This is a genomic window from Streptomyces sp. NPDC090088, assembly GCF_044747345.1.
In the GTDB taxonomy this organism is placed as follows: Bacteria; Actinomycetota; Actinomycetes; order Streptomycetales; family Streptomycetaceae; genus Streptomyces.
In genome coordinates, this window is record NZ_JBIVDZ010000014.1 from 1 (window position 1) to 230,686 (window position 230,686).

At 71.6% G+C, this 230,686-nt stretch carries 174 protein-coding genes, 1 tRNA gene and 4 pseudogenes (1 of these 179 cut by a window edge); 69 read left to right on the forward strand and 110 right to left on the reverse strand.

Annotation, left to right across the window (positions count from 1 at the left end):
• The 4 genes from ACIPSJ_RS48045 to ACIPSJ_RS48060 form a co-directional block, all read right to left on the reverse strand.
• On the reverse strand, window positions 1–12,705 hold a 12,705-nt coding region (locus ACIPSJ_RS48045), incomplete at its 3' end, for an amino acid adenylation domain-containing protein (RefSeq protein ID WP_401356056.1).
• A 221-nt stretch (window positions 12,706–12,926) separates the two neighbouring features.
• Entirely contained in the window at window positions 12,927–14,255 is a 1,329-nt protein-coding gene (locus ACIPSJ_RS48050) for a sensor histidine kinase (protein ID WP_401356059.1), read from the reverse strand.
• Window position 14,256: 1 nt separating this feature from the next.
• Window positions 14,257–14,910, reverse strand: a complete 654-nt coding sequence (locus ACIPSJ_RS48055) for a response regulator transcription factor (RefSeq protein WP_401356061.1) — start codon at window positions 14,908–14,910, stop codon at window positions 14,257–14,259.
• Between the two features lie 174 nt (window positions 14,911–15,084).
• Window positions 15,085–15,738 (reverse strand): response regulator transcription factor, encoded by a 654-nt coding sequence (locus ACIPSJ_RS48060; RefSeq protein WP_359227312.1) that lies wholly within the window; start codon window positions 15,736–15,738, stop codon window positions 15,085–15,087.
• A 257-nt stretch (window positions 15,739–15,995) separates the two neighbouring features.
• On the opposite strand from ACIPSJ_RS48060, the gene ACIPSJ_RS48065 reads away from it, so the two are divergent.
• Window positions 15,996–17,717, forward strand: a complete 1,722-nt coding sequence (locus ACIPSJ_RS48065) for a carbohydrate binding domain-containing protein (RefSeq protein ID WP_401356064.1) — start codon at window positions 15,996–15,998, stop codon at window positions 17,715–17,717.
• A 72-nt stretch (window positions 17,718–17,789) separates the two neighbouring features.
• On the opposite strand, the gene ACIPSJ_RS48070 is transcribed toward ACIPSJ_RS48065, so the two are convergent.
• Window positions 17,790–21,098, reverse strand: a complete 3,309-nt coding sequence (locus tag ACIPSJ_RS48070) for a GH92 family glycosyl hydrolase (RefSeq protein WP_401356066.1) — start codon at window positions 21,096–21,098, stop codon at window positions 17,790–17,792.
• A 331-nt stretch (window positions 21,099–21,429) separates the two neighbouring features.
• Window positions 21,430–22,083 carry a helix-turn-helix domain-containing protein gene (locus ACIPSJ_RS48075; RefSeq protein WP_359214969.1) on the reverse strand — a complete coding sequence of 218 codons (654 nt, stop codon included), beginning with the start codon at window positions 22,081–22,083 and terminating at the stop codon, window positions 21,430–21,432.
• Between the two features lie 124 nt (window positions 22,084–22,207).
• Between ACIPSJ_RS48075 and ACIPSJ_RS48080 the strand changes: the two genes are divergently transcribed.
• Window positions 22,208–23,419 (forward strand): cytochrome P450, encoded by a 1,212-nt coding sequence (locus ACIPSJ_RS48080; protein WP_401356068.1) that lies wholly within the window; start codon window positions 22,208–22,210, stop codon window positions 23,417–23,419.
• Between the two features lie 67 nt (window positions 23,420–23,486).
• On the opposite strand, the gene ACIPSJ_RS48085 is transcribed toward ACIPSJ_RS48080, so the two are convergent.
• From ACIPSJ_RS48085 to ACIPSJ_RS48105, 5 genes are all read right to left on the reverse strand, one after another.
• Window positions 23,487–26,441, reverse strand: coding sequence for a hypothetical protein (locus ACIPSJ_RS48085; protein ID WP_401356071.1), 2,955 nt, complete (start codon window positions 26,439–26,441; stop codon window positions 23,487–23,489).
• Between the two features lie 2 nt (window positions 26,442–26,443).
• Window positions 26,444–28,294: an HSP90 family protein gene (locus ACIPSJ_RS48090; protein WP_401356073.1), complete on the reverse strand. Its 1,851-nt coding sequence runs from the start codon at window positions 28,292–28,294 to the stop codon at window positions 26,444–26,446.
• A gap of 111 nt (window positions 28,295–28,405) precedes the next feature.
• Window positions 28,406–29,392: a hypothetical protein gene (locus tag ACIPSJ_RS48095; protein WP_359214958.1), complete on the reverse strand. Its 987-nt coding sequence runs from the start codon at window positions 29,390–29,392 to the stop codon at window positions 28,406–28,408.
• 125 nt (window positions 29,393–29,517) lie between these two features.
• A complete protein-coding gene (locus ACIPSJ_RS48100; RefSeq protein ID WP_401356076.1) occupies window positions 29,518–30,132 on the reverse strand; it encodes a class I SAM-dependent methyltransferase in 615 nt (204 codons plus the stop codon).
• Between the two features lie 203 nt (window positions 30,133–30,335).
• Window positions 30,336–33,896 (reverse strand): choice-of-anchor D domain-containing protein, encoded by a 3,561-nt coding sequence (locus tag ACIPSJ_RS48105; protein ID WP_401356078.1) that lies wholly within the window; start codon window positions 33,894–33,896, stop codon window positions 30,336–30,338.
• 415 nt (window positions 33,897–34,311) lie between these two features.
• On the opposite strand from ACIPSJ_RS48105, the gene ACIPSJ_RS48110 reads away from it, so the two are divergent.
• Both ACIPSJ_RS48110 and ACIPSJ_RS48115 read left to right on the forward strand, forming a co-directional pair.
• The gene (locus tag ACIPSJ_RS48110; RefSeq protein WP_401356081.1) at window positions 34,312–35,145 is read left to right on the forward strand and encodes a PIG-L family deacetylase; all 834 of its coding nucleotides are present in this window, start codon (window positions 34,312–34,314) and stop codon (window positions 35,143–35,145) included.
• A gap of 78 nt (window positions 35,146–35,223) precedes the next feature.
• On the forward strand, window positions 35,224–35,991 hold the full coding sequence (locus ACIPSJ_RS48115) for a class I SAM-dependent methyltransferase (RefSeq protein WP_401356441.1): 768 nt from the start codon (window positions 35,224–35,226) through the stop codon (window positions 35,989–35,991).
• Window positions 35,992–36,059: 68 nt separating this feature from the next.
• Here the strand turns inward: ACIPSJ_RS48115 and ACIPSJ_RS48120 are convergent.
• Together ACIPSJ_RS48120 and ACIPSJ_RS48125 are read right to left on the reverse strand one after the other, a co-directional pair.
• A tRNA-Leu gene (locus ACIPSJ_RS48120) sits at window positions 36,060–36,144 on the reverse strand.
• A 137-nt stretch (window positions 36,145–36,281) separates the two neighbouring features.
• On the reverse strand, window positions 36,282–36,707 hold the full coding sequence (locus ACIPSJ_RS48125; RefSeq protein ID WP_401356084.1) for a MarR family winged helix-turn-helix transcriptional regulator: 426 nt from the start codon (window positions 36,705–36,707) through the stop codon (window positions 36,282–36,284).
• Window positions 36,708–36,768: 61 nt separating this feature from the next.
• Here ACIPSJ_RS48125 and ACIPSJ_RS48130 point away from each other — a divergent pair, with 61 nt between their 5' ends.
• Window positions 36,769–37,713, forward strand: a complete 945-nt coding sequence (locus ACIPSJ_RS48130; protein ID WP_401356086.1) for an LLM class flavin-dependent oxidoreductase — start codon at window positions 36,769–36,771, stop codon at window positions 37,711–37,713.
• On the opposite strand, the gene ACIPSJ_RS48135 is transcribed toward ACIPSJ_RS48130, so the two are convergent.
• From ACIPSJ_RS48135 to sucC, 3 genes are read right to left on the reverse strand one after another with little or no spacing between them, the layout of a single operon-like run.
• A complete protein-coding gene (locus ACIPSJ_RS48135) occupies window positions 37,703–39,238 on the reverse strand; it encodes an aldehyde dehydrogenase family protein (protein ID WP_401356089.1) in 1,536 nt (511 codons plus the stop codon). The two genes, ACIPSJ_RS48130 and ACIPSJ_RS48135, sit on opposite strands and share 11 nt — an antisense overlap.
• Before the next feature lie 2 nt (window positions 39,239–39,240).
• Window positions 39,241–40,158, reverse strand: a complete 918-nt coding sequence (gene sucD, locus ACIPSJ_RS48140; RefSeq protein WP_401356092.1) for a succinate--CoA ligase subunit alpha — start codon at window positions 40,156–40,158, stop codon at window positions 39,241–39,243.
• Between the two features lie 11 nt (window positions 40,159–40,169).
• Entirely contained in the window at window positions 40,170–41,300 is a 1,131-nt protein-coding gene (gene sucC, locus ACIPSJ_RS48145) for an ADP-forming succinate--CoA ligase subunit beta (RefSeq protein ID WP_401356094.1), read from the reverse strand.
• A 144-nt stretch (window positions 41,301–41,444) separates the two neighbouring features.
• On the opposite strand from sucC, the gene ACIPSJ_RS48150 reads away from it, so the two are divergent.
• The 7 genes from ACIPSJ_RS48150 (at window position 41,445) to ACIPSJ_RS48180 (ending at window position 53,434) form a co-directional block, all read left to right on the forward strand.
• On the forward strand, window positions 41,445–43,127 hold the full coding sequence (locus tag ACIPSJ_RS48150; protein ID WP_401356096.1) for a thiamine pyrophosphate-binding protein: 1,683 nt from the start codon (window positions 41,445–41,447) through the stop codon (window positions 43,125–43,127).
• Between the two features lie 12 nt (window positions 43,128–43,139).
• Entirely contained in the window at window positions 43,140–44,372 is a 1,233-nt protein-coding gene (gene frc / locus ACIPSJ_RS48155; protein WP_401356098.1) for a formyl-CoA transferase, read from the forward strand.
• Window positions 44,373–44,376: 4 nt separating this feature from the next.
• Complete coding sequence (locus ACIPSJ_RS48160) at window positions 44,377–46,521, forward strand: acetate--CoA ligase family protein (protein ID WP_359214925.1); 2,145 nt, start codon at window positions 44,377–44,379, stop codon at window positions 46,519–46,521.
• 125 nt (window positions 46,522–46,646) lie between these two features.
• The gene (locus tag ACIPSJ_RS48165) at window positions 46,647–48,035 is read left to right on the forward strand and encodes an OFA family MFS transporter (protein WP_359214922.1); all 1,389 of its coding nucleotides are present in this window, start codon (window positions 46,647–46,649) and stop codon (window positions 48,033–48,035) included.
• Between the two features lies 1 nt (window position 48,036).
• On the forward strand, window positions 48,037–49,440 hold the full coding sequence (locus tag ACIPSJ_RS48170) for an OFA family MFS transporter (RefSeq protein WP_401356101.1): 1,404 nt from the start codon (window positions 48,037–48,039) through the stop codon (window positions 49,438–49,440).
• A 752-nt stretch (window positions 49,441–50,192) separates the two neighbouring features.
• Window positions 50,193–51,137, forward strand: a complete 945-nt coding sequence (locus ACIPSJ_RS48175; RefSeq protein WP_401356104.1) for a hypothetical protein — start codon at window positions 50,193–50,195, stop codon at window positions 51,135–51,137.
• A 167-nt stretch (window positions 51,138–51,304) separates the two neighbouring features.
• Window positions 51,305–53,434 carry an NACHT domain-containing protein gene (locus tag ACIPSJ_RS48180; RefSeq protein ID WP_401356107.1) on the forward strand — a complete coding sequence of 710 codons (2,130 nt, stop codon included), beginning with the start codon at window positions 51,305–51,307 and terminating at the stop codon, window positions 53,432–53,434.
• A gap of 90 nt (window positions 53,435–53,524) precedes the next feature.
• On the opposite strand, the pseudogene ACIPSJ_RS48185 reads toward ACIPSJ_RS48180, so the two are convergent.
• Window positions 53,525–53,647, reverse strand: a pseudogene (locus ACIPSJ_RS48185) (transcriptional regulator); the annotation flags it as partial.
• 463 nt (window positions 53,648–54,110) lie between these two features.
• Here ACIPSJ_RS48185 and ACIPSJ_RS48190 point away from each other — a divergent pair.
• Window positions 54,111–54,233, forward strand: a complete 123-nt coding sequence (locus ACIPSJ_RS48190) for a hypothetical protein (RefSeq protein WP_401356109.1) — start codon at window positions 54,111–54,113, stop codon at window positions 54,231–54,233.
• Between the two features lie 12 nt (window positions 54,234–54,245).
• Here the strand turns inward: ACIPSJ_RS48190 and ACIPSJ_RS48195 are convergent, their stop codons facing one another.
• The 4 genes from ACIPSJ_RS48195 to ACIPSJ_RS48210 form a co-directional block, all read right to left on the reverse strand.
• Window positions 54,246–54,923, reverse strand: a complete 678-nt coding sequence (locus ACIPSJ_RS48195; protein ID WP_401356111.1) for a GntR family transcriptional regulator — start codon at window positions 54,921–54,923, stop codon at window positions 54,246–54,248.
• 149 nt (window positions 54,924–55,072) lie between these two features.
• Window positions 55,073–56,020, reverse strand: coding sequence for a beta-ketoacyl-ACP synthase III (locus tag ACIPSJ_RS48200; RefSeq protein WP_359214916.1), 948 nt, complete (start codon window positions 56,018–56,020; stop codon window positions 55,073–55,075).
• Between the two features lie 147 nt (window positions 56,021–56,167).
• A complete protein-coding gene (locus tag ACIPSJ_RS48205) occupies window positions 56,168–56,302 on the reverse strand; it encodes a hypothetical protein (protein WP_355717584.1) in 135 nt (44 codons plus the stop codon).
• Complete coding sequence (locus ACIPSJ_RS48210) at window positions 56,271–57,605, reverse strand: OFA family MFS transporter (RefSeq protein WP_359214913.1); 1,335 nt, start codon at window positions 57,603–57,605, stop codon at window positions 56,271–56,273. The genes ACIPSJ_RS48205 and ACIPSJ_RS48210 overlap by 32 nt, the downstream gene beginning before the upstream one ends.
• A 211-nt stretch (window positions 57,606–57,816) precedes the next feature.
• Here ACIPSJ_RS48210 and ACIPSJ_RS48215 point away from each other — a divergent pair, with 211 nt between their 5' ends.
• Genes ACIPSJ_RS48215 through fdhD form a run of 5 tightly spaced genes read left to right on the forward strand, consistent with a single transcriptional unit; the run spans window position 57,817 to window position 64,261 of the window.
• On the forward strand, window positions 57,817–58,788 hold the full coding sequence (locus tag ACIPSJ_RS48215; RefSeq protein ID WP_365695508.1) for a 2-dehydropantoate 2-reductase: 972 nt from the start codon (window positions 57,817–57,819) through the stop codon (window positions 58,786–58,788).
• Window positions 58,789–58,805: 17 nt separating this feature from the next.
• Entirely contained in the window at window positions 58,806–60,725 is a 1,920-nt protein-coding gene (locus tag ACIPSJ_RS48220) for a molybdopterin oxidoreductase family protein (RefSeq protein WP_401356444.1), read from the forward strand.
• Between the two features lie 5 nt (window positions 60,726–60,730).
• The gene (locus ACIPSJ_RS48225; RefSeq protein ID WP_401356447.1) at window positions 60,731–62,548 is read left to right on the forward strand and encodes an NAD(P)H-dependent oxidoreductase subunit E; all 1,818 of its coding nucleotides are present in this window, start codon (window positions 60,731–60,733) and stop codon (window positions 62,546–62,548) included.
• Window positions 62,545–63,405 (forward strand): 2Fe-2S iron-sulfur cluster-binding protein, encoded by an 861-nt coding sequence (locus ACIPSJ_RS48230; protein WP_401356114.1) that lies wholly within the window; start codon window positions 62,545–62,547, stop codon window positions 63,403–63,405. The genes ACIPSJ_RS48225 and ACIPSJ_RS48230 overlap by 4 nt, the downstream gene beginning before the upstream one ends.
• Window positions 63,406–63,412: 7 nt before the next feature.
• Window positions 63,413–64,261, forward strand: a complete 849-nt coding sequence (gene fdhD / locus ACIPSJ_RS48235) for a formate dehydrogenase accessory sulfurtransferase FdhD (protein WP_359214905.1) — start codon at window positions 63,413–63,415, stop codon at window positions 64,259–64,261.
• 71 nt (window positions 64,262–64,332) lie between these two features.
• On the opposite strand, the gene ACIPSJ_RS48240 is transcribed toward fdhD, so the two are convergent.
• Entirely contained in the window at window positions 64,333–65,157 is an 825-nt protein-coding gene (locus ACIPSJ_RS48240; protein WP_401356117.1) for a LysR family transcriptional regulator, read from the reverse strand.
• Between the two features lie 142 nt (window positions 65,158–65,299).
• On the opposite strand from ACIPSJ_RS48240, the gene ACIPSJ_RS48245 reads away from it, so the two are divergent.
• Window positions 65,300–66,019: an SDR family oxidoreductase gene (locus ACIPSJ_RS48245; RefSeq protein ID WP_359214900.1), complete on the forward strand. Its 720-nt coding sequence runs from the start codon at window positions 65,300–65,302 to the stop codon at window positions 66,017–66,019.
• 4 nt (window positions 66,020–66,023) lie between these two features.
• On the opposite strand, the gene ACIPSJ_RS48250 is transcribed toward ACIPSJ_RS48245, so the two are convergent.
• A complete protein-coding gene (locus ACIPSJ_RS48250) occupies window positions 66,024–66,551 on the reverse strand; it encodes an isochorismatase family protein (RefSeq protein ID WP_359214898.1) in 528 nt (175 codons plus the stop codon).
• Window positions 66,552–66,637: 86 nt separating this feature from the next.
• Window positions 66,638–67,660 carry a bile acid:sodium symporter family protein gene (locus ACIPSJ_RS48255; protein ID WP_401356450.1) on the reverse strand — a complete coding sequence of 341 codons (1,023 nt, stop codon included), beginning with the start codon at window positions 67,658–67,660 and terminating at the stop codon, window positions 66,638–66,640.
• A 183-nt stretch (window positions 67,661–67,843) separates the two neighbouring features.
• Here ACIPSJ_RS48255 and ACIPSJ_RS48260 point away from each other — a divergent pair, with 183 nt between their 5' ends.
• A complete protein-coding gene (locus tag ACIPSJ_RS48260) occupies window positions 67,844–68,707 on the forward strand; it encodes a LysR substrate-binding domain-containing protein (RefSeq protein WP_401356120.1) in 864 nt (287 codons plus the stop codon).
• An 87-nt stretch (window positions 68,708–68,794) separates the two neighbouring features.
• Here ACIPSJ_RS48260 and ACIPSJ_RS48265 read toward each other — a convergent pair whose 3' ends face one another.
• Window positions 68,795–69,772: an Lrp/AsnC family transcriptional regulator gene (locus ACIPSJ_RS48265; RefSeq protein WP_401356453.1), complete on the reverse strand. Its 978-nt coding sequence runs from the start codon at window positions 69,770–69,772 to the stop codon at window positions 68,795–68,797.
• 113 nt (window positions 69,773–69,885) lie between these two features.
• Here ACIPSJ_RS48265 and ACIPSJ_RS48270 point away from each other — a divergent pair, with 113 nt between their 5' ends.
• Both ACIPSJ_RS48270 and ACIPSJ_RS48275 read left to right on the forward strand, forming a co-directional pair.
• Window positions 69,886–70,386, forward strand: a complete 501-nt coding sequence (locus tag ACIPSJ_RS48270; protein ID WP_401356123.1) for a hypothetical protein — start codon at window positions 69,886–69,888, stop codon at window positions 70,384–70,386.
• Window positions 70,387–70,644: 258 nt separating this feature from the next.
• Window positions 70,645–72,471, forward strand: a complete 1,827-nt coding sequence (locus ACIPSJ_RS48275) for an AMP-dependent synthetase/ligase (protein WP_401356125.1) — start codon at window positions 70,645–70,647, stop codon at window positions 72,469–72,471.
• A gap of 16 nt (window positions 72,472–72,487) precedes the next feature.
• Here ACIPSJ_RS48275 and ACIPSJ_RS48280 read toward each other — a convergent pair whose 3' ends face one another.
• From ACIPSJ_RS48280 to ACIPSJ_RS48320, 9 genes are all read right to left on the reverse strand, one after another.
• Window positions 72,488–74,518, reverse strand: a complete 2,031-nt coding sequence (locus tag ACIPSJ_RS48280) for a PQQ-dependent sugar dehydrogenase (protein ID WP_401356127.1) — start codon at window positions 74,516–74,518, stop codon at window positions 72,488–72,490.
• Between the two features lie 15 nt (window positions 74,519–74,533).
• Window positions 74,534–76,786 (reverse strand): alpha-galactosidase, encoded by a 2,253-nt coding sequence (locus ACIPSJ_RS48285; protein WP_401356130.1) that lies wholly within the window; start codon window positions 76,784–76,786, stop codon window positions 74,534–74,536.
• Complete coding sequence (locus ACIPSJ_RS48290) at window positions 76,783–80,016, reverse strand: glycosyl hydrolase family 28 protein (protein WP_401356132.1); 3,234 nt, start codon at window positions 80,014–80,016, stop codon at window positions 76,783–76,785. The genes ACIPSJ_RS48285 and ACIPSJ_RS48290 overlap by 4 nt, the downstream gene beginning before the upstream one ends.
• A gap of 11 nt (window positions 80,017–80,027) precedes the next feature.
• Entirely contained in the window at window positions 80,028–80,816 is a 789-nt protein-coding gene (locus ACIPSJ_RS48295) for a Tat pathway signal sequence domain protein (RefSeq protein WP_401356134.1), read from the reverse strand.
• Complete coding sequence (locus ACIPSJ_RS48300; protein ID WP_401356137.1) at window positions 80,813–82,015, reverse strand: glycoside hydrolase family 105 protein; 1,203 nt, start codon at window positions 82,013–82,015, stop codon at window positions 80,813–80,815. The genes ACIPSJ_RS48295 and ACIPSJ_RS48300 overlap by 4 nt, the downstream gene beginning before the upstream one ends.
• Window positions 82,012–83,079, reverse strand: a complete 1,068-nt coding sequence (gene pqqE / locus ACIPSJ_RS48305; RefSeq protein ID WP_401356455.1) for a pyrroloquinoline quinone biosynthesis protein PqqE — start codon at window positions 83,077–83,079, stop codon at window positions 82,012–82,014. The genes ACIPSJ_RS48300 and pqqE overlap by 4 nt, the downstream gene beginning before the upstream one ends.
• Before the next feature lie 113 nt (window positions 83,080–83,192).
• Entirely contained in the window at window positions 83,193–83,447 is a 255-nt protein-coding gene (pqqD, locus tag ACIPSJ_RS48310; protein WP_359214875.1) for a pyrroloquinoline quinone biosynthesis peptide chaperone PqqD, read from the reverse strand.
• Window positions 83,444–84,199, reverse strand: coding sequence for a pyrroloquinoline-quinone synthase PqqC (gene pqqC / locus ACIPSJ_RS48315; protein ID WP_401356140.1), 756 nt, complete (start codon window positions 84,197–84,199; stop codon window positions 83,444–83,446). The genes pqqD and pqqC overlap by 4 nt, the downstream gene beginning before the upstream one ends.
• Window positions 84,200–84,207: 8 nt before the next feature.
• Complete coding sequence (locus ACIPSJ_RS48320) at window positions 84,208–84,348, reverse strand: pyrroloquinoline quinone precursor peptide PqqA (RefSeq protein ID WP_355717636.1); 141 nt, start codon at window positions 84,346–84,348, stop codon at window positions 84,208–84,210.
• Between the two features lie 332 nt (window positions 84,349–84,680).
• On the opposite strand from ACIPSJ_RS48320, the gene ACIPSJ_RS48325 reads away from it, so the two are divergent.
• Entirely contained in the window at window positions 84,681–85,517 is an 837-nt protein-coding gene (locus tag ACIPSJ_RS48325; protein ID WP_401356143.1) for an aldo/keto reductase, read from the forward strand.
• A gap of 84 nt (window positions 85,518–85,601) precedes the next feature.
• Here the strand turns inward: ACIPSJ_RS48325 and ACIPSJ_RS48330 are convergent, their stop codons facing one another.
• Entirely contained in the window at window positions 85,602–86,213 is a 612-nt protein-coding gene (locus tag ACIPSJ_RS48330) for a hypothetical protein (RefSeq protein ID WP_393653522.1), read from the reverse strand.
• A gap of 228 nt (window positions 86,214–86,441) precedes the next feature.
• Here ACIPSJ_RS48330 and ACIPSJ_RS48335 point away from each other — a divergent pair, with 228 nt between their 5' ends.
• Complete coding sequence (locus ACIPSJ_RS48335; protein WP_359214861.1) at window positions 86,442–87,134, forward strand: glycoside hydrolase family 75 protein; 693 nt, start codon at window positions 86,442–86,444, stop codon at window positions 87,132–87,134.
• An 81-nt stretch (window positions 87,135–87,215) separates the two neighbouring features.
• On the opposite strand, the gene ACIPSJ_RS48340 is transcribed toward ACIPSJ_RS48335, so the two are convergent.
• Both ACIPSJ_RS48340 and ACIPSJ_RS48345 read right to left on the reverse strand, forming a co-directional pair.
• The gene (locus ACIPSJ_RS48340; protein ID WP_359214858.1) at window positions 87,216–87,914 is read right to left on the reverse strand and encodes an SDR family oxidoreductase; all 699 of its coding nucleotides are present in this window, start codon (window positions 87,912–87,914) and stop codon (window positions 87,216–87,218) included.
• 62 nt (window positions 87,915–87,976) lie between these two features.
• Complete coding sequence (locus ACIPSJ_RS48345; RefSeq protein ID WP_401356146.1) at window positions 87,977–91,357, reverse strand: hypothetical protein; 3,381 nt, start codon at window positions 91,355–91,357, stop codon at window positions 87,977–87,979.
• A 301-nt stretch (window positions 91,358–91,658) separates the two neighbouring features.
• Between ACIPSJ_RS48345 and ACIPSJ_RS48350 the strand changes: the two genes are divergently transcribed.
• The gene (locus tag ACIPSJ_RS48350; protein ID WP_401356148.1) at window positions 91,659–92,945 is read left to right on the forward strand and encodes a glycosyltransferase family 39 protein; all 1,287 of its coding nucleotides are present in this window, start codon (window positions 91,659–91,661) and stop codon (window positions 92,943–92,945) included.
• 122 nt (window positions 92,946–93,067) lie between these two features.
• Here the strand turns inward: ACIPSJ_RS48350 and ACIPSJ_RS48355 are convergent, their stop codons facing one another.
• On the reverse strand, window positions 93,068–93,976 hold the full coding sequence (locus ACIPSJ_RS48355; protein ID WP_401356150.1) for a class I SAM-dependent methyltransferase: 909 nt from the start codon (window positions 93,974–93,976) through the stop codon (window positions 93,068–93,070).
• Window positions 93,977–94,099: 123 nt separating this feature from the next.
• On the opposite strand from ACIPSJ_RS48355, the gene ACIPSJ_RS48360 reads away from it, so the two are divergent.
• The gene (locus ACIPSJ_RS48360) at window positions 94,100–94,864 is read left to right on the forward strand and encodes a phytanoyl-CoA dioxygenase family protein (protein ID WP_401356152.1); all 765 of its coding nucleotides are present in this window, start codon (window positions 94,100–94,102) and stop codon (window positions 94,862–94,864) included.
• A gap of 90 nt (window positions 94,865–94,954) precedes the next feature.
• Here ACIPSJ_RS48360 and ACIPSJ_RS48365 read toward each other — a convergent pair whose 3' ends face one another.
• Both ACIPSJ_RS48365 and ACIPSJ_RS48370 read right to left on the reverse strand, forming a co-directional pair.
• Window positions 94,955–96,670, reverse strand: a complete 1,716-nt coding sequence (locus tag ACIPSJ_RS48365) for a glycoside hydrolase family 6 protein (protein WP_359214844.1) — start codon at window positions 96,668–96,670, stop codon at window positions 94,955–94,957.
• Window positions 96,671–96,736: 66 nt separating this feature from the next.
• Window positions 96,737–98,212 (reverse strand): cellulose binding domain-containing protein, encoded by a 1,476-nt coding sequence (locus ACIPSJ_RS48370; protein ID WP_401356154.1) that lies wholly within the window; start codon window positions 98,210–98,212, stop codon window positions 96,737–96,739.
• A 262-nt stretch (window positions 98,213–98,474) separates the two neighbouring features.
• On the opposite strand from ACIPSJ_RS48370, the gene ACIPSJ_RS48375 reads away from it, so the two are divergent.
• Window positions 98,475–101,411 carry a glycoside hydrolase family 48 protein gene (locus tag ACIPSJ_RS48375; protein WP_401356157.1) on the forward strand — a complete coding sequence of 979 codons (2,937 nt, stop codon included), beginning with the start codon at window positions 98,475–98,477 and terminating at the stop codon, window positions 101,409–101,411.
• 221 nt (window positions 101,412–101,632) lie between these two features.
• Window positions 101,633–104,287: a cellulose binding domain-containing protein gene (locus ACIPSJ_RS48380; RefSeq protein WP_401356159.1), complete on the forward strand. Its 2,655-nt coding sequence runs from the start codon at window positions 101,633–101,635 to the stop codon at window positions 104,285–104,287.
• A gap of 43 nt (window positions 104,288–104,330) precedes the next feature.
• Here ACIPSJ_RS48380 and ACIPSJ_RS48385 read toward each other — a convergent pair whose 3' ends face one another.
• Window positions 104,331–106,205 carry a rhamnogalacturonan lyase gene (locus tag ACIPSJ_RS48385; protein WP_401356160.1) on the reverse strand — a complete coding sequence of 625 codons (1,875 nt, stop codon included), beginning with the start codon at window positions 106,203–106,205 and terminating at the stop codon, window positions 104,331–104,333.
• Between the two features lie 37 nt (window positions 106,206–106,242).
• Complete coding sequence (locus tag ACIPSJ_RS48390) at window positions 106,243–107,226, reverse strand: helix-turn-helix transcriptional regulator (RefSeq protein ID WP_401356162.1); 984 nt, start codon at window positions 107,224–107,226, stop codon at window positions 106,243–106,245.
• A gap of 63 nt (window positions 107,227–107,289) precedes the next feature.
• On the opposite strand from ACIPSJ_RS48390, the gene ACIPSJ_RS48395 reads away from it, so the two are divergent.
• The gene (locus ACIPSJ_RS48395) at window positions 107,290–107,769 is read left to right on the forward strand and encodes a hypothetical protein (RefSeq protein WP_401356165.1); all 480 of its coding nucleotides are present in this window, start codon (window positions 107,290–107,292) and stop codon (window positions 107,767–107,769) included.
• Window positions 107,766–108,233 carry a hypothetical protein gene (locus ACIPSJ_RS48400; protein WP_401356168.1) on the forward strand — a complete coding sequence of 156 codons (468 nt, stop codon included), beginning with the start codon at window positions 107,766–107,768 and terminating at the stop codon, window positions 108,231–108,233. Before ACIPSJ_RS48395 ends, ACIPSJ_RS48400 begins: the two co-directional genes overlap by 4 nt.
• Here the strand turns inward: ACIPSJ_RS48400 and ACIPSJ_RS48405 are convergent.
• From ACIPSJ_RS48405 to ACIPSJ_RS48415, 3 genes and pseudogenes are all read right to left on the reverse strand, one after another.
• Window positions 108,211–108,855 (reverse strand): annotated as a pseudogene (locus ACIPSJ_RS48405) (class I SAM-dependent methyltransferase); the annotation flags it as partial. The gene ACIPSJ_RS48400 and the pseudogene ACIPSJ_RS48405 sit on opposite strands and share 23 nt — an antisense overlap.
• 231 nt (window positions 108,856–109,086) lie before the next feature.
• Window positions 109,087–109,185, reverse strand: a pseudogene (locus tag ACIPSJ_RS48410) (SAM-dependent methyltransferase); the annotation flags it as partial.
• Between the two features lie 5 nt (window positions 109,186–109,190).
• Complete coding sequence (locus ACIPSJ_RS48415) at window positions 109,191–109,496, reverse strand: 4a-hydroxytetrahydrobiopterin dehydratase (protein ID WP_359214820.1); 306 nt, start codon at window positions 109,494–109,496, stop codon at window positions 109,191–109,193.
• 133 nt (window positions 109,497–109,629) lie between these two features.
• Here ACIPSJ_RS48415 and ACIPSJ_RS48420 point away from each other — a divergent pair.
• The 7 genes and pseudogenes from ACIPSJ_RS48420 to narI all read left to right on the forward strand — a co-directional run bounded on the left by ACIPSJ_RS48420 (window position 109,630) and on the right by narI (window position 118,936).
• Window positions 109,630–110,534, forward strand: a pseudogene (locus ACIPSJ_RS48420) (helix-turn-helix domain-containing protein).
• A 110-nt stretch (window positions 110,535–110,644) separates the two neighbouring features.
• Window positions 110,645–111,508, forward strand: a complete 864-nt coding sequence (locus ACIPSJ_RS48425) for a helix-turn-helix domain-containing protein (protein ID WP_401356171.1) — start codon at window positions 110,645–110,647, stop codon at window positions 111,506–111,508.
• 30 nt (window positions 111,509–111,538) lie between these two features.
• Window positions 111,539–112,354, forward strand: coding sequence for an SAM-dependent methyltransferase (locus ACIPSJ_RS48430; protein ID WP_401356174.1), 816 nt, complete (start codon window positions 111,539–111,541; stop codon window positions 112,352–112,354).
• A gap of 78 nt (window positions 112,355–112,432) precedes the next feature.
• On the forward strand, window positions 112,433–116,119 hold the full coding sequence (locus ACIPSJ_RS48435) for a nitrate reductase subunit alpha (protein WP_401356177.1): 3,687 nt from the start codon (window positions 112,433–112,435) through the stop codon (window positions 116,117–116,119).
• Entirely contained in the window at window positions 116,119–117,723 is a 1,605-nt protein-coding gene (gene narH / locus ACIPSJ_RS48440; RefSeq protein ID WP_401356179.1) for a nitrate reductase subunit beta, read from the forward strand. Before ACIPSJ_RS48435 ends, narH begins: the two co-directional genes overlap by 1 nt.
• A complete protein-coding gene (gene narJ, locus ACIPSJ_RS48445; protein ID WP_359214806.1) occupies window positions 117,723–118,217 on the forward strand; it encodes a nitrate reductase molybdenum cofactor assembly chaperone in 495 nt (164 codons plus the stop codon). The genes narH and narJ overlap by 1 nt, the downstream gene beginning before the upstream one ends.
• Window positions 118,214–118,936, forward strand: coding sequence for a respiratory nitrate reductase subunit gamma (narI, locus tag ACIPSJ_RS48450; protein ID WP_359214803.1), 723 nt, complete (start codon window positions 118,214–118,216; stop codon window positions 118,934–118,936). Before narJ ends, narI begins: the two co-directional genes overlap by 4 nt.
• A 6-nt stretch (window positions 118,937–118,942) precedes the next feature.
• On the opposite strand, the gene dnaK is transcribed toward narI, so the two are convergent.
• The 6 genes from dnaK to ACIPSJ_RS48480 all read right to left on the reverse strand — a co-directional run bounded on the left by dnaK (window position 118,943) and on the right by ACIPSJ_RS48480 (window position 127,090).
• Complete coding sequence (dnaK, locus tag ACIPSJ_RS48455; protein WP_401356184.1) at window positions 118,943–120,790, reverse strand: molecular chaperone DnaK; 1,848 nt, start codon at window positions 120,788–120,790, stop codon at window positions 118,943–118,945.
• Window positions 120,791–120,925: 135 nt separating this feature from the next.
• Window positions 120,926–121,351, reverse strand: coding sequence for an OsmC family protein (locus ACIPSJ_RS48460; protein WP_355719228.1), 426 nt, complete (start codon window positions 121,349–121,351; stop codon window positions 120,926–120,928).
• A gap of 79 nt (window positions 121,352–121,430) precedes the next feature.
• A complete protein-coding gene (locus ACIPSJ_RS48465) occupies window positions 121,431–123,257 on the reverse strand; it encodes a hypothetical protein (protein WP_401356187.1) in 1,827 nt (608 codons plus the stop codon).
• Window positions 123,254–124,315: an ATP-binding protein gene (locus ACIPSJ_RS48470; protein ID WP_401356189.1), complete on the reverse strand. Its 1,062-nt coding sequence runs from the start codon at window positions 124,313–124,315 to the stop codon at window positions 123,254–123,256. Before ACIPSJ_RS48470 ends, ACIPSJ_RS48465 begins: the two co-directional genes overlap by 4 nt.
• A gap of 185 nt (window positions 124,316–124,500) precedes the next feature.
• The gene (locus ACIPSJ_RS48475; protein WP_401356191.1) at window positions 124,501–126,561 is read right to left on the reverse strand and encodes a phage holin family protein; all 2,061 of its coding nucleotides are present in this window, start codon (window positions 126,559–126,561) and stop codon (window positions 124,501–124,503) included.
• A 97-nt stretch (window positions 126,562–126,658) separates the two neighbouring features.
• Window positions 126,659–127,090: a hypothetical protein gene (locus tag ACIPSJ_RS48480; RefSeq protein ID WP_359214787.1), complete on the reverse strand. Its 432-nt coding sequence runs from the start codon at window positions 127,088–127,090 to the stop codon at window positions 126,659–126,661.
• An 84-nt stretch (window positions 127,091–127,174) separates the two neighbouring features.
• Between ACIPSJ_RS48480 and ACIPSJ_RS48485 the strand changes: the two genes are divergently transcribed.
• Both ACIPSJ_RS48485 and ACIPSJ_RS48490 read left to right on the forward strand, forming a co-directional pair.
• A complete protein-coding gene (locus ACIPSJ_RS48485) occupies window positions 127,175–127,948 on the forward strand; it encodes an MBL fold metallo-hydrolase (RefSeq protein ID WP_359214784.1) in 774 nt (257 codons plus the stop codon).
• Between the two features lie 5 nt (window positions 127,949–127,953).
• A complete protein-coding gene (locus ACIPSJ_RS48490; RefSeq protein ID WP_401356457.1) occupies window positions 127,954–128,598 on the forward strand; it encodes a DedA family protein in 645 nt (214 codons plus the stop codon).
• A gap of 82 nt (window positions 128,599–128,680) precedes the next feature.
• Here the strand turns inward: ACIPSJ_RS48490 and ACIPSJ_RS48495 are convergent, their stop codons facing one another.
• The 3 genes from ACIPSJ_RS48495 to ACIPSJ_RS48505 form a co-directional block, all read right to left on the reverse strand.
• Window positions 128,681–129,778 (reverse strand): MBL fold metallo-hydrolase, encoded by a 1,098-nt coding sequence (locus tag ACIPSJ_RS48495; protein ID WP_401356194.1) that lies wholly within the window; start codon window positions 129,776–129,778, stop codon window positions 128,681–128,683.
• A complete protein-coding gene (locus ACIPSJ_RS48500; RefSeq protein ID WP_401356196.1) occupies window positions 129,775–131,055 on the reverse strand; it encodes an aminotransferase class I/II-fold pyridoxal phosphate-dependent enzyme in 1,281 nt (426 codons plus the stop codon). The genes ACIPSJ_RS48495 and ACIPSJ_RS48500 overlap by 4 nt, the downstream gene beginning before the upstream one ends.
• Before the next feature lie 83 nt (window positions 131,056–131,138).
• A complete protein-coding gene (locus ACIPSJ_RS48505; RefSeq protein ID WP_401356198.1) occupies window positions 131,139–132,056 on the reverse strand; it encodes a hypothetical protein in 918 nt (305 codons plus the stop codon).
• Window positions 132,057–132,254: 198 nt separating this feature from the next.
• Here ACIPSJ_RS48505 and ACIPSJ_RS48510 point away from each other — a divergent pair, with 198 nt between their 5' ends.
• Complete coding sequence (locus ACIPSJ_RS48510; protein WP_401356201.1) at window positions 132,255–132,635, forward strand: DUF2795 domain-containing protein; 381 nt, start codon at window positions 132,255–132,257, stop codon at window positions 132,633–132,635.
• A gap of 40 nt (window positions 132,636–132,675) precedes the next feature.
• On the opposite strand, the gene ACIPSJ_RS48515 is transcribed toward ACIPSJ_RS48510, so the two are convergent.
• The 3 genes from ACIPSJ_RS48515 to ACIPSJ_RS48525 form a co-directional block, all read right to left on the reverse strand.
• Window positions 132,676–132,933: a DUF6158 family protein gene (locus tag ACIPSJ_RS48515; protein WP_355719251.1), complete on the reverse strand. Its 258-nt coding sequence runs from the start codon at window positions 132,931–132,933 to the stop codon at window positions 132,676–132,678.
• Window positions 132,934–133,015: 82 nt separating this feature from the next.
• On the reverse strand, window positions 133,016–134,635 hold the full coding sequence (locus tag ACIPSJ_RS48520; protein WP_359214766.1) for an ATP-binding cassette domain-containing protein: 1,620 nt from the start codon (window positions 134,633–134,635) through the stop codon (window positions 133,016–133,018).
• 183 nt (window positions 134,636–134,818) lie between these two features.
• Complete coding sequence (locus ACIPSJ_RS48525) at window positions 134,819–135,478, reverse strand: histidine phosphatase family protein (RefSeq protein ID WP_401356204.1); 660 nt, start codon at window positions 135,476–135,478, stop codon at window positions 134,819–134,821.
• Window positions 135,479–135,551: 73 nt separating this feature from the next.
• Here ACIPSJ_RS48525 and ACIPSJ_RS48530 point away from each other — a divergent pair, with 73 nt between their 5' ends.
• The 3 genes from ACIPSJ_RS48530 to ACIPSJ_RS48540 all read left to right on the forward strand — a co-directional run bounded on the left by ACIPSJ_RS48530 (window position 135,552) and on the right by ACIPSJ_RS48540 (window position 138,203).
• The gene (locus ACIPSJ_RS48530; RefSeq protein WP_401356206.1) at window positions 135,552–137,039 is read left to right on the forward strand and encodes a bifunctional phosphatase PAP2/diacylglycerol kinase family protein; all 1,488 of its coding nucleotides are present in this window, start codon (window positions 135,552–135,554) and stop codon (window positions 137,037–137,039) included.
• 129 nt (window positions 137,040–137,168) lie between these two features.
• Window positions 137,169–137,984 (forward strand): class I SAM-dependent methyltransferase, encoded by an 816-nt coding sequence (locus tag ACIPSJ_RS48535; RefSeq protein WP_359225441.1) that lies wholly within the window; start codon window positions 137,169–137,171, stop codon window positions 137,982–137,984.
• A 48-nt stretch (window positions 137,985–138,032) separates the two neighbouring features.
• Complete coding sequence (locus ACIPSJ_RS48540) at window positions 138,033–138,203, forward strand: hydrophobic protein (protein ID WP_359225440.1); 171 nt, start codon at window positions 138,033–138,035, stop codon at window positions 138,201–138,203.
• A gap of 25 nt (window positions 138,204–138,228) precedes the next feature.
• Here ACIPSJ_RS48540 and ACIPSJ_RS48545 read toward each other — a convergent pair whose 3' ends face one another.
• From ACIPSJ_RS48545 to ACIPSJ_RS48560, 4 genes are all read right to left on the reverse strand, one after another.
• Entirely contained in the window at window positions 138,229–138,927 is a 699-nt protein-coding gene (locus ACIPSJ_RS48545; protein ID WP_401356208.1) for a GvpL/GvpF family gas vesicle protein, read from the reverse strand.
• 27 nt (window positions 138,928–138,954) lie between these two features.
• Window positions 138,955–140,802, reverse strand: coding sequence for a transketolase (locus tag ACIPSJ_RS48550; RefSeq protein WP_401356209.1), 1,848 nt, complete (start codon window positions 140,800–140,802; stop codon window positions 138,955–138,957).
• Window positions 140,799–142,142, reverse strand: a complete 1,344-nt coding sequence (locus ACIPSJ_RS48555) for an NAD(P)/FAD-dependent oxidoreductase (RefSeq protein ID WP_401356212.1) — start codon at window positions 142,140–142,142, stop codon at window positions 140,799–140,801. The genes ACIPSJ_RS48550 and ACIPSJ_RS48555 overlap by 4 nt, the downstream gene beginning before the upstream one ends.
• A gap of 98 nt (window positions 142,143–142,240) precedes the next feature.
• Complete coding sequence (locus tag ACIPSJ_RS48560; RefSeq protein ID WP_401356215.1) at window positions 142,241–142,666, reverse strand: phage holin family protein; 426 nt, start codon at window positions 142,664–142,666, stop codon at window positions 142,241–142,243.
• Between the two features lie 87 nt (window positions 142,667–142,753).
• On the opposite strand from ACIPSJ_RS48560, the gene ACIPSJ_RS48565 reads away from it, so the two are divergent.
• On the forward strand, window positions 142,754–143,104 hold the full coding sequence (locus ACIPSJ_RS48565) for a VOC family protein (protein ID WP_359225427.1): 351 nt from the start codon (window positions 142,754–142,756) through the stop codon (window positions 143,102–143,104).
• On the opposite strand, the gene ACIPSJ_RS48570 is transcribed toward ACIPSJ_RS48565, so the two are convergent.
• From ACIPSJ_RS48570 to ACIPSJ_RS48620, 11 genes are all read right to left on the reverse strand, one after another.
• On the reverse strand, window positions 143,105–145,054 hold the full coding sequence (locus tag ACIPSJ_RS48570) for a DUF5107 domain-containing protein (protein WP_401356217.1): 1,950 nt from the start codon (window positions 145,052–145,054) through the stop codon (window positions 143,105–143,107).
• Between the two features lie 57 nt (window positions 145,055–145,111).
• Window positions 145,112–145,675, reverse strand: coding sequence for a GNAT family protein (locus ACIPSJ_RS48575; protein ID WP_359225421.1), 564 nt, complete (start codon window positions 145,673–145,675; stop codon window positions 145,112–145,114).
• 20 nt (window positions 145,676–145,695) lie between these two features.
• Complete coding sequence (locus ACIPSJ_RS48580; RefSeq protein WP_355719286.1) at window positions 145,696–145,941, reverse strand: DUF1049 domain-containing protein; 246 nt, start codon at window positions 145,939–145,941, stop codon at window positions 145,696–145,698.
• Window positions 145,942–146,001: 60 nt separating this feature from the next.
• Window positions 146,002–146,925, reverse strand: coding sequence for an LD-carboxypeptidase (locus ACIPSJ_RS48585; RefSeq protein ID WP_359225417.1), 924 nt, complete (start codon window positions 146,923–146,925; stop codon window positions 146,002–146,004).
• Complete coding sequence (locus tag ACIPSJ_RS48590) at window positions 146,922–148,853, reverse strand: prolyl oligopeptidase family serine peptidase (RefSeq protein WP_401356220.1); 1,932 nt, start codon at window positions 148,851–148,853, stop codon at window positions 146,922–146,924. Before ACIPSJ_RS48590 ends, ACIPSJ_RS48585 begins: the two co-directional genes overlap by 4 nt.
• Window positions 148,854–148,861: 8 nt before the next feature.
• Window positions 148,862–150,166 (reverse strand): M20/M25/M40 family metallo-hydrolase, encoded by a 1,305-nt coding sequence (locus ACIPSJ_RS48595; RefSeq protein ID WP_355719294.1) that lies wholly within the window; start codon window positions 150,164–150,166, stop codon window positions 148,862–148,864.
• Window positions 150,159–150,992, reverse strand: coding sequence for a M55 family metallopeptidase (locus tag ACIPSJ_RS48600; RefSeq protein WP_401356223.1), 834 nt, complete (start codon window positions 150,990–150,992; stop codon window positions 150,159–150,161). Before ACIPSJ_RS48600 ends, ACIPSJ_RS48595 begins: the two co-directional genes overlap by 8 nt.
• 148 nt (window positions 150,993–151,140) lie before the next feature.
• Window positions 151,141–151,866: a class I SAM-dependent methyltransferase gene (locus ACIPSJ_RS48605; protein WP_401356224.1), complete on the reverse strand. Its 726-nt coding sequence runs from the start codon at window positions 151,864–151,866 to the stop codon at window positions 151,141–151,143.
• A gap of 139 nt (window positions 151,867–152,005) precedes the next feature.
• Window positions 152,006–154,453: a SpoIIE family protein phosphatase gene (locus ACIPSJ_RS48610; RefSeq protein WP_401356226.1), complete on the reverse strand. Its 2,448-nt coding sequence runs from the start codon at window positions 154,451–154,453 to the stop codon at window positions 152,006–152,008.
• 174 nt (window positions 154,454–154,627) lie between these two features.
• Window positions 154,628–157,018, reverse strand: coding sequence for an MFS transporter (locus ACIPSJ_RS48615; RefSeq protein ID WP_401356228.1), 2,391 nt, complete (start codon window positions 157,016–157,018; stop codon window positions 154,628–154,630).
• 147 nt (window positions 157,019–157,165) lie between these two features.
• Window positions 157,166–157,609: an SRPBCC family protein gene (locus tag ACIPSJ_RS48620; RefSeq protein WP_359225398.1), complete on the reverse strand. Its 444-nt coding sequence runs from the start codon at window positions 157,607–157,609 to the stop codon at window positions 157,166–157,168.
• 192 nt (window positions 157,610–157,801) lie between these two features.
• Between ACIPSJ_RS48620 and ACIPSJ_RS48625 the strand changes: the two genes are divergently transcribed.
• From ACIPSJ_RS48625 to ACIPSJ_RS48635, 3 genes are all read left to right on the forward strand, one after another.
• Window positions 157,802–158,839, forward strand: coding sequence for an Rv2578c family radical SAM protein (locus ACIPSJ_RS48625; protein WP_355719310.1), 1,038 nt, complete (start codon window positions 157,802–157,804; stop codon window positions 158,837–158,839).
• 152 nt (window positions 158,840–158,991) lie between these two features.
• Window positions 158,992–160,560, forward strand: a complete 1,569-nt coding sequence (locus ACIPSJ_RS48630; protein WP_401356232.1) for an alpha/beta hydrolase — start codon at window positions 158,992–158,994, stop codon at window positions 160,558–160,560.
• Between the two features lie 71 nt (window positions 160,561–160,631).
• Complete coding sequence (locus ACIPSJ_RS48635; protein WP_401356235.1) at window positions 160,632–161,165, forward strand: GNAT family N-acetyltransferase; 534 nt, start codon at window positions 160,632–160,634, stop codon at window positions 161,163–161,165.
• Here ACIPSJ_RS48635 and ACIPSJ_RS48640 read toward each other — a convergent pair.
• Entirely contained in the window at window positions 161,152–161,727 is a 576-nt protein-coding gene (locus ACIPSJ_RS48640) for an adenylosuccinate lyase (protein WP_401356237.1), read from the reverse strand. The two genes, ACIPSJ_RS48635 and ACIPSJ_RS48640, sit on opposite strands and share 14 nt — an antisense overlap.
• Window positions 161,728–162,106: 379 nt before the next feature.
• On the opposite strand from ACIPSJ_RS48640, the gene ACIPSJ_RS48645 reads away from it, so the two are divergent.
• From ACIPSJ_RS48645 to ACIPSJ_RS48695, 11 genes are all read left to right on the forward strand, one after another.
• The gene (locus ACIPSJ_RS48645) at window positions 162,107–163,912 is read left to right on the forward strand and encodes a 3-hydroxybutyryl-CoA dehydrogenase (RefSeq protein ID WP_401356240.1); all 1,806 of its coding nucleotides are present in this window, start codon (window positions 162,107–162,109) and stop codon (window positions 163,910–163,912) included.
• Window positions 163,913–164,072: 160 nt separating this feature from the next.
• On the forward strand, window positions 164,073–164,885 hold the full coding sequence (locus ACIPSJ_RS48650) for a TetR family transcriptional regulator (protein WP_359225385.1): 813 nt from the start codon (window positions 164,073–164,075) through the stop codon (window positions 164,883–164,885).
• Window positions 164,886–165,293: 408 nt separating this feature from the next.
• On the forward strand, window positions 165,294–166,637 hold the full coding sequence (gene ccrA, locus ACIPSJ_RS48655) for a crotonyl-CoA carboxylase/reductase (RefSeq protein WP_359225382.1): 1,344 nt from the start codon (window positions 165,294–165,296) through the stop codon (window positions 166,635–166,637).
• A gap of 17 nt (window positions 166,638–166,654) precedes the next feature.
• A complete protein-coding gene (locus ACIPSJ_RS48660; protein ID WP_401356243.1) occupies window positions 166,655–168,703 on the forward strand; it encodes a protein meaA in 2,049 nt (682 codons plus the stop codon).
• Window positions 168,700–169,665 carry a CoA ester lyase gene (locus ACIPSJ_RS48665; protein ID WP_355719329.1) on the forward strand — a complete coding sequence of 322 codons (966 nt, stop codon included), beginning with the start codon at window positions 168,700–168,702 and terminating at the stop codon, window positions 169,663–169,665. The genes ACIPSJ_RS48660 and ACIPSJ_RS48665 overlap by 4 nt, the downstream gene beginning before the upstream one ends.
• A gap of 5 nt (window positions 169,666–169,670) precedes the next feature.
• Complete coding sequence (locus tag ACIPSJ_RS48670; RefSeq protein ID WP_217547894.1) at window positions 169,671–170,183, forward strand: MaoC family dehydratase; 513 nt, start codon at window positions 169,671–169,673, stop codon at window positions 170,181–170,183.
• Window positions 170,184–170,186: 3 nt separating this feature from the next.
• Window positions 170,187–171,392, forward strand: a complete 1,206-nt coding sequence (locus tag ACIPSJ_RS48675; RefSeq protein WP_107907975.1) for an acyl-CoA dehydrogenase family protein — start codon at window positions 170,187–170,189, stop codon at window positions 171,390–171,392.
• Window positions 171,393–171,562: 170 nt separating this feature from the next.
• Window positions 171,563–172,219, forward strand: a complete 657-nt coding sequence (locus ACIPSJ_RS48680) for a phosphatidylserine decarboxylase (RefSeq protein WP_355719335.1) — start codon at window positions 171,563–171,565, stop codon at window positions 172,217–172,219.
• A gap of 22 nt (window positions 172,220–172,241) precedes the next feature.
• Window positions 172,242–173,066, forward strand: a complete 825-nt coding sequence (pssA, locus tag ACIPSJ_RS48685) for a CDP-diacylglycerol--serine O-phosphatidyltransferase (RefSeq protein ID WP_355719360.1) — start codon at window positions 172,242–172,244, stop codon at window positions 173,064–173,066.
• Between the two features lie 230 nt (window positions 173,067–173,296).
• Window positions 173,297–174,169: an alpha/beta hydrolase gene (locus ACIPSJ_RS48690; RefSeq protein ID WP_401356247.1), complete on the forward strand. Its 873-nt coding sequence runs from the start codon at window positions 173,297–173,299 to the stop codon at window positions 174,167–174,169.
• A gap of 18 nt (window positions 174,170–174,187) precedes the next feature.
• Window positions 174,188–174,523, forward strand: a complete 336-nt coding sequence (locus ACIPSJ_RS48695) for a hypothetical protein (protein ID WP_401356249.1) — start codon at window positions 174,188–174,190, stop codon at window positions 174,521–174,523.
• A gap of 7 nt (window positions 174,524–174,530) precedes the next feature.
• On the opposite strand, the gene ACIPSJ_RS48700 is transcribed toward ACIPSJ_RS48695, so the two are convergent.
• Window positions 174,531–175,649 carry a glycerate kinase gene (locus ACIPSJ_RS48700; protein ID WP_359225452.1) on the reverse strand — a complete coding sequence of 373 codons (1,119 nt, stop codon included), beginning with the start codon at window positions 175,647–175,649 and terminating at the stop codon, window positions 174,531–174,533.
• Window positions 175,650–175,808: 159 nt separating this feature from the next.
• On the opposite strand from ACIPSJ_RS48700, the gene ACIPSJ_RS48705 reads away from it, so the two are divergent.
• The 3 genes from ACIPSJ_RS48705 (at window position 175,809) to ACIPSJ_RS48715 (ending at window position 178,258) form a co-directional block, all read left to right on the forward strand.
• Entirely contained in the window at window positions 175,809–176,942 is a 1,134-nt protein-coding gene (locus tag ACIPSJ_RS48705) for an ADP-ribosylglycohydrolase family protein (protein WP_401356252.1), read from the forward strand.
• Complete coding sequence (locus tag ACIPSJ_RS48710; RefSeq protein ID WP_401356255.1) at window positions 176,939–177,433, forward strand: NUDIX domain-containing protein; 495 nt, start codon at window positions 176,939–176,941, stop codon at window positions 177,431–177,433. The genes ACIPSJ_RS48705 and ACIPSJ_RS48710 overlap by 4 nt, the downstream gene beginning before the upstream one ends.
• A 96-nt stretch (window positions 177,434–177,529) precedes the next feature.
• Window positions 177,530–178,258: a Sir2 family NAD-dependent protein deacetylase gene (locus ACIPSJ_RS48715; RefSeq protein ID WP_359225364.1), complete on the forward strand. Its 729-nt coding sequence runs from the start codon at window positions 177,530–177,532 to the stop codon at window positions 178,256–178,258.
• A 27-nt stretch (window positions 178,259–178,285) separates the two neighbouring features.
• On the opposite strand, the gene ACIPSJ_RS48720 is transcribed toward ACIPSJ_RS48715, so the two are convergent.
• The 3 genes from ACIPSJ_RS48720 to ACIPSJ_RS48730 form a co-directional block, all read right to left on the reverse strand.
• Entirely contained in the window at window positions 178,286–178,768 is a 483-nt protein-coding gene (locus tag ACIPSJ_RS48720) for a methylated-DNA--[protein]-cysteine S-methyltransferase (protein ID WP_355719345.1), read from the reverse strand.
• 10 nt (window positions 178,769–178,778) lie between these two features.
• Window positions 178,779–180,245 (reverse strand): AlkA N-terminal domain-containing protein, encoded by a 1,467-nt coding sequence (locus ACIPSJ_RS48725; protein WP_359225450.1) that lies wholly within the window; start codon window positions 180,243–180,245, stop codon window positions 178,779–178,781.
• Window positions 180,246–180,351: 106 nt separating this feature from the next.
• Window positions 180,352–181,251 (reverse strand): SDR family oxidoreductase, encoded by a 900-nt coding sequence (locus ACIPSJ_RS48730; protein ID WP_401356257.1) that lies wholly within the window; start codon window positions 181,249–181,251, stop codon window positions 180,352–180,354.
• Window positions 181,252–181,401: 150 nt separating this feature from the next.
• On the opposite strand from ACIPSJ_RS48730, the gene ACIPSJ_RS48735 reads away from it, so the two are divergent.
• Window positions 181,402–182,292 carry a LysR family transcriptional regulator gene (locus ACIPSJ_RS48735; RefSeq protein ID WP_401356259.1) on the forward strand — a complete coding sequence of 297 codons (891 nt, stop codon included), beginning with the start codon at window positions 181,402–181,404 and terminating at the stop codon, window positions 182,290–182,292.
• Window positions 182,293–182,341: 49 nt separating this feature from the next.
• Here ACIPSJ_RS48735 and ACIPSJ_RS48740 read toward each other — a convergent pair whose 3' ends face one another.
• From ACIPSJ_RS48740 to ACIPSJ_RS48795, 12 genes are all read right to left on the reverse strand, one after another.
• Window positions 182,342–182,776 carry a hypothetical protein gene (locus tag ACIPSJ_RS48740; RefSeq protein WP_355729717.1) on the reverse strand — a complete coding sequence of 145 codons (435 nt, stop codon included), beginning with the start codon at window positions 182,774–182,776 and terminating at the stop codon, window positions 182,342–182,344.
• A gap of 33 nt (window positions 182,777–182,809) precedes the next feature.
• A complete protein-coding gene (locus ACIPSJ_RS48745; protein WP_401356261.1) occupies window positions 182,810–183,280 on the reverse strand; it encodes an SHOCT domain-containing protein in 471 nt (156 codons plus the stop codon).
• A gap of 134 nt (window positions 183,281–183,414) precedes the next feature.
• Window positions 183,415–183,612, reverse strand: coding sequence for a hypothetical protein (locus ACIPSJ_RS48750; RefSeq protein ID WP_355729719.1), 198 nt, complete (start codon window positions 183,610–183,612; stop codon window positions 183,415–183,417).
• Window positions 183,613–183,732: 120 nt separating this feature from the next.
• Complete coding sequence (locus ACIPSJ_RS48755) at window positions 183,733–186,405, reverse strand: LuxR C-terminal-related transcriptional regulator (RefSeq protein WP_401356461.1); 2,673 nt, start codon at window positions 186,403–186,405, stop codon at window positions 183,733–183,735.
• A 315-nt stretch (window positions 186,406–186,720) separates the two neighbouring features.
• Window positions 186,721–188,067, reverse strand: a complete 1,347-nt coding sequence (locus tag ACIPSJ_RS48760) for a hypothetical protein (protein WP_401356264.1) — start codon at window positions 188,065–188,067, stop codon at window positions 186,721–186,723.
• A 103-nt stretch (window positions 188,068–188,170) separates the two neighbouring features.
• Window positions 188,171–189,142, reverse strand: a complete 972-nt coding sequence (locus tag ACIPSJ_RS48765; protein WP_401356267.1) for a YihY/virulence factor BrkB family protein — start codon at window positions 189,140–189,142, stop codon at window positions 188,171–188,173.
• 217 nt (window positions 189,143–189,359) lie between these two features.
• Window positions 189,360–189,869: an O-acetyl-ADP-ribose deacetylase gene (locus tag ACIPSJ_RS48770; RefSeq protein ID WP_359225909.1), complete on the reverse strand. Its 510-nt coding sequence runs from the start codon at window positions 189,867–189,869 to the stop codon at window positions 189,360–189,362.
• Entirely contained in the window at window positions 189,866–191,275 is a 1,410-nt protein-coding gene (locus ACIPSJ_RS48775; protein ID WP_401356271.1) for a phytoene desaturase family protein, read from the reverse strand. The genes ACIPSJ_RS48770 and ACIPSJ_RS48775 overlap by 4 nt, the downstream gene beginning before the upstream one ends.
• Before the next feature lie 85 nt (window positions 191,276–191,360).
• Window positions 191,361–192,209, reverse strand: a complete 849-nt coding sequence (locus ACIPSJ_RS48780; RefSeq protein ID WP_359225907.1) for an inositol monophosphatase family protein — start codon at window positions 192,207–192,209, stop codon at window positions 191,361–191,363.
• Window positions 192,210–192,302: 93 nt separating this feature from the next.
• Window positions 192,303–194,099, reverse strand: coding sequence for a gamma-glutamyltransferase (locus ACIPSJ_RS48785; RefSeq protein ID WP_359225905.1), 1,797 nt, complete (start codon window positions 194,097–194,099; stop codon window positions 192,303–192,305).
• 145 nt (window positions 194,100–194,244) lie between these two features.
• A complete protein-coding gene (locus ACIPSJ_RS48790; RefSeq protein ID WP_359225903.1) occupies window positions 194,245–195,948 on the reverse strand; it encodes an LCP family protein in 1,704 nt (567 codons plus the stop codon).
• A 224-nt stretch (window positions 195,949–196,172) separates the two neighbouring features.
• Entirely contained in the window at window positions 196,173–196,532 is a 360-nt protein-coding gene (locus tag ACIPSJ_RS48795; RefSeq protein WP_401356275.1) for an ArsR/SmtB family transcription factor, read from the reverse strand.
• A gap of 237 nt (window positions 196,533–196,769) precedes the next feature.
• Here ACIPSJ_RS48795 and ACIPSJ_RS48800 point away from each other — a divergent pair, with 237 nt between their 5' ends.
• Window positions 196,770–197,036 carry a GlsB/YeaQ/YmgE family stress response membrane protein gene (locus ACIPSJ_RS48800; protein WP_355721957.1) on the forward strand — a complete coding sequence of 89 codons (267 nt, stop codon included), beginning with the start codon at window positions 196,770–196,772 and terminating at the stop codon, window positions 197,034–197,036.
• A 259-nt stretch (window positions 197,037–197,295) separates the two neighbouring features.
• Window positions 197,296–197,979 carry a hypothetical protein gene (locus tag ACIPSJ_RS48805; RefSeq protein WP_359225899.1) on the forward strand — a complete coding sequence of 228 codons (684 nt, stop codon included), beginning with the start codon at window positions 197,296–197,298 and terminating at the stop codon, window positions 197,977–197,979.
• Window positions 197,980–198,019: 40 nt separating this feature from the next.
• Here the strand turns inward: ACIPSJ_RS48805 and ACIPSJ_RS48810 are convergent, their stop codons facing one another.
• The 9 genes from ACIPSJ_RS48810 to ACIPSJ_RS48850 form a co-directional block, all read right to left on the reverse strand.
• Window positions 198,020–199,540 carry an NCS1 family nucleobase:cation symporter-1 gene (locus ACIPSJ_RS48810; RefSeq protein WP_359225898.1) on the reverse strand — a complete coding sequence of 507 codons (1,521 nt, stop codon included), beginning with the start codon at window positions 199,538–199,540 and terminating at the stop codon, window positions 198,020–198,022.
• A 129-nt stretch (window positions 199,541–199,669) separates the two neighbouring features.
• Window positions 199,670–200,689, reverse strand: a complete 1,020-nt coding sequence (locus ACIPSJ_RS48815) for a TIGR03842 family LLM class F420-dependent oxidoreductase (protein ID WP_365684760.1) — start codon at window positions 200,687–200,689, stop codon at window positions 199,670–199,672.
• A gap of 11 nt (window positions 200,690–200,700) precedes the next feature.
• Entirely contained in the window at window positions 200,701–202,104 is a 1,404-nt protein-coding gene (gene hydA, locus ACIPSJ_RS48820) for a dihydropyrimidinase (RefSeq protein WP_359225894.1), read from the reverse strand.
• A gap of 115 nt (window positions 202,105–202,219) precedes the next feature.
• On the reverse strand, window positions 202,220–203,062 hold the full coding sequence (locus tag ACIPSJ_RS48825) for a nitrilase-related carbon-nitrogen hydrolase (RefSeq protein ID WP_359225892.1): 843 nt from the start codon (window positions 203,060–203,062) through the stop codon (window positions 202,220–202,222).
• A 170-nt stretch (window positions 203,063–203,232) separates the two neighbouring features.
• A complete protein-coding gene (locus tag ACIPSJ_RS48830) occupies window positions 203,233–204,813 on the reverse strand; it encodes a PucR family transcriptional regulator (protein WP_359225890.1) in 1,581 nt (526 codons plus the stop codon).
• Window positions 204,814–205,003: 190 nt separating this feature from the next.
• On the reverse strand, window positions 205,004–206,254 hold the full coding sequence (locus tag ACIPSJ_RS48835) for an aspartate aminotransferase family protein (protein ID WP_359225913.1): 1,251 nt from the start codon (window positions 206,252–206,254) through the stop codon (window positions 205,004–205,006).
• A gap of 29 nt (window positions 206,255–206,283) precedes the next feature.
• On the reverse strand, window positions 206,284–207,126 hold the full coding sequence (locus tag ACIPSJ_RS48840; protein WP_359225889.1) for a nitrilase-related carbon-nitrogen hydrolase: 843 nt from the start codon (window positions 207,124–207,126) through the stop codon (window positions 206,284–206,286).
• Window positions 207,127–207,306: 180 nt separating this feature from the next.
• Window positions 207,307–208,935 carry a hypothetical protein gene (locus ACIPSJ_RS48845; protein ID WP_401356282.1) on the reverse strand — a complete coding sequence of 543 codons (1,629 nt, stop codon included), beginning with the start codon at window positions 208,933–208,935 and terminating at the stop codon, window positions 207,307–207,309.
• Between the two features lie 126 nt (window positions 208,936–209,061).
• Window positions 209,062–209,313 carry a helix-turn-helix transcriptional regulator gene (locus ACIPSJ_RS48850; RefSeq protein ID WP_355721933.1) on the reverse strand — a complete coding sequence of 84 codons (252 nt, stop codon included), beginning with the start codon at window positions 209,311–209,313 and terminating at the stop codon, window positions 209,062–209,064.
• A 44-nt stretch (window positions 209,314–209,357) separates the two neighbouring features.
• On the opposite strand from ACIPSJ_RS48850, the gene map reads away from it, so the two are divergent.
• The 3 genes from map (at window position 209,358) to ACIPSJ_RS48865 (ending at window position 214,865) form a co-directional block, all read left to right on the forward strand.
• Complete coding sequence (map, locus tag ACIPSJ_RS48855) at window positions 209,358–210,137, forward strand: type I methionyl aminopeptidase (protein ID WP_401356285.1); 780 nt, start codon at window positions 209,358–209,360, stop codon at window positions 210,135–210,137.
• A gap of 448 nt (window positions 210,138–210,585) precedes the next feature.
• Window positions 210,586–212,226: an ABC transporter ATP-binding protein gene (locus ACIPSJ_RS48860; protein WP_401356288.1), complete on the forward strand. Its 1,641-nt coding sequence runs from the start codon at window positions 210,586–210,588 to the stop codon at window positions 212,224–212,226.
• Between the two features lie 92 nt (window positions 212,227–212,318).
• Window positions 212,319–214,865: an ATP-dependent Clp protease ATP-binding subunit gene (locus ACIPSJ_RS48865; RefSeq protein WP_401356291.1), complete on the forward strand. Its 2,547-nt coding sequence runs from the start codon at window positions 212,319–212,321 to the stop codon at window positions 214,863–214,865.
• 48 nt (window positions 214,866–214,913) lie between these two features.
• On the opposite strand, the gene ggt is transcribed toward ACIPSJ_RS48865, so the two are convergent.
• Window positions 214,914–216,710 (reverse strand): gamma-glutamyltransferase, encoded by a 1,797-nt coding sequence (ggt, locus tag ACIPSJ_RS48870; protein WP_401356293.1) that lies wholly within the window; start codon window positions 216,708–216,710, stop codon window positions 214,914–214,916.
• Window positions 216,711–216,853: 143 nt separating this feature from the next.
• Between ggt and ACIPSJ_RS48875 the strand changes: the two genes are divergently transcribed.
• Together ACIPSJ_RS48875 and ACIPSJ_RS48880 are read left to right on the forward strand one after the other, a co-directional pair.
• On the forward strand, window positions 216,854–217,618 hold the full coding sequence (locus tag ACIPSJ_RS48875) for a hypothetical protein (RefSeq protein WP_359225878.1): 765 nt from the start codon (window positions 216,854–216,856) through the stop codon (window positions 217,616–217,618).
• Between the two features lie 116 nt (window positions 217,619–217,734).
• Window positions 217,735–219,303 (forward strand): CocE/NonD family hydrolase, encoded by a 1,569-nt coding sequence (locus tag ACIPSJ_RS48880; protein WP_401356295.1) that lies wholly within the window; start codon window positions 217,735–217,737, stop codon window positions 219,301–219,303.
• A 43-nt stretch (window positions 219,304–219,346) separates the two neighbouring features.
• Here the strand turns inward: ACIPSJ_RS48880 and ACIPSJ_RS48885 are convergent, their stop codons facing one another.
• The 11 genes from ACIPSJ_RS48885 to ACIPSJ_RS48935 all read right to left on the reverse strand — a co-directional run.
• Window positions 219,347–220,198, reverse strand: a complete 852-nt coding sequence (locus ACIPSJ_RS48885) for an amino acid ABC transporter permease (RefSeq protein WP_359225874.1) — start codon at window positions 220,196–220,198, stop codon at window positions 219,347–219,349.
• Window positions 220,195–220,839: an amino acid ABC transporter permease gene (locus tag ACIPSJ_RS48890; protein WP_359225872.1), complete on the reverse strand. Its 645-nt coding sequence runs from the start codon at window positions 220,837–220,839 to the stop codon at window positions 220,195–220,197. The genes ACIPSJ_RS48885 and ACIPSJ_RS48890 overlap by 4 nt, the downstream gene beginning before the upstream one ends.
• An 11-nt stretch (window positions 220,840–220,850) precedes the next feature.
• Window positions 220,851–221,819, reverse strand: a complete 969-nt coding sequence (locus tag ACIPSJ_RS48895) for a glutamate ABC transporter substrate-binding protein (RefSeq protein WP_359225870.1) — start codon at window positions 221,817–221,819, stop codon at window positions 220,851–220,853.
• A gap of 16 nt (window positions 221,820–221,835) precedes the next feature.
• Entirely contained in the window at window positions 221,836–222,579 is a 744-nt protein-coding gene (locus ACIPSJ_RS48900) for an amino acid ABC transporter ATP-binding protein (protein WP_401356298.1), read from the reverse strand.
• Window positions 222,580–222,692: 113 nt separating this feature from the next.
• Window positions 222,693–223,100: a DUF6278 family protein gene (locus ACIPSJ_RS48905; RefSeq protein WP_355721905.1), complete on the reverse strand. Its 408-nt coding sequence runs from the start codon at window positions 223,098–223,100 to the stop codon at window positions 222,693–222,695.
• A 16-nt stretch (window positions 223,101–223,116) separates the two neighbouring features.
• Entirely contained in the window at window positions 223,117–223,896 is a 780-nt protein-coding gene (locus ACIPSJ_RS48910) for an exodeoxyribonuclease III (RefSeq protein WP_401356301.1), read from the reverse strand.
• 36 nt (window positions 223,897–223,932) lie between these two features.
• Complete coding sequence (locus ACIPSJ_RS48915) at window positions 223,933–224,568, reverse strand: MBL fold metallo-hydrolase (protein WP_401356304.1); 636 nt, start codon at window positions 224,566–224,568, stop codon at window positions 223,933–223,935.
• Between the two features lie 28 nt (window positions 224,569–224,596).
• The gene (gene pcaC / locus ACIPSJ_RS48920; RefSeq protein ID WP_359225863.1) at window positions 224,597–225,916 is read right to left on the reverse strand and encodes a 4-carboxymuconolactone decarboxylase; all 1,320 of its coding nucleotides are present in this window, start codon (window positions 225,914–225,916) and stop codon (window positions 224,597–224,599) included.
• Between the two features lie 103 nt (window positions 225,917–226,019).
• Window positions 226,020–226,634 carry a hypothetical protein gene (locus tag ACIPSJ_RS48925; RefSeq protein ID WP_401356307.1) on the reverse strand — a complete coding sequence of 205 codons (615 nt, stop codon included), beginning with the start codon at window positions 226,632–226,634 and terminating at the stop codon, window positions 226,020–226,022.
• Between the two features lie 41 nt (window positions 226,635–226,675).
• The gene (locus tag ACIPSJ_RS48930; protein ID WP_401356309.1) at window positions 226,676–228,958 is read right to left on the reverse strand and encodes an SWIM zinc finger family protein; all 2,283 of its coding nucleotides are present in this window, start codon (window positions 228,956–228,958) and stop codon (window positions 226,676–226,678) included.
• A protein-coding gene (locus ACIPSJ_RS48935) for an SNF2-related protein (RefSeq protein ID WP_401356312.1) crosses the window boundary here: on the reverse strand, window positions 228,955–230,686 show its 3' portion. 1,088 nt of this gene lie beyond the right edge of the window; 1,732 of the gene's 2,820 nt are visible here — the last part of the coding sequence; the start codon falls outside the window, past its right edge — the gene reads right to left on this strand; it ends in the stop codon at window positions 228,955–228,957. The genes ACIPSJ_RS48930 and ACIPSJ_RS48935 overlap by 4 nt, the downstream gene beginning before the upstream one ends.

Here is a 230,686-nt window from a genome sequence, read left to right on the forward strand (position 1 = left end):
CAGGGCAGACGTCACCTCCGCCGGGACGGTCACCGCCACCTCGCGAACCGTCGCACCCACATCCACCAGCGGATCCAACGCAACATCCGTCAACAGCGCATCCGGACCTTCACCCGCCACCACCGCACGCCACGTCGACAGCTCGGCCGCCCGTTCGGGCCGACTCGCCTCCGCCGCCAGCTCCCGCGCCCACGCCCGGAACGACACCGGAACCGGATCCAACTCCGCAGGACGTCCCTCAGCCAACGCCTTGCACGCCCGCTCAAGATCAGGCAGCAGGATCTGCCACGAAACGGTGTCCACGACCAGGTGGTTGGCCACCACGACCAGCCGACCCGCCACATCCGGACCCGCGTCCAGCCACACCACCTGCACCATCACCCCGGCCGCAGGATCCAACCGCCCCACCGCCGCCTCGACCTGCTCCCCCACCACAACAGCCGGATCAACCCCGACCACATCCACCCGAGCCACCAGCCCGGACACATCCACCGCATCCGCTCCGGGCACCACCAACACCCCGGACTCCGCCAACAACCGAGCCCGCAAGATTTCATGATGGTTCATCACCGCGTGCAGGGCGGCGACAAGCACCTCAAGGTCCAGTCCCGCCGGCGCCGCCATGACCGCCGGCTGGACGATCTGCCGTACAGCCTCTGGGCCGACCCGGTCCAGCAGTTCGCGCATCACCGGGGTCAGCGGCACCTCACCGACACCCGTGTCCATGACCTTCGTGGTCGCTTCCTCGGTCTCGGCCGCCACCAGTGCCAGCCGCTCCGGGGTCTTCTCCTCAAAGATCTGCCGAGGCGTCACCACCCAACCCGAACGACGAGCCCGCGACGCGAGCTGCATCGACATGATCGAATCGCCGCCCAACTCGAAGAACCCGTCTCCGACCCCGACTTCCTCCAGCCCCAACACCTCGGCGAACAGGACGCAGAACGCCTCCTCGGCGGGCGTCGCGGGCGCGCGGGTGACAACTGAGCTGGGGTCAGGCGCGGGCAGCGCGGCTCGGTCGATCTTCCCGTTGACGGTCAACGGGAACGCGTCCAGGACGACGACCACCGACGGAACCATGTACTCCGGCAGCCGGGTGGCGGCGAAGACCCGTACGTCCTCGGCGTCCACATCACCGACGGTGTAGCCGATCAAGCGGCCGTCACGAACCACCACCACGGCCCGCTCGACCCGCGGGTGCGCGGCAAGGACGGCCTCGACCTCACCGAGCTCCACCCGGAACCCGCGGATCTTCACCTGCGCATCCGCACGCCCCACGAACTCCAACTGCCCATCCGAAGTCCACCGGGCCAGATCCCCACTGCGATACATCCGCCCGCCATCACCGAACGGGCACGCCACAAACCGCTCCGCCGTCAGATCCGCACGACCGACATAACCACGGGCCAGACCCACCCCCGCGATATACAACTCCCCCGCCACACCCACCGGAACAGGCCGCAAGAACGCATCCAGCACGTAGGTACGGACGTTGGGCAGCGGACGGCCGATCGCCGGCGGGACGTCATCACCGGTGATGCCTTCCTCCAACAGGACGGCAGTGGTGATGACAGTGGCCTCGGTGGGCCCGTACGTGTTCCACACCCGGGCACCCGCACGCCACCTCGCCGCCAGACCGGCCTCAAGCCGCTCCGCACCCAAGACCCAGTTCCCCACTCCTGGAACCGAACCCGGCTCCAGCACCCCCAACAACGACGGCACCACACTCGCCACCTCAACCCCGGCAGCCTCGACCATGGCCGCCAGAGCACCGGCATCCTGCCGCTCCTCCGCCGTAGCGATCGCCAACGCGCCCCCGGCAGCCAGCGTCACCGCCACATCCAGCACCGCCGCATCAAAACTGAACGACGCGAACTGCAGCGCTGTCACAGCGGGTTCCACGCCCAGGACGGGACGCATGACCGACGCCAGGTGCGCCACGGAGGCATGCGCCACCGCCACACCCTTCGGACGACCGGTGGACCCTGACGTGTAGATGACGTACGCCAGTTGGCCCGGATCCACGGCGCTCTCCGGCCCCTCGCCGAACTCGATCTCCAGCTCCGCGGGCAGAACGGTCTCCACCTCGGCCGACAGCCGGTCCGAGGTCTCCTCCGCGACCAGCACCAACTCCGCTCCACTGTCGGCCACCATGAACGCCAGCCGGTCGGACGGGTACTCCGGATCCAGCGGAACGTACGCCCCACCCGCCTTCCACACCGCCAGGATCGCGGTCACCATCTCGGTTCCGCGCGGCAGGCACAGCCCCACCCGCGACTCACGCCCCACACCCCGCGCCACCAAACCGCGAGCGACAGCGTCCGAGCGTACGTTCAACTCGGCGTACGACAGCGACTGCTCGCCGGACCGGACGGCCGTCGCGTCCGGAGTTTCCACGGCCCACCGTCGGAACCGGAGGAGGACCGTGCCGGGCTCCATGGGTTGGGCGGTGGCGTTCCACTCCTCCACCACCGCGGCCCGCTCGGACTCGTCCAACAGCTCAAGCTCGGCGAGCCGGACCTCCGGATCCGCCGCGAGCCGCTCCAACGCGCGCACCACGCGGTCGATCAGGGTCCGGGCGGCGCCGCCGTCGAAGGCGTCCGGGCGATAGTCAAGCCGTAGCGTCAGCCCCTCCTCGGGCCGGACGCCCAGTGCCAGCGCGAAGCTCGTCGACTCGCGCGACGCGACGCCTGAAATCGTCAGGCCCGCCACTGACGGCTGTGCCGCCGGATCGCCCGGGTAGTTCTCGAAGGCCAGGAGCGTGTCGAAGGTCGCGCCGGGGCCGGCGGTCCGCTGTACTTCGCTCAGCCCGACATGCTGGTGATCCAGCAACGCCGACTGCCGCGCCTGAAGCGACCCCAGCACCTCACCCACCGACCGGGCCGCATCCAGATCGACGCGTACCGGCAGCGTGTTGATGAACAGACCGAGCATCGCCTCCATCCCCGGAAGCTCCGCCGGGCGCCCGGCCACCGTCGCCCCGAACACCACCTCACGACGACCCGTCAACTGCCCCAGCACCAACCCCCAGGCCAGCTGCACCACAGTGTTGAGCGTCACGCCGGCACCACGCGCAACCCGCTCCAGACCCTCGACCAGCCCCTCCCGCGCCTCGAACGTCAGCGACCGAGCCAACACGGCGTCCGTCCCCGCGACAGTGGGCGCGACGAGCGTCGGCTCCTCGACCGGCACCAACTCGGCCCGCCACGCCTCCAGCGCCGCCGACGTATTGCGACCGGCCAACCACGTCCAGTACGGCCGGGCCGACACCGGCACACCCAGTCCGACCGCCCGGCCGCCGGCCGCGTAGATCGCCCACAACTCCCGCATCACCAACGGGAGCGACCAACCGTCGAGGAGGAGGTGATGGAGCGTCATCACCATCTGGCAACGACGGTCGCCGACCCGCACCAGCGCCACCCGCAGCAACGGCGGCGCCGCCAGATCGAACCGCGCCGACCGCTCCTCGACACCCACCCGATCAGCCGCATCGTCACCCAGACCCGTCACGTCCACCTCACGCCACGGCAGTTCGGCCCCCTCAACCACCACCTGCACCGGACCCGCAACGCCCCCAACCTGCACGAAACCAGCCCGCAACGCCGCATGCCGATCCACCAACGCCTGCCACGACGCCCGCAGCACGCCCCCGTCCACCTCACCATCGAGCGCCACAACCAACTGCTCGACATAAACGTCCACACCGTCTTCATCGAAGAGCGAGTGGAACAGCAGACCCTCCTGAAGCGGAGCGATCGGCAGTACCTCCGCCAGCCCCGGAACCACCGCCTCGATCTCCTCCACCCCGGCCTGGTCCAACGCCACCAGCGGGAAATCGGACGGCGAGTGACCACCCGCCCCCGCCCGCACATCCGCGACCAGACCCGTCAGCGCATCAACCCACGCCTCCACCAATCCCCGCGCCCGACCGACACCCAACAACCGCTCCGGGTACGCCAACCGCAGCTCCAGCACCGGACCTTCCGCCGACTCCCGCACCAACCCCAGCAACTCCACCGCGTGCATCACCGGAGCGTCGGGCGCGCCACCGGCCCCGAAGCCCTCAGCAGAACCCACGCGACCGAGGTAGTTGAAGCCGACCTGCGCCGGCGGCAGAACCGCCAACTCGTCCACGGTCTCCGGGTTCAGCCAGCGAAGCAGCCCGTAGCCGAGGCCGTCCCCGGGTACCGCCCGCACCTGCTCCTTCACCCCGAGCACCGACACACCACCATCGGCGCCCGCGCTCAGCCGTACGGGATGCGAGGACGTGAACCAGCCCACCGTCCGCGACAGATCCGGGATACCCGGCAACGGCTCACGCCCATGCCCCTCGACATCCACCAGGAACCCGTCAGACCCGGCCCACTCGCCGACCGCCGCGGCCAGCCCGGCCAACAGCACCTCGTCCACACCGGCATGGAACGCCGCCGGCACCCCCGCCAACAGGGCAGACGTCACCTCCGCCGGGACGGTCACCGCCACCTCGCGAACCGTCGCACCCACATCCACCAGCGGATCCAACGCAACATCCGTCAACAACTCCTGCGGACCCTCCACCACCGCCCGCCATGCGGCCAACTCGGCCACCCGCTCGGGCCGAACCGCCTCAACCGCCAACTCCCGCGCCCACGCCCGGAACGACACCGGAACCGGATCCAACTCCACTGACCGCCCCTCGACGAGCATCGTGAGGGCCCGCTCGAGATCAGGCAGCAGGATCTGCCACGAGACCGTGTCGACGACCAGGTGGTTGGCTACGACGACCAGTCGGCCCGCCACATCCGGACCCGCGTCCAGCCACACCACCTGCACCATCACCCCGGCCGCAGGATCCAACCGCCCCACAGCCGCCTCGACCTGCTCCCCCACCACAACAGCCGGATCAACCCCGACCACATCCACCCGAGCCACCAGCTCGTCAACCGACACCGCGGGGCTCTCCGGCACCACCAACACCCCGGACTCCGCCAACAACCGCGCTCGCAGAACCTCATGACGGTTCACCACGGCCTGCACGGCATCGACGAGCGCCTCGCGATCCAGCCCCGGGGGCACCGTCAGCACACCCGGCTGGACGATCCGGCCTACCCGCTCCGGTCCGACCCGGTCCAGCAGCTCGCGCATCACCGGGGTCAGCGGCACCTCACCGACGCCGGTGTCCGAGCGCCGTGCGCTCTCCGTGCCGGACGAGGCCACGGCCACCTGTGCCAGCCGCTCGGGCGTCTTCTCCTCGAAGATCTGGCGCGGCGACACGGTCCAGCCCGCGGAACGGGCCCGGGACGCGAGTTGCATCGACATGATCGAGTCGCCGCCCAGCGCGAAGAAGCTGTCCCCGAGCCCGGCCGCCTCCAGCCCCAACACCTCGGCGAACAGGGCGCAGAACACCTTCTCTGCGTCGGTCGACGGGGCACGCGTATCGGCGGACGCGAGGTCGGGGGCAGGCAAGGCGTACCGGTCGATCTTCCCGTTGACGGTCAACGGGAACGCGTCGAGGACGACGACCACCGACGGGACCATGTACTCCGGCAGACGAGTAGCGGCCAGCTCCCGCAGCGCCTCGGCTTCCACGTCACCGAGGACATATCCGACCAGCCGACCGTCACGGGCCACCACGGCGGCCCGCTCGACCAGCGGATGACCCGCGAGGACGGTCTCGACCTCACCGAGCTCCACGCGGAACCCGCGGATCTTCACCTGCGCGTCCGCACGCCCCACGAACTCCAACTGTCCGTCGGCGGTCCAGCGAGCCAGGTCCCCCGTCCGATACATCCGCCCGCCGTCATCGAAGGGGCAGGCCACGAACCGCTCGGCCGTCAGGTCGGGCCGGTTGATGTAACCGCGAGCCAGGCCGGATCCGGCAACGTAGAGGTCACCCGTTACGCCGTCGGGGACGGGCCGTAGGAACGCGTCCAGGACGTAGGTGCGGACGTTGGGCAGCGGACGGCCGATGGCCGGCGGGGCATCCTCGCCGGTGATGCCCTCCTCCAACAGGACGGCGGTGGTGATGACGGTTGCCTCGGTGGGCCCGTACGTGTTCCACACCCGGGCACCCGCACGCCACCTCGCCGCCAGACCGGCCTCAAGCCGCTCCGCACCCAAGACCCAGTTCCCCACTCCTGGAACCGAACCCGGCTCCAGCACCCCCAACAACGACGGCACCACACTCGCCACCTCAACCCCGGCAGCCTCGACCATGGCCGCCAGAGCACCGGCATCCTGCCGCTCCTCCGCCGTAGCGATCGCCAACGCGCCCCCAGCAGCCAGCGTCACCGCCACATCCAGCACCGCCGCATCAAAACTGAACGACGCGAACTGCAACGCCGTCACCCCGGCATCCACACCGAGCACCGGACGCATGACCGACGCCAGATTCGCCACGGAGGCATGCGCCACCGCCACACCCTTCGGACGCCCCGACGACCCCGACGTATAGATGACATAGGCCAGTTGGCCCGGATCCACGGCGCTCGCCGGCCCCTCGCCGAACTCGATCTCCAACTCGTCGAGCCGCACCGTGTCGACGCCCTCCGACAGCCGATCCGCCGTCTCGGGTGTCACCACCACCCATTCGGCGCCACTGTCGGCCACCATGAACGCCAGCCGGTCGGACGGATACTCCGGATCCAACGGAACGTACGCCCCACCCGCCTTCCACACCGCCAGCATGGCCACGACCATCTCGGCCCCACGCGGCAGACACAAACCCACCCGCGACTCACGACCCACACCACGCGCCACCAAACCGCGGGCCAACGCATCCGACCGCGCATCCACCTCCCCGTAGGACAAAGCCTGTTGCCGGAACCACAACGCAGTCGCATCCGGCGTCCGCACCGCCCACCCACGGAACCGCTCCAGCACCGTGCCGGGCTCCGTCGGACGGGCGGTGGCGTTCCACTCCTCCACCACCGCGGTCCGCTCGGACTCGTCCAACAACTCAATGTCACTGAGACGCAGTTGCCGATCGTCCGCGATCTGCTCCAACACCCGGACCAGGCGGCGGGCCATCCGCAGGGCGCTCCGGCGCCTGAACACGTCGGCCCGGTAGTCGAGACGGATCGCGAGGCCGTCGTCTGGCGTAATCCCCAGCGCCAGCGCGAAGTTGGTCGACTCGCGGAGCTCGGTGGCTGTGACGGTGAGACCGTCGCCGAGGGGCTGGGCGTCCAGGTCGCCTGGGTAGTTCTCGAAGGCCAGGAGGGTGTCGAAGGTCGCGCCGGGGCCGGCGGTCCGCTGTACTTCGCTCAGCCCGACATGCTGGTGATCCAGCAACGCCGACTGCCGCGCCTGAAGCGACCCCAGCACCTCACCCACCGACCGGGCCGCATCCAGATCGACGCGTACCGGCAGCGTGTTGATGAACAGACCGAGCATCGCCTCCATCCCCGGAAGCTCCGCCGGGCGCCCGGCCACCGTCGCCCCGAACACCACCTCACGACGACCCGTCAACTGCCCCAGCACCAACCCCCAGGCCAGCTGCACCACGGTGTTGAGCGTCACGCCGGCACCACGCGCAACCCGCTCCAGGCCGTTGACGAGTTCGACACTTGCGTGGTCGGTCACTCGGTCCAGGACGACGGACGCCGTCGCACTCGGCTGGGTGGGCGCGACGAGCGTCGGCTCCTCGACCGGCGCCAACTCGGCCCGCCACGCCTCCAGCGCCACCGACATGTTCCGACCGGCCAACCACGTCCAGTACGGCCGGGCCGACACCGGCACACCCAGTCCGACCGCCCGGCCGCCGGCCGCGTAGATCGCCCACAACTCCCGCATCACCAACGGGAGCGACCAACCATCCAACAACAGGTGATGCAGCGTCACCACCATCTGGAACCGACGCTCACCGACCCGCACCAGCGCCACCCGCAGCAACGGCGGCGCCGCCAGATCGAACCGCGCCGACCGCTCCTCGACACCCACCCGATCAGCCGCATCGTCACCCAGACCCGTCACGTCCACCTCACGCCACGGCAGTTCGGCCCCCTCAACCACCACCTGCACCGGACCCGCAACGCCCCCAACCTGCACGAAACCAGCCCGCAACGCCGCATGCCGATCCACCAACGCCTGCCACGACGCCCGCAGCAGACCCCCGTCCACCTCACCATCGAGCGCCACAACCAACTGCTCGACATAAACGTCCACACCGTCTTCATCGAAGAGCGAGTGGAACAGCAGACCCTCCTGAAGCGGAGCGATCGGCAGTACCTCCGCCAGCCCCGGAACCACCGCCTCGATCTCCTCCACCCCGGCCTGGTCCAACGCCACCAGCGGGAAATCGGACGGCGAGTGACCACCCGCCCCCGCCCGCACATCCGCGACCAGACCCGTCAGCGCATCAACCCACGCCTCCACCAGCCCCCGCGCCCGACCCACTCCCAACAACCGCAGTGGGAACGCCAACCGCAGCTCCAGCACCGGACCTTCCGCCGACTCGCGCACCAACCCCAGCAACTCCAGGGCATGCATCACCGGAGCCTGCGGCGCACTCCCCGCCCCAAAGCCGTCGCCAGTCCCCACACGACCGAGATAGTTGAAGCCGACCTGTGCCGACGGCAGCCCCGCCAGCTCCCCAGCCGTGTCCGGATTGACGTACCGCAGGAGGCCGTAGCCGAGGCCGTCCCCGGGTACCGCCCGCACCTGCTCCTTCACCCCGAGCACCGACACACCACCATCGGCACCCACGTCGGCAGCCAATCCCACCGGATGCGAGGCGGTGAACCACCCCACCGTCCGCGACAGATCCATCCCCTCGGACAACGGCAACCGGCCGTGCCCCTCGACATCCACCAGGAACCCGTCAGACCCGGCCCACTCGCCGACCGCCGCGGCCAGCCCGGCCAACAGCACCTCGTCCACCCCGGCATGGAACGCCGCCGGCACTCCCGCCAACAGGGCAGACGTCACCTCCGCCGGGACGGTCACCGCCACCTCGCGAACCGTCGCACCCACATCCACCAGCGGATCCAACGCAACATCCGTCAACAACTCCTGCGGACCCTCCACCACCGCACGCCACGTCGACAGCTCGGCCGCCCGTTCGGGCCGACTCGCCTCCGCCGCCAGCTCCCGCGCCCACGCCCGGAACGACACCGGAACCGGATCCAACTCCACGGACCGTCCCTCGGTGAGGGCCGCATACGCGGACCACAGATCCGGCAGGAGCACCTGCCAGGACACTGCGTCGACGACCAGGTGGTTGGCCACCACGACCAGCCGGCCCGCCACATCCGGCCCGGCATCCAGCCACACCACCTGCACCATCACCCCGGCCGCAGGATCCAACCGCCCCACCGCCGCCTCGACCTGCTCCCCCACCACAACCGCCGGATCAACCCCGACCACATCCACCCGAGCCACCAGCCCGGACACATCCACCGCATCCGCTCCGGGCACCACCAACACCCCGGACTCCGCCAACAACCGAGCCCGCAACATTTCATGTCGCTTCATCAGGGCTGCCATCGCGTCGCGCAGCGCCGTCTCGTCCAGTCCAGCCGGCGCCTCGACCGCCATCGACTGGACGACGGCGCGAACGTGCTCGGCACCGACCCGGTCCAGCACCTCGTGCATCACCGGCGTCAGCGGTACCTCGCCGACGGCGGACTCCGCCGGGCGCGCGCCGTCCGCCACGTCGTCGAGCGACGTCGCCACGGCGGCCAACTGCGCCGGTGTCCGCAGCTCGTGCACCTGGCGGGCGCCAACGACCAGACCCTCGCGGCGGGACCGCGACACCAGCAGCATCGCTGTGATGGAGTCGCCGCCCAGCGCGAAGAAGCTGTCTCCGACCCCGACTTCCTCCAGCCCCAACACCTCGGCGAACAGGGCGCAGAACGCCTCCTCGGCGGGCGTCGCCGCAGCCCGACCGGCGCTCAGCGCAGTCTCCGGGACCGGAAGCGCGGCTCGGTCGATCTTCCCGTTGACGGTCAACGGGAACACGTCCAGGACGACGACCACCGACGGAACCATGTACTCCGGCAGCCGGGCGGCCGCGAACTCCCGTACTTCCTCGCCGTCCGCGCCCCCAACGATGTATCCGACCAGCCGACCGTCACGAACCACCACCACGGCCCGCTCGACCCGCGGGTGCGCGGCAAGGACGGCCTCAACCTCACCGAGTTCCACCCGGAACCCGCGGATCTTCACCTGCGCATCCGCACGCCCCACGAACTCCAACTGCCCGTCCGAAGTCCACCGGGCCAGATCCCCACTGCGATACATCCGCCCGCCATCACCGAACGGGCACGCCACAAACCGCTCCGCCGTCAGATCCGCACGACCGACATAACCACGGGCCAGACCCACACCCGCGATATACAACTCCCCCGCCACACCCACCGGAACAGGCCGCAAGAACGCATCCAGCACGTAGGTACGGACGTTGGGCAGCGGACGGCCGATCGCCGGCGGGACGTCCTCACCGGTGATGCCTTCCTCCAACAGGACGGCGGTGGTGATGACGGTGGCCTCCGTCGGGCCGTAGGTGTTCCACAGACGGGCGCCCGCACGCCACCTCGCCGCCAGACCGGCCTCCAACCGCTCCGCACCCAGCACCCAGTTCCCCACCCCAGGAACCGAACCCGGCTCCAGCACCCCCAACAACGACGGCACCACACTCGCCGTGACCACACCGGCCGCCTCGACCATCACGGAAAGAGCGGACGGATCCTGCCGCTCCTCCGCCGTAGCGATCGCCAACGCGCCCCCGGCAGCCAGCGTCACCGCCACATCCAGCACCGCCGCGTCGAAACTGAACGACGCGAACTGCAGCGCTGTCACAGCGGGTTCCACGCCCAGGACGGGACGCATGACCGACGCCAGGTGCGCCACGGAGGCATGCGCGACCGCGACACCCTTCGGACGACCGGTGGACCCTGACGTGTAGATGACGTACGCCAGTTGATCGGAGCTGACGTCCGGCAGCTCACCCGAGTCGGTCCCCAACTCGCCCACCAGGGCCGTCTCCACGTCCGCCGACAACCGGTCCACGGTCTCCTCCGCGACCAGCACCAGTTCGGCACCACTGTCGGCGACCATGAACGCCAGCCGGTCGGACGGGTACTCCGGATCCAACGGAACGTACGCCCCACCCGCCTTCCACACCGCCAGCATGGCCACGACCATCTCGGCCCCACGCGGCAGACACAAACCCACCCGCGACTCACGACCCACACCACGCGCCACCAAACCGCGGGCCAACGCATCCGACCGCGCATCCACCTCCCCGTAGGACAAAGCCTGTTGCCGGAACCACAACGCAGTCGCATCCGGCGTCCGCACCGCCCACCCACGGAACCGCTCCACCACCATCGACGCGTCCACATCCCGCGCCGTACCGCTCCACCCGCTCATCATCAGGGCACGTTCGTCGTCGCCCGCCACTCCGATCCGCCGCACCGGCGCCGTCGGGTTCTCGACCGCCCGCGTGACGAATCCGACCAGCGAGCGCAGAGCCCCCCGCACCCATGCCCGGTCGTAGAGCGCCGCGTTCGCCTCGACGGTGATCTCGGTCCCGGAGCCCGTCCGGTCGATCAGCACCCCGAAGTCCTCGACCAGTCGGGTCGACACGTCCCGTGCGACGCCTCGGCAGTCGCCGAAGGCCAACTCCCCCGTCCGCGGCAGGATGTTCAGGTAGGGCCCGAAGTGCCGGCGGTCGCCCTCCGGCCAGCCCAGGTCCCGGCGTAGGTGCTCGCCCCGGTACCGCTGGTGGTGGAGCAGTTCACCGAGGGCCCCGTCGGCCGCCCGGGCGAGGTCGAGGAGGCTCGCCCCGGCCGGGACCGGGAACCGTAGGGGCAGCATGTTCGCCCGGGTGAGGCGGGCCCGCAGGTCCGTCTCACCCACGCGCCCGGTCATGGGCAGGCTGAGCAGTGCTTCGGCCGAACCCGTCATGCCGCTCACGAAGGCGCCGGAGGCGGCGGCGAGCAGCCGGGACGTGCGCAGGCCGACGCTGTCCGCCGCGGAGCGCAGCGCGTCCGTCGCGGCGGGTGCGAAGCTGCCTGTCTCGCGCAGCACCGCTCCGGCCTCGGCCCCGGATTCCTGGAGGAATCCGGAGACACCGGAAAGACGCGGAACCCCGGCCAATTCCGGCCGGTCGGAGAATCGGTCGCGCAGATACCGTCGGTCGTCGGTGAATTCGGGCGAGTTCCGGTACCTCGCGTCCTCGTCAAGTGCCTCAGCCAGAGAAACGAACTCGGCCTCCGGATATACCGCGCCCACGACGAGGGCAGAATAGACCTCGGCGACCCGGCGCGCCATCAGTGTGCATGCATATCCGTCGAGCAGCAGGTGGTTATAGCCCTGGAACCAGCAGTACCGATGGGAGTCGAGACGGAAGAGCACGAACGAGAACAGCTGCTCTCCGAGCGGATCTTCCACGCCGGCGAGTTCCTCGCGCATCCGGGTTTCCATCCACGCCCGCGGGTCGCGGCCGCCCCCGTCCGGCTCCTCGATGCGCAGCGACCATCGTCGAGCGGGGTGCGGTACGGCGCGTGCGCTGCCGACCGCGTCCTCGGCGAATCGCACGCCCAGGATCTCCGTCTCCTCGACCGTCCGGCGCAGCGCGGCCTCGAAGGCGGGCACGTCCAGCGCGCCTGTGATCTCGACGGCCTGCCCGACGCTGTAGAGCGCGCGGGGGCCTCCCAGGCGCTGCGCGTGCCAGATTCCCTCCTGGCTGTCGGACAAGGAAAAGCTGCCACCGATTCGCTCGCTCATATCTAGGACTAACCCCTATTCCCTCTCCATGGGCATGCAGCTGCCCAATGCACCATTTCGCAGGAAACGCAAGGCAAGGAGCTTCCGCTCGGGAAGCTCCCGGGAATCCCCACCCGTGGACCGAAAAAGCCCGGTGAAACGTCGTCAAAGCCCGTTCACGACCGGGGCCGGTCAATCAGAACAATACCTATCGGGCGGTGTCGTCCAACCCGCCGTTCTGGTCACTTGGACGCGGTGGCCGTGCGCGGCTGTGACCAACCCTCGTATCGCTCCCCGGCCTTGACAAGGAGGGGAAAGGAGACCTCGACGACGAGCCCGCCGCCCGGCCTGGCGCGGGCGGTGAGGGTGGCGTCGTGGGCGGCGGCGATGGCGCGGACGATCGACAGGCCGAGGCCGTGGTGGCCGTCGCCGGCGGTGCGGTACATGCGCTGGAACGGTTCGAAGAGCTGGTCGACCCGGTCCTTGGGAACCTCGGGGCCGGTGTTGGAGACCGTGAGGACGGCGCGCCGGTCGTGGCGCCGCACGGTGATGTCCACGGTCCCGTCGGGAACGTTGTAGTAGGCCGCGTTGTGGACGAGGTTCGCGACCAGCCGCTCCAGGAGCGCGGTGTCGCCGGCGACCGGCGTCGGCTCGGTGTGGTCCTCGATCCGTACGCCGTTCCGCAGGGTCTCCGGGAGTTGGGTGAGCAGCACGGACTCGTTGATCTCGGCCAGGTCGACGGGCTCGGTCCGTTCCACGCCCCGTTCGCTGACGGCCAGGGTGAGGAGGGATTCCAGCAAGGCTCCCTGGTGGGTGCTGATCCGCAGCAGGCGCTCGAAGTTCTCGCGGAACGACTCGGCGGTGGCGTCGCGGTCGAGGAGGGACTCCTCCAGGAGGGCGCGTTCCACCGTGAGCGGGGTGCGCAGCTCGTGGGCTGCGTTGGCGACGAAGCGCTTGTGGGACTCCAGGGCTGCTTCGAGCCTGGCGAGGAGCCCGTCGATGCTGTCGGCGAGTTCGCTGATCTCGTCGCGGGGGCCCGCGACGGCGAGGCGCTCGTGCACGTTGCTGGCGGAGATCCGGGCGATGCCGGCATTGAGGGTGCGCATGGGCCGGAGCACGCGCCGGGCCAGGAGCCAGCTGAGCACGATGGAGATCGCCGCCATGATGGCGAGGGCGGTGCCGGACTGCACGAGGAGGTCGTGCATCTGGGCATCGTGCAGATGCTCGGTCTGCCTGCGCAGTTGGTCGTTGAGCCACGCGGTGAGGTCCTGCGGGGACCCGGAACCCGGGCCGGGCTGGATGACGGTCCCCGGTGACGAACCGTCTCCCGGCACCCCTTCGTCGTGTACGGCGGTGACGACGTTCTGGGTGGGACGGTTGACGAGCAGATAGGTGATGCCGAGCAGGACCGCGCCGGAGGCGATGAACAGCAGCCCGAAGAGCATGGCGAAGCGGACCCGGACCCGGCGGGGCGTGAGGTGGCGGACCAGGGCTCGCACCCGGGCGGCGCCGGGGCCGCTCAGCCAGGCACGGGCGCGAACTCGGAGACGGGCCAGCAGGGTTGTCGCCATGTCAGATCCGGTAGCCCTCTCCGGGCACGGTCTGGATCACGGAACGGTCGACGAGTTTGGTCCGGAGCCGGTTGACCGTGGCCTTGACGGTGGTGGTGCCGGGGTCGGTGACTTCGTCCCACACCTTGGCGAGCAGCTCGTCGGCCGGGACGGTCCGGCCCTCGGCACCGAGCAGGTAGGCGAGCACGCCGAACTCCTTCGCGGTGAGGGGAAGTTGGGTGCCGGCGTGACTGGCGGTTCGGCGGGCGGGGTCGAGCAGGAGGGAGCCGCGGGCGAGGACGGGTTCCCGCACGGGGTGAGCGCGGCGGCCGAGGGCACGGGTGCGGGCGAGGAGTTCGGCCCAGGCGAACGGTTTGGCGAGGTAGTCGTCGGCGCCGAGGCCGAGGCCCTCGACGCGGTCGGCGATGGAGGCGGAGGCGGTGAGCATGAGTACCTTGGTGCGGACGCCCTCGGTGGCGAGTTCGGCGCAGACGTCGTCGCCGTGCACGTCGGGGAGGTCGCGGTCGAGGATGACCACGTCGTAGTCGACCTCCAGGATGAGGTCGAGCGCGGTCCGGCCGCCGTAGGCGGTGTCGACGGCGAGGCCCTCGCGGCGCAGCACTCTGGTGATCGAATCCGCGAGCTCCGTGTGGTCCTCCACCACCAGTACTCTCATTGCTCCCCCTACGAAACACGGGTCACCGACGGCAGGGTCCCCCACGCCGGGTCACATCCGGGTTACTCCGTTCACAGGCTGGCGTACCGTCTCCCGCCCCGCAACAACACGCGCGACACCCTGCGGCCGGCGCCGTACGGCCCGCACCGTGCGGCCAGCGCCCTGCGGCGGCCTTCAGATCCGGTAGCCGACGTGCGGCAGTGTCTCGATGACGGGCGGGTCCCCGAGCTTGCGGCGCAGCCTGCTGACGGTGACCTTGACGGTGTTGCTGAACGGGTCGGCGTCCCGGTCCCAGGCGCGTTCGAGGAGTTCCTCGGCGGAGACGACGGCGCCACCGGCGGCGAGCAGGACCTCCAGGACGGCCATCTCCTTGGGTGACAGGTCCAGGCTGCGTCCGCCGCGGAGCGCGGTGCGGCGGGCGGGGTCGAGTTCGATGTCGCCGCGGGTGAGGACCGGGGGTACGGCGGGCTGGTCGCGTCTGTCGAGGGCCTGGACGCGGGCGATCAACTCGGCGAAGGAGAAGGGCTTCGCGAGGTAGTCGTCGGCGCCGAGGCCGAGGCCCTCGACCCGGTCGGCGAGGGTGCCGGAGGCGGTGAGCATCAGGACCCGGGACGGGCAGCCCTGCTGGACGAGGGCACGGCAGATGTCGTCGCCGTGCACGAGCGGCAGGTCGCGGTCCAGGACGACGACGTCGTACGCGCCGCTGGCGGCCCGGGTGAGCCCCTGCTCGCCGTCGTGCGCGAGTTCGACGTCCATGGCGTGCCGGCGCAGCCCCCGCGCAAGGCTCTCCGCGAGATCCCTGTGGTCCTCCACGATCAGTACGCGCATGTCCCCACCTTGGCAGCCGGCGGATCACACGGCGGTAACAGCGCCCACGGGTGGCCGGTAACAGCCTTCCGGCCGCCAGGAGTTGGCCATTCCGCCGCACGTAAACACTTGGTCTAGTCCTCTTGACGGAGACTCCGGCCGGTTGTTTGGTATATACCAAAGCCCTCACGGCCCTCTCCACCTGCCCCTTCTTCGCACCCCTCCCCCCTCTCCCCTCCTCCTCCGCCCACCCCGGGCTCCCCGAAAGGGGTCATGTCATGCACCTGGCAAGATTGCCGAGGCCGGCAAGACTCGCCGCCTCCGCGTGTGCTCTGGCCCTCGCGGCCACCGGCGTCACCGTCGCGCTGGCCCCCGCCGGCAACGCGGCGGCCGGCAGCGTCTACTCCGTGGCCCCCTACGTCGACATGTCGAACAGTCAGGAAGGACTGCTGGACACCGCCATCACCGGGCACGGCCTGAAGGCCTACACGGCGGCCTTCGTCCTCGGTGTCGGCTGCAACCAGATCTGGGGCGACACGCTCCCCATAGGCAACGACTCCTACACCGACCCCGAGATCGCCCGGGCGAAGTCCGAGGGCGCCTCCGTCGTCATCTCCTCGGGCGGGGCGAGCGGTGAGCCGCTCGCCTGGACGTGCTCCACGCAGAGCAGCATCGACGCCGGGTACCAGGCCATCATCAACGACTACGGCGTCACCCAGCTGGACTTCGACGTCGAGGGCGCCGCGATCGCCGACACCGCCGCCGCGGGCCGCCAGATGCAGGCGATGAAGGACCTCAAGGCGTCCAACCCGAACCTCCGCTTCTCCATGACCCTGCCGGTGCTCACCAGCGGGCTGACCAACGACGGCGTCAACATCCTGAAGGCCGCCAAGAGCGCGGGCATCAAGATCGACGTGGTCAACATCATGGCCATGGACTACTACGCGGGCACCGGCACCCAGATGGGCCAGGGCGCGGTCTCGGCGGCCAGGGCCACGCTGGCGCAGATGCAGTCCGTCGACTCCGGTTACACCTACGCCAACCTCGGCATCACCCCGATGATCGGCAAGAACGACGACGGGTCCACCTTCACCCTCGCGGACGCCCAGACGGTGGAGTCCTTCGCCGCGCAGAACGGTGTCGGGCGGCTGTCGTTCTGGTCGGCCAACCGGGACCAGCCGTGCAGCGGCAGCGCCAACTCGCTGTCCACCTGTAGTGAGATCAGCCAGAACAGCCTGGCGTTCACCGACGCGTTCGTGCCCTACGAGGGCAGCTCGGGCGGCGGGGGCGGCACCACCACCGACTTCTCCCTGTCCCTGTCGCCGGGTTCCGCCTCGGTCGCCCAGGGCGGTTCGGCGACCGCGACCGTCGCCACGGCCGTCGCCTCCGGCAGCTCCGAGTCCGTCGGCCTCTCCGCCTCCGGCGCGCCCTCGGGCGTCAGCGTCTCCTTCAGTCCCGCGTCCGTGACCTCCGGGAGCAGTTCGACGCTGACGGCGACGGTCGGCTCGTCCGTGGCCGCGGGCTCCTACCCGATCACCATCACCGGCACCGCCGCGAGCGGCAGCCACAGCGCGACGTACACGCTCACCGTCACCACCAGTGGCGGCGGAGGCGGCGGGGGCTCACTGACCAACGCGGGCTTCGAGACCGGCGGTCTGAGCCCCTGGACCTGCGCGAGCGGCAGCGCGGTGGTCTCGACCCCGGTCCACGGCGGCAGCCACAGCCTGCAGGTCGCGCCGAGCTCCAGCAGCACCGGCGAGTGCGACCAGACGGTCACCCTCTCCCCCAACCACACCTACACGCTCTCCGGTTGGGTGCAGGGACCGTACGCGTACATCGGGGTCTCCGGCGGCGCCAGTGCGAGCACCTGGTCGAACAGCGGCAGCTGGAACCAGCTGTCGGTCGGCTTCACCACCGGCAGCAGCGGAACGGTGACCGTCTTCGTCCACGGCTGGTACGGCCAGTCCGCCGTCTACGCCGACGACTTCAGCCTGAGCTGAGGCACCGCGTAGGTATGCGGCAGGGCCGGTTCCCGGGCGCATGCCCGGGAACCGGCCCTGTCTGTGGGGCTGTTACTGTCCGAAGCCGTAGGCGAACAGGTGGTCGGTGCCCGTGGAGCCGGTCACCGGCAGCGTCACCGACGCCACCTGCTTGGACGGATCCAGCGGGACCTTCGTCGCGAAGACATAGGTCTTCACGCCGTCCCGGCCCCCGCTCCCGGTGTTCCGGTAGGCGGTGGTGACGGCCGTGGTGTCGGCCGGCAGCGGCTTGCTCGGTCCGCCGTTGAGCGTCCAGTCCGAGAAGCCGACCGTCGCCTGCGTGGTGGTGCCGTCGGTGTAGGTGACGGTGAGCGTGCCCGACACCCCGCTGCCGTCGGTGGGCGCGTTGACCGCCGCGCCCAGCAGCCCCAGCGACGCCCCCGAGGTGCCGGCCGGCATCGGGAGGGTCTGGCCGGTCATCTCCACGTTGTCGAGCCGGCCGGACGTCGCCGTCGGCCAGGTGTAGGAGACGCCGTCGACGGTGAGGGTGGAGCCGCCGGTGACGCCGGCCGCCGCCAGGGCGTTTTGGGAGAAGGCCCAGCCACCGCCGTCGAAGCCGCCCGAGTAGGTGGCGCCGTCGGGGTAGATGCCCTCGTTGGTGGCGTACGGCCACAGCGCGCCGGGTTTGGCGACGGCCACGCGCAGCACCGCCGGGGACAGTGCCGCACCGGTGCCGTGGTCGGTGAGGGCGAAGGTGACCTGGTAGGTGCCCTCGTCCGGGCCGGCGGTGACGTGGACCTTGGTCTCGGCGCTGCCCGAGGCGGGCACCGTCAGCGAGCCGGACGCCGTGTCCAGGGTGACGCCGGAGGGCGCCGTCGCCGTCCAGTCGACCGTGACGGCCTTGCTGCCGAGGTTGGTCAGGTCGAGGGTGCCGTCACCGCTCGCACCCGGCTGGAGGACCAGGCCGTCGCTGGACGGGCCGGTCGCCGCCAGCACCCGGCCGCCGCCCGTGGTGTCCGACGGCGGCACCGCCGAAGGGCTCGACGCCCAGGAGGTGTTCGGCCGGGTGCCGAGCGTGTAGTCGAGCGTGCCCGCGCCCTTGAACTGCCGGTACGTCAGCCAGGAGGTGTTCCACGCCTTGCCCTTGACGTTCAGCGACTGCACGTACGGCGCGTCGGGCGCGGCCTGCGGTGCGCCGATCCGTACCGTCTTGCCGCCGTCGAGGGTCACCTGGGCCGCCGGGAACGCCGGGCTGCCGAGCACCAGGGTGTCCGTGCCCGGGGTCTCCGGGTACATGCCGAGTTCGGACCAGACGTACCAGGAGCTCATGGCGCCCAGGTCGTCGTTGCCGAAGGAACCGACCGGGGCGTTGAAGTACAGGTCCTGCTGGGCCTCGCGGACGGCCGCCTGGGTCTTCCACGGCTGGCCCGTGTAGTCGTACTCCCAGGGGATCTCCACGCTGGGCTCGTTGCTCAGGTCGGCGTCGGTGTTGCCGGGGTGGGTGATGTCGTCGAGGAGGCTGTCCAGGTAGGACGAGTACGCCTGGGCGCCACCGCGGGCCTGGATGAGCTGTTGCAGGTTGAAGGGGACCATGGGGGTGTACTGGGCGGAGGTGCCCTCCACGAAGCCGTTGGAGGTGCCGGGGGTGAAGCCGCCCGCGAACTGGCCGTCCTTGTTCTTGGCCTGGAGGTAGCCGGTCTGCGGGTTGAAGACGTTCATCCAGTCCTGGGCGCGGGTGGCGAACTTCGTGTAGACGTCCGTCCTTCCGAGCGACTTCGCGAAGGCTGCGAGGGCGTAGTCGGCGCTGTCGTACTCCAGTTGGGTGGAGACCGGGCCGTAGAAGTTGCAGCAGTTGTAGTCGTTCTCGTCGAGCGGGAGGTAGCCCTTGGCGTCCCGCACGGACTCGCCGGGGCGGTCGTTGTTGGGGACGGTGGCCTCGTGCTGGAGGGCGGCGAGGGCCTTGGTGGTGTCGAAGTCCGTCGCGCCGAAGGCGTAGGCGTCGGTGATGATGCCGGCGGCCGGGTCGCCGACCATCACATAGCTCTCGCCGTTGTTCGAGGCCCACTTGGGCAGCAGGCCGGTCTGGTCGTAGCCGTTGAGCATCGAGGTGACGACGTCGCTGGTGACCTTGGGCTCGACCATCGCCATCAGCTGGGTCTGGGAGCGGTAGGTGTCCCAGCCCGAGTAGTTGGCGTACTGGGCCCGCTGGCCCTTGGCCAGCTGGTGGATCTGGTTGTCCATGCCCATGTACTCGCCGTTGGCGTCGGAGAAGACGTTCGGGTGCAGCAGGGCGTGGTAGAACGCGGTGTAGAACTGCGTCTGCTGGTCGGTGGTTCCGCCGCCGACCTGGATCTTCTTCAGCACCGCGTTCCAGGCGTCGTGGTTGGCCTTCTCGACGGCGCCGATGTTCCAGTTCCTGATCTCGGCGCCGAGGTTGGCCGCCGCGTTGGCATCGCTCGTGTACGAGATGCCGACCTTCGCGGTGACCGTGGGGTTCGTGGCGGTGTCGAAGGTGAGGTACATGCCGTTCGCGCCGGTGGTGGGCGGCTGGGCGGCCTTGGACAGGTTGGACAGCCGGGACGCGGCACCGCTCGGGTGGACGGTCGGGGCGGGCTTCGCCGGGACGGTGAAGTGCTTCTCCTTCAGCGGCTTCGCCGTGGACTTCCGCGGAGCCGGGCTGACCTTGCCCGCCTTCAGCGACTTCGCGTCGGGGGTGATGGTGCCGCCGACCCAGGTACCGCTCGCGGTGAACGGCCGGTCGAACTTGATGTCGAAGTGCAGCGTGTAGCGGTTGCTCGCGCCGCAGAAGTGGCCGCTGTCGATCGCGCCGCTGATCTCCTTGCTGTTGACCACCTGGACCCGGGTGCCGTCCACCTGGGTGGCGCCGCCGCTGAGCTTGAACAGCAGGTTCGCCTGCTGTCCGGCGGGGAAGGTGAAGGTGCCCAGTCCGGCGCGGGTGGTGTCGGTCAGCTCGGTTCTGACCCCGTTGGCGTCGGTGACCTTGTAGGACCCGAGGGCGGCCTGCTCGTCGGCGTGGGTGAAGCCGACGGACGTGCTGCCGAGGTTGCCCGAGAGCGCGCCGGTCACCGGCAGGACGGGCAGGTCGCCCGCGACCGGGCAGCCGGGGCCGGAGACATGGGTGAGGCTGAAGCCGGAGAGCTTGCTGTCGGCGTACTCGTAGCCGCCGCCGTCGGGGCGGTGCGGTGTGGTGTCGGGACCCCACTGCACCATGCCGGCCGGCATGTCGGGGCCGGGGAAGGTGTCCACGGCACCGGAGGTGCCGATGAGGGGGTTGACCAGGGACGCGGGATCCGTCACCAGGGCCGGCCTCGCGGTGCTCGCGGCCTGGGCGCTGCCGGCCGCCGAGAGCGGCAGGGCTGCCAGGCCCAGGACGCAGGCCACGGCCAGGAGCCCGCGGAATCCTGCTCCAGTGGGGGGTCGTGCGGCTGAACGTCGGGGTCTCACCATCGGTTGCCTCCGCAGCAGTTCGTGCCTCGCACATCAGGTGTCGGCGCTCCGGGACACACCGGAACGCCGGCGACGGGCGGCAGCGCATCGGGTCGCTCCCACGGCCTGACAACGTTGCCATGCACGAGTGTTGAGTGAAACGCCTGTGCTTGTGGCGTGTCAACGAGGCCAACAGGACTTTCTGCGCGCGAAGTTCACTGACGGCGGCGCGCCGGGCACAACGGCCCGAGTCCTTGCGGTAGTTACGACCGCTCCGCGAACGGCGCTACAGCCCTCGGGCGACCCGGCCGAGCGCGTCGGCGAGCTGTTCGCGGTGTGCGCGCAGCACCTCGGGGGTGACGCCCTCCCGGGCCACGGCCCGTGCGAGGTCGTCGGTGGCCACTTTGAGCACGGCGCTGATGGTGGCGGCCCGCATCCGGATGTCCGGCAGGTCGGCGGCGGTGCCCGCGCGTTCGGCGAGCACCTCGGTGAACGTCTCCTCCGCACGCTCCCGGAGCACCAGGTAGGCGGCGCGCAGCGCGGGTTCGTCGTGGGTCATCCGGATCACGGTGAGCACCGCCTCGGTGTCCCCGCCGGACAGCGCGTCGGGCGTGGGCCGGTAGGCGGCGCGCAGATGCTCGGTCAGGCCGAGACCGGCCGGCCAGGCGCGCAGGACCGTCCGGAAGGCCTCGATCGACTGGGTGAGCAGCGGCTCCGCGCAGTTCTCCTTGCCGGCGAAGTAGCGCCACAGGGTGCGTTCGGAGACGCCGGCCGCCCGCGCGATCTGCTCGCCGGAGGTGGCGGCCACGCCCTGCGCGGCGAACAGCCGGACCGCCTGGCGGGAGATGTCGAGGCGCTGCCGCTGCCGGTCCCGGTCGCTCACCGGGGGCCGGCCCCGGCGGGGCGCTATCGGGCCACTGTCCACCGTCGCGTCCTTCATCGGGCGATCCAAGCACGCCGACGCCACGCGGCGACTGGCCGGAAACATTATTGGCAGCCACTGACAATAAAGTGTTACGGTCGAAATGCCGGAAGATCGCGTTCCGAGGTCCAGGAGGAGGACCATGAACGGTGCCGCCGAGCGTTCCCGACTACCCTTCGCACGGCCGAACGTGCTCGATCTCGCGCCCCTGTACGAGGTGCTGCGCCGCCAGGCGCCGATCACGCCGGTCACCACTCCGGCCGGGGATCCGGCCTGGCTGGTCACCCGTTTCGAGGAGGTCCGCGACCTCCTCGGCGACAAGCGGCTCGGCCGCTCCCATCCCGAGCCGGAGCGGGCCTCCCGGATCACGAGCGCCGCGGTGCAGGAGGGCCCCTCGGGCGACTACGCCACCGAGGAGGCCGACCACACCCGGATGCGCCGGCTGCTGACCCCGGCCTTCTCCGCCCGCCGCATGGTGATGCTCTCCGATCACGTACGACAGCTGGTGGACGGCTGTATCGACCAACTGCTCGCCGAGCGGGCCGCCGCCCCCGACGGGGTGGTCGACCTGCACGCCGGACTGGCCTTCCCGGTGCCGGTCGCCGTCATCTGCCGGCTGCTCGGCGTGCCCGAGACCGACCGCGACCACTTCGCCTCGCTGTCGGCGCGCATGGCCGACTACGCCATCGGCGACGAGGCCGAACGGGCGCGGGAGGAGTTCAACGACTACATGGTCACCCTCGCCGAGACCAAACGGGCCCGGCCGGGCGAGGACGTCATCTCCGACCTGGTACGGGCCCAGAGCGCCGACACGGACTTCGACTACTCCGAGATGATCAGGCTCTGCGTCGGGCTGCTGTTCGCCGGCCACGAGACCACCGTCAACCGCATCGGGCTGGGCACGCTCTTCCTGCTCACCCGCCCCGACCAGTGGCGGGCGCTGACCGCCGACCCGGCCGGCCGGGTCAACGCCACCGTCGAGGAGATCATGCGCCTCGGCGCACCCGGCGACCTCGGTCTGCTGCGCTACGCCCACACCGACGTCGACGTCGCCGGGGTCACCATCCGCAGCGGCGACGCCGTGATCCTCTCCATCAACTCGGCCAACCGCGACGCGTCCGTCTACACCGACGCCGAGACCTTCGACCCCGACCGTCCGGAACGCAACCACCTCGGATTCGGCCACGGCCCGCACTTCTGCATCGGGGCGAGCCTGGCCCGCACGGAGCTGCGCATCGTGTTCGCCGCCGTGGCCGAGCGTCTGCCCGGGCTGCGGCTGGCCAAGGACGTCGACGACCTCCAGGTGCGCACCACCCTCACCGGCGGGGTCAGCGAGCTGCCCGTGACCTGGTGAGGGCACCGCCCGGACCGGGGCGTGGCGCGGACCGGCCGTGGGCCCGGGCCGCGCCACGCCCGCCGGGTCACGCCTCGTCGCGCAGTCGGGCCGCCAGGGCGGTCAGCGGCTCGGTCTCCTCGGGGTGGCCCAGGGCGGTGAGCCGGGAGACCGCTCCGTCCAGGCGGGCGAGGGCGGGCTCGGGGCGTTCCAGGTAGAGGCCCTCCACGACGGCCGCGAGCCGGACGCACTCGGCCCATTCGCCGACGTGGTCCCGGTCGTGGGAGTCGGATTCGGGTTCGCCGACGAGGGTGAGCGCCTTGTCCAGGGCGGTCAGGGAGGTCTCGTACTCCTTGGCGTAGGCGTTGACCCGCCCGTGTTCATAGGCGAGGGCGCTGTCCAGGTCGCGGCCGCCGGCCCGGTACCCCGCGGCGCGGGCCTCGTCGGCGACCCGGCCCGCGTCGGCGAGCAGAGCGAGCGCGTCGGCCAGGCCCTCGGCGCCCTGCTGCTGGGTCCGGAGGCGGGCGACTTCGCGCAGGCAGCTGCTGAGCTGCTCGTAGCGCGGGTCCCGGGCGTGCGCGGCGAGGGCCTGGTCGACGGCCTCGCGGGCCGGGCCGAACTCGCCGGCCTCGGCGAGGAGCATGGCGGTCTCCGCGGCGATCATGGCGTGGCTGCCGGGGTCGTCGTCCCAGCCGGCCGACTCGGCCGCGAGGGCGGCGTACTCCGCCGTGGCTGCCTTGAGGTCCTCCCCCGCGTGCAGTGCGCGGGCGCGGGCCAGGCGCAGCTGGGCGACGAGCCGGTCGTCCAGCTCCCCGGCGGTGACGTCCGGTTCGGCCAGCACCGAGTCGAGCAGGGCGATGCAGTCCTCGACGCGGCCCAGGTCGAGGGTGAGCTGGGCCGCGTTGCTGTAGGTGCAGAACGCGTCGAATCGGCTGCCGTGGCGCAGCTCCAGCTCCGCGGAGCGGGTCAGATGCCGCAGCGCCTCGTCGGGGCGGTCCAGGCGCATGCAGGTCCGGGCCAGATCGGTGTGCAGGCGGGCGGTGGCCACCGTGTCGGCGGGCCATTCGGCGGCCAGACGGAGGGCCTCGGCCAGGTCCTCGTGGGCCGCCTGCGCGTCCCTGAGGCCCAGCCGGATCCGCCCCCGCAGTCCGAGCGCGTGCGGCAGGTGCCAGGCCGGGCCGTGTGTCCTGAGCCGGTCGAGGAGGGCGTCGCTCGCGGTGACCGCGCCGGGCAGGTCGCCGGAGAGGGCGAGGGTGCCGGCCCGTAGCAGCAGGGCTCCGGAGATCTGCCCGGTGACGTCGTGCCGGACGGCGAACGCGTGCAGCAGGTCCGCCTCGGCGAGGACGGGCGCGGCGTGCTCCTCGTCGTGCGACGTCTGGAACCGCAGGCCGAGCACGGTCGCCCGCAGTCGCAGCAGCCGGGCCTCCTGGTACGGAGCGAGGCCGGTGGCCGTCTCGTGGAGGCGGACCATGGACGCGTGGGCGTCGGTCAGCGCGGCGGTCCTCGCCTCGGCTTCGCCGGCGCCCTCCTGAACGTCCTCCGGGGCGGCCTGCGCCGCGGCGAACAGGGCACAGGCGCGGACGAACACCGCGTGCCCCGGCTGCGCGGCCTCGTCGTACAGGCCCGCCGCCGTCTCGTAGAGGTCGGCCGCCTCGTCGAACTTCTCCTTCTCGCCCGCCCGGCCGGCCTCGTCCTCCAGCAGGTCCGCGCGCAGTCGTACGAGCGGTCCCACGGCCGGGTCGTCGGGGTGGGTGTAGCCGGGGGCGGCGACGAGCGTGCGCAGCCGCGCCCAGCAGGCCTCCGCGCCCGGATGCCCCTGTTCCTCCAACTCCCTTGCCTGAAGGATGAGTTCGGGCAGCGACTCGGGAACGGCGGTGGTGGTCCGGGCGGTGGCGGGGACGGCCGCCGGGACCACGTCGTCGAGGGCGCGGGCGCGCAGGGTCAGTTCGAGGGTGTCCAGGAGAGGGGCGCGGTCGAGGCGGGCCCGGCGCCGGTCGGTGTGGGTCGTGGTCGCGTTGCGGGCGTCGAACCGGGCGGCGAGGTCGTCGGCCCGGCCGCCCACCTCGGCGCGCAGGCCGGCCACCGTCCAGGTGCGGCCCGGGTATCCGGCGGCGGGCAGGTCGCCGTGGCCGAGGGCTTCGACGCGCCGCAGGAGGACCTCCACGCCGGTGAGGAAGGCGAGTTCGTCCAGCGGCGAGTCGACGTCGTCGAACAGGTTCCGGTTCTCCGCGAGGAGTTCCAGGCCGCGCGCCTCGTTGCCGGTGAGCGCGCAGAACTCCAGGTGCCGGCCGACCTCGCCGGACATCGCGGGGTTGCGGCGGCAGGCGCGGTAGCCGGTGAGGTGCAGCTCGCGGGCCCGGTCGGTGCGGCCGGCGCGCAGCAGCGGCAGCAGCGCGTACGAGACGGAGCGGGCGGGCTCCTCCTGGCAGGACTCCGTCCCGGCCAGGACCGGCTCCCAGGTGCGCAGTGCCCGTTCGTCGTCGCCCGCCGCGAGATGGTGGACGGCGCGCACGCAGATCTCGCAGGCCTCGCAGTCGCTGAGCCGGGTACGGGTGCGTCCCGCCCACAGCTCGAAGGCCAGGTCGGTGTCCTCGCCGACGTGGGCGGCGAGGCGGTACGCCTCCCCGTAGTAGGGCTGGAGTCCGAGGCCGGCCTTCTCGTACCGGTCACGCATCTCGGTCAGCCACTGGCGCAGGCTGGCCAGGGGCATCTCGGGCAGGGCGACCAGGGCGGCCGCGACCCACTTGAACCGCCAGAACAGCGTGTGCCGCAGCCGCTCGTCGAAGACGTCGGGCTGCTCGTCGAAGAGGGTGAGCACACGGGCGAAGACGACGGGCGACTTCCTCGGCTCGGAGCCGTAGTTGTACGCCTTCTGCAGTGCGAGGAGCGCGTGCACGAGCGGGCGGGGCTCCGCGAACTGCTCGGCGGAGTCGACCAGTTCCTCGGCGGTGACGGTGCGGGTACGGCCGTAGGGGCGCCGGTCGTTCTCCCGGAGCGCCTCGTACAGCTCGTCCGTGTTCTGGGGGTGGGGTGCGGTCGGCATCGTCAGCTGTCCTTGCGGAGGGCGTGGGCGAGGAGGTCGAGGAAGGAGCGGTTGATGAGGCTCGACTCGGCGGGCCGGAGCGGGCGCCGGGAGAGCAGCGCGGCCTGCCCGTAGAGGGCTTCGGCGCTGGTGCGGGCCAGTTCGGGTTCGTCGATGGTGACGGCGGTGCGGACCAGCGGGTTGAGCTGGTTGAGGATCAGCTGGGCCCGCGGGGCCTCCTGGCGCAGATGGCCGAGGATGTCGCCCCACACACCGCCCTGCTGCTCACGGGCGAGCTGGGAGCGGGTGCGCTCGTGCCGGGCCTCGCGGCTGTCGAGGAGGAGGGCGGGCGCGGAGGCGGGCTGGAAGGTGCGCAGCGCGACGTCGCAGTCGAAGACGGCGAGGGCGTCGCGGGCCAGGGCGAGGTAGGCCGCGGCGGCCAGTTCCGTCTCCCGGTCGACGGGGTCGAGGTGGGCGGTGAGCGTGGCCGGGTCGAGGTCGGCGACGCTCACCTCGGGCCTGATCTCCGGCAGCCGGTGGACCAGTTCACGGTCGTAGGTGTAGCCGCCGTTGACGACGCCCAGCCCGGCGGCCGCGGCGATGGCGGCCACCTGCCGAAACTCCTCCACGCTGGCGGTCACGAGCACGGTGCGGTGGGCGCGCGCGAACTCGTCGAGGGTGGCGTGTCCGTCGGTGGTCTCGAACGGCAGCCACGGCAGCAGCATCCGCAGGATCTCGTCGTCGTGCACGGCCAGCGACTTCACGGCCAGGTGGTGGGTCTGGAGGAAGCGGCCGAGGAGGTCGGGGTCGCTGGCGGCGGTCCGGGCGATCCAGGCGCGCAGCCGTTCGGCGAGGGCGTCGCGGACGGCGGCGAGGGTGTCGTCCTCGTACAGGGACTCCCGGGACGCCGTCGGGCGCAGGCTCTCGGCGTCCAGGACGCAGCGGACGAAGAACGCCCACTCGGGCAGGATCTCCTCGGCCCGCTCGGACAGCAGCATGCCCTTGACGTGCACACGGTGGCCGTGCCGGCGTCCGGCGGGCACCGCCTCGGGGAGCACGCAGGCGATGCCCTTCAGGCCCACGGCCGGCAGGTCCAGGTCGATGGTGTCCAGGGGCGTGAAGCCGAAGATCTCCTCGCCGTACGCGGCCAGCGCCCGGGACCGGGCGCCCGGTGTGGGATACGTCCGCGCCCAGGGCGCGGGCTCGGGGTTGACGGCAGCGCCGGGGCCGCCCGCGCCGTCGTCGAAGGTCACCGGATGGCGCAGCAGGGAGCCGAAGTGCCGGGCGAGCGCCTGTACTTGGACCGGCCGGGTCCACTCGCCCGCGTCGGCGCGGGGCGTCAGCGTGACGGTGGTGCCGGGCCGGGGGCGGGCGGCGGCGGGCAGGGTGCGGACGGTGTAGCTGCCGTCGCCGCGGCCCCGCCACTCCACGGCGGGGGCGTCGGGCGTACGGGCGGAGCGGCTGACGACGTGGATCTCGTCGGCGACCAGGAAGCAGGAGAGCAGGCCGATGCCGAACTGGCCGATGAAGTCGGCGCGTTGCTCGGCGATGTTCTCGGTGCGCTTGCTGCTGCGGCCGATCGTGGCGAGGAAGGTGTGGACGTCGGCCTCGGTGAGTCCGACGCCGTCGTCCGCCACCCGGACGACGGAGCCGTCGGCGTACAGGCGGATGCCGAACGCGTCGGCGGCGGCGCCCGGTTCGAGGGTGTGCCGGGCGGTCAGCGCGTCCACGGCGTTCTGCAGGAGTTCGCGCAGGTAGACGCGAGGGCTGGAGTAGAGGTGGTGGGAGAGGAGGTCGACGAGGCCGCGCAGATCCACCTGGAAGGTGCGGTCGGCGCCGGCGGCCGGGCTCTGAGGGGTGTCGGGCAGAGTCATCGGGCAGTCCGGGGTGGGGTGTTCGAGGGTGACGGGTGGGGTGCCAGGCTGGGTGGCGGGGTGAGGCGGTGCGCCGGTGGCGGGGGTCAGGCAGTGCGCCGGTGGCGGAGGTCAGGCGGTGCGCCGGTAGCGGGCGTACGTCTTCTCCGGATTCGCCATGTACTGCCACGGCCACGGTGTGTAGGCGCCGGCCAGCTCGTGGAAGACCCGCCGGGCGACGATGCCCTCGGCGGACAGCCCGAGGGCCATGGCGAAGATGTTGAAGTCCTGCTGCCAGCCGGGGCGCCGCTCGTGGGCCGGGTGCAGGATGCTGCGCCTGGCCGCTTCCCTCAGCTCCTCCTGGGTGCCGGGGGTGTCGAGGCTGGTGCCGCTGTCCGACTCCACCCACTCCTCGATATGGGCCATGGCGACGACACAGCCGAGGCGATGGCCGTCGGGCGCTCCGGCGAACGCCTCCCGGGCGAACGCCAGTGCCTCACCGGGCTTGCCGCCCCACCGGGGCTGCAACTGCGACACCCACTCGATGTGGGTCGCCAGGTCCAGCGGGTCGCGGCGCAGAGCGGCGGCGAGCCGCGTCTCGTTGACGGCGGGGCCCAGCGACATGCCGCGCCCGGAGGTGAGCAGGCGGCGCCACGGCGTGACCCACTCCGGCCGCGACTCGGCCGCCCGCAGCAGCTGGTCCTCGGCGATGTCGAGTCGTTCGTGGAAGACCCGCCACTGCTCCCGGGTGACGTCCACGGCGCGTGCGCGGGTGCGTGCCTCCCAGCCCCAGCTGATGTGGCGCGCCCCGGATATCAGCAGGGCGGTCGCCCGGTGCTCCTCGTCCTCCTCGACGGCCGCGCCGATCCACTCCTGCACCCCGTCGAGGTCGGCCAGCTCACCGAGGACCCGGTCGTCGCGGCCGAGGTCGAAGGGGGCGAGCGCCGCCTTCACCAGCTCCCAGTCGCCCGCGGTGGCGGCCTCCAGCAGCGCGGACACCCGGGTGTCCCCGAGCGCGTGCAGCGTGTACAGCCCGTTTCTCTGCCTGCGGGGAGCGGGTAGTGCATGCGGATCCGCCGCCGGTCTGCCCCCGCCCCTGCCGAACAGCTTGTCGAACATGCCGCGCCCTCCCCAGGTTCCGCGTGATCATTCCGGTGCAGCATAAGCGGCGCCACCGACACCGCTTCCACGGGATTTTCACCGGCGGTTCACGGCGGCCGCCCTGGTCCTGCCTGAGGGGATGATCAAGCGGTCGGGCCGCGGTGGACGCTGACGGCGTAGCCGCCGCCTTCGTAGGGGTCGGCGTCCCAGGTGGCGAAGCGGTCGACGAGGGTGAGGCCGGCCGCCGCGCAGCAGTCGTCGTACTCCGGCAGGGCGATGCCCGGCGGGACCGGCAGATGGGCCTCGTCCAGGCCGAACCCGGCGACCAGCAGACCGCCCGGCCGCAGGACGGCGGCCAGGCGCCGGACCACCGCGGCCTCGGTGCCGGCCGCGAGCAGCGGGAGGATGTTGCCCGCGGCCACCACGAGATCGAAGTCCGCCGCGATCCCGAGCCGGCGGGGCTCGAACGCGGCCAGATCGGCCTGGAACCAGGGCAGTTCCGGCGCCTGCTCCCGCGCCACCGCCAGCATCGACGCGTCGAGATCCACCCCGACGCAGTCGTATCCGAGCTCCGCGAGCCGGATCATGACCCGTCCGGTACCGCATCCGGCGTCCAGCACCCGGGCCCCGGCGGGCACCAGCGCCGCGCAGAACCGCGCCTCTCCGTGCACGTCCTTGCCGCCACGGGCCACGGCCGCGAACCGTGCCGCGTACTCCCGCCCGGACGTCCCCCCGGTCAGCTCATGCCAGCGACTCATGCGACGAACTATAGGGAGCCGACGGTGATCCTGCCGACCACGCCGCCCGGCGGACCGGCCGCCGACGCGGCCGGGCGAGCGCGGTCCCGGTGCCGCCCGCGGTTCCCACCGCGCGGGCGGTGGCCGGTGCCGCCGAGCGCGGGCGGCGCACTCGGCGGCACCATCGGCTCAGACCGGTTCTGACCTGGCCTGAGCCGATTTGATCAGGTGCTCCAGGCCTGGAGTTCGGAGATCTGACCGGCCGGCCAGCCGTTGTTCGCCGTGATGGTCACCCGGAGGTACCGCTGGGTGGTCGCGGTGAACGTGAGGGTGACCGTGTTGTTGGTGGTGGGGTCGAAGATGTACGCGGCCGACGACTTGACGGTGCTGAAGGAGGAGCCGTCGGTGCTGCCCGCCAGGGACAGCGTCTCGCTGCGGGCGCCCCAGGTCGCGGGGAGCTGGAGGACGACACGGCTCACGCTCTGCGCGGAGCCGAGGTCGACCTGGACCCACTGCGGGAAGGCGTTGTTGGCGCTCTCCCAGTAGGTGCCCTGGTTGCCGTCCGTCACGTTCGACGACGGGTAGACGTCGGTGTGGCTGGACTCGGTGGTGGCCGCGCCCGCCGCCAGGTTCCTGCTCACCGCGCCGGCACCGGTGCCGGTCAGTGCGACCGTGGTCGTGCCGTTCGACGCGTTGCCGGCGATGCTGAGATCGCCGGTGCGGGTGCCGGACGCGGTGGGGGTGAAGGTGACGGCGACCGTGCAGGAGGCCCCCGCCGCGATCGACGTCCCGCAGGTGTTGGTCTGCGAGAAGTCACCGGTGACGGTGACGCCGGAGACGGTCGCGGCCGCGGTTCCGGTGTTGGTCACCGTGACCGTCCGCGCGCCGCTGGCGGTGTTGAGCGCCTGGGTGGGATACGACAGTGACGTCGGGTTCGCCGACAGGGTCGCCGGCGAGGAGCCGCCGTCGCCGGGGAACACCTCGAAGTCCGACAACTGGGCCGCGTTCCAGCCCGTGTTGGCGGTGATGTCGACCCGGACATAGCGCGCCGTCGCGGCGCTGAAGATGATGGTCACGGTGTTGCCGTTGGCGTTCGGGTCGAAGGTGTAGCCGGCCGACGCCTTGATCGTGGAGAAGCTGGAGCCGTCCGTGGATCCCTGCACCGACAGTGTCTGGGTGCGGGCCGACCACGCCGTCGCCGGCGGGAGCTTGAGCACGACCTTGCCGACGCCGTAGTTCTGGCCGAGGTCGACCTGGGCCCACTGCGGGAACGAACCGTTCGTGCCCTCCCAGTAGGTGGCGGCGTCCGGGTCGGTGAGGTTCGAGGCGACGTACGGGCTGGTGCCGGAACTCGCCGTGGCCGGCCGTCCGGCGGCGATGTTCGTGGTGCTGTCGATGCCGCTGCCGGCCAGGGTCACGACGGTCGGGCTGTTGTTGGCGTTGCTGGTGACGGTCAGGTTGCCGGTGCGTGGGCCGCCCGTGGTGGGCTTGAACCCGACGGTCACCGTGCAGGACGCCCCGACCGCGAGGGTGGCGCAGTTGTTGGTCTGGCTGAAGTCACCGGTCGCCGAGACGCCCGAGAGGGTCGCCGACGTGGTGCCCGAGTTCGTCACCTTGACCGTCTGCGCGGTGGCCGAGGAGCCGACCACCGTGGCGGCGAAGGACAGGCTCGCCGGATCGGTGCTCAGCACCGGGCCCGGCGCGGTGCCGGTGCCGGAGAGGGCGACGGTGTCGGTGATCCCGCCCGCGGTGACGGTGAGGGTGCCGCTCCGGCCGCCGGTCGCCGTCGGCGTGAACTTCACGCCGACGGTGCACGAGCCGTTCGCCGGTATCGACGAGCCGCAGGTGTTGGTCTGGGAGTAGTCGCCGCTGGTGGAGACCGAGGAGACGGACGCGGCGCTGCCGGTCGGGTTGGAGACGGTCACGGTCTGCGCGTCGCTGGTCGAACCGGTGGGAATGGAGCCGAAGTTGAGGGCGCCCGGGGTGGCCGTCACGCCTTCGGACGGGTAGGGCGGGTAGACCGGGGCCGGCCACCCTCCGCAGTACGGGGTGCCGCCGATACCGGAGTTGCCGCCGCCGTCGGTCACCGTGAAGCTCCCGGCCGAGCAGCTGTACACCGGGGAGGAGTAACCGACTCCGGTGGCCGTGACGTTGGTGAACTTCGCGGCGCCGCCGGTCTGTTCCTGCAGGGCGAAGGTGCCGGTGCCGGCGATGGTCACGTCGGTGAGATTGACGCCGCTGATGGTGCCCTCGACCCACTGGACGGCCTCGTACGGACTCTGCTGGATCAGCGCGTTGGTCACGTTGACCGGGCCGGTGATCGCGCCCTGGCTGCCGTCGAACCACAACGCTCCCACGCCGAACTGCCAGTTCGGGTCGAGGCTGCCGTCGCGGACCAGGGTGTTGCCGGAGATGGTGGTGGTGCCGACCGGCGTCGACGAGAAGCGCTGCCCCACGTGGATGCCGCCGCCCTGGGTGATGCCGGAGTCCACCACCCGGTTGCCGCTGACGGTGTTGTCGTGGCCGCCGTAGATCGCGATGCCGTTGGCGAGGATCTGCAGGGAGACCGTGTTGTCGGAGATCGTGTCGTTGGCGTCGGCGCCGATACCGGAGTCCGCCCAGGTGGCGATTCCGTCGTCGCCGGTGTTGCGGATGTCGCTGTTGGTCACCTTGGAGTCGGTGACGGCGCCGTGGAAGTTGATGCCGTCCGCGGTGGTGTCACGGATGCGCACACCGCTGAACGTCAGCCCGTCCATCGGCCCGTCCATCCAGGCACCGACCTTCATGTGGTCGATCCAGACACTGGAGACGGTCGAGTTGCTCATCGCGCCGCCGATGCCGTTGACCTGGGCGCTGTCGTTGCGCTCCCGCACATCGCCGAAGATCGCGAAGTTCTGGAGGTGCACGCCCGTGCTCGCGGAGGGCGCGGAGTTGCCGTAGAAGCCGGGGGCCGTGCCGGTGACGGTCGAGTACCACATGCCGGCGCCGGCGATCGTGACGTTGTTGACGCTGATGTGGCCGGGGATGTTGTAGGTGCCCGGCGGGATCCACACGGTGCCGCCGGGGCCTGCCGCGCTGATCGCGGCGTTGAACGCGCCGGTCGCGTCGGTGGCACCGGTCGCGTCGGCGCCCTTGCCGGTCACCGACACGGCGCCCGACGGGGCCGTCAGGGCGGCGCCGACCTGCTCGAAGTCGGCGAAGTCGATCGTGTAGGAGGAGGCGTTGTCGCCGGAGTCGACCTGCAGCTTGAAGGTGGTGCCCGCCGGATAGCTGGTGGCGAACAGGCGGTGCGCCTCGTCGTAGAAGTGGTGCGGGTTACTGCCCGGGGTGTTGGTGAACGGGTAGCTGCCGTAGTACCAGCTGTAGGCGTTGGTCAGGGTGAAGTCGGGCTGCTTGACGCCGTTGATGTAGAGGGACAGCGCGGCGGTGTAGACCGAGCCGCCCGAGGTGTCGGGGATGCTGTACCGGAAGTTGATCGAGTTGGTCGCCACCGGCGTGGTGAACGTGACGTACTGGCCGGTGCCCTGCAGCGTCGTCGCCTTGCGGTACGACGCCTCGTCGGCCAGCTGGCCCTGGGTGTAACTCGGGCCGATGGTGGTGCCGTTGGTGGCGGAGTTCTCCGCCTGCACCTCGACGTACGGCAGGCTCGCGCCGCTGCCGCCGGTGGCGGCGGCCGCCGCCACCGCGGGTGCGACGGCCAGCGTGCAGACGCCGACCACGGCCAGCATCGCGGCGCTGACCGCCCAGACCAGGGTTCGTCTCAGATCTCGTATGGAGGGGAGCACTTACCACTCCTTTCGCGAACAATGCCGGAAACGTTCCACTGACGCCGCCAGGGAGGGGCGGGAGGCGGGAGTGAAGACGCGAAGGGGACCGTAATGTTCGCGATCGACTCACGCAAGAACTGAACGAAGTATTGCAACAATGAAAATTGAGCCCGCAAGATCCCGTACGACGGCGGAGCAACTCCCCGGGGCCAGTCCACCCCAGTGCGAAACCGCTGCCAGTGTCGCAGTTCTCCGTTGATGCAAATTCCGGCGCAATCATCGCAATTTACTGATTGTTCGACCCGCGGGGCTGTTCCCCTGTACGACGGGAACAGCCCGTCCGCCCGGCGCTGTTGCACCGGCCGGGGGAGCCCGTCCCGGACTCGGCCCCCGGCCTTTCGACCCAGGCCGTTGTACACAGGAGGACTGTTTGATGAATGACCGGCCCTTGACGCTCATGGCGGTACACGCCCACCCCGACGACGAGGCCACCGGGACGGGCGGTGTCCTCGCGCGGTATGCGGCGGAGGGCATCCGCACGGTCCTCGTGACGTGTACCGACGGCAGTTGCGGTGACGGACCCGGGGGCGTGAAGCCTGGCGAACCCGGGCACGATCCGGCGGCCGTCGCCTCGATGCGGCGTCAGGAACTGGAGACCAGCTGCGAAGTCCTCAAGATCAGCCATCTGGAGACGCTGGACTACGCGGACTCCGGAATGATGGGCTGGCCGGCCAACGACGCCCCCGGCTCCTTCTGGCGGACACCCGTGGCGGAGGGCGCCGCCCGGCTCGCGGAACTCCTGCGGCGCTACCGCCCCGATGTGGTCGTCACCTATGACGAGAACGGCTTCTACGGCCACCCCGACCACATCCAGGCCAACCGCATCACGATGGCGGCGCTGGAGATGACCGAGCCGACACCCAAGGTCTACTGGACGACGGCACCCCGCTCGATGATGCAGCGGTTCGGGGAGACCATGCGCGAGTTCGGTGCGGACGTACCGGAGCCGGACCCCGAGGAGGCCGCCGCGCTGGCCGAGATCGGACTTCCCGACGAGGAGATCACGACCTGGGTGGACACCACCGCGTTCGGCGGCCAGAAGTTCGACGCGCTGGCCGCGCACGCCAGCCAGGGCGAGAACATCTTCTTCCTGAAGATGGGCCGGGAGAGGTTCACCGAGCTGATGGGTGTCGAGACCTTCGTCCGGGTCCGGGACACCACCGGCGCGGCCGTGCCCGAGAACGACCTCTTCGCCGGACTCCGCTGATCCGCCCGCCGGACCCCGCACGGGGCTAGTGTCTGCCGGGTGACCGCAGACGATGCGAACCGGCGGTGGACACGGTCCATGCCCGAGGCCTACGACCGTCACCTGGTGCCGGTCTTCTTCCGTCCCTTCGCCGCCGATCTGGCGGCCAGGGCGGCAGCGCTGCGGCCCCGGACGGTCCTCGAACTCGCCGCCGGGACCGGGGCGCTGACCTCGGCCCTGCTCGATGCGGTGCCCACGGCCTCGGTGACGGCGACCGATCTCAACGAAGCGATGGTCATCGCCGGATCGGCACGGGAGCCACGCGCGCACTGGCGGCAGGCGGACGCCCAGGAGCTGCCGTTCGAGGACGGCGGCTTCGAGCTCGTCCTGTGCCAGTTCGGGGTGATGTTCTTCCCCGACAGGGCCGCCGCCTACGCCGAGGTGCGCAGGGTCCTGGCCCCGCGGGGGCGGTTCCTGTTCAACAGCTGGGGCCCGCTGGCCACGCACGGTTTCGGGGCCGCCTTCCAGGCCGCCCTGGAGCAGTCCATGCCCGGCGGAGCGCCCACGTTCCTGCCGGACGTGCCCCACGGCTACGCCGATCCGGCCGTGGTCGCCGCGGACCTGGCCGCCGCCGGACTGGCCCTGGCGACCGCCGAGGAGGTCACCCTGGAAGGCGTCGCGGAGTCGGCAGCCTCCGTCGCCACCGGATTCCTCACCGGCACACCGGTCAGCGCCGCCGTCCAGGCCCGCGAGGACGCCCAGGCCCTCCAGCTCGCCGTCACCCGGAAAATGACGGACCGCCTCGGCACCGGCCCCGTCACCGCGTCGATGACCGCCACCGTCTACACGGCCCACCACCAGGGATGACCCCGGGCACAAAACACCTCATGCGGGCCGAGGCTCAGCTCGACCCGCATGAGTAGTGTGATGATCTGTGTCCGAGGGGGGACTTGAACCCCCACGCCCGATAAAGGGCACTAGCACCTCAAGCTAGCGCGTCTGCCATTCCGCCACCCGGACTAGGTGTCTGCCGCCTGACCGGGGGTGTTCCCCGCGGCGACATGGACAACAATACCAAGCTTTCGGAGTGCCCTTCACCTGCGTTTCCGTCGGTGTATCCGCAGGTCGGCGAGGTGTCACCACCCGTGATCCGGCCGTTACCGGACGGGGAGCAGCGCGCGCAGGGCGCGGACGAGGGTCGCGGCCGTCTCCTCGTCCAGCGGGGCGAGGAAGCGGCGCTCGGCGGCCAGCCGGGCCTCCTCGGCCCGCGCCATCCGCTCGTGTCCGGTGTCCGTCAGTTCGACGATGTTGCGCCGCCGGTCCTGCGGGCTGCGCCGGCGGACGACCAGTCCGCGCCGTTCCAGGCCGTCGAGCAGGGCGACCATCGTCGTGCGGTCCACTCCGAGCCGCCCGGCCACCTCGATCTGGGACAGCGGCTCGGCTCCGGCCAGCACCACGAGCACCGCCAGTTCGTGCCCGTCCACGCCGTACGGCGCGAGGGTCTCGGCCGAGGTCCGGGCCAGCTCCGCCTGGACGTGCTTGAGGAGGTAGCCGAGCCGGGATTCGAGGGGGTCGCTGACCATGTCGTAGACGATATCGAAAACTGATCGTCAGTAGACCTGATGATTTACTACGCTGACGGTCATGACGACGACTGCGACGACTGCGACGACGGTGCCGACCGTGCGTTTCGGCATCAAGACCACACCCATGCACGTTCCCTACGAGGACATCCGCCGCGTCTGGCAGGAGGCCGACGCGATACCGGAGATCGCGGACGCCTGGCTCTGGGACCACCTGCTGCCGGTGGCCGGGCCGAAGGACGGTGCCGTCCACGAGGGCTGGACGCTACTGGCCGCCCTGGCCGCGCAGACGGAGCGGCTGCGGCTCGGTCTGCTGGTGACCAGCAACCGGATCCGGCCGCCCGCGCTGCTCGGCAAGATGGCCTCGACCGTGGACGTGGTCTCGGGCGGCCGGCTGGTGCTGGGCCTGGGCGTCGGCGGGACGCACCAGCCGCCGGGGGCCGGCGGGATCCCGGGCCCGAATCCGGCGGTCGCGGAGTACGAGGCGTACGGCCTCACGCTGGTGCCGCCCGCCGAGGGCATCGCCCGGCTCGACGAGACCGTACGCATCCTGAAGCTGATGTGGACCCGGGACGTCTTCGACTTCGACGGCGCGTTCTACCGGCTCAGGGGGACCCGGAACGAGCCCGGGCCGGTGCAGCGCCCGGGGCCCCCGCTGCTGATCGGCGGCTGGGGCACCCGGCTGCTGCGGCTGGCGGCCGAGCACGCGGATGTCTGGAACGTGCCCGGGCCGCCGCACAACAGCGTGGAGTTCGTCGCCGGGCGGACCAGGGTGCTGGACGCGCACTGCGCCGAACTGGGCCGGGATCCGGCGGAGATCGTCCGCTCGGTCCAGGTCCTGGTGTCGTACGACGACCCGGCGGCGACCCGGGCCACGGTCCTCGCCCTGGTCCGCACGGGCATGAACCACATCGTGCTGAGCCTGCCGCGCCCCTATCCGCAGGGCGTGGTGCGCGCTCTCGCCGAGGAGGTCGTCGCCCCGGTACTCACCGCCGTCATGGCATGAGCTGGTACTCCGGGAAGTTCCCCGGCAGCCGCTCCCCCGCCGGCCCGTTGGTCACCGCCCGCACCAGCAGTTCCCCGCCGACGAAGGCGCCCCGCCAGGACGCGCCGAAGCCGCCGAAGAGCTCGTCGCGGTCGCCGCGGGAGCGTGGCTTGCCGTGGCCGACCTTGAAGGCGCGGATCTGCGGGGCCAGGCGCGCGAAGGTGGCCTCGTCGTCGGTGGAGAGGGTGGCGACCAGCGCGCCGTTGGAGGCGTTCATGGCGGCCAGCAGTTCGGCCTCGGTGTCGACCAGGACGATCGTGTCGACCGGGCCGAAGGGTTCCGCGTGGTGGAGCGGGGAGGAGGGGGGCGGGTTGAGGAGGGTGACCGGGTGAACGTACGACGACGTGTCCTGGCCGGGCAGGAAGAGCGCGTCGGCCGGGCTGCCGCGGTGCAGCGGGACGGCACCGCGGTCCACGGCCTCGGCCACCTGGTCGGTCAGGTCCTTGGCCTTCGCCGCGTTGATGACCGGCCCGAAGTCCAGTTCGGGCAGCGGGTCGGCGGGGTCGGCGACCGCGAGCGGGTGGCCGACCCGCAGTGCGCGCACCGCCGGGAGGTAGGCCGTGAGGAACTCGTCGAACAGCTCGCGCTGGACGACGAAGCGCGGGTAGGCGGTGCAGCGCTGTTTGCCGTAGTCGAAGAGCTTGGGGACGACGGCGGTGAACGCCTCCCAGTCGGTGAGGTTCCAGATGCCCCAGGTGTTGAGTCCCTCCTGTTCGAGGACGTGCCGCTTACCGAGGTCGGCGACGGCGGTGGCCACCGCGGCCCCCGTGTCCCGGCCGCCGACGAAGGAGACGCAGCCGATCTCGGGCGCCCGCACCAGCGCCTCCGACAGCTCGCCCCCGCTGCCGCTGAGCAGCGTCACCGGCAGGCCCTCACGGGCGGCCAGCGCGCAGGCCAGGGTGAGGCAGGCGACCCCGCCGTCGGTCGGGGTCTTCGCCACCACCGCGTTGCCGGCCAGAGCCTGGACCAGTACCGCGTGAACGAGCACGCTCATCGGGTAGTTCCAGCTGGCGATGTTGGACACCGGCCCGTCCAGCGGGACCCGCCCGGCGAGCATCGGCCCGATGCCGTCGACATACCAGCGCACCCCGTCGATCGCGCGGTCCACGTCCGCCTGGGCGAGCCGCCAGGGCTTGCCGATCTCCCAGACGAGGAGGAGAGCGAGGAGTTCGCGGTGTTCGGTCAGGGCGTCGAGGGTGGCGGCCACTCGGGCCCGGCGCTCTTCCAGCGAGACGTACCGCCAGGCGCGGTGCTGGTCGAGGCAGGCGCGGACGGCCCGGCGCGCGGTGTCCCGGTCCAGACGTGGGGCGCCGGCGATCGGGCTGCCGTCGACGGGGCTGGTCGCGGGGAGCGGGCGGCCGTCGGGCCGCCAGGTGCCTGCCCACAGGTTGAGGACGCGGTCGTCCCGGAACGCCTCGGGGGCGAGGTCGAGACAGCGTGCCCAGGCGTCGTCCCAGCCGGTGCCGGGCTTGCGGACGAGGTCCATGGTCAGCCCCCCGTTTCCAGGAGTTCGAGCACCAGCCGGGCCGTCTCGGTCGGTGTGCTCCCCACCCGCACCCCGACCGCCTCCAGCGCCTCCTGCTTGGCGCGCGCGGTGCCGGCCGAGCCGGAGACGATGGCGCCCGCGTGGCCCATGGTGCGGCCCTCGGGCGCGGTGAACCCGGCGATGTAGCCGACGACCGGCTTGGTGACGTGCTCCCTGATGTACGCGGCGGCCCGTTCCTCCGCGTCGCCGCCGATCTCCCCGATGAGGACGACGAGTTCGGTGTCGGGGTCCTCCTGGAACGCGGCCAGGCAGTCGATGTGGCTCGTCCCGACGACCGGGTCGCCGCCGATGCCCACGCAGGTGGAGAAGCCGATGTCCCGCAGCTCGTACATGAGTTGGTAGGTCAGCGTGCCGGACTTGGAGACGAGTCCGATGCGGCCGGGCTTGGTGATGTCGGCCGGGATGATGCCCGCGTTCGACTGGCCGGGGGTGATCAGTCCGGGGCAGTTGGGGCCGATGATCCGGGTGCCGTTGCGCCGGGCGTACGAGGTGAAGGCCACCGAGTCGTGGACCGGGATGCCCTCGGTGATCACCACGGCGAGGCCGATCCCGGCGTCGGCGGCCTCCAGCACGGCCGCCTTGGCGAAGGCGGGCGGCACGAAGACGACGGTGACGTCGGCGCCGGTCGCGGCGATGCCCTCGGCGACCGTGCCGAAGACCGGGACGGCACTGGGGGCACCTCCCAGGCCCTTAAGGCACTGGGGGACGTCGAAGTCGACGCTCTGCCCGGCCTTGCGCGGGTTGACCCCGCCGACGACGTCGGTCCCGGCGGCCAGCATGCGCCGGGTGTGCTTCATGCCCTCGCCGCCGGTCATGCCCTGGACGAGGACCTTGCTCTCCTTGGTGAGATAGATCGCCATGTCCCGGCTCCTCAGGCGGTGTGGGCGAGTTCGGCGGCGCGGCGGGCGGCACCGTCCATGGTGGTGGCCTGTTCGACCAGGGGATGCGCGCGGTCGTCGAGGATCGCCCGGCCACGGGCCGCGTTGTTGCCGTCGAGGCGGACCACCAGCGGCTTGGTCAACCGGACGGCCTCCAGGGCCTGGACGATGCCGTCGGCGACCGCGTCGCAGGCCGTGATCCCGCCGAAGACGTTGACGAACACCGACTTCACGGACGGGTCGGAGAGGATCACCGACAGCCCGTCGGCCATGATCCGGGCGGAGGCTCCGCCGCCGATGTCCAGGAAGTTGGCGGGCCGTGCGCCGCAGCCTGCGACCACGTCCAGGGTGGACATGACCAGGCCCGCGCCGTTGCCGATGATGCCGACCTCGCCGTCGAGCTTGACGTAGTTGAGTCCCTTCGCGGCGGCCGCCGCCTCCAGCGGGTCGTGGTGCTCGCCCTCCTCTGCACCCCAACGGGACTGCCGGAAGCGGGCGTTGTCGTCGAGGGTGACCTTGCCGTCGAGGGCCAGGATCCGGCCCTCCTCGGTGCGCACGAGCGGGTTCACCTCGACGAGCACGGCGTCCTCGCGGACCAGCACCTGCCAGAGCCGTACGAGGACGTCGGCGGTCTGCGGCGGCAGTCCGGCGGCGTCGGCGATCTCCTGGGCCTTGGCGGACGTCACGCCGATCGCGGGGTCGACGTGGACCCGGGGCACCGCCTCCGGCCGGGTCGCGGCCACTTCCTCGATCTCCATGCCGCCCTCGGCGGAGGCGATGGCGAGGAAGTGGCCGGCCGCCCGGTCGAGGACGTAGGAGACGTAGAACTCGCTCTCGATGGCGACGGGTTGGGCCAGCATCACCTTGCCGACCGTGTGTCCCTTGATGTCCATGCCGAGAATCTGACGTGCCGTGAGTTCCGCCGCGGCCGGGTCGGCGGCCAGCTTCACGCCGCCCGCCTTGCCCCGGCCGCCGGTCTTGACCTGCGCCTTCACGACGACCTTGCCGCCGAGTCGGCGGGCGATCTCGCGGGCCTCCTTGGGCGAGTCGGTGACCTCGGCCCTCGGCACCACGATGCCGTGTTCCTCGAAGAGTTCCCTTGCCTGGTGCTCGTACAGGTCCATTTCGGCTCCTGTCTTGAAAGTGCCGCACGCCCCCTGGACACCACCCACCGGATGCGGGATAACAAGGTTCATACAGTATTCGTCGACTGTATGCAATGTACCGCGAGAGCGTTCCAACCCCCTACGAAGGGACAGGACTTCGCCATGCCCGACGACACCCAGGACGTGATTTCCGGTGGTCATCTCGTTGCCAAGGCGCTGAAGGCCGAGGGGGTCGACCGCATCTACACCCTGTGCGGCGGCCACATCATCGACATCTACGACGGCTGCGTCGACGAGGGCATAGAAGTCGTCGACGTCCGCCACGAGCAGGTGGCCGCCCATGCCGCCGACGGCTACGCGCGCATCACCGGCAGGCCGGGCTGTGCGGTCGTCACCGCCGGGCCCGGTACGACCGACGCGGTCACCGGAGTCGCCAACGCCTTCCGCGCGGAGTCCCCGATGCTGCTGATCGGCGGCCAGGGGGCGCTCAGCCAGCACAAGATGGGGTCCCTGCAGGACCTGCCGCACGTCGACATGATGACGCCGATCACCAAGTTCGCCGCCGCCGTCCCGGACACCGCACGCGCCGCCGACATGGTGTCGATGGCGTTCCGCGAGTGCTACCACGGCGCGCCCGGACCCTCCTTCCTGGAGATACCCCGCGACGTCCTCGACGCCAAGGTCCCCACCGCGAAGGCCCGCATCCCCAAGGCGGGCGCCTACCGGGCCGCCACCCGCTCGGCCGGCGACCCCGAGGCCATCGAGAAGCTCGCCGACCTGCTCGTGCACGCCGAGAAACCGGCCATCCTGCTCGGCAGCCAGGTCTGGACGACCCGCGGCACCGCGGACGCCATCGAGCTGGTGCGGACCCTCAACATCCCCGCGTACATGAACGGCGCCGGCCGCGGCACCCTGCCGCCCGGCGACCCGCACCACTTCCAGCTCTCCCGCCGGTACGCCTTCTCCAACGCCGACGTCATCGTGATCGTCGGCACCCCCTTCGACTTCCGCATGGGCTACGGCAAGCGGCTCTCCCCGGAAGCGACGGTCGTGCAGATCGACCTCGACTACCGCACGGTCGGCAAGAACCGGGACATCGACCTCGGGATCGTGGGCGACGCGGGGCTCGTCCTCAAGTCCGTGACCGAGGCCGCCTCGGGGCGCGTCAACGGTGGCGCGTCCCGGCGCAAGGAGTGGCTGGACGAGCTGCGCGCCGCCGAACAGACCGCGCTGGAGAAGCGGTTGCCGAGCCTGCGGTCGGACGCCTCCCCCATCCACCCCTACCGCCTGGTCAGCGAGATCAACGACTTCCTCACCGAGGACTCGATCTACATCGGCGACGGCGGCGACATCGTCACCTTCTCCGGGCAGGTCGTACAGCCCAAGTCGCCCGGCCACTGGATGGACCCGGGCCCGCTCGGCACCCTCGGCGTCGGTGTCCCCTTCGTGCTCGCCGCCAAGCAGGCCCGCCCCGACAAGGAGGTGGTCGCCCTCTTCGGGGACGGCGCCTTCTCGCTCACCGGCTGGGACTTCGAGACCCTGGTCCGCTACGACCTCCCCTTCGTCGGGATCGTCGGCAACAACTCCTCGATGAACCAGATCCGTTACGGCCAGGCCGCCAAGTACGGCAAGGAGCGCGAGCGGGTCGGCAACACCCTCGGGGACGTCCACTACGACAAGTTCGCCCAGATGCTGGGCGGTTACGGCGAGGAGGTCCGCGACCCCGCCGACATCGGCCCCGCGCTGCGCCGGGCCCGGGAGTCGGGCAAGCCGTCGCTGATCAACGTCTGGGTCGACCCGGACGCGTACGCCCCCGGAACCATGAACCAGACCATGTACAAGTGAGGTGGAACGCCCATGACCACCAAGGCACTTGAGGGCATTCGCGTCCTCGACATGACCCATGTCCAGTCCGGCCCCTCCGCCACCCAGCTGCTCGCCTGGCTCGGCGCGGACGTGGTCAAGCTGGAGGCGCCGTCCGGTGACATCACGCGCAAGCAGCTGCGCGACCTCCCGGACGTCGACTCCCTCTACTTCACGATGCTCAACTGCAACAAGCGGAGCATCACCCTCAACACCAAGACCGAGCGCGGCAAGGAGCTCCTGACCGAGCTGATCCGGCGCTCGGACGTGATGGTGGAGAACTTCGGCCCCGGCGCGGTCGACCGGATGGGGTTCACCTGGGACCGCATCAAGGAGATCAACCCCCGGATCGTGTACGCCTCCATCAAGGGGTTCGGAGACGGGCCGTACACCAACTTCAAGGCGTACGAGGTCGTCGCCCAGGCGATGGGCGGGTCGATGTCGACCACCGGCTTCGAGGACGGCCCGCCGCTGGCCACGGGCGCGCAGATCGGCGACTCGGGCACCGGAGTGCATACAGTAGCCGGGATATTGGCGGCACTGTTCCAGCGCGAGCACACCGGCCGCGGCCAGCGCGTCAACGTCGCCATGCAGCACGCCGTGCTCAACCTCTGCCGGGTGAAGCTGCGCGACCAGCAGCGACTCGCCCACGGCCGGCTCGCCGAGTACCCGAACGAGGACTTCGGCGACGCGGTGCCCCGCTCCGGCAACGCCTCCGGTGGCGGACAGCCCGGCTGGGCGGTCCAGTGCGCGCCGGGCGGCCCGAACGACTACGTGTACGTGATCGTGCAGCCCGTCGGCTGGCAGCCGATCACCCAGCTGATCGGCCGGCCGGAACTCGCGGACGACCCCGAGTGGGCGACCCCGGAGTCCCGCCTGCCCAAGCTGGGCAAGATGTTCCAGCTGATCGAGGAGTGGTCCTCGACGCTCCCCAAGTGGGAGGTCCTGGAGCAGCTCAACGCCCACAACATCCCGTGCGGGCCGATCCTCTCCACCAAGGAGATCATCGAGGACGAGTCGCTGGTCGCCAACGAGATGGTGGTGACCGTCCCGCACCCCGAGCGCGGCGAGTTCGTCACCGTAGGCAGCCCGCTCAAGCTCTCCGACTCCCCGGTCGACGTCACCAGTTCGCCACTGCTCGGCGAGCACAACGCAGCGGTCTACATCGGCGAACTCGGTCTCGGCGACGAGGAGTTGCGCCTGCTCAAGTCGAACGGAGTGATCTGACGTGATGGCAGAGGACCGGGAGCTGCGGGTCCGCGCGCTCCTCGACTCCGTGCGGGCCGAGGGTCGTACCGCACTCACCGCGCCCGAGGGCAAGGTGATCGCCGACGCGTACGGGATCGCCGTACCGGGCGAGGAGCTGGCGACCGACGTCGACGAGGCGGTGGCGTACGCGGCGCGCTTCGGCGGACCGGTCGTCATGAAGATCGTCTCGCCGGACATCCTGCACAAGACCGATGCGGGCGGGGTGATCGTGGGCGTCGAGGGCGCGGCGGACGTACGGGCCGCCTTCCACCGGATCATCGAGAACGCGCGCGGCTACGACGCCGATGCCCGCATCGAGGGCGTCCAGGTGCAGGAGTTGCTGCCGAAGGGCACGGAGGTGATCGTCGGCGCGGTCACCGACCCGACCTTCGGGAAGGTCGTCGCGTTCGGGCTCGGCGGGGTGCTGGTCGAGGTGCTGAAGGACGTGACCTTCCGGCTCGCGCCCGTCTCCGCCGACGAGGCGCTGTCGATGCTGGACTCCATCAAGGCGGCCGAGGTGCTGCGCGGGGTGCGCGGGCAGGCCGGGGTGGACCGCTGGGCGGTCGCCGAGCAGATCCGCCGGGTCTCCCAACTGGTCGCGGACTTCCCGGAGATCGCCGAGGTGGACCTCAACCCGGTGATCGCCACGCCGGAGGGCGCGGTCGCCGCCGACATCCGCATCATCCTCGCGGAGAAGCAGCCGCCGGAGCGCAGGAAGTACACGCGCGAGGAGATCCTGGAGTCCATGCGCCGGCTGATGCAGCCCCGCTCGGTCGCCGTGATCGGTGCCTCCAACGAGCAGGGCAAGATCGGCAATTCGGTGATGCGCAACCTCGTGGACGGCGGCTTCGCCGGGGAGATCCATCCGGTGAACCCCAAGGCCGATGACATTCTGGGCCGCAAGGCGTACAAGAGTGTCACGGACGTTCCCGGTGAGGTGGATGTGGCCGTCTTCGCCATTCCCGCCAAGTTCGTCGCGGCGGCACTGGAGGAGGTGGGCCGGAAGAGGATCCCCAACGCCGTCCTGATCCCGTCCGGTTTCGCGGAGACCGGCGAGGAGGAGCTCCAGGCCGAGATCGTCGCCATCGGCGAGCGGTACGGCATCCGCCTCCTCGGCCCGAACATCTACGGCTACTACTCCACCTGGCAGGACCTGTGCGCCACGTTCTGCACGCCGTACGACGTGAAGGGCGGGGTGGCACTGACCTCCCAGTCGGGCGGCATCGGCATGGCCATCCTCGGCTTCGCCCGCACCACGAAGACCGGTGTGTCGGCGATCGTCGGGCTCGGCAACAAGTCGGACCTGGACGAGGACGACCTGCTGACCTGGTTCGGCGAGGACCCGCACACCGAGTGCATCGCGATGCACCTGGAGGACCTGAAGGACGGCCGCGCCTTCGTCGAGGCCGCGCGGGCGACCGTACCGAAGAAGCCGGTCGTGGTCCTCAAGGCGGGCCGTACGGCGGCCGGTGCCAAGGCGGCAGGGTCGCACACGGGCGCGCTCGCGGGCGACGACGCGGTGTACGACGACATCCTGCGGCAGGCGGGCGTGATCCGCGCGCCGGGCCTGAACGACATGCTGGAGTACGCGCGCGGCCTGCCGGTGCTGCCGCCCCCGCAGGGCGACAACGTCGTGATCATCACCGGCGCGGGCGGCAGTGGCGTGCTCCTCTCGGACGCCATCACGGACAACGGGCTGACCCTGATGGAGATACCACCGGACCTGGACGAGGCGTTCCGGCGCTTCATCCCACCGTTCGGCGCCGCCGGCAACCCGGTGGACATCACGGGCGGCGAGCCGCCGTCGACGTACGAGGCGACGATCCGGCTCGGTCTTGAGGACCCGCGGATCCACGCGCTCGTCCTCGGCTACTGGCACACCATCGTCACCCCGCCGATGGTCTTCGCCGAACTGACGGCCCGCGTGGTCGCGGAGTTCCGCGAGCGGGGCATCGAGAAGCCGGTCGTCGCCTCGCTCGCGGGGGACGTCGAGGTCGAGGAGGCCTGCCAGTACCTGTACGAGCGGGGGGTCGTGGCGTACCCGTACACGACCGAACGGCCGGTGGCCGTGCTCGGCGCCAAGTACCGCTGGGCGCGGGCGGCCGGACTGCTGGGGGGCGCGTCATGACGTAGCCGAGGAAGGGGCCGGCCGGCGAGCGCGTCGTCGGCCGGCCCCGGGACCCGTGCGCGCACGAAAGGCATTGGACAGGGGGCGCTGGCCAGAACTTTCGACGCAAGGGGTGCTGAGCAGACATGTCATCCATCGATCTATCGACGTCCGTCCCTTTCAGGGAGGTGACGGACCGCAACGGCCGCACGTACCGGATCGGCGAACGCGATGTCGATCTCATGGGCCGCACACGCAAGTGGATGGTCATCCTGCCCTGGGTGGGCATGATGGGCATCAGCTCCGCCGAGTACGCGTTCACGTCGGCGGAGGACACGCTCCACGAGGCGCATCTGTGGAGCAGCGGGCACATCTTCTGGCTGATGGGCGTCTGGGTGTTCTTCCAGGCGGCCGTGGCCTTCCCGGCCGGGCAACTGCGGGAGAGCGGACGGCTCCCCGCGCGTACGGCCATGCTGATCGGCGCGGTCGGCACGCTGCTGGGCTATGTGTCGCTGGCGTTCGCACCGAACGTGGTCGTCGCCTACTTCGGCTTCGGCATGTGCAGCGGTATCGGCGCCGGTCTCGTCTACGCGACCTGCGTGAACATGGTCGGCAAGTGGTACCCGGAGCGCAAGGGCGGCAAGACGGGCTTCGTCAACGGCGGTTTCGCCTACGGGTCCGTGCCCTTCGTCTTCCTCTTCACCTCGGTCCTCGACCTGAGCAACTACAAGGTGCTCCTCTCCTCGGTCGGCATCGGGCTGTGCCTGGTGGTGGCGTCGGCCGGCTGGTTCTTCAAGGACCCGCCGAAGAACTGGTGGCCGCCGCACGTCGATCCGCTGACGGCAACTCAGGATCCCAAGATACGGCGGGCGTTGGAGAAGAACCCGCCGGCGGTCAAGCAGTACACCCCGAAGGAGGCCGCCCGTACACCGGTCCTGTGGATGATGTGGTTCTGTCTGCTCTGCACGGCCGGGATCAACATCTTCGGCATCGCCTTCCAGGTGCCGTTCGGCAAGGACATGGGCTTCGCGGGCGGGATCGTCGCCACCGCGATGTCGTTGAAGGCGATCGTCAACGGCACCGGCCGCGGCGTCATCGGCTGGATCTCCGACCGCTACGGCCGCCGCAACACCCTGATCATCGTCTGCATCGTGCTCGGCACGGCACAGTTCGGCGTGCTGGTCTCCGGCCAGATGGGCAGCATGCCGTTCTTCCTGTTCTGCTCCATGGTCTCCGGGTTCGGCGGCGGGGCGATCTTCCCGCTCTTCGCGGCCATGACGGCGGACTACTTCGGTGAGAACAACAACGCCACCAACTACGGGATGGTCTACAGCTCCAAGCTGATCTCCGGCCTGGTGGGCTCCGGTCTGGGCGCGGTCGTCGTCGGCGAGTGGGACTACGACGGCGCGTTCGTGCTCGCGGGCTCCGTCGGCCTGGCCTCCGCAGTGCTGGCCCTCTTCCTCAAGGCACCGGGCAGGCCCAGCGCCCGGCGCATCGTCCCCAACCCGCAGCCGCTCGGCGAGGAGATGGCGTGACATGACGGCAGACCCTGTAGCCACGAACAGCACCGGTGCCGGACGGCGCCCGTACCGCGAGGTCACGGACGCCCGCGGCCGCGTCTACCGGATCGGCGAGACCGACCGGGACATCCTCGGCCACTCCCGCAACATCATGGTGTACCTGCCCTGGATCGCCATGATGGCCATCAGCGTCTTCGAGTACGCGTACGGCTCCGCGGAGGACACCCTGTCCCACGCGCACGGCTGGACGCAGTCCAACACCTTCTGGATCCTGAGCGTCTGGGTGTTCTTCCAGGCCGGCATCGCCTTCCCGGCGGGCTGGCTGCGTGAGAAGGGCATCCTGACCGCCCGTCGCGCCATGTACACCGGCTCCGTGATGTGCCTGATCGGCTTCCTGGCCCTCTCCCACATCAGCGAGATCTGGCTGGCGATCATAGGTTTCGGTGTGATCGGCGGCCTCGGCTCCGGCCTCGTCTACGCGACCTGCATCAACATGGTCGGCAAGTGGTTCCCCGAACGCCGGGGCGCCCGCACGGGTTTCGTGAACGGCGGTTTCGCCTACGGCTCGCTCCCCTTCATCTTCATCTTCAACTACGCCTTCGACACGGCCAACTACCACCGGGTCCTGGACCTGATCGGCGCCTACGTGATGGTCGTCGTCCTGGTCACCGCGTTCTTCTTCAAGGACCCGCCGAAGAACTGGTGGCCGGCCGACATCGACCCGCTCACTCACACGGGCGGCACCAGGACCGCGACGGCCCTCGCCAAGAACCCCCCGGCCGTACGGCAGTTCACCCCGAAGGAGGCGATCCGCACCGGCATGCTCCCGCTGATGTGGATCGCGATCGTCATGACGGCCGGCGTCTCGATCTTCGGCATCTCCTTCCAGGTGGACTTCGCGAAGGACGTCGGCTTCGGCCCCCTGGTCGCGGCCTCCTCCATGGGCGTCATGGCGGTCATCAACGGCATCGGCCGCGGCGTGGTCGGCTGGCTCTCCGACCGCCTCGGCCGCAAACCGACCCTCGTCTTCGTCATCGTCGTCCTCGGCCTCGCCCAGTTCGGCGTGATCTGGGCCGGTGACATCAAGAGCGAGTGGCTGTTCCTGTTCTTCGCCTTCCTCTCCGGCTTCGGCGGCGGCGCCTTCTACCCGCTCTTCGCCGCCCTCACCCCGGACTACTTCGGCGAGAACTACAACGCCACCAACTACGGCCTCGTCTACAGCGGCAAACTCATCAGCGGCCTCTTCGGCGGCGGCCTCGGCTCCATGGTCGTCGGCGCCTGGGGCTACAACGGCGCCTACGCCCTCGCCGGCGGCATCTCGATGCTCGCAGCAGGCGTCGCCCTCCTCCTCCGCCAGCCGGGCCGCGAGACGGGCACCGGCGCGAAGGTGGTGACGACCCAACCGCAGGCGGCGACCTGACGAGTCCCTCCCCTGTCCCTATGGGGGGCGTCTCACTTCGCAGCGGGCTGGTTGAGTCCCGGATCGACGTCCGGGACTCAACCGTTTCCGGACTCGGTGCACTCCGCCGTTCGCGAGCCGAACGGGAGAATCAAGAAACGTACCCTGTGCCTGCTGGTGATGAGTTCGCTCGGCGTGTCGTGAACGTGCGGAAGGCCTGAGTGCCGCTTGGGGACTCCGGGGCTTCGTCGCTGGTTGCCGGACGTCGGTTACCTGTCGCCAAATTCTGCCGCCCATGCTGGAGATCTTTGCTGGTGGGGGGTGAGTCCGGCCGTGACGTTGGTGTGATCCGCGCTGTGCCGGGGGGATGAGGTATGTCGATGGCGGCGGGCTGACAGCCGAGGAACAGGCCCGGCGGTTCAGGGTGCCGCAGCTGTCGGCGAACCGCTGGCGCTGGGCTCTGGCCTCCAAGGATCCCGGCGGCGCCCATTGCAAGCTCAGCGCCCCGTCAACTGCGTGCGTTGGAGGCGGCGTTGGAAGTTGGGCCAGCTGCCTGCGGCTTCAGCGACCAGTGCTGGACGCTGGGGAGGATCGCCGAGATCGTGCGCCGCCGATGGCCGCACTGATCTGCGTCAAGGCAGGGTCAGCGGTCACGGCTGATCTACCGCATCCACCTGGACCGTGGTCCCGCCAGGGGCCGGCACAAGGGCTTCACCCTGACGGACTCTGCCCGCCTGCCGGACACCGCACATCAACAGCTCGGCGAGCCGATCGTGCTGGTGCGGGACTGCCTCAACACCCACGTCAGCTGCACCGTGCAGGCACTGATCGACGCCCAAACACGCTCACCGTCCACCAACTGCCGTCGTACGTTCCCGCGTGCAACCCGGTCGAGGGGGGTGCGGTCGCACCTGAAGAGGTCGCCGGCCAACCTCACCGAACACCATCTCGACCAGTTCACCGCGGTGGTGAAGACGCGGCTGAAACGGATGCGGTACCGGCCGGTCTCATTGAGGGTCTCGCGGCCAGGACCGGACGCGTCCTCCGACCGCCCCGTAGCCCCGACGATTGAAGATCTCCAGAGATCTTTGACGGCTGAGGTTGCGGTGGTTGAGCCGCTACCGCATCCCTGGCTCGCATGCACGTTCTTTTCCCGGAATTCGCGACATCACTGCCCGTATCTCTGGCATGGCTTCATGATGGATCCTGTCCGAGTCGACGGAAAGGGTGTTGCTGTGACGGGTCTGGAACTTGTCGCGGCCGCTGCGGTGGCGTACCTGGTCCGCAAGGCCGGTCGGGTCGGTCGGCGCGCGGACGAGGAGGTGAATCATGCTCTTGATGAGGGGATGGATCGCCTGCATGAACTGATTCAGGAGAAGCTGGGCGCGGATCCTGTGCTGGATCGGCTGACGGAACAGGCGGAGACGGGCGCGGTGACCGAGCGGACCGAGCGGAGGGCCGCCCTTGCCGTTGCGGACGCGGCCGAAGCGGATGGGGAATTCGCCACTCGGCTTCGGGAGCTAGTGATGGTTCTCCAGCAGCAAGAAGAGGTTGGCCGGGGCGATTCCGTTTCAGTCAGCAACCTGATCAGTGGCGGAACCCAGAGTGGGCCAGTGTTTCAGGGTGGGAGCTTCGGCACGATCAACATAGGTACAACCCTCCCTCCTGCGCCGGACGCTGAGGGCACTGAGGGAAAAGGGCAGGCCCCGGCGATCTGAGGACAGCCGTCGTCTCTGACTCGGTGAAACCCGTCGTCGCATGGCTGACAGTCGGGCTTACCGCAGTCGGTGTCTTCGCAGGGGTTACCTGGATCTGTGGCGGCGTGGTCCTCCCAGGCGTGGTGAGGGATCCCGGTATGCGGTGGGGGGCTGCAGGCGCTCTGGGGATGACCATCGCCGCGTTGGCCGCACGATGGGGGTGTTCTTACGTCACCTGGAAGCCGCAGCCCCGGACTGCCGACGCCGTCAATCAGATCACCGGTGGAAGGTTCTACGGGGCGGTGATCTTGGCCGACGTCATCCGTAGTGTCACCTTGCGCCAGGAGCGTCCTCGCAGGGCGGCTCCGCGTCACTTTGAGACATCGCTGGCCCGAGTGGAACGCCGTATCGAGAAAGGCCTGCGCGGTTCCCTCAGCGAACTCGCCAGGATCGAGCTGGACCTGGACGAACTGCCGGCCGAACTCGCCGTTCGCCCAGAAGTACTCCTGCGCCGCGAAGGCCGGGCCAGTCAGCGTCTGACGGGCGGGATCGTCCAGGCCTGGCAGGAGTCCCAGCACTCCTTGCTCTTGCTCGGCGCTCGCGGCGCGGGGAAGACCACGATGCTGTTGGAACTCGCCACGGACCTGGTGGGCGCGGCCCGACGTGACCTCGGTGACGATGCGCCGCCGCTCCCGGTCCTCATCGATCTCACGGACTGGCGATCGAGGGTGATCGGACGTCGCCCACGCCAGTTGCGGCACCGCCGCTTCTGGCGGCGCCATCGGAACCTCGCCGGCGAGGTCGTTCAGGAGAGGGATCCAGCAGCGTGGCTGGTGTCCTGGCTGCACGTCGAGTATCAGATCCGGCCCGGTGTGGCACGCAAGTGGCTCAAGGACGACGGGCTCGCCCTGCTCTTCGACGGTCTGGACGAGGTGCCCGAACATCACCGGGCGGCCTGCGTCACCTGGCTGAACAGCCTTTGTAGGCAATATCGGAGCGTTCCGATCGCCGTTGTCAGCCGCACCAGCGAATTCGCCTGGCTGCGTCGCCCGCTGGCGCTGAACGCCGCCGCCGAGATCCAGCCGCTCACACGTCAGAAAGTGGAGACCTACCTGCGTGGCGCGGGCGCAGGGGCCGCTCCTGTGCGTAAGGCTCTCGCCTCGGATGAGAGCCTCTGGGAGGTGTTCGACGCCCCCATCTGGCTGGTGATCATGACTCTCAGCCTGCGGGCCACCGCCGAAACTACAGCGGAAAGCTCCGTGGAGGAAAGACGCCGACAACTCCTCGACGGGTTCGTCGCCGCGGCTGTCCACCGCAAGCGTCCCGCTGACAGATACACACCCGATCAAACCGTTCGCTGGCTCTCGCAATTGGCACGGCTCAGCGGCTGGGATCTGCGGCTGCGTCGCGCGTTCATCGGAGTCCCCGAACCGGAGAGGACCGCTGAGTCCTGGACAGCGGCAGCCCTGGTCGCCGCGAACACGATCGCCGCCGGCGCGGTCACTCTCCCTCTCCTCCGGGCATACGGGCTGCTCGTGACACTCGCCACCGGGCTGGTCCCACTGGGTCTCCTCCTCACACTCGCGTTCAAGGCCCCTTGCCGTCCGAAATTTTCGCCGTTCGTCGGCCTCGGGCTGGGGTGCTTCGTCGTCCACTACGACCTGCGGGTGATTTCCGGCTTTCGAAAATGGTTGTCCGGGATTGGAGTGAGCTGGATGATGCATTACAGCAACTCCGATCCGCAGGGAGGAGGAGGTCCCGATATCGATCTGCATCAATGGATCACCGAAGACCAGTTCAGGGATTTCCTGGCAATCTTCGCCCCTGGCGTGCTCGCTGTCGTGATCGCCCTTGCCTTTGTACGAGCGACCGTCGTGGACGAACCAGAACTCGGCATTCCGTCGATCCTCTGCCCGCTGGTCGCGATAGCATCATTTATCGCCGGGATGACCGAAGGCGCGCGGATCGCTGGACCTTTCCAGGCCTACTACTACGGCACCGCAGGGATCGCCGCCCCGGTTCTAGTAGCCAGTATGGTCATCGCACTACCGTTTCTGGGCCTCCGTCTCATCCTCGAACCGCTGTCTTCTGCGGTTGCCTCCTCCATCAGGGCTCTTCGAATTTTCACCTGGCATCTGGCACACGGGCGGGTTCCGTTGCGCCTGCGGCGTTTTCTCCACCAGGCCGGTGATCATCACCTGTTGATCCGTGACTACAGCGGATACAGGTTTCCGCACGCGCTCTTCCGTGAATATTTTGCGTCGCTGGATCCGACAACAGCCGTCGCGCCAAAAAGTCCGGGATCCGAATCTCGCTAGAGCAACACCCGAGACAACCTGAGCGTGCAGGTATCAACGGGGGTTCAGAGCGCACCTGGCCGAGTCGATGACGTTGTGGGCGTCGGATCCTTAGACAGCGGACTCGTGCAGGGACCGCCGGACCCTCGTGCAGAGGGCGACGTCATCGGCGTCGTCCAACCAGAGTTCGGCATGCCGGCCCTCGGCGACGACCGGGCAGTCATCCAGGACCCAGAGCGGACCTGGCGTCCGGTTCATGGCACCGAAGACCCGCCAGCCGGCACCGTGGTCATCGACACGGACAGCGACCATATCGGCTATGTCATGGGCCAGAGGGTCCGTACGTCCAACTGTGCCCCGTGGCCGGAGGACGAGAGTGGGACGCCGACCCCGATCACGTCCGGCGCGCCACCGACGAGGAACACCTGAGAGCCCTGGCCGAGCGCCCCGGTTACTCGAAGCCGCACTCCGACTGCCGCCGGACCAGAGGCATCCCCCTCACCCAACTCGGCCGAGGCGAGGTCCAGTTGCTCCTTGACGCGGATTGCCCACGTGTGCGCTCGGCTACTGCGCCAGTAGCAGCGCGCGCCTGGACGCCATACTCGTACATGCGGGACCAGGACTATCCGTCGGTGCGAACTGGCTCGCCACGGGGGGACCGTGGGCCTGCTGACGCGAGGAGTGGCCCGAGGCCGAGGTGCCCGCGAAGTCCACGTGCTTCGGCGGCGACGTCCCGACCCCCGTAGCCGCCCTCCACCCCGACGGCACCCGGCTGGCCGTCGCGACGGCGGAAAGCATCGCGCTCGTCACGCTGTCGTGAGCCCGCGCGGGCTCAGCCCTGCGCCCGCTCGTGGTACGACCGCCGGGTGTGCTCCGTGTGTTCGCGCATCAGGGTGGTCGCCAGTTGCTCGTCGCGGGCGGTGATCGCGGCGATGAGTTCGCGGTGTTCGATCCAGGACTGGTGGCCGCGTTGGCGGGCCACCGGGGTGTAGTACCAGCGGACGCGGCGGTCGACCTGGGCGGCGAGTTCGGCGAGGACGGTGTTGCCGGCGAGGGTCATGATCTTGGTGTGGAAGGCGGCGTTCAGGGCGACGGCGCCGTCCACGTCGTCCGCGGCGACGGCCTTCTCGCCCTCGGCGCAGAGGGATTCCAGGGCGGCCACCCCGGCGCTGTTCGCATTGGCCGCCGCGAGCCGGGCCGCCTCCGCCTCCAGCAGGGTGCGGACGGTGAGGAGCTGGTCGGCCTCCTCCTCCGTCGGCTCGTGGACGAACGCGCCCTGCGCGGGCCGGAGGTCCACCCAGCCCTCGGTGTTCAGGCGCTGCAGCGCCTCGCGGACCGGCTGGCGGGAGACACCGAGGTGCCCGGCGAGTTCGCTCTCGACGAGGTGCTGGCCGGGCTGGAGGGCACGCGTGGTGATGAGCTCCAGCAGCGCCTCGTACACGCGGTCGCGGAGCGGGCCGGGGCGTTCCAGCTTCGGCACCGCGCCCTGCGGCAGTCCGGCAGACAACATCGGTCTCCCCCTCCTCGTCAGACGCGCAGAGAGTCCATCCCAGTATCGATTGTCTTTCGTCTACAGTCTACGGTGCACAAAGGCCAGGCGGGGCGGGAGTCGGGCGCATCACACCGGCGCGTGCGCCCCTCCGGAGACCTCGGCGGACCTCAGGGACAGCGCACGACCTGTCCGGCGTACGACAGGTTGCCGCCGAAGCCGAACAGCAGCACCGGGTCGCCGCCGGAGATCCGCCCCTGCTCGACCAGCTTGGAGAGGGCCAGCGGGATGCTCGCGGCCGAGGTGTTGCCGGATTCGGTGACGTCCCGGGCGACCACGGCGTTGACCGCGCCGATCTTCGCCGCGAGCGGCTCGATGATCCGCAGGTTGGCCTGGTGCAGGACGACCGCCGCGAGGTCGACGGGATCCACGCCCGCCTTCTCGCAGGCGCGCCGCGCGATGGGCGGCAGCTGGGTGGTGGCCCAGCGGTAGACGCTCTGCCCCTCCTGCGCGAACCGGGGCGGGGTGCCCTCGATCCGTACGGCGTGGCTCATCTCGGGGACGGAACCCCACAGGACCGGTCCGATCCCGGGCTCCTCGCCCGGCCCGCAGGCCTCGACCACGGCCGCGCCCGCTCCGTCGCCGACCAGGACGCAGGTCGTGCGGTCGGTCCAGTCCGTGACCTCGGACATCTTGTCGGCGCCGATGACCAGGGCCCGGGTGGCGGCGCCCGCCCGGACCGTGTGGTCGGCGGTGGCGAGCGCGTGGGTGAAGCCGGCGCAGACCACGTTGACGTCTATCGCGGCGGGCCCCGGGATGCCGAGCCGGGCGGCGACCCGGGCGGCGGTGTTCGGGGAGCGGTCGATCGCGGTGGAGGTGGCGACCAGGACCAGGTCGATGTCCGCGGGGGTGAGACCGGCCGCGGCGAGGGCCTTGGCGGCGGCGTGCGCGGCGAGCTCGTCGACGGGTTCGTCGGGTCCGGCGATGTGCCGGGTGCGGATGCCCACCCGGCTGCGGATCCACTCGTCACTGGTGTCGACCATGTCCGCCAGGTCCTCGTTGGTGAGTACCCTGGCGGGCTGGTAGTGGCCGACGGCGGCGATGCGCGAGCCGTTCATGGGTGGTGGAGCCCCCTCGTTGCCTCGGTCTGGGCCCCCCAGTCTGTTCAGTGACTCACGGGTACGACGGCACGTAAGGCCACAGGAAACGGGCGTCCGAGTTGTCGGCTTCTTGCAGACCCCCGGACGCCCGAGCATGCTTCCGGTTCACCCGTTGAACAGCTGTGTCGCTTTCTGTACGAGTTCGTACACCCCGTAGGCGAAGGGCGCACCCACCCAGACCCAGGCGAGCGCGATCAGCCAGCGGCGGTCAGGACTGGGCGGGCTGCTCTCGTTCGACATCGGCGGCCTCCCTCGGCGCTGGAATGTGATGGCGGGCGTCGACCGGCCGGACGAGCTCGTTGGCTATGAAGCCGACGACGAGCAGGCCGATCATGATGGAGAAGGACAGGGTGTACAGGTCGGAGCCGTGCTTGCCGGCGTCCTTCTGGTGGTCGGCGATCCAGTTGACGATCAGCGGGCCGAGCACGCCGGCCAACGACCAGGCGGTGAGCAGCCGGCCGTGGATGGCGCCGACCTGGTAGGTACCGAAGAGGTCCTTCAGATAGGCGGGGACGGTCGCGAAACCGCCGCCGTAGAAGGAGAGGATCACCAGCGCGCAGAGGATGAACAGCGGCTTGGAGGAGTCGCCGAAGAGCGCGATGAGCAGGTACATCAGGGCGCCCACGCCCAGGTACACCCGGTAGATGTTTTTGCGGCCGATCAGGTCGGAGGTGGAGGACCAGCCGATCCGGCCCGCCATGTTGGCGGCGGACAGCAGCGCCACGAACCCGGCCGCCGCGGACACCGTGACCGGGGTGGAGCTGTCGGCGAAGAAGTCCGTGATCATCGGGGCGGCCTTCTCCAGGATGCCGATGCCCGCGGTCACGTTCATGCAGAGCACGACCCACAGGCACCAGAACTGCGGGGTGCGGATCGCGCTGTTCGCGGAGACCTGCACGCCCTCGAAGGCGCTCGGCGCGTTCTCGACCGGCTTCTCGGTGCGCGGCACGCGGATCAGCAGCACGCCGAGGCTCATGAAGACGGCGTACGACAGCCCGTGCACCAGGAAGGCGAGCGCGATGCCATCGTTGTCACCGCCGAAGGACGAGAGCATCTGCGCGGACCAGGGCGAGGCGATCAGCGCGCCGCCGCCGAAGCCCATGATGGCGATGCCGGTGGCCATACCGGGCCGGTCCGGGAACCACTTGATCAAGGTGGAGACCGGCGAGATGTAGCCGATGCCGAGGCCGATGCCGCCGACGAAGCCGTAGCCCAGGACGATCAGCCAGTACTGCTTGGTCTCGGCGCCGAGGGCGGAGATCAGGAAGCCGGTGGAGAAGCAGATCAGGGACACCGTCATGGCCCAGCGCGGTCCGTTGCGCTCGACGAGGGTGCCGCCGAACGCGGCGGACAGGCCGAGCATCACGATCGCGAGCTGGAAGGGCAGCGCGCTCTGGGTGCCGCTCAGGTTCAGCGCGGATTCGAGCGACGGCTTGAACACACTCCAGGCGTAGGCCTGGCCGATGGAGAGATGGACGGAGAGGGCGGCGGGCGGGACGAGCCAACGGCTCCAGCCCGGCGGTGCGACAGGGGGGCTGCTCATGAGTCCCGAACGGTACGGCCACGTCAGGTAGTTGAGAACCCGACGACTCGATCGTATGCGGTGAGCGGTATCCAGAATGCGCCGAACGGTCGCTGCCGGAACCCTTGTCGACCACGACCCCATACTGTAGACAATATTTCGTCGACACGATTCGGTCAGCCTTTACCGCCGACCACCTCCGCGGTATCCCTCAAACCGAACGGAGCGTTCCGTGAAAGTCGCAGTCCTCGGCGCCGGTGCGATCGGCGCCTACGTCGGTGCCGCGCTCCACCGCGCGGGCGCCGATGTGCATCTCATCGCCCGTGGACCCCATCTGGCGGCCATGAGGCAGTACGGAGTACGGGTGCTGAGCCCGCGCGGCGACTTCACCGCGCACGCCCACGCCACCGACGACCCGGCCGAGGTCGGCCCGGTCGACTATGTCTTCCTCGGCCTGAAGGCGAACTCGTACGCGGCGTGCGGGCCGCTGATCGAGCCGCTGCTGTCCGAGCGCACGGCGGTGGTCGCCGCCCAGAACGGCATCCCCTGGTGGTACTTCCACCGGCACGGCGGCCCGCACGACGGCCACCGCGTGGAGAGCGTCGACCCGGGCGGCACCGTCAGCGCCGTCCTCGCCCCCGAACGCGCCGTCGGCTGTGTGGTCTACGCGGCCACCGAACTCGAAGCCCCGGGCGTGGTACGGCACTTGGAGGGCACCAGGTTCTCCGTCGGCGAGCCCGACCGCAGCGTGTCCAAGCGCTGTCTGCGGCTGAGCGAGGCGATGCAGACCGGCGGGCTGAAGTGCCCGGTGGAGCCGGACCTGCGCAACGACATCTGGCTCAAGCTGCTCGGCAACATCTCCTTCAACCCGATCAGCGCCCTGGCCCGGGCCACCATGCGGCAGATGTGCCTGCACGGCGGCACCCGCCGGGTCATCGAGATCATGATGCGCGAGACGCTGGACGTCGCCGAGGCACTCGGCTGCGAGGTCGGGGTCTCCATAGAACGCCGGCTCGCGGGCGCCGAGAAGGTCGGCGACCACCGCACCTCCACGCTCCAGGACCTGGAGCGCGGCAAGCCGCTGGAACTCGACGTCCTGCTCGCGGCCGTCGTCGAACTGGCGGAGATCACCGGCGTGGAGGTGCCCACCCTGCGCACCGTGCACGCCATCTCGGACCTGCTCGCGCTGAGGAGCGCCGCATGACCGCCGAGGAGCGCCGCATGAGGAAACGGCAGCAGAAGACCTACACCCGGCTGACCCACCCCCTGATCCGGGACTCCCGTGACGAACCCTTCCGGCAGGCGACCTGGGAGGAGGCCCTGGACCGGGCGGCCCGCGGCCTGGACCGCAACCGCGACGCGTTCGGGATGTTCTCCTGCGCCCGCGCCACCAACGAGATGAACTACGTGGCCCAGAAGTTCGCCCGGGTGGTGATGGGCACCAACAACGTCGACTCCTGCAACCGCACCTGCCATGCCCCGAGCGTGGCGGGTCTGAGCGCCGCCTTCGGCTCCGGTGGCGGCACCTCGTCGTACGAGGAGATCGAGCACACCGACGTCATCGTGATGTGGGGCTCCAACGCCCGCTTCGCGCACCCGATCTTCTTCCAGCACGTGCTGAAGGGGATCAGGAACGGCGCCCGGATGTACGCGGTCGACCCTCGCCGTACCTCCACCGCCGAGTGGGCGGAGAGCTGGCTCGGGCTGAACGTCGGCACGGACATCCCGATGGCGCACGCGATCGGCCGGGAGGTCATCCACGCGGGGCTCGCCAACGAGGCGTTCATCGAGCGGGCGACGACCGGCTTCGAGGAGTACCGGGCGCTCGTCGAGCCCTGGACGCTCTCGCTCGCGGAGAAGGTGACGGGCGTACCGGCCCGTGCGATACGGGAGTTGGCGCACGCCTACGCCCGCGCCGAGCGCGCCCAGCTGTGCTGGACCCTCGGCATCACCGAGCACCACAACGGCACCGACAACGTCCGCGCCCTGATCAACCTCTCCCTGCTCACCGGCCAGGTCGGCCGCTGGGGTGCCGGGCTGCAGCCGCTGCGCGGCCAGAACAACGTGCAGGGCGGCGGGGACATGGGCGCCATCCCCAACCGCCTGCCCGGCTTCCAGGACATCCTCGACCCCGGCACCCGGCTGAAGTTCGAGTCGGCCTGGAACACGGTGATCCAGCCGCACTACGGGCTGAACCTCACCGAGATGTTCGAGGCGATGGAGGACGGCTCGCTCAAGGCGGTCTACTGCATCGGCGAGAACCCGGCCCAGTCGGAGGCCGACAGCGAGCAGGCCGTACGACGGCTGCGGGCCCTGGACTTCCTCGTCGTGCAGGACATCTTCCTCACGAGGACGGCCGAGCTGGCGGACGTGGTGCTCCCGGCCACCGCGGGCTGGGCGGAGACCGAGGGCACCACCACCAACAGCGAGCGGCGGGTCCAGCGGGTGCGCCGGGCCGTCACCCCGCCCGGCGAGGCCCGCGAGGACATCGACATCCTCTGCGAGCTGGCGGCCCGGCTCGGCCACGACTGGAAGTACGCCGACGCGGAGGCCGTCTGGAACGAGCTGCGGTCGGTCTCCCCGGACCACTACGGGATGACGTACGACCGGCTGGCCGAGCACCAGGGCATCCAGTGGCCCTGTCCCAGCACCGACCGGCTCGAACCGACCTATCTGCACGGCAGGTTGTGGGAGAAGGACCCGGCGAGGCGCGGGATGCCGGCCCCCTTCGGGCTGGTCCAGCACGATCCGCCGGTCGATCTCACCGACGAGGAGTACCCCATCCGGCTCACCACCGGGCGCCGCCTCGACTCCTACAACACCGGTGTGCAGAGCGGCGGTTACGCCTCCCCGCTGCGCCGCGGCGAGTACGTCGAGCTGTGCCCGGAGGACGCCGAGCGGTACGGGGTGGTCGTCGGCGAGGAGGTCCAGGTGTCCTCGCGGCGGGGCGCGGTGGTGGCGCCGGTCTGGATCGACACGGCGCTGCGGCCCGGTCTCGCCTTCATGACCATGCACTTTCCCGACGAGGTGGACACCAACCAGCTGACGATCGAGGCGAACTGCCCGATCGCGGGGACGGCGGAGTTCAAGGCGTCGGCGATCCGTATCGACAAGCTCCCGGTCGCGACCATCGTGAGGTGACACAGGTGGACCTGCACTTCGGCGACAGCAAACCGACGGACGAGGAACGGGCCGCCGTGGACGCCCTGTTGGGCCCTCCGGAGTCCTCCTGGGAGGGCGCCGACCGTTCCGATCAGGATCTGCGGTGGGCGCGGGGCGGCCGCGAGGCCCGGGACCGCCGCGATCTGCTGTTGCCGGGGCTGCACGCGGTCAACGACCGGATCGGCTGGATCAGCGAGGGCGCCCTCGACTACCTGTGCCGCCGGCTGACGGTGCCCCCGGCCGAGGCCTACGGCGTCGCCACCTTCTACGCGATGTTCTCCGTGAAGCCCCGCCCCGCGACCGTCCTGCACGTCTGCACCGACCTGGCGTGCACGGCGGCCGGGGCCGCGGACCTGTGCGCCGGGGTCGAGGAGCGCCTCGGCCCCGGGGTGCACCTGGAGCGCAGCCCCTGCCTGGGCCTGTGCGAGCGCGCCCCGGCGGCCCTCGCCGTCCGGGCGGGCGACCCGGTGCACACGGCGGTGTCGGCGCCGGCGACCGTGACCGCGGCCGTCCTCGCGGCGACCGCCCCCGACTCCGCGCCGGAGGAGCCGCCCGCCGCGATGGCGGTGCCCCAGGCCGGTCAGGAAGGGCTCACCCTGCTGAGGCGGGTCGGCGTGGTCGACCCGGCGTCCCTGGACGACTACCGCGCGCACGGCGGCTACACCGCCCTGCGCCACGCCTTCGGCCTCGGCCCCGCCGGGGTCATCCGCGAGGTCACCGACTCGGGCCTGGTCGGGCGCGGCGGCGCCGCCTTCCCCACCGGCCGCAAGTGGCAGGCCACGGCGTCCCAGCCCGACCGTCCGCACTACCTCGTCTGCAACGCCGACGAGTCCGAGCCGGGCACCTTCAAGGACCGGGTGATCATGGAGGGCGATCCGTACGCGCTGGTCGAGGCGATGACGATCGCCGCGTACGCGATCGGCGCGCACCGGGGCTTCCTCTACATCCGCGGTGAGTACCCGCGGGCGGTCCGCCGGGTGCAGCACGCGATCGACCAGGCGCGCGCCCGGGGCTTCCTCGGCGACGACGTCCTCGGCCAGGGCTTCGCCTTCGACATCGAGATCCGGCGCGGGGCGGGCGCCTACATCTGCGGTGAGGAGACGGCCCTGTTCAACTCCATCGAGGGCTACCGCGGCGAGCCCCGCTCCAAGCCGCCGTTCCCGGTGGAGAAGGGGCTGTTCGGGAAGCCGACGGTCGAGAACAACGTGGAGACGCTGGTCAACGTCCTGCCGATCCTGACCATGGGCGCCCCGGCGTACGCGGCGATCGGGACGGAGAGGTCCACCGGACCCAAGCTGTTCTGCGTGTCCGGGAGCGTGGCCCGCCCGGGCATCTACGAACTCCCCTTCGGCGCCACCCTCGGCGAGCTCCTCGAACTGGCCGGAGTGCGCGACGGCTTGCGGGCGGTGCTGCTCGGCGGCGCGGCGGGCGGCTTCGTACGACCGGACGAACTCGCCGTCCCGCTCACCTTCGAGGGCACCCGGGAGGCGGGCACCACGCTCGGCTCGGGCGTGGTGATGGCCTTCGACACCACCGTGCCGCTCCCCCGGCTCCTGCTGCGCATAGCCGAGTTCTTCCGGGACGAGTCCTGCGGGCAGTGCGTGCCCTGCCGGGTCGGGACGGTCCGGCAGGAGGAGGCGCTGCACCGGATCGTCGCGCGCACCGGAGCCGACGCGGCCGGGGACATCGCCCTGCTGCGCGAGGTCGGGCGGGCGATGCGGGACGCCTCGATCTGCGGTCTCGGGCAGACCGCGTGGAACGCCGTGGAATCCGCCATCGACCGTCTGGGGGCGTACGAATGACCGTCACACCGCTGGGGATCCCGCGCCGGCTGCTGGAGTTCACCATCGACGGCGAACAGGCGCGGGTCCCGGAGGGCTCGACGATCCTGGACGCCTGCCGGGCGGCCGGGAAGGACATCCCGACCCTGTGCGAGGGCGACACCCTGCGCCCGAAGAACGCCTGCCGGGTGTGCGTGGTGGAGGTGGAGGGGTCGAGGACCCTCGTACCCGCCTGCTCCCGCAGGGCCGAGCCGGGGATGGCGGTCGGCACCGGCACCGAACGCGTCCGGCACAGCCGCAAGATCGTACTGGAGCTGCTGGCCTCCTCGGTGGACCTGTCGACGACCCCGAGGGCGGCCGAGTGGATCAAGGAGTACGAGGCGAAACCGGACCGCTTCGGCCCCGACGCGGCCCGGCTCGACGAGGAACCCAGGGTCGACAACGATCTGTACGTGCGCGACTACGACAAGTGCATCCTCTGCTACAAGTGCGTGGACGCCTGCGGCGACCAGTGGCAGAACAGCTTCGCGATCTCCGTCACCGGGCGCGGCTTCGACGCCCGGATCGCCGTCGAGCACGACGCCCCGCTGACCGACTCGGCCTGTGTCTACTGCGGGAACTGCGTGGAGGTCTGCCCCACCGGGGCGCTGTCGTTCAAGTCGGAGTTCGACATGCGGGCGGCGGGCACCTGGGACGCCTCCCGGCAGACGGAGACGACCACGGTGTGCGCGTACTGCGGTGTGGGCTGCAACCTCACGCTCCATGTGCAGGACAATGAGATAGTGAAGGTCACCTCTCCGCACGACAACCCGGTGACCCACGGCAATCTCTGCATCAAGGGCCGTTTCGGCTACCAGCACGTACAGAACCGGGGCTGATCAGGACATGGGACGAGTCACGGAACGACGCAAGGTGATCCGAATACGGGATGGAGCGGTCTCCACCCGGCCGGACACGCTCGTCGCCGAGGAGCCGCTGGAGATCAGACTCAACGGGAAACCCCTCGCCATCACGATGCGCACGCCCGGCGACGACTTCGCGCTGGCCGCCGGGTTCCTGGTGAGCGAGGGGGTCCTGGCCGCCGCCGACGACCTGCAGAACATCGTGTACTGCGCGGGCGCCACGGTCGACGGCTCCAACACCTACAACGTGGTCGACGTACGGACCACGCCGGGCGTCAGGCTCCCCGACTTCACCCTGGAGCGGAACGTCTACACGTCCTCGTCCTGCGGGCTGTGCGGCAAGGCGAGCCTCGACGCGGTGCGTACGACGGCTCGCTGGCCGATAGCCGACACTCCCCCGGTCCGGGTGGAGCCCGAGCTGCTCGCGAGCCTCCCCGACCGGCTCCGCGCGGCGCAGCGGGTCTTCGACCGGACCGGGGGGCTGCACGCGGCGGCCCTGTTCACGGAGGACGGCGAGCTGGTGGACATCCGGGAGGACGTGGGCCGCCACAACGCGGTCGACAAACTGGTCGGCAGGGCCCTGCAGAACGGCGACCTGCCGCTGTCCCGCTCCCTCCTCCTGGTCTCCGGCCGGGCCTCCTTCGAGCTGGCGCAGAAGGCCGTGATGGCGGGCATCCCGGTGCTCGCGGCGGTCTCCGCGCCGTCCTCGCTGGCGGTGGACCTGGCGGCGGAGACCGGTCTGACCCTCGTCGGCTTCCTGCGGGGCAGCAACATGAACGTGTACGCGGGCGAGGACCGCATCGCCCTGCGGGCCGCGGCCGCCCAGGGCTGACCGGTCCCCCGCGTCACGGCGGCGGGGCCCCGACCGGCGGGGAGCGCCCCCTGCGCCGCAGGGGCCCCGCCTCAGTCGGGTTCCCCCACGGCCACCGCCGCCTCGGCGAACGCGGTGACCAGCGGGGAGCGGCGGCCGGCCGCCCAGGCCAGCAGCACGCGGTCGGGTTCGGCGTCGACGACCGGGACGTAGACGATGTCCGGGCGGGAGTACTGCTCGGCGGCGGAGCGCGGCACCATCGTGATCGCGGTGCCGGCGGCCACGCACTCGAACTTCTCCTCGATGGTGCGCAGCGGCAGGTCGCCGGGCCGGGGATCGTTGTAGCGCAGCCACTGCTCGCCGTCGAGGTCGGCGAGGGAGATCTCCTGCTTCCCGGCGAGCCGGTGCCGGTCCGGGAGCATGGCCACCCGGGGCTCGCTGTAGAGCGGGCGCAGTTCGAGTCCGCTCTCCCTGACCGGCAGCCGTACGTAGGCGATGTCGACGGTGCCGTCGAGGATCAGCCGCTCCTGGTCGTCCCACTCCACCCGGCGGGCTTTGGCCTCGACGTCCGGGTGGGCCGCGGTGAAGGCGCGCAGCGCCCGGGTGACGACGACACCGGCGCGGAAGCCCACGACCAGCCGCCGCCGCCCGCGCGCGGCCTGCACGACCCGGCGTCGGGTGCCGTCGGCGACCGCCAGCAACTGCCGTGCGTCGTCCAGGAGTTGGTGTCCGCCCTCGGTCAGGGTCACGCCGTGGCTGTCGCGGACGAACAGGTCGGCGCCCAGGTCCTTCTCCAGTGCGCGGATCTGACGGCTCAGTACCGGTTGCGCGATGTGCAGCCGCTCGGCCGCCCGGCCGAAGTGGAGGAGTTCGGCGACCGCCACGAAATAGCGGACCTTGCGCAGATCCAGATCCATGACCGCGACCCCTTCCCGCACGGTGGCGATGCCTCCAGGGTATCGCCGGCGCGCGAAGAGGTCTTGGACGGCCGGCACCGCCGGACCGCAGGCTGGAAGCGTCCGAACGGGACACAGCACCAGCTTCGGAAGGAGATCGGCCATGGGTCTGCGGGGACAGCGTGTCGTCGTCATCGGGGGTACGGCGGGCATCGGGTTCGCGGTCGCCGAGGGCGCGGCACGCGAGGGTGCGCGGGTGGTCGTCGCCTCGCGCCGGCGGGAGAACGTGGACGCGGCGCTGAAGGTGCTGCCCGAGGGCGCCGAGGGGCAGGTGCTGGACGCGTCGGACGAGGACGCGGTGCGCGGCTTCTTCGCGCGGGTCGGCGCGTACGACCACCTGGTGTACACGGCGGGCGACGCGCTGCTCCTCGGATCCGTGGCCGCGACGGACATCGCGACGGCCCGGAGCTTTCTGGACACCCGGCTGTGGGGTGCGTACACGGCGGTGAAGCACGGCGCCGGGTCGATCCGTCCGGGCGGGTCGGTGGTGCTGACCACGGGGACGGCGGGGCGGCGGCCGCTGCCCGGTTCGAGTGTCGCGTCGGCGCTGTGCGGGGCGATGGAGTCGCTGACCCGGGCGCTGGCCGTGGAGCTGGCGCCGCTGCGGGTCAACGTGGTCGCGCCGGGAGTGGTGCGCACCGAGCTGTGGCGGGAGCTGCCGGAGGCGGACCGGGAGGGGCTGTACCGGTCGTCCGCCGAGTCGCTGCCGGTGGGGCGGGTCGGCGAGCCGGCGGATGTGGCGGAGGCGTATCTGTACCTGATGCGTGGGGGGTACAGCACCGGTTCGGTGGTGGTCGTGGACGGCGGCGGGACGCTGGTCTGAGCGGTCAGCCTGCGGTGAGGCGTACGCCGGCGGCGGTCACGACCGTGCCCAGCCGGGGGAAGTCCAGCCGGACGGACGCCTCGTGCTCGGCGGCGGTGAGGGCGGCCATGGCGTCCTCGACGAAGACCAGGTCGTAGCCGAGGTCGGCGGCGGCGCGGGCGGTGGACTCGACGCCGAGGTTGGTGGCGATACCGCCGAACACCAGGCCGCTGACGCCGAGTTCGCGGAGCCGGGCGTCGAGTTCCGTGCCCTGGAAGCCGCCGATGGAACGCTTGACGATCTCCACGTCCCCTTCCTTCTTCAGCCCGGCCACCAGTCCGCTGCCCGGCGGCTGCTCGGCGAGCGAGGGGCGCTCGACGCGCACCAGCACCACGGGGGCGCCGGCCGCGCGGAAGGAGCGGGCCAGTTCCTCGGCCGCGTGCAGGACTTCGGTGCCCTTGCGGGGCTCCAGGGGCAGCGCGACGATGCGGTCCATCAGGTCGACGAGGACGAGAGCGGTGCGCGCCGGATCGAGCGCCAGGGGTGCGGTCATGACGGAACGTTAGCCGTCATGAGCCGTCCGTACCGGAAATCCGGATCAACAGGCCCGTGAACTGGACGCGTTCGGCGGCCGACGGTTCAGCGGCCGGGCGTCCCGGTGCCGACCGCCGGCCGTGGCTCAGCCGCCGGGGCGGGCGGGGGCATGACCTCCTCCTGGGCCTCCGGGTCATGGGCGCGGCGCTTGGCGATGACCGCGCACACCATGAGCTGCATCTGGTGGAAGAGCATGAGCGGCAGTACGGCCAGTGAGGCATGGGCGCCGAACAGGACGCTGGCCATGGGCAGCCCGGAGGCGAGGGACTTCTTGGAGCCGGCGAACTGGATCGCGACGCGGTCCCCGCGGCCGAAGCCGAGCGCCTTGGCGCCGTACCAGGTCAGCAGGAGCATCACGGCGAGCAGAACGGCCTCGACGGCGAGCAGTCCGGCCAGCCGGACGGCGCTGACCTGGTGCCAGATGCCCCGGACCATGCCCTCGCTGAACGCGGTGTAGACGACGAGCAGGATCGAGCCGCGGTCGACCAGGCCGAGGATCTTCTTGTGCCGGGCGACGAAGCCGCCGATCCAGGGGCGCAGCAGCTGCCCCGCGACGAACGGCACCAGCAGCTGGAGCACGATCTTGACGATCGAGTCGGCGGAGAACCCGCCCCCGCTGTTGCCGAGCAGCGCGGCGGCGAGCAGCGGGGTCAGGACGATGCCCACGAGCGAGGAGAAGGATCCGGCGCAGATCGCGGCGGGCACGTTCCCGCGCGCGATCGAGGTGAAGGCGATCGACGACTGGATCGTCGAGGGGACCAGGGTCAGGAAGAGGAAGCCCTGGTAGAGCGGATGGGTGAGCAGGACCGGCACCAGTCCGCGGGCGGCCAGGCCCAGCACCGGGAAGATCACGAAGGTGCAGACCAGGACCGTGACATGGAGCCGCCAGTGCCGCAGCCCGTTAACGGCCTCGCGGGTGGAGAGCCGGGCGCCGTACAGGAAGAAGAGGAAGGCGATCGCGGCCGTGGAGGCGCCGGAGGCCACGTCCGCGCCCGTACCCCGGGCCGGGACCAGCGCGGCGAGACAGACCGTCCCGAGCAGGAGCAGGACGTACGGGTCGATCGGCATCCAACGGGGCCAGCTCAGGCGTTTCACGGTGCTCCACTTGCGGGTCGATCAGGGGGTCGTGCCGGGTCTCACTGCGGTGTCGCCGGGGCCGGAAGGGCCCCCTCCATCGTCCTCCCCGAGCTGGTGATCGGGAACCGGGCATACCACTCTGACTGCCATCACGTTTCGCGATAACATGTTCGAGTGTATGACCCCTCGCATCTGCGCACCTTCCTGGCGGTGGCCCAGACCCTCAGTTTCACCCAGGCCGCCCGCCGGCTGGGCCTGCGCCAGTCCACGGTGAGCCAGCATGTACGCCGTCTGGAGGAGGCCGCCGGCCGCCAGCTCTTCTCCCGGGACACGCACTCCGTCGAGCTGACCGAGGACGGCGAGGCGATGCTCGGGTTCGCCCGCCGGATCCTGGAGGTGCACGACCAGGCGGCGGCCTTCTTCACCGGGACACGGGTGCGCGGCCGGCTCCGCTTCGGCGCCTCGGAGGACTTCGTCCTCACCCGGCTCCCGGAGATCCTGGAGGGCTTCCGCTACGACCACCCCGAGGTCGACCTCGAACTGACCGTGGAGCTCTCGGGCACCCTGCACGAGCAGCTCGCCGCCGGAAAACTCGACCTGGTCCTCGCCAAGCGCCGCGCCGAGGACCCCCTGGGCGAACTGGTCTGGCACGACGACCTGGTGTGGATCGGCGCCGAACGACTCCGCCTGGACCCCGACCGCCCCGTCCCGCTCATCGTCTATCCCCCGCCCGGCATCACCCGCGCCCTGGCCCTGGAAGCCCTGGAACGCCAGGGCCGCGACTGGCGCATCGTCTGCACGAGCGGCAGCCTCAACGGCCTGATCGCGGCCGCAAGGGCAGGCCTCGGCGTGATGGCCCACTCAAGGGGCCTGATCCCCCCGGGCCTGTTCCGGGTCCCCGACCGCGCGGGCCTCCCGGAGTTGGGCAAGGTCGACTTCGTACTCGTCCACGGCAACAGACGCTCACCGGCACAGACGGCGGCAGACGCATTGGCAGCGGCCATCCTTGCAAGCGGCACACACCTGAGACGCCCTTGACCGGAGGCGCCCCGTCAGGGGCGCGGGGCTGTATCGATTTGCGGCTACCGCCGCGTGGGCGCGACCAGCCCCCACCGCCCCGCACCCTCAATACGACCCCACATACGTCAACTGCTTCACCCTCCGCAAAAACGGCATCGCCTCCACATGCTGCACCCCCTCCAACCGCCCCAACGGCCCGCTCAGGTACGCGTACAGATGCGCGGTGTCCCGCAGCACCGCCGTCACGACGACATGGGACGGCCCCGCCGTCGCCGCGGCGAACGCCACCTCGTCGTGCCCCGCCAACGCCGCCCCCACGGAGTGCATCGCGGACGGCGCCGTCGTGATCCACAGCAGCGCCCCCTTGGGATACCCCAGCACCTCCGACCGGTACTCGACATCGATGTACACCGCCCCGGAACCGATCAGCGCGGCCAGCCGCCGCTTCACCGCGGACTCGGACCGCCCCGTGGCCCGCTGAAGCTCCGGGTAGGTCGCTCGCCCGTCCCGCTCCAGCGCGGCGAGCAGCGGCCCGTCCTCCGGCTCCAGCCGCGCGGGCCCGTCGGCCTCCGGCGCGGCCGTCCGCAGCGCGGCCACCTGCTCCTCGGACAGCGCCCGGAACTTCTGCACCCACCCGGTCGGTCCGCCGTAGAAGCGGTGCAGCAGCTGCTGTGCCCGGATCTCCACCACGCTCGGTGTCCGCGGCAGCTTGCCGAGCAGCAGGTCGTCGTGGTCGCCGGGGCTGCGCGGCCGGGTCATGCAGGCGATCTCGGTACCGCCGGAGGCCAGCCCGATCCAGGCGGTGTCGGGGCGTCTGGCGAGCGCGTCGGCGATCACGGTGGCGCTGTCGGGCGCGCAGCGCAGCCGGAGCATCCACTGGTCCTGGCCGAGCCGTTCGGCGTCCCGGACCGCGACGACCCGCAGCCCGGCCTCGGCGCACAGCCGCCGGTAGCGGCGGGCGATCGTCTGGTCGGAGACACCGAGCACGGCCGCGATCCGGCTGAAGGAGGCGCGGCCGTCCACCTCCAGCGCGCAGAGCAGTTGTACGTCCAGCAGATCCGTCGTGTCGGATTTCAGCTCCAGCACGGCAACCCCCGTCGGATTTCGCCTTGCGGCCGCTCTTCTCCACTCCGATCGGCCGCGATACGGCCATCCTACGGAGCGAAGGCCGGTCGACGAAGCGAAGGAGCACGGAGATGCGCACATGGGGGCCGCTGACCGCAGTGCGCCTGGGGACGTTCATGTTGCTGCTGGACGTGACGATCGTGGTGGTGGCGCTGCCGGACATGGCGACGGCGCTGCACGCGTCGCCTCGGCGGTCTCCCGGCCGAGCGTGGGGGAGGTCCGGGATGGCGGGCGGGGCGGTGAACACGGTCCGGCAGCTGGGGTACGCGCTCGCGGTCGCCGTCTTCGGGACCGTGCTCACCTCCCGGATGACCGGCACGCTGCCGCACGGCGCGGCGCACACGCTCGCGGGCGGCGGTGCCGGGGCGCTGCGCGGGACGGTCGCCGAGCACACCCCGCGCACCGCGTTCGCCTCGGGGCTGAACACCGGTCTGCTGGTGCCGGGGGCCGCCGGAACGGTGGCGGGCGTGCTGGTCCTGGTGCTGGTGAGGGCACCCGGGGCGGCGGGCGGAGTGACAGAATCCGCCCCCTCGACGCTGTCTCAGAAGAGCACGTCGACACCGGGCTCCTGACCGGTCGGTAACCGGCTGGGGGCCGTAATCGGGTCGTACAGATTCAGTGGAGATTACGGAGCCGAAACTTACTGAACCGTAAGGGATTCTGTCCGACCCTTCCGCATGTGAGCGTATTTTCCAGGCGCGGGCGCGACCATACGAGAGCAATGCTCGTTTTCGCACCCCCTCCCGAACGGTCTTCCGGTGGGGTAGCTTTCACGGCGCTGTGCGGAGCGTCACTGGCCTCACTGTGGAGCGAGAAGCGGGGAGCGGGGTTTGCGCGAGTTCACCAACCCGCCGTTGGCGTCGGCGCCGCCGGTCGGGGGTCTGGCCGATTGTGTGTTCGAGCATGCCCAGACGGACCCGCTGCACGTCGCACTGGGCCGCAAGGACGAACTCGGCCAGTGGCGTGACGTGACCTCCGCCGAGTTCCGCGACGAGGTCCTGGCCCTCGCCAAGGGCCTCCTCGCACGGGGTATCCGGTTCGGCGACCGGGTCGCGATCATGTCCCGCACCCGCTACGAGTGGACGCTCTTCGACTTCGCGCTGTGGACGATCGGCGCCCAGGTGGTGCCGGTCTATCCGACCTCGTCGGCCGAGCAGTGCTTCTGGATGCTGTACGACGCCGAGTGCACGGCGGCGATCGTGGAGCACGAGGACCACGCGATGACGATCGCCACCGTCATCGACCGGCTGCCGCAGCTGCGCCAGCTGTGGCAGCTGGACTCGGGCGCGGTGCAGGAGCTGTACGACGCCGGCGCGCACCTTGAGGACGAGATCGTGCACCGGCACCGGCAGGCGGTCACCCCGGACTCGATCGCCACGATCATCTACACCTCGGGCACCACGGGCCGCCCGAAGGGCTGTGTTCTGTCGCACGGGAACTTCATGTTCGAGTCGGACACGGTCGTCGCCCGCTGGGAGTCGGTGTTCCGCGCGAAGAAGGGCGAGGAGGTCTCCACCCTGCTCTTCCTGCCGCTCGCGCACGTCTTCGGGCGCATGGTGGAGGTGGCCGCGATCCGGCACGGTGTCCGCTTCGGCCACCAGCCGCAGCTGCACGCGGCCGCGCTGCTGCCCGACCTGGCCGCGTTCCGGCCGACGTTCATCCTGGCCGTGCCGTACATCTTCGAGAAGGTGTTCAACGCGGCGCGCCGGAAGGCGGAGAAGGAGGGCAAGGGCGGGCCCTTCGAGAAGGCCGTGGAGATCGCGGTGAAGTACGCGGACGCGGTCGAGGCGAAGGCCTGGGGCACGGGCCCTGGACCGTCGGCCGGGCTGCGCATGCAGCACCAGCTCTTCGACAAGCTCGTCTACTCCAAGGTCCGCACCGCGATGGGCGGCCGGATCCGCAACGCCATGTCCGGCGGCTCGGGCATGGACCGCAGGCTCGGGCTGTTCTTCGCCGGGGCGGGCGTGCACATCTACGAGGGCTACGGCCTCACCGAGTCGACGGCCGCCGCGACCGCGAACCCGCCCGAGCGCACCCGCTACGGCACGGTCGGCCAGGCCATCCCGGGCACCACCGTGCACATCGCGGACGACGGCGAGATCTGGCTGAACGGCGGCAACGTCTTCCAGGGCTACCTGAACAACCAGAAGGCCACCGACGCCACCCTGCACGACGGCTGGCTGGCCACCGGTGACCTCGGCTCCCTCGACGAGGACGGCTATCTCACCATCACCGGCCGCAAGAAGGAGATCCTGGTGACCTCCGGCGGCAAGAGCGTCTCCCCCGGTGTCCTGGAGGAACGGGTCCGCGACCATCCGCTGGTCAACCAGTGCATCGTCGTCGGCAACGACCGCCCCTACATCGCCGCCCTGGTCACCCTCGACACCGAGGCCGTAGAGCACTGGCTGACCATGCGCGGCAAGCCGCAGATGTCCGCGGCCCAGCTGGTGCGGGACGCCGACCTGGAGACCGAGGTGCGGCGGGCCGTGGTGGCCGCCAACACCCTGGTCTCGCAGGCCGAGTCGATCCGTACGTTCCGTATCCTCGCCCAGCCGTTCACCGAGGAACACGGCCTGCTGACCCCGTCGTTGAAGCTGAAGCGCAAGGCGATCGAGAACGCCTACGCCAACGAGGTCGAGGCCCTCTACCGGGCCTGACGGCCCGGCGGGGCCGTCACTTGATGTCGATCCGGAAGATCTTGTCGGATCCGTCCGCCTGGTTGCCGTTGTTGTCGCAGTTGGTGGTGGACAGCCACAGCTGGTCGGCGCCCGGCACCTTGGTCACGGTCCGCAGCCGCCCGTAGGTGCCGACGTAGTACGCCGTCGGCGTGCCGACCGTCTCCGCGTTGCCGTTGATCGGGATCCGCCACAGCCGCTCGCCGCGCAGGGACGCCATGTAGACGACGTTGCGGACGATGGCGATTCCGCTCGGGGACGCCTCGGACACGTTCCAGGTGGCCTTGGGGTTGGTCATCCCGGCGACCGAGCAGGTGCCCTCGCAGGTCGGCCAGCCGTAGTTGGCGCCCGGCTTGATGAGGTTCAGCTCGTCCTTGGAGCTGTTGCCGAACTCGGCCTCCCACAGCCGTCCGTTGCGGTCGAAGGCGAGGCCCTGGGGGTTGCGGTGGCCGAGGCTGTAGACGTAGTTCCCGAACGGGTTGCCGGGAGCCGCCTTGCCGTCGGTCGTCATCCGCAGGATCTTGCCGTTCAGGGAGTTCTTGTCCTGGGCGAGATCGGGGGTCTGGGCCTCTCCGGTCGAGACGTAGAGATAGCCGTCGGGGCCGAAGAGCAGCCGTCCGCCGTTGTGGTAGCGGTTCTTCTTGATGCCCTGGAGCAGGATCTTGTAGTCGCTGAGCTTGGTGCCGTCGTAGGTCATGCGCACGACCCGGTTGCCCTCGGAGGCGGTGTGCATGAAGTAGACGTAGTGGTTGGTCTCCCACTTGGGGTCGACGGCGACGCCGAGCAGCCCGCCCTCGCCGTTGGTGGTGACGGCGTTCGGGACGGTCCCCACCTGGGTCCTCGTGCCGTCCTTGGTCACCTTCCAGACCCGGAAGTCGTCCCGCTCGGTGACCAGCGCGGTCTTGCCGTCGGGCATCCAGTAGGTGCCCCAGGGGATGGTCCAGCCGGTGGAGAGGGTGGCGATGGAGGAGGGGGTGCCGCCGTCGGTGGCGCAGGCCTTGGTGGTGAAGGTGACGGCGTTGCTCGGCGGGGAGACGTTTCCGGCGGCGTCCCGGGCGACGACGTCCAGGGTGTAGGGGCTGTCGCAGGCGAGACCGGTGAGGGTGGTGGTCGTGGCGCCGGTGACCGTCTGGTAGACGGTGTCCCCGCTGCGGATGTCGTACGCGGTCACCGCGCGGTCGTCGGTGGACGCGCCCCAGGTGAGGTCGGCGGTGTTCGCGGTGATGCCGGCCGTGGTGAGGGTGCCGGGCGCGGTCGGCGGTGTGGTGTCGCTGCTCGGTTTGGTCGTGCAGTCGACGACGGGGCTGGCCGGCGAGGTGTTGCCGGCCGCGTCCCGGGCGATGACGGTGAGGTCGTAGGTGGTGTTCGGGGTGAGCCCGGTGAGGGTCTTGGACGTCGAACTCCCGGGCGCCTCACCGATCTTGTTGCCGTGCTCGTAGAGGTCGTACGCCGTCACGCCCACGTCGTCCGTGGCCGCGCCCCAGCCGAGGGTGAGGCTGTCCTCGCCGATGCCGGAGCAGGACGGCTGGCCGGGGCGGGTGGGGGCCTGGGTGTCGGCCGCGGCGCCGACGCTGATCCGGTCCAGGTTGGGGCCGCCGTCGGCGGTGGTGGCGGTCGCCCGGATCTTGTTGCTGCCCGCGGTCAGCGGCACGTTGACCGACTTGGTCACCCAGGTGTTCCAGTCGGCGGTGGCCGGGAAGGAGACGGCGGAGGCGACGACCGTGCCGTTGACGGAGATGTCCATCGGCCGGTCGGTGGCGGTGCCGTTGGCGAAGCGCAGAGTGAGCGACGAGGTGCCGGCGGCGGCCGCGCTCACCGTGAACTCCACGTACGAGCCCTTGATGTTGGTGTAGTCGACGAAGCCGGTGCCGGTGTAGCCGGTGTGGTTGGTGGCGACCGTGCCCTGCGCGATGGTGGCGTCCTCGGCCTGGTAGTCGGTGGCGGCGAGGGCGGTGCCCTGGCTCAGTCCGGCCAGCGGCAGCGCGAGCACCGCGGCCAGGCCGTAGGGCAGAACTCTCCTGAGATTCATGGGGGTTGCTCCCTGTCAGCCCGTGTACTGGGCGAAGACCTTGAGGTAGTCGTACGGCTGCTGCGACACACCGCTGCAGGCGTCGCCGTCGGTGCCCGAGCCGCAGGCCCGGTCGCGGTTGACGGCCCAGTAGGTGAGGCGGCCGATGTGGTGCTGCTGGGCGTAGCCGAGCATGGTCTTGAAGTCGGCGACACGGACCCGTTCCCCGGAGTCGTCCGTCTTGCCGTTCATCGAGGACAGGCCGATGTGGGCGTAGGCGGTGGCGTCGCTGTAGCCGTAGGCCGACTTGACCTTGGCCTTGAGGCCTTCCATGGCCTGGGTGGTGAGGGTGCCCATGTTCGTGGCGCCGCCGCCGAAGTCGAACGGCATGATGCACCAGACGTCGTTCGCCAGACCGGAGTCGGCGGCCCGCTTGATCATGTCCGCGCCGGTGGAGTCGGGACCGCTGGTCGTCGTCCCGAAGGTGATGACCGTCTTCAGGCCCGGGTTGTTCGCCTTGACCGTCTTGAGCGCGTCGACGACCCGCTGCCGTACGGTCGCGTTGGACCACTCGGTGTTCTCGATGTCGATGTCGAGGGCCTTGAGCTTGTAGGCGTTGATCACCTTCTGGTAGGCGCCGGCGAGCGCGGAGGCGCTGGAGCACTTCTCCCCCAGCTTGTTGCCGCTCCAGCCGCCGACCGAGACGACCACGTCTCCGCCGGCCGCCCGGATCGCGTTGATCTTCGCCTGGTCGTCGCCGCCGGTGAGCGGGCGCGAGCCGTCCCACTTGGGGTTGCAGGTGCCGTCGGAGAGGACGAAGGCGAGGGTGAACCACTTGACGCCGGTCGCCGACATCACCGAGGTCGGGTTCTGCGGGCTGCCCCAGCCGAGGTACTCGTAGGGGGCGACCGCGAAGCCCGGTGAAGCGGCGGCGGACTTCAGGGAGTTGACGGGCTTGACGCGGATCAGGCGGGTCTCGCCCGGGCGCAGGGTGGCGCTGTAGGTGTTCGCGATCACGCCCTTGTGGGAGCCGGACCACAGGTCGGTGACATCACCGGAGCCGGTGAAGCCGACCTGCGACCAGTCCACGCTCACCGTGGAGTTGCCGGAGGTCCCGGTGTTGAAGAGGGCGACGACGTACTGGCCGTCGCTCTCCTTCTTGCTCCACACCTGTTTGACCCCGCTGCTCACGATCCGCTTCGCGGCCACGCCGTCCTGGTCGACGCCGATCAGCCGGTCGTTGGTGAGCATGGCCTTGTCGACGGAGTCGAGGTGGGTGAGGTCGGTGCCGAGCAGCAGCGGGGCCGCCGCCATCGACCAGAGAGTGAAGTGGGAACGGCGCTGGTCGGCGGTGAGGCCCACCTGGTCGCCGTTGCCGATCTCCAGCGAGTCCAGGTCGTTCCAGCCGCCGGGTCCGGCGTACGGCTGCCAGGAGGCGGCCGAGTCGAACCGCTTGGAGACATGGGACCAGTCGGTCAGCGGGTAGCCGCTGCCGTTGTCACCGGGCCCGCAGTAGCACTCCACGTCGCCCTGGGTGCGCCAGCTGTTGGCGAGCCCGCGCCAGGTGCTGGCGTCGGCGATCGGCAGGTTGTTGGAGAGGGCGAAGGTGATGGGCCGTCCGCTCGCCCGCAGCGCCTTGTCCCAGGCCTGGACGTCGGGGACGTCCTGGCTGCCCACGCCGTCGATCTTCAGGTAGTCGACACCCCAGGAAGCGAACTGCTTCGCCCAGGAGTTGACGAACTCCTGCGCGCCGGGCTTCCCGTAGTCGATGTAGTACATGTTCTTGCAGTTGTAGTTCTTCTCCGTCTTCGAGGTGTCCGCGATGTCCTTCGCGTGGTACGACGTGCCCTCGATCGGGGTGTTCTTCAGGACGGCGTTCTTCGCGATGCCGGGCGTGACGTAGAAGCCGAACTTCAGGCCCTTGGAGTGGACGTAGTCGGCGACCGCCTTGATGCCGGAGGGGAACTTGGCGGTGTCGGCGGTCCAGCGGCCGTAGGAGTCGACGACGAAGCCGTTGCTGTCGCACTTCTGCCAGAAGTCGTCGAGGTTGACGTACACGAAGCCGTGGTCCTTCAGGCCGCTGGAGGCCAGTGCGTCGGCCTGGGCCTCGATCTTCGCCTCGGTGGGCTGGCGGCGCACGAAGCTCCAACTGCTCCAGCCCATGGCGGGGCGGGCCGCCTGGCCGTTGTCGGAGGCGGCGGCCGGCTGGGCGGCGGTGCTCAGGAGCGGCACGGCGGCCGCCACGAGCAGACCGGCCACCGCGGCCGTGAGCGATCTGACGCGTTTCACTTCTGTCCCCCGTTCGCGGGTGTGGCGTACGACGTCCCGATCCACGCCTCGTCGATCCGCAGCCGCTTGTACCGGGTGGTGTCGGTGGCGGCGGCCCAGGTGCTGTCGACTTCGAGGCGGACGTAGCGGGCGGTGGTGGCGGTCAGGTCGATGCCCTGGATGCCACGGCGGCTGGGCAGCTGCCCGGACTTGACCGCGCTCCCCCAGTTCGTGCCGTCGTCGCTGAGGTAGACCTTGTAGTCCTTGATCCGCGCCGACTGCTCGGTGTCCGAGCGGGCGTAGGCGACGGAGTCCTCGCGCTGGTTGAGCCCGAGGTACTGCACCTTCTTGGCCGAGCCGAGGTCGAAGGTGAGGTTCACGGGGAGCGTCTTGTTGTTGTCCCAGTAGGTGAGGTAGTCGCCGTCACCGGCGGCCGATCCGGCGTGGCCGCTCGCGGTGGCGCTCGCGGTCACCTTGACACCGGAGAGGATGCCCTGGCGGCCGGCGGTGGTGACCTTGAAGACGGTGTCGTACGGGTCCCAGTCGCCGAGCCCGGTCAGGGTGAGCACTCCGCCGGACTGTGACCACGAAACCGCCTTGCCGGTGCGGAGGTCGGTGACGGAGGCGATGCGGTAGCCGTTGTCGCGGATGCGCAGGGTGGTGGTGCTGGGCGGGGTCAGGACGTGGATGTACTGGCGGTTCGGATCGCTCCTGGCGACGGTCGTGACGCCGTGGGCGCCGTCGTTCCAGAAGCCGGGCTTGAGGCCGCCGTACATGTAGCCGCCGCCCTCGGTGCCGCCCAGGGACTCCCAGATGGGGTCGAGGTAGCTGTTCGCGAAGGTGTTGAAGGCGGCCTGGTTGCTCGGGAACTTGCCGTTGACCTGGGCGGTCTCCGCCATCAGCGCCTTCACCGAGGAGCCCGCGTTGGTGACGAGCCGGCCCAGGGTGAGCATGCGGTCGACGGACGGGTTGGAGCCGTCGTACCACCAGGCGCCGGTCGAGGGCAGCTTGAAGTCGGCCTCGGTGAGGCGGGGTTGGGCCGTGTAGACGGCCTGCGGATAGTCGTAGGCCGGAGTCATGCCGGTCTTCTGCTCGTTGCTGATCATGTCCATGATCGGCGTGTCTTCGTTGTTGTTGCTGAGGGTGTAGTTCGGGCGCTTCTGGTAGATCTGCTGGTAGAGGTCGTGGCTCTCCCAGTACGCGTTGTCGTTGTCGATCCAGAAGCCGCCGAGGTCGGGATAGCGGTCCATGACCTCGAAGAAGTTGTCGTAACTGAACTGGCCGAAGCCGTCGTTGGTGGTCAGGTCGACGTTCTTGCCCTTGTAGGCGGAGTAGGCGGCCGAGTCGAGCCACTCGTGGCCGCCCTCGTCGTGCCACTGGGGGTCGTTGGTCATGTAGAGGATGACCTTCAGGCCCTTGGCCTTGGCGGCGGTGATCAGCTCGCCGAGGAAGTCCCGCTTGGTGGCGCAGGAGCCGGGGATCTTGGAGGGCCAGGGGCGGGCGTAGCCGAGGCGGCTGTGGAAGGTGGCGAGGACCAGGTACTGGGTGTGCAGCTTCTGCGCCTCGTTCACCCAGTAGTCGGGGGTCCAGCCGCCGCTGGTGACGTCGTTCTCCCAGGCGGTGCAGCTGGTGTGGGCGGGGGCGGTGCGCAGGCCCCAGTGCAGGAAGAGGCCGCCGACCGAGTTGCGGAGGAAGTCCTGGCGGGGGTTCTCCAGGTCGAGCGGGGTCGCTGCCGCCGTGCAGTCCTGACTGCCGGAGACGCGCAGTGCGCCGCCGGAGGTGTTGTGACTGTCCGTCAGACAGGCTCCGGTGACATCCTGGAGGCCGATGTCGTACGGCGAGTCGCCGCCCTTCTGCGCGGTGAACCGGGTGAGGCGGATGTCGTTCGCCGCGTTGGCGATGAGGGCCGGGCGGCCGTCGTCCGACGCGAACTTCACACCGCTGTCGGTGAACTGGACGTGGTCGGCGTTGTGCAGGTACCAGCCGTAGGCGGGCCGGGTGCCGATGGCCTTGGGGTTGTAGTCGTTCGGGTCGTTGCTGGGCACGCCGGTGGACATGGTGCCGTTGCCGCCGGGGACGGTGATGTTGACGTGGTTGAAGGTGATCCCGCTGATGCGGTGGCCGCCCTCGCCCCACAGGGTCGGGCTGAAGGAGGGGCTGTTGCCGGTGGCGGTGATGTCGTCGTACGTGACGTCACTGATCGATCCGACACCCGGGCTGTTCCCGCAGCGTTTCCTCGTGCCGATCTTCTCCATGATCGGCGAGTGGACGTTCGTCATCGTGATGTCGCGGTAGTGGACGTCGGAGATCTTCGCGCCGTCCATCGAGACCATGCCGAGGCCGGACTTGTCGGCGCCGTCGATGCGGATGTTCTCGAACTGGTAGTCCGAGAAGTCGCCGCAGGTCTCGGAGCCGAACATCAGGGCGTTGCAGCACTTGGCGCCGAGCGTCGAACCGCTCACCCGGACATGCCCGTTGGGGAGCTTGGCGCCGAGCGCGTAGTCGCTCTTGAAGACCAGGGCGTCGTCGTTGGCGTGGATGGTGGCGTTGGTGATCGTGGCGTTCGTCGTGGAGATGACGTTCCAGCCGTCGCGGTCGCTCGCGGTGTCGATGGTCAGGTGGTCGGAGGTCACGTTCTTGCAGCCGTTGATCAGGGCCGCGAAGTGACCGCCCCGGCGGAGCGTGAGACCGTCGCCGATGCGCAGGCCGTCGCACCGGGTCAGCGAGATGATCTTGTCGGCCTCGCCGGTCTTCGGGTTGCCGGTGATGAGGTTGCCGGCGCCGTCGATGACGCCCTGGCCGACGAAGCCGATGTCGGTGAGTCTGTCGCCGTAGATCATCGCGTCGTGGAAGTGGCTGTGGCCGTAGTCCTGGTAGGCGTCGTACGGGTTGGACTCAGCCTTGTCGTAGGTGTCGGCGCTGGAGCCCTGGAGGGTGGCGCCCTTGTCGAGCTGGAGCGTCACATGGCTCTTCATGTGAATGGTGTTCTTGGACTTGTAGGTGCCGGCGGTGAAGCGGACCGTGCCGCCGCCCGCCGCGTTCGCCGCCGTGACGGCCTTGTCGACGGCCGGGGAGTCGTTGGCCGAGCCGTCGCCCTTGGCGCCGTAGTCCCGCACGTCGAAGACGGCGGCGGGGTGCGGAGCGGCGGGCGGGGCGGCGAGGGCCGCCGGGTGGGAGAGTCCCAGCACGACGGCGAGGACGAAGAGGACGATCGCGGCAGCGCGGTGCCGTGGAGCGGTGGGGGGTTTCATGTGACGGTGCCTCACACCAGTTGATAGCCACGGAGGTTGGTGAGCAGGAGGTAGGTGTCCTGCAGGGAGCCGGAGGTGTCGCCGAGGGAGCGGTAGATGCCCCACTTCGGGCGGACCCGGTCGGCCAGGAAGGTGTCGACGCCGGTCTTGGAGGCGTCGATCACGGTCGAACCGCCGGACTTGAGGATCCAGCGGACCGAACCCGCCGAGCCGTTGCCGACCTTGATCTGGAAGTCGACGTCGGTCCAGCTGTCGTGCAGCGGGTCCAGGTCGGTGCGGCCGACCAGGATGTCGTCGATGGCGAGCTTCAGCTCTATGGTCTGCTTGCCGTTCACGCGCCGCAGCGACTGCACGACGATCGGCGAGCTGCCGCTGCCGGGCTGCTTCATCTGCATGATGTGGGTGAAGGTGGTGGTCGCCTTCAGCGAGCTCGGGATGTACATCGAGTAGGTGACCCGCCAGGTCTGGCCCTCGTTCCACTTGAGGTAGCTGCTGGAACTCGTGCGCAGGCCGGTGACCTCCTGGCGCTGGCGGTCGGTCGAGGTGTCGCGGTCGACCGTGTGCATGTTGAAGCGCCAGTTGTTGCCGGTGGCGAAGATGTGCGGGTGGCCGGCGGGGTGGGAGTCGGCGCGGTCGTCCTCGACGGTCTCGAAGGCGCCGAGTCCGTCACCGCTCGCCGACGGCTGCCACTTGAGCTGCCAGGACGCGGCGTGTGCGGTGGTCGCGGGCAGCCCGACGGCCGCTCCCGCGGCACCGGCGAGCGCGGCGCCGAGCACCGCCCTTCTGGATGTTGTGCTCATGACGCTGCATCACCTCGCAGTTGCTCGTTCATGATCAGGAAGGCCCCGAGGCCGTGGAAGTCGTTGGTGGCCCGGGTGCGGGCGGTGTAGTACGCGTAGTCGCCGACGTTGGTGCCGACGGAGATGTCGGCCAGCTCGGTGCGGCCGTCCGCGCCGACCGACAGCTTCGCGAGCACGCCCTGGTAGCCCCGGCGGGCCACGTCCGCGTAGTGCGCATCGAGGTAGTGCTGCTGGGCGCCGCGCGAGAGGGCGTAGGTGAACATGCTGGAGCAGGAGGTCTCGGTCCAGTTGTCGCTCCGGCCGCCCTTGTCGATCACCTGGAACCAGCGGCCGGTCGCCGGGTCCTGGTACTTCTCCAGTCCCGCCGCCAGCTTGCGGAGGATGGAAAGGAGTTGGGGACGCCGGGGCTGGTTCGCGGGGACCGCGTCCAGCACGTTCACGATCGCCATCGCGTACCAGCCGACGGCACGGCACCAGTGCTCGGGCGCGAGCCCGGTCGCCGGATCCGCCCAACTCGCCGTCTTCGACTCGTCGTAGGCGTGCTTGAGCAGGCCGTTCGCGACCTGGAGGTGGCCGCCGTAGACGGCGAGCTGCTTGGCCGCCTCGTCGTCGGTGTACGCGCTGTCCCCGAACTCCTTGCCGTACTCGACGAGGAACGGGTTCACCATGTAGACGCCGTCCGCCCAGAGCTGGTGCGCGCGGCTGGAGTTGTCCGCGTGCCAGAAGCCGCCGTCAGCGGTGCGCGGGTAGGTGTTCAGGCGGTCGCGGATCTTCTTCGCCGCCTTGCGGTAGCGGTCCTGGCCGGTCTCGTGGTGCAGGATCACCAGGAGGCGGCCGGCCTGCATGCTGTCCAGGCTGTTGAAGGACTGGTCGATCGAGCCGTCGCTCTTCACGAACCGGTCGACGTAGCTCTTGATGTAGGTGAGGTAGCGGGGGTCGTGGGTGCGTCTGTAGGTGAGGTACTGGCCGTAGAGGTAGAGGCCGACCGGGTAGGACCAGCCGCCGATGGTGGCCGGGGTGTAGCGGGCCATGGTGGAGTCGACGACCGCGGTGGACCAGTCGGGGGCGGCGGCCGGTCTGGACGCGGCGGCGACGGCGGGTGCGGCGACGGCGGGCGTGGGTACGGCCGCGGGGAGCGCGGTCAGGGTGGCAGTGGTGAGTGCGACGGCCGTGAGCGCGGCGGCTCGCAGGCGTTTCATGGTCCTCCTTCTCGGTGGGCGGCGGCAGCGGAGGTCCGCCGCAGGGGTACGAGGTGGTGGGCGGGGGCGTGCCGGCAGGCCGGGTCGGCGTTGCGGGCGTCGCCGGTGAGCGCGTACGCCTGGCAGCGGCAGCCGCCGAAGTCGGTGGTGCGCAGGGCGCAGCCCCGGCAGGGCTCGCGCATCCAGGACTCGCCCCGGTAGGCGTTGAAGGCCTTCGACTCCCGCCAGATCCAGGCGAGTTCGCGCTCCCGTACGTTCGGTGGGTCGAGGCCGGGCAGGGTGGCCGCGGCCGGGCAGGGCAGGACCGTGCCGTCGGGGGTCACGGTGAGCGAGATCCGGCCCCAGCCGCCCATGCAGGGCTTCGCGGTGCCGGTGAGGAGATCGGGGGCGACCCAGATCAACTCCGGTTCGTCGAGGCGTTCGCGCCAGCGCAGGACCGTCGCCCTGGCCCGCTCCGCCTGGCCGGGCAACGGCAGCAGGGCGGCCCGGTTGCGGGCGGCCCAGCCGTGGTACTGGGTGTTGGCCAGCTCGATCCGGTCCGCGCCCCAGGACACTCCGAGCGCGATCAGGTCCTCGACGGCGTCGAGGTTGCCCCGGTGCAGGACGATGTTCAGCCCGAACGGGAGTCCCGTCGCCCGGATCAGCCGGGCGGCGCGCTCCTTGGCCGCGAACGAGCGGGCGCCCGCGATGCGTTCGGCGGCCGTCGGCTCCGCGTGCTGCACGGACAGCTGCACCCCGCGCAGTCCGGCGCCGACGAGTCCGGCCAGCCGCCGCTCGCCGAGCCCGATCCCGCTGGTGACCAACTGGGTGTGCAGGCCCGCGCGGTCGGCGGCGACGACCAGCTCCGGAAGATCGCGCCGGAGCAGCGGTTCGCCGCCGGACAGGTGGGTCTGGACGACGCCCAGCTCACCGGCGCTCCGGAACACCTCCGCCCATTCCCCGGACGTCAGCTCGACTGACCGACTGATCAGTCGGACGGGGTTCGAGCAATAGCCGCAGCGCAGCGGGCAGGCGTGGGTGAGCTCGGCGAGCAACGCCCAGGGCGGCTCGGGGGGCGCAGGCAGTTCGGGTGGCGCGGACAGTTCGGGCGGCTCCGGTGATTCGGGCGGTTCCGGTGGTTCACGCGCCGCCGGCGGCTCGGGTGGTTCGCGTGGTTCAGGCGGTTCCGCGGCGGCTGTCATCGCAGCCAGCCCTCCCTCCGCAACGCCGAGAGGAACTCGGGGACTTCGGTGGCGACCGGGGCGTCCGGGAACACCGCGGTCAGTTCGGCGACGATGTCCGGCACCGCCCGGCTGCCGTCGCAGAGCCGGAGCACCCCGCCCGCCCGGCCGTGCAGCACGACCACGCGCTCGGGCAGCAGCAACAGATCGGTGCCGCGCACCCGGTCGTGCCGGAGGACGGCCGTGCGGGCGAGGACGGGCCGCCAGGTCATGGCCCGCCTCCGTCCGGGGTGTCGCTCCAGCCCCGGGTGTCCCCCCGGTCCACGGCGTCCAGAAGGGCCCAGAGCACCTCGCACTTGTAGGCGAGGGCGGCGAGTGCGCGCTGCTGTTCCGCGCGGGTGCGGGCCCACTCCAGGACCAGGGCGAGGGCCTCCTCGCCGTCCCGGGCGCCCTGGTCGACGCGGGTGCGGAAGTAGGCGAGGCCGGCCGGGTCGATCCACGGGTAGTGGTGTTCGAAGGCGGTGACGCGGGTGCGCATCAGGCCGGGTGCGGACAGTTCCGTGAGGGAGGCGGCGACCGCGTCCAGTGCGGGGCGCAGCCGGCAGAAGGTGACGTATCCCTCGACCGCGAAGCGCACCCCGGGCAGCACCCGGGCGCTGTCCCAGAGTTGGTCGCGGCCGAGGCCGGCCGCCTCGCCGAGGCGCAGCCAGCGCTCGATGCCGCCCTCGCCGTCGGCGGTTCCGTCGTGGTCGCGGATGCGGCGCAGCCAGGCGCGGCGCAGTGCGGGCCGGTCGAACTTGGCGAGGATCAGGGCGTCCTTGACAGGGATGTGCCGCTGGTAGTGGAAGCGGTTGGTGATCCAGCGGCGCAGCTCCGCCGGGGTCAGTTCACCCCGGTGCATGCGCAGGTTGAAGGGGTGCCGGTCGTGGTAGCGGTCGGCGGTGACGGCGCGCAGTCGTTCGGTGAACTCGGGGACCGGCCAGCGGTCGGCGGCCGTCCCGGCGTGGACGGTGGTGAGGGTCATGGTGCGGGTCAGCGGTCGCCGAGGGCGTAGCCGGTCACTTCCAGGGCGGTCTCCACCACCTGGTAACCAGGGCTTCGCCAGACCTTTTCATCCGATGTCTGTAGAACGGTGGGTTCCGGCTGACGGTCCTCGGAGGTCGTCTCGTTCATGGTGTACGTACCTGCTTTCCTGAGGTTGGGGGGTCTCAGAGCGCAGACAGGGGGCCGCGTTCACAGGGATCTGCTGGAAAACCCAGAGAGTGGTTCACATCTCTGTACCGGGTTCAGCGATACGTCCGACGGTGCGAACCAGAGTCCCGGCAGGAACGGGCCGCGGTCAATGGTCCGGACCGATAAGGTCGGATGCATTTCCGGCCAATCTCCGCCGACAGGCGCTGACCCATCGGTCAGTTCCGGCGGATTCCACGGTCAGGAATGCATCCTGGCCGGTGATCGTTGACGATGGGAGTACCACCTGTCGACAACCTAAGGATCGAGAGCTCGTGAGCAGCAAGGTCCCCCCGAAAATCCTCAACAACGGCGTCGAGATGCCCCAGCTGGGCTTCGGCGTGTGGCAGGTGCCGGACGACGAGGCCGAGCGGGCTGTCGCCACGGCGCTGGAGGCCGGGTACCGCAGCATCGACACAGCGGCGATCTACGGCAACGAAGAGGGCACCGGCAAGGCGATCGCCGCCTCCGGCGTCCCGCGCGAGGACATCTTCGTCACCACCAAGCTCTGGAACGCCGACCACGGGTACGACGCCACCCTGCGCGCCTTCGACGCGTCGCTGGCGAAGCTGGGTCTGGACTACCTGGACCTGTACCTCATCCACTGGCCGCTGCCGGCCCGGGGCAAGTACGTCGACTCGTACAAGGCGTTCGAGAAGCTGTACGCCGACGGCCGGGTCAAGGCGATCGGTGTCTCCAACTTCCTTCCGGAGCACCTGGAGCGGCTGCTCACGGAGACCTCGGTCATCCCGGCCGTCAACCAGATCGAGCTGCACCCGCATCTGCAGCAGCACGCGGCCCGGGAGTTCCACGACGAGCAGGGCATCGCCACCGAGGCCTGGTCGCCGCTGGGTTCGGGCAAGGGCCTCCTCGAGGTGCCGGCGATCGTCGCGATCGCGCAGAAGCACAACCGCACCCCGGCCCAGGTCGTGCTGCGCTGGCACATCCAGCTCGGCAACGTCGTGATCCCGAAGTCCGTGACGCCGTCCCGGATCAAGGAGAACATCCAGGTGTTCGACTTCAGCCTGGACACCGAGGACCTCGCGGCGATCAGCGCGCTCAACGAGGACCGGCGGCTGGGCCCGGACCCGGCCACCTTCGACGTCGGCTGAGCGGGAGTCCGCCCGGCGAACGGCCGTCCCGCCGCACCAGCGGCGGGACGGCCGTTCGCGTTCCCGGCTCGGGGGCGGGGCGGGTCAGTCGGGGTGCACGTCCGCGTGCACGACCTCGAACTCCTCCAGGCCGACCACGGTCACATGCGCCTTGGCGGCGTCCGCGCGCCGGGCGGCCGCCTGGCCGCCGCGCGAGGCGGCCATCGAGGCGCGGTCCACGAAGAGCGAGCCGACCATGCCCCGGCCGCGCCGCCGGTCGAGGAAGACGGAGCACCGCGCGAAACCGGGCAACGCCTCCAGCCGGGGTATCGCCGAGGAGCGGAACGTCTCGGCGAACAGATCGGCATCGGCCGGGTCGAACTCCACCCTGGTGGACCGCATTCCGCCGCCCGCCCGCGGCGGCTGCACCGAGTGGAAGACGGCCACCTCGTAGTTCTCGACGGAGACGGTGCCCGCGAACGGCTCCAGCATCGGCCCGCGCCGCTCGCTCATCACCTGGTCGCTGTTGCGCCGGGCCTCCTCGGAGCCCCACCAGCTCACCGCGAGCAGTTTGCCCAGATCGCGGTCGACGAAGACGCCCGCGCCCCGGTACTCGGGACGTTCCTCCAGCAGACTGCGCCCTTCGCTGTTCAGCGCCCTGACGGCGGCTTCGACCCGCGCCGGGTCGCCGGTGACGTACACCGTCCGTACGAACATGACCCCTCGCCTCCCAGGAGCCACCGGAGCCACTTCCCCACACCCACACAGCTCCTGTGTAAATGTTCGGAATGTCCTGCCCCACCAGTGTTGCCCTGGCGCCATATCGTCGCAATGCACGACAAAAACCCGAGTTCACAGCCCAGGGGTTGACGCGGACATGCAGCCGGGTCCACCTTGTACGGCACCCGGTCAGGAAACTTTCCTAACAGAAGGGGACCCCCCACAGTGCGCATCCGAACACTGACCCTTGCCGCGGCCTCCGGGGCCGCACTGCTGGCCGCCGGAGTGCTCCCCGCGAGCGCGTCCGGCGCCACCCCCAAGTCCGCCCAGGAGGGCTCGGTCAGCGCGGCGGACCTGCTCGCCAAGGTGACGTCCTGCTCCCAGATATCGAACGGCAAGTACAAGACCGACGACGAGACCTCGGCCACGGTCCCGGTCTGCGGCAAGAACGGCGCGGTCTTCTGGAAGGCCGACATGGACATCGACTGCGACGGCCAGCGCACCACCAACTGCAACGAGGACCGCGACCCCTGGTACCAGGACGACACCGCGTTCCACCAGTCCGACGGCAAGGCGCTCAAGGCCGAGTCGCTGCCGTATGTCGTGGTCCCCAGCTCCAGCAGCATCTGGAACTACTCCGGCGCCGGCATCAAGGGCGGCGGGGTGGTGGCCGTGATCTACAACAACAAGGTCGAGTACGCGGTGGTCGGCGACACCGGCCCCACGAAGATCATCGGCGAGGCCTCGTACGCCACCGCCAAGGCGCTCGGCATCGACCCCGACCCGGCGACCGGCGGCGCCGACTCCGGCGTCACCTACATCCTCTTCAAGAACTCCAAGGTCTCCCCCATCGAGAGCCACAGCGCGGCTGTGTCCCTCGGTGACTCGCTGGCGAAGCAGTTCCTCGCCAACAACTGACCGCGGCGGTTCCCCCGCCGCCCACCGGCCCGGGGAGGGCGGGCGGCCCGGTACCGCACGGTACCGGGCCGTCGGGGCAGGTCAGTTGGGCTGTCCCAGCGGTCGTACGACGATGGTGTTGACGTCCACCCCGGCGGGCTGCCGGATGGCCCACACCACCGAGTCGGCGATCTGGCCGGCGGTCAGCAGGTGACCGGGCGGCAGGCCGTTCCCGTCCCAGAACGGGGTCTCCACCCGGCCCGGCGCGACCAGCGTGACGCCGATGCCGAAGTCGGTGACCTGGCGGCGGGTGTTCTCCGCCAGCCCGGTGACCGCCCACTTGGTGGCGCCGTACAGGTTGCCGGGCGTGTTCACGAACCCGGCGACGCTGCCCACCAGGACGATCCGGCCCCGGGTCTCCTTCAGGGCGTCGACCGAGGCACGGATCAGCAGGGCGGGCCCGAGGACGTTGGTGAGGACCATCTCGGCCCAGCCCGCCGGGTCGCCCTCGGCGACGGTGTCATGGGTGGCGAAACCGGCGTTGGCCACCACGGTGTCCAGCCGGCCGAACGCCTTGAGCGTGCCGTCGACGGCCGCCTGGACGTCGGCGTACTCGGCGGTGTTGCCGACGATCGTCAACAGCCCTTCCGGAGAGCCGAGTTCTTCGGCGAAGGCGCGCAGCCGCTGCTCGCCCCGGCCGGTGACGGCCACCCGGTGCCCGGCGTCCAGCAGTTGGCGGGCGACGGCGGCGCCGATACCGCTGCCGCCGCCGGTGATGAGTGCGACCGGAGAGTCGGTCATGAGGTCCCCCTGTGGCTCGTTCGGTGATCGACGGGAGTCCATCACTTGGAGCGCTCTCGATGTCAAGCACCGCAGGTGTCGCCGTACGGCACGGAGGGCAGGTACCGCCGCCATTCCGCCCGCGTCGGACCGCCGCCCGCCCGGTCGCACAACTCGGCCGCGCCCTCCTCGGGCCGCAACGGGACGCCCCGGTCGGCGAGATGAGGGGTGGCGATGCGCAACTCCCTTGCTCCGGAGGTGAATCCGAGGGCGAGCACCGGGCCGTCACCGGCCGGTACCGTCGCCGGGGACAGCCGGGTGCGGTCCGTCTCCCACACCTGCACGAAACCGTCGGCGGTGCTCGCCGCGAACAACGACCCGTCGGCGGAGAAGGCCGGCGCCGACTCGACCACGGTGGCACCGGCCGGCCTGAGCACCGCGAGCCGACGCCAGGTGCGCGCGTCCCACAGGGTGAGGCGGCCGTTCATGTCCTCGGCGGCGAGCAGGCGGCCGTCGGGGCTGAAGACGGCGGTGCGCAGCAGGTCCTCGCCGGTCACTCCGCCCGTCCGCCGCCTGCCGGTGAGGACGTCCAGCAGCCCGCCCTCGTGGGTGAGCGCGGTCCGGCCGGTGGCGTCGGCCGCGAGCGTCTGCTCCCCGTGGACGACCGGCGGCCGACGGGCCGCCACCGGCCTGCCGCGGGTGTCGAACGCGGCCCGGTCCGCCGGCTTCCGCTGCCAGGCCGCCCCCAGCAGCCCGTGCGGGGAGAGGGTGTGCACGGTGCTGGTCCGGCCGCCTTCGAGGTAGCGCAGGACGCCCGCCGCCGGGTCCAGCCGGAGCGCGCCGACGGACGAACCGGCCGCCGGGAAGGTGAGCAGGGGCGTGCGGACGCTGTCGTCGGCGGGGGCCGGGAGGTCCGTGCGCCACAGGGCGAAGGAGCCGGAGGTCCAGGTCAGGGCGTAGGCGCCCCGGAAGACGACGGACTGCGCGCCGTCGGCGAGCGGCAGCCGTGGGCGTTCCCGGCCCGTGCGGAAGTCCCAGGTCACGACACCCTCGGGGGTGGCGGCCGCCACGGCGTCGCCGTCCGGGGTGAAGAGCACCTCCTCCCCCTGGCAGAGCAGCTTCTCGGTGTCCCGGGGCGGGCGGGTGCCGAGCGGGCGGCCGGTGGCGAGGTCGAGGACCCGCAGCCGGGTTCCGTCCTGTCCGCACCAGGCGAGATGGCGCTCGTCGGGACTGAGCGGCGGCAGCGGGCCGTCGTCCGCGCCGTCCGGGGAGCGGTGCAGCGGGCGTTGCCGGTCCACGTCCCACAGCTCCAGGGTGGCGCGGCCGCCGCCGGGGTCGTGGGCCGGGCGCCGGACGAGGAAGGTGTGTCCGCTCGGCCCGAACTCCCCCTCGGTGTCCCGCCAGGGACCGGTCGCCAGCCGCCGGGTACGGCCGTCGGCGAGCGAACGGACCACCGTGCCGGAGCCGCCGGGCGCCCGGTAGGCGATCAGCCGGCCGTCGTCGCTGACCGCGACCACGCTCTCGGACAGACCGGGCCGGTCCACCGAGCGGAGGCGCCGGTGGGTGCGGACATCCCACTGCACGGCCCGGTCGTGGGCCACCACCGTCAGGATCCGCCCGTCCGTGCTGAGCCAGGCGGGCGCATTCAGCGCCCGGCCGCCCTCCTCGGGCTGCGTGAACACGTCCAGCTCGCTCTGCGCGACGGCCGAACGCAGTGCCTGCCGGGTCTCCGGCAGATCGGCGGTGCGCCAGGCGGCCAGGGCCAGCCGCATCGCCGTGCGCGGTTCGGATGTGCGCAGGCCGTCCACGAGGGCGGCCACCCGGCGGGCCTCGGCCTGGTCCCGCTGCCGGGCGCTGACCCCGCTCTGCCGCCAGGCCACGGCACCCGCCGCCAGGGCCAGACACAGCAGCACCGCGAGCGCGCCGGTCAGCGCCCGCAGCCGGCGCCCCGCCCGGACGGCGGCCCGCCGTCCGTGGTCGTACGACGCGACGCTCGCCGCCAGGAACTCCCGCTCCGGCGGACTCAACTCCCCTTGATACGGCCCCTCGTCGGCGAACGCCTCCCGGGCCTCGGTCAGCCGCACCCCCCGGTACAGCGCCCCCGCGTCCCTCCCCAGCTCCGCCCAGGCGGCCGCCGCCTCGGTGAGCCGGCGGTGGGCGCGCAGGCGTTCGCGGTCGGCGTCGATCCAGCCGCGCAGCCGGGGCCAGGCGGCGAGCAGGGCCTCGTGGGCGAGGTCGACCGTATCGCCGTCGACGGTCAGCAGCCGGGCCCGGACGAGCCGTTCGAGAACGCGGGCGGTGACGGGGCCGGTGCCGAGTTCGGCGCGACGGGCCGGGCGGCGGGTGTCGCCGGTGCCGTCGCCGGGGTTGACCAGACGCAGCAGCAGGGCGCGGAGGGCGGCGGCCTCGGCCGGGGTGCAACGGCCGTGGAGTTCCTCGGCGGTGTGGGCGACGGCGCCCCGGACCCCGCCGACCGCCTCGTACGCGGCGAGGGTGAGGGTCTTGGCGGTGCGCCGGCGCCAGACCTCGCGCAGGGCGTGGGCCATCAGCGGGAGTCCACCGGGCTCTCCGCTGACGTCGGCGACGATCCGGGCGGTCAGGGCGCGTTCGACGACGTGCTGCCGGGCGGCGGCGGGCCGGACCACCGCCTCCCGCAGCCGGTGCGGCGGCATCGGCCCGACCAGCAGCGTGGTCTCGCGCAACGCCTCGGCGAGTCCGGGGTGTTCGGCGCAGTGGGCGTAGAAGTCGGCGCGTACGGCGAGCAGTACGCGCAGCCGGGGGTCGGCGGCCAGCAACCGGCCGATGAACAGCTCGCGTTCGGCGGGGTCGGCGCAGAGCGCGAAGACCTCCTCGAACTGGTCGACGACGAGCAGCGTGTCGCCGGGCGCGTCGTGCGGGGTGAGCAGGGCCTCGTGGACGCGGGCGGGACGGGCGCCCGGGGTGAGGATCCGGATCGCGGCGGGCCCGTGCTCCGCGTCCGCCGACTCCCGCAGCGCGGGGACCAGTCCGGCCCGCAGCAGTGAGGACTTGCCGCTGCCCGAGGCGCCGACCACCGCGCCGAACCGGAAACGCCGGGTGTGCGCGACCAGGTCGGCGACCAGGTCGTCCCGGCCGTGGAAGTGCTCCCGGTCGCCCGTCTCGAACCGGGCGAGCCCCGGATAGGGACCGCGCTCGTCGTCCTCGGCGGCCTCGGCGCCCGCGGCCTCGGCGGCGGCCGCCCGCCAGCGCCGCTCCCACTCCTCGGGATCGCCGTCGCACGCGACGGCGTACGCGATCGCCACCGGCAGGGTGGGCAGCCGTTCCCCGGCGGCCGCCGCGGAGAGCGTGGGGCCCGAGTACCCGGCCCGCAGCCCCATCGCCCGATAGGTCGGCGTACCCGCCTCGTCCCGCAGTTTGCGCAGCTCGAAGGCGAACCGCTGCACCGCCCCCGCCGCCGGATCCAGCGGTTTCTCCCTGCGCCCCATCCACGTCTCCCCCGTCGACAGCAACCCGCCCCAACCTAACCGGAATTGATAGCGAGGCCGGTTCGGGGCTGCCCATCAATCCGACGACCGCTGAACTCGCCGGTGCACCCGCCCCCGACCTGCACCGGAGCCCGTCATCGCCACCCTCCACGCCCCGCGCACCGCACTCCCGGCCGCCCCGGCTCCCGCCCGGCACCGCCCGGTCCACGCCCTGGGCCCGGTCGCCCTCTCACTGGCGCTGGGCCTGTGGGGCCTGCGACGCGGCGGCAGCATCTGGCGGGACGAGGTGGTGACATATGACATGGCACAGCGCCGGCCCCCCGACCTGGCGCACGCCCTGGAGCGGGCCGACGCCGTCCACGGCCTCTACTACTTCCTCACCCACGCCCTGTTCCGCCTCTTCGCAGGCGCCGACCCGCTCGTCCTGCTGCGGCTGCCCGCCGTCCTGGCCACCGCCGTCACGGCCGGCCTGCTCACCCTGCTCGGCACCCGGCTGGCGGGACCACGGACCGGGCTGCTCGCCGGCCTGGCGTTCGCGGTGCTGCCGCCGGTCCAGCGGTACGCGCAGGAGGGCAGGTCGTACGCGCTGGTCTGCGCGCTGGTGGTGTGGTCGTCGTACCTGCTGATCCGGGCCGTGGACACCCGGACCGCCCGCACCACCCGGGCCCGGACCCGGGCCTGGGCCGGATACGGCGCCGTCCTGCTGACCGCCTGCCTGCTGCACGAGTTCGCGGTGCTGGTGCTCGCCGCGCACGCCGTGGCCGTACCGCGCGAGGCGCGGCGCGCCTGGGCGAGGACGGCGTGCGTGGTCGTCGGCGCGCTGGCGCCCCTCGCCGTGCTCAGCATGCGGCAGTCGGCGCAGGTGGCGTGGATCGGCGGGCTGGGGACCGGGGCGCTGCTGGGGATCGCCGCGGTGGCGGTGCCCGGGTGCGCCGCCGCGCCGTTCCTGCCCAGGCCCGTCGTCCGTCTGGCCCTGCCGCTGGCCGTGCTCCCGGCCGGCCTGCTGATGCTGGTGTCGCTGGTCAAGCCGTTGTACGTCGACCGGTACGTCCTCTACGGCCAGGCCGGCACCGCCCTGCTGATCGGCGCCGCGCTGGACCGGCTGACCCGGGCCGGCGGCACCCGCCGGGCAGCCGCGCTGCTCGCCACCGCGGCGGCGATCGTCGTGCTGCTCCCCGTCTCCGTGCAGCTGCGCACCCCCGGCAGCCGCATCGACGACGCCACCGCCATCGACGCGGCCGTCCGCACGGCGGGCGAGGGCGCCGACGGCATCCTCTACCTGCCCGCCCGCCGCCGAGTGTGGTCCCTCGCCGACCCGAGCACCGTACGCGGCCTGCGCGACCTCGCCCTCAACCGCACCCCGGAGGCCTCCGGCACGCTGTACGGCACGGAGGTCGGCCCGTCCATGATCCGCGCCCGGCTGCGCACCGCCCACCGGATCGTCGTCCTGCGGGATCCGGCGGGGCAGCCACTGGACACGACACCCGGCGAGGTGGCGAAGCGCAGGATCCTCGCCGAACGGTTCGAGGAGTGCGGGACGCGTTCGGTGCACGGGGGGCGGGTGAGCGTGTACGCACGCCGCTGCTGAGCAAAGCGCCCCGTCAGGGGCGCGGGGCTGTATTGCCTATGCGGCTACCGCCGCGTGGGCGCGACCAGCCACGACGGCGCCGCAGACGCACGAGGGCCACCACGGCACTTCCAGCCGACCGGTCAAGCGGGCCGCACGGCCGTGTGCACCGTCCGGGCCCCGAGGACGAACAGGTCCGACCTGCGTTGCAGGCTCGCCGGGTCGGCCGGGTCGAGGAGCCGGTCCAGGGTGGCGCGGTCGTCGGTGTCGAGGGCCTCGCCGACCGTGTCCCGCAGCCGGGAGAAGATCTCGGTGGCGTAGGCACGGGCCCGGTCGGAGGCCGGGGCGGGCAGGTCGATGAGGAAGCTGCGGCTGCGGGTGTGCTTGAGCCCGGCGGAGCCGAGCAGCGCGGGCCAGTCCTCGGCCTCGGTGACCGAGCCGGGCAGGTCGGTACGCATCTGCTCGAACCAGCCCTCCAGCAGCGCGTCCAGCCGCGCCTGCAGCCCGGGCCGGCCGATGCCGATGTCCCGGGGCAGGAAACGGCTGGGCAGGCCGCCCTCCAGGATGGCCAGCGTGCCGCCGGGGGCCAGCCGCTCGGCGAAGGCGGTGAGCGCGGCCCGCTGGTCGCCGAGGTGGTGCAGGCTGTGCCCGGCCCAGAGCAGATCCGCCGGGTAGTCCAACTCGTCCAGCACGCCCGGAAGTTCACCGGCGAGCACATCGAAGCGGTCGGCCACGCCCTGTCGCTCGGCACGGGCCCTGGCCCGGTCGAGGAGCGGTTCGCTGCCGTCCACGGCCAGCACCCGCGCCCCCGGGAAGGCCTCGGCGAACAGACACGACACCACGCCGGGCCCGCTGCCCAGGTCGACGATCAGCCCCGGCTCGGTGACCTCCTTGCCGAGCCAGCCCAGGGCGTTCTCGTAGAGGGGGGCGAAGAGTTCCGCCTGCGACTCCAGGTGAGGGGCCATCTCGGCCCAGTCGATGTCCGTGTGGGAGTGATCGTGGGTGTGGGTGTGGGTCTTGGTCTCGGTGTGCTGGTGGTGGTCGTGCGCCATGGGCTCAGCCTCTCGTCCGGGTGCCGTCAGCGTGCGCCGACGCACCGGCCGGAGGCCAGTCCTGTTGCCGGTGCGGCAAAAAACAGGATGCGTACGGCAAGGCGGCGGGGCCACGATGGCCGCATGGACGACGAGCTGGTCGAGCGCTTCCTGACCGACGGTTTCGTGAAGATCGAGGGCGCGTTCCCGGCGCGCGTCGCCGAGGGGTGCGCCCGGCTGCTCTGGCGGGAGACGGGATACGACCCCGAGGACCCGGGCACCTGGAAGGATCCGGTGGTCTGGGTGGGCGGCAAGGCGGACGGCCCGTTCGCCGCCGCCCCCAACTCCCAGGCCCTGCACGACGCGTTCGACCTGCTGGTCGGTGAGCGGCGCTGGGATCCGCGCTATTCGCTGGGCGCCTTCCCGCTGCGGTTCCCGCACGAGGAGGAGCCGGACGACGCGGGCTGGCACATCGACACCAGTTTCATGCCGGAGGGCGCCACCGACTGGTACGCCAACCTGTGGTCCCGTGAGCGGGCGCTGCTGATGCTGTTCCTGTTCAGCGAGGTGACCGAGGAGGACGCGCCGACCCGCATCCGGGTCGGCTCGCACCTGGACGTGCCACGGATCCTGGAGCCGTACGGCGAGCGGGGCGCCACCCTCCAGGAACTCGGTCCGAAGCTCGACGCGGCCTCCGCGCACCGCCCACTCGCCTACGCCACCGGGCGCCCGGGCGACGTCTACCTCTGTCACCCCTTCCTGGTCCACGCCGCCCAGCCGAACCACGGCACCCGCCCCCGTTTCCTGGCCCAGCCCCCGCTGTACCTGAACGCACCGCTGGAGCTGGACCGCCCGGACGGCAACCACTCACCAGTAGAGATCTCGGTCCGCCGGGGCCTGAAGGACTGACCCCGGCGGAACCGCGCCCCCGTAGGGGCGCGGGGAACTGCGCGACCAGCCACACACGGCCCGCAGCCTCGATCTCACCTCACCGAACCGTCACGACAACGGCGGGTACGCGTTCGCCATCAGCTGCTGGAACTGCGCCGAGAACCAGTGCCCGGACAGCGGCGCGTTAGGCAGCGCACCCGACATGCTGTTCCCGTTACGGGCGTTACCCGTGTACGTCGGGTCGCACATCTGGTCGAAGCCCTTGCCCTCGTCGTTCGGGATGGCGCTGCTGGACCCGTCGGACTCCCCCGGCGGCTTCATCCACACGTACGCGTCGATCCCGGTCGCCGGGCTGGCCTGCGGGCGCTCGCCGAGGCCGGCTCCGGCCTGGTTGCACCAGTTGCCGACGTGGATCCGGCGGTCGTAGCGGCCGCCGTCGACGTACGCGTCCACGCTGGTCGTCGGGCCGGGGCCGGCCGGACGGGCGCTGCCGCCCCAGCCGTTGCGGGAGGTGTCGATCAGCATGCCGATACCGGAGTTGAAGCCGACCGAGACCAGCTGGGTGCGGAAGGCCTGCGCGAAGGAGAGTTCGTCGACGTAGCGGTTCCAGTCGACCCACTTGGACTGGCGGACGGAGGTGCCGTTCACCGAGTCGTTGATGGTGAAGTTGTTCTCCTTCAGGGCGCTGTAGTTGGCCGTGTTGGTGATGAACCCGGCCACGTCGTCGACGGTCGCGCCCTCGCTGGTGGCCGCCTGCTTGAACAGGGTGGCCGCCGGGGCGAAGTTGTCGTCCCAGCCGAGCCAGCCGTGGTGGCCGGCGTCGAGGTAGTTGTAGACGTTCGGGATCGCGCCGAGCTTGGCGAGCGCGTAGCCGACGCCCTTCACGTAGTTGCCGTTGGCCAGCATGGTGTCGCAGTTGGCGGTGGCGGTGGCCCGGCTGCCGGTGTTGGTGACCAGGTTGGGCAGCGAGTCGATCTCGATGGTGGTGACGATCCGCAGCGAGGCGTACTTGCTGTCGGAGAGGATCGCCGCGATCGGGTCGATGAACTGCGTCTTGTACTTGTCGATCTCCGTCGCGCCGAGTTCGCCGTTGGAGGCGAGGGCCGCGCAGTCCCGGCCCGGAAGGTCGTAGACGACCAGCTGGACGACTTCCTCGCCGCTGCCCTTCTGGGCGAGCGCCGCGTCGAGGTGGGCGCGGAGCCCCATGCTGGTGCTGGTGCCGTTGATCGCGGCGATCCGGTCGAGCCAGACGCCGGTGGGCTGGTTGGAGATCCGGCTGCCGCCCGTCTCGGCTGCGGCCTTCGCCGACCATTCCGGGTTCACGTACACCTTGGCGCCGGAGTACGGGTTGTCGACCCGGGTCCCGGAGCCGCCACCGTTGCCCCCGCCACTGCCGCTGCCGTCGTCGACGTTGCAGGTGACGCCGTCGAGGGTGAAGGCGGTCGGGATCGCGTTCGTCCCGCTGTACGACCCGTTGAACCCGAAGCTGACCGAACCGCCGGTCGCCAGGGTGCCGTTGTAGGTCTCGTTGCTCGCGGTCACGGCGGTGCCGCTCTGCGCGATCTTGCTGTTCCAGTAGCTGGTCACCTGCTGGTTCCCGGCGTACGACCACTTCACCGCCCAACTCGACTTCGCGGCCGAGTTGTTGGTGACGGTGACGGCGGCGGTGAAACCGGAGCCCCAGTCGTTCTGGATCTTGTAGTCGACGGTGCAGGGGATCGCGGAGATCGCCGCCTCGGAGGACGGGGTCACGGCGACCGCGGGCCCGGACACCCCGGCGACGAGCGCCAGGGCGGCGAGTACCGCTGTTCTGGTACGACTCATGAGTGCGGGTTCCTTCTTCTTCGGTGGGCGTGCCTTCGGTGGGCGTGCCTTCTTCGGTGGGCGTGCCTACGGGTTGATCGCCCGCAGGTGGTCGCGCAGTCCGGCGCCGTACGCCGTGGGCGTACCGCTGTAGTCGGAGATCAGGGAGGGGCCGGAGGAGCAGTCCCAGGTGTTCCAGGTCCAGCCCAGGTAGGAGAGACCGCGGTCGTCGAACCACTTCATGACCTGGTCCACGAAGGCATGCGAGCAGGTGTTCTCGCCGATCTCCCCGGCGACCAGCGGTACTTGGGCCGCGACCGGGGCCAGGGTGGAGTTCCAGCAGCTCTCACTGGCGCAGGTGTTGAAGTTGTAGACGTGGTACGCGGCGACGAGATTGCCGGCCGGGTCGGTGGGCCGGTACGTCAGCCACTGGCTGAGGTCGTTGGAGTACGCGAGCCCGCCGATCATGATGACGTTCTTCGCGCCGGCGCCCCGGATGCCGTCCACCAGGTCCTGCATGCCGGCGACCTGGTACCCGATCCCGGAGCAGGTGCCGCCGTCGCGCCAGCACTCCCAGGCCTGGGTGGTCGTCGAGGTCGCCCGGTCCGGGTACGGCTCGTTGAACAGGTCGAACACGGCCGCCGGGTCGTCCTTGAAGGTACCGGCCACCGAGGACCAGAACGACGGGGTGTACTGGGCGTCCGGCATCGGCTTCTGGCAGGTGGCGTGCACGTCGGAGCAGCCCGCCGAGTTGCCGGTGTACTGGCCGTAGGACCAGTGGAGTTCCAGGATCGGTGTCATGCCGAACGACTCGACGCGGGCCACCAGGTCCTTGACGGCGTTGATGTAATTGGCGCCGCCGTACTCGGACTTGACGTTGGACAGGCCGAGCCAGCACTCCTCGTTGAGCGGGATGCGGACGGCATTGGCCTTCCAGTCGGCGATCGCCTTGATCGCCGCGTCGTCGACCGGGCCGTCCCAGATCCCGTAGCCCTGCACGCACATGAACTCGCCGCCGGAGCGGTTCACCCCGAGCAGGCGGTGGGCGGTGCCCTCGGCGTCCACCAGCTTGGTGCCGGAGACGTGCAGGGCCGGGGCCGACCCGGTGGCGGGCGGCTCGGTGGGCGTCGGAGTCGGGGTCGGCTCCGAGTCCACGTTGCAGGTGGTGCCGTTGAGCCTGAAGGCCGTCGGTACGGCGTTGCTCCCCGACCAGGAGCCGAGGAACCCGGCGCTGACGCTCGCGCCGGTGGCGAGGGAGCCGTTCCAGCTCTCGTTCGCGGCGGTGACCGTCGTACCGGACTGGGACCACTTGGCGCTCCAGCCCTGGGTGACCTTCTGGCCGTTCGCGAAGTCGAAGCCCAGGCTCCAACTGCTCATCGCGGCCATGTTGTTGGTGATGGTCACGGAGCCCTGGAAGCCGGTGTCCCACTGGCCGGTGACCGTGTACTGCACCGTGCACGCCGGCGTCGCACCGGACGCCGACACCACCGGTACCAGCGCGGACCCGACGAGGGCGACCGCACCGGCGACGGCTAAAAGAACTGAACGCGGGGGGTGTCGCATGAGCGACTCCTTGCAGCTCGGGCGCGTCGTGACGGACGCGTCGACTGAACGGAATCGCTCCCACTGGTGCGAAGGAAGGTAGCGCCAAGCGACTGCAAAGAACAGGGGAGTTGCTTGACTTTTCTCCAGGGGGCTTCGTCGAATCTTTTCGACTCTTCAACTGCCTTGACCGCACCATGCCACGTCTCCACTATGGGAGCGCTCCCACTGGTTCAAGCCTTGACTTCTCCCCCGAGCCGCAAGCGCAAGGAGGAACCAGCACATGCATCCCGCACATCCCGGAGGTACCGGGCGGCGGCGCAGAGCCGTGCGCCGCCTGTGGACGGCGGTCGTCGCCGCCCTCGCCCTGCCGCTGTCGATGCTCGCCACCGGAACGACTCCCGCCCAGGCGGCGACGGTCCAGTGCAGCGTCGACTACAAGACCAACGACTGGGGCACCGGCTTCACCGCCGACCTCACGATCACCAACCGCGGTACGGACGCGATCAGCGGCTGGACGCTGACGTACGCGTACACGGGCAACCAGAAGCTGTCGAACGGCTGGAACGGCACCTGGTCCCAGTCCGGCACCTCGGTCACGGTGCAGAACGCGTCGTACAACGGCACGATCGCGGCGGGCGCCGCCGTGTCGACGGGCGCGCAGTTCTCGTACACCGGCGGCAACACGGCGCCGACGAGCTTCGCGATCAACGGCACCACCTGCGCCGGCGCGCACCAGCCGCCGGTCACCGTGCTGACCAGTCCGACCGCGGGCGCGGTGTACACCCAGGGCGACGCGGTGCCGCTGGCGGCGACCGCGGCGGCGGCCGACGGCGCGACGATCAGCAAGATGGAGTTCTACGACGACACCACCCTGCTGGGGACCGACACGTCGTCGCCGTACTCGCTCTCGGTCTCCAGTTTGACCGTGGGCAGTCATTCCCTGGTGGCGAAGGCGTACGACAGCCTGGGCGCGTCCGCGTCCTCGACGCCGGTGGGCATCACGGTCGCCTCGGGCCCCGCGCTGGTGGCCTCGCCGACCCAGCTGGGCATCCAGCAGGGTGCGACGGGCACCTTCGGGGTGAGCCTGTCGAAGCAGCCGAGCGCGAATGTGACGGTGTCCGTGGCCCGCGCGAGCGGCAACACCGGCCTTTCGGTGAGCGCCGGTTCGTCGCTGACGTTCACGCCGTCCAACTGGAGCACCGCGCAGAACGTGACCATCGCGGCGGACTCCTCCGGCACCGGCACCGCGACCTTCACGGCGTCCGCGACCGGCTACACCGGCGCGACGGTCACCGTGACGGAACTGGCCGCCTCGAAGGCGTACGACGCGCGCTTCCTGGATCTCTACGGGAAGATCACCAACCCGGCGAACGGCTACTTCTCCCCCGAGGGCATCCCCTACCACTCGGTCGAGACGCTGATCGTCGAGGCCCCCGACCAGGGCCACGAGACCACCTCCGAGGCGTACAGCTACCTTCTCTGGCTGCAGGCCATGTACGGCAAGGTCACCGGTGACTGGTCCAAGTTCAACGGCGCGTGGGCCCTCATGGAGAAGTACATGATCCCCACCCACGCCGACCAGCCGACCAACTCCTTCTACAACGCGTCCAAACCGGCCACCTACGCACCCGAGCTGGACACCCCGAACGAGTACCCGGCGAAGCTGGACACCTCGGTGCCGGTGGGCTCGGACCCGATCGCCGCCGAACTGAAGTCCGCGTACGGCACGGACGACGTCTACGGCATGCACTGGCTGCAGGACGTCGACAACGTGTACGGCTACGGTGACACGCCGGGCGGCGGCTGCGAGGCGGGGCCGACGGCCGACGGTCCGTCGTACATCAACACCTTCCAGCGCGGTGCGCAGGAGTCGGTGTGGGAGACGGTTCCGCAGCCGACCTGCGACGCCTTCAAGTACGGCGGCACCAACGGCTACCTGGACCTGTTCACGGGCGACTCGTCCTACGCCAAGCAGTGGAAGTACACGGACGCCCCGGACGCCGACGCGCGTGCGGTGCAGGCCGCGTACTGGGCGGACGTGTGGGCCAAGCAGCAGGGCAAGGGCGGCGACGTCTCCGCGACCGTCGGCAAGGCGGCGAAGATGGGCGACTATCTGCGCTACGCCATGTACGACAAGTACTTCAAGAAGATCGGCAACTGTGTGGGGCCGACGACCTGCGCGGCCGGCACCGGCAAGGACGCCTCGGACTATCTGCTGTCCTGGTACTACGCGTGGGGCGGGGCGACCGACACCAGCGCGGGCTGGGCCTGGCGGATCGGGTCGAGCCATGTGCACGGCGGCTACCAGAACCCGCTCGCCGCGTACGCGCTCAGCTCGTACGCCGACCTGAAGCCCAAGTCGGCTACCGGGGCGACCGATTGGGGCACGTCCCTGACCCGGCAGCTGGAGTTCTACCGCTGGCTGCAGTCGTCCGAGGGCGCGATCGCCGGTGGCGCGACCAACAGCTGGCAGGGGCGGTACGCGAGCCCGCCGTCCGGTACGTCGACGTTCTACGGCATGTACTACGACTGGGAGCCGGTGTACCACGACCCGCCGTCCAACCAGTGGTTCGGCTTCCAGGCCTGGTCGATGGAGCGGGTCGCCGAGTACTACCAGCAGACCGGGAACGCGACGGCCAAGGCGATCCTCGACAAGTGGGTGGCCTGGGCGCTGTCCAAGACGACCGTCAACCCGGACGGCACGTACCAGATCCCCTCGACGCTTCAGTGGTCGGGCCAGCCCGACACCTGGAACGCGTCAAGTCCCGGATCCAACAGTGGACTTCATGTCACCGTCGCCGACTACACGAACGACGTGGGCGTGGCGGCCGCGTACGCCAAGACGTTGACGTACTACGCCGCCAAGTCCGGTGACGCGACGGCGAAGTCGACGGCCAAGGCGCTGCTCGACGGCATGTGGGGCCACTACCAGGACAGCCTGGGGATCGCGGTGCCGGAGACGCGGGCCGACTACAACCGGTTCGACGACACGGTGTACGTGCCGAGCGGGTGGTCCGGGAAGATGCCGAACGGGGACGCGATCAACTCGTCGTCGACGTTCGCGTCGCTGCGGAGCTTCTACAAGAGCGATCCCGCGTGGTCGAAGATCGAGAGCTATCTGGCGGGCGGGGCCGCGCCTGTCTTCACGTATCACCGGTTCTGGGCCCAGGCGGACATCGCCTTGGCCATGGGGTCGTACGCGGAACTTCTCGAATAGCCCCCGCCGGGCGCTCCGCAGGGTGGGCCGTGTGTCGGCTGCGGGTCCGTTTCGGCTGGTCGCGCAGTTCCTCCCCCAGGAACCGTCCGAAAGAGTTCCGCGTGCGTGGTCCCGCCACCTGACGGTGGGACCGACCGCCGGGCGATCCCCACCCGCACTGGGGGTCGCCCGGCATCTCTCACACCCGGCAGAAAGCGCTTGCCCTCCTGGAAAGGAACCCCGTGCGAAGAACCCGCATCCTCACGGCCGTGCTGGCTCTCGCGGCCGGTCTGCTCGCGGGCACCCCGCCCGCGCTCGCCGCCGCCCCTCAGGCGGCGCTCGCCGCCGACACCTACACCTGGAACAACGCCCGGATCGACGGCGGTGGATTCGTCCCCGGGATCGTCTTCAACCGCTCCGAGAAGAACCTCGCGTACGCCCGCACCGACATCGGCGGTGCCTACCGCTGGTCGGAGTCGACGAAGACCTGGACGCCGCTGCTGGACTCGGTCGGCTGGGACGAGTGGGGGCACACGGGTGTGGTGAGCCTGGCCTCCGACCCGGTCGCCCCGGACAAGGTGTACGCGGCCGTCGGGACGTACACCAACGGCTGGGACCCGACGAACGGCGCGGTGCTGCGCTCCGCCGACCGGGGCGCCAGCTGGCAGAAGACCGATCTGCCCTTCAAGCTGGGCGGAAACATGCCGGGCCGGGGCATGGGCGAGCGGCTGGCGATCGATCCGAACAAGGACAGCGTGCTGTACCTGGGCGCGCCGAGCGGCAAGGGGCTGTGGCGGTCGACGGACTCGGGGGTGACCTGGTCGCAGGTCACGAACTTCCCCAACGTCGGTAACTACGTGCAGGATTCGACCGACACCACCGGCTACGCCTCGGACAACCAGGGCATCGTGTGGGTCACCTTCGACGAGTCGACGGGGACGGCGGGCACGGCGACGAAGACGATCTACGTCGGGGTCGCCGACAAGGACAACGCGGTGTACCGCTCGACGGACGCGGGCGCGACCTGGACCCGGCTGGCCGGCCAGCCCACCGGGTACCTCGCCCACAAGGGCGTGCTGGACGCGAAGAACGGCTACCTGTATCTCGCGTACAGCGACAAGGGCGGGCCGTACGACGGTGGCAAGGGCCAGCTGTGGCGGTACGCGACGGCGACCGGCACCTGGACGAACATCAGCCCGGTCGCGGAGGCCGACACCTACTACGGGTTCAGCGGCCTGACGGTGGACCGGCAGCATCCCGGGACGGTGATGGCGACGGCCTACAGCTCCTGGTGGCCGGACACCCAGCTCTTCCGCTCCACGGACAGCGGGGCGACCTGGACGAAGGCCTGGGACTACACGTCGTACCCGAACCGCTCGAACCGCTACACGATCGACGTCTCGTCCTCCCCCTGGCTGACCTTCGGCGCGAACCCGTCACCGCCCGAACAGACCCCGAAACTGGGGTGGATGACGGAGTCGCTGGAGATCGACCCGTTCAACTCGGACCGGATGATGTACGGGACGGGGGCGACGCTCTACGGCACCGAGGACCTCACGAAGTGGGACAGCGGCGGCCAGTTCACGGTGAAGCCCATGGTGCAGGGGCTGGAGGAGACCTCGGTCGACGACCTGGCCGCTCCCCCGTCCGGCGGGGCGCGGCTCTTCAGCGCGCTGGGTGACATCGGCGGCTTCCGGCACACGGACCTCACCAAGGTCCCGTCGATGATGTACACGTCCCCGACGTTCACGACGACCACGAGCCTGGACTTCGCGGAGTCGAACCCGAACACGGTGGTCCGCGTGGGCAATCTGGACTCCGGCCCGCACATCGCGTTCTCGACGGACAACGGGGCCAACTGGTTCGCGGGGACGGATCCTTCGGGGGTGAGCGGTGGCGGCACGGTCGCCGCGGGCTCCGACGGAAGCCGGTTCGTGTGGAGCCCGGCGGGCTCGGGCGTGCAGTACACCACGGGCTTCGGCTCGTCCTGGTCGGCGTCGAGCGGCATCCCGGCGGGCGCGGCCGTGGAGTCCGACCGTGTCGACCCCAAGACCTTCTACGGCTTCAAGTCCGGCACGTTCTACGTCAGTTCGGACGGCGGAGCGACCTTCACGGCGTCCGCCGCGACCGGTTTGCCGAGCGGCGACAGCGTGCGGTTCAAGGCGCTGCCGGGGACGAAGGGCGACGTATGGCTGGCGGGCGGTGCGACGGGCGGCGCGTACGGCCTCTGGCACTCGACGAACGGCGGCACGACCTTCACCGAGCTCGCGAACGTCGACCAGGCCGACACGATCGGCTTCGGCAAGGCGGCGACCGGAGCGTCGTACCAGACCCTCTACACCAGCGCGAAGATCGGCGGCATCCGCGGCATCTTCCGCTCCACGGACGCGGGCGCGACCTGGACCCGGATCAACGACGACGCCCACCAGTGGGGCTGGACGGGCGCGGCCATCACGGGTGACCCGCGGATCTACGGCAGGGTGTACCTCTCGACGAACGGCCGGGGCGTGATCTACGGCGACACCGCCGGAGGCGACGACGGGGGCGGCGGGGGCGGCACGGATCCGACCCCGACCGGCGCCTGCACGGTCGCCTACACCATCACCAACCAGTGGACGGGCGGCTTCCAGGCGGACGTCCGGCTCACCAACACCGGTACCGCGTCCTGGAGCAGCTGGTCCCTCGGCTGGTCCTTCCCGAACGGCCAGACCGTCGGCCAGCTCTGGAACGCCGACTGGACCCAGTCCGGCGCGGCCGTGACCGCCAAGAACGTCAGCTGGAACGGCACGGTTGCCGCCGGCTCCTCGGTGTCCTTCGGCTTCACCGGCACCTGGACCGGCACCAACACCGAACCCACCACCTTCAAGCTGGGCGACCAGACCTGCACGGCCGCCTGACAACCGAGGGCGCGTGCCGCACCGGGCACGCGCCCTCTTCGTTTCAGGGTGTGTACACCGACGGCCGAGGTGCCGTCGTCATCCCGTCGCCGATGAAGAAGCTCGGGTGCGGGGGCTGGTTGTAGGCCGTGTTCTGCCAGGCGAGGGCGGTGCGGTACTGGGTGTCGTGGAGGAGGGTGGTGATCTTGGTGCTGGTCTCGTAGGGGGTGGAGTAGATGCGGAGGGCGGTGTTGTCGGTCGTGGGCCAGACGACCTCCTCGCGCCAGTCGCCGAGGATGTCGCCGGAGAGGGACGGGGTCGCCTTGGTGCCGTTGTTGGAGTGGACACCCGAGCCAGTCAGCAGACGGGTGTCGGCGGAGGTGCCGTACTTGTCGATGTGGGTGTCGTCGAGGAGTTCGCGGACCGGGTCGCCGTCCCACCAGGAGAGGAAGTTGGTGCTGGAGGGTTTGCGGGTGGCGACGATGGTGCCCTGCGGGTTGCGGACCCCGTCGGCGTGCGAGGACCAGGACTCGGCGCCCGCGCTGCCCGCCCAGATGTCGCCGGAGACACCGCGGCCGTTGTCGCCGTTGGGGTCGGTGGACCAGAGGATCTCGCCGGTCCTGGCGTCGGCCATCCAGGAGGACGGCTTGGAGCTGTCCTCGTCGACCTTGAACTCCTCCAGGCCGGGGCGGGAGGGGTCGAGGTCGCCGACGTGCAGGGCGTCGCCGTGGCCGTTCTTGGTGGTCCAGAGGCCGTAGCCGTTGTCGTCGACGGCCATCGAGCCGTACACGATCTCGTCCTTGCCGTCGCCGTCGACGTCCGCGACGGCGAGCTGGTGGTTGCCCTGGCCGTCGTAGCCCTTGCCGGTGTTGGTGGAGGAGTTGGTGTCGAAGGTCCAGCGGCGGGTGAAGGCGCCGTTCCGCCAGTCCCAGGCGGCGATGACCGTGCGGGTGTAGTAACCGCGCGCCATGATCAGGGAGGGCCGGGCGCCGTCCAGGTAGGCCGTGCCGGCGAGGAAGCGGTCGACGCGGTTGCCGTAGGAGTCGCCCCAGGAGGAGACCGTGCCACGTGCGGGGACGTAGTCGACGGTGCCCATCGCCTTGCCGGTCTGGCCGTTGAACATGGTCAGGTACTCGGGGCCGGAGAGGATGTAGCCGCTGGAGTTGCGGTAGTCGGCCGAGGCGCTGCCGATCACGGCTCCGGTGCCGTCGACCGTGCCGTCCGCCGTCTTCATGGCGACCTCGGCCTTGCCGTCGCCGTCGTAGTCGTACACCTGGAACTGGGTGTAGTGGGCGCCGGAGCGGATGTTCCGGCCCAGGTCGATGCGCCACAGGCGGGTGCCGTCGAGTTTGACTCCGTCGAGGACGGTGTCGCCGGTGTAGCCGGACTGGGAGTTGTCCTTGGCGTTGGTGGGCTGCCACTTGAGGACGAAGTCCAGCTGGCCGTCGCCGTCGAGGTCGCCGACGGAGGCGTCGTTGGCCTCGTAGGTGTAGGAGACGCCGTCGGGGGTGGTGCCGCCGGCGGGCGGTGTGATCGGGACGTCCTTGTAGCCGGCGCGGAACTGGATCGCGTGGACCGAGTCGGCCTGTTCGACGCCGTTCACGATCGCGCGGACGGTGTAGTCGGCCTGGGCCGGGGCGCCGGAGTGGAAGTAGTTCGTGGAGCCGGTGACCGGGGTCGAGTTGACCTTGGTGCCGGCGCGGTAGACGTTGAAGGAGACGTCGTCGGGGTCGGTGCCCAGCCAGCGCCAGCTGACCAGGTTGCCGGCGTCGGTGTGGACGCTGACCACGCCCCGGTCCAGGGCTTCGACCTGGCGGGCGGTGGCCGCTTCGGCGGGGGTCGTCGTGGTGAGGGCGGTGAGGCCGGCGGCGATCAGGGCGGCCGCGGCGGTCAGTGCCGACAGCGCGGCGGAACGGCGTCTGCGATGCGGGTGCTGCACGGGGGTACCTCCCGGGCGGGGCGGACGGATTCCCCTCTCAGTGGCCGCCGTCCGGCTCGGCGTTGCCGTATCTTTCGGCCAGTTCGGCGACCGTCCGGGCGATACGTTCGCGCAGCTCGGGCGGGCCCAGGACCTCGATGTCCGTGCCCAGGCGGAGGAATTCGGCTACGGCGCGGTCGGCCGACTCGACGGGGACCCGGGCGAGCGTCCAGGCGTCGGCCGTCCCGGCCGGCGTCGCTCGCGGGAGGGCCGCGGTCGTCCCGACCGGTTCCGCTCTCGGGAGGGTCACCCCGGGCGCCAGCCGGACCAGTGCCTCGGCGCTGAACAGCCGGTCGTGGAAATCGCGTTGGTAGGCCGTCCAGTACGCGGCCAGGTCGAAGTCGTCGGGGCGGGTGAACTCCGCACCCGGGACGGTGAGTTCGAGGATCTGGTCGACGCGGAAGGTGCGCGGGCCCGGGCCCGCGACGACGTACCAGCGGCCGGCCTTCAGGACGAGTCCGTACGGTTCCAGGCGGCGGTCCGCGTCGGTCGGTTCGGCCCAGCGGCGGTAACGGACGTGCAGGACACGGCTGTTCCAGACCGCGTCGGCGACCGCCGGGAGGTACGGCGCCTCCTCGCCGTCCGCGTACCAGCCGGGGGCGTCGAGGTGGAAGCGGCCGCTGATCCGGTCGGCGTGGGCGCGCAGCTCCGGCGGCAGGGCGGCGCGGACCTTGAGCTGGGCGGCGGCAAGGACCGGGCCGAGCCCGAGGTCGGCGGCGGGGCCGGGGGCACCGGCCAGGAAGAGGGCCTCGGCCTCCCCCGTGGTGAGGCCGGTGAGCCGGGTGCGCCAGCCGTCGAGGAGGCGGTAGCCGCCGGCGTGGCCCGCGTCGCCGTACAGCGGGACACCGGCCGCGCCCAGCGCCTCGACGTCCCGGTAGACCGTGCGGACGGACACCTCCAGCTCCTCGGCGAGCTGGGCGGCGGTCATCCGGCCCCGGGTCTGGAGCAGGAGGAGGATCGAGACGAGCCGGCTGGACCTCATCGCCCCAGGATGCCGGTTTCCACTGACAGAAGGTGTCAGTGGAGCGGGCCTAGCGTCCGGTCCATGAGCTTCACGGAAAAGCTGCTGACCGTTCCGCCCCCGATCGAGGTGGCCGGCCGGCGCGTCAAGCGGTACCACGTCACCTCCGACCCCGCGGGCATCGCGCCCGAGGTGGAGAGGGCCGCCTACGCGATCCTGCCCGAGCTGCTGCCGGAGCCGGACGGCACCCCGCCCGCGACCTTCGTGGTGCTGCACCGGGGCGGGGACACCGGCGCCTACCTCAACGCCTACAGCTGGGTCTGGGACAACGTGCTGCACTTCAAGGGCGCTTCGGCGGGCCAGCCGGTGCTCGGCTGCCCGGACACGGACCCGACCCACTTCATCAGACCCGACCTGCCGTGGATCGGCTGCGTGTGGGAGCTGCCGCCGATCCGGCACGAACGGGACGCCTGGGTACGGCATCTGCTCGCGCCCGAAGTCCCGGACCTGGACGCCTACTTGGCCGACTCACTGCCCGAGGGAACCACAGGAGACCACCGATGAGCAGCCCGCACGACTTCGACTTCCTGCACGGCGACTGGGAGGTGCGCAACCGCCGCCGCACCGACTTCCTGGCCCCGGACGGCGACTGGACGGAGTTCCCCGCCGTCTGCCACTGCCGGCCGCTGTTCGACGGTGCCGCGAACATCGACGAGATCGACATGCCGGCCCTGGGCGCGAAGGGCGCCACCCTGCGGCTCTTCGACCGGGAGACCCACGCGTGGTCGCTGAACTGGGCGGCGAGCCGGAGCGGAAAGCTGTTCCCACCGGTCGTCGGGCGGTTCGACGGCGACCGGGGGGAGTTCTACGGCGACGACACTCACGACGGCAAGGACGTCCGGGTGCGGTTCGTGTGGTCGGGGGTCTCCCCCACCGGCGCGCGCTGGGAGCAGGCGTTCTCGGTGGACGGCGGGGAGACCTGGGTGACCAACTGGACGATGGACTTCAGCCGGCCGCCGGTTTCCTGAACGCCCGGACGGCGAAGCGGGGGTCGGGGCGGCGGCGGTCCTGGTCGGGCAGGGCCGCCAGCCGGGCGGCGAACTCCTCGGCGCGGGGGTCGCCGGGCCGCAGCACCGTGAACCAGCCGCGCCGCAGGTCGGCGATGGTGGAGCGGGGGCTGCGGCCCTGGCCGCGGCCGGTGAAGACGGCCTGCCCGGCGGGGAGCAGGCCGTGGGCGGCCGCGTGTGCCGTCACGGCGTCGGCCGCGTCGCTGACCGGGCGGCGCGGGCGCGGTGCGAGGACCGCGTCGATGTCGCTGCCGACGTCGTGGGCGGCCGCCTTGTCCACGGTCGTGACGTACACCCCGCCGGGGCGCAGCACGCGCGCGCACTCGGAGACGATCGCCCGGACCTCGCCGGTGTCCGCTATGAGGTGGAGCAGCCAGACGGTGGTCACGGCGTCGAACGTGCCGTCCGAGAAAGGGAGTTGACGGCTGTCGGCCAACGCGATCGCGCCCGGCAGCCGGGCCGCCGCCCGCCGCGCCATGGCGGGTGCGCGATCCGCTCCGACGACCTGGAGGGCCGGCCGAGCCGCGGCGAGCCGACGGGTGACGATGCCGGTGCCACAGGCGAGGTCAAGGAGACGACCGGGGCGATCGGGGCCGACGGGTCCTGCGGGGCTACCGGGGCTACCGGGGCTACCGGGGCTACCGGGGCTACCGGGGCTACCCGAGCTTGCGGAGCTGCCAAGGCTCCCGGGGTCTGCGGAGTTGCCAGGGTCCGCGGAGCTGCTGAGGCTCCCTGGGCCTGTGGAGTTGCCAGGGTCCGCGGAGCTGCTGAGGCTCCCTGGGCCTGTGGGGCCGCCACGGCCAGTGGGGCCGTCGGGGATCAGGCTGAGGACGGCGGCGGCGGCCGCCTCGGCGCGGGCCTCGCCGCCGCGCGACGCGTCGTAGGCCTCGGCTTCCTTGTCGTAGTCGAGCACACGGCTCAGTGTGCGCCGTGACCTGGGGCGATGTCCTCCACCCTGCGGGCGAGTTCGAAGTCCAGCGCGGTGACGGCGCCGCCGACGCTGTGGGTGTTCACGGTGAGGGTGACGGTGTGGTAGCCGAGGGTGAGGTCGGAGTGGTGGTCGAGCTCGTCCTGGATGCGGGCGATGTGCACGACCAGTGCGGTGGCGGCGAAGTGCGAGTCGAGGCGGTAGGCGCGGGCGAGCCGGTCGCCGTCCAGCGACCACCCCGGCAGCTCCGTCAACCGGTCCTCGATCTCCTGCTGCGACAGCGGTGCGACGGCCATGGTGCGGCTTCCTTCCCTGGTCCGGCGGGGGCGTATACGGGGTCAGCCTGCCATGGACGGGCCCTCCGGGCGTCCTGCGCACGCCGTCACCAGCGCGTCGCCGAAGACACCGCGCTCGACTACCGTCGCGTCCATGACCACCGCCGCGTCCGGCCCCGCCACCCCCTCCCCGACCGCCCCCGACGGCAGGGGCGTCGGCCCGCTGCTGCGCGCGTGGCGGGAGCGGCGGCGGGTGAGCCAGCTGGAGCTGGCACTGCGTGCCGACTCCTCGGCCCGGCACATCAGCTTCGTCGAGACGGGCCGTTCGCGGCCGAGCGAGGAGATGGTGCTGCGGCTGGCCGAGCACCTGGACGTCCCGGTCCGGGAGCGCAACGCTCCCCCAGTGCCTTAAGGGCCTGGGGGGACCCCCAGCTGCTGGCGGCCGGTTACGCCCCGCACTACCCGGAGACCCCGCTGGACGACCCGGCGCTGGCCGCGCTGCGGGACGGTATGGAGCGGCTGATCCGGGGCTACGAGCCGTATCCGGCGCTGGTCGTGGACGCCACGTACACGGTGGTCGCCGCCAACCGGGGCATCGCGCTGCTCCTGGAGGGCGTACCGGAGTCGCTGCTCGCGCCCGCGCCGAACGCGATGCGGCTGACCCTGCATCCGGAGGGCCTGGCACCGCGGATCCGCAACCTGCGCGCGTGGCGCGGGCATCTGCTGGAGCAGATGGAACGGCAGATCGCGCTGCACCGCTCGGCCGCGCTGCGGGAGTTGTACGAGGAGGTCGCCGCCTATCCGGCGCCGCCGGGGCCGGAGGACGGCGAGGGCGACGGGGGCGGCGAGGGAGACGAGGGAGACGGGCGACCCGCCGAACCCGTCGCCTGGTTCGCGCTGCCGCTGCGGATCGAGCACGAGGGGCGGGTGCTGTCGTTCGTGTCGTCGATCTCGACGTTCAACACGCCGATGGACGTGACGGTCGCCGAGCTGGCCATCGAGACGTTCCTGCCGGCGGACCCGGCGACGGCCAAGTACCTGCACGCGCTGGTGGGTTGACGCAAAGGGTGCTCCGCGCGTAGACACAGGAGTCTGCCTCGACAACGTGTGCGACGGCGGCATCGCGTGTCAGACTGCACGCGTACTTGTGCACGTAGGGGAGGCGTGGCGTGAGTGAGCGGCGTGCTGCGCCCACGGTTGGTCAGGTCGTGCTCGGCAAGCGGTTGCAGGAGCTGCGCGAGGCGGCGGGCCTGGGCCGGGACGAGGCCGCGCGGGTCCTGCGGGTGGCGCAGGCGACCGTACGGCGCATGGAGATGGCCGAGGTCGCGCTGAAGATCCCGTACGTCCAGGTGCTGCTGGAGACGTACGGGGTGGCCGAGGAGGAGCAGGGCGCGTTCGTGCGGCTGGCCGAGGAGGCCAACCAGCCGGGCTGGTGGCAGCGGTTCCACGATGTGCTGCCGGACTGGTTCAGCCTGTACGTGAGCCTGGAGGGCGCGGCCCGGGTGGTGCGCTCGTACGAACCGCACTTCTTCCCCGGCCTGTTGCAGACCGAGGCGTACGCGCGGGCCGTGATGGAGGCCGGGACGATCGGGCACGCCGACCCGGCGGCCGTCGAGCGGCATGTGGCGCTGCGCATGACCCGGCAGCGGCTGCTGGAGCAGGACGATCCGCCCCACCTGTGGGTGATCATGGACGAGACGGTGCTGCGGCGCCCGGTCAGCATCGACTGCGGCGTGATGCGCGAGCAGGTGGACAAGCTGCTCTCCTACGTCGAACGGGACCGGATCACCCTGCAGATAGCCGAGTTCGCGAGCGGCCCGCACCCGGGGACGTACGCGCCGTTCACCCTCTTCCGGTTCGCCGAGCCCGAACTGCCGGACATGGTCTTCACCGAGTACCTGACCGGCGCCCTGTACCTGGACTCGCGGGACGAGGTCGGGGCCCATCTGGAGGTCCTGGACCACATGACGGCCCGGGCCGCCTCGGCCCAGCGGACCGAGGACCTGCTGCGCGAGTACCGCGACAAAATCTGAGAACCAGAGGACCAGAGGAGAGCACACACCGTGACCGCACCCGAGCCCGCGCCCACCGCCGTCGACACGAGCCGGCCGCATCCGGCGCGGGTGTACGACTGGTGGCTGGGCGGCAAGGACAACTACCCGGTGGACGAGGAACTCGCCCGGAAGATCCTCGCCGTGGACGGCACGGTGCTGCGCGGGGCGCGCGCCAACCGCCGGTTCATGCAGCGGGCCGTGCGGACCGCCGCCGAGTCCGGTACCCGCCAGTTCCTGGACATCGGCACCGGCATCCCCACCGAGCCCAATCTGCACCAGGTGGCGCAGGGCGTGGCGGCGGAGTCGAAGGTGGTGTACGCGGACAACGACCCGATCGTGCTGCGGCACGCCGAGGCCCTGCTGCGGGGCACGCCCGAGGGCAGCACCTCGTATGTGCACGCCGACGTCCGGGACGTCGACACCCTGCTGGCCCGGGCCGCCGAGTCGCTGGACTTCAAGGAGCCGGTCGCGCTGTCGCTGGTGGCGCTGACCCACTACCTCGACGACGACCCGGCCGGCGACGACGTGTACGGCCTGCTGAAGCGGTACGTCGACGCGCTCGCCCCCGGCAGCCATCTGATCCTCTCCCAGGTCACCCCGGACCTCAGCCCCGAGGCGATCGCGCAGGCGGCCGAGAACTTCCGGCGCAGCGGCACCCCCTTCCACCCGCGTTCGCTGCCCGCGTTCGCCCGCTTCTTCGACGGCCTGGAACTGCTCGGCCCCGGCGTGATCCCGGTCTCCGGCTGGCGTCCGGACCCGCAGGACGTGGCGCTCCAGCAGGAGGGCATCGTGCCGGTGTACGGCGGGGTCGCCCTCAAGGTCTGACCCGTCCGGGTGCCCTGAACAGGTGCGTTCCCGCGCCCGCCCCTAGCGTCGAAGCGAAGGGTGAGCAAGGGAGCGCAGGTGACCGACACCGAGACACCGCCCAAGGAGCCGGGCGCGGCGCTGCTGGGCGCCGCCCGGTTCTTCCGGCCCGGCACGCCCGCACCCGACCTGCACAGCGTGGCCCTGACCGGCGGCCGGGAGGCGGACGCCTTCTACCGGGACCGCTGGAGCCACGACAAGGTCGTGCAGTCCACCCACGGGGTGAACTGCACGGGTTCCTGTCGCTGGAAGGTGTACGTCAAGGACGGGATCATCACCTGGGAGACCCAGGAGACGGACTACCCGTCGGTCGGCCCCGACCGCCCCGAGTACGAACCCCGCGGCTGCCCGCGCGGCGCCGCGTTCTCCTGGTACACGTACTCGCCGACGCGGGTGCGCTACCCGTATGTCCGGGGCGTGCTCCTTGAGATGTACCGGGAGGCGAAGAGCCGGCTGCGGGATCCCGTGGCCGCCTGGGCGGACCTCCAGAACGACCCCGAGCGCCGCCGCCGTTACCAGCGGGCGCGCGGCAAGGGCGGCCTGGTGCGGGCGACCTGGGACGAGGCGGTGGAGATCGTCGCCGCCGCCCAGGTGCACACCATCAAGGCCCACGGCCCGGACCGCATCGCCGGCTTCTCCCCCATCCCCGCGATGTCGATGGTGTCGCACGCGGCGGGCGCCCGCTACCACTCCCTCATCGGCGCCCCGATGCTCTCGTTCTACGACTGGTACGCGGACCTCCCGGTGGCCTCCCCGCAGGTCTTCGGCGACCAGACGGACGTGCCGGAGTCCGGCGACTGGTGGGACGCGGCCTACCTGATGATGTGGGGCTCGAACGTCCCGGTGACCCGCACCCCGGACGCGCACTGGATGGCGGAGGCCCGCTACCGCGGCCAGAAGGTGGTCGTGGTCGCCCCCGACTACGCGGACAACGCCAAGTTCGCCGACGAGTGGCTGCACCCGCACCCCGGCACGGACGGCGCGCTGGCCCTCGCGATGGGCCACGTCGTCCTGAAGGAGTTCTTCGTCGACCGTGAGACGCCGTTCTTCACGGACTACGTACGGAAGTTCACCGACCTGCCGTTCCTGGTGACCCTCACCGAACGGGACGGCGCGTATGTGCCCGGCAAGTTCCTGCGCGCCGCCGACCTCGGGCAGCGGGGCGAGGGCGCCGAGTGGAAGACGGTCGTCCTGGACGCCGCCTCCGGCCGCGCGGTCGTCCCCAACGGCTCCCTCGGCTTCCGCTGGACCGACACCGGCGAGGGCCGCTGGAACCTCGAACTCGGCGCCGTCGAACCACAGTTGAGCCTGTACGGCAGTGGGGTCGCGAGCGGGGTCGAGGTGCTGCTGCCGCGCTTCGACACGGAGGGCGGCGAGCACGGCCAGGGGCGTGGCGAGGTGCTGCGGCGCGGGGTGCCCGCGACCCGGCTGGGCGGGCCGGACGGCCCCCTGGTGACGACCGTCTACGACCTGCTGCTCGCGCAGTACGGGGTGTGGCGGCACGGCCTGCCGGGCGGCGGCTGGCCCACCCACTACGAGGACGCGAGCACTCCGGGCACCCCCGCCTGGCAGGAGCGGCACACCTCGGTCCCGGCCGCCAAGTGCGTCAAGATCGCACGGGAGTTCGCGCGGACCGCCGAGCGCTCCAAGGGCCGCTGCATGATCCTGATGGGTGCCGGCACCAACCACTGGTTCCACTCGGAGACCATCTACCGCGCCTTCCTGTCCCTCCTCCAGCTGACCGGCTGCCAGGGCCGCAACGGCGGCGGCTGGGCGCACTACGTCGGCCAGGAGAAGTGCCGTCCGGTGACCGGCTGGGCCTCGCTGGCCTCCGCCAACGACTGGTCCCGGCCGCCGCGCCAGATGATCGGCACGGCCTACTGGTTCCTCAACACCGACCAGTGGCGCTACGACCGTTTCGGCGCCGACGTCCTGGCCTCGCCGCTCGGCGAGGGCCGGTTCGCGGGTATGACCGGCGCGGACTGCCTCGCCCTGTCGGCCCGCACGGGCTGGATGCCCTCGTACCCGACCTTCGACCGCAACCCCCTGGAACTGGGTGCGGTGTTCGGCGACCCGGTGGCCAAGGCGGTGGCCGAACTCCGCACGGGGACACTGAAGTTCGCGTGCGAGGACCCGGACGCCCCGGCGAACTGGCCGCGCGTGCTGACCCTCTGGCGGGCCAACCTCCTCGGCTCGTCGGCGAAGGGCGCCGAGTACTTCACCAGGCACCTGCTGGGCACGCACTCCTCGCTGCGCGCCGAGGAGGCGGCCCCGGACGAGCGCCCCCGGGACGTGACGTGGCGCGAGGAGGCACCCGAGGGCAAGCTCGATCTCCTCCTCTCCCTGGACTTCCGGCAGACCTCCTCGACCCTGCTGTCGGACGTCGTGCTGCCCGCCGCCACCTGGTACGAGAAGCACGACCTGTCGTCGACGGACATGCACCCCTACGTGCACTCCTTCACCCCGGCCGTGGACCCGCCCTGGCAGGCGCGCACCGACTTCGACACCTTCAAGGCGCTCGCGGAGCGGCTGAGCGAGCTGGCCGTGGACCATCTCGGGGTGCGCCGGGACCTGGTGGCCACGCCGCTGCAGCACGACACCCCGGGGGAGATCGCCCAGCCCGGTGGGGTGGTGCGGGACTGGAAGCGCGGGGAGTGCGATCCGGTCCCGGGCGAGACCATGCCGAACCTGACCGTGGTCGAGCGGGACTACACCGCGATCGGCGCCAAGTTCGCGGCGCTGGGGCCGCTGGTGGAACAACTGGGCCTGCCTGCCAAGGGGATCACCCTGAAGCCGGACGAAGAGGTGGCGCGGCTGCGGGAGTCGAACGGCGTCGGCTACCAGGGCCGCCCGTCCCTGGACACCGCGGTGAAGGCGGCCGACGCCATCCTGGCGCTGTCCGGCACCACCAACGGCCGGCTCGCCACCCAGGGTTTCCGCACACTGGAGCGGCGCACCGGGCAGCGGATGGCGCACCTCGCCGCCGAGCACGAGGGCAAGCGGGTCACCTACGCCGACACCCAGGCGGCCCCGGTCCCGGTGATCACCTCGCCGGAGTGGTCGGGCAGCGAGTCCGGCGGCCGGCGCTACACGGCGTTCACCCTCAACACCGAGCAGCTCAAGCCCTGGCACACCCTCACCGGCCGCCAGCACTTCTTCCTCGACCACGACTGGATGCACGAACTCGGCGAGGCGCTGCCGATCTACCGGCCGCCGCTCGACATGCACCGGCTCTTCGGCGAACCGCGGCTCGGCCCCGACGGACAGCGTGAGGTGACGGTCCGTTACCTCACCCCGCACAACAAGTGGTCGATCCACTCCGAGTACCAGGACAACCTGTTCATGCTCGCGCTCTCCCGGGGCGGCCAGAACATCTGGATGTCCCCGCAGGACGCGGACGCCATCGGGGTGCAGGACAACGACTGGGTCGAGGCGGTCAACCGCAACGGCGTGGTGACGGCCCGCGCGGTGGTCTCGCACCGGATGCCGGCCGGCACGGTGTACATGCACCACGCGCAGGAACGCACGGTGGCCGTCCCGAAGACGGAGACCACCGGCAGGCGCGGCGGCATCCACAACACCCTCACCCGCCTCATCCTCAAGCCGTCCCACCTGATCGGCGGTTACGCCCAGCTGTCCTGGGCCTTCAACTATCTGGGCCCCACGGGCAACCAGCGTGACGAGGTGACGGTGATCCGCCGTCGCGGCCAGGAGGTCGAGTACTGATGCGTCCCATGGCCCAGATCGCGATGGTGATGAACCTCGACAAGTGCATCGGCTGCCACACCTGTTCGGTCACCTGCAAGCAGGCGTGGACCAACCGGCGGGGCATGGAGTACGTCTGGTTCAACAACGTCGAGACCCGGCCCGGCCAGGGCTATCCGCGCCGCTACGAGGACCAGGAGACCTGGCGCGGCGGCTGGGAGCTGAACCGGCGCGGGGCACTGAGGCTCAAGGCGGGCGGGCGGCTGCACAAGCTCGCCGGGATCTTCTCCAACCCCAGGCTCCCGGAGATCAAGGACTACTACGAGCCCTGGACGTACGACTACAAGAACCTCACCGACGCCCCGCTCGGCGACGACTACCCGGTGGCCCGCCCGGTCTCGCAGCTCGACGGCAAGCCGATGAAGATCGAGTGGTCCTCGAACTGGGACGACAACCTGGCCGGCGCCCCCGCCTACGGCGACCTGGACCCGATGGTCGAACGCACCCGGCAACAGGCCGCCGACAAGGTGAAGTTCGAGTTCGAGCAGACCTTCATGTTCTACCTTCCCCGCATCTGCGAGCACTGCCTGAACCCGTCCTGCGTGGCGTCCTGCCCGTCCGGTGCGATGTACAAGCGGGCGGAGGACGGCATCGTCCTGGTCGACCAGGACCAGTGCCGGGGCTGGCGGATGTGCGTGACCGGATGCCCGTACAAGAAGGTCTACTTCAACCACGCCACCGGCAAGGCCGAGAAGTGCACGCTGTGCTACCCGCGCCTGGAAGTGGGCCTGCCGACGGTCTGCTCGGAGACCTGCGTGGGCCGGCTGCGCTATCTCGGGGTGATCCTCTACGACGCCGACAAGGTGACGGCGGCGGCCGAGACCAAGGACGAGAAGGCGCTGTACGAGGCCCAGTTGGGGGTCTTCCTCGACCCGGAGGATCCGGGGGTGCAGGTCGCCTGCGAGGCGGCGGGCATCCCGTACGACTGGATGGAGGCGGCCCGCCGCTCCCCCGTGCACCGCCTGATCAGCAAGTACCGGGTGGCGCTGCCGCTGCATCCGGAGTACCGCACCCTGCCGATGGTCTGGTACATCCCGCCGCTGTCCCCGGTCGTGGAGGCGCTCTCGGAGACCGGCCACGACGGCGAGGACGCCGGAAACCTCTTCGCCGCGATCGACACCCTGCGCATCCCCCTGGAGTACCTCGCCGAGATGTTCACCGCCGGTGACACCGTCCCGGTGCGGGCGTCCCTGGAGAAGCTGGCCGCGATGCGCTCCCACATGCGGGCGCTCAACCTCGGCGAGGAGCCGGACGCGGCGATCGGCGCCGCCGTGGGGATGGCGCCGGAGGAGATCGAGGCGATGTACCGGCTGCTCGCGATCGCCAAGTACGAGGACCGCTATGTCATCCCCACGGCGGCGGTCGGCGACGCCCGCCGCCTGGAGGAGTCCGCGCTGCCCGAGGGGTGCAGCCTGGACTACGACGGCGGCCCGGGTATGGGCGGCGACGGACCCTTCGGCCAGGACTCGGGCCGGAAACTGCTCCCTCTGGTGTCGGTGGAGAACTTCCACGTGCTGCGCAGACGGCAGACCTCCGACACTTCCGACGAGGCGAAGGAGGACTGATGCCCTCGGACGCGGTGTTCTACCAGGCGGCGGCGCTCTGTCTCACGTACCCGGACGACGACTTCGTCGCCCGGCTGCCGCTGCTGCGCGAAGCCGCCCCGCAACTGCGGGAGTTCACCGACCACGCGACGGTGACCCCACCGCAGGAGCTGGCCGCGCACTACGTACAGGTCTTCGACTTCAAGAACCGGCACAGCCTCTACCTCAGCTGGTGGCAGGACGGCGACACCCGCCGCCGGGGCATGTCCCTGGTCCGGTTCAAGGACCTCTACAAGGCGTACGGCATGGAGTTCACCGGCGAGGAACTGCCGGACTTCCTGCCCGCGGTCCTGGAGTTCACGGCCCGCACCGGCAACACGGACCTGCTCACCGAGCACCGCGACTGCCTGGAGCAGCTCCGCTGCCGGCTCGCGGACTTCGGCACGCCCTACGCGTCCGTCCTGGACGCGGTCTGCGCCACGCTGCCGCCGGCCCCCACCGGAGCACGCCGATGACCACCCTCCTGTGGGGCGCCCTGCCCTACATCGCCTTCGCCCTCCTCGTGGCCGGCCTGGTCTGGCGCTACCGCTACGACAAGTACGGCTGGACCACCCGCTCCTCCCAGGTCTACGAGTCGAAGCTCCTCAACATCGCCTCCCCGGCCTTCCACTACGGCATCCTCTTCGTCCTCGCCGGCCACCTCGTCGGCCTGTTCGTCCCCACGTCCTGGACGGCCGCCGCCGGCGTCGGCGAACACACCTACCACCTGTTCTCCCTCTACGGCGGCACGTTCGCGGGCGCCCTCACCGTGGCCGGCCTGGCCCTCCTCCTCTACCGCCGCCGCACCCGCGCCCCCGTCCTCCGCGCCACCACGACCAACGACAAGGTCATGTACCTCTTCCTGGTCGCCGCCATCGTGCTGGGCATGACCGCGAAACTCACCCACGCCTCCGGCGACGGCTACGACTACCGCGAGACCATCGCCCCCTGGGCCCGCAGCCTCTTCACCCTCCAGCCCCGGACGGCCCTGATGGCGGACGTCCCGGTCCTCTACCAGATCCACGCCGTCGTCGGCATGATCCTCATCGCCCTGGTCCCCTACACCCGCCTCGTCCACATGTTCAGCGCCCCACTGCCGTACCTCTTCCGCCCCTACGTGGTCTACCGGACAAGAGACCCGAAACAACTGGGCCCAAGGCCAGACCGCCGTGGCTGGGAAACAACCCGCCGCTGACCCGCCTCAGCCGGCCGCACCCCTCTCGTCGTCCACGATCTCCGCGTCCACCACACCCTCCTCGTCGGCTTCGGAGGCCCGCTGTTCCTCGGCCGGACCGCCGGCGGCCGACGCGTACATGGCCTGGCCCATCCGCTGGCTCACCGTGGCCAGCTTCTCCACCCCGCCCCGGAGTTCGGCGGTGTCGGCGTTCCGCTCCAGCAGCGCCTTCAGCTCGGCCACCGCGCCCTCCACGTCGGCCCTCACCTCCGCCGGCACCCGCTCCTCGTTCTCGCGGACGAACTTCTCGGTCTGGTAGACGAGTTGCTCGGCCTGGTTGCGGGTCTCCGCGGCCTCACGGCGGTTGCGGTCCTCCTCGGCGTACTGCTCGGCCTCCCGCATCATGCGGTCGATGTCGTCCTTGGGGAGCGCGGAGCCGCCGGTCACGGTCATCTTCTGCTCGCGGCCGGTGGCGAGGTCCTTCGCCGAGACGTGCATGATCCCGTTCGCGTCGATGTCGAAGGCGACCTCGATCTGCGGGACACCGCGCGGCGCCGGCGGCAGACCGGTGAGGTCGAAGACGCCGAGCTTCTTGTTGTACGCGGCGATCTCCCGCTCGCCCTGGTAGACCTGGATGCCGACCGAGGGCTGGTTGTCGGCGGCGGTGGTGAAGATCTCCGAACGCCGGGTGGGGATCGTGGTGTTGCGCTCGATGAGCCTGGTCATGATGCCGCCCTTGGTCTCGATGCCCAGGGACAGCGGGGTGACGTCGAGGAGCAGCACGTCCTTGACGTCGCCGCGGATCACACCCGCCTGCAGGGCCGCCCCGACCGCGACGACCTCGTCCGGGTTGACGCCCTTGTGCGGGTCCTTGCCGGTGAGTTCCTTCACCAGGTCGGTGACGGCAGGCATCCGGGTGGAGCCGCCGACCAGGATGACGTGGTCGATCGCGGACAGCCGCACGCCCGCGTCCTTGACGGCCTGATGGAAGGGCTTCTTGCAGCGGTCCAGCAAGTCCGCGGTCAGCTCCTGGAACTGAGCCCGCGTCAGCTTCTCCTCCAGGTGCAGCGGCCCCTCGGCGGAGGCGGTGATGTACGGCAGGTTGATCGACGTCTCCGTCGACGAGGACAGCTCGATCTTGGCCTTCTCGGCACCCTCGCGCAGCCGTTGCAGCGCCATCCTGTCGTTGCCGAGATCGACGCCGTACTGCCCCTTGAACCGTTTGACGAGGTGCTCGACGACCCGCTGGTCCCAGTCGTCGCCGCCCAGACGCGTGTCGCCGTTGGTCGCCTTGACCTCGATCACGCCGTCGCCGATCTCCAGGAGAGAGACGTCGAAGGTGCCGCCGCCGAGGTCGAAGACGAGCACGGTCTGCTCCTCGCCCCGGTCCAGGCCGTAGGCGAGGGCCGCGGCGGTCGGCTCGTTGATGATCCGCAGCACCTTCAGACCGGCGATCTCCCCGGCCTCCTTGGTGGCCTGCCGCTGCGCGTCGTCGAAGTACGCGGGTACGGTGATCACCGCGTCGGTGACGTCCTCGCCGAGGTAGGCCTCGGTGTCCCGCTTGAGTTTCTGCAGCACCCGCGCCGACAGTTCCTGGGCCCGCAGCCGGGCGCCGTCGACGGACCCGCTCTCCGGGAAGCGCCAGTCCGCGTCGCCCATGTGCCGTTTCACCGAGCGTGCGGTGCGGTCCACGTTGGTCACCGCCTGCCGCTTGGCGACCTCGCCGACCAGCACCTCGCCGTTCTTCGCGAAGGCCACCACCGAGGGGGTGGTGCGCGCGCCCTCGGCGTTGGCGACGACGGTGGGCTCACCGCCCTCCAGGACGGCCACCACCGAGTTCGTCGTACCGAGATCGATTCCGACCGCACGTGCCATGTCCGTCCCCTTCCGCCCGGGCACTTCCCCGACTCCAGATCAAAACCTGAGCGGGCCGTTGTCAATGCCGGGTACCCCGTGAACAACGAAGCCGCGCCCCGAGGACGGGGCGCGGCATCCGAAGGGGGACGGCGGTCAGGCGAGCTTGGCGTCCAGGGTGATGGTGGTGCCGGCCAGGGCCTGGCTGACCGGGCAGTTCTTCTTGGCCTCCTCCGCGGCGGCGACGAAGCCCTCCTGGTCCAGGCCGGGGACCGTGCCCTCGACGGTCAGGTGGATCCCGGTGATGCCCTCGCCCGGCTGGAAGCCGACGTCGGCGCTGGTCACCAGCTTGGTGGGCGGGGTACCGGCGCCGGCCAGGGCGTGCGAGAGGGCCATGGAGAAGCAGCTGGAGTGGGCGGCCGCGATCAGCTCCTCGGGGCTGGTCTTGCCGTTCGCCTCCTGCGAGCGCGAGGCCCAGGTGACCGGCTGCTGGCCGATACCGGAGGAGTCGAAGGTGATGACACCGTTGCCCTCCAGGAGACTGCCTTCCCAGACGGTGTGTGCGGTGCGCGTGGTGGCCACGGTTGTTCCTTTCGGCATATGCAGGCGACTGCAGGCGATCGAACCGGATTCGCTGCCTCCCATCCGATCACATCCGGGCTCACCGCACCCGGAAGACCGGCCCACGGGGAGTGAACGGCAGGCGACGGCCGTCCGGGATCAGATACGCGTGCTCGCGTCGCACCCGCAGGACGTCGCACCAGCCGTCGGTGATCACCAAGACCGGTGCGTTCGGCGGGAAGTCGTCCGCGCGCTGCAGCAGGTCGATGCCGGGCTGCAGGACGGTGCCGCCACGGCCGTGCACCCGGACCCGGCCCGCGATCTCGGTCGCCGGCAGGTATCCGGCGTCGTACGGGGCCGCGTCGCAGAAGACGACCCGGGCGGCCGGTACGTCACGCGCCCCGGCGTAGGAGGCGATCGCGCCGAGGGCCTTGCCGAGCAGGGTGCGGTCCATGGAGCCGGAGGTGTCGAGGACCACCCCGAAGGTGCAGCGGGCCACCTCCTCGGGCGGGAAGTACCGGCCCGCGCGCGGGATGTCCGGGGTGGCGGACTGCCGGCGGGAGGGGCGGGCGTACGACCGTACGGCCACCGGGCTGGGTACGAACTCGTCGAACCAGCGGGCCAGTCGCGCGTCCCAGGGCAGCGGCGGATGACTGAGCGCCCGGATCTCCTCGACCAGCCCGCCGGGCAGGAAGCCCCGCTCCTGCGTCCGGTGCAGTTCCAGGCCGTTGCCCAGCCCCCGGCGGTAGAACTCGTCGAGGTCGACATACGCGCCGGGCGGTCTGATCGGCGCGCCCAGCACATCACCGCGCCCCTTGCCGCGCAGGGTGGCCAGCCGGCGCATCCGGCGCAGGTCGACGGCGATCCGGTCGTACACCTCCTCGGCCGAGAGGTCCTTCAACTCCGGGTCGTACAGCAGCCCTTCGGGCATGGTGCCGACGCGCATCTCGACCAGCCAGCCGTTGATGACGTAGTCGCAGGCGATGTTGAAGAGGAAGTGATCACGGCCGCCGAGGCGGTCGCCGTGGCGCAGGGCGGCGTGCAGCATCTCGTGGGCGAGGACGAACCGCCACTCCTCTTCGTCCAGGGTGCGCAGCGGGTTGACGTAGATCTCGCCCGCCTCCGGGTTGACGGCGGCGATCGCGATGTCGTGGGCGCGGGCCAGTTCGGCGTCGGCGACCAGCTTGATGCCGGCCGCGATACCGCCGAGCAGCGGATAGGAGGAGACGAACCAGTCCAGCGCCCGCTCCCAGGGGCGCCGCGGGGTCGGCGGGCCGGACATGGAGGTGCGGCGGCCGCCGGCCAGGTCCATGGCGCGGGACATGGTGCGGGTCAGCGCGTGCGCGAACGCCAGCTGCCAGTCGGGGACCTGGCCGGCCCACTTGCTCCAGGAGAGCAGCAGCTGGTCCGGTTCGCCGCCGCCTGTGCCACCGCGTTCGTAGGCGGCCGGGACGGAGCCGAGGCGCCGCCAGCCGGCGGCGAGCCGCTCCTCGTCGCCCTCCGGGTAGGACGCGGGCAGGTGGTCCGGCGCCTCGCCGACCGGGAAGGTCCCCAGGAACCGGTTGACGACGGTGCAGCGGGCGGCCAGTTCGTAGCGGTCGGGCTGGCTGCGCGGTCCGGTGGCGGCCGGGAGGTGCCCGAAGCCGAGATGGATGGTGCAGTGGGCCAACGCCCAGGCCCACTCGGCCGGTTCGGCGCGCCGGGTGGCGTGCGCGTGCAGCACGCCGTCCGAGTCGGCGCGCACCAGCCCGTCGCGGGGCGCGAGTTCGCACTTCTCGTGCCGGCAGATGGTGAACTCGACGGCCCGCAGCGCCGGGTTGGCGCGCAGCAGCTCGACCCCGGCCGCGAAGTTCTCCGCGGCCGGGTCCTTCTTCTGCTCTTTCTTCTGCTCCTTCTTCTGCCCTTTGCCGGCGGCGGCCCGGCTCATCGCCGGGCCTCGACCAGGCGGGGCATGTCCCGGGCCGCCTCGACCAGGAACCAGGCGGGCAGCACGGGGTTGCCGTCGGCGTCGGAGGCGATGACGGTCTGGGCGACCTCGACGGAGATCTCGGCGAGCTGCACCAGCAGCGACTTGGCCCGGTACGCGGTCTGCCGGCCGTTCGCCGACATGTGCTCCTTGGCGGCGGGCAGGTCCTTGACCAGCCGCCCGCGGAACGACTCGGCGAGGTAGTACAGCAGGTCGCGGTCCTCGATCCGGTGCGGCCAGCCCGCGTCCCCCTTGAGGATGGCCTCGATCCCGAACCGGCTGCGCACGATCTTGACGTAGCCGCAGAAGGCGGTCGCGTGCGCGGGCGTCAGCGTGCCGTGCGCGAGGACCTTCAGCGTTCCCTCGTCGAGGCCGTGCCCGAAGGAGTGCAGGGCGTCGGAGAGCATGTGCCAGGACCGAGGGGTGGAGAACGCCTCCTCGGTCTTCGGCGGCTTGGACCACAGGTGGTCCGGCCGGTCGGTGAGGTGGTCCACGATCCACGGGTGGATCCCGTGGGCGCCGGCCCAGGCGAGCCAGTCGTGCGCGGAGGCCTCCAGATGGACGTGGGCCAGCCGGTTGACGAGCGCGGAGGCGATGGGCCGGGCCAGCGCGTTGTCGGTGGCCCGGTTGCCGGCGCCGATCACGATCGACCCCTTCGGCAGCTCGTAGTTGCCGACCCGCCGGTCCAGGATCAGCGAGTAGAACGCCTTCTGCACATCCGGCGTGGCCGCGTTCAGCTCGTCCAGGAACAGACAGTACGGCTCGTCCCGGGCGATCGCCTCCGGCGGGCAGAAGACCGACCGCCCGTCCCGGATCTGCGGGACGCCGATCAGGTCCTCGGGCGCGAGCTGCGTACCGAGCAGACTCACGCACTCCAGCCCGAGCGACTCGGCGAACTCCCGCACCAGCGAGGACTTTCCGATACCGGGCGCGCCCCAGACGAACACGGGCCGCACGGTGGCGAGACCGAGCAGCAGCTCGGGAAGACGGGAGGGCGTGACAGTGACGGCTGCCTGCAAGAGGCGTCTCCTTGGGAAGCGTTCGGAGGCGTGACGACTCGAACAGTCTGTGTCGCGGGCAGGAGGAACGCAGCCCATTTATCCGCGGCTGGGCGAAGCGCCCCGTCAGGGGCGCTGGGGGTCCCCCGGCCGAAGGCTGGGGGAGGAACTGCGCGCCCAGCCCCCACCGGCCCGCAGCGAACGAACTACGCGGCCTTCTCCTCTTCCTCGGTCACCGGAACCTGCGGCCCGTCCACCTCCCGGAGCCACCCCCGCAGCACCCGATGCACGGCCTCCGCACCGACCAGCTCCTCTCCCTCGCCCGTCGGCGCCGAGAAGTCGACCGGCGACAACAGGAACGGCCTCCCCTGCGCGCCCCCCAACCCCCCGTGCGACCCGATCTGCTCCTCGAAGGCCAGCACTTCGCCGGAGTCCGGGTCGTACCACGAGTTGACCATGATGTCGGCGGTGTGCGGGAAGGAGTGGGTCCGCCGGACGGCATCGGCGGCGCCCGCGCCGAACACGCCCAGCGGCCCCGGACAGGCGTCGAGCCGGTCGAGCGGTATCTCCGCCCCGTACGCGCCGAGCACCAGCCCGCCGTGCTCCTCGCTGCGCACCAGCAGGAACCCGACGCCGGGATGGTTGGCGAGGGTGGTGAGCAGCGCCGGGTGGCGGGCGTCGATCTCCTCCTTGGTCATCCGGTGCGGCACGTCCGGGAAGGAGACCAGGCCGAGGTTGCCGGAGGCGAGCACGACCGGCTCGGAGCCGCGGGTCGGCCGGTGCTTCTCGCCGCCCTCCTCGACAGGCCGGCGCAGGGCCGCGCGGACGGCGGCCCGGGCCTCCGTACCGCTGTGGGTCCGCTCGGCCCGCCGCGGTACGTGCAGCCCGCAGCCGGCCCGGACCAGGTCGCCGAGGGTGAGGCCGTAGCGGGTGTGGAAGGTCTCGCCGGGGCTCTGGCCGTGGTCGGAGAGGACGACGATCCTGTACGGCCGCGGGGCGTGCTCGGCGGCCTTCTCGATCAGGGCGAGGGCGCGGTCCAGGCGTTGCAGCACCTTCTCGGTGTCCCGGCTGCGCGGCCCCGAGTGGTGGGCCACCTCGTCGTAGGCGACGAGGTCGGCGTAGACGGCGCTGCGGCCGACGAGCAGGTCGCCCATGACGGCGGCCACGACGACGTCCCGTTCGACGACGGTCGCGAAGGCCCGGACGAAGGGGTAGAGGCCGCCGCGTGCGACGCGTGGCCGCTGCTTGCGCATCCTGGCCGTGGTGGACTCGCGGAGCTCGCGGCCGACCTCGGCGAAGAAGGAGAGCGCGGTGCGCACGGCGTTGGCGGGGTCGGAGAAGTAGGCGAAGTAACCGGCGCGGGAACGGTTCTCCCGGCCCCGGCGCCGGGTGGCGATGGACAGCACGAGGGCCTGTTCGTCGGCGCCGCCGCTGAAGAGGTTGCCGCGGCTGGCGCCGTCCAGGGTGAGCAGGCCGCCGTCGGCGGTCCGCTCGACGGCCCGGCGCTGGAGTTCGGCGGCGCTGGACGGCCGGTTGCAGACCATCACCTCCCGGTGCTCCTTCTCGTACCAGCGGAAGGCGGGGACGTCGAAGTTCGAGCCGTGCAGGATGCCGAGCTGGCTGGCGCCGGTCTGGCTGGACCAGTCGGTGCGCCAGGGGGTGAGCCGGTGGGTGGGCTGCTCCTCCCCCGCGCCCAGCCAGCCGGCCACGGTCGGCATCAGGCCCTTGGCGACGGCGGCGGTGAGGACGTCGTGGCCGACGCCGTCGAGCTGGAGGAAGACGGTGCCGGGGGCGGCCGGGCACGGCGGGTGGAACTTGCGGCGGCGGGTGGCGAGGCGGGAGAGCCGGCGCCGGTAGGCGTCGTCGTCGCGGACGGCGAGCGCACCGCCGGTGGCGGAGGCGACGGCGGACATCACGGCGGCGACGATCACGGCGGTCTCCGGCGCCGCCTCGCTCTGCCCGGAGGGGTTGACGCGCAGGGCGACGAGCAGCAGGGAGCCGTTGAGGAAGAAGACCAGCAGACCGAGGACGAGCGCGGGCACGAGCAGCAGCAGCCGTACGAGAAGGGGCCATACGACGGCGGAGAGCACACCGAAGACACCGGCGCCGAGGGCCGCTGTCATGGCGATGCGGGTGGCGCTGTCACCGTCGGGGGACTGGAGCTGGAAGTCGGGCAGGATCCCGGCGAGGACCAGCATGGTGACGGTGGACACCGCCCAGACCGCGACGCTCCGCCCGAGCTGACTGACGACCCGCCGCCACCGCACGCGCCACCGACCTCACGTCCGCGACCCGCGCCGGCCGCGGATCTGCTGCCGTCAACACTGTCATACGGCGTCCTGCGGCCGCGGGGCGCGAGCGGGCTCATCTCCCGTCGTAGCCGGCCGTCGGCATCGACAGCCTGCGGTGGACCCTGGCCTTCATCTGGGCGTCGTAGCAGGGCTCGGCCCGGCCCACCGTCTCCACCCGCACCCCGCGTCTCGCGCACTCCGCCGTGAACTCCTCCACCGACGACAGCGCGCTCTCCAGGACCCGTCTGCTGGGGGCGACGAAGACGTCGAGGCCGGGCCGGACCCCCGCCCACAGGGCGCTGTGGTCGTGCCGCAGGCCGCGGACCAGGAGTTCACGAGCGATGACGTATCCGTGTTCCACGGCCCAGCGCGCACACATCGCGTGCTGGCTGCGGGAGTCGACCAGGAAGGGGTCGATCTCCAGTTCCTCCAGGGGCGTCAGACTCGCGATGGCGGTCACGCGCACCGGCCCGAGCCCGCCGGAGGCACCCCGCAGCTGTCCCATGGCGTCCCCCTCACCTCCGGGTTTCGCCGCCGACCCTACTCCTGCACGTAGGCTTCGGGGAGTCGCGCGAAGGAGGCAAAGAAGGTGCCGGTGGAGATCACCTGGTGGGGTCACGCCACCTGCACGATCGAGGATTCGGGCGTACGCGTGCTCACCGATCCTCTGTTCGCGCGCCGGCTCGCGCATCTGCGTCGGCGCCGGGGCGCCCCGCCGCCGTCCGAGGCCCGCCGCGCCGACCTCGCGCTCGTCTCCCACCTGCACGCCGACCATCTGCACGTCCCCTCGCTCGCCGGGCTCGCCCCGGGCACGCGCCTGCTCGTGCCCCGGGGCGCACCACGGGCGGTGCCCGCGCTCCGCAGGCTCCGTCAGCTGCGGATCACCGAGATGGGCGTCGGGGACGAGATACACGTCGGCCCCCTCGTCGTACGGGCCGTCCCCGCGCGGCACGACGGGCGCCGGCTGCCGGTCGGCCCGCACCGCTCCCCCGCCCTCGGGTACGTCGTGGAGGGCGCGGCCCGGACGTACTTCGCCGGGGACACCGGGCTGTTCGACGAGATGGCCGGGGCGGTGGGCCCGGTGGACGTGGCCCTGCTGCCGGTCGGCGGGTGGGGGCCGTATCTCGGGGAGGGGCACCTGGACGCCGGGCGGGCGGCACGGGCGCTGGCCGCCCTGGCGCCGCGCAGCGCGGTGCCGGTGCACTACGGGACGTACTGGCCGATCGGCATGGACGCGGTGCGCCCGCACGAGTTCCATGCGCCGGGCGAGGAGTTCGTGCGCCTCGCGGCGGAGTACGCGCCGCAGGTGGCGGTGCACCGGCTCGGCCACGGGGAGGGTGTGCGGCTGGAGGTCGCACGGTGAGACCGCTGCTGGTGCTGGCGGCCGCCGCCGGGTCCACGGCGGCGACCTCGTCGTCGACCGAGTCGACGCAGCAGGCGATCGGGTATCCGACGCTGTTCCTGCTGGTGCTGATCGGGGCGTTGCTGCCGGTGGTGCCGACGGGGGCGCTGGTGAGTTCGGCGGCGGTGGTGGCGTTTCACCAGACGGCGCCGTTCGCGCTGGCCCTGGTGTTCGTGACGGCGTCGCTGGCCGCCTTCCTCGGGGACGCGGCGCTGTACTGGCTCGGGCGGCGCGGGATGGGGTCGAAGAACGGGTCGCGGTGGCTGGCGGCGATCCGGGCGCGGGCGCCGGAGGAGCGGCTGTCGCAGGCGCAGTCGAAACTGGCGGAGCACGGGGTCGCCGTGCTGGTGCTGTCCCGGCTGGTGCCGGCCGGGCGGATACCGGTGATGCTGGCGTGTCTGCTGGCGGAGTGGCCGCTCAGGCGGTTCGCGCGGGGGAACGGGCCCGCGTGTCTGGCGTGGGCGGCCACGTACCAGGTGATCGGGATTCTGGGCGGGTCGCTGTTCCCGGAGCCGTGGGAGGGGGTTGTGGTGGCGGTGGGGCTGACGGTGGTGATCGGTGTGGCGCCGAGTGTGGTGCGCCGAGTTCGGGGTGGTGCGGTGCGTGGGTAGCTGCGGGTGCGTTGTGGCTGGTCGCGCAGTTCCTCCCCCAGCCTTCGGCCGGGGGGACCCCCAGCGCCCCTGTCGGGGCGCTTCAGTCGATGGCGCTTTCGAGTGAAGTCCGCTCCAGGACCCTCGACGCTCCCACCGGCAGGTCCCACAGGTCCTCCCGGTCCCGGCCCGCGCGCTGCCAGGCCGCGCGTACCCGGGTGAGGGGTTCGAGGACCGGTTCTGCCGAGAGGATGAAGGTGCCCCAGTGCATGGGGGCCATGCGCCTCGCCCCCAGATCCTCCGTCGCGCGGACCGCTTCCTCCGGGTCGAGGTGGACGTCGCTGAGCCACCAGCGGGGGTCGTAGGCGCCGATGGGCATGAGGGCGAGGTCGATGCCGGGGTAGCGGCGGCCGATGCGGGAGAACCAGTGGCCGTAGCCGGTGTCGCCGGCGAAGTAGAGGCGGCCGCCGTCGGGGGCGGTGAGGACCCAGCCGCCCCAGAGGCTGTGGCAGGTGTCGGTGAGGCTGCGCTTGGACCAGTGGTGGGCGGGGACGAAGTCGAAGCGGACGCCGGAGAGTTCGGCCGCCTCCCACCAGTCCAGCTCGGTGACGGTGGTGAAGCGGCGGCGCCGGAACCAGCGGCCGAGTCCGGCCGGGGCGAAGACGGGGGTGTCGCGCGGGAGCCGGCGCAGGGTGGGGGCGTCCAGGTGGTCGTAGTGGTTGTGGCTGATGACGACCGCGTCGATGTGCGGCAGCGTCTCCCAGGGGACGCCGACCGGGGTGACGCGGGCGGGGGTGCCGATGATGCGGCGGGACCAGACGGGGTCGGTGAGGACGGTCAGGCCGCCTGTCCGGACGACCCAACTGGCGTGTCCCGCCCAGGTGACGGCGACGGTGTCGGGCGCGACGCGCGGCAACGGGCCGGGGGCGTAAGGGAGTCGGGGGACGTCGGCGAGACCCTCGCGGCCGGGGCGGACGGAGCCCTCGCGGGCGAAGCGGGCCATGGCCTTGAGGCCGGGCAGGGGGGCGGTCAGTCGGTCGTGGAAGGTCCGTGGCCAGACCCGGAGTTCACCCAGCGGGCGGGGGTCGGCGAGCGGCGGGAACGGAGGCGCGGAGGGAGTCGGGGCGGCGTGGGTCACCGCGTCCCGGGTCGTCGTGGCGGTCGCCGTGGCCGACCCTGACTCATGCGTCTGCTGCGTCATCGAGGAGGCTCCCATCGCTGAGCGTCGTCGCGGAGGTCGTCGAGTGCCGACCCCAAGGACATCAACGCGCGTTGCACGTGTGGCAGTTCCAACGGTGCGGGGGACGTGAGGCATTCCAGGCGTTCGGTGTCGGTGTCGCCCAGCAGCGGGCCGGTGGCGAGCCGTACGCGCAACGCCTGGAGGTCGTCGCCGAAACGGTGGCCGCCGGGCGCGGGCATGCCGAGCCGGGCGGTGAGGAACTCCTCCAACTCCTGTGCGTCGCCGACCCCCTGGGCACCGAGCGCGGCACGCAGCGGCTCCAGGTCGGCGTAGAGGTGCCGGCCGGCCTGCGGGGGCCGGGCCAGACCGCCCGCGGCGACCACCGCGCCGTGCACGGCGGCGGCCACGCGCGCGTGCAGGCGTACGGCGGCCTCACGGCGGGCGGTGACGGGCCCGGGTTCGTCGAGCGCGTGCGCGGCGGCCACCGCGACCGGTCCGGCGAGGCGGGCGCCGAGGGCGGTGAGGACGTCGAGCACGCGCGCGTGCAGGGCCGTACCGGTGTCGCCCGCCGGGAACCGGGCGACGGCGGCGGGCCAGCCGGCCGGCAGCAGCGCGCCCGCCAGGTCGGTGACGACGGTGACCTGGTCCGGGACCATCTCGGCGGGGCTGAGCAGCACGGTGGCGTGCGGGGCGTGCAGGGTGTCGCGCCAGGTCTCGTCGCTGACCAGGTGCAGTCCCTCGCCGGTGGCGGCCTCCACGGTCTCGTGCAGCAGTTCGGGCGGGGCGACGGTGGCGGTGGGGTCGTCGGCGACGGACAGCACGAGCAGCCGGGGATCGCCGCCCTCTTCCCGGACCCGGCGCACGGTCTCCAGCAGCGCGTACGGGTCGGGTACGCCCCCGGACTCGGCCGGGGTCGCCACATGGAAGACCGGGCGGCCCAGCAGCCGGGCGTACGGCGCCCACCAGGCGGCGCAGGGCCGCGGCACCAGGACGTCGCCGCCGAGCGCGGCGGTGAGCGCGAGCAGCAGGGCGGGGGCGCCGGGTCCCGCGGTGACCCGGTCGGGCCCGACGGGCAGCCCGCGGCGCTCCCAGTAGCCGCAGGCGGCCTCCAGCAGCGCCGGTCCGCCGCCGACCGGCTCCTCGTCGCCCCGGTGCGCGGCGGCGGCCAGCGCCGCGGAGAGTTCGGGCAGCACCGGCAGGCCGTCGTCGGGCAGGGGCGGGCCGTAGCGGACCGGGCCGTGGCCCTGCGGAAGGGAGTGGTGGGCAGGTCCGTGGCCCTCGGGGTCCGTCCGCCGCATGTCCGCCTCCGCGCAGTCCGTGGTGCCGCCGTGTGCCGCTGTCCGGTCCGGGCCGTGCTCCGTCGCCGGCTGCGGTGACCGGGTCAGCCGTCCGCGCGGAACCTACCGCCCCACAGCCGGTACGCGGCGCCGCCGCACGCGGCCGCGATCAGCAGCCCGCCGGCGGCCAGGGCGGGCACCGACTCGGTGAAGGCGCCCCCTTCCCCGGCCTCCACCCCGTGCTGCACGCCCGGCGGGGCACAGGACGTGTCACCGCCGCCGCGCCCTCCGTCGCACTCCTGCTCATCCCCGCCGCACGACTTCTGTGCCTGCCCCTCCGCCGCACACGGCCGCTCGTCGTTCTTCCACGGCACCGTGCCGTCGTCCCCGTGACCCCCGGTGCCGCCGTCCCCGTGCGAGGCCGTGCCGTCGTCGCCCCGGGAGGCCGTGCCGTCGTCCCCGTGGTGGGCGCCCGTGCCCTCGTCACCCCGCGACGCCGTGCCGTCGTCGTCCCCGTAGTGGGCGCCCGTCCCCTCGTCGCCCCGCGGAGGCACACCGCCGTCACCATGCGGAGACACACCGGCGTCCCCGCGTGAAGCCGTACCGGCGTCCCCGCGTGAAGCCGTACCCGCGTCCCCGCGCGGAGCCGTACCCGCGTCCCCGCGCGGAGCCGTGCCGCCGCCGTCGCCCGGCGGCACCGCGGTGTCCGGGCCCGGCGGGAGGTCGCCGCCCACGACCGGCGGCAGCGCGCCGGCGTCGTCGCCCCCGGTGACCGGGAAGGGCACGGTCCCGGGCTGCTGCGGCTGCTCCCCGCCCGCCGCCGGGCAGGCCCCGTCGGGGGCCGAGGCCGGGTCCCGACCGGCAGCACTCGTCGTACCGCCTTCCGTATAGACCTCGGCCCGGTCCCCGCAGGTCACGGAGACGGTGACGGTGGTCCCGGGCCGGGCGGCGGCCGGGCCGGCGGCGCCGCACGCGGCACCCGCCAGGACGGCGACGGACAGGGCGCGAACGGTGCGGCGCATGAGGTGGGCTCCTTGAGACGTACGGCTGCGGGACAGGCGGCTCGTGCCCCCGCAGCCATCACAGCCCGCCCCGCACCGTGCCGCGCGCGGCCGACCCCCATTCGCGGGACACCCCCGCACTTTCGGGTGACCGATCCCCGTGTCGGCCCGCGCTCCCCGGGTACGCGTCCGGCACCCCCGAAGCACCTGGAGGGAGACATGCAGCGAGGCAGTGACCGGCTGAGCGTCCACCGGGACGACGAGATGAAACACGAGCTGCGGGAACTGCTCAGGTCCGGGCATCCGACCCGCACGGAGGACTGGAACGACCCCGAGCCGCCCGCGGAGGACGATCCGGAGGTCTTCCGCGCCCCGATCCGGCCGTGGACCAGCGCGCAGCCGTCACCGGCGACGGTGCGGCTGGAGCTGGCCCGGTCCCTGACCCGGCACGACTTCCCGGCACAGCCCAGGGAGCTGGCCGACGTGCTGCGCCGCGGCAACGCGTCCGACGCCCTGGTCCGGCGGGTGTCCCGGCTGCCACGCGCGAAGCGTTACGACAGCCTGTTCGCGCTGGCCGAGGCGGTGCTCGGCGAGAAGTGAGCCGGGACGCCGGCGAGGTACCCCCGCGCCGCCGGGGGCCTCAGCTCGCGGAGGCCCCCGGTGTGGCCGTCTCGGCGCAGCCGCGCTCGCGGGCGCCCTCCCGGGTGCGGCCGGCCGCGACGAGGCGGCGCGGATTGCGGCGCAGGTACTCGCCCTCCAGCTGGGCCATGCGCTCGTTGTGGGCGCGCAGCGCGTCGTTGGAGCCGTACAGCAGGGTGTCGTGGCGCGTCCGGTGGATGTTCTCCAGCTCCTTCATGAGCTGCTGGTCGTCCAGCCGGCTGGGGTCGACTCCAGTCATGGTGGTACCCCGCTCGTCGTGTCCGTCCCGGCGGTCCGGATCCCTGCATCCACTGTACGAACATCCGGGCCCGCGAGCCTCCCTACCGGACGCGCTCCACCCGGCGCTCGTCCCACACCGGTTCCGGGGTCTCGCGGACCCGGCCGTCGCTGCCGAAGACCAGGTAGCGGTCGAAGGAGCGGGCGAACCAGCGGTCGTGGGTGACGGCGAGGACCGTGCCGTCGAAGGCCTCCAGACCCTCCTGGAGCGCTTCGGCGGACTCCAGGTCGAGGTTGTCGGTCGGCTCGTCGAGGAGCAGTGCCGTGACGCCCTGGAGCTCCAGCAGCAGGATCTGGAACCGGGCCTGCTGCCCGCCCGACAGTCGATCGAAGGTCTGTTCGGCCTGCTGGGTGAGCTCGTAGCGGCGGAGCCGGGACATCGCCGCGCCGCGGTCCTGGGAGTGTTCCGTCCAGAGGATGTCCAGGAGCGTACGGCCCCGCAGCTCGGGGTGGGCGTGGGTCTGGGCGAAGTGCCCGGGCACCACACGCGCGCCCAGCTTCCACTCCCCCGTGTGCGTCACGTCCTCGCCGGCCAGCAGCCGCAGGAAGTGCGACTTGCCGGAGCCGTTGGAGCCGAGCACGGCGACCCGTTCGCCGTAGAAGACCTCCAGGTCGAAGGGTTTCATCAGGCCGGTCAGTTCGAGTCCCGCGCAGGTGACGGCCCGGACGCCGGTACGGCCGCCCTTGATGCGCATCCTGATGTCCTGCTCGCGCGGCGGCTCCGGCGGCGGGCCGGCCTCCTCGAACTTGCGCAGCCGGGTCTGCGCGGCCGCGTACCGGGACGCCATCTCGTGCGATACGGCGGCCGCCTGCCGGAGGTTCAGCACCAGCTTCTTCAGCTGGGCGTGCTTCTCGTCCCAGCGGCGGCGCAACTCCTCGAAGCGGGCGAAGCGTTCGCGCCGGGCCTCGTGGTAGGTGGCGAAGCCGGCGCCGTGCACCCAGGCGTCGGCGCCGGTCGGTGAGGGCTCCACGGAGACGATCTTCTCGGCGGCGCGGGCGAGGAGCTCACGGTCGTGGGAGACGAACAGGACCGTCTTGCGGGTCTCCTTCAGCTGCTGTTCCAGCCAGCGCTTGCCGGGGACGTCGAGGTAGTTGTCCGGCTCGTCGAGCAGCAGCACCTCGTCGGCGCCCCGGAACAGGGCCTCCAGCACCAGCCGCTTCTGCTCGCCGCCGGAGAGCGTGCGCACCTGCCGCCACTGGGCCTTCTCGTACGGCACCCCGAGCGCGGCCGTCGTGCACATGTCCCAGAGGGTCTCGTGCTCGTAGCCGCGCACCTCGGCCCAGTCGGCGAGGGCCTGCGCGTACCGCAGCTGGGCGGCCTCGTCGTCGACGGTCATGAGGGCGTGCTCGGCCTTGTCGACGCTCTGCGCGGCCTCCCGGATCCGGGGCGGCGCGACGGAGACCAGCAGGTCGCGTACGGTCGTCTCGTCGCGTACGGAGCCCACGAACTGGCGCATGACGCCGAGGCCGCCGCTCACGGTGACGGTGCCGCCGTGCGGCTTCAGTTCGCCCGAGATCAGCCGGAGCAGGGTGGTCTTGCCGGCGCCGTTGGGGCCGACCAGCGCGACGGCCGCGCCCTCGCCCACCCGGAAGGACACGTCGCCGAGCAGCGCCCTCCCGTCGGGGAGGTAGTACTCGAGGTGCGCGGCTTCCAGATGTCCCATGGTCAGCGATTCTGCGGGGCCTGCCCGGCATGGGGCAAACCGTTATCGACCCGCCGTCCTCGGCCGCGGGTGCGTGGTGGTTGCTCGCGCAGTTCCCCGCGCCCCTTCAGGGCGCGTTGCCGCAGCGCCCCTTCAGGGGCGCGGGGAACTGCGCGACCAGCCCCCACCGGGCCGCACCCGGCATCACTCCGTCACCGAATCCACCCGTTCCCCCGTCGGCCCGCTCACCCCCGTCGGCTCCACCACCGCCCCTTCCCAGGACAGCGCCTTCCAGCCGTCCTGCGGGGTGCCGTCCAGGATCACGACGCCGGTGTTGTCGAGGGGGCGGGAGGCGGCGTAGGGGACGTCGACGTTGGCCGCGCGGGCCGCCGTCCAGAGGCGGATGACCGCGCCGTGGCTGATCATGGCGACCGTCCCGGCGCCGCTCGCGGCCGCCTCGGCGACCACCGCGTCGTAGCGGGCCAGGACCTCCGCCCCGGTCTCGCCGCCGGGCATGCGCAGCCCCGTGTCGCCGCCGGCCCAGGCGAACACGGTCCGCATGTACTCCTCGCCGTGCTCGGAGTGGCCGGGCAGCATCTCCAGGTCGCCCGCGAAGACCTCGCGGATGCCGTCGCGGACGATCGGGTCGAGGCCGCGGGCGGCGGCCAGCGGGGCGGCGGTGCGCTGGGTGCGGATCAGGGTGGAGACGTAGAGGGCCTCGATGTCCTCCTCGGCGAGCGCCGCGGGCAGCGCCGCGGCCTGCCGCTCGCCGAGCGCGGTGAGCCCGGGGCCGGGTACGGCGGTGTCGAGGAGGAACTCGACATTGGTCGGGGTCTGCCCGTGACGTATGAGGAGCAGGCGCATCCGGAGGGTTCCTCTCACTCGACCGCACCGCGTATCCGGCAGGAAACGGCCACTTCAGGGTAACCGCACCCGCATGAACCCAGACTTCGACCTGACCGTCCCGAAGCCCGGCCGGCACGCGCTGCGCGACCGGCTGCTCGCCCTCGACAGCCGGTTGTTCGAGGTGGCCGCCGAGCGGCACTGGCCGTTCGCCGGGCCGGTGCTGCCCCGGCTGAGCCGGAGCGCCAACCACGGGGTGCTGTGGTGCGCCGCGGCCGCCGCGGTGGCCGCGTCCCGTACCCCGCGCGCCCGCCGGGCCGCCGTCCGCGGCCTGGCCTCGCTCGCCCTGGCCTCCCTGACCGTCAACACCCTCGGCAAGCGCTCGGTGCGCCGCCCCCGGCCGCTCCTGGACCCGGTGCCGACGGTGCGGCACCTGAAGCGGCAGCCGATCACGACGTCCTTCCCCTCCGGTCACGCCGCGTCGGCGGCCGCCTTCGCGACCGGTGTCGCCCTGGAGTCCCCGGCCTGGGGCGCGGTGGTGGCTCCGGTGGCGTTCTCCGTCGCCATGTCCCGGGTCTACACGGGGGTGCACTTCCCGAGCGACGTGCTCGCGGGCGCGGTGCTCGGCGCGGGCGCCGCGTTCGCCGTACGGGCGCTGGTGCCGACCCGGGCCCAGACCGGTCCGCCGCCCCGGCCCCGCGCGAGCGCCCCGGCGCTGCCCGGCGGGGAGGGTCTGGTGGTCGTCGCCAACCGGGCCTCGGGCAGCGCCGACCGGGTGCGGGTGCTGCGCGACGAGCTGCCGGACGCGGAGCTCGTGGAGTGCGAACCGGCGGACGTGGGCGCCGAGTTGGAGAAGGCGGCGACCCGGGCCCGGGCGCTCGGCGTGTGCGGCGGCGACGGCACGGTGAACGCGGCCGCCGGGGTCGCCCTGCGCCACGGGCTGCCGCTGGCGGTGCTGCCCGGCGGCACCCTCAACCACTTCGCCTACGACCTGAGCGTGGAGGACGGCCGGGATCTGGGCCGTGCGGTGCGCGAGGGCGAGGCGGTCCGGGTGGACGTCGGCCGCTTCGCCGCCCAGGACCGGGAGGGTGTCTTCCTCAACACGCTCAGCCTGGGCGTCTACCCGGAGCTGGTGCGTGAGCGGGAGCGCTGGGCGCACCGCATCGGCGGCCGGCCCGCCGAGGTGCTGGCCGCGCTGCGCGTGCTGCGCACGGACCGGCATCCGCTGCAAGTCGAACTCGGCGGCGAGGCACACCCGTTGTGGCTGCTGTTCGTCGGGAACTGCATCTACCACCGGATGGGCCTGGCCCCGGGCCGCCGCACCGACCTGGCGGACGGACTGCTCGACGTCCGGGTGGTGCACGGCGGCCGGCACCCGGCGCTCCGGCTCCTCTCCGCCGCCCTCGCGGGCCCGCTCCCCCGGTCCCCCGCACTGGCGGAGGTGAAGGTGCGAAGGCTGCGTCTGACCGGCCTCGCGACCGGGACCCCGCTCGCCTTCGACGGTGAAGTCACCGACGTGAAGGGCGAGATGACGGTGGAGAAGCTGCCGGAGGCACTGACCGTGTACCGGCCGCTGCCCTGAGGTGACCAACCGTCAGTCCACATCGTAAAACGCGGGTCTCATTATTCGGCATGCGGGCGTAGCGTTGCGGCTACCGCGGGACGGGGTCGTCCGGCCCCGTCCGCCGGTGTGACGCGAAGGGGTTGAGCCATGTCGAAGCCACAGGAGACCGCCGTCTACACGCACGGGCACCACGAGTCGGTGCTGCGTTCCCACACCTGGCGCACCGCCGCCAACTCGGCCGGCTATCTGCTGGGTTCGCTCAAGCCCCACATGCGGATCCTGGACATCGGCTGCGGCCCGGGGACGATCACCGCGGACCTGGCGGCGCTGGTCCCCGAGGGCCGGGTCACCGGTGTGGACCACGCACCGGGCGTCCTGGAGCAGGCCCGCGCCACCGCCGCCGGGCGCGGCCTGACGAACGTGGACTTCGCGGTCGCCGACGTGCACGCGCTGGACTACCCGGACGACACCTTCTGCGTGGTCCACGCCCACCAGGTGCTCCAGCACGTGGGCGACCCGGTGCAGGCGCTGCGCGAGATGCGCCGGGTCACCAAGCCCGGCGGCTTCATCGCCGTACGCGACTCGGACTACGCGGCGATGACCTGGTACCCGGCGGTGCCCGGCCTGGACGACTGGTCGGAACTGTACCGGCGGGTGGCCCGGGCGAACGGGGGCGAGCCGGACGCCGGGCGGCGGCTGCGGTCCTGGGCGCTGGCGGCGGGGCTGACCGACATCACGGCCACCTCCGGGACCTGGACGTACAGCACGGCCGAGGAGCGGGCGTGGTGGGGCGGGCTGTGGGCGGACCGCACGGTCGCCTCCTCCTACGCCGGGCTGGCCACGGAGGGCGGCCACGCGACCACCGGGCAGCTGGCGGAGATCTCGGCGGCCTGGCGGGAGTGGGCAGGGCGGGAGGACGGCTGGTTCGCCGTCCTGCACGGAGAGATTCTCTGCCGCAAGTGAGCGTGATCCGCGGATTTCGGGAAACCCGATCCGCAGGAGGTTCACATTATGGTTGCCATTCTTCTCGTACTGCTTCTGGTCCTGATTCTCTTCGGTGCCGGATTTGCGGTGAACGTACTCTGGTGGATCGCGCTCGCCGTACTCGTGCTGTGGCTCCTCGGATTCCTGGCGCGCGGCACGACCAGCGCGGGCGGCCGGGGCCGCTGGTACCGGTGGTGAGGCGACCGGCGCCGCGCCGGGCCGGTCAGTCCGGCTCGCCCGGTTCCGTGAACGAGTAGGCCGCCCAGGGTCCGGCGAGTTCCACCCGAATTCCCTGTTTCTCGCCCTTCGCGCGGTCGACCAGCTCCACGAATTCCTCGGAATCCGCGCGCGGCACCAGATAAGCCGCGTCGAGCAGGCTCCGCCCGGGAGCACCGGAATACGGCACGTCGTGCGGACGGTGCAGCCGGGAATCCTCGGCCCGTCGGGAAAACCGCTCGTGCAGAATGCGGGCGAATTCCTCGGCGGGCCGGGGTGCGTTCTCGGACGCGTTCCCGGTCGGCTCGGCGTACAGGGTCACGCCCCACTCGACCCGTCCGTCGAGCCGGTCGAGGGTGCGCAGGAACTCGGCCTCGCGGGCCTCCATCATGACCCGTACGGCACTGTCGTCCCGGAAGACCGTGGCGAGCCCGAGCGGCAGGGGCGTGGTGACCGTGGTGAGCGCGTCGACCACCCCCTGGTGGGCGCGGGTGGTCGCGGCCAGCCACTCCGGGTCCGCCAGCCGTGCGCGCAGCGGCTCCGCGGCGAAGTCGCGCTCCGGGACCGTACTCACGACGGCGACCAGGCCGTGGTGCCTGAGCAGGCCCGGCGGGGTGCCGGCCACGCCCGTGCACTGGGCCTGGAGGGCCGCCGCGAAGGGGCGGCAGACGGCGTACACGTACCGGAGTCCGGCCTGTGCGGTCATCGCTCCTCCTTCAGGTCACGTCGCCGGTCAGCGCACGATCGCCTCCTCGACCAGCAGCCGTCCGGCCGCCGCGATCGCATCGGCGTCGATGCCGGCGGCGTGCAGCTGCTGGTCGGGCGCGGCCGAGCCCGGCATGATCCGGACGGCGAGCCGGACCAGACGCGGTACCGGCCTGCCGTCGGCGAACGCCTCCGCGACCGCGTCGCCGAGCCCGCCCTCCTCGTGATGGTCCTCGACGGTGAGCAGGCAGCCGGTCTCCTCGGCGGCGCGGCGCAGGGTCTGCCGGTCGACGGGCTTGACGGAGTACAGGTCGACGACCCGGACCGGGATGCCGTCCTCGGCGAGCGCGTCGGCGGCCTTCAGCGCCTCGTGCAGGGTGACCCCCGCGGCGACCACCGTCAGCCGGTCCTCCTCGGAGGCGCGCAGCACCTTGCTGCCGCCGACCGGGAACTCCTCGTCCGCGCCGTAGATCACCGGGCCCGCCCCGCGCGAGGTGCGCAGATAGCGGATGCCGTCGAGCCCGGCCATGGTCGCGACGAGCCGGGCGGTCTGGTTGGCGTCGCACGGGTACAGCACGGTCGAGCCGTACAGCGAGCGGAACATCGCGAGGTCCTCCAGGCCCATCTGGGAGGGCCCGTCCTGTCCGATGGCCACGCCCGCGTGCGAGCCGACCAGGTTGATGCCGCTGCCGCTGATCGAGGCCATGCGCACGAAGTCGTGGGCCCGGCTGAGGAACGCGGCGAAGGTGGCCGCGTACGGCACCCAGCCGCGGGTGGCCATGCCGACGGCGGCGGCCACGAGTTGCTGTTCGGCGATGTAGAACTCGAAGTAGCGGTCCGGGTGTTCCTTGCCGAAGAGCTCGGTACGGGTGGAGTCGCCGACCTCGCCGTCCAGCGCGAGCACGTCGGCGCGGGCGTGGCCGAGCGCGACCAGCGCCTTGCCGAAGGCGTCGCGGGTGGCGACCCGGTCCCCCTTGTCGTAGCGGGGCAGTTCGAGCGGGCCGGTGGGCACGGAGTGCAGCGCGCGGGCGGCCGGCGGTTCCTTCACATGGACCTTGAGGTCACGCGGGCCGCCCAGTTCGGCGATGGCCTCCTGCGGGTTCGGCAGCGGCTTGCCGTGCATGCCCTCGCGGTCCTCGACGGCGGCGACGCCCCGGCCCTTGCGGGTGCGGGCGAGGATCACGGTGGGCTGTCCCGCGGTGGCCACGGCCTCGCCGTAGGCCCGGTCGACGGCGTCCACGTCATGGCCGTCGATCTGCACGGTGTGCCAGCCGAAGGCCTGGAAGCGCCGGGCGTAGGCGTCGAGGTCGTGGCCGTGCCGGGTGGGGCCGCGCTGGCCGAGCCGGTTGACGTCCACGATCGCGGTGAGGTTGTCGAGGTGCTCGTACCCGGCGTGCTCGGCGGCCTCCCACACGGAGCCCTCCGCCAGCTCGCTGTCCCCGCACAGCACCCAGACCCGGTAGCGGCCGTGCTCCAGCCGTTTCCCGGACAGCGCGACGCCGACGCCCACGGGCAGGCCCTGGCCGAGGGAGCCGGTGGCGGTCTCCACCCACGGCAGCCGGCGCGGGGTCGGGTGTCCCTCCAGGTGGCTGCCGAGCCTGCGGAAGGTGAGCAGTTCCGCGTCCTCAAGGGCACCGACCGCCTTGTACGCGGCGTACAGCAGCGGCGAGGCATGGCCCTTGGAGAGGATGAGGCGGTCGTTGCCGGGGTGGGCGGGGCGGTCGAAGTCGTAGCGCAGATGGTGGGCGAACAGCACCGCCATCAGGTCGGCGGCCGACATCGACGAGGTCGGATGCCCGGACTCGGCCGCGGCGGCCGCCCGCACGCTGTCCACGCGCAACTGCTGGGCGAGTTCGACGAGTTCGGCGGTGTTCATGAGGCTCCTTCCGAGGGAGTGTCGGTAACGGATCGGGGGGCCGCGGGCAGCTCGGGCGAGGCCGTGTCCAGGGGCACCGACCAGGACCGTACGAGGCCCAGCTGGACGCCCTGGCGCGGCAGCACGGCGTCCAGCAGCCAGTCGGCGGCGACCCGGACCCGGCCCGAGGGCATCGCCGCCAGGTGGTAGCCGCGGGTCACCAGCCCGGCGGGCAGCCCGGACAGCGGTACCCCGAGCGGGTCGGCGGCGGCCTGGACGCCCCCGAGGTCGACGACGAACCCCAGGTCACGATGGCGGTAGGGGCGCCGGCGCCGTCCGACGCCGAGCGAGGCGGCCACGTTCTCGCCGGCCACCCGCCCTTGCCGCCAGGCGTGCTGGGCGGTCATCGGTGTGAACGCGCCGGGACGCACCAGGTCGGGGACGGCGGCCGCGTCCCCGCAGGCGAACACGTCGGGGCAGCCGGGCACCTGGAGGTACGGATCGACGATCAGCCGCCCCTGTTCCAGCGGCCGCCCGGTCCCCTCCACCAGCGGATCGGGCCGCACCCCCACACACCACACCAGGGTCCGGGACGCGACGAACTCCCCGTCGGAGAGCAGCACCCCGTCCCGGGCGGCCTCCTTCACGGAGGTCCCGGTCCGCACCTCGACCCCCCGGCGGCGCAGCACCCGGTCGGCCGTCCGGGACAGCTTCTCGTCCATCCCGGGCAGCACCCGGGGCGCCGTGTCCAGCAGCAGCCAGCGCGGCCGCACCCCGTGCGGCAGCCGGATCCGGCGGGCCAGGTCGACGGTGAGCATCCGCAGCTGGGCGGCGACCTCGGTGCCGGTGTACCCGGCGCCGACCACCACGAAGGTGCACCGCGCGGCGGCGAGCCCCGGATCACCGGCGACGGCGGCCAGCTCGATCTGCCGGATCACGTGGTCGCGCAGATACAGCGCCTCGGGCAGCCCCCGGAAGCCGTGCGCGTGCTCCGCGACACCGGGAACCGGCAACAACTTGTTGACACTCCCGACCGACAGCACCAGTCGCTCATAGCCGAGACCGCCACCGGCGCCCTCGGGGTCGGTGTAGTGCACGGCCTGGCGGTCCAGGTCGACATGATCCGCTTCCCCGAGCACCACCCGCACCCCGCGCAGCTCACCGGAGAGCGGCACGGCGATCCGCCGGGGCTCCAGGATCCCCGCGGCCACCTGTGGCAGCAGCGGCAGATACAGGAAGTAGTCGGTCGGGTTGAGCACGACGATCTCGGCCCGGTCCCGGGCCAGCCGCGCAAGCGTGCGGGCCGCGCGATACCCGGCGAACCCGGCACCGACGATCACTATCCGGGGTCGACGACTCACAGCACGCCTCCGGAAACACGACGAGGTCCAGGGCCCTCCCAGGTAACCGTAGGCGGCCCCTTCAAACGCCGCCCGCCGAAAGCAACGGCGCTCCGCTCTCACGCCCGATGATGCGGCCCCTCGTGATCCCAACCGGGAGGCTCCGACGGCATGGGGGGATAGGGCATCCCCATCCCACTCGGCGGAGCCACCGGTGCCGTCCCTCCGACCACCCGATGCGGCGCATGCGCCCTCTTCGGCCGTGCCGCCTCCCGCAACGCGAAGGCCACCACGCCCAGGATCACCGCCGTGACCAGCGCCGCGGCCCACCCCGGCAGCACGATCGCCCACGCCAGCACCACGGCCAGCGCCACCGCACCCCCGGCGTACAAGGCAACCGCACCGGACGCGCCGTACAACACCGCCGCCCGCCGCCGCTTCCGGCTCTGCTCGCGCAGCTCGTCCCGTACGGTCTCGCGCGCGACCTGCGCCAGTTCGTCGACGAGCTCCTTGTCCAGATGCTCCAGATGTTCGATGTGCTCCATACCGCCCGGGTACCCGGGCGCGAAAAGCCGTAACAGGGGATCACCGGAGGTGACGCCATCCCGTGCCGCCCCAACTAGGCTCGTCGCATGGAGATTCTGGGCGCCTCTCTGCGCATCTGCGTCGACGACATCGAGACCGCGATCCCGTTCTACGAACGCCTCACCGGCGGCAGAGCCCTCCGTTTCGAACGTGGCGGGGTCCAGGTCGCTGCGGTCGGCTCCTTCCTGGTGATGAGCGGCCCGGAGTCGGAGCTGGAGGTGCTGCGCAAGGTGGCCGCGACGATCGCGGTGAAGGACGTGGAGGAGGCCCACCGGCTGCTCGACGGGCTCGGCGCCCGGATCCTCCTGGGTCCGGTGCCCACGCCCGTCGGCCGCACCCTGCTCGCGATGCACCCGGACGGCTCGATCTTCGAGTACGTCGACCAGAACCACGACTGATCAGGGGGTCCGCGGCCGCATCCGGAAGTCGTAGCGACCGGGCAGCGGCTCGTCACCGAGCCGCTGCCAGACCCGGCCGACCGGATCGGTCCCCTCCCGCAGGTCGGCGACCTCGAACCCGGCCTCGAACACCGCTGCGGCCTCGGCCCGCCGCCCTTCCGCGAGCAGCAACTCGGCCTCCAGGAGCCGGAATCGGCCCCGCTCCCGGGTCGCGGGCAGCAGCGCCTCCCACACCACGCGGGCGTCCGCGACCCGTCGTACCCGCAGCAGCGCTTCGAGGGCCTCTCGACCGAGCGCCGCGCAGGCCGCCGTCCAGGCCTCACCGTCGTCGCGGCGCTCCCGGCACAGGTCGTCGAAGGCGTCGGCGTACCGCTCGGCGGCCCGCTCGTGGTGCCCGTACTCCTGGTCGGCGACGGCGAGACAGCGCAGCAGCGGCCACAGGGACGGGGCGAGCGGGAGCGCGCGCTCCCAGCTGCGGACGGCCTGGGCCCGGTCGCCGGCGTGCCACTGGGCGATGCCTAGGTGGTACTCGGTGTGCGGGGTGGCGGGGGCCGTCTCCAGCATGTCCCGCCAGTGCGGGGCGACCAGGGTCGGGCCGGGCGGCCTGACCCGGCGGGGCTCGGGCAGGGTGCCGGTGCGCAGCAGCTCCGCCCAGGGCGCCTGGTCCTCGCCGAGGGTCGACCCGGCGAACGGGGTGCCGGGCAACTTCCAGTCGCCGCGCAGCACTTCGAGCGCGCCCCAGCCGGACCCGGTGGCGAGGATCTCGCCGGGTTCGGTGTCGGCGTACGGCTGCCAGGCGGCCCGGGCGGCCTCGAACCCGGCCCGGGGCAGGGCGAGTTCCAGCTCCTCCTCGACCCGCTCCGGCGCCGCCGTCAGCGGCCCGTAGGCCTCCAGCCAGGACACCTCGCTCTCCGCCTCGATGCGGACGTGCTCCAGCTGGGTACGGGCGAGACCGGCCTGGATCTCGCGGTAGCCGCCGCTGCCGGGTTCGGTGAGCCACTCCTGCCAGCGCCGGCCACCGGGACCCGAGCCCCACACGAACTGCTTACGGCCGCGCAGTTCGCCGGTCGAGGTCTGCACCAGCCCGTACCCGTCGGTGTCCAGCGCGGCGATCCAGCGGCGCCGGCCGTCCGGGATGTCGTAGAACCAGTCGGTGGCGTACGGGGGTTGGGTGTCGTACGACGGAACGGGCGCCCTCCGCAGCCGTCGCTCGGGCCCGAACTCCCAGGCCTCCGTGGCCGGGACCACCACCCGGCGGTCCTCCGGTACGGCCGTGTTGGACCACCAGTAGGCCGGTACCGGGTGTTCGTGCGGGTTGCGGACGCGGACGCCGACGTAGAGGAAGTCGGAGCCGTCCGGGAGCCAGAGGTCGACCTGGAAGGGCAGGTCGCGCAGCCGCTCCCACTCCCAGAGGCGGAGCATCTCTCCCCCACTGCCTGAACGGCGTGGGTGGTGCCCCCGTCCGTCGGGGGCGGGGACGCGGGCCGCGTGCAGCGGGGCGCAGGAGAGGGCGGTGTGCCCGGTGGCGCCGATGTTCCATTCGATGCCGCCCGCGTACCAGGCGCCGTTGAGCGCGAGGTCGGCGGGCTGGAACACCGGGTTGCGGTAGAGGAGTTCGCGGCCGGTGGGCAGGTGGACGAGGGAGGCGACCCGGCCGCCGAGGCCGGGCAGGACGGTGGCGCGCAGCCGGTCGTTCTCGATGACGAGGGCGTCGAGGGCCCGGGGTGCCCGGGTTCTGCCGTAGCCGTCGCGGATGCGTACCGGCAGGAGGCTGCGCAGCGGTTCGTAGCCGATCTGCCGGGCGGTGTCCCGTGGCAGGTCCTCCCGGTCGCGGTCGTCGACCCGGTGGAGTTCTTCGAGGGGGCGGAGCGGGGGCAGCGGGTTGTCCGGGCCCAACTCCGCCGCGGGCAGGGTCAGTACCTCACGTCGGATCCTCGTCACGATCACCATGGAACCCGCAGCGGGGTGAGTCGGCCAGGGGCGCTGCCGGTCAGGATTGCGCAAAGGTCAGCCGGCGGCGCGCATCTCCGCGGTGATCGCCCACCGTTCGTGGTCCCGCCAGGCGCCGTCGATGTAGATCATGTCGGGCGAGAAGCCCTCCAGCCGGAACCCGGCGCCGCGGGCGAGCGCGATGGACGCGGTGTTCCCGGGCTGGACGTTGATCTCCAGCCGGTGCAGCCGCATCGGGCCGAAGGCGTGGCCGACGACCAGTCCCATGGCCTCCCGCATCAGGCCGCGCCCGGCCGCGTGCGCGAAGACGCCGTAGCCGAGGGCACCGCACTGGAAGCCGCCCTCGACGATGTTGTTGATGTTGATGAACCCGGCGAGGGCACCCCCGTGTTCACCGGCGTCCTTCTCGCAGACCAGGAACCCGGCCTTGCTGCGGTCCTCGATCAGCCGTCCCGCGTAGCCGGCGTAGGCCGCGTCCGTGGTGGGCGGGAACAGCCACGGCTGGTGCAGGTCCTTGCTCTCCCTGGACCGGGCGATGAACTCGGCCCCGTCCTCGTAGGTGTAGGGGCGGATGCCCACGCGGGGGCCCTCGGCGAGGTAGCGGGAGGCGATGTGCGGCATCCGGCCACCCTAACGCCGGGTCACCGGCGGCGGCGCGTGAAATAGGAGCCGCACAGGGCGCCGATGAGACCGGTGGCGAGCAGCGCGATCCACAGGGGTGTGGTGACCACGGGGACCAGCAGCCGGATCCGGGTCGCCCGGGTGTTCCCGAAGATGAAGACGAGGCCGAGGATCCCCAGCACGAGCACCGCGATCCGGCCGGGGGTCATCAGCACCCCGCGCCGCCCACCGGTCCGCTCCCGGCTCTCCGAGGTCTTCGGGCTCATACGACCAGAGTGCGCCCGGGGCCCCCGCCGCGCACGGCGAGCGGCCCACCGCAGACGGCCTCAGCGCAGCGCCGGATCCGGCAGGGTCAGCGTGCCCGCGTCCGCGTCCAGCTCGGCCGGTACGCCAAGCGGCATGGTCAGGGCGGCCTCGCAGTGGCCGAAACCGAACTCCTCCAGCACCGGCACGCCCAGGCCGCCGAGCCGGTCGGCGAGCATCGCCCGTACGTCCTCGTACGGCCCGCACCGGTCCCAGGAGCCGAGCAGGATCCCGGCGACGCCGTCCAGCCGGCCGGACCGCAGCAGCTGCGTGATGCTGCGGTCGAGGCTGTACGGCTGCTCGCCGACGTCCTCCAGGAGGAGCAGTCCGCCGCGGGCGCCGGGGTGGGTGTGCGGGGTGCCGAGGCCGGTGGCGAGCAGCCGCAGGCAGCCGCCGACGGTGACGCCCCGGGCCCGGCCGGGCACCAGTGCCGTGCCCCGGCCGGTGATCGTGCGGACCGTCTCCGGGGCGAACAGGGTGGCCCGCAGGTGCTCCTGCGCCTCGGCGCTCTTGACGAAGTCGGCGCCCGCGGCCACCGGCCCGTACAGGGTGGCGAGCCCGAGCCGGGTCGCGAACGCCTCGTGCAGCACGGTGGCGTCGCTGAAGCCGACGAACACCTTCGGCCCGGCCGCCCGCATGGCCTCCCAGTCGAGCAGGTCGACCAGGCGCTGGGCGCCGTAGCCGCCGCGGGCACAGAGCACGGCGGAGACCGACGGGTCGCACCAGGCCCGCTGGAGGTCGGCGGCACGGTCGGCGTCGGAGCCCGCGAGGTACCCGAGCCGCCCGTCCCTGGCGAGCACATGGGGTGCCACCACCGGGTCGAGGTCCCAGCCGCGCAGGATGTCCAGACCCGCCTGGAGCCGTTCCTCCACCACCGGCCCGCTGGGCGCCACCACGGCGACCCGCGCTCCGGCGGCGAGCCGCGCCGGCCGTGTCGGTTCGGTCACTTCACCAGCTCCAGCTCGGGGATCCCGGGCACGTCCAGCCCGAACACCTGAGCGTACAGGGCGAGCTCGGCCTCCAGCGCGCGCACCAGGGTCTCGGCCCGGCGGAAGCCGTGGCCCTCGCCCTCGAAGGTCAGGTACGCGTGCGGCACGCGCCGTCCGTCGAGCCGGGCGAGGAGGCGTTCGCACTGCGCGGGCGGGCAGATCACGTCGTCCAGGCCCTGGAGCAGCAGGAAGGGCACCGTGAGCCGGTCGGCGTGCGCGACGGGCGACCGCTCGGTGTAGCGCTCGGGCACCTCGGCTCGCGGCCCGATCAGGGATTCCAGGTAGCGGGACTCGAAGTCGTGGGTCTCCCCCGGACCCCAGGTGGACAGGTCCAGGACGGGGTAGGCGATGGTGCCGCAGGCGTACACGTCGGTGCCGGTCAGGGAGGCGGCGGCGGTCCAGCCGCCGGCGCTGCCGCCCCGGATCGCGAGCCTGGCCCGGTCGGCGGTGCCCTCGGCGGCGAGGGCGAGCGCGACGGCCGCGCAGTCCTCGACGTCGACCACGCCCCACTGCCCGCGCAGCCGGTTCCGGTACTCCCGGCCGTACCCGGTCGAGCCGCCGTAGTTGACCTCGGCGACCCCGATGCCCCGGGAGGTGAAGTAGGCGATCGCCAGGTCGAGGACGAGGGGCACCCGGCTGGTGGGGCCGCCGTGCGCCCAGACGACGTACGGCGGCAGCTCGCCGGCGGGCGCGCAGTGGCCCGGGTGGTGGGGCGGGTAGACGTGTGCGTACACCTCGCGGCCGCCGGGCCCGGCGAAGGTGCGGACCTGTGGTCCGGGGTAGTGGGCGGGGTCGACCGCGTCCTGGTGCGGGGCGCCGACGACCCGGGCGCGGCCGCTCGCGGTGTCGAGTTCGATCACCTCGTAGGCGGTGCGCGGGCTCGCGCCGACCGCGAGGACGCGGCTGCCGTGCACCGCGAGGGTGGGCGCGAACTCGGTCCACGGCCCGGCGGCGTCGGCGACCTCGCCGGATTCCGGGTCCAGTATCCCGAGCGCGGTCGAGCCACGGCCGTGGACGACGGCGATCAGCCCGTTGTCCAGCGGGGCGAACCAGCGCTGGCCGAGCTGCCAGAGCGGCCCGGCGAACTCCTCCGCGCGCGGGCAGAGGGGGGTGCCGTCCCGGTAGAGGTTCCACCAGCCGCTGCGGTCGCTCGCGTACAGCAGCCGGTCGTCCGCCGACCACTCCACCTGGGCGACGGCCTCCTCCGGGCCGCCGGCCACCGTGCGGACCGCGTGCAGGACACCGTCCTCGCCCACCTCGCCGACGAGCAGTTCCGTGCCGTCCCACGGCATCCGGGGGTGGTCCCAGGCCAGCCAGGCGGCCCGGCGGCCGTCGTGCGAGATCCGGGGTCCGGTCACGAACCGGTGCCGGCCGTCGGTGAGTTCGCGTACGGCGGCCCGGTCACCGGCGGCCGAGCCGTCCAGCGGTACGGCGGCGAGCACCCGGCGCACCTCGTCGGGTCCGTCCCCGGTGGACTCCTCCAGGACGCACCAGACTTCGTGCCGGTCCGGCAGCAACTGCGGCTGTGCCCAGCGTGGTCCGGGCGGGGTGAGCGGGCGGGGCTCGCCGCCGGGCTCGTACGCGTACAGCCGCTGGTCGTCGAAGTGGACGAAGACCAGGAGCTGCCGTCCGTCGGCGCGCACGGTACCGGCCCAGGGGTGTCCGCCGTACTCGACGACCCGGCTGCGGACGTTCCACGGCGCGGGCAGCGCGGACTCGCCGGTGGTCCCGCGCACCAGGGTCCGGCGGCCGCCCTCCGCCGGACGGGGTTCGGTCCACCAGGTCTCGTCGCCGACGAAGCCCACCCATTCGGGGTGGCCGTCGTGGGCGGCGGCCAGGGCCGCGTCGACGGGTGAGGGCCAGGAGCCGTACGGCTTCGTCTCCATCGGGTCTCCTAGGCCGTGCGCAGGAAGCGGTCGAGGACCCGGACCCCGAAGTGGAGGGCCTCGACGGGGACGCGTTCGTCGACGCCGTGGAAGAGCGCCTGGTAGTCCAGGCCCTCGGGCAGCTTCAGCGGGGCGAAGCCGTAGCCGGTGATGCCGAGCCGGGAGAACTGCTTGGCGTCGGTGCCGCCGGACATGCAGTACGGCACGACGTGCCCCTCGGGGGCGAACTCCTGGACGGCGGCGCGCATCCGGGCGTACGTCGGGGTGTCCAGCGGTGCCTCCAGGGCGACCCCGTGGTGGTGGAACTCCCAGTCGACGTCGGGCCCGGTGAGCTTGTCGAGGGTGGCGCGGAACTCGTCCTCGGTGCCGGGGAGAAAACGTCCGTCGACGAAGGCGACGGCCTCGCCGGGGATGACGTTGACCTTGTAACCGGCGTTCAGCATGGACGGGTTGGCGCTGTTGCGGACGGTGGCCTCGACCAGCTTGGCGGCCGGGCCGAGCTTCTCCAGGAGCACGTCGGCCTGGTCCAGCCTCGCCTCGATGCCGTAGAGCGCGGCGAGTTCGGTGAGGGCCGCCCGGACGGTCGGGGTGAGGCGGAGCGGCCACTCGTGCTCGCCGATACGGGTGACGGCGGCGGCGAGGCGGGTGACCGCGTTCTCCTTGTTGACCTTGGAGCCGTGTCCGGCCCGGCCGCGCGCGGTGAGCTTGACCCAGCCGGTGCCGCGTTCCCCGGCGGCGATGGGGTACAGCCGGCGTCCGGTGCCGTCGTGGAAGGTGAAGGCACCGGACTCGCTGACGCCCTCGGTGCAGCCCTCGAACAGCTCGGGGTGGTGGTCGGCGAGGAAGCCGGAGCCGTCGACGGCGCTGGCCTCCTCGTCGGCGGTGAACGCGACGACGACGTCCCGGCGCGGCCGGACCCCCTCCCTGGCCCAGGACCGCACCACCGCCAGGATCATCGCGTCCATGTTCTTCATGTCGACGGCGCCCCGGCCCCACACCACACCGTCGCGGATCTCCCCCGAGAAGGGGTCGACGCTCCAGTCGGCGGCCTGCGCGGGCACCACGTCGAGATGGCCGTGGACCAGGAGCGCGTCCGCGCCCGGGTCGGTGCCGGCGATGCGCGCGACGACGTTGGTACGGCCCTCGGTGCGCTCCAGCAGGACCGGTTCCAGGCCCGCCCCGGCCAGCTGCCCGGCCGCGTACTCGGCGGCGGGCCGCTCCCGGCAGGCGCCGTCGCCGAAGTTGCTGGTGTCGATCCGGATCAGGTCGGACGTGAACCGGACGACCTCGTCGAGTGCCTGCTCGTCAGCCATACTGCTCCTCCACCGCGGCCGAGACGATCGTGGTGACCGCCTTGAAGGTGCGGATGCCCTCGTACATGGTCGCGCTGGTGTACGCGACCTTGCGCTCGCCGGTCCGCTCGACGCCGGGGACGACGGTGGCGGAGAGGGCGAGGTGCTCGGCGTCGAACTCCAGGGCGACGGTGAACGGCCCGCCGGTCACGGGCTCGTGCCGTACCGCGAGCCGGGCCGCGTCCTTGGCGGCGGCGCGGATGTCGCCGGCGGTCCGTGCGGGTGTCCGGCACACCGCCGCGTACCTCGACACATGGTCCTTGACGGCGACCTTGAGAGCCTCGGGCGCGTAGCCGAGGGCGTCCTCGCAGGCCAGGTCGTCGCCGGTGAAGAGGACGACGGGGACGCCGTACTCGGCGACGACATGCGCGTTGAGCAGGCCCTCGCTGGCGCGGACGTCGTTGAGCCAGACGCCGGTGACGGAGTTGGGGAGGTAGGTGTGGGCGAGGACGCCCTCCATGCCGGCGCCGGTGTGGTAGCCGATGAAGGCGATGCCGTCGATGTCGCCGTGCTGCACGCCCTCGACCATGGAGAGGGTCTTGTGGCGGCCGGTGATCATCTCGGCGCGTTCGTCGAGCTGCTCCAGGAGCAGGTTGCGCATGCTCCAGTGGGCCTCGTTGATGAGGACCTCGTCGGCGCCGCCGTCGAAGAAGCCGAGGACGGCGGCGTTGACGTCGGAGGTGAACATCGGCCGGCACCGCTCCCACTGCGGTGTCCCGGGCAGTACGTCGCCGGGCCAGGTCACCCCGGTGGCGCCCTCCATGTCGGCGCTGATGAGGATCTTCATGGTCCGCCACGTTACGCGTCGCGGGCCGGGGCGGCCATGGTGCGACAGGCGGGTCTGCGACCGTCCAGGTGACGGTTTGGACCCGTGCGGCGGGCCGGGCGCCGGGGTCTGCCCTGCCGGGGACCGGCGGACCCCAGTGCCCGTTCCGTCAGTTCTCCCGGCCGGCCAGCACCCACTTCGAGGGCAGCACGATCGGTTCCCCGTCCGGGGTGAACTCGGTGGTGGTCAAGGGGAGTTCGCCGTCGGCGAGGACGCTCAGGCCGGCGTTGCGCAGGTACTCCGGCACCGCGTCGTCGGCGACCTCGCCGGGGGCTATGCCGTGCCGGAAGATCGGGGCGAGCTTGGGCGGCGGGCCGGCCGGGCTCTGGGCGAGGCCGCCGAGGACGGGCCGGGCGGCCTCGGAGAGCTCCACGAGGAAGACCCGGCCGCGGGTGCCGACGAGGGTGGCTATGGCGTCGGTCAGCGGCTGCCGGTCGTCGGGCTCGCACTGGTGCAGGACGCCCCGCATATAGACGTTGGCGTCGCCGAGCTCGGCGTGCAGCGCCTCGGCCTCGGTCTTCTCGGCCGCGTCGAGGACCCGGTAGCGGACCACCTCGGCGGGGTCGGCGTGCCGGGCGTGCTCCAGGGCGGCCTCGGCGATGTCGACGCCCAGGACGCGCGGGAAGCGGCCGGCGAGGAAGCGGGTCTGGGTGCCGTTGCCGCAGCCCAGGTCGACCAGGGGCAGGCCGGGATCGGTGAGGTGGGGCTCGAAGAGGGAGACGTGGACCGCGGCGGTCACGCCCGGTTCGGCGTCCCAGAACACCGCCCCCGGCTCGTCCGGCGCCTCGCGCCAGAACCCCTCCCAGGCATCCCGGTATCGACTCGTCACGCTCATGTCCAACTCCCCAGGGTGCAGCCGCATATGACCCGCCGTAAGTGACGAGCCAGTACGGTCTACCCTGCGCAGGTTTCGGCCACAAGCGCCCGGCGCGTTCCTTCACCCCACTTTCGTGGGAACGCGCCCCCTGCCGTGATCAGCGGCGCCGTGAGGTGAGCTCGAACCACACCGTCTTTCCGGCGGAGGTACGGCTGGTGCCCCACTCCCGGGCGAGGGTGCTGACCACGCGCAGTCCGCGTCCGGTCTCGGCGCCGGGGTCCGTGCCGAGCAGGGTGGGCAGGGTGTGGTCGTCGTCATCGACCTCGCACAGCAGGGTCTCGCCGCGGATCAGCCGGAGCTGGACCGGGCGGCTGTGCGAGTGCCGTATCGCGTTGGTGACCAGCTCGCTGACCATCAGTTCGGCGGGGTCGGCGAGCCGGGCCAGGCCCCAGTCGTGCAGTTGCTCGCGGACGGCGGCGCGGGCGCGGCGGACCTCGGCGGGGTCGAGTGCGAGCCGCCATTCGGCGACGTCCTCGGGCTCGATGCCGTTGAGCCGGGCCATCAGCAGGGCGACGTCGTCCTTGCGGCCGCCGCGGGTGTTGAGGGCGCGGATGATGGTGTCGCAGGCGTCGTCCATGGAGGCGGCCGGGTGGGCGGCGGACTCGCAGAGGGTGGCGAGGCCGACGCCGATGTCCTCGCCGCGCATCTCGACGAGCCCGTCGGTGCACATCACCAGGCGGTCGCCGGGCTCCACGCGCACCCTGAGCGACTCGAAGGCGACCCCGCCGACGCCGATGGGTGCCCCGGTGGGCAGGTCGAGGAGTTCGCTGCGCGCGTCGACGGCTCGCACCAGCACGGGTGGGATGTGGCCGGCGTTGGCGAGGTGCAGTTCGCCCTCGATCGGGTCGTAGACCGCGTAGAGGCAGGTGGCGAGATAGCCGTCGCCGAGGCGCTGGGCCAGGTCGTCGAGGTTGCGCAGGAGCTGGGCGGGCGGCAGGTCCAGGGCCGCCATGGTCTGGACGGCCGTGCGCAACTGGCCCATCATCGCGGCCGAGTTGAGGCCGTGGCCCATGACGTCGCCGACGACCAGGGCGGTGCGGGCGCCCGGGAGTTTCACGGAGTCGAACCAGTCGCCGCCGACCCGTCCGAGCAGAGTGCCGGGCAGATAGCGGGTGGCGATGTCACAGCCCGCCATGCGCGGCGGGATATGCGGCAGCATGCTGTCCTGGAGGGTCTCGGCGACGCTCTCCTGGAAGGTGTACATACGGGCGTTGTCGAGCACGAGTCCGGCCCGGGCGGCGAGTTCGGCGCCGGTGACCCGGTCCATGTCGTTGAACATCTCGCGCTCGGGGTGGCGCAGCAGGATCATGAAGCCGAGCACGACATTGCGTGCCTTGAGCGGGACGACCAGCATCGAGCGGCCGGTGATCAGCGGCCGGATGTCGCGCTTCTCGAACTGGGAGGCGATGGCATGGCCCATCTCCTCGCTGATCCGGGGTACCAGGACCGGTTCGCCGCTGGTCATGCACTGGAAGAACGGGGTGTGCGCCGGAAAGGGCATGGCCTCGCCGACCGGGACGACGTCGTCCCAGCGGCCGGGTTCGTCGGTGTGTTCGAGGGCGACCCGGTGCCACATGGTGGTGGTGTCCGGCACCCCGTCCGGGAACCCCTCGCCGGCGACGACCTGTTCGCGGAGGTAGGTGCCGGCGACGTCGGTGAAGCGGGGTACGACGGCTCTGCTGACCTCGACGATGGTCCGGGACAGGTCGAGCGAGGTGCCGATCTTCCCGCTGACCTCGTTGAGGAACTCGAGGCGCTCGCGTACGGCGACGTACTCCAGGTCCTCGCCCTCGTCCTCGGCGAGTTCGTCGGGCAGCGGCAGCCCCTGGGCGGCCACGGCGGCGGCGCGCTCCCGGCGGGCCTTGCGCTCGGCGCGCCGGGCGACGCCCCAGTCGGGGGTGACCGGGACCCGGTCGTTCTGGCTGAACTCCAGGATGGGGTAGCCGAGTTCGAGGATCTGGGCGACGATCCGGGCGCTCTCGTCGACGCTCATGCTGGGCAGGATCTCGGGGAGCCGGCGGGCGAGTTCCTCGGCGCCCGGGAAGTCGGTGTGCAGGGCGAATCCGGGCGCGACGCGCTCGAAGGCCATGTCCTCGTCCTGGCCGGTCCGGCGCAGCCGTTCGGTGTCGGCGGCGAGCACCAGCAGCCGCTCGTCGCCCGGGCCGACCAGCGGATACGCCCACCAGAGCACATCGACGCGGTCGCGGTCGGGGACGGTGAGCCGGGCGCGGCCCGCAGCCGGGAAGTTCAGCCGTCCGTCGAGGGAGGACTCCAGGTCGGGGCCGAGTCCGTCGTACGCGGCGTAGGCCCCGTACGGGGTGATCTCGTCCTCTTCGGGGAGCGCCCCGGAGACGGGCAGCAGATCGAGCACGGAGCGGCCGACGGCCTCCTCCCTGGCGGCGCCGAAGAGCCGCCGGGCGCCGGTGCTCCAGTGGGAGACCTGGCCTTCGCGGTCGACGACGACCACGGCCAGGGGGATGCGGCCTGCCGCGCCGTCCCCAGCACCGAGGCTGGGAGGTGCGTCCCGCTCGCCGCCATGGTCCATGGCCCAGGCCCTCTCTCCCCACGGCTCCGCAAAAGATCTGTGCCGCCCGCCACTACCGTACGGTGGGGGCCGGTTGCGATGTGTGGCAATCCTGGAATTGGTTTCACCGGATCGCACCGGCGCGCAGGTCCGCGCCCCGCGGCGGTGCGCACTCGGTTCCCGTCCCGTCCTCTCTCAGTCCTCGTGGCCGAGCTGGAGATCCCGTTCGGTGCGGCCGCCGCCCGCGACCTGGAGAACCGTGGCGACCGGCGGGTAGCCGGCGGCGATGACGGTGTACTCGCCGGAGGAGAGGTCGACGAACCGGAACGTTCCGTCCGCGCCGGTGGTCAGGGTGTCCACCACGTTCCCGGCGGCGTCCAGCAGCGTCACCCGGGCGTCCTCCACGGGCCGCCCGCCGCCGGCCCGGACGGTGCCCTTCAGCACGGCGCCGCCCGCGAGTTCGACGTCCTGCCGGGTCTCCCGGGAGGCCTGGACGGTGACCGGGAGGGCGGCCGGGCGGAAGGCGGGGGCGCTGGCGGCGAGGGTGTACTCGCCGGCCACCAGCTCGCTGATGACATAGCCGCCCTCACGCCCGCTGCGGGTGCTGGCGACGACCTCGCCGTGCACGTTGGTGAGGGTGACGGTGGCGTCCCGTACGGGGGTGCCGTCGGCGGTGAGCACACTGCCCGCGAGGCGTCCGGCGCCGCCGAGGACCACGTCCAGTTCGACGGGCCGCTCGCCGACGGTCACGGTGACGGCCTGCGGCTGGTGCCCGCCGGCGGCGGCGATCAGGACGTAGGACCCGGAGCCGGGCGTGGCCAGCGCGTAGCGGCCGTCGTCGGCGCTGGCGCCCCGGCCGATCTGGCGGCCGACGGCGTCGATGAGGGTGAGCGCGGCGCGCGGCACCACGGTCCCGTCGGGGTGCTGCACGGTGCCGCAGACGGGGATCCCGGCGCCCATGTGTGGCGAACGGGCTTGCGGGATCGGTGCGTTCACGGGAACGGACTCGGTTTCGGCGGTGGGGTGGGACACCAGCGGTTTCTCCTTGAGGAAGCAGGCCACGAGCAGGCCGAGGACGAGCACCGGGACCAGGTAGAGGAAGATCCGGGGCATCGCGTCGGCGTAGGCGCGGATGTAGGCGTCGCGCAGCGCCGGGGGCAGCGCGTGGACGAGCTGCGGGGTGAGGGACTCGGGGTCGGGCAGGCGGGCGCCGGCGCGGGCGGGGAGGTGTCGGTGCAGGGCGTCGGTGAGCCGGCCGGCGAAGAGGGTCCCGAAGACGGCGGCGCCGACGCTGCCGCCGATCTGCCGGAAGTAGTTGTTGGCGCTGGTGGCGGTGCCGAGGTCGGCGGGCGGTACGGAGTTCTGGACGGCGAGGACGAGCACCGGCATCACCAGGCCGATCCCGGCGCCGAGCACGGCCATCCAGATGCTGTACTGCCAGCGGGGCGTGCCGACTTCGAGCCGGGAGAGCAGCCACATGCCGACGACCGACAGTCCCCCGCCGAGGACCGGGTAGATCCGGTAGTGCCCGGTGTGGCTGATGAGCTGCCCGGCGACGATCGAGGCGCCGACGATCCCGCCCATCATGGGCAGCATCAGCAGCCCGGACTCGGTCGCGGAGGCGCCGTCGACCATCTGGAGGAAGGTCGGCAGATAGCTGGCGGCGCCGAACAGGGCGACGCCGACGACCAGTCCGACCAGTCCGGTGACGTTGAAGACGGAGTCCCGGAACAGCCGCAGCGGGATGATCGGTTCGACCGCGTGGTGCTCGACGACGAGGAACAGCCCGGTGGCGACCACCGCCCCCGCGCCGAGCCCGAGGATGACGTGCGAGCCCCACGCGTACTCCGTCCCGCCCCAACTGGTCAGCAGGACGAGGCAGGTGGAGGCGGCGGCGAGCAGCAGCGCGCCCAGCACGTCGAAGCGGCCGCGGGCCCGGGGTTTGGGGAGTTTCAGTACGGCGGTGATGACGGCCAGGGTGACCAGCCCGAAGGGGACGTTGACGTAGAAGCACCAGCGCCAGGAGAGGTGGTCGGTGAAGTAGCCGCCGAGCAGCGGCCCGGCGACGGAGGCGAGGCCGAAGGCGGCGCCGATCAGGCCCATGAAGCGGCCGCGCCGCCGGGGCGGCACGATGTCCGCGATGATCGCCTGCACGCCGATCATCAGCCCGCCCGCGCCGATGCCCTGGACGGCGCGGAACGCGATCAGCTGGTCCATGCTCCCGGCGCGGCCGGCGAGCCCGGAGCCGACGACGAAGACGAGGATCGCGAACTGGAAGACGCCCTTGCGGCCGATGAGGTCCCCGAGCTTGCCGTAGACGGGGAGGCCGACGGTGGCGGTGAGCAGATAGGCGGTGATCGCCCAGGACATCTTGTCGAGGCCGTGCAGCTCGCCGACGACCTTCGGCAGCGCGGTGGCCACGATCATCTGGTCCAGCGCGGCGAGGAGCAGCGCGAGCATCAGCCCGCAGAACACCAACCAGGTGCGCCGCGGCCCGAGTTCGGGGGCCGTGGCGGGTACCGGCACCGGGGCGTCCGCAGGCGCCATGGCCGGTTCCTCGTACTCCACCAGCGTCGTTCCGCCCATGTACCGCTCCCCTCGTCGCACCTGCGCACAATTCCCGCCGTAAGGCGACAACTACGAGCAAGCACGACGAGTTACGGCACGACTCCGTACGACGTGGAGATCCACTCGAACCGGTGAGGGGGCCAACGCCCCCTGTTCACCGCGAGGTTACTTCTCGACCTCGGCGGCGAGCTTGTCGAGGATCCCGTCGTAGATACGGCCGAGGCCCTTGGGCGCGAAGGTCTTCTCGAAGAAGCCGCCGATGCCGCCGGCGCCCTGCCAGGTGGTGTGGACGACGACCCGGGACTTGCCCTCGCCGGCCGGGGTGACGCGCCACGTGGTGACCATGGAGGAGTTGCGGTCCTTCTCGACCAGCTCTCCGTCGGTGGGCTCGCTGACCTCCAGGAGGCAGTCCCGCACACGCTTGCTGGTGGCCTGGAGCTTCCAGTGGACGAGGGTGCCCTCGCCGTCGCCGCCCTCGCGCACCTCGTACTCGCTGAAGTGCTCGGTGAGCAGGTTCGCGCGCGTACCGCTGTAGTCGGCGACGGTGTCGAACACCTTCTCCGCGTCCGCGGCGACGACCCGCTCCGTAGTGGCCTCGACCTGCGCCATCGCTTTCCTCCAGCACCTGAGTTCTCGGGGTTGCGCCAAGCCAACCACCCCGGGGTCCGGCCGCCCAAATCGGGGTCCCCAAGCGATCGGAAAAGGGATCGGAATCGGCGTCCGCGCGGTCTCCACAGATCGTTCGCACGATCATGGGAACAGATGTTCTATTCTGTGGGCAGTGCTACCGAGGAGGCGTCAATGCGCTGGGAGAACCTCACCGAGGAGGCCGGACACGGCCGGGCCACGACCGCGCTGTTCGGTGCGGACGCGGTGACGACCCGCACCTTCGACACGCCCGAGTTCCGTGGGATCACCTTCCACGAGGTACGGGCGCGGTCGATCATCAACCGGGTGCCGGGCGCCTCGCGGATGCCGTTCGAATGGACGGTGAACCCGTACCGTGGCTGCACGCACGCCTGCGTGTACTGCTTCGCCCGCAAGACCCACAGCTATCTGGACCTGGACACCGGGATCGGGTTCGACACCCAGATCGTGGTCAAGACGAACGCGCCGGAGCTGCTCCGCCGCCAGCTGGGCTCGCGGCGCTGGCTGGGCGACCACATCGCGATGGGCACCAACGTCGACTGCTACCAGCGCGCGGAGGGCCGCTACCGGCTGATGCCGGGGATCATCTCCGCCCTCGCCGACCACGCGAACCCGTTCTCGATCCTCACCAAGGGCACCCTGATCCTGCGCGACCTCGACCTGCTGCGCCGGGCGGCGGACGTCACGGACGTCGGGATCTCGGTCTCGGTCGGCTTCGTCGACCCCGAGCTGTGGCGGACGGTGGAGCCGGGCACCCCGGCCCCCGAGCGCCGCCTGGAGGTCGTCCGGGCCCTCGCCGGGGCCGGCATCGGCTGCGGGGTCCTGATGGCGCCGGTGATCCCCTTCCTGGGCGACCACCCGGCCCAACTCCGGGCCACCGTGCGGGCGATCGCGGCGGCCGGGGCCACCTCCGTGACACCCCTGGTGCTGCACCTGCGCCCCGGTGCCCGCGAGTGGTTCATGAGCTGGCTGGCGGCCCACCACCCGCATCTCGTGCGGCGCTACGAGCGGCTGTACGCGGAGGGCGCCTACGCGCCCAAGTGGTACCAGCGCCGGATCACCCGTCAGGTGCACGAGCTGGCCCAGGAGTACGGCATCGGCCCCGGCAGCGGGGGCACGCCCCGCCGCGTCCCGGTGCCGGCGGCGGACGAGCCCGAACCGGCGGAGCCGACCCAGCTGACGCTGCTCTGAGCGCGGTCGCCCGGGAGGGCGTTCGAGCGCAACCCTCGGCCCAATTGGGTCAATAATCGTCTGAACACGTTCTTCCGGGGCCCGACTCCGGGACGATGCGGCGAGGACCGTGACACGTGCGGTCCGCGATCCCTCCGTCCTGGGAGGACCCCATGCGAACACGCGCAGCCGTGCTGTGCGCCGCCGCCGCTGTCGTGGCCGGGTCGGTCACCGCGCTGCCCGCGAGCGCCGCCGCCCGAGCCCCCCTCCAGGTGTCCCCGGTGACCTGGAAGAAGTGCGGCACCACCGACTACCCGACGCTGCAGTGCGGCTCGGTCAAGGTGCCCCTCGACCACCGCGACCCGGCCGGGAAGCAGCTCACCCTCGCCCTCACCCGCGTCCCGCACACCGCGACCGCCTCGCAGGGTCCCCTGCTGGTCAACCCCGGCGGCCCCGGCGGCAGCGGGCTGGGCCTGGCCGGATTCGTGGCCTCCGCGCTGCCCAAGAAGGTGGCCGCCCGCTACGACGTCATCGGCTTCGACCCGCGCGGGGTCGGCCGCAGCAGCCCCGCGATCGACTGCGCCCCCGGCTACTTCAAGCCGGTGCGCCCCGACTCGGTCCCGGCCACGCCCGCCCTGGAACAGGCGAACCTCAAGCGGGTGAAGTCGTTCGCGGCGGCCTGCGGCAGGAGGTACGCGAGCCTGCTGCCGTACCTCGACACGGTCAGCGCCGCACAGGACCTCGAATCCGTCCGGCTGGCCCTCGGGGCCCGCCGGATCAGCTACTTCGGCTACTCCTACGGCACCTACCTGGGCGCGGTCTACGCCAAGCTGCACCCGGACCGGATCCACCGCCTGGTCCTGGACTCGATCGTGGACCCGACGGGTGTCTGGTACGAGGACAACCTGAGCCAGGACTACGCCTTCAACGACCGCCACCGCGCCCTGATGGCGTGGATCGCCAAATACCACGCGACCTACAAGCTGGGCACCGACCCGGAGCAGGTCGAGGCCAAGTGGTACGCGATGCGGGCCGCGCTGGCGAAGAAACCGGCCGGCGGCAAGGTGGGCGCCTCCGAACTGGAGGACACCTTCATCCCGGGCGGCTACTACAACGGCTACTGGCCCTACCTGGCCGAGGCGTTCTCGTCGTACGTCAATGGCAAGAAGACGACGGCGCTGGTCGAGGCGTACAAGAACTTCGCCGCCGTGGACGCCTCGGGCGAGAACGGCTACAGCGTCTACGCGGCCGTCCAGTGCCGGGACTCCTCCTGGCCGCGCGACTGGAACCAGTGGAGCAAGGACAACTGGGCGGCGTACCAGAAGGCGCCGTTCATGACCTGGAACAACGCCTGGTACAACGCGGCGTGCGTCTACTGGCCGACGAAGTCGCTGAAGCCGACGAACATCGCCAACGGCAAGCTCCCCGCGGCCCTCCTCTTCCAGGCCACGGACGACGCGGCCACCCCCTACCAGGGCGGCGTCACCGTCCACCGCCTGCTGGCCCGCTCCAGCCTGGTCGTCGAACAGGGCGGCGGCAACCACGGCGTCACCCTCAGCGGCAACACCTGCCTGGACAAGTACCTCGCCACCTACCTGACCGACGGCACGGTCCCGCGCGGCACCGGCACCGCCGACGCGGTCTGCGGGAAGAGCCCCGACCCGAAGCCCCTGACCACGAAGGCGGCTTCCACGTCGTCCCGTGGCTCGACCCTGCACGGACTGCTGGGCTTCCGCGGCTGAGAGCCCGCCGACGGCCCCGGCACCCCGGAAAACCGGGGCTGCCGGGGCCGTCCGCTGTCTAGGGTGCCGTCATGAACGACGACTCCCTCCGCATCCGCCCGATGGCCCTCGACGACTGCGACCGGGTCTCCGAGATACGTGTCCGGGGCTGGCAGTACGCGTACGCGGGGCTCATGCCGCAGCCGTTCCTGGACGGGCTCAGCGTCGAGCGGGACGCCGAGCGGCGGCGGGCCCGCTTCCGCGACGGCGAGGACGGGGTGACGGACCTGGTCGCCGAGAAGGCCGGCACGATCGTCGGGTGGGCGGCGCACGGGCCGTACCGGGACGGCGAAGTGCGCACCGGCGCGGCCGAGTTGTACGCGATCTACGTCGACCCGGCCCACGTCGGGACGGGGGCCGGGCGGACGCTGCTGGCCACGGTCCTCGAACAGTGCGCCCGGCACGCGCGCCTGTACCTGTGGGTACTGAAGGGGAACGCGCGCGCCCGGCGCTTCTACGAGCTCGCGGGCTTCCGGGCCGACGGCACCGAGGAGCCGTACGAGGTCGACGGGGTGGCCGTGCCCGAGGTGCGGTACGTCAGGGAGTTCGGCGTCACCGCGGCTTAGGGATGCGGGCCAGGGCCTGGACCGCCGCCTGGGCGAGGGTGGGGTGGGCCAGCGCCTCGCTCAGGACGCGGCGGGCCCGGGGGTCGGCCAGGGTGCCGAGGCCTTCGACACAGGCGAGGGCGACCCGGCGGTAGGGGTCGTGGGGGCGCAGCCGGCGTTCCAGGGTGGTGATCAGGGCCGGGACGGACTCCGGGGCGCGGAGTTCGACCAGGAGACGGACCGGGTGCAGGGCGTAGGCGACGCGGAGTTCGTTGGTGGCCAGGGCGGCGGCCGCGCGGGCGGTCCGCGGGTCCTGGAGGCGGGAGAGGGCGTAGGCGGCGGAGGCGCAGCGGGGTGGGTCACGGTGGTTCAGGAGGAGGACCAGGGTCTCGAAGGCCCGCCGGTCACCGGCCGTCCCCAGCCGGTACGCCGCCAACTCCCTGGCCCACAGGGGCTGTCCGGCCGCGGTGAGCACCTCCGCCAACTCGTCGTGGTCCTCGGTGGCCAGGAGCCGTCCGTAGGCGGCCGTTCCCTGCGACTCCTGGCGCAGACGCTCCGTGAGTGATCGCAACTCTTCGTCCACGAAGCCCAGCGTAGAGGGGTCGCGGGGACGGGGGGACGTACATCACAAAGTCGGGGGGCTGGCGCGCTCGTTACCCGCCGGTTAAGCTCAATCGAGCGAGTCACCCACTCGCACTCACGCTCACATCGGTTTGGTGACGCAACCGCGGTGAGCATCAGGTCGGTTCGGTACCTCGGTACCGCAGTACGGCACGGCTCCGGGACAGGGCCGGTCGGAATCCGCCGCTCCCGGGCGTGTGCGCGCCCCCGGCGGCAGCACCGGGCGTGTGCGTTCGCAGCCCGGCACCACCCGCATTCACGCAGCTCTCCGTGCACCCGGTGCGCCCCTCGGCGCACCCGGGCGCGTTTCCAGTCGTCACCCTCATTCCTGGAGTCCCGCGATGGCCACTCCCCAGTCCGACCCTTCCCTGTCCCCGCTCAGGACCGTCGCCGTCGTCGGCCTCGGCACCATGGGCACCGGTATCACCGAGGTCCTCGCGACGGCCGGCCGCGACGTGATCGGCATCGACGTCAGCGAGGCCCAGGCCGCCCGCTCCCTCGCCGCCCTGGAGGCCTCCACGGCCCGGTCCGTGGAGCGCGGCCGGCTCACCGAGCAGGAGCGCGCCGACGTCCTCGCCCGGGTCCGCATGGGCACCGACCTCACGGCCGCCGCCGACGCCGACCTGGTCATCGAGGTGGCCCCGGAGTCGTACGACATCAAGCACCAGATCTTCCGGGAGCTGGACGGCATCGTCCGCCCGGAGACCATCCTCGCCACCGGCACCAACGCGCTCTCCGTGACCCGGCTGGCCGCCGACTCGGCGCGCCCCGAGCGCGTCCTCGGCCTGCACTTCTTCAACCCGGCCCCGGCGATGAAGCTGGTCGAGGTGGTCTCCTCGGTGCTCACCGCGCCGAGCGCCGTCGCCACCGTCACGGACCTCGCCCTCGAACTGGGCAAGGAGCCGGTCGCGGTCGGCGACCGCCCCGGGTTCGTCGCGGACGGGCTGCTGTTCGGCTACCTCAACCAGGCCGCCGCGATGTACGAGGCGAAGTACGCCTCCCGCGAGGACATCGACGCGGCCATGCGGCTCGGCTGCGGCCTGCCGATGGGCCCGCTGGCGCTGCTCGACCTGATCGGCATCGACACCGCGCGCACGGTCCTGGAGGCCATGTACGCCGAGTCCCGTGACCGGCTGCACGCCCCGGCCCCCATCCTCAAGCAGCTCAGCGAGGCGGGCCTGACCGGCCGCAAGTCGGGCCGCGGCTTCTACAGCTACGAGGCCCCGGGCAGCGCGAACGTCGTCCGCGACGCCCAGACCCCGCTGGACGGCGCCCAGCTCACCCCGGGCCGTACGGTCCGCTCGGTCGGTGTCGCCGGCTCCGGCACCATGGCCTCCGGCATCGCCGAGGTCTTCGCCAAGGCCGGGTACGAGGTCGTCCTCGCCGCCCGCAGCGAGGAGAAGGCCCAGGCCGCCAAGGCCCGCATCGGCAAGTCCCTGGACCGCTCGGTCGGCAAGGGCCGGATGACCGCCGAGGCCGCCGCGCAGACCCTGGACCTGATCACCCCGGCGGGCTCGTACGACGCCTTCTCCGACGTCGACCTGGCCGTCGAGGCCGTCGCCGAGGACCTGGAGGTCAAGCAGCAGCTGTTCGCCACCCTGGACAAGGTCTGCAAGCCGGGCGCGGTCCTGGCCACCACCACCTCCTCGCTGCCGGTCGTCGCCTGCGCCCGCGCCACCTCGCGTCCCCAGGACGTGATCGGCATGCACTTCTTCAACCCGGCGCCGGCCATGAAGCTGGTCGAGGTGGTCCGTACCGTGCTGACCACCGAGGACGTCCACGCGACCGTCCGCGAGGTCTGCGCGAAGATCCGCAAGCACGCGGTCGACTGCGGTGACCGGGCCGGTTTCATCGTGAACGCGCTGCTGTTCCCGTACCTGAACAACGCGATCAAGATGGTCGAGGAGCACTACGCGTCGCTGGACGACATCGACGCGGCGATGAAGCTCGGCGGCGGCTACCCGATGGGCCCGTTCGAACTCCTCGACGTGGTCGGCCTGGACGTCTCGCTCGCGATCGAGAAGGTGCTGCACCGGGAGTTCCGCGACCCGGGCCTGGCGCCCGCGCCGCTCCTGGAGCACCTGGTGGCCGCAGGCTGCCTCGGCCGCAAGACCGGCCGTGGCTTCCGCGAATATGCCCGCCGCTGACGGCGTCGGCGACTGGTTCCGGGACGAGAACGACTGGGGCGGACTGCTCGACCCGGGCAGCCAGCTCCCGCCCGCCCGGCCCGGCGCTCCCCCGCCCCTCGCGGGCGGGGGAAACCCCGGACATGCGCATCAAGCTGCGCACATGCAGTACGTTCGGGTCATGCCCCAGCCCGCCAGGTCCTCACGAACACCAGCCACGCCCGACGCGCCGGAGAGTGCCGCGGGCAGCCGCGCGGCGGCCCAGCGGCTCAAGATGCGCCGGGAACTGGCGGCCGCCGCGATGGAACTCTTCGCGACCAAGGGGTACGAGGCGACCACCGTCGACGAGATCGCGGCCGCGGCCGGGGTCGCCCGCCGCACCTTCTTCCGTCACTTCCGCTCCAAGGAAGAGGCGATCTTCCCCGACCACGACGACACCCTGATCCGCGCCGAGGCGGTGCTGAACGCGGCCCCCGCGCACGAGCACCCGCTCGACACCGTGTGCCGCGGCATCAAGGAAGTCATGAAGATGTACGCGGCCCGGCCGGAGATCTCGGTCGCCCGCTACAAGCTCACGCGCGAGGTACCCACCCTCCGCGAGGCCGAGATCGCCTCGGTGGCCCGCTACGAGCGCCTCTTCACCCGCTACCTCCTGGGCCACTTCGACGAGCACGCCCACGCGGACGACGCCAACGACGACCCGCTGCTGGCCGAGGTCGCGGCGTCGGCTGTGGTCACCGCCCACAACCATGTGCTGCGGCGCTGGCTGCGGGCGGGCGGACAGGGGGACGTGGAGACGCAGCTGGACCATGCCTTCGCGATCGTGCGGAAGACCTTCGGGAACGGGATCGGCGCGGGCCGGGAGACCGAGCCCCGCCGGCCGGCGTCGGCCTCGGTCGCCTCGCAGGGGGAGGTACTGGTGACCGTGGCCCGTACCGACGCCCCGCTGGACGAGGTCATGCGGACCATCGAACAGGCGCTCAAGGAGCGCTGAGCCCCCTTCCCGGAGTGTCCTCGGACACTCCGCCGCTGTGATGACGGCCACCCGCCCGGGTGGCCGTTTTGGCATGTCAGAGCACCTTTTCAGGCGCCTTTCCGCGGCCGTTCGATCGATCATCGCTCATTTGTTACGTAAAGATTTCATCTGAGGCGAAGTCATGGCACTCAGTGCCTTGCGGCCTGACACGCGGTGTCATACGTTGATGGAGTCCGGCCTGTCCCGGTGAGCCCACCAGCTCCCCCGCCGGACGCCTGCGTCACAGGCAACCTCCCGCGCCACAAAGCGCTGCCACAGCACCACCCCGCCGAACCGACGGCATCTTTCCCAAAACCCTCAGCAGCACCGACGTAACCCTCAGCGCCCCTTCCCTCAAGGGGCGCAAGCATCGCCGGAGGCAACACCGTGACCACTCAGGCCATTCTGGACGCGATCCAGTCGCCGGACTCGACGCCGGCCGACTTCGCCGCCCTGCCGCTCCCCGAGTCGTACCGCGCGATCACCGTGCACAAGGACGAGACGGAGATGTTCGCCGGTCTGGAGACCCGCGACAAGGACCCGCGCAAGTCCATCCACCTCGACGAGGTGGCTCTGCCCGAGCTGGGCCCGGGCGAGGCCCTGGTCGCCGTCATGGCATCGAGTGTCAACTACAACTCGGTGTGGACGTCGATCTTCGAGCCGCTGTCGACCTTCGGCTTCCTGGAGCGCTACGGCCGCCTCAGCGAGCTGACCAAGCGCCACGACCTGCCGTACCACATCATCGGCTCCGACCTCGCGGGCGTCGTCCTGCGCACCGGCCCGGGCGTCAACGCCTGGAAGCCGGGTGACGAGGTCGTCGCGCACTGCCTCAGCGTGGAGCTGGAGTCCAGCGACGGCCACAACGACACGATGCTCGACCCCGAGCAGCGCATCTGGGGCTTCGAGACCAACTTCGGCGGGCTCGCCGAGATCGCGCTGGTCAAGTCCAACCAGCTGATGCCGAAGCCGAACCACCTCAGCTGGGAGGAGGCCGCCGCCCCGGGCCTGGTCAACTCCACCGCCTACCGGCAGCTGGTCTCCCGCAACGGCGCCGGCATGAAGCAGGGCGACAACGTGCTGATCTGGGGCGCGAGCGGCGGACTCGGCTCGTACGCCACGCAGTTCGCGCTCGCGGGCGGCGCCAACCCCATCTGCGTCGTGTCCTCGCCGCAGAAGGCGGACATCTGCCGCGCGATGGGCGCCGAGGCGATCATCGACCGCAACGCCGAGGACTACAAGTTCTGGAAGAACGAGCGGGAGCAGGACCCGCGCGAGTGGAAGCGCTTCGGCAAGCGCATCCGCGAGTTCACCGGCGGCGAGGACATCGACATCGTCTTCGAGCACCCCGGCCGCGAGACCTTCGGCGCCTCGGTCTTCGTCACCCGCAAGGGCGGCACCATCACCACCTGCGCCTCCACCTCGGGCTACATGCACGAGTACGACAACCGCTACCTGTGGATGTCCCTGAAGCGGATCATCGGCTCGCACTTCGCCAACTACCGCGAGGCCTGGGAGGCCAACCGGCTGATCGCGAAGGGCAAGATCCACCCGACGCTGTCGAGGACCTACTCCCTGGAGGAGACCGGCCAGGCCGCCTACGACGTGCACCGCAACCTCCACCAGGGCAAGGTCGGCGTGCTCTGCCTCGCCCCCGGGGAGGGTCTCGGGGTGCGTGACGAGGAGATGCGGGCCAAGCACCTCGACGCCATCAACCGCTTCCGCAACATCTGAGACACCCGAGGTCATAGATGACTGAGCGTCAGAATGCCGAAGGCACGCGGGAGAAGGACCGGCCGTGGCTCATGCGCACGTACGCCGGGCACTCCACGGCCGAGGCGTCCAACGAGCTGTACCGGCGCAACCTCGCCAAGGGCCAGACAGGTCTGTCGGTGGCGTTCGACCTGCCGACGCAGACCGGCTACGACCCCGACCACATCCTCGCCCGCGGCGAGGTCGGCCGGGTGGGCGTGCCCGTCTCGCACCTCGGTGACATGCGCCGGCTGTTCCAGGACATCCCCCTGGAGCAGATGAACACCTCGATGACGATCAACGCCACCGCCATGTGGCTGCTGGCGCTCTACCAGGTCGTCGCGGAGGAGCAGGGCGCGGACATCACCAAGCTCCAGGGCACGACCCAGAACGACATCGTCAAGGAGTACCTGTCCCGGGGGACGCACGTCTTCCCGCCGGGGCCCTCGCTCCGCCTGACGACGGACATGATCGCGTACACGGTCTCCCACATGCCGAAGTGGAACCCGATCAACATCTGCAGCTACCACCTCCAGGAGGCGGGCGCCACGCCGGTCCAGGAGATCGCGTACGCGATGTCCACCGCCATCGCGGTCCTCGACGCCGTGCGCGACAGCGGCCAGGTGCCGCAGGAGCGGATGGGCGATGTCGTCGCCCGTATCTCCTTCTTCGTGAACGCGGGCGTCCGCTTCGTCGAGGAGATGTGCAAGATGCGGGCGTTCGGCCGTATCTGGGACCAGATCACCCGTGAGCGGTACGGCATCGAGAACGCCAAGCAGCGCCGCTTCCGGTACGGCGTCCAGGTCAACTCGCTCGGCCTGACCGAGGCGCAGCCGGAGAACAACGTCCAGCGGATCGTGCTCGAGATGCTCGCGGTGACGCTGTCGAAGGACGCACGCGCGCGTGCCGTGCAGCTCCCGGCCTGGAACGAGGCGCTCGGCCTGCCGACGCCCTGGGACCAGCAGTGGTCGCTGCGCATCCAGCAGGTGCTGGCGCACGAGAGCGACCTGCTGGAGTACGAGGACATCTTCGAGGGCTCGCACGTCATCGAGAAGAAGGTCGCCCAGCTGGTCGAGGACTCCCTCGCCGAGATCGACCGGATCCAGGAGATGGGCGGCGCGATGGCCGCCGTCGAGTCGGGCTACCTGAAGTCGCAGCTGGTCTCCTCGCACGCCGAGCGCCGGGCCCGGATCGAGTCGGGCCAGGAGAAGATCGTCGGCGTCAACATCTTCGAGACCACCGAGCCGAACCCGCTCACCGCCGACCTGGACACCGCGATCCAGACGGTGGACCCGGCGGTCGAGGCGAGGGTCGTGACGGCGATCGGGCGCTGGCGCGACACGCGCTACCAGCCGCCGTTCAACCACCCGCGGCCCTGCAAGGCCCTGGAGCGGCTGAAGGAGGCCGCCAAGGGCACCGGCAACCTCATGGAGGCCACCCTGGAGTGCGCCCGTGCGGGCGTGACGACCGGCGAGTGGGCCGGGGCGCTGCGCGAGGTGTTCGGCGAGTTCCGGGCGCCCACCGGGGTCTCCTCGGCGCCGATCGCGGTCCCCGTCGAGCCGGGCTCGGCGCTCGCCGGGGTGCGGGCCAGGGTGGACGCCACCGCCCGCGACCTGGGCAGCGGCAAGCTCCGCTTCCTGGTCGGCAAGCCCGGTCTCGACGGCCACTCCAACGGTGCCGAGCAGATCGCGGTGCGCGCCCGGGACGCCGGCTTCGAGGTGGTGTACCAGGGCATCCGGCTCACCCCCGAGCAGATCGTGGACGCGGCGCTGGCCGAGGACGTGCACGCGGTCGGTCTGTCGATCCTCTCCGGGTCGCACGCGCAGCTGGTCCCGGATGTCCTGGAACGACTCCGTGTGGCCGGTGCCACAGATATACCCGTGATCGCCGGTGGCATCATCCCGAACGGGGATGCCGAGCAGCTGCGGGAAGCCGGAGTGGCCGCGGTGTTCACCCCGAAGGACTTCGACATCACCGGAATCATCGGCCGCATCGTCGACGAGATCCGGAAAGCGAACAAGCTCGACCCCCTGGAGGTCCCCGCATGACCACGCCCGTCAACCGGCTCCGCCCGCGGCGCTCCTGCCTGGCCGTGCCCGGCTCGAACCCCCGCTTCCTGGAGAAGGCGCAGGGTCTCCCGGCGGACCAGGTCTTCCTGGACCTGGAGGACGCGTGCGCGCCGCTCGCCAAGCCCGGGGCGCGGCACACCATCGTCAAGTTCCTGAACGAGGGCGACTGGACCGGCAAGACGCGCGTGGTGCGCGTCAACGACTGGACGACCGAGTGGACGTACCGCGATGTCGTCACGGTCGTCGAGGGCGCCGGCCAGAACCTGGACTGCATCATGCTGCCGAAGGTGCAGACGGCCCAGCAGGTGGTCGCCCTGGATCTCCTCCTGACCCAGATCGAGAAGACGATGGGCTTCGAGGTCGGCAAGATCGGCATCGAGGCGCAGATCGAGAACGCGCAGGGCCTGAACAACGTCAACGAGATCGCGACGGCCTCCCCGCGCGTCGAGACGATCATCTTCGGCCCGGCCGACTTCATGGCGTCCATCAACATGAAGTCGCTGGTCGTGGGCGAGCAGCCGCCCGGCTACCCGGCGGACGCCTACCACTACATCCTGATGAAGATCCTGATGGCCGCCCGCGCCAACAACCTCCAGGCGATCGACGGCCCCTACCTGCAGATCCGCAACATCGACGGCTACCGCGAGGTCGCCCGGCGCGCCGCCGCGCTCGGCTTCGACGGCAAGTGGGTGCTGCACCCGGGCCAGGTCGAGGCGTCCAACGAGATCTTCTCGCCGTCCCAGGAGGACTACGACCACGCCGAGCTGATCCTGGACGCGTACGACTACTACACGTCCGAGGCGGGCGGCAAGAAGGGCTCCGCGATGCTCGGCGACGAGATGATCGACGAGGCCAGCCGCAAGATGGCCCTGGTCATCTCCGGCAAGGGCCGGGCCGCCGGCATGCAGCGCACGTCGAAGTTCGAGATCCCGGAGGCGTGACCGCGATGCAGTTCGGACGCACGTACGAGGAGTTCGAGGTCGGGGCGACGTACAAGCACTGGCCCGGGAAGACGGTCACGGAGTACGACGACCACCTGTTCTGTCTCCTCACCATGAACCACCACCCGCTCCACATGGACACCAACTACGCCGAGAAGACGACGGACTTCGGCAAGAACGTGGTGGTCGGGAACTACATCTACTCGCTGCTGCTGGGCATGTCCGTGCCGGACATCTCGGGCAAGGCGATCGCCAACCTGGAGATCGAGTCGCTGAAGCACGTGGCGCCGACCTTCCACGGCGACACGATCTACGGCCAGACGACCGTGCTCGACAAGTGGCCCTCGAAGTCGAAGAACGACCGCGGGATCGTCTACGTCGAGACCAAGGGCTACAAGCAGGACGGCACGCTGGTGTGCATCTTCCGCCGCAAGGTGATGGTGCCGACCGAGACGTACATCAAGGAGCGTGGCGGCGAGCAGCCGGGCCGCCCCGAGCTGAAGGAACAGGGGAAGTAAGCGATGGCCCGTCTCGCCCAGACCGCCGGTCTGACCGACATCCAGCAGGAGATCCTCTCCACCGTCCGCGACTTCGTGGACAAGGAGATCATCCCGGTCGCCACCGAGCTGGAGCACCGCGACGAGTACCCGCAGCAGATCGTCGACGGCCTCAAGGAGCTCGGCCTGTTCGGCCTGATGATCCCCGAGGAGTACGGCGGCCTGGGCGAGTCCCTCCTCACCTACGCCCTGTGCGTGGAGGAGATCGCCCGGGGCTGGATGTCCGTCTCCGGGATCATCAACACGCACTTCATCGTGGCGTACATGCTCAAGCAGCACGGCACGCAGGAGCAGAAGGACCACTTCCTGCCGCGCATGGCGGCCGGCGACATCCGGGGCGCGTTCTCGATGTCGGAGCCGGGTCTCGGCTCGGACGTGTCGGCGATCACGTCGAAGGCGGTGAAGGACGGCGAGGAGTACGTCCTGAACGGCCAGAAGATGTGGCTGACGAACGGCGGCACGTCCTCGCTCGTGGCCGTCCTCGTACGGAGTGACGAAGGCCACCCCGAGGGTACGGCCCCGCACAAGTCGATGACGACCTTCCTGGTCGAGAAGGAGCCCGGCTTCGGCGAGGTCCGCCCCGGCCTCACCATCCCGGGCAAGATCGACAAGATGGGCTACAAGGGTGTCGACACCACCGAGCTGATCATGGACGGGCTGCGGATTCCGGCCAATCGGGTGCTCGGCGGCGTCACGGGCCGAGGTTTTTACCAAATGATGGACGGAGTCGAGGTCGGCCGCGTCAACGTGGCGGCCCGTGGCTGCGGTGTAGCCCAGCGTGCGTTCGAGCTGGGTGTCCAGTACGCCCAGCAGCGTCACACTTTCGGCAAGGCGATCGCCCAGCACCAGGCCATCCAGTTCAAGCTGGCGGAGATGGCCACCAAGGTCGAGGCCGCGCATGCCATGATGGTCAACGCCGCACGCAAAAAGGACTCCGGGGAGCGAAACGACCTGGAGGCGGGGATGGCGAAGTACCTCGCCTCCGAGTACTGCAAGGAGGTCGTGGAGGATGCCTTCCGGATCCACGGCGGCTACGGCTTCTCCAAGGAGTACGAGATCGAGCGTCTCTACCGCGAGGCGCCGATGCTGCTGATCGGCGAAGGTACCGCCGAGATCCAGAAAATGATCATCGGGCGCAGGTTGCTCGAAGAGTATCGATTCCAGGGCTGATTGTCCGGATACGGGGTGTTTTCTTCGAGAAGAAGATCACACCCCGTCAACGGTCTTCGGCCGCCGACTCGGCTTCCTGGCTTGCCCAGTTGTAGCCCGCGACCGGTACGATCCCCGGAAAGCCGCCGTCCCCCTTTAGAGCGCGGCATCATCCGCTACGAAGGTCATCCATGCCCCACAGCCAAACCTCTGCACATCGAGACAGCCTGGCCGGCGTACGCCTCGCGCGCGGAGCATCGCCGTGGCTTCTCCCGACCGTCGCCACCGCAGCCGTCAGCCTGCTCCGCGCCCGTCGCTCCGGTGCCGCCAAGGCCGTCGCCGTGCCCGCCACCGCGCTCGCGGCGGGCATGCTGTGGTTCTTCCGCGACCCCGAGCGTGAGATCGCCCAGGGCCGTGTCATCTCGCCCGCCGACGGTGTGGTGCAGAGCATCATGCCGTGGAAGGACGGCCGGACCCGCGTCGCGATCTTCATGAGCCCGCTCAACGTCCACGTCAACCGCGCGCCCCTGTCGGGCACGGTGACGTCGGTGGAGCACGTCCCCGGTGGCTTCGTTCCCGCCTTCAACAAGGAGAGCGAGAACAACGAGCGCGTAGTCTGGCATTTCGACACCGAACTCGGCGACATCGAGATGATCCAGATCGCCGGCGCGGTGGCCCGTCGCATCGTGCCCTACGTCCCGCAGGGCACGAAGGTCGAGCAGGGCGACCGCATCGGTCTGATCCGCTTCGGCTCGCGCGTCGACATCTACCTGCCGGAGGGCGTGGAGGTCGCGGTCGAGGTCGGCCAGAAGACCGTGGCTGGGGTGACTCGCATTGACCGTGATTGATCCTGAGACCCAGGCGGGCTGGGTGCCCGAGGCCGACGAGATCGGCGACGACGAGGAGGAGATGCCGCTCTCTCTCCGCCTGTCGATAGCGGACACCCTGACGCTCGGCAACGCGACCTGCGGCTTCATGGCGGTGTACTTCACCACCACCGGCATCCTGATCCCGCACCTCACCGGGGACGACCAGTCCGCGGGCATGGCGCGCCACAGCGCCGCGACCGCGGTCATCCTCATGCTCTGCGCGGCCGTCTTCGACCTGTTCGACGGCCTGGTGGCGAGGAAGCTGCGCTCCTCCCCCATGGGCGCGGAGCTGGACAACCTCTCCGACCTGGTCAGCTTCGGCCTGGCCCCGGCGTACTTCGTCCTCGTCTACGGCATGGTGGCGGACGACGCGTACCAGAAGGTGGCCGCGGTCGGAGCCGTCGTCGTGCTGCTCGCCGTGGTGCTGAGACTCGCGCGGTTCTCCTGCGTGACCCCGCCGAACGGCATGTTCCAGGGCATGCCGAGCCCCTTCGGCGCGCTGACGGTCGTCTCGATCGTCCTGCTGGAGCTGCCGTTCTTCGCGACGCTGCTCGCGATCCTCGGCACCGCCTGGCTGATGGTGAGCCGGGTCGAGTACCCGAAGCCGCGCGGCCCGCTCGCCGGCGCGATGCTCTCCTGGATCGTCCTGTCCATGGGTCTCCTGGCGGCCTGGGCCTTCGACGCCCCGGCCGGCCAGCTGCTCCTCCAGACCGGCTGCGCGCTGCAGCTGGTGATGGGCGCGGTGATCCCGCTGTTCGCCACGGCCCGCCGGGTGAACAACATCCGCGACAACCGCCGCGAGGCGCGGGCGGCCCAGCTGCCCTGACCCCCGCCACGACACCGACGGGTGTGGCCCGAGCCTCGAAGGCTCGGGCCACACCCGTTTCGCGTTCAAGGGCGTACGGCGTTGCCCTTTGACCGGTCAACCACCCCTGCCAGGGGCCGAGTTGCGCAGGGCGAGACAGAAGAGGACGGTGGAATTGGGGTGAAATTTACGGAGATTTGTCCCCATTCGGGGATGGGGATCGCTCCCGTCTTACGGATCGGAGGACAGCCATGACCGCGCTCACCCCCAAGGACTACTCGGTCCCGCACGTCTCGACGCTTCCGGCGAACGAGGGCGACACCGTGAAGCTCTTCGTCAGGGAGTACGACGGCACCCAGGGCAACCAGCCGCACGAGGTGGTGCTGATGCTCCACGGCCGGAGCGTGCCCGTTCTCGCCGGGTACGACCTCACGGTCCCCGGGTCCGCCATCGACTACAACTGGGCACAGGACCTGGCCAGGCACCACTACGACGTCTTCATGATGGACCTGCAGGGCAACGGCCGGTCCCCCCGCCCGAAGATGGACGAGCCCCGCAACGCCAACCCCACGCAGCGCGGCGTCCTGTCCCCCAACCCGCTGTCACCCCCGTACACCGGCCCGCCCCTGTACCCGCACCAGCTGGGCAACACGGGGAGCGAATGCGCGGAGCTGGCCACCGTGATCCACTTCATCAGGTCGCTGCCCGGCCGGGACAAGCCCATGGACTTCGTCGGCTGGTCCGCCGCGGCACCCTCCATGGGCCCCTACACCCTGCAGCACCCGGAGGACGTCAAGAGCCTGTTCCTGCTCGCCCCCATCTTCCCGCCCGCAGGGCGGTGGTCGGGCGATCCCGCGGATCCCTTCGCCCTTCCGCCGGGCACCTCGCTGCCCGTCTCCGACCCGCCCACCCTGTACGGCTTCCCCATGTTCGTCAGCGACAGGACGGGCTTCGTGAACGCCTGGGACAAGGAGCAGGGCACCCCGCCGCAACGCGAGCCCGGCATGGAGAACAAGGTGTGGGCCGCGATGATGGCGAACGACCCCGTCGGCAGCACCTGGGGCAAGGTGCTGTCACCCGGCGTGTACGAGGGCATCCACCGGTTCCGCAACTCCTACTTCTGAGGCTGGACCAACGAGACGGTGCCCTACCAGGACCCGCTGGGCAACTACGTCCTCGGTGACCGGGTTCCCGTCGTCATCGTCTACGGGGAGCTGGACAAGACGGCCAACACCGCGCCGAACGTCCCCGTCCCCCCGCCGCTGCGCTTCTCCGTACCGGCCCTCTACCAGGCCATCGGCGGGCCCGAGAAGCTGATGTTCGAGCTGGAGGGTGCGGGGCACTCCGCGGTCTGGGAGCGCCCCGCGGAGATCGTGCACGACATCGCCTTCCAGTGGCTCCACAACAAGCACAAGGTGTGGGGCCTCACGAGCGGCAACTACTACCGTGACTCGACGGGCGTCCTGACGCCGGTCTAGGCCGCCCTCAGCTCAGGAAATCCCGGCCGATCTGCTCCGCCACCCGTTCCAGGATCGGGCCGGCGTCGGCGATGCACTTCACCACGTCCGGCTCGATCTCGGTCAGCGGGTACGCACGCCGGATCCCGGCCCTGCCGATCGCCTCCGGCGGCAGGGCGAGGCGGCCGCAGACCGCCACGACCTCCTTGTCGGCGGCGCGGGCGGCCGCGGCCACCCCGGCCGGTGCCTTCCCGTGCAGCGTCTGCTCGTCCAACGAGCCCTCACCGGTGATCACCAGCGTGGCCCGCTCCAGCGCGGGCGCGAAGCCCAGCACGTCGAGCATGACCTCGATGCCGGCGCGGAAGCGGGCGCCGAGGAGGAGCGCGCCGTAGCCGATGCCGCCGGCCGCGCCGGCGCCCGGCGAGGACGCGTACCCGGCGGCCCGCGGGCCGACCTCGGCCTCCAGGACCTTCGCGAAGGTGGCCAGCGCGGCGTCCAGGAGTTCCACGTCGTCGGGCGAGGCGCCCTTCTGCGGGCCGTAGACGGCCGCCGCGCCCTTCGGGCCGGTCAGCGGGTTGTCGACGTCGCTGGCGAGGATCAGGTCGACGGAGGCGAGCCGCGGGTCGAGGCCGGACAGGTCCGCGCGGGCCAGGTCGGCGAGACCGCCGCCGCCCGGCGGGACCGGTTCGCCGTCCTCGTCCAGGAAGCGCGCCCCGAGCGCCGACAGCATGCCGGCGCCGCCGTCGGTGGTGGCGCTGCCGCCGACACCGAAGACGATCGTGCGGGCACCCGCGTCCAGCGCGGCCCGCAGCAGCTCTCCGGAGCCGTAGGTGGAGGCCGTGAGGGGCGCGAAGACACCGCGGGGCAGCCGCTGCAGCCCGCTCGCCTCGGCCATCTCCACCACCGCGGTGTCGCCGCGCAGCGCGAACGCGGCGGTGACCTCCTGCCCGAGCGGCCCGGCGACGTCTCTCTCGTGGCGCTCGAACCCGGCGGCGACCGCCGCGGCCACCGTGCCGTCCCCGCCGTCCGCGACGGGCAGCGCCTCCACGTCGAGGCCGGGCACCACCCGCCGCAGCCCCGCCGTGACCCGCTCGGCGACCTGTACGGCCGTCAGCGAGCCCTTGAACTTGTCCGCGGCGATGAGCACGCGCTGTGTCACCTGTATCCCCTTGCTCTCCGGGCCTCGCGCACATCAAGGCCAGTCGCGCCGCTGTGACCTTAACCGGAGGACGCCCTCCCCGTCATTCCCCGCCCGAACCCTGGGAAGGGGCTGGGAACCACCTGGGAAAACGGGTAGACCACAGCCATGGGCGACCTGGGGTCAGGAGCGACGGGCAACCCGAGGTCCGGACTCGCGGACCGGGAGCTCGCCGACCGCGTGCTCGGCGGCTGGCTCGGCCGGATCGCGGGCAACATGCTCGGCAAACCGGTCGAGCGCGGCGAGGTGTGGACGCGCGAGCGCATCGACGGCTATCTGCGGCGGGCCGGTGCCCTCCCCCTCACCGACTACCTCCCCGAGCCCGCCGCCGAGACCGACGCCCTCGCCCTGCGCCCCGAGTGGCGCCAGTGCGTACGCGGCCGGATCCACGGCAGCTGCCGGGACGACGACGTCGACTACGCCGTCCTCGGCCTGCACCTCCTGGAGACCCACGGCTTCGGCTTCAGCACCGAGCAGGTCGGCGAGCTGTGGCTGCTCCGGCTGCCGTACCTCCAGACGTTCACGGCGGAGCGGGCCGCCTACCGCAACCTCGCCAACGGGCTGAAGCCACCGCTCACCGCCACCTGTGACAACCCCTTCCAGGAGTGGATCGGGGCGCTGATCCGCGCCGACGTCTTCGGCTGGACCTGCCCGGCCGACCCGCGCCGGGCCGCGGCCCTGGCCCGCCGGGACGCGGTGCTCTCGCACTCCGGGAACGGGGTGTACGGGGCGATGTGGGCGGCCGCGCTGATCTCGGCGGCGTTCACCGCGCCGAGCGTGCGGGACGCGATCGAGACCGCGCTCACCGTCGTACCGGCGAGCTGCCGTCTGGCCCGGACCGTGCGCCGGGTGGTCGCCCTGTACGAGGCCCGGGTGGGCTGGGAGGACACCCTCGACACCCTCGCCGGGGAGACGGCCGGCCTCGGCTGGATCCACACGGTCCCGAACGCGGCCGTGCTCACCGCGGGCCTGCTCCACGGCGACGGCGACTTCACCCGGACCGTCACGCTCACCGTGCGCGGCGGCCTGGACACCGACTCCAACGGCGCGACGGCGGGCTCGGTGGCCGGGGTGCTGACCGGCGCGGCGGCCATCCCGGCGCGCTGGCGGGACCCACTGGAGGACACGGTCCGCAGCGCGGTCTTCGGCTTCGACGGGGCCCGCATCAGCGACCTGGCGGAGCGCACCGCGCGGCTCGCCCGGACGGGCGCGGGGCGCGGGCTGGTTACCCTTCCTGAGTGACCACCACCGACACCTACGCCGCGTACATCGCGAGTCTCCCCCGCATCCTCGCCGGGGCCGCCGCGCTCTTCCGGGACGCCGAGGGGCGGGTGCTGCTCGTCGAGCCCAACTACCGGGAGGGCTGGGCGCTGCCGGGCGGCACCATCGAGTCCGACGACGGGGAGACCCCGCGCCAGGGCGCCCGCCGGGAGACCCTGGAGGAGATCGGCCTGGACCGGGAGCCGGGCCGGCTGCTCACGGTGGACTGGGTGCACGGCACCGGCCGGCCGCCCGTCGTGGCCTACGTGTACGACGGCGGCGTCCTCACCGACACGGACCTCGGGGCGATCAGGCTCCAGGAGGAGGAGCTGCTGTCCTGGCGGCTGGTGTCCCGCGAGGAGATCCACGACTACCTCCCGGGCGCGCTCGGCCGACGCGTGCTGGTCGCCCTGGACGTGCTGGCCGAGGGCTCGGGCGCCGCGGAACTGGAGAACGGCGACCGAGTGGGCTGAGCCGCCGCCCGGACCAGACTCACTCCTTCGAGTGATGCTCCCAGGGCGGCGATATCCGTTCGCCGCCCGCCCGCACCCCGCCCTACCCTCGAACACATGACCAAGCCCCTCGTCGCCCTGCTCAGCGGCGCCGGTATCTCCACCGACTCCGGGATCCCGGACTACCGCGGCCCGAACGGCGTGTGGCGCAAGGATCCCGAGGCCGAGAAGCTCGTCACGTACGAGTACTACATGAGCGATCCGGAGATCCGGCGGCGCTCGTGGCAGCTGCGGCGGAAGACCCGTGCACTGCTGGCGGAGCCGAACGCCGCGCACCGGGCGGTGGCCGAGCTGGAGAGGTCCGGGGTTCCGGTGCGGGTCATCACGCAGAACGTGGACGGGCTGCACCAGCTCGCCGGGCTGCCCGCCCGCAAGGTGCTCGAACTGCACGGCAGCGCACGGAGTTTCCTGTGCACCGCGTGCCACGCGCGCGGTCCGATGCGGGACGCCCTGGCCCGCGTCGAGGCCGGCGAGGCGGACCCGCCGTGCCTGGAGTGCGGCGGCATTCTCAAGTCCGCGACCGTCTTCTTCGGCGAGCGGCTGGATCCGGTGGTGCTCGGGGAGGCGGTCGCCATCACCAAGGCGTGCCAGGTGTTCGTCGCCGTCGGCAGCAGCCTCCAGGTGCAGCCCGCCGCGGGCCTCGCGGGTGTGGCCGCCGACCACGGCGCCCGGCTGGTCATCGTCAACGCCGAGCCGACGCCGTACGACGAACTCGCGGACGAGGTGATCCGCGAGCCCATCGGCACCGCGCTGCCCGAGCTGCTGGCGGGTCTGCGGAACGGGTAGCGGCCGGCCGCCGGACGCGGCGGCCCGCTAGAAGAGGCCCGCGCCCGTTTCGAAGTCCAGCAGGCGCTGCTTGCGGGGCAGGCCGCCGCCGTAGCCGGTGAGGCTGCCGTTGGCGCCGATCACGCGGTGGCAGGGGACGATGATGCCGATCGGGTTCTTGCCGTTGGCGAGGCCGACGGCGCGGGAGGCCTGCGGATTGCCCAGGGCCTCGGCGAGTTCACCGTACGACCGGGTCTCCCCGTAGGGGATCAGCAGCAGCTGTTCCCAGACGCTGCGCTGGAACGGGGTGCCGTTCAGGCGCAGTTCGAGGGTGAACTCCTTCAACTCGCCCGCGAAGTAGGCGGAGAGCTGCTCCTCGGTCTCGGTGAACAGGTCGTCGTCGCGGGAGCCGAAGGTCTCCTCCGGTGGGCGGTGGCGCTGTTCGACCATGTAGAGGCCGCAGAGGGTGCCGTCCTCGGCCACCAGGGTGAGGGGACCGTACGGACTGTCGGTCACGGTGTGGTTCTTCACGACAAGATCCTTACACGGGCAGGAAGTTGATCGGGTGGCTGTCGGTCGCCCACAGGTACTGGACGGCGTACGCGCGCCACGGGCGCCAGGCCGCCGCGCGGGCGGTGAGGGCGGCCGGGGTGCCGGGCAGGCCGAGTTCCTGGGCGGCACGGCGGATGCCGAGGTCGGTGGGGAGGAACGCGTCGGGATCGCCGAGCGCGCGCATGGCGATGACGTCGACGGTCCAGGGGCCGAAGCCGGGCAGGGCGAGGAGCTTGGCGCGGGCCTCCGCCCAGTCGCTCTCCACTCCCAGGTGGAGGGTGCCGTCGGCCAGTTGACCGACCAGCGTGGTGAAGGTGGTGCGGCGGGTGCGGGGCATCGCCAGGGAGTCCGGGGACACCTGCGCGAGCGCCTCGGGGGTCGGGAAGAGGTGGGTGAGTCCGCCCTCGGGGTCGTCCACGGGGGTGCCGTGGGCGGTGACCAGGCGGGCCGCGTGGGTGCGGGCGGCGGCCGTGGAGACCTGCTGGCCGAGCACGGCCCGGACCGCGAACTCGGCCTCGTCGACCGTGCGCGGCACCCGCCGCCCCGGCGCCTTGTCCACCAGCGGCGCCAGGAAGGGGTCCGCGCGCAACTGGTCGTCGACGGCGACCGGGTCGGCGTCGAGGTCGAGCATGCGGCGGCAGCGGCTGATCGCGACGGGCAGGTCCCGCAGGTCGCTGAGGGTGAGCCGGCAGGCGATGTGGTCGGGCTTCGGGGTGAGGCCGACGATGCCGTGGCCGTACGGCAGCCGCAGGGTCCGCCGGTAGGCGCCGTCCCGCCACTCCTCGACGCCGGGTACGGCGGTGGCCGCGAGGTGGCCGAAGAGGTTGTCCGGGTTGAGGGGGGCGCGGAAGGGCAGCCGGAGGGTCAGCGCGCCGGGGGCGCTCGCGGCCTTCTTCGGGGCCCTGGCGCGCAGTTCGCTCGGGGCGAGCGCGAAGACCTCGCGGACGGTGTCGTTGAAGGTGCGGATCGAGGAGAAACCGGCCGCGAAGGCGATCTCGGCCATCGGCAGGGCGGTCGTCTCGATCAACAGGCGGGCGGTCTGGGCGCGTTGGGCGCGGGCGACGGCCAGCGGACCGGCACCGAGTTCGGCGAGCAGCTGGCGTTCGACCTGGCGCGGGCTGTAGCCGAGGCGGGCGGCGAGGCCGGGCACGCCCTCGCGGTCCACGACCCCGTCGGCGATCAGCCGCATGGCGCGGGCGACCAGGTCGGCGCGCTGGTTCCACTCCGGGGAGCCGGGGCTGGTGTCGGGACGGCAGCGCTTGCAGGCCCGGAAGCCGGCCTGCTGGCAGGCGGCCGCGCTCGGATAGAACGTCATGTTCTCCGGCTTGGGCGGTACCACCGGGCAGCTGGGCCGGCAGTAGATCCGCGTGGTCAGGACCGCCGTGAAGAACCAGCCGTCGAACCGCGCGTCCTTCGACTGCACGGCCCGTACGCAGTGCTCGCGGTCGAGGTGCATCGCTTTCTGCATGACTCCAGCATCGGCCACCGCGGCGGCCGATGCTGGCGAAAATCCGACACGAAGGTGCGCTGACCTCCGGGCCGCCACGGCTCCTGCGAGAACCCTACGACTCCTGGGTGAAGTAGTGGTCCTGGTCGAGGTCGGCCAGCAGCCCGGGCTGCGCGGGCCGCCAGTCGTAGCGCTCGCGGGTCGCGGCGCTCGACGTGGGGTTGTCGTTGCCGACGAAGGCCGCCATCCAGCCGAAGTGGGCGGCCGCCTCCTCCCGGGCGAGGGAGACGACCGGCACGTCGAGGCGGCGGCCGATGATCTCGGTGATGGACCGCAGCGGAACGCCGTCGTCCGCGGTCGCGTGCAGCACGGCCCCGGCCGGGGCCGCCTCCAGGGCCTTGCGGTAGAGGGTGGCGGCGTCGAGACGGTGCACGGACGACCAGCGGTCGGTGCCGTCGCCGATGTAGGCGGCGACCCGCTTGTCGCGGGCGACGCCGATCAGACAGGGGACGAAGGCGTGGTCGCCGGCCCCGTGCACCTGAGGGAGCCGGATCGCGGAGACCCGTACCCCCCGCTCGGCCAGCGCCAGGGCGGCCCGTTCCGACTCGCCCCGGTGCGCGCCGGGCGCGGCGGGGTCGGTCCCGTCCGCCTCGGTGCCGATCCGGCCCGGGGTGAGCAGGCCGGTCACGGAGCTGATGACGAGCGGGCGGCCGGAGCCGGCGAGCGCGTCGCCGAAGGCCGCCAGGGCCGCGAGTTCGGTGCGCAGGGCGCCGTGCAGGTCGGAGAAGTCGTGGACGAAGCCCGTGTGGACCACGCCGTCCGCCGAGTCCGCCGCGACCCGCAGCCCGCCGACGTCGTTCAGGTCGCCCCGGTGGGCCTCCGCTCCCACCTCCTTCAGGGCCGCCTCGGCCGCGTCCGAGCGGGCGAGGCCGAGCACCTGGTGCCCGGCGCCGAGCAGTTCGCGGACCACCGCGCTGCCGATGAACCCGGTGGCGCCGGTGACGAACACACGCATGACAGATCACCTCGTGAAGAGTGCGAGTTCTGGGACGACCTCAGCGTGCGCCCGGCCCCGATCCCGGGTCCAAGACCTGTTCCGCACCGGGTGATGCCCGTCCGGTCATGACCGCAGCTCACCGCGGCGGACGGGAGTTACAGTCGACGGGTGACCCCACCTCCCGTATCCCCCGTGCCTCCGGTGGACCTGGAGCTGCGCCTGGTGCGCTACTTCACCGTGGTCGCCCAGGAGTTGCACTTCGGTCGCGCGGCCGACGCGCTGCACCTCGCCCAGCCCTCGCTGAGCCGTCAGATCCGGCGCCTGGAGCAGCAGTTGGGCGCCCGGCTGCTCGACCGCACCTCGCGCGGGACGCGGCTCACCGAGGCCGGGGAGGTCTTCCTGCCGCAGGCGCGGGAGCTGCTGCGGACCGCGGGACGGGCCGCCGCCAGCGCGCGCTCGGCCGCCGGGCAGGGCCCGTTCACCGTCGGTTACACCACCCATCAGATCGTCACCCCGGCCGTCCGGGAACTGCGCCGGCGCCACCCGGACGCCGACGTCCGCACCCTGCACGTGGACTGGAGCGAACCGCGCGCCGCGCTGCTGGACCACCGGGTGGACGTGGTGGTGACCCGGCTCCTGTGCATCTCCGACGGCCTGGACATCACGGTCCTCTACGACGAGCCGCGGGTGCTCCTGGTGCCGCTCGGCCACCGGCTGGCCGGCAAGGAGTCGGTCACCCTCGCCGACTTCGCCGACGAGCCGCTCCCCCGCTTCACGGGCGCCGACCGCGCCGGGGCGCACCCACCCGGCCACACCAACCTGGGCGCCCTGGTGGACACGTTGGAGGACAAGCTGGAACTGGTCGCGAGCGGCGAGCTGGTGTCCCTGGCGCCGGCCGGGTTCCGGGGCAGTCTGCGGCCGGACATCGCCGTCGTCCCGATCGAGGACGCGGACCCCGTCCAGGTCGTCCTGGCCATCCGGGCCGGCGACCGCCACCCCCTGTTCCCGACGTTCCGCCACGCGGCCGAGACCCATCTGGTCCCCGCCTACGCGGTCTAGGCCGGAGCCGCCCGCGCGGTACACGCGGGCGGCTCCGGGCCCCGGAGGATCAGGCCGTGTCCGTGGAGTCGTCGCCGCGGGCCACGCACAGCGCCCAGATGATGAATCCGGACAGCGCGATCATCACGACGGACCAGACCGGGTAGTACGGCAGGGACAGGAAGTTGGCGATGATCACCAGCGCGGCGATCGCCACGCCGGCGCCGCGCGCCCACGCGGCCGGCTGGAACAGGCCGATGCTGACGGCCACCGCGATCACACCCAGGACCAGGTGGATCCAGCCCCAGCTGGTGAGGTCGAACTTGAACACGTAGTTGGGGGTCGTGACGAAGACGTCGTCCTGGGCGATCGCCATGATGCCCCGGAACACGGCGAGCAGTCCGGCGAGCATCAGCATGACGGCGGCGAAGGCCGTCAGCCCTCCGGCCCACTGCATCTTGGCGGTGTGCTGGCGCGGGTGGTGCGCGGGGTGTGTGGCGGTCATACGGCTGCCTCGATTCGTTCTCGGAGGGGGTGCTCAGCGCCCGTGGGCGGTGGGCACCGAGCCGGGACGTCCGGCCGGTCCGGCCTCGCTGAGGACCAGTTGCTTGGCCTTGCGGAACTCCTCGTCGGAGATGTCACCGCGGGACTTCAGCTCGGAGAGCTTGGCCAGTTCGTCGACGCTGCTGGTCGGGCCGGTACCGCCCTGGGCGGTCTGCCGGATGTACGACTCGAACGCCTTCTGCTGGTCGCGGGCCTGGGTGATCTCCCGCTGTCCCATGCCCTTGCCGCGGGCGATCACATAGACGAGGACGCCCAGGAAGGGGACCACGATGCAGAGGGCCAGCCAGCCGGCCTTCGCCCAGCCGCCCATCGTGTCGTCCCGGAAGATGTCCACGATGACGCGGAACAGCAGGACGAGCCACATGATCCACAGGAAGAGCCACAGCATGGTCCAGAAGGCGCTCAGCAGCGGATAGTCGTACGCGAGGTAGTTCTGCGCGCTCATTTGTGTCCTCCGTCCACGGCATCGGCCGGTCGGCCGCGCTCTGCCGTCTCAGTGCCGTCTCAGCGTGCGCACGACGGACGCCGGGCTTCCTCACCCGGTGCGGGTGATCGTGCGCGGGCCGGAACCCGACGGCGTCACTCCGGCCGGCGGCGCATCTCCACGACCCGCAGCCCCAGCGACAGACAGCGGTTCAGCAGGCCGTACAGCTGTGCCTCGTCGATGACCGGACCGAACAGGACCGTCTGGCCGGACATCGTCACGTGCTCCAGTTCCGGGAAGGCCTGGGTGAGCGTCTCCGACATGGTCCCTTCGACGCGGATCTCGTAGTGCATGAGCCGTCTCCCGCCGCGGTGTGCTGCGGTCTGTTCCGCGATCGTGCGCCCGGCGGGCGCCGGCCGGCCTCACCCGGCACAGGTGAACCGGGGATCCGGGGATCCGGGGCCGCGGGCGGGTCAGAGCAGTCCGCGCTCGCGGGCCCGGCGTACGGCGTCGCCGCGCCGGCCCACGCCGAGCTTGCGGTAGACGCTCTTGAGGTGGGTCTTCACCGTGTTCACGGAGACGTACAGGTCGGCGGCGATCTCCTGGGTGGACATCATCTGGGCCAGCCGGCTCAGCACCTCGCGTTCGCGTCCGCTGAGCTCCTCGACGAGCAGGGGCGCGGGATCGGCGCCGGTGCCGTCGCCGTACAGCCAGCCGGCGGCCAGGCCGTGCAGCGGCGGCAGGTCCAGGAGGTGCCGGATCCGTGGGCCGGCGTCCAGGAACGGGCGCCGCAGCCGGTCCTGGCGGGCCTCCAGGAGCGCCCTGGCGAGCAGTTTGCGGGCGGTGTCGTCGTCGCCCGCCTCGGCCGCGGCGCGGGCGCGCACCAGGGTGGCGCGGACCGTGACCCCGGGACCGGTGCCGCCGTCCGCGCAGAGCCGGCCGGCCGTCTCGACCGCCTCCTCGCGCCGGCCGGCGGCGAGCCGCGCCCACGCCAGTTCCGCCGTGTACACGGGCACGCCGGGGCAGGGCGTCCCGTCCAGTATCTCGGCGGCCCGGTCGGAGCGGCCCCCGGCGAGCTGGGCGGCCGCGGCGGTCAGGGCCGCGCCCGCCCGTACCCAGGGCGAGGGCACCCGGGTCCGTACGGCCGGGACCGCCGCGCTCGCGGCGGCCTCGGTGTCGCCGAGCGCCAGCAGCAGCCGGGCCGTGACCAGGGCGCGGCAGCCCTCGGTCACCGGGTCCGGCACGCCGGAACCCGGACCGGACTCGGCGGCCTCGTCCAGCAGGGCCCGGGCCCGCTCCAGTTCGTCGCGGTCCACGGCCACGGCGGCGAGCACCAGCTGGCCGAGTCCGGCGCCGGGGAACGGACGTCCGCCGCGGTGCCGGGTCAGGTCCGTCGCGGCCAGCGCCCGGCTCTCCGCGCCGCCGAGGCGGCCCTCGAAGTAGTCGAGCAGCGCCAGGTGCCCGAGGGAGTCCTCCCGGGGCAGCTGGGTCGCGGCATCGGCGGGCAGTCCGGCCACCTCGTCCAGGGCGGCGCGCGCCTCGTCGAGGTGACCCGCCCACACCCGCGCCGAACCCAGGTGGCTGAGCAGCAGGGCGGTCACTTCCGGATGCTTCGCGAGCAGCCGGGCGGGCACCTCGTGGCGCAGCTCCCCGGCCGTCGCCGTCGCCTGCTCGGCGCGGGCGGGGGCGCCGGTCAGCCGGGCCGCCAGGGACTCCAGGAGCACCCGGCTCAGCCGATTCGCGGCGGCCGAAGCCCCCGGGGCCGGGGTCGTTTCGGCGTGGCCGAGGTGGGCGAGGCCACGGTCGAGGTCGTGCCCGGACAGCTCGCGGGCCGCGCGCACCAGCTCCACGGCCGCGCCCGTGGCCTCCGGGCCCATCCCGGCGAACAGCTCGGCGAGGTCGTCGGCGCGCGGGCCGGTGAGGAGCCGGCCGATCGCCAGGTCGTCGACGACGGCACCGGCGGTGAACTCCCAGTCGGCCGCCGCCGCGCCGTGGGCCAGCGCCTCCGGGACGGCGCCGTGGGCCCGCAGCCAGCACGCGGCACGCCGGTGCAGTTCCGGTTCGAGCCCCGGTGAGCGCGCCCGCAGATGGACCCGGAGGATCTCCCCGAACAGCGGGTGCAGCCGGTACCAGGAGTGCCCGAGGTCCTCGACGAAGGCGTTCTGGCGGCACAGCCCGGCCAGGCGCGGTCCGGCGTCGGGGCGGCCGGTCAGCGCCTCGGCCAGTTCGGGGCAGAACCGGTCCAGGACGCTGACCCGCAGCAGCAGGTCCTGGGTCCCGGGCGGCTGCCGGGTGAGCACCTCGGCGAGCAGGAAGTCGGCGATGACGCTGTGCCCGGCCTCGAACTCCTTCAGGTACGTCTCCGGATCCGTGCTCTGCTGGGCGGCGAGGGCGCTCAGGCGCAGCCCGGCCGCCCAGCCCCGGGTGCGCTCCACCAGGGCGCGGGCGGCGTCGCCGGACAGCGGCAGACCGTGTCGGACCAGCAGGTCGGCCGCCTCGTCGGGGGTGAAGGCCAGCTCGTCGTTCCTGACCTCGGTCATGGCCGCCGCCGCCCGGTAGCGGTGCAGCGGCAGCAGGGGTTCGGTGCGGGTGACGAGGATCAGCCGCAGTCCCCGCCCTGCGTGGTGCAGCACGAACTCCAGCTGCTCGGCCGTCTCCGGGGCGGCCATCCGGTCGAACTCGTCGAGGACCAGGATCGCGGGCCGGTCGAGTCCGCCCAGCTCGTCGGCGAGGCGGGCCAGCAGCCGGTTGCCGACCATGCCGATGTCCCCGCCGACGTCCCCGGGGCCGGTGAGCCCGGCGGGCAGCGGGGTTCCGGCGGAGTGCAGGGCGTGCAGCACATAGGCCCAGAACATGCCGGGGCCCTGGTCGCCCGCCTCGGTGGTGAGCCACGCGACCGGCCGTCCGAGCCCGGCCGCCCAGTCGGCGACGAGGAGGGTCTTGCCCGCGCCGGCCGCCCCGTTGACCAGGGTCAGCGGTGTGTCGAGCGCCTGGTCGAGGTGCGCGGCCAGCCTCGGCCTGCGGACGAACGTGGCGGGCCTGGCCGGCACCGCGAGCCGGGTACGCAGAAACGGCTCCCCCAGTGGATCGGCATACCCGAGCGCCGGTCCCCGCGTGCTCTCGTCCCTCGCGGCCACAGAGATCACCACCCGTGTCCGGCCGACCGTGGTCGGAACTCCACGTGATCAGCATCCCAGTGTTGCGGCGTCGGCGCAGGGCGCGGGGGGGGCGGGGCGCCGGGGGGCGGGGGCGGGGCAGGCGCGGGAGGGCAGGCGCGGGAGGGCAGGCGCGGGAGGGCATATGGGGTCGGCCGCGCAGGGATCATGGGGCTGTGCTGGGTCGAACCCTCGGGTCCGGTGGCCGCGGCTGTCAGTCCCGGCCGCCGGGGCGGCGGGATCACGGTGTCGTGCGGGCCCTGAGGTCCCGGTGGCCGAGGCCGTCCCGGTGGCCGGGGCCGTCGGCTACCGGATGCCGGGACCGCCGGGTGCGCCGGGACCGCCGGGTGCGGCCGGTGCGGTGTCGTCCGGGATGCGGCCGCCTGCCGCGAGCAGGGCCAGGACGGCGAGGACGGCGAGGAGCACGATCGCGAGGAGCAGGACCGTGAGGACGGTCGGGTGGTTCCAGAGGGCGAAGACGAGGGCGACGATCAGCAGGGCGCCGAGGGTGATCCAGCGGCGGTAGGCAAGGGCCCAGGTTCCGGCCCGTCCGGTGCGGACATGGTGGGCGGCCGCCCAGCGGGCCGCGGAGTCCGCCGTACGCTCCGACGTGCCCCGGAGGGCGACCGGCAGCCGTCCCGGGCCGATGAGGTACGCGCCGAGGGCGATGACCACGCCCAGCACGACGGCCGTGCGCAGACTGACGCGAAGGAACCTCAGCAGGGTGTCGAAGACGTCCGCGGCGGCCGCCTTGGACTGCACCTCGGGCGGCAGATGGTCCAGGTAGTAGCGGCGGGCCACGACCAGGCCGACGGCCATCACCAGGCAGGCGAAGGCGGCGCCCAGCGCGGTGCGGGCCAGTGCCCGGCGCCGCCCCCGGGCGAGGAACACGCCGGCCGCGCCGAGCAGCACGACGAGGACGGGGAACCAGTTCCCGACGATGTCGAGGAGGTGCGCGCCCTTGCGGAACTTGGCCAGCTGGTCGGAGTGGAAGAGCACCAGTTGCTTGTCCACCTGCGGGATCTTGTCGGCGGGTTTCAGACCGGCGTCGACCAGTTCCTGCTTCACCCGGTCCACCGCCGTGCCCAGGTCGAGGGTGACCGTGCCGTCGCTGACCCCGACGGCGCCCCGGCCCTGTCCGGTCAGGGCGTGGTCGACGGCCTGGTGGGCGGCGCGGTTGGCGGTGCGCCACACGTCGGCGAAGGCGTCGCTCCGCACCACCCGCGTGGCGACTTTGGTCACCGTCTGGTCGACGGCGGCGTCGATCTGCGGGCCGAGGCCCCGGAGCGCGTCGGCGGCCCGGGGCGGCAGCCCCTTGGACTGCAGCCAGCCGGCCAGGTCCCCGGCGACCTGGGGGCCGTCCACATGGGCGCCCACGGCCTCGCTGATCCGGTGCACGGCCGCGTCCTGAACGGCGGGTTCGGTCGCCAGCGGGGCGACGGTGGCCACGTACCGGTCGGTGTCCAGGGCGATGTCGTGCACCCAGACCGCGAGCAGGGCGACGGGCACCAGAACGCAGGTCAGCACGGTGAGGACGGCCGAGGAGACGGTGCGTGCGATCCGGCCGGCGGTGCGGCCCCGGTGCCCGTCCGGCCCGGTCCCGCCCCCGGCGGCGGCCGTGGCGGGGGTCTGCGGGGCGGGCGGCTCGGCCACGAGACGACCTCCGGGGTACGGGGATGCCTGGTCATCCCCATTGCCTCAGTCCCGGCGCCCGGCCGCGCGCCCCGGCGGGCCGAACGGGCGACGGGCCCCGGCGTCAGGACGTCCCCTCCGCCCCCTCCGCCCCCTCCGCCCTCTCCGCCCCCGCCGTCCGCGCGTCCCGGTCCCGGAGCGGCGGCGGGCTGCCGAGGCGGCGGGCGAGGAACGGCTCCTGGGCGAGGACCGCGCCGAAGCTGACGCTGCCGGTGACCGCGAGGCAGACCACGATCAGCCAGGTCAGGAGCACGAACACCGAGCCCAGCGAGCCGTACTCGGTCAGGGTGCGGTCGAGCGCCAGCGGCATGTACAGCCGGGCGGTCACGGTCAGGGCGGTGAGCGCGATCGCCGTGATCAGGGCGCCCGGCAGCAGCGGTTTCCAGGGGATACGGCCGCCGAGCAGCAGGTGCTGGGTCCACCACCACAGGCCGGTCTGGCAGGCGAGGGTGACCGGGATGCCCAGCCAGGGGCCCAGGCCGAAGCCGTCGTGCAGCGCGCCCTGAAGGAGGAGTACACCGATCCAGAGCCCGAGCCAGGCCACCCAGCGCCAGGGGGCGATCCGGGTGCCGGCCCGGGGGATCTCCCAGGCGCGTTTGCACAGCCGTTGCACGGCCCGGCTGACGGCGGTGGCCGAGATCAGCACCATCAGCCCGCCGATCACCCCGGTGGTCTCCCGCAGGTTCTCGGCCTGGGGCTGCATCAGCTGCTGGAGCTGGGCGTCGGCCGGACCGGTCAGTCCGAACACCGAGCGCATGGAACGGATCAGCTGGTCCCGGACCGCCGTCGGGGCGTAGGCGGCGAACACGAAGAGCAGCGGGACGGCGGCCAGGAAGCACTGGGCGGCCAGCCGGGTGCCGGTGTCGAAGAGGTTCACGGACACCATGCGGTCCGCGAGGTGCGTGAGGAACGGGAACCGGGCCTCCGCCCGCCGGTGCGCGGCCTTCGCGGCGACCACCAGCCGAGCCGTCCGCTCCCGCCACCGGGCCACACCGAACCGCGACCCGCCGCACCCCTCCCGCCCACCGACCGGCATGGCCCGCTCCTTTCCCTGCCGTCCAGGGTGAGGGGCACACGACGGGGCGGCACCCTGTACCTGCCGACGCGACAGCCACCGGCCACCGGCCACCCGCCACCCGCCACCCGCCACCCGCCCAGGAGACAGGCCCACCCCGGACCGACGCCGGGCAACCCCCTCGCGGGCACGGTCGCCACAACCCAAGGCCGGGCAGACCCCTCCGGCCCGGCTCGCCTCAGGCCAGCCGGCGGGCGAACGCCTCGTACGCGTGGTGGTCGAAGAGGACGAAGCGGACCTCTTCGACGGTGGTGTTCGTCTCCTGGACGGTGGTCACGGCGATGCGGGCGCCGTCGTCCATGGGCCAGCCGTAGACGCCGGTGGAGACGGCGGGGAACGCGACGGTGCGGGCGCCGAGTTCGTCGGCGCGCTTCAGGGACTCGCGGTAGCAGGAGGCGAGGAGGGCGGAGCGGTCCTCGGTGGCGGAGTGGACGGGGCCGACGGTGTGGATGACCCACCGCGCGTCGAGTTCCCCGGCCGTGGTGGCGACCGCCTGTCCGGTGGGCAGGCCCTTGCCGAAGTGGCCGGCGCGGAGCTTGCGGCACTCCGCCAGGATCGCGGGGCCGCCGCGCCGGTGGATGGCGCCGTCGACGCCTCCGCCGCCGAGCAGGGAGGAGTTGGCCGCGTTGACGATGGCGTCGGCGGTCTGCCGGGTGATGTCGCCCTGGACGAGCGTGATGCGGGTCATGACTGTCTCAGCCTCCTCCATACCGCCTTCGCCGCGTTGTGCCCGGACATGCCGTGCACGCCCGGGCCCGGCGGGGTGGCCGACGAGCAGATGAAGACGGCGGGGTGCGGGGTGCCGTAGGGAGAGAGGGAGAGTCTGGGGCGCAGCAGGATCTGGAGGCCGGAGACCGCTCCGGTGCCGATGTCGCCGCCGACGTAGTTGGCGTTGCGCGCGGCGAGTTCGGCCGGGCCGGCGGTGGCGCGGGCCAGCACCAGGTCACGGAACCCGGGGGCGAACCGCTCCAGTTGACGCTCCATCACGTCCGTGAGGTCGCCGGTCCAGCCGTTGGGGACGTGGGCGTAGGCCCAGAACACCTGCTTGCCCTCGGGGGCGCGGGACGGGTCCACGACCCCGGGCTGCACGGTGATCATGAACGGCCGGTCGGGGGCGCGGCCCTCGCGGGAGGCGGCGCGCAGGGCGGTGCCGATCTCCTTGCTGTCGGCGCCGATCTGCACGGTCCCGGCGCGGCGGGCTTCCGGAGCCGTCCAGGGGACGGGGCCGTCCAGCGCGTAGTCGATCTTGAAGACGCCGGGGCCGTAGCGGTAGCCCTGGTAGTAGTTGCCGAGGCCTGCGATGCGGGCGAGGGCGGTGGGCGAGGTGTCGAAGACGTACGACCGCGCGGGCGGGAGGTCGTCGAGGCGCTTGACCTCGTAGTCGGTGTGGATCGCGCCGCCGAGGTCCTTGAGGTACGCGGCGAGGGCGTCGGAGATGGACTGGGAGCCGCCGCGGGCGACCGGCCAGCCGCGGGCGTGCGCGGCGAGCGCGAAGACCAGGCCGACGGCGCCGGTCGCGAAGCCGCTGAGCGGGGCCATGACATGGGCGACGAGCCCGGCGAACAGCGTCCTGGCCCGCTCGTCGCGGAAGCGGCGCAGCAGCAGACTCGCGGGCGGCAGCCCGACCAGGCCGAAGCGGGCGAGGGTGACCGGGTCGCGGGGCAGCGCGGTCAGCGGCAGGGACATGAAGTCCCGGGCCAGGGTGTCCCACCGGGGCAGGAACGGCTCGACCAGCCTGCGGTACGTGCCCGCGTCACGGGGGCCGAAGGAGGCGGCCGTCTCGGCGACCGAGCGGGCCAGCACGGCGGCGCGGCCGTCCGGGAAGGGGTGCGCCATCGGCAGCTCGGGGTGCAGCCACTCCAGGCCGTAGCGCTCCAGCGGGAGGGCGCGGAACGCGGGCGAGTTGATGCCGAGCGGGTGCGCGGCGGAGCACGGGTCGTGGCGGAACCCGGGGAGTGTGAGCTCCTCGGTGCGGACGCCGCCGCCGACGGTTTCCTTCGCCTCGAAGAGGGCGACCGAGAAGCCGCGCCGGGCCAGCTCCACGGCGGCCGTCAGGCCGTTCGGCCCCGCCCCCACCACGACCGCATCGAGCATCGACGGCACCTTCGGACCCCTTCGTCAGCCGATGGCCACTCGGCTTCAGGATATGCCGCGGGACTGACACCGCCCTCGCTCGGGGTTACCAGACCGGGTTCCGCAGCAGGTCCACCACCCGCTGGGCGGTGGCCGCGTCACGGGCCGCGGTGAACGGCAGGGCGTTGCCGCCGGTGATACGGAAGGGCTCACCGGAGAGGGTGAGGTGGGCGCCGCCCGCCTCCTCGACCAGCAGCAGCCCGGCCGCGTGGTCCCAGGCGGCCTCCCAGGAGAACGCGGTGGCGTCCAACTCGCCCCGGGCGACGGCGAGATACTCCAGTCCGGCCGAGCCGCAGGCGCGCGGCGCGACGCCGTCGACCCACAGGGCGTGCAGCGCGCGCTTCTGCGCGTCGGTCGTGTAGTCCGGGTGGGAGGTGGCGATGCGCAGGTCCCGATCCGGCGCGGGCGAACCGGAGTCGAGCCGCTCGCCGTCGAGGAAGGCGCCCTTCCCCCGTACCGCGGTGGCCAGTTGGTCGCGGGCCGCGGCATAGGTCCAGGAGGCGAGCAGGACGCCCCGGTGGGCGAGCGCGACCAGCGTGCAGAAGCCCTCCTCGCCGCGCACGAACTGGCGGGTGCCGTCGACCGGATCGACGATCCACACCGGCGCGTCGTCCTGAAGGGCCTCGTAGGTGTACGGGTCCGCGTGCACCGCTTCCTCGCCGACCACGACGGAGCCGGGCAGCAGGGCGCCGAGCGCTCCGGTGAGGTACCGCTCGGCGAGCCGGTCGGCGTCCGTCACCAGGTCGTGCGGCCCGCTCTTCTGGTCGACCTCGTGGTCGGCGAGCCGGCGCCAGCGGGGCAGTATCTCGGTGCGGGCCGCCTTGCGGATCGCGTCCTCGACGTCGCCGGCGTGCTGCAGGAGAAACTCGTCGATGGTCTCCGTTGCTTCGATCATGCCTCCCATGAGAACACGGGTCACTGACAATCCCCGCCGGTTCGGTGTACGGGACATGGACTGGCGACGAACAGGCGGTGCCGGGGGCCGGGGTCAGCGCCCCACCGCGTACCCCTGCATCCCGCGCGGGTTCGCCGCCGCCGACAGCACCCCGGTCTCCGGGTCCCGCGCCACCGCGCACAGCCTCCCCTCCGACCAGCCCGGTCCGACCGTCACGTCGTGGCCGCGCACCCGCAGCTCCTCGACCACTCCGGGGTCCGTCCCCGCCTCGACGGTCACGCTCCCGGGCCGGTGCCCGCGCGGGTAGAAGGAGCTCGGGAAACTGTCGTTGTGCCAGTTCGGGGCGTCGATGGCGCCCTGGAGGTCGAGGCCGCCGCGCACCCGGTCGCGGAGCGCCACGGCGAGGAAGAAGTGCAGCTGCCACTGGTCCTGCTGGTCGCCGCCGGGCGTGCCGAAGGCCAGCACCGGGACCCCGTCGCGCAGGGCGATCGAGGGGGTGAGCGTGGTGCGGGGGCGGCGCCCGGGCGTGAGGGAGTTCGGCAGTCCCTCCTCCAGCCAGGCCATCTGGAGCCGGGTGCCGAGCGGGAAGCCCAGCTCGGGGACGACGGGGTTGGACTGGAGCCAGCCGCCGCTCGGGGTGGCCGCGATCATGTTGCCCCAGCGGTCGACGACGTCCAGGTGGCAGGTGTCGCCGCGGGTACGGCCGTCGGCGGCGACCCGCGCGACCGTCGGCTCGCCCGCGCCCAGCGGGTCGAAGGCGCCGCTCCCGGCGGCCTCCACACGCGCGTACCCGGGCAGCCGGGGCGGGCGCCCGCCGGGGCTGCCGGGCCGCAGCTCGCCGGAGGCCTTGCCGCCGATCAGCGCGCGCCGCTCGGCGTTGTAGCCCTCGGAGAGCAGGTCGGCCAGCGGCACCTCGGCCGCGTCGCCGTACCAGGCCTCGCGGTCGGCCATGGCGAGCTTGCAGCCCTCGACGAGGAGGTGGACGTAGTCGGGCGACCCGTACGCGGGCAGCTCGGACGGCAGCAGGGCGAGCTGCTGGAGGAAGGCGGGGCCCTGGCTCCAGGGGCCCGCCTTACACACGGTCCAGCCGTTCCAGTCGTACGACACCGGGCTCTCGTAGGCCGCGGACCAGCCGGCCAGGTCGGCGGCGGTGAGGGTGCCGGTGTGCCGTTCGCCGCTGGTGTCGAGGGTGGGGCGGGCGGCCTGCCGGACCAGGGCCTCGGCGACGAAGCCCGAGCGCCACACCTCGCGGGCCGCGTCGATCCGCGCCTCGCGGTCCCCGGCGCCCGCGGTCTCGGCGAGCAGCCGCTTCCAGGTGGCGGCGAGGGCGGGGTTGCGGAACAGCTCGCCGGGGCGCGGGGCCCGGCCGCCGGGCAGATAGAGGTCCGCCGAGGACGTCCACTCGGCCTCGAAAAGCTCGCGGACGCTCTGCACGGTCGCGCCGACGTTCTCCACGGGCGCGTGCCCGTGCTCGGCGTAGCCGATGGCGTACCGCAGGACCTCGTCGAGCGGCTTGGTGCCGTGGTCGCGCAGCAGGAGCAGCCAGGCGTCGAAGGCGCCGGGGACGGCGGCGGCCAGCGGGCCGGTGCCGGGGACGAGGTCCAGGCCGAGCCCCCGGTAGTGGGCGACGGTGGCTCCGGCCGGGGCCACGCCCTGGCCGCACAGCACCCGTACCTCGCCGCCGGCCGGGGCGAGCAGGATCGGCACCTCGCCGGCCGGGCCGTTGAGGTGCGGCTCGACCACGTGCAGTACGAACGCGCCGGCGACGGCCGCGTCGTACGCGTTGCCGCCGGTCTCCAGGACCGCCATCGCCGACTGGGAGGCCAGCCAGTGGGTCGACGACACCATCCCGAAGGTGCCCTGGAGCGTGGGACGGGTGGTGAACGACATCTCTCACCTCACTGCTCGCACGACGACCGACACCCGACCGCCGCCTGCTCGACTACCGACCACCGCTTGCCCGGCGGCTACATCGTTTCCCGGTCGTCGGCGCGCGAACCCCCTCGGCGTTGATCTCCGCGGCGGCGCCCTCTGCTCACTTGTCCGAGTCGGCCTTGTTCGTCGCCGCCGCGTACGCCTGGGACGGTGTCATCGCGATCCCGTTGAGGCTGACCGTCTTGTACTGGCTGACCTTCGCACAGGTCTTGGAGTCGTCGGCGGTCGAGGCGTTGGCGTTGGAGACGGCCGCCTTGGTGTCGCCGGAGCTGGCCGGGTAGGTGGTGCCGCTCGTCCAGTCGCTGCCGATCACCAGGATCACGCCGGTGCCGCTGCCCGCCTTGATGTGCGAGCTGGGCACGTCCAGGGCCTTGGCGACGGTCTGCGCCTCGGCCTTGTCGCCGCTGCCGTAGGTCACGGTGGTGGTGGTCGCGGAGGTCGGGGCGTTGGCCGTGGTGGTGCCGGTGCTGAAGCCCTGGGAGATCAGGGAGTTCGCGATGGCGGAGGCCCGGCCGGTGATGTCGGTGCCGTTCTCGACCGTCACGGCGATCTGAGAGGCGGGGACGGTCGCGGTGGGCGTCGGCTTCGCGCTCGCGGCCGCCGAGGCGGCCGAGGACTTCTTGCCCGAACTGGTGGTCAGCGACTGGTCGTTGGCCATGGTGGCGAAGAGGTCCTTGGCGCCCTCGCCGACCACCACGCGGTTGCTGTTGTTCGGGTCGGGCGCGGTCTGCATGGTGGTGAAGGTCATCCGCTTGGTGGGGACCTTGTTCACGTCGGCCGCGAGCGAGATCAGTTTCTTCACGCTGTCGAGGTCGTCGTCCACGGTGAGCGCCTTGGTGGCCGCGTCGGCGAGGCTGTAGACCGCGGTGGGGTCGGTGAGGGTGCCCGCGCTCTTGAACTTGCGGATCATCGCGCTGAGGAAGATGTGCTGGGAGACGGTACGGCCGAGGTCGCTGCCGTCGCCGAAGCCGTGCCGGGAGCGGACGAACTCCAGCGCGGCCTCGCCCTTGAGGGTGTGGGTGCCCTTGGACAGCTTCAGGTGCGAGTAGGTGTCGTACACGTTGTTGTTGACGCAGACGGAGACACCGCCGACCGCGTCGGACATCTTGACCACACCGGAGAAGTCCAGCTTGACGAAGTGGTCGATGGGGACGCCGGTGAGCTGGTGCACGGTGGCGACCTGGCAGGCCGCGCCGTACTGGAGGGCGCTGTTGACCTGGCCGTAGTAGCCGGACGTGGACTGGCCGCTCGCGCTGTCCTTGCAGGCCGGCACGTCGACCATGGTGTCACGCGGGATGCTCATGACCGTGGCGTTGGAGCGGTCCGCGGATATGTGGACGACCATCTCCACGTCCGCGTTGCCGTTGCCGGACTGGACGCCGGTCGTCTTGCAGCCACCGCCGAGCTTGCAGTCCGCGGCGCTGGTCCGGCCGTCCGAGCCGATCACCAGGATGTTGATCGGGGTCCGGCCGAACGCGTCGGCCTTCTCGGTGCCGCCCTTGCCGTCGAGGGAGACGCTGTTGATGTTGCCGTTGAGGTGCTGGTAGAACCACCAGCCGGCGCCGGCCGTGACCAGCACCAGGACGGCCGTCACCAGGCCGACGACCTTCAGGACCCGCTTGCCGCGCCCGCCCGGCCTGGCCCGCCGGGAGCCTCTGCCGCCGCGGGACTTGGCCGCCTGCCGGGCCGCGGCGCGGCCGCCGGTCGGCCGGGTCCCGTCGGGCAGGGCACCGCGCTGTCCGGGCACCCGGTCGGTGCGGCTGCGCGTGGCCTGGCCCCCCGGGCCGTCCCACGGGTCGGTCATCTTCCACTCCCATGAACGGTCAGGCCCGCGGACGGTACGGCGGGGTACACGGTGGTGTCCGGACAGGCTTGAGGTGGGCCCACTTAGGTTGCGTGATTGCGCAATCTAACAAACCCACAGGGGCAGCAGGACAGACCCCGCCCGAATTCACAGGTGAGGGATGTCATGCAACCCCGGGGGCGGTCAATCCGTCGGCGCTCGTCCACCCGTGCGGCGCGGCGCGGTCAGACACCCGCCTCGCGCAGCCGGCGTACCGGCGCGGGGAGCTGGTGGGAGCGCGCGGTCAACTGGCCGACGGTGACCCGCACCACGGTCACGATGTCCGGATCGTCCACATAGTAGATCTGCCGCCGCCCCTCGCGGCGGGAGCGCACCAGCCCGGCCAGCTTGAGCTTGGCCAGGTGCTGGCTGACCGCGGGCAGGGCGCCGCCGACCCGGTCGGCGAGGCGGGTCACATCGCTCTCGCCCTGGGACAGCGCCCACACGATGTGCAGCCGGGCGGGCGAGGCGAGCAGTCCGAACACGGCGGCCGCCTCCGTCAGCACCCCGTCGGAGGGGTCCGCGCAGTCGACGATCTCCCCCACAGTCCACTCCCTCCCATCACAGCGGCCGCACAGAAGCACACTCAGTGTAGGCGTGCGGTCACCGGCCCCGATACGGCCTCCCCGCAATGTCCTCCACGTGTTCCCCGCATTGTCATGAGCGGGTGACAGATCATCGACGACTCGACGGCGGACGGTGCCGGCGCCCGCAGTCGTTCCTAAGCTTGCGCAACAAGGCAACTCAGCAAGGAACCACCCCGTACTGGGAGGACAACGAACGTGGGCATCATCGGCTGGATCATCCTCGGTCTCCTCGCCGGAGCCATCGCCAAGATCCTGCTGCCCGGCCGCGACCCGGGCGGCCTGATCGGCACCACCCTCATCGGCATCGCGGGCGCCTTCGTCGGCGGCTGGCTCTCCGCCCGCTTCCTCGACCGCCCGGTGCAGAACCACTTCTTCGACCTCTACACCTGGGGCGCCGCGATCGCCGGCTCCCTCGTCCTCCTCGTCGGCTACCGCCTGCTGTTCGGCAACTCACGCAACTGACCGCCGGCCCGCGGAACGGTGACGCCGGTCACTCCCGCGGGCCGGACGCAGTCACGACATTCCGGATGTGCAGGGACCGCGGGCGCACGACATGTCGGACGTAGGGGGACGGCCCGCGGAGGCTGTCAACAGGGGGCCGCGCCCGGCCCACAGGCAAGGCACCGATTCCACTTCCGCACCACAGGGAGTCGTGTGAAACTGGCGTCCCGTCCGCAGTGTGGACTCCTCCGCACACCGTCCCCCCAGCGAGAAGTGCGACTTGCGTTCTCTACCACTGCCGCTCGCCCTCACCGCGCGCCTGACGCCGGTCGCCGTGCTCGCCTGTGCGGGCTGGGCGATGGCATCGGGCCCGGACAAGACGTCCGACTCCGCCTCCTCCGGCAACACCTCGACCCAGCAGACGGCCTCCCAGTCCGCCGGGGACAGCCCCTCGTCGTCCTCGTCCTCCGCGGGCGCCACGAAGACGTACTCCGCCGCGCCCGCCCCCTGCGGCAGCATCCCCGCGGCCACCGTCAAGTCGCTGGTGCCCGGCGCGAAGACGGCCGGCAAGGAGATCCCCTCCACGGACACCAAGCTGCGCCGCACCTGCTCCTGGAACGCGCTCAAGGGGTACGACTACCGCTGGCTGGACGTCTCCTTCGAGATCATGGACACGGACGCGGCGGCGGCGAAGGAGTACAAGGACCGGGTCACCGAGAAGAGCGGCGGCGGGGCCGTGCCGGGGCTCGGCGACAGCGGCTACTCCGTCGTCAACCTCACCACCGAGGACAAGCAGCAGACCCGTGAGGGCGTGGTGATGGCCCAGGTCTCCAACGCGCTGGTGATCATCACCTACAACGGCAGCGACTTCGAGACCAAGAAGGCGCCCAGCACGGACGTGATCAACAAGGGCGCCATCCAGGCGGCGAAGGCCGCGGTGACCGCGCTGAAGGGCAGCCAGTAGCCGTACTGGCTGCCCTTCGTACGCGCGGCGCGCCTCCTGCTCACGCCTCCTTGGGCCGCACCAGCGTCGTCAGCCCCAGATACAGCACCAGGGACGTGCCGAGGCCGACCGCCCAGCCGTAGTCGGCGAGCGAGGACAGCGCCGGGATGGGCCGGCCGTCGATCAGCGGTTTGAAGCTGGCGCCGCCGACCGCGAGGACGCCGCCGACGAGGAAGGCGAGGACCGCCCGCCAGTTCCAGCCGCCGTCGTACCAGTAACGGCCGCCCGTGCGGTACAGGTCGGTCAGGTCGAGGCGGGTGCGGCGCAGCACCCAGTAGTCGGCGATGAGGATGCCGGCGACCGTGCCCAGCAGACCGCCGACCAGACCGAGCCAGGTGAAGATGTAGCCCTGCGGGTCGGAGTACAGCTTCCACGGGAAGATCAGCACCCCGAGGACGCAGGTGACCAGCGCGCCGGTACGGAAACTGATCTTCCGGGGCGCGATGTTGGAGAAGTCGAACGCGGGCGAGACCAGGTTGGCCGCGATGTTCACGGACAGGGTCGCGACGAGCACGGTGACCAGGGCGTAGAGCAGGCCCACCACGCTGTCCGTCTTGGCGGCCAGCTGGACCGGGTCCCAGATCGGCTGGCCGTAGACGGCCTGCGAACCGGAGGTCACCAGGACGGAGAGGAAGGCGAAGAGGGTCATGGTGGTCGGCAGGCCCAGCGCCTGGCCCCAGGTCTGCGCCTTCTGGCTCTTGCCGTAGCGGGTGAAGTCCGGGATGTTCAGGCTCAGCGTCGACCAGAAGCCGATCATGCCCATCAGCGACGGCCAGAAGATCTTCCAGAAGCCGCCGCCCCAGCCCAGCTTGGAGGGCTGGTCGAAGAGCGGGCCGAGGCCGCCGGCCTTGTCGCTCATCCAGACCAGCATCACGATCGCGCCGACCAGGACGAAGGGCGCGGCCCAGTTCTCGAAGCGGCGGATCGTCTCCATGCCCCGGTAGATGATCGCGACCTGGAGCACCCAGAAGAGCGCGAACGACAGCCACATGGTCCAGGCGTAGCCGCCGATGTGCGAGGCGTTCGCCCAGCTGTCGCCGATCAGCTTGCCGGCCAGGAAGAAGATCGCCTCGCCGCCGATCCAGGTCTGGATGCCGAACCAGCCGCACGCCACCAACGCCCGTACGACGGCGGGGAGGTTGGCGCCGCGCACCCCGAAGGAGGCACGGGCGAAGACCGGGAAGGGGATGCCGTACTTCGGTCCGGCGTGCCCGGTGAGCAGCATCGGGACGAGGACGATCAGGTTGGCCAGGGCGATGGTGAACACGGCCTGTTTCCAGTCCATGCCGACCGCGATCAGGCCGGAGGCCAGGGTCCAGGAGGCCGTGTTGTGGGCCATGCCGACCCAGAGCGCGGAGAAGTTGTACGTGGTCCAGGTGCGCTTCTCGATCGGGACCGGCAGCAGGTCCTCGTTGGCGTACGGACCGCTGGGCGGCGGGGAGCCCGGGGTGAGCTCGACGCGGCCGTCGGGGAGGGCGACTTGACCGGAGAGGGGTATGGCCGAGGGAGCGGTGTCGGTCATGGGCAGGCCAATCGGGGTGAGGTGGGACGGGAGAGAGGCCGTGCGGGGGGCTCCTAGGGGGGTTCGCCGTGGGGGGCGGGCCCCCTTCCCGGGACGGCGGGAAGGGGGAGACCAACTGCGGTGCGGTGGCTAGCCGTTGACGGCCGGGATGACCTTCGTCCCGTACGCGTCGATGGTGGCCTCCTGCGCGTCGTGCATGTCGTAGATCGCGAACTGGTCGACGCCCAGCTCGCGCAGGGCGTTCAGTTTCTCGATGTGCTTCTCGACGGGCCCGATGACACAGAACCGGTCGACGATCTCGTCCGGTACGAACTCGGTGTCGGGGTTGCCGCTGCGCCCGTGGTGCGAGTAGTCGTACCCCTGGCGGGCCTTGATGTAGTCGGTGAGTTCGTCGGGTACGGCGGCGGAGTGCTCGCCGTACTTGTCGACCAGGTCGGCGACGTGGTTGCCGACCATGCCGCCGAACCAGCGGCACTGGTCGCGGGCGTGCGCGAGGGCCTCGGGCGAGTCGTCCTCGGTGACGTAGGCGGGGGCGGCGACGCAGATGGTCACCTCGGACGGGTCACGTCCGGCGGCCACCGCCGCGTCCTTCACCGCCTTGACCATGTACTCGGTGAGGTAGAGGTCGGAGAGCTGGAGGATGAAGCCGTCGGCCTCCTCACCCGTCATCTTCAGGGCCTTCGGGCCGTACGCGGCCATCCAGACGGGGAGTCGGGCGCCCGGCTTGATCCACGGGAACCTGATGACGGTACCGCCGAGGTCGGCCTCTCCCCCGCTGCCGAGGGCGCGGATGACCTTCATGGCCTCGCTGATCCGGGCCAGGGTGTTGGGCTTGCGGCCCGCCACCCGCATCGCGGAGTCGCCGCGGCCGATACCGCAGACCGTGCGGTTGCCGAACATGTCGTTGAGGGTGGCGAAGGTGGAGGCGGTGACCTCCCAGGTACGGGTGCCCGGGTTGGTGACCATCGGCCCCACCGTCAACTTCGTGGTGTTGGCCAGGATCTGACTGTAGATCACGAACGGTTCCTGCCAGAGCACGGCGGAGTCGAAGGTCCAGCCGTAGCGGAAGCCGTTGCGTTCGGCCCGCTTCATCAGGCTGACGACCTTCGAGGCCGGCGGGTCGGTCTGCAGGACGAGTCCGAAGTCCATGGGCGCCACTCCTAGTTGAGGTACTGACAGGTGGAGCGCGGGGTGTAGACGCCGTGCCCGGCGTGTCCGGTGTACTCCCGCTCGGTGATGACGGGTACGCCGCGCGAGAGGACCGTCTCGACCCGGCCGGTGAGCCGCTTGCCCTCGTACGCCGAGTAGTCGACGTTCATGTGGTGGGTCTCGGCGGAGACGACCTGCTCGGCGTGCGGGTCGTAGATGACGACGTCCGCGTCGGCACCCGGGGTGATGGTGCCCTTCTTCGGATACATGCCGAACATCCGGGCCGGGGTGGCGCAGGCGATCTCGATCCAGCGGCGGCGCGAGATGTGCCCGTCGACGACGGCCTGGTGCAGCAGGTCCATGCGGTTCTCGACGCCGGGCAGGCCGTTGGGGATCTTCGAGAAGTCGCCGCGGCCCAGCTCCTTCTGGCCCACGAAGCAGAAGGGGCAGTGGTCGGTGGAGACGACCTGGAGGTCGTTGGTCCTGAGGCCCTGCCAGAGCTTGGCCTGGTGCTCCTTGGGACGCAGAGGCGTCGAGCACACGTACTTCGAGCCCTCGAAGTCGGGCTCGGCGAGGTTGTCGGTGGAGAGGAAGAGGTACTGGGGACAGGTCTCGCCGAAGACCGGGAGCCCCTCGTCGCGGGCGCGGGCGAGTTCGGCGACCGCCTCCATCGCGGAGACGTGCACGACGTAGAGGGGCGCGCCCGCGACCTGGGCGAGCTTGATGGCCCGGTGCGTGGCCTCGGCTTCGAGGAGCGCCTTGCGGACCTCGCCGTGGTAGCGGGGGTCGGTCTCGCCGCGCGCCAGCGCCTGTTCCACGAGGACGTCGATGGCGATGCCGTTCTCGGCGTGCATCATGATCAGGCCGCCGTTCTCGGCGGAGCGCTGCATGGCGCGCAGGATCTGGCCGTCGTCGGAGTAGAAGACGCCGGGGTAGGCCATGAACTGCTTGAAGGAGGTCACGCCCTCCTCCACCAGCAGGTCCATCTCCTTGAGCGTCTCCTGGTTCACATCGGAGACGATCATGTGGAAGCCGTAGTCGATGGCGCAGTTGCCCTCGGCCTTCGCGTGCCAGGTGTCAAGCCCCTCGCGCAGGCTGTGGCCGACGCTCTGCACGGCGAAGTCGACGATGGTGGTCGTACCGCCCCAGGCGGCGGCCCTGGTGCCGGTCTCGAAGGTGTCGGAGGCGAAGGTGCCGCCGAACGGCAGCTCCATGTGGGTGTGGGCGTCGACGCCGCCCGGGATGACGTACTTGCCGGTGGCGTCGATGGTCCGCTCGGCGGTGAAGGCGTCCGCGGCGGGCGTTCCGGAGGCGGCGAGGGCGGCGATGCGGCCGTCCTCGATCAGGACGTCGGCGTGGATCTCGTCGGACGCGGTGATGACGAGTCCGCCACGGATTACTGTCCGGCCGGTCATGGGGTCCTCTCCTTCGTGGTCAGGTGCGGGTCCGACGTGGTCAGGTGCGGGTCCGACGTGGCTGGTCGCGCAGTTCCCCGCGCCCCTTTCGGGGCGCTTTTGCTACAGGGCGCTATTAAGGCGCCGTCAGGGGGCCGTACGCGTCCGGGCGGCGGTCGCGGAAGAACTGCCAGCGGTCGCGGACCTCGCGGAGCTTGGCCAGGTCGAGGTCGCGGACGACGAGTTCGGTCTCCTTGTCGGAGGCCACCTCGCCGGCGAACTGGCCCTCCGGGTCCACGAAGTACGAGGTCCCGTAGAAGTCGTTGTCGCCGAGGTCCTCGACCCCGACCCGGTTGATCGCGCCGACGAAGTACTCGTTGGCGACGGCCGCCGCCGGCTGCTCCAACTGCCAGAGGTAGCGGGAGAGTCCGCGCGAGGTGGCCGAGGGGTTGAAGACGATCTCGGCACCGGCGAGGCCCAACGCCCGCCAGCCCTCCGGGAAGTGGCGGTCGTAGCAGATGTAGACACCGATCTTCCCGACGGCGGTGTCGAAGACCGGCCAGCCGGCGTTGCCCGGACGGAAGTAGAACTTCTCCCAGAATCCGGGGACCTGGGGGATGTGGTGCTTGCGGTACTTGCCGAGGTACGAGCCGTCGGCGTCGATCACGGCGGCGGTGTTGTAGAGGACGCCGGGCTGCTCCTCCTCGTACACCGGCAGGATCAGGACGAGGCCCAGTTCGCGGGCGAGGGCCTGGAAACGCTGGACGATCGGGCCGTCGGGGACCTGTTCGGCGTACTCGTAGAACGCCTTGTCCTGGACCTGGCAGAAGTAGGGCCCGTAGAACAGCTCCTGGAAGCACAGGACCTGGGCGCCCTGCGCGGCCGCGTCGCGGGCCGCCTGCTCGTGGACCTGGATCATCGATTCCTTGTCGCCGGTCCAGGCGGTCTGGAAAAGGGCGGCACGAATCACTCGGCTCATCGGGACCTCCGGTCGCTCGGGCGTGCGTCGCTCGATGTGGGAGGAGCCTAGAAAGTCCGAAAGCGGGCTTCGATTGCCATCGTGTCACGTCTGCGGGCGCCCGGCGTGTCACCGTGTCACGCTGCGGATGACCCATGTTTCACCGCCGTTTTCCCAGGTCGTCGCATGTTTCACCCCTGTTGCGCGTCATGCGCGAGGAGCGCGATGTGCACGGAGGCCGCCTGCTCGAAGTCGTCGAGGTCGACGCCGAGCCGGACCTGTATCGCCTCCAGCCGGCGGTACAGCGCGGGCCGCGAGACATGGTGGAGCTGAGCGGTGCGGGACTTGTTGCGACCGGTGGCGAGGTAGGTCCGCAGCACGCTCAGCAGGTCCTGGTCGGTGCCCGTTCCGCAGAGCAGTCCGTCCAGCTCGCGCTCGGCGAAGGACTGCACGTGCGGGTCGTCGCGCAGCAGCCTGACCAGACCCCGCAGGTGTACGTCCTTGAGCCGTACGACCGTCGGGAGGTCGAGGGCCGCGGTCGAGTCGGCGACCGCGTCGGCCACGTGCTGGGCCTCGCGCAGCCCGGCGGGCACGTCGTCCCAGGCGGTACGGGAGCCCGCGGCGGCGACCACCCCCCGGGGCCCCGCCGACTCGCCGTGCAGCCGGGCGGCGAAGTGGGCGGCCAGGGCGTCCGCGTCCTGGTCGCGGGCGAGGCTGAGGAGGACGGCGGTGGTGCGCTCGGTGAGCTCGGCGACCAGGCCGGGCAGTCCCAACAGGCGAAGGATTCTCTCAAGTTGCGCCGGTTCGCTGTCCCGTACCACCAGGGGCACGAAGGTCCGCCGGTTGACCGGCAGTCCGGCCGCCCGGGCCCTGGGCAGCAGTTGCCGTGCCGGTACGACCCCGGAGACCAGGTCGGTCAGCAGGCTCTGCGCGGACTGCTCCTCCCAGGTGTGGGCGGAGCCGCCGCCGAGCATGCGGTGCAGCACGAGCGCCTCGGCGGCGCGGTCCGCGAGCAGCCGGCCGGTGGGGGTGTCGCCGCGGTAGCCGCACAGCATGATCTGGCCCCAGCGCTCTCCGCGTCCGCCGAGCTCGGCGCGGATCCAGCCGTCGCCGGTGCCGCCGCCGGCCTGCCGGGCGATGCGCTCCCAGTCCCGCAGCACGTCGTCGACGGCCGACCGCTCCCCCGCGGTGGCGAGGACCCGGTGGGCGAGGTTGGTGACGACGACCGGGCAGGCGCTGTGCACGGCGACTTCGTCGAGGAGCCGCTGGAGGGGGGCGCCGGCCGTGATGAGTCCGGTGAGCGCGGTACGGACGGCCTCGGAGAGGCTGACGGCGGCGAACTTGCTGCGGACCAGGCGGGACTGGACCTCCTCCGTCAGCTCGGCGAAGGGGAAGGGGCGGTGCAGGACCACCAGGGGGAGGCCGCAGCGGTCCGCTGCGCGGCGCATGGCGTCGGGGGGTGCGGGGAAGGCGCGGCCGAGGCCGAGGACGACCGCGGCGGCCTCGGCCCGGTGCAGGGACTGGATGTACTCGGCCTGCTTGTGCTCGTCGCCGGCGAGCAGGACGCCGGTGGTGAGGACCATTTCGCCGCCGGTGAGCATGACGCCGACGTCGGGGGCCTCGGCGACGTGCACCCAGCGGACCGGGCGGTCGAGGTGGGTGGCGCCGGCGACCACCTCGGGGTCACCGGCGAGGACCCGTTCCAGGGCGAGGATCTGGCGGACCGACAGTATGGGGTCGGTGGACTTCGGGGGATCCCAAGTGGCGGTCATCTTGCGTGTCCCTTGATCGGGTTCGGTGCGTGTGTCGACTGCGGCGCCGTCATGGCTGGCCGCGCAGTTCCCCGCGCCCCTCACGGGGCGCTGCCTGAGGCCCCTGTAAGGGGCGCGGGGAACTGCGCGACCGGCCCCCACCGGCCCGCAGATCCCCACACGGCGTGCCGCGGCGCTTCCCGCAGAGCGCCTAGTAGGCACTCCTCAAGGCCTGTTCGAGAATCGTCGCGCCCTCCTCCGCCTCGGCCACCGTCAGGGACAGCGGCGGGGCGATGCGCAACGCGCTCGTGTTGTGGCCGCCGCCCTTGCCGATGAGGAGGCCGGCCTCGCGGGCCGCTTCCAGGATGGTGGACGCGGACTTGGGGTCGGCCTCGTCCGTGCCGGGCTTGACGAGTTCGATGCCGATCATCAGGCCGCGGCCCCGGACCTCGCGTACGCCGGGCAGCTGGGCGGCGACGGCGCGGAGGCGTTCGATGAGGAGGCCGCCGACGCGGCGGGCGTTGCCCTGGAGGTCGTGTTCCAGGAGGTACGACAGGTTGGCGAGGCCGGCCGCCATGGTGATCTGGGTGCCGCCGAACGTCGAGATGCTGTTGGAGTCCAGGCAGTTCATGATCTCGGCGCGGGCCACCACACCGCCGATGGAACTGCCGTTGCCGATGCCCTTGGCGAAGGTGAGGATGTCCGGCGGGCCGCTCTGGCCGTGCGCCTGCCAGCCCCAGAAGTGCTCGCCGGTGCGGCCCCAGCCGGTCTGCACCTCGTCGGCGATCCACAGGATGCCCTGTTCCTGGAGGACCTTGCGGAAGGCCGCGTACAGCCCGTCGGGCGGGGAGGTGAAGCCGCCGACGCCCTGGATGGGTTCGGCGATCAGCGCGGCCGGCGGGCGGGTGTGGCCGAGGAGGTCGCGCAGATCGTCGACGCAGGCCGCGATGAAGTCGCGGTCGTTCAGCTCGGCGTACGGGCCCCGGGTGCGGACGCCGCCGTGGACGTACAGCGTCTGCAGCGGCGAGAGGGAGGTCGGGGACCAGCCCTTGTTGCCGGTGATGCCGACCGCGCTGAAGGAGCGGCCGTGGTAGCTGTTGCGCATCGCGAGGATGGTGTTGGTGCGGCGGTAGGTCGTCGCGAGCAGCAGGGCGGTGTCGTTGGCCTCGGTGCCGGAGGTGGTGAAGAAGACCCGGGCGTCCGGGATGCCACTCAACTGGGCGATGCGCTCGGCGAGTTCGACCATCGGGCGGTTGAGGTAGAGCGTGGAGGAGTGGAGGATCCGGCCGGCCTGCTCGGTCACCGCCTTGGTCACCTCGGGGAGCGCGTGCGCGGTCATCGTGGTGAGGATGCCGCCGAAGAAGTCGAGGTAGCGGTTGCCGTCCGCGTCCCAGACGTGCCGGCCCTCGCCGTGGGTGATCTCCAGCGGCTCGTCGTAGTAGAGCGCCAGCCAGTCGGGCATGACCTGGCGGTGGCGGGCGAAGAGGTCGTTCACGGCTGTACCAGCCCTTCGTAGGCATCGGGACGGCGGTCGCGGTAGAAGGCCCACTGCTGCCGCACTTCTTCGATCAGGTCGAAGTCGAGGTCGCGGACGACGAGTTCCTCACCCTTGTCGCTCGCCACCTCCCCCACGAACTGCCCACGTGGATCAACGAAATAGCTTGTCCCGTAGAAATCGTTGTCCCCGTACTCCTCCTGACCCACCCGGTTGATGGCGGCGATGAAGTACTCGTTGGCGACGGCGGCGGCCGGCTGCTCCAGCTGCCAGAGGTAGGCCGACAGACCGCGCGAGGTGGCCGACGGGTTGTAGACCAACTGGGCACCGTTGAGACCGAGTTGCCGCCAGCCCTCCGGGAAGTGGCGGTCGTAGCAGATGTACACGCCGACCTTGCCGACGGCGGTGTCGAAGACCGGCCAGCCGATGTTCCCGGGCTTGAAGTAGTACTTCTCCCAGAAGCCCTTGACCTGCGGGATGTGGTGCTTGCGGTACTTGCCGAGGAAGGTGCCGTCCGCGTCGATCACGGCGGCGGTGTTGTAGTAGAAGCCGGACTGCTCGACCTCGAAGACCGGGACGACGATCACCATGCCGGTCTCGCGGGCCAGCTCCTGCATACGACCGACGGTCGGCCCGTCGGGGACCGGCTCGGCCCAGCGGTAGTGCTCGGGTTCCTGGACCTGGCAGAAGTAGGGGGCGTTGAAGACTTCCTGAAACCCGATGATCTTCGCACCCTGGCGGGCCGCCTCGCGGGCGTACACCTCGTGTTTCGCCACCATGGACTCGGTGTCGCCGGTCCAGGTGGCCTGGACCAGAGCGGCGCGTACGACGTTGGCCATGAGCTGCTCCTTCTACGCCCGTAGAGGGTCGAAAGTAAGCCTCCTTGGAGTCCTTGCCAAGACCATCGTCGTTAAGCCGCCGAGTCGATCGCGTTTCTTACCTGGCTGGCGGATGCGGGGGCCGGTTCGTCGGCGCCGTCGGGCCTCGGGAGCGCTGCGGGGCTCTCCAGCAGCGGTCGGTCAGGCGGCGAGGCCAGCGACCCGCAGTGCGTGGAGCAGGTCCCAGTGGCGTTGGTCCGAGATGTGCTGGGCGGAGCGGAGGAGGAGGGGGACGAGGCGCTGGGGGTCGGGTTCGGCGCTGTGGGCGGCCTCTTCCGGGGTGCGGACCTGGACGTAGGTGTCGAGCAGGGCGCGGGCCTCGCGGTGGCGGCCCTCGGTGTCCAGGGCGAGGACCGCCTCGCCGATCTCGGTGGCGGGGCGGACGACGCCCTGGCGCAGGATCTGCCGGCCGTCGTCGGTCCGGCCCGCGGCGGTCAGGGCGTCGGCGGCGGCCACCAGCCGGACGGGCGGCAGCGAGGCGGCCTCCCACAGCAGGGTGGCCCAGTCGGCGCCGAGGCCGGAGCGCTGGAGGGTGTCCGCGAGCAGCGGGAACCGGGGGGCGGGCCACTGCGCGACCTCGGCCAGGAGCGCGTGCGCCTCGCCGGTGCGGCCCTCCGAGCGCAGGCGTACGAGCTGTTCCACGGCCCCGGCGACGGCCTGCCCCGCCTCCTCGTCGGGCTGCGCGGTCAACGGCTGCGGTCGCGCCGGCGCCTCGGCGGCCCCGGCGAACCGGGCTCCGCGCGGGGTGCGCCGGCCGGCGGGGGCCGCGGGCAGGTCCGCGTCGGGGGCCTGCGGTACGACGGACGGCGCGGCCTCGTCCTCCGCCATGCCGGCGAACCGGGCGCTGCCGCGTCGCCGTTTGCGCTGCTTGGCGGGGGCGGGGGCGGGGGACGGCTGGGGAGCGTCGGTGGGGGCGGAGGCGAGGGCGCCGTCGCCGGTCGGGGACCCGCTCGCGGTCACCGGCCCGGACTCCCGGGGATCGGCCGGGCCGGGGAACGGCGGGTCGCCCGCCACCGGCTCGCCGGGAGCCGGGCCGCCCGTCGAGGGGGTGCCGCCCGGGGCGCCCATCGAGGGCGTGCCGCCCGGGCCGCCCGGCCAGGGCTCCCCCGTCGCCGGACCGGCCGGGCTCAGGTCGTCCGCGGCCGGTGTGTCCGGATCGGCCGGGCCGCCCGCCGAGAAGACGTCGTCGGCACGGAGCACGGCCCCGTCGCCGCCGGCACGCCGCACCGCCGGTGCGCCCCGCAGTCGTCCGGCGAGGCCGATCCGCGCTTCCAGCGCCCCGAGCCGGGACCGGAGTTCGGCGCACCGGGCGGAGGCGCGTTCGTGGTCGTCGCGGGCCCAGGCGAGGTCGATGTTGAGGGCCTCGGCCTCCTCGCGGGAGCGCGCGGCGCGCAGGTCGCGGCCGAGCTGGGCCAGCCGTTCGGCGGCGTAGCGCTGTTCGCGGAGGGTGCTGTCGAGGCGGTCGCCGAGATCCTCCCGGGCGCCCGGGCGGGCGTCGTGGGCGGCGAGGGCGTCGGCGTGGAGCGTGCGGGCCTGCGCGGCCTCGCGGGCGACGGCGTCGGTGCCGTAGAGGGTGGCGAGGTCCTGGAGGAGCGCCTCCAGGACGTCCCAGGGGGGTATCTCCCGGCCGCCGAGGCAGGCCTGCATACCGTCGGGGTCGCGCTGCCAGAACACCGCGCACCAGCCGGCGCCCTGGTCCAGGCGCGCCAGCAGGCCGCTCAGGTAGTTCGTGAACTCCCGCACCCGGCCCGGGAGTTGATGCACAGTCATCGCTCGACTCCCGCCCGACCGGAACACTCCGGCTCCGTAGGCAACACCAGTTGTGTTACGGGGCTGCTACGGGGAGTTTTCCGCGGGCGCGCAGAGACCTCATTGCCCGATCTTGACCGATGCGCGTCAGGCGACGATCAGGGCGCAGCGCTCCACCAGATCGTCCATCGACAGGCCCAGCGCCCGGGCCAGCGCCGCGACGGTGAAGAAGGCGGGGGTCGGCGCCCGACCGGTCTCGATCTTGCGGAGCGTCTCGGCCGAGATGCCCGCCACGGCCGCCACCTCCGTCATGCTCCGGCCGCCGCGCGCCTCGCGCAGCAACTGCCCGAGCCGCTCGCCGCGTTCTCGCTCTTCCGGGGTGAGAGGGGTGCGCACCATGCCGTCATTCTAATCCCGTCGAGTAAACCGGTATATTAATTGGCATGGTGGAACTGAAGACGGACACGTCGATCGACGCGATGCACGAGGCGGGCCTGGTCGTCGGGCGGGCCCTGACGGCCGTACGGGAGGCCGCCGGCGTCGGCGTCTCGCTCCTGGAGCTGGACGAGGTGGCACGGGAGGTGCTGCGGGAGGCCGGTGCCTCGTCCCCCTTCCTCGGCTACCGGCCCTCCTTCGCGCCGACCCCGTTCCCGGCCGTCATCTGCGCCTCGGTCAACGACGCGATCGTGCACGGCATCCCGACCGGCTACCGGCTGCGCGACGGCGACCTCCTCTCCATCGACTGCGGCGCCGAACTGGACGGCTGGGTCGGCGACTCGGCGGTCAGCTTCACGGTCGGCAGGGCGCGCCCGGAGGACCTGCGGCTCGTGGAGACGGCCGAGCGGGCGCTGGCCGCCGGGATCGCGGCGGCGGTCGCCGGCAACCGCATCGGCGACATCGCGCACGCGATCGGCCGGGTCTGCCGCGAGGCCGGTTACGGCGTGCCGCACGGCTTCGGCGGGCACGGTGTGGGGCGCCGGATGCACGAGGACCCGGAGGTGCCGAACGAGGGCCGCCCCGGGCGCGGGCTCCCGCTCCGCCACGGCATGGTCATCGCGATCGAGCCGATGCTGATCGGCAGCGGCCGGGACGGCTATCACGCGGCCCCCGACGGCTGGACCCTGCGTACCGACGACGGCTCCCGCGCCGCCCATGTCGAGCACACGGTGGCCGTGACGGCGGACGGGCCGCGGATCCTCACCGAGCGGAATTCAAAGGCCTGACACAGCTCATCCCCGAGCGTCTCCTATCGCCGCGTGCCGACCCATGAATTCGCTGTGCCGCTGAGCAGCCCCCGTAATGCGCTCGTATACATATCCGTGACGGGCGGAGAAAAGGCCGCCCAAATCAGCGAAGGAGTTCTCATGGAAAACGTGCGCATGCGAGTACCGGTCCCCCGGCCCACGCGGCGGCGCCCGGTACCTCCGCCGCCTCCGCCCCAGGGCCAGCGGCCGCCCCGGCCGAATACCGCCGGCCGCTGATCTCGTGACGTAACACCACCCGTGGCAGCCGGACCGGCGGAGGGATGCCCTCCTTCGCCGGTCCGCGCCCGGGCCCAATCGGGGCGGGAGGAAAGCGATGTTCCGGCGGCACGCGAAAATCTCCCCGGTCACCGCATTTCGCAGACTGTGGCCGCTCACCCGGCCGGAAAGAATTCATCTCTGGACCGCCGTGGCCTGCCAGACGATATCCGTCGGATGCGATACGGCGGCCATTCAGGTTTTCTCCTATCTCACCGACGAGGTACTCACCTCGGCCGAGCCGACGAAATTCTGGAGGCCGGCCGCGTTATGGCTCGCGGTGGCCCTGCTGGGCGCCGCCGTGACGTTCGCCGCCCATCAGCTGACCAGCCGGGCCGAGGAGGGTTTCCGGCTGCGCTGCCGTGACGAGGTGTTCCAGCACGCGCAGCGGCTGCCCCCGCACTACTACGAGAACAATCCGCCGGGTGACCTGCTGGCCCGGTTCACCGGGGACATCGACGAGGCGGAGCACGTGGTCGCCTCGGGCCCGGTGCAGCTGCTCAACACCGTCGTCAGCCTGCTCTTCTTCGCGGGCGCCGCGCTGTGGCTGCGCTGGGAGCTGGCCCTGCTCACCTTCGCGGCGGCCCCGGTGCTGTGGCTGGCCACGCGCCGGCTCTCCCGGCCGATCAGAACCCTGTCGCGCACGGAACGCGACCGGTACGGGGAACTGGTCGACGCGCTCGACGAGAACCTCGCGAACATGCCCGTCGTCCAGGCGTACAACCGGCAGGACACCGAGCGCGACCGGGTGCACCGGCGCGGTGCCGCCCGGATGCGCAGCAGCCTGGCCCGGGCCCGGCTGGCCAACGCCTATCTGCCCCTCGCGAACGCCGTCGAGTCGGTGTCCGTGCTCGCCGTGGTCGGCGTCGGCGCCTGGGAGATCGCGGCGGGCCGGCTGACGGTCGGCGGGCTGCTGGCCTTCGCCGCCTACCTCGGCTACCTCTACCCGCAGGTGCAGGCGCTCGGCGGCCTCGCCGTGAGCGTCTCCGCCGCCACCGCGGCCTGCGAGCGCCTCTTCGAGGTGCTGGACACCCGCCCCGCCGTCACCCGGAGCCCCCGTGCGCAGAGCGAGGCGCGACCCGCGTACGGCACCGGCCCCGGCGTGGTGACCCTGGACAACGTCGGCTTCACCTACCCCGGCGGCGACCGGCGGATCGTCACCGGCCTCGGCTTCACCGCCCACCCGGGGCAGCTGGTCCTGATCGACGGCCCCAGCGGCTCGGGCAAGTCCACGCTGGCGAAGCTCCTGCTGCGCTTCTACGACCCCACCGAGGGCCGCATCCTCCTGGACGGCCGGGACATCACCGGCCTGCCGCTGCGCAGGCTGCGCGAGCTGGTCACCCTCGTACCGCAGGACCCCATGCTCCTGGACGGCACCATCCGCGAGAACATCGCCTACGGCCGTCCCGGCGCCGACGAGCGGAGCGTGCTGCGCGCGGCCGCGGCCGCCGACGTGGACGGCTTCGTCAGGCATCTCGCCTACGGCTACGACACTCCGGTGGGCCCCGGCGGGCGGCAGCTGTCCGGCGGCCAGCAGCGGCGGGTGGCCATCGCCCGGGCGCTGGTCCGCGACACCCCGGTCCTCGTCCTGGACGAGCCCACGACCGGCCTGGACGCCGAGTCCGCGCGCCGGGTGATGGAGCCGCTGCGCCGGCTCATGGCGTCCCGCACCACCTTCCTGATCACCCACGATCCCCAGCTGGCCGCCCAGGCCGACGCCGTCCTTTCCGTCGGTCCGCCGCCCGAACCGCTGGACGTGCCCGCCTACGGCGGGCGTGCGAAGGTGGTGTGACCGGGCCCTGCCGGGGCACCCGCGTGGGCCGGCCCGTCGACCAGCGAGCGCGTCCCCCAAGGCGCCGGGACGCCGGAACGGAACGAACGCTCATGACCAGCGGCTACCCCGGACCGGGCGACAACGGACAGGACCCCTTCGGCGAGTTCCTCGCCCGCTTCTTCGGCGAGGGCGGCGCACGCCAGGGTCCCCGCCAGATCGACATCGGCAGGCTGCTCAGCCAGCCCGCGCGGGAGCTGGTCCGGGGCGCCGCCCAGTACGCCGCCGAACACGGCAGCCGCGACCTGGACACCGAACACCTGCTGCGCGCGGCCCTCACGGCCGAGCCCACCCGTTCCCTGCTCAGCAGGTCCGGCGCCGATCCCGACTCGCTGGCGACGGAGATCGACGACCGCGCGGGCCCGGTCCAGCACCCGCCCGGCGAGGCACCCCCGCCGACCTCGCTCGCGCTCACCCCCGCCGTGAAGCGGGCCCTGCTGGACGCGCACGACCTGGCGCGGGCCAGCGGCACCGGGTACATCGGCCCCGAGCACGTCCTGGGCGCGCTCGCCGCGAACCCCGACTCGGCCGCCGGGCACATCCTGAACGCCGCCCGGTTCGCCGCCGCCGGCCTGCCCGCGGACGCCACGGAGACCGACCGTTCCCTCACCGGCCCGGACACCCGGCGCCGTACGAACACGCCCACCCTCGACAAGTACGGCCGCGATCTGACCGAGCAGGCCGGGCAGGGCCGGATCGACCCGGTCATCGGCCGCGACGACGAGATCGAGCAGACCATCGAGGTGCTCTCCCGGCGCGGCAAGAACAACCCCGTGCTGATCGGTGACGCGGGCGTCGGCAAGACCGCGATCGTCGAGGGCCTGGCCCAGCGGATCGCCGACGGGGACGTGCCGGAGGTGCTGTCGTGCCGCCGGGTCGTCGCCCTCGACCTGCCGGGCGTGGTCGCGGGCACCCGCTTCCGGGGCGACTTCGAGGAGCGCCTGACCACCATCGTCAACGAGATCCGCGCCCACTCCGACCAGCTGATCGTCTTCATCGACGAGCTGCACACCGTGGTCGGCGCCGGAGGCGGCGGTGAGGGCGGGGCGATGGACGCGGGCAACATCCTCAAGCCGGCCCTCGCCCGCGGCGAGCTGCACATCGTGGGCGCGACCACCCTGGAGGAGTTCCGCAAGATCGAGAAGGACGCGGCGCTGGCCCGCCGCTTCCAGCCGATCCTGGTGCCCGAGCCGACGGTCCCGGACGCCATCGAGATCCTGCGCGGCCTGCGCGACCGCTACGAGGCCCACCACCAGGTCCGCTACACCGACGAGGCCCTGGTCGCCGCCGTGGAACTCTCCGACCGCTACCTCACCGACCGCCGGCTGCCCGACAAGGCGATCGACCTCATCGACCAGGCGGGCGCCCGCGTCCGGCTCGGCGCCCGCACCAAGGGCAGCGACGTCCGGGCGATGGAACGCGAGATCGAACAGGTGACCAGGGACAAGGACCAGGCGGTCGCCGACGAACAGTACGAACGGGCCACCCAACTCCGGGATCGCATCACCGAGTTGAAGACCCGCATCACCGAGGTCTCCGGCGAGGACGAGGCCGACGAGGGCCAGCACCTGGAGGTGACGGCCGAGGCGATCGCCGAGGTGGTGTCCCGCCAGACCGGCATCCCAGTCAGCAGCCTCACCCAGGAGGAGAAGGAGCGCCTGCTCGGCCTGGAGGCGCATCTGCACCACCGGGTCATCGGCCAGGACGAGGCGGTCGCCGCCGTCTCCGAGGCGGTCCTGCGCTCCCGCGCCGGGCTCGCCAGCCCCCACCGCCCGATCGGCAGCTTCCTCTTCCTCGGCCCGACCGGCGTCGGCAAGACCGAACTGGCCCGCGCGCTCGCCGAGGTCCTGTTCGGCAGCGAGGACCGGATGGTCCGCCTCGACATGAGCGAGTACCAGGAGCGCCACACGGTCTCCCGCCTGGTCGGCGCCCCGCCCGGCTACGTCGGCCACGAGGAGGCCGGCCAGCTCACCGAGGTCGTCCGCCGCCACCCCTACTCACTGCTCCTCCTCGACGAGGTCGAGAAGGCCCACCCGGACGTCTTCAACATCCTGCTCCAGGTCCTGGACGACGGCCGCCTCACCGACTCCCAGGGCCGCACCGTGGACTTCACCAACACGGTCATCGTGATGACCAGCAACCTCGGCTCGGACGTGATCAACCGCCGCGGCGCCGGCATCGGCTTCGGTCCGGGCGGCGAGGAGGCCACCGAGGAGGCCCGCCGCGAGCAGGTCCTGCGCCCGCTCCGCGACCACTTCCGCCCGGAGTTCCTCAACCGCATCGACGAGATCGTCGTCTTCCGCCAGCTCACCGGCGAACAACTCCGCCAGATCACCGAACTCCTCCTGGAACACACCCGCCGCATGCTCCACGCCCAGGGCATCACCGCCCACTTCACCGACCCCGCGGTCAACTGGCTCGCGGAACACGGCTACCAACCGGAGTACGGCGCCCGCCCCCTGCGCCGCACCATCCAGCGGGAGGTCGACAACCAGCTGTCGCGTCTCCTCCTGGACGGCACGATCACCGAGGGCACCGAGGTGACTGTGGACGAAGCCAACGGCCACCTGGAATTCCGGCCCGCGAAAGCGCCCCTTTAGTGGCGCGGGGAACTGCGCGACCAGCCCCCACGCACCCGCGGTCGGCAACTACGGCGCAGGGTCCACCACCTGAGCCGAGCCCCCACCCCGCCGCACAGTCTCCGCAGCCGCCAGCCACTTCCCACCCGGCAACCGCTGCACCCCAGTAGCCGCACCGATCTCCGGATTCAGCGAGAACACATGTCCGATCGCCTCCAACTTCCCTCTCAGCTCGGGGTCGTTGTACAGCGCCGGCTCCAGCTCCGTCTTCGCCGCGTTCCGCTGCGACGCCCGCGGCGCCGCGATCGCGTCCACCAACGGCAGATGCCGGTCGATGAACTCGGTCAGCACCTGCAGCACGGTGGTGATGATGGTCGCCCCGCCGGGCGACCCCACCGCGACCACCGGCTTGTTCGCCTTGTCCAGCACGATCGTCGGCGAGATGGAGGACCGCGGCCGCTTCCCGGGCCCGGGCAGGTTCGGGTCGTGCACCGCGGGGTTCGCCGGGGCGAACGAGAAGTCGGTCAGCTCGTTGTTGAGCAGGAACCCCCGCCCCGGCACGGTGATCGCGCTGCCGCCGGTCTGCTCGATGGTCAGCGTGTAGGAGACGACGTTCCCCCACTTGTCGGCGACCGTGAGGTGCGTCGTGTTCTCGCCCTCGTACGTGGTCGGCGCCGGCGTCCCCGTGGAGCCCGGGTCGTTGGGGTCACCCGGCGCGACCGGGCTGGTCAGCACCGAGTCGTCGTGGATGAGTGCCGCCCGCTCGTCGGCGTACCGCTGGGACAGCAGCCCCTTCGTCGGCACGTCCTCGAACGCGGGGTCACCGACCCACCGTCCGCGGTCGGCGAAGGAGATCCGGCTCGCCTCGATGAAGTGGTGCAGGTACTGCACCTCACTGGCCTTGGAGAGGTCGGTGTTCTCCAGGATGTTGAGGGCCTCCCCGACCGTCGTGCCGCCTGACGACGACGGCGCGATCGAGTACACCTTCAGCCCGCGGTACGACGTCTCGGTCGGCGCCTGCGACTTGGCCCGGTAGGCGGCCAGATCCTTCGCGGACAGCTTGCCCGCGCGTGCCTTCCACCCCGAAGCCGGGTCCACCGGCGGGTTGTTGACCGTCGAGAGGATGTCCTTGCCGAGGCCTCCCCGGTAGACGTCCCCGGTCCCCTTCTTCCCCAACTCCTGGTACGTACGGGCGAGATCGGGGTTCTTGAAGGTGGACCCGACCACCGGCAGCTGCCCGCCCGGCAGGAACAGCTTCGCGGTGTCCGGGAAGTACCGGAACCGTGTCTCGTTCGCGGCGGTCTGCGTCCGGAAGGTGTCGTCGACGGTGAACCCGTTGCGGGCGATCCGCTCGGCCGGCTTCAGCACGGTGGAAAGCCGCTCGCTCCCCCACTGGTTCAGCGCCGTCTGCCAGGTGGCCGGTGTCCCCGGCGTACCGACGCTCAGCCCGCTGCTCACGGCGTCCGCGAAGGCGAGCGGCTGCCCGTTCTCGACGAACAGGTTCGAGTCGGCGGTCAGCGGCGCGGTCTCCCGCCCGTCGATCGTGTGCACCGTACGGGACTTGGCGTCGTAGTAGACGAAGTAGCCGCCTCCGCCGATGCCGGAGGAGTACGGCTCGGTGACGCCGAGCGCGGCGGCGGTGGCGACGGCGGCGTCGACCGCGTTACCGCCCTTGCGCAGCACCTCGATACCGGCGGCGGAGGCGTCCGCGTCGACGCTGGCGACCGCACCGCCGTAGCCGACGGCCACCGGGACCTTCGTCACCGCGCTCCCGCCGGAGGCGCCCGGCGGCGCTGCCGCTCCCACCGACACCACGGCGGCCGAGACCGCCAGGACCGTCAGTTTCCGCGTGACAGGGCGACGCATCCGCACCTCCAGTTCCGGAACGTCCGCGCAGCGTATCGGCGGGGCCACGGCCCCGACAGGCACATTCAGGGCACTGTCATATGACTGCCACACTTCGAACACGGGTACGTTCCGGCCACCTGTGCCCGCTAGCATGCGCGCCCATGAATGACGACCTGCGCAACATTGTCCTCGGTGTGGTGGCGGCCGGCATCAGCGCCGCCCTCGGCTGGCTGGCCCGCACCTACATCTGGCGGCGGAAGCTGCGCCGCAAGCAGGCCTTCTTCGGGCTGCCGGAGAACTCTGAGTCGCTGCTGGTCGTCAACCGCGATCCGGCCACCTCCGAACCGGCGGTCCACCGTTTCGACGTGTTCGCGCTCCTGGAGCTGGCCGCGCTGATCAAGGACTGCGGCGCGAACCTGCAGATGGTGACCCAGGACAACGTGCAGCAGGGCTTCGGCGAGCGCACGGAGTTCTGCGTCGGCGGGCCGGGGTCGAACCGCCGGATGCTGGCCCACATGTCGGCGATGCTGCCCGGTGTGCGCGTCAACGTGGACCCGGAGCCGGGTCCGGACCGCGGCGCCTTCCAGATCGGCGCCGAGCGCTACCGGCTGGACCCGGGCATCACGGAGTACGTGCTCCTCGCCCGCCTCACCGCCGGCCAACGCCCCGACGCCCGCCCGGTGTTCCTCTTCTGCGGGCAGCGTGCGATCACCAACCAGGCGGCCACCCGCTACCTGGCCCGCAACCACGAGCGGCTCGCCCGCAAGCACGGCAAGAACACCTTCGTGCTGCTCCTCAAGGTCGTCAACTCGCAGGCGTACGGCCCGGATGTGGTCGAACTCGTCTCGGACGTCAGCCGCGCCGCGCAGGCGCCGCTGCCGCCCGCCGCGACCGACCCCGCACCCGCCTCGCACCGCGCCGGCTGAACACCTGCACCCTTCAACAATCTTTACCCGCACGTAACTTACCGACGGGTTACTTGCAGTAAGCGGTCGCGGTTACCGTCGGGTCACTTTGCTCTGACACATACGGGGAGTGACCTGTGGGAACCCATCGCAAGGCCCTGCGTACGACCGCCGTGGGCGCCGTCTCCGCGACCCTGATCGCCGGAGGCGTCCTCGGGTTCACCCCCGCCGCGCAGGCCGCCCAGAACAGCGTCCGGTTCGTCGACATCGGCGGCGACGGCGGTACGACCCTCAAGGCGAACGTCGTCACGCCCGCGGGCGCCGACGGCTCGCGTCGCTACCCGCTGCTCGTCATGCCCACGAGCTGGGGCTTCCCCCAGGTCCAGTACCTGGCCCAGGCCCAGAAACTGGCCGACTCCGGCTATGTGGTGGTGGCCTACAACGTCCGGGGCTTCTGGCAGTCCGGCGGCGGGATAGAGGTGGCGGGGCCGCCCGATGTCGCCGACGCGTCCAAGGTGATCGACTGGGCGCTCGCCAACACCCCCTCCGACGCCGGGCACATCGGCATGGCGGGCGTGTCGTACGGCGCCGGCATCAGCCTGCTCGCGGCCGCGCACGACCGGCGGATCAAGGCCGTCGCCTCGCTCAGCGGCTGGGCCGACCTGATCGACTCGATCTACTCGGGCCGCACCGAACACTCCGAAGCGACCGCCCTCCTCGACGGCGTCGGCCAGGTCACCGGCCGCCCGAGCGCGGAGACCAGCCAGGTCTTCAAGGACTTCTTCGCCGCCGACCTGTCCAACGAACAGGAACTGATCGACTGGGGAAAGAAACGATCCGCCGCCACCTATGTCGACCAGATCAACAAGAACGGCGCGGCGATCATGCTCGCCAACGCCTGGGGCGACACGATCTTCCCGCCCAACCAGATCGCCGACTTCTACGGCAGGCTGACCGGCCCCAAGCGGCTGGAGCTGCGCCCCGGCGACCACGCCACCGCCGAGCTGACCGGACTGTTCGGGCTGCCCAACGACGTGTGGACGGACACCGAGCGCTGGTTCGACCACTACCTCAAGGGCGCGGACAACGGGATCGACCGCGAGCAGCCGGTGGAGCTCAAGTCCCGTTCCACGGGCGGCTACGAGGGCTACCCGGACTGGAAGTCGGTGGGCGCCGACCGGCGGAAGATCGACCTCGCGGGCACGGCCACCGTCCACGCGAACGTGGACTCGGGCGCGGACGGCGGGATCGTCTTCCTGTCCAGCATCCTCGACCAGGTCGCCCAGCTGCCGCCGGTCGCCTCGATCCCGCTGCTGCCGCGCCGCTGGGCCGCCGTCTGGCAGTCCGAGCGGTACGCCGGCGCCCAGCGGGTGCGCGGCACCGCCCGGTTGCACACCACCCTCACCCCGACCAAGGAGAGCGGCACCCTCGTCGCCTACCTCTACGACGTGGGCCCGCTCGGCCTCGGCAAGCTGGTCACCCACGCGCCGTACACCTGGCACGGCCGGACGCCCGGCAAGGCGTTCGACGTGGACCTGGACCTGTTCTCCACCGCCTACGACGTGCCGGCCGGGCACCGGCTCGCGCTGGTGGTCGACACGGTGGACCCGCTCTACATCGAGCACAACCCGTCCGGCGCGCAGCTGACCTTCTCCTCGCCGGTGGACGACCCGTCGTACGTGTCCGTCCCGCTGCGCGAGCAGTGATCTCCGGCTGCCGCCGGCCGGGCCTGGCCCTGGCTGCTGCCCCCTACGGCAACAGCGTCCCTGGTTCGGCCGGGGCCACCTCGACGGCCTCGGTCCGCGGACTGCGCTGCTCCCGCCGGGCCACCCAGCCGGCGAACCACGAGAGCAACATGCACATCCCGATGTAGATCGGCGCGATCACCATCACCACAGGGATGAAGGGCAAATCGTAGTCGAGGTTCGACGCGATCAGTTTCCCGGCATGGAGGAACTCCTCGTAGGTGATGAGATAGCCGAGCGAGGTGTCCTTCAGGGCCACCACGAGCTGGCTGATGATGGCCGGCAGCATGGCCCGGACGGCCTGGGGCACCAGGACGTACGACATGACCTGGGTCTTGCGCATGCCGAGCGCGAACGCGGCCTCCCCCTGGCCGCGTTCCACACTGAGCACCCCGGAGCGGAACACCTCGGCGAGCACCGAGCCGTTGTAGAGGGTGAGTCCGGCAACCAGCGCGGGCAGCGGCTGGACCTTCAGCGCCACGAAGATGAAGAAGATCATCACGAGGACGGGCATCGCCCGGAAGAACTCCACGACGACGGTGGCGAGCCAGCGGACCGGGCGGTGGTCCGACAGCCGTCCGGTGGCCAGCAGCCCGCCCAGGGCGAGGGAGAGGACGGCCGCCATCGCGAAGGCCTTGAGGGTGTTGCCCAGGCCGCGCAGGAGGAGTTCCTGGATCCCCTTGTACGCGAAGGGCATCCACTTCGTGTACGTGAACTGCCCGGTGTCGAAGAGGAGATACAGGATCCAGGCGAGCAGGCCGAGGAGCAGGGCGGTGGCCAGGGCGCCGTAGAGCCGGTGGCGCCTGCGGGTGCGGGGGCCGGGGATGTCGTAGAGCGCGGTGGCGGCCTCGGTCATCGGGCGACTCCCCAGGTGCGTTCCATCGCGTGGAAGAGGCCGCTGATGGCGAGGGTGATGATCAGGTAGCCGACGGCGATCCAGACGAAGGTCCAGACGATGTTGTAGCCGAGCTCGCTCAACGTCTTGTAGGTGCCGAGGAGTTCGGTGACGCTGAACGCGCCCGCGATCGCGGAGTTCTTGGCGAGCGCGATGAGCGTGGAGCCGATCGGCGGGATCACCGACCGGAACGCCTGCGGCAGGATCACCAGGTTGAGGGTCTGCCCGAAGGTCATGCCGAGGCTGCGGGCGGCCTCGCCCTGCCCCGTGGGCACGGTGTTGATGCCCGAGCGCAGTGCTTCGCAGATGAAGGCGGAGGTGTAGCAGCCGAGGGCGAGGACCGCGAACACCTTGAAGGGCAGCACCAGTCCGAAGCGGGGCAGGCCGAGCAGCACCGCGAAGAACAGGAGCGTGAGCGGGGTGTTGCGGAGCACGGTGACCCAGGCCGTTCCGAAGATCCGCAGGGAGCCGACCGGGGCGACCCGGAAGGCGGCCATCAGGAAGCCGAGGACCAGCGCCAGCAGCGAGGCGTAGACGGTGAGTTCGACGGTGCCGAGGAAACCCTCGGCGTAGGTGTGGAAGTTGTCGGTCAGTACGTTCATGCCGTCCTCCCTCAGCTCGCGGGATAGCGGTCGATCGGGGGCGGCTGCGGGGCCGGTACGCCGGAGAGGCCGAGCGTCGCCTCGTAGGCCCGCTTCCAGTCGCCGTTCTTCTCACGTGCCTCCAGGGCGTCGTCCATCGCGAAGCGCAGGGCGTTGTCGTCGCGCGGGACGCCGATGCCGTAGGGCTCCTTCGAGAAGGGCCTGCCGACGACCTTGAGTTCGTCGGGGGCCTTCGCCGCGTAGCCGATGAGGATGGCGTCGTCGGTGGTGACGGCGTCGACCTGGTAGGTGAGCAGGTTGTCGACGCAGACGGAGTAGGTGTCGTAGGCGACCAGGATCGCCTTCGGATAGTCGGCCTTGATCCGCTGGTACGGCGTCGAACCGGCCGCCGAGCAGACACGTCTGCCGGCGAGGTCCTCGGGGCCGTGGATGTCGTTCTCGTCCCGGCGCACGAGCAGGGACTGGCCCGCCATGTAGTAGGGACCGGCGAAGCCGACGAGCTTCTTGCGGTTGTCGTTGATGGTGTAGGTGCCGACGTAGTAGTCGATCTGGCCGTTCTGCAGGGCGGTCTCGCGGTTGGCGGAGGCGATGGTCCGGAAGCGGATCTTCTGGGGGTCGAGGCCGAGGGAGGCGGACATCATCCGGGCGATCTCGATGTCGAAGCCCGAGTAGACGCCGGTGGCCGGGTCCCTCTGGCCGAGGTAGGGCTGGTCCTCCTTGACGCCGACGACGAAGTAGCCGCGCTTCTTCGCCCGGGTCCAGGTCGGGGAGTCGGGCAGCCGGAAGTCCTGCGCGATCTCGTAGTGGGGAAGCCTGTCGGCCGCGGGGCCCTTGCCCGGCGGGCTGCCCTCCTTGCCGCAGCCGCCGGCGGCGAGGCCGGCGGCTGCCAGCAGCAGCACGGCGAGCAGGACCCGCGCGACGGACCGGGCTCGGGCGGTGGACCTGGTCTGGGCGGCGGGCACACGGGTGGTACGGACCATGGGTGGTGCTCCCCGCTCAGTGCTTGAGGATCTTGGACAGGAAGTCCTTGGCGCGCTCGCTGCGCGGGTTGGTGAAGAACTCCTCCGGGGTGCGGTCCTCCACGATCCGGCCGTCGGCCATGAAGACGACCCGGTGGGCGGCGGAGCGGGCGAAGCCCATCTCGTGGGTGACGACGACCATGGTCATGCCGTCCCGGGCGAGCTGCCGCATGACTTCGAGGACCTCGTTGATCATCTCCGGGTCGAGGGCGGAGGTGGGCTCGTCGAAGAGGAGGGCCTTGGGCTCCATGGCGAGGGCGCGGGCGATGGCCACCCGCTGCTGCTGGCCGCCGGAGAGCTGTGCGGGGTACTTCTCGGCCTGCGCCGACAGGCCCACCCGGTCCAGGAGTTCACGCGAGCGCCGGTCGGCCTGTTCCTTCGTGCGCTTGCGGACCTTGATCTGGGCGAGGGAGACGTTCTGCAGGACGGTCTTGTGGGCGAACAGGTTGAAGGACTGGAAGACCATGCCGACCTCGGCACGGAGCCGCGCGAGGGCCTTGCCCTCCTGGGGCAGCGGCTGCCCGTCGAGGGTGATCGTCCCGGACTCGACGGCCTCCAGGCGGTTGATCGTCCGGCACAGCGTCGACTTTCCCGACCCCGAGGGGCCGATGACGACGACCACCTCGCCCTTGCCGACGGTGAGAGCGATGTCCCTCAGGACGTGGAGCTCCCCGTAGTACTTGTTGACGTCCCGCAGTTCGATCAGAGGATCGACGGCCATCCGCAGCCCTACCCACTCTCAGCCGTGTCGTGGTTGCCGCAAACTATCCAGCGACGACTGAACCGGGCGTACGACACGCACCTTTCGGGCATTAGCCGTATTTACGGCAGCGGTCAGGCTTCGGCGACCTCCGCGTAGAGCTGGGAGAGCTCGGGAACACCGCTCGCCGCCCAGTCCTGACCGGACCCGACGACCTCGAACTCCCGTCCGGAGGCCAGCCGTACGACCGGCTCCCCGTCCGCCCGGATCTCCCACTCCGCACCCGGCACGGTCCGGATCAGGACGGTGCCCAGATAGAGGCCGGCGTCGGTGCCGAGCCAGGCCACGGTCTCCTCGTCGTCCCGCCAGCGCGGCAGCAACTGGTCGAGGGCCTCCAGCGAGGCCGGGGTGTCGTCGAGCGCGACGCCCTCCTCGGCCGCCTGGGCGCGCAGCAGCTCGCACTCGGCGAGGAGATCGGGGTCCGCGGTGTGGTGGACGTCACCGGTGTGGCCGTGCCTGTTGCCCAGAAAGGGGATGTTCATGGTCCCAGGTTGACACTCACACCTCCAGGTCCACCACCACCGGGGCATGATCGGAAGCGCCTTTCCCCTTGCGCTCCTCGCGGTCGACATAGGCGTCCTGCACGGCTTTGCCGAATGCTTCGTTGCCGTACACCAGGTCGATACGCATGCCGCGGTTCTTCGGGAAGGCCAACTGGCGGTAGTCCCAGTAGGTGTACGGGCGGTCGTACTTGAGCGGGCGCGGCACGACGTCGGACAGGCCGGTCTCGCGCAGGGCGGTGAGGGCGGCGCGCTCGGCCGGGGTGACATGGGTGAGGCCCTCGAAGGCGGCGGTGTCGAAGACGTCGTCGTCCGTCGGCGCCACGTTGTAGTCACCGAGGACCGCGAAGGGGCGGCTGCCGCCCGCGTCGCCGGCGACGGCGGCCTTCAGCGCCTCGAACCACTGGAGCTTGTAGGCGTAGTGCGGGTGGTCCACCTCGCGGCCGTTCGGTACGTACACGGACCAGACGCGGACCGGGCCGCAGGTCGCCGAGATCGCGCGGGGCTCCTCGGCCCCGTCGTAGCCCGGGTCGCCGGGCAGGCCCTTGACGACGTCCTCCAGGCCGACCCTGGAGAGCACCGCCACGCCGTTCCACCGGCCGGTGGCGTTCACCGCCGCCTCGTAGCCCAGCTCGCGCAGCGGCTCGAACGGGAACTGCGCCTCGGCGAGCTTGGCCTCCTGGAGGCAGAGCACGTCGGTGCCGCTGCTCTCCAGCCAGGCGAGGAGCCTCGGCAGGCGGGCGGTGATCGAGTTCACGTTCCAGGTCGCGATGCGCATGTCCCACAACCTACCGGGCCCCTCTGACAACGCGCCTCAGACGTCCGCCGAGCCTCCCGCGGCCAGCCGCAGGTGCTCCGCGCCGCCCAGGGCGCCGATCTGGCGGTCGTAGATCGGCCGGGCCAGATCGGTGAGCAGCGCGTCGTGGATGTCGTAGGCGCGCTGCGGCTTCACCTCGCGGACGTAGTCGATGACCTCGGAGATCTTGTTCCAGGGGGCCATCACGGGGAGCATCAGCGTCTCGACCGGGTGGTCGGGGACGGTGAGCGCGTCGCCGGGGTGGAACACCTTGCCGCCGTCGACGAGGTAGCCGACGTTGGTGATGCGCGGGATGTCGGGGTGGATCACCGCGTGGAGTTCGCCGTGCACCTGGACGTCGAAGCCGGCCGCGGTGAAGGCGTCGCCGTGGCCGACGGTGTGCACCCGGCCCGGGAAGGCCGCCGCGAGCTGGTCCGCGACGGACTTCAGGGTCCAGATCTCGGTGGCCGGGTCGGCGTCCATCGCGGCCCGCAGCCGGCCCTCGTCGAAGTGGTCGGCGTGCTCGTGCGTGACCAGGATCGCGTCGGCGCCGACCGCCGCGTCCTGCTCGCTGAACCCGCCGGGGTCGATCACCAGCGTGCGCCCGTCCTTCTCCAGGCGCACGCACGAGTGGGACTTCTTGGTGAGCTTCATGGTCACCATCCTGCCCCCATGCCGTCCCTCAGTCCTCGGGGGTGGTCTCCTCGCGGATGATCTGCTGGGCGACCCGGAAGGCGCTGTTCGCCGCCGGCACCCCGCAGTACACCGCCGCCTGCAGCAGTACTTCCTTGATCTCGTCCGGGGTCAGGCCGTTGCGCAGGGCCGCCCGGACGTGGAAGCCCAGCTCCTCCAGGTGGCCGCCCGCGACCAGCGCGGTCAGCGTGACACAGCTGCGCGAGCGCCGGTCGAGGCCGGGCCGGTCCCAGATCTCGCCCCAGGCGTAGCGGGTGATGAACTCCTGGAAGTCCCCGGAGAACTCGTCGGCCTGCGCCAGCGCCCGGTCCACGTGCGCGTCCCCGAGCACCTCCCGGCGGACCTTCAGCCCCGCGTCGTACGGGTCCGGCCGCCCGAACGGCTGCGGCGGTACGACGGCCGGGGCGATCGCGGCGATCGGCGTGACCTGGGGAGCGACCTGCGGCACGACCAGCGGCGCGGCGGGCAGCACCGGCTTCACCGGGGCGGCCGGGATGGCCATCTGGCCGGTGGTGGAGTCGTAGGCGGGCTGCCAGGCGGTGGAGAAGTGCCGGACCAGCAGGTCGGTGACGGCGGCGGGCTGCTCGACCGGGACCAGGTGGGAGGCGCCGGGCACCACCGCGAGCCGGGCGTCCGGGATCGCGGCGACCAGGGTGCGGGCCTCGGCGGGCCCGGTGACCTGGTCGTCCGAGCCGACCAGCACGAGCGTGGGCACCCCGACCCGGGCGACCTCGTGCCGTACGTCGAAGCCGGCCAGCGCCTCGCAGGCGGCGATGTAGCAGCCGGGGTCGGTCGTGCGGACCATCTGGACGGCCCACTCCGTGATCGCGGGCTGGGCGGCGGCGAACCCGCCGGTGAACCAGCGGTCGGGGGAGGTCCGGGCGATCGGGTCGAGGCCGTTGGTGCGCACGATCACCCCGCGCTGGCGGAACTCGTCCGCCGTCCCGAACCGGGGCGAGGCGGCGACCAGCGCGAGCGAGGCGATCCGCTCCGGGTGCCGCAGGGCCAGCTCGATGCCGACGGCACCGCCGAGCGCACAGCCCGCGTAGCCGAAGCGCTGTACGCCCACCGAGTCCAGCGTGGCCAGCAGCCGCGCGGTCAGCTCGGCGACGGAACCGGCCGGGTACGCCGGGGCGCCGCCGTGCCCGGGCAGGTCGTAGCGGAACACCCGCCACTGCTGGATCAGCTCCGGGATCTGCCGGTCCCACATGTGCCATGTCGTGCCCAGTGAGGGACCGAGGATCAGGACAGGTGCGTCTTCCGGCCCGTCAAAGCGGTATTGCAGGGTGTTCGTCGGTGTCTCACTCACGCCCTGCACGCTCTCACATCTCCCCCCGTCCCACGTGCCCGGGTCGCAACCCCGTGCAAGCCGTACCAGGTTGTGGGAGCCTTGCGAAGATCCTCGGCCTCGATCAGCCGCCGGGCGGCGTGGGCCGGTCCAGGGCATCGCGTCCGGCGCGAGTGAAGAGCCTCAGCACGCGCTGGGCGTCGTCGAAGCACACCGTGATCTGCCGGTGCATGTCCGCGGCGTCGTCCTGGGACAGTGGCCCGGCCACGGCTCTCGCCTCGTGCTCCTCGGCACAGGTCAGCAGGTCCCGGAGGCTGGTCATGCAGTCGCCCACCCGCTCGGCCACCTCGTCGGGTCCCTGCAACTCGACCGCATAGGACGTCTTCAGGGCATCCCGGTACGCCATTCTGCCGCGCATCCGGATCTCCTCCCGCTGCGCGGCCTCCGGAGCACCGGGCAGACAGCAGCGGTGATAGTCGAGAGCCGCGATCCGGGCCGTCTGCGACTTCTCGGCGAACTCCTCGTAGATCGCCTTCCGGTGCTCCCGACGCCAGCGGTGGTGCTCCAGGCGGAGATCGAGTTCCTGGAGCCGCTCGCGCTGCCGTGACTGGCGTTCCTCCTGTTGTTCCAGGGCCTGTTGTTTGGCGCGCTCGGACCGCAGGGTGAGGAAACCCGTCAGACCGCTGCCGATCAGGGTTCCGATGATTCCGATGAAGGAGAGGAGCAGAGAACCGGCCACATTCCATGTGTGCGCCGGCGGACCCTTGATCAGTCCTGCTCCTACAGGTCGTCCGACGCGCCGAGGCCGGTGAGCGCGCCCACCGGGTCCAGGTCCGGGGTGCCTCTGGGCCACCAGTCGTCGTGGCCCGGTTCCGACTCGTAGGCGTACCAGAGGCCGTCCCGGCCCAGGCGGAGCTGGAGGTGGCCGGCGGGGTGGGTGAGGTGGTTGTGCCAGGGGCGGAACACCGGCAGGTCGGCGGCGAGCAGCAGCGGCCGGGCCCGGTCGAAGCGGCCGGCCGGCGGATCCCAGGGCTCCTCCAGGACGGCCAGCCCCTCCAGGCCGCCCTGGCGCCAGGCGGCGACCGCGCGCGCCAGGTCGCCCGGGGTGCGGCCGACGGCGTCCGCGAGGGACGCGTACAGGGCGCGGGTGGACGCGGTCAGGCCGGAACCGGGGCGGGCGGCGGCGAGCCGTACCGCGTCCTGCCAGAGCGTCAGTTCGCCGACCGGGTCGCGCCCGGTGGCGAGCAGCGCGTGGGCGCGGGCGGCGGCGTCGGTGGCGAGCTGGTCCAGCGCGAAGGGGTCGGGGCCGCCGGGCACCCCCGGATAGACCGGGGGCTGCTCGGGGTGCGGCGGAACCGGCAACGGGGGCGGCAGCGGCGGAAGCCGGCGGGGCAGGAGAGCCTCGGTGGCGCGGACGCCGGGCAGGGACATCGGCTGCCGCTCCCGGGCGGCGCGGGCCGCGTTGCGGCGGGACAGCGCGTCGAGCACCTCGCGCTCCCCTCGGCCGCGCAGCAGAAGCAGCACGAACGGGTCGGCGTCCAGCAGCCGCGCGGTCTGGTAGCAGAGGGCGGCCGCGTGCTTGCAGGGGTGCCCGAAGTCCGGGCAGCTGCACCGGGGTTCGAGTTCGCCGGGGCCCGGGAGCAGCGGGACCCCCGTGTCGGCCAGAGCCTGCGGCAGCTCCTTGTCCAGCAGCGCCGCGATGTCTCCGGGGCGGTCGGCGGCGGCCTCCAGGAACCGCTCCCACTCGTCCTCGCCGAAAGCACGCAGGCGTAGCTGCACACGGTACGGCCGGGGCCGGCTCCCCTGCACATACGCCAGCACCAGCCCCGGCGTCACCGTGATCGCGTCCACATGCCCTTGCTCCGCGTAACTCCGGCCCCGCGCGAGCCGCTTGACGTCCAACGCGCCCTCTTCGAGCGCCCTGACCCAGGCGTTGCCCCACCAGGTATCGGCGAAGTCGGCACCGGAGGCGGCGGCCTCAGCGCGCGACGGGAGGGAGGGGAAGGTACGGCGGAGTTCGGTGTCGCGGTGGGGGGTGGCCATGGTGCGGGGGAGGTGAGGGGCGGCGGGAGTGGTGTGGGGAGCGGCGGGGTTGGTGTGGGGAGCGGGGGTGTTCGGGGTGTCGGTCTCCGGGGGGCGGGTGGTGGGGGGCGGTGGGGAGGCGGGGGTGGCGTAGGGCGCGGAGGTGGTCGGAGTCTTGGTGTCCGAGGGGCGGGAGGTGGTGGGCGGTGGGGAGACAGGGATACTCGTCGCCGCCGGGTCGCCGGAGAGCAGTGAGGAAACGGGAGTACCCGTAGACGCCATGCCGCCGGTGGGTGATCCGGTCGTGGGCGGAAGGTCGGCCTCTGCGGCGGCCGCCGGCTCGTCCTCGGCCGGGGGCATCCGGAATGCGGTGGCCAGGAACTGCTTCAGGTCACGCGCGGTGCTGTGACGGGTCGCGGCAGGCGGATGCGGCGACGGCAGCGGGCGCGCCACGCGGGCCGGTGGCGCCGCGGACGCCTCCGCCGCGGCCTCTTCGGCCCGCCGCCGCTCCTCGCGGGCGGCACGCAACGCCTGCCGGGCGATGTCACCCGGACGCCCACCGGGCCGGGTGCCGGGGCCGGGGCCGGGGCCGTTGGAGGCGGACTCGGTCCGGGCGGCACCGGGAGCGGTACCGGGCATGGTGTCCGGGGCGCTCTCCTCGGCGTCGGTCTCGTGCGGCGCGGAGCCGGAGCCGTCGGAGCCGGTGGCCCCGTCCTCCTCCCTCTCCGCTCTCTCCACGTCCTTCGCGGCGGCAGCCGTCCGCAACGCCAGACGCGCGGCGTCTCCCGGCCTCGGTGCCGGTCCCGGGGACATGGCTCCGCTCCCCCGCGAGCCGGCACCGGACGCCTGTTCTCCGGATCCGGCCGCGCCGTGCGCCTGCTCCGGGCGGTCCGCCGTACCCTCGGCCGACTCTGCCGACGCCGGCCCCGTGCTCTCGCCGGTGGTCGTCCCGGCGCCCCCGGTCTCCGCCCCGCGCTCCCGCGCCGCGCGCAGTGCCCGTCGTGCCGCGTCGCCCGGCCGCTGTTCGCCGCCCTCGCTCATGCCGTCCTCCGCAGCGAGACCAGGTCGGACAGCTCGCGGTCGGTCAGTTCGGTCAGGGCGGCCTCGCCGGAGCCGAGGATCGCGTCGGCGAGGGCCCGCTTGGACTCCAGCATCTCGGCGATGCGGTCCTCGACGGTGCCCTCGGTGACCAGGCGGTGGACCTGGACCGGCTGGGTCTGGCCGATGCGGTACGCGCGGTCGGTGGCCTGTTCCTCCACGGCCGGGTTCCACCAGCGGTCGAAGTGGACGACATGGCCCGCGCGGGTGAGGTTGAGTCCGGTGCCCGCGGCCTTCAGGGAGAGGACGAGGACCGGGGTCGCGCCGGCCTGGAAGCGGTCGACCATGCGCTCCCGCTCCGGGACCGGTGTGCCGCCGTGCAGCAGGTCGACCGGGACCGCGCGGGCCTGGAGGTGCGCGGTGATCATGCGGGCCATGCCGACGTACTGGGTGAAGACCAGTACCGAGCCGTCCTCGGCGAGGACGGTGTCCAGCAGCTCGTCGAGCAGGGTGAGTTTGCCGGAGCGGGCGGCCAGGGTGTCAGGGCGGCCGTCCTCCTTCAGGTACAGCGCGGGGTGGTCGCAGATCTGCTTCAGGGCGCCGAGGAGCTTGAGCACCAGGCCGCGCCGCGCGATGCCCTGCGCGGTCTCGATGGCGAGCAGCGACTCGCGTACCACCGCCTCGTACAGGGCGGCCTGTTCGCGGGTGAGCGGGACCGGGTGGTCGGTCTCGGTCTTGGGCGGGAGTTCGGGGACGATCCCGGGGTCGGACTTCTTGCGGCGCAGGAGGAAGGGGCGGACCAGGCGGGCGAGCCTGGTCACGGCCTCCGCGTCCTCGCCGTTCTCGACGGCACGCGCGTGCCGGGCGCGGAAGGACTTCAGCGGGCCGAGGAGGCCGGGGGTGGTCCAGTCGAGCAGGGCCCAGAGCTCGGAGAGGTTGTTCTCCACGGGCGTGCCGGTGAGGGCCACGCGCGCGGGGGACGGAATCGTGCGCAGGGCTTTGGCGGTCGCCGAGTAGGGGTTCTTGACGTGCTGCGCCTCGTCGGCGACGACCATGCCCCAGGGCTGTTCGGCGAGCCGGGCGGCCGTGGCGCGCATGGTGCCGTAGGTCGTCAGGACGAAGCCGCCGTCGAGGCCGTCCAGGGTGCGGTCGGGGCCGTGGAAGCGGCGGACCGGGACGCCGGGCGCGAACCGGGCGATCTCCCGCTGCCAGTTGCCCAGCAGGGAGGCCGGGCAGACCACCAGGGTCGGTTCGGTTCGGGCCCGCTTGAGGTGCAGGGCGATGACGGTGATGGTCTTGCCGAGGCCCATGTCGTCGGCGAGGCAGCCGCCGAGGCCGAGGGAGGTCATGAGGTCGAGCCAGGCCAGGCCCCGGAGCTGGTAGTCGCGCAGGGTGGCGTGCAGTCCGGCGGGCGGTTCGGCCGGGTGGATGCCGGCGGTGAGGCGGTCGCGGAGGGCCGCGAGAAGGCCGACGGGGACCGCCTCGACGGTCTCGCCGTCCACCTCGGCCTCACCGGTGAGCGCCACGGAGAGCGCGTCGACCGGGTCGAGCAGGCCCAGTTCGCGTTTGCGGGCCTTGCGGACCAGGGCCGGGTCGACCAGTACCCAGCTGTCCCGCAGCCGGACCACCGGCCGGTGTGCCTCGGCGAGCGCGTCCATCTCGGCCTCGCTGAGCGGGTCGCCGCCGATCGCCAGCTGCCAGCGGAACTGGAGCAGTTCCTCGCCCTCGAAG

What these genes read in the sequence shown, in the direction of transcription:
- ACIPSJ_RS48050 (WP_401356059.1), bottom strand. Translation starts at nt 14,255, where the DNA reads ATGGCGACAACCCTGCTGGCCCGTCTCCGAGTTCGCGCCCGTGCCTGG.
- ACIPSJ_RS48055 (WP_401356061.1), bottom strand. Translation starts at nt 14,910, where the DNA reads ATGAGAGTACTGGTGGTGGAGGACCACACGGAGCTCGCGGATTCGATC.
- ACIPSJ_RS48060 (WP_359227312.1), bottom strand. Translation starts at nt 15,738, where the DNA reads ATGCGCGTACTGATCGTGGAGGACCACAGGGATCTCGCGGAGAGCCTT.
- ACIPSJ_RS48065 (WP_401356064.1), top strand. Translation starts at nt 15,996, where the DNA reads ATGCACCTGGCAAGATTGCCGAGGCCGGCAAGACTCGCCGCCTCCGCG.
- ACIPSJ_RS48075 (WP_359214969.1), bottom strand. Translation starts at nt 22,083, where the DNA reads ATGAAGGACGCGACGGTGGACAGTGGCCCGATAGCGCCCCGCCGGGGC.
- ACIPSJ_RS48080 (WP_401356068.1), top strand. Translation starts at nt 22,208, where the DNA reads ATGAACGGTGCCGCCGAGCGTTCCCGACTACCCTTCGCACGGCCGAAC.
- ACIPSJ_RS48085 (WP_401356071.1), bottom strand. Translation starts at nt 26,441, where the DNA reads ATGCCGACCGCACCCCACCCCCAGAACACGGACGAGCTGTACGAGGCG.
- ACIPSJ_RS48090 (WP_401356073.1), bottom strand. Translation starts at nt 28,294, where the DNA reads ATGACTCTGCCCGACACCCCTCAGAGCCCGGCCGCCGGCGCCGACCGC.
- ACIPSJ_RS48095 (WP_359214958.1), bottom strand. Translation starts at nt 29,392, where the DNA reads ATGTTCGACAAGCTGTTCGGCAGGGGCGGGGGCAGACCGGCGGCGGAT.
- ACIPSJ_RS48100 (WP_401356076.1), bottom strand. Translation starts at nt 30,132, where the DNA reads ATGAGTCGCTGGCATGAGCTGACCGGGGGGACGTCCGGGCGGGAGTAC.
- ACIPSJ_RS48110 (WP_401356081.1), top strand. Translation starts at nt 34,312, where the DNA reads ATGAATGACCGGCCCTTGACGCTCATGGCGGTACACGCCCACCCCGAC.
- ACIPSJ_RS48115 (WP_401356441.1), top strand. Translation starts at nt 35,224, where the DNA reads ATGCCCGAGGCCTACGACCGTCACCTGGTGCCGGTCTTCTTCCGTCCC.
- ACIPSJ_RS48125 (WP_401356084.1), bottom strand. Translation starts at nt 36,707, where the DNA reads ATGGTCAGCGACCCCCTCGAATCCCGGCTCGGCTACCTCCTCAAGCAC.
- ACIPSJ_RS48130 (WP_401356086.1), top strand. Translation starts at nt 36,769, where the DNA reads ATGACGACGACTGCGACGACTGCGACGACGGTGCCGACCGTGCGTTTC.
- ACIPSJ_RS48135 (WP_401356089.1), bottom strand. Translation starts at nt 39,238, where the DNA reads ATGGACCTCGTCCGCAAGCCCGGCACCGGCTGGGACGACGCCTGGGCA.
- sucD (WP_401356092.1), bottom strand. Translation starts at nt 40,158, where the DNA reads ATGGCGATCTATCTCACCAAGGAGAGCAAGGTCCTCGTCCAGGGCATG.
- sucC (WP_401356094.1), bottom strand. Translation starts at nt 41,300, where the DNA reads ATGGACCTGTACGAGCACCAGGCAAGGGAACTCTTCGAGGAACACGGC.
- ACIPSJ_RS48150 (WP_401356096.1), top strand. Translation starts at nt 41,445, where the DNA reads ATGCCCGACGACACCCAGGACGTGATTTCCGGTGGTCATCTCGTTGCC.
- frc (WP_401356098.1), top strand. Translation starts at nt 43,140, where the DNA reads ATGACCACCAAGGCACTTGAGGGCATTCGCGTCCTCGACATGACCCAT.
- ACIPSJ_RS48160 (WP_359214925.1), top strand. Translation starts at nt 44,377, where the DNA reads ATGGCAGAGGACCGGGAGCTGCGGGTCCGCGCGCTCCTCGACTCCGTG.
- ACIPSJ_RS48165 (WP_359214922.1), top strand. Translation starts at nt 46,647, where the DNA reads ATGTCATCCATCGATCTATCGACGTCCGTCCCTTTCAGGGAGGTGACG.
- ACIPSJ_RS48170 (WP_401356101.1), top strand. Translation starts at nt 48,037, where the DNA reads ATGACGGCAGACCCTGTAGCCACGAACAGCACCGGTGCCGGACGGCGC.
- ACIPSJ_RS48180 (WP_401356107.1), top strand. Translation starts at nt 51,305, where the DNA reads ATGACCATCGCCGCGTTGGCCGCACGATGGGGGTGTTCTTACGTCACC.
- ACIPSJ_RS48195 (WP_401356111.1), bottom strand. Translation starts at nt 54,923, where the DNA reads ATGTTGTCTGCCGGACTGCCGCAGGGCGCGGTGCCGAAGCTGGAACGC.
- ACIPSJ_RS48200 (WP_359214916.1), bottom strand. Translation starts at nt 56,020, where the DNA reads ATGAACGGCTCGCGCATCGCCGCCGTCGGCCACTACCAGCCCGCCAGG.
- ACIPSJ_RS48205 (WP_355717584.1), bottom strand. Translation starts at nt 56,302, where the DNA reads ATGTCGAACGAGAGCAGCCCGCCCAGTCCTGACCGCCGCTGGCTGATC.
- ACIPSJ_RS48210 (WP_359214913.1), bottom strand. Translation starts at nt 57,605, where the DNA reads ATGAGCAGCCCCCCTGTCGCACCGCCGGGCTGGAGCCGTTGGCTCGTC.
- ACIPSJ_RS48220 (WP_401356444.1), top strand. Translation starts at nt 58,806, where the DNA reads ATGAGGAAACGGCAGCAGAAGACCTACACCCGGCTGACCCACCCCCTG.
- ACIPSJ_RS48230 (WP_401356114.1), top strand. Translation starts at nt 62,545, where the DNA reads ATGACCGTCACACCGCTGGGGATCCCGCGCCGGCTGCTGGAGTTCACC.
- fdhD (WP_359214905.1), top strand. Translation starts at nt 63,413, where the DNA reads ATGGGACGAGTCACGGAACGACGCAAGGTGATCCGAATACGGGATGGA.
- ACIPSJ_RS48240 (WP_401356117.1), bottom strand. Translation starts at nt 65,157, where the DNA reads ATGGATCTGGATCTGCGCAAGGTCCGCTATTTCGTGGCGGTCGCCGAA.
- ACIPSJ_RS48245 (WP_359214900.1), top strand. Translation starts at nt 65,300, where the DNA reads ATGGGTCTGCGGGGACAGCGTGTCGTCGTCATCGGGGGTACGGCGGGC.
- ACIPSJ_RS48250 (WP_359214898.1), bottom strand. Translation starts at nt 66,551, where the DNA reads ATGACCGCACCCCTGGCGCTCGATCCGGCGCGCACCGCTCTCGTCCTC.
- ACIPSJ_RS48255 (WP_401356450.1), bottom strand. Translation starts at nt 67,660, where the DNA reads ATGCCGATCGACCCGTACGTCCTGCTCCTGCTCGGGACGGTCTGTCTC.
- ACIPSJ_RS48270 (WP_401356123.1), top strand. Translation starts at nt 69,886, where the DNA reads ATGCGCACATGGGGGCCGCTGACCGCAGTGCGCCTGGGGACGTTCATG.
- ACIPSJ_RS48280 (WP_401356127.1), bottom strand. Translation starts at nt 74,518, where the DNA reads ATGAATCTCAGGAGAGTTCTGCCCTACGGCCTGGCCGCGGTGCTCGCG.
- ACIPSJ_RS48290 (WP_401356132.1), bottom strand. Translation starts at nt 80,016, where the DNA reads ATGAAACCCCCCACCGCTCCACGGCACCGCGCTGCCGCGATCGTCCTC.
- ACIPSJ_RS48295 (WP_401356134.1), bottom strand. Translation starts at nt 80,816, where the DNA reads ATGAGCACAACATCCAGAAGGGCGGTGCTCGGCGCCGCGCTCGCCGGT.
- ACIPSJ_RS48300 (WP_401356137.1), bottom strand. Translation starts at nt 82,015, where the DNA reads ATGAAACGCCTGCGAGCCGCCGCGCTCACGGCCGTCGCACTCACCACT.
- pqqD (WP_359214875.1), bottom strand. Translation starts at nt 83,447, where the DNA reads ATGACCTGGCGGCCCGTCCTCGCCCGCACGGCCGTCCTCCGGCACGAC.
- pqqC (WP_401356140.1), bottom strand. Translation starts at nt 84,199, where the DNA reads ATGACCCTCACCACCGTCCACGCCGGGACGGCCGCCGACCGCTGGCCG.
- ACIPSJ_RS48320 (WP_355717636.1), bottom strand. Translation starts at nt 84,348, where the DNA reads ATGAACGAGACGACCTCCGAGGACCGTCAGCCGGAACCCACCGTTCTA.
- ACIPSJ_RS48330 (WP_393653522.1), bottom strand. Translation starts at nt 86,213, where the DNA reads ATGTTCGTACGGACGGTGTACGTCACCGGCGACCCGGCGCGGGTCGAA.
- ACIPSJ_RS48340 (WP_359214858.1), bottom strand. Translation starts at nt 87,914, where the DNA reads ATGACCGACTCTCCGGTCGCACTCATCACCGGCGGCGGCAGCGGTATC.
- ACIPSJ_RS48345 (WP_401356146.1), bottom strand. Translation starts at nt 91,357, where the DNA reads ATGGGGCGCAGGGAGAAACCGCTGGATCCGGCGGCGGGGGCGGTGCAG.
- ACIPSJ_RS48350 (WP_401356148.1), top strand. Translation starts at nt 91,659, where the DNA reads ATGGCACAGCGCCGGCCCCCCGACCTGGCGCACGCCCTGGAGCGGGCC.
- ACIPSJ_RS48355 (WP_401356150.1), bottom strand. Translation starts at nt 93,976, where the DNA reads ATGGCGCACGACCACCACCAGCACACCGAGACCAAGACCCACACCCAC.
- ACIPSJ_RS48360 (WP_401356152.1), top strand. Translation starts at nt 94,100, where the DNA reads ATGGACGACGAGCTGGTCGAGCGCTTCCTGACCGACGGTTTCGTGAAG.
- ACIPSJ_RS48365 (WP_359214844.1), bottom strand. Translation starts at nt 96,670, where the DNA reads ATGAGTCGTACCAGAACAGCGGTACTCGCCGCCCTGGCGCTCGTCGCC.
- ACIPSJ_RS48370 (WP_401356154.1), bottom strand. Translation starts at nt 98,212, where the DNA reads ATGCGACACCCCCCGCGTTCAGTTCTTTTAGCCGTCGCCGGTGCGGTC.
- ACIPSJ_RS48375 (WP_401356157.1), top strand. Translation starts at nt 98,475, where the DNA reads ATGCATCCCGCACATCCCGGAGGTACCGGGCGGCGGCGCAGAGCCGTG.
- ACIPSJ_RS48390 (WP_401356162.1), bottom strand. Translation starts at nt 107,226, where the DNA reads ATGAGGTCCAGCCGGCTCGTCTCGATCCTCCTCCTGCTCCAGACCCGG.
- ACIPSJ_RS48395 (WP_401356165.1), top strand. Translation starts at nt 107,290, where the DNA reads ATGAGCTTCACGGAAAAGCTGCTGACCGTTCCGCCCCCGATCGAGGTG.
- ACIPSJ_RS48400 (WP_401356168.1), top strand. Translation starts at nt 107,766, where the DNA reads ATGAGCAGCCCGCACGACTTCGACTTCCTGCACGGCGACTGGGAGGTG.
- ACIPSJ_RS48415 (WP_359214820.1), bottom strand. Translation starts at nt 109,496, where the DNA reads ATGGCCGTCGCACCGCTGTCGCAGCAGGAGATCGAGGACCGGTTGACG.
- narH (WP_401356179.1), top strand. Translation starts at nt 116,119, where the DNA reads ATGCGTCCCATGGCCCAGATCGCGATGGTGATGAACCTCGACAAGTGC.
- narJ (WP_359214806.1), top strand. Translation starts at nt 117,723, where the DNA reads ATGCCCTCGGACGCGGTGTTCTACCAGGCGGCGGCGCTCTGTCTCACG.
- narI (WP_359214803.1), top strand. Translation starts at nt 118,214, where the DNA reads ATGACCACCCTCCTGTGGGGCGCCCTGCCCTACATCGCCTTCGCCCTC.
- dnaK (WP_401356184.1), bottom strand. Translation starts at nt 120,790, where the DNA reads ATGGCACGTGCGGTCGGAATCGATCTCGGTACGACGAACTCGGTGGTG.
- ACIPSJ_RS48465 (WP_401356187.1), bottom strand. Translation starts at nt 123,257, where the DNA reads ATGAGCCGGGCCGCCGCCGGCAAAGGGCAGAAGAAGGAGCAGAAGAAA.
- ACIPSJ_RS48480 (WP_359214787.1), bottom strand. Translation starts at nt 127,090, where the DNA reads ATGGGACAGCTGCGGGGTGCCTCCGGCGGGCTCGGGCCGGTGCGCGTG.
- ACIPSJ_RS48495 (WP_401356194.1), bottom strand. Translation starts at nt 129,778, where the DNA reads ATGACGCAGCAGACGCATGAGTCAGGGTCGGCCACGGCGACCGCCACG.
- ACIPSJ_RS48500 (WP_401356196.1), bottom strand. Translation starts at nt 131,055, where the DNA reads ATGCGGCGGACGGACCCCGAGGGCCACGGACCTGCCCACCACTCCCTT.
- ACIPSJ_RS48505 (WP_401356198.1), bottom strand. Translation starts at nt 132,056, where the DNA reads ATGCGCCGCACCGTTCGCGCCCTGTCCGTCGCCGTCCTGGCGGGTGCC.
- ACIPSJ_RS48510 (WP_401356201.1), top strand. Translation starts at nt 132,255, where the DNA reads ATGCAGCGAGGCAGTGACCGGCTGAGCGTCCACCGGGACGACGAGATG.
- ACIPSJ_RS48515 (WP_355719251.1), bottom strand. Translation starts at nt 132,933, where the DNA reads ATGACTGGAGTCGACCCCAGCCGGCTGGACGACCAGCAGCTCATGAAG.
- ACIPSJ_RS48520 (WP_359214766.1), bottom strand. Translation starts at nt 134,635, where the DNA reads ATGGGACATCTGGAAGCCGCGCACCTCGAGTACTACCTCCCCGACGGG.
- ACIPSJ_RS48525 (WP_401356204.1), bottom strand. Translation starts at nt 135,478, where the DNA reads ATGCGCCTGCTCCTCATACGTCACGGGCAGACCCCGACCAATGTCGAG.
- ACIPSJ_RS48530 (WP_401356206.1), top strand. Translation starts at nt 135,552, where the DNA reads ATGAACCCAGACTTCGACCTGACCGTCCCGAAGCCCGGCCGGCACGCG.
- ACIPSJ_RS48535 (WP_359225441.1), top strand. Translation starts at nt 137,169, where the DNA reads ATGTCGAAGCCACAGGAGACCGCCGTCTACACGCACGGGCACCACGAG.
- ACIPSJ_RS48540 (WP_359225440.1), top strand. Translation starts at nt 138,033, where the DNA reads ATGGTTGCCATTCTTCTCGTACTGCTTCTGGTCCTGATTCTCTTCGGT.
- ACIPSJ_RS48545 (WP_401356208.1), bottom strand. Translation starts at nt 138,927, where the DNA reads ATGACCGCACAGGCCGGACTCCGGTACGTGTACGCCGTCTGCCGCCCC.
- ACIPSJ_RS48550 (WP_401356209.1), bottom strand. Translation starts at nt 140,802, where the DNA reads ATGAACACCGCCGAACTCGTCGAACTCGCCCAGCAGTTGCGCGTGGAC.
- ACIPSJ_RS48560 (WP_401356215.1), bottom strand. Translation starts at nt 142,666, where the DNA reads ATGGAGCACATCGAACATCTGGAGCATCTGGACAAGGAGCTCGTCGAC.
- ACIPSJ_RS48565 (WP_359225427.1), top strand. Translation starts at nt 142,754, where the DNA reads ATGGAGATTCTGGGCGCCTCTCTGCGCATCTGCGTCGACGACATCGAG.
- ACIPSJ_RS48570 (WP_401356217.1), bottom strand. Translation starts at nt 145,054, where the DNA reads ATGGTGATCGTGACGAGGATCCGACGTGAGGTACTGACCCTGCCCGCG.
- ACIPSJ_RS48575 (WP_359225421.1), bottom strand. Translation starts at nt 145,675, where the DNA reads ATGCCGCACATCGCCTCCCGCTACCTCGCCGAGGGCCCCCGCGTGGGC.
- ACIPSJ_RS48580 (WP_355719286.1), bottom strand. Translation starts at nt 145,941, where the DNA reads ATGAGCCCGAAGACCTCGGAGAGCCGGGAGCGGACCGGTGGGCGGCGC.
- ACIPSJ_RS48590 (WP_401356220.1), bottom strand. Translation starts at nt 148,853, where the DNA reads ATGGAGACGAAGCCGTACGGCTCCTGGCCCTCACCCGTCGACGCGGCC.
- ACIPSJ_RS48595 (WP_355719294.1), bottom strand. Translation starts at nt 150,166, where the DNA reads ATGGCTGACGAGCAGGCACTCGACGAGGTCGTCCGGTTCACGTCCGAC.
- ACIPSJ_RS48600 (WP_401356223.1), bottom strand. Translation starts at nt 150,992, where the DNA reads ATGAAGATCCTCATCAGCGCCGACATGGAGGGCGCCACCGGGGTGACC.
- ACIPSJ_RS48605 (WP_401356224.1), bottom strand. Translation starts at nt 151,866, where the DNA reads ATGAGCGTGACGAGTCGATACCGGGATGCCTGGGAGGGGTTCTGGCGC.
- ACIPSJ_RS48610 (WP_401356226.1), bottom strand. Translation starts at nt 154,453, where the DNA reads ATGGACCATGGCGGCGAGCGGGACGCACCTCCCAGCCTCGGTGCTGGG.
- ACIPSJ_RS48615 (WP_401356228.1), bottom strand. Translation starts at nt 157,018, where the DNA reads ATGGGCGGAACGACGCTGGTGGAGTACGAGGAACCGGCCATGGCGCCT.
- ACIPSJ_RS48620 (WP_359225398.1), bottom strand. Translation starts at nt 157,609, where the DNA reads ATGGCGCAGGTCGAGGCCACTACGGAGCGGGTCGTCGCCGCGGACGCG.
- ACIPSJ_RS48625 (WP_355719310.1), top strand. Translation starts at nt 157,802, where the DNA reads ATGCGCTGGGAGAACCTCACCGAGGAGGCCGGACACGGCCGGGCCACG.
- ACIPSJ_RS48630 (WP_401356232.1), top strand. Translation starts at nt 158,992, where the DNA reads ATGCGAACACGCGCAGCCGTGCTGTGCGCCGCCGCCGCTGTCGTGGCC.
- ACIPSJ_RS48635 (WP_401356235.1), top strand. Translation starts at nt 160,632, where the DNA reads ATGAACGACGACTCCCTCCGCATCCGCCCGATGGCCCTCGACGACTGC.
- ACIPSJ_RS48645 (WP_401356240.1), top strand. Translation starts at nt 162,107, where the DNA reads ATGGCCACTCCCCAGTCCGACCCTTCCCTGTCCCCGCTCAGGACCGTC.
- ACIPSJ_RS48650 (WP_359225385.1), top strand. Translation starts at nt 164,073, where the DNA reads ATGCCCCAGCCCGCCAGGTCCTCACGAACACCAGCCACGCCCGACGCG.
- ACIPSJ_RS48660 (WP_401356243.1), top strand. Translation starts at nt 166,655, where the DNA reads ATGACTGAGCGTCAGAATGCCGAAGGCACGCGGGAGAAGGACCGGCCG.
- ACIPSJ_RS48665 (WP_355719329.1), top strand. Translation starts at nt 168,700, where the DNA reads ATGACCACGCCCGTCAACCGGCTCCGCCCGCGGCGCTCCTGCCTGGCC.
- ACIPSJ_RS48670 (WP_217547894.1), top strand. Translation starts at nt 169,671, where the DNA reads ATGCAGTTCGGACGCACGTACGAGGAGTTCGAGGTCGGGGCGACGTAC.
- ACIPSJ_RS48675 (WP_107907975.1), top strand. Translation starts at nt 170,187, where the DNA reads ATGGCCCGTCTCGCCCAGACCGCCGGTCTGACCGACATCCAGCAGGAG.
- ACIPSJ_RS48680 (WP_355719335.1), top strand. Translation starts at nt 171,563, where the DNA reads ATGCCCCACAGCCAAACCTCTGCACATCGAGACAGCCTGGCCGGCGTA.
- ACIPSJ_RS48690 (WP_401356247.1), top strand. Translation starts at nt 173,297, where the DNA reads ATGACCGCGCTCACCCCCAAGGACTACTCGGTCCCGCACGTCTCGACG.
- ACIPSJ_RS48705 (WP_401356252.1), top strand. Translation starts at nt 175,809, where the DNA reads ATGGGCGACCTGGGGTCAGGAGCGACGGGCAACCCGAGGTCCGGACTC.
- ACIPSJ_RS48715 (WP_359225364.1), top strand. Translation starts at nt 177,530, where the DNA reads ATGACCAAGCCCCTCGTCGCCCTGCTCAGCGGCGCCGGTATCTCCACC.
- ACIPSJ_RS48725 (WP_359225450.1), bottom strand. Translation starts at nt 180,245, where the DNA reads ATGCACCTCGACCGCGAGCACTGCGTACGGGCCGTGCAGTCGAAGGAC.
- ACIPSJ_RS48730 (WP_401356257.1), bottom strand. Translation starts at nt 181,251, where the DNA reads ATGCGTGTGTTCGTCACCGGCGCCACCGGGTTCATCGGCAGCGCGGTG.
- ACIPSJ_RS48740 (WP_355729717.1), bottom strand. Translation starts at nt 182,776, where the DNA reads ATGACCGCCACACACCCCGCGCACCACCCGCGCCAGCACACCGCCAAG.
- ACIPSJ_RS48745 (WP_401356261.1), bottom strand. Translation starts at nt 183,280, where the DNA reads ATGAGCGCGCAGAACTACCTCGCGTACGACTATCCGCTGCTGAGCGCC.
- ACIPSJ_RS48750 (WP_355729719.1), bottom strand. Translation starts at nt 183,612, where the DNA reads ATGCACTACGAGATCCGCGTCGAAGGGACCATGTCGGAGACGCTCACC.
- ACIPSJ_RS48765 (WP_401356267.1), bottom strand. Translation starts at nt 189,142, where the DNA reads ATGCCGGTCGGTGGGCGGGAGGGGTGCGGCGGGTCGCGGTTCGGTGTG.
- ACIPSJ_RS48770 (WP_359225909.1), bottom strand. Translation starts at nt 189,869, where the DNA reads ATGACCCGCATCACGCTCGTCCAGGGCGACATCACCCGGCAGACCGCC.
- ACIPSJ_RS48775 (WP_401356271.1), bottom strand. Translation starts at nt 191,275, where the DNA reads ATGCTCGATGCGGTCGTGGTGGGGGCGGGGCCGAACGGCCTGACGGCC.
- ACIPSJ_RS48780 (WP_359225907.1), bottom strand. Translation starts at nt 192,209, where the DNA reads ATGATCGAAGCAACGGAGACCATCGACGAGTTTCTCCTGCAGCACGCC.
- ACIPSJ_RS48785 (WP_359225905.1), bottom strand. Translation starts at nt 194,099, where the DNA reads ATGTCGTTCACCACCCGTCCCACGCTCCAGGGCACCTTCGGGATGGTG.
- ACIPSJ_RS48790 (WP_359225903.1), bottom strand. Translation starts at nt 195,948, where the DNA reads ATGACCGACCCGTGGGACGGCCCGGGGGGCCAGGCCACGCGCAGCCGC.
- ACIPSJ_RS48810 (WP_359225898.1), bottom strand. Translation starts at nt 199,540, where the DNA reads ATGACCGACACCGCTCCCTCGGCCATACCCCTCTCCGGTCAAGTCGCC.
- ACIPSJ_RS48815 (WP_365684760.1), bottom strand. Translation starts at nt 200,689, where the DNA reads ATGGACTTCGGACTCGTCCTGCAGACCGACCCGCCGGCCTCGAAGGTC.
- hydA (WP_359225894.1), bottom strand. Translation starts at nt 202,104, where the DNA reads ATGACCGGCCGGACAGTAATCCGTGGCGGACTCGTCATCACCGCGTCC.
- ACIPSJ_RS48825 (WP_359225892.1), bottom strand. Translation starts at nt 203,062, where the DNA reads ATGAGCCGAGTGATTCGTGCCGCCCTTTTCCAGACCGCCTGGACCGGC.
- ACIPSJ_RS48830 (WP_359225890.1), bottom strand. Translation starts at nt 204,813, where the DNA reads ATGACCGCCACTTGGGATCCCCCGAAGTCCACCGACCCCATACTGTCG.
- ACIPSJ_RS48835 (WP_359225913.1), bottom strand. Translation starts at nt 206,254, where the DNA reads ATGCCCGACTGGCTGGCGCTCTACTACGACGAGCCGCTGGAGATCACC.
- ACIPSJ_RS48840 (WP_359225889.1), bottom strand. Translation starts at nt 207,126, where the DNA reads ATGGCCAACGTCGTACGCGCCGCTCTGGTCCAGGCCACCTGGACCGGC.
- ACIPSJ_RS48845 (WP_401356282.1), bottom strand. Translation starts at nt 208,935, where the DNA reads ATGACTGTGCATCAACTCCCGGGCCGGGTGCGGGAGTTCACGAACTAC.
- ACIPSJ_RS48850 (WP_355721933.1), bottom strand. Translation starts at nt 209,313, where the DNA reads ATGGTGCGCACCCCTCTCACCCCGGAAGAGCGAGAACGCGGCGAGCGG.
- map (WP_401356285.1), top strand. Translation starts at nt 209,358, where the DNA reads ATGGTGGAACTGAAGACGGACACGTCGATCGACGCGATGCACGAGGCG.
- ACIPSJ_RS48865 (WP_401356291.1), top strand. Translation starts at nt 212,319, where the DNA reads ATGACCAGCGGCTACCCCGGACCGGGCGACAACGGACAGGACCCCTTC.
- ggt (WP_401356293.1), bottom strand. Translation starts at nt 216,710, where the DNA reads ATGCGTCGCCCTGTCACGCGGAAACTGACGGTCCTGGCGGTCTCGGCC.
- ACIPSJ_RS48875 (WP_359225878.1), top strand. Translation starts at nt 216,854, where the DNA reads ATGAATGACGACCTGCGCAACATTGTCCTCGGTGTGGTGGCGGCCGGC.
- ACIPSJ_RS48885 (WP_359225874.1), bottom strand. Translation starts at nt 220,198, where the DNA reads ATGACCGAGGCCGCCACCGCGCTCTACGACATCCCCGGCCCCCGCACC.
- ACIPSJ_RS48890 (WP_359225872.1), bottom strand. Translation starts at nt 220,839, where the DNA reads ATGAACGTACTGACCGACAACTTCCACACCTACGCCGAGGGTTTCCTC.
- ACIPSJ_RS48895 (WP_359225870.1), bottom strand. Translation starts at nt 221,819, where the DNA reads ATGGTCCGTACCACCCGTGTGCCCGCCGCCCAGACCAGGTCCACCGCC.
- ACIPSJ_RS48900 (WP_401356298.1), bottom strand. Translation starts at nt 222,579, where the DNA reads ATGGCCGTCGATCCTCTGATCGAACTGCGGGACGTCAACAAGTACTAC.
- ACIPSJ_RS48905 (WP_355721905.1), bottom strand. Translation starts at nt 223,100, where the DNA reads ATGAACATCCCCTTTCTGGGCAACAGGCACGGCCACACCGGTGACGTC.
- ACIPSJ_RS48910 (WP_401356301.1), bottom strand. Translation starts at nt 223,896, where the DNA reads ATGCGCATCGCGACCTGGAACGTGAACTCGATCACCGCCCGCCTGCCG.
- ACIPSJ_RS48915 (WP_401356304.1), bottom strand. Translation starts at nt 224,568, where the DNA reads ATGAAGCTCACCAAGAAGTCCCACTCGTGCGTGCGCCTGGAGAAGGAC.
- ACIPSJ_RS48930 (WP_401356309.1), bottom strand. Translation starts at nt 228,958, where the DNA reads ATGAGCGAGGGCGGCGAACAGCGGCCGGGCGACGCGGCACGACGGGCA.